Origin of the sequence: Pseudomonas sp. NFPP12 (assembly GCF_900103205.1) — a bacterium.
Lineage (GTDB): Bacteria > Pseudomonadota > Gammaproteobacteria > Pseudomonadales > Pseudomonadaceae > Aquipseudomonas > Aquipseudomonas protegens.
In genome coordinates, this window is the sequence record NZ_FMWW01000005.1 from 1 (window position 1) to 227374 (window position 227374).

Sequence of the window (227374 nt, forward strand, 5' to 3'; positions counted from 1 at the left end):
CAGCAGCCTCATTTGCTGTCAAGTGATTTTTTAAGAAGTTTTCAAAGTTTCCTTTTTAACTTCAACCACTTGCGCTTCCGATCTCTCGTTAGCGGGAGGCGAATTCTACAGCGTTACACGCTGCTGTCAACACCTCTTTTCAACCGCTTTCGACCGAGAGGATCGAATCGTTAATAAGGCGAAAACTGACTGCCTTACCAACTGCTTCTGGCTTCGATGAACTGAAGCGTAACCGCTATCGAAAACTGCGTAACTCGTTGAATCTCAAGGAGTTTTCCGTTTCGACTGCGCCGGAAGTGGGGCGAATTATAGAGAGATATAATTCGCCGTCAACACCTATTTTCAGTTTTATTCGGATTTAAGCGTAATACGTGCAAATGCCTTCTTGCCGGCTTGGCACACATGGGTGGAACCTACTGCATATATATAGGTGCGATCGACAACCTCACCATCCACCCGCACACCACCCGAACCCAGAAGATCCCGAGCCACTGCGGCGTTCTTCACCAGCCCTGCCTTATTAAGGACAGCCGCAATCGGCATATCCTCGGCAGCAACCAGCTCGATTTCCGGCAGATCATCAGGCAGCTCGCCATCTTTCATGCGGTTACCTGCGGCACGGTGAGCATTTGCAGCAGCCTCTTCACCATGGAAGCGCGCAACAATCTCTTCGGCCAGCTTGATCTTGATGTCACGCGGGTTAGCGCCAGCATCTACATCCGCCTTGAATGCATTGATCTCATCCATGGAGCGGAAGCTGAGCAACTCGAAGTAACGCCACATCAACGCATCAGGAATGGACACCAGCTTGCCGTACATCACGCCAGGCGCCTCCTGGATACCGACATAGTTACCCAGAGACTTGGACATCTTCTTGACGCCATCCAACCCTTCGAGCAATGGCATGGTCAGAATGCACTGAGCCTCCTGACCGTAACCGCGCTGCAGCTCACGCCCCATCAGCAGGTTGAACTTCTGGTCGGTACCGCCCAGTTCGACATCGGCGCGCAATGCCACCGAGTCATAGCCTTGCACCAACGGATACAGGAACTCATGAATGGCAATCGGCTGATTGGTCGAATAACGCTTGTCGAAGTCGTCACGCTCGAGCATCCGCGCAACGGTGTACTGGGAAGTTAGACGAATGAAGTCCGCCGGCCCCATCTTGTCCATCCAGGTGGAGTTGAAAGCCACCTCAGTCTTGGCAGGATCAAGAATCTTGAAGACCTGGCTTTTATAGGTCTCTGCGTTTTCCAGGACCTGCTCGCGAGTCAAGGGTGGGCGTGTGGCACTTTTGCCACTGGGATCACCGATCATGCCGGTGAAGTCGCCAATCAGGAAGATTACCTGGTGACCCAAGTCCTGGAACTGACGCAGCTTATTAATAAGTACGGTATGCCCGAGATGCAGATCCGGCGCCGTCGGATCGAAGCCAGCCTTAATGCGCAGCGGTTCGCCGCGCTTGAGCTTCTCGATCAACTCGGACTCGACCAACAACTCTTCCGCACCACGTTTGATCAGCGCTAGCTGCTCTTCAACCGACTTCATAACAGACCCGCAAGGCTCAGATTCAAAAGGGAACCAACCATACAAGATCATGGACTAATTACAAGTTTTGCCCGGCGTACGGGAGCATTCCGAAAGCAGAGTGCCCGCGCCCTTGCGTCACAGATGATTTGGTTATATTTTATACAGTTATTTCATCTTCATCATGTCATTCATCTTTTCCATTTCATCTTTTCAAAGTCAAATTACCTATGACCACCGAACCGTCTAAAGCGCCACCGCTTTATCCGAAGAGCCACCTGCTCGCTGCAAGTGGCATCGCAGCCCTTCTCAGCTTGGCTCTTCTGGTATTTCCATCCAGTGATGTAGAAGCAAAAAAAACGACATTGAGCCTTGATCTGGAAAGCCCGATCGAGCAACTGACACAAGATCAAGACGCCGCATCCACCGAACAAGCCACAAGCGAGGCCGTTGCCTCACCTTTCGCACAGATCGAAAACACCGCCGAAGACACCACGCAAACCGCAGAAACCGCACCTGTGCCTGCTGCCGTGGAGGAGCCAAAAGCCCCCGGCCACAGGGAAGTTCTGGTCACCAAGGGCGACACCCTCTCCACACTCTTTGAAAAGGTTGGCCTGCCAGCCACTTCTGTCCATGAAGTACTGGCCAGCGACAAGCAGGCCAAGCAGTTCTCCCAGCTCAAGCATGGCCAGAAGCTGGAGTTCGAGCTGACGCCTGATGGCCAACTGAACAACCTGCACAGCAAAGTCAGCGACCTGGAAACCATCACCCTGACCAAAGGCCCCAAGGGCTTTATGTTCAGCCGCGTGATCACCAAACCAGTGGTTCGTTCTGCCTATGTCCACGGCGTCATCAACAGCTCGCTTTCGCAGTCTGCCGCCCGCGCCGGGCTGTCCCACAGCCTGACCATGGATATGGCCAACGTTTTCGGCTACGACATCGACTTCGCCCAGGATATTCGCCAGGGTGACGAATTCGACGTGATCTATGAGCAAAAAGTCGCCAACGGCAAGATAGTCGGCACAGGCAATATCCTCTCCGCGCGCTTCACTAACCGCGGCAAGACCTACACCGCAGTGCGCTACACCAACAAACAGGGCTCCAGCAGCTACTACACCGCTGATGGCAACAGCATGCGCAAAGCCTTCATCCGTACACCGGTGGATTTCGCTCGCATCAGCTCGCGCTTTTCCATGGGCCGCAAGCACCCGATCCTGAACAAGATCCGTGCCCACAAGGGCGTGGACTATGCCGCGCCACGGGGCACGCCAATCAAGGCTGCCGGTGATGGCAAGGTGCTGCTAGCTGGCCGTCGTGGCGGTTATGGCAATACCGTGATCATCCAGCACGGTAACACCTACCGCACCCTGTACGGCCATATGCAGGGCTTTGCCAAGGGTGTGAAGACTGGCGGCTCGGTGAAACAGGGCCAGGTCATCGGCTATATCGGTACCACCGGACTGTCCACCGGACCGCACCTGCACTATGAGTTCCAGGTCAACGGTGTCCACGTGGATCCGCTGGGCCAGAAGCTGCCCATGGCCGACCCGATCGCCAAGGCCGAACGAGCACGCTTCCTGCAGCAGAGCCAGCCTCTGATGGCCCGGATGGATCAGGAAAAGGCCACGATGCTGGCCTCGAGCAAGCGCTAAGCCATGGGGCTCTATATAGGTGTGATGTCCGGTACCAGCCTTGATGGCCTGGACATCGCCCTGATCGAGCAAAGCCCGGCGCTCAGATTGGTCGCCACTCGCTACATCCCCATGCCCGATACCCTGCGCGCCGAACTCTTGGGTTTGTGCGCCAGTGGCCCCGACGAGATCGCCCGTTCCGCCATCGCCCAACAGCACTGGGTCGAGCTGGCCGCCCAGGGCATCAACCAGCTTCTGCAACAACAGCAACTGCACCCTCAAGACATTCGCGCCATCGGCAGCCACGGACAAACCGTGCGTCATGAGCCAAGCCGCGGGTTCACGGTGCAGATCGGCAACCCGGCCCTGCTCACTGAGCTGACCGGGATCACTGTCGTCAGCGACTTCCGCAGCCGCGACGTGGCGGCGGGCGGGCAAGGCGCGCCGCTGGTTCCGGCCTTTCACGAAGCCCTGTTCGACCAGCGCCCGGGAAACCGCGCCGTGCTGAACGTCGGCGGGTTCAGCAACCTGAGCCTGATCGAAACCGCCAAGCCGGTGGCCGGATTCGACTGTGGCCCGGGCAACGTCCTGCTCGATGCCTGGATCCAGGCCCAACGCGCAGAGAACTTCGACCGCAATGGCCAATGGGCTGCCAGCGGCCAGGTTGATCCGCCCCTACTGCAAGCCCTGCTCAGCGACCCGTTCTTCGCCACCCAAGGCCCGAAGAGCACCGGGCGCGAGGTATTCAATCTTGATTGGCTACAGCGGCATCTGAGGGCACGGGGCGCTATTGCCGCCGAAAACGTGCAGGCTACCCTTCTGGAGCTGACAGCTCTAACCATCGTCGAGTCGCTGCAGAGCGCTCAAAGTGACACCCAGGAGCTGCTGGTGTGCGGCGGCGGCGCGCATAACGCAGCGCTCATGGGCCGCCTGGCAGCCCTCCTCCCGCAAACCCGGGTCAGCAGCACTGCGGCGTATGGCGTAGATCCCGACTGGGTAGAGGCTATGGCGTTTGCCTGGCTGGCCCACTGCTGCCTGGAAGGCATCGCTGCCAACCGGCCCAGCGTCACCGGCGCCCGTGGCCTGCGTGTACTAGGCGCCATCTACCCGGCTTGAACAGCAGACAGCAAAACGCCGCAGGATCCCAGGCCCCTGCGGCGTTCGGCGAATAGCTGCTGCCGGCTGGTCAGATCGAGAACGACGACCCGCAACCACAGGTAGTGGTGGCATTGGGGTTCTTGATCACGAACCGCGAACCTTCCAGGCCTTCCTGGTAGTCCACTTCAGCACCGGCCAGGTACTGGAAGCTCATCGGATCGACCACCAGGCTCACGCCCTCGCGCTCGACGATGGTGTCATCCTCGGCCACTTCCTCATCGAAAGTGAAACCGTACTGAAACCCCGAACAACCGCCGCCCGTAACGAATACGCGCAGCTTCAAGCGATCATTACCCTCTTCATCGACCAGGGTCTTCACCTTGTGCGCTGCACCTTGAGTGAATTGCAAAGCCGTGGGGGTGAAGGATTCAACGCTCATGCTGACTATCTCCCGGCGTTAAGCCGCCATACTGCGTAATGACGCGCATTATCCGCTTCTCCCAGAAAAGCGGTCAACTATTGTTACGGTATATCAATAGTCGTACAGCCACCCGTATAAAGCAGAAAGGCCCGTCAGACGGGCCTTTTTGTTCACGCAAAAACGACGTTAAGGCAGCATGCCCGCGTGGGACAGCCCCAGACGCTCATCCAGGCCGAACAGGATATTGAGGTTCTGCACCGCCTGGCCCGAAGCGCCCTTGACCAGGTTGTCGATGACCGACAGTACCACTACCAGATCACCATCCTGCGGCCGGTGCACGGCAATCCGGCACACGTTGGCACCCCGCACACTGCGGGTCTCCGGATGGCTGCCGGCCGGCATTACATCGACAAACGGCTCATTGGCATAACGCTTCTCGAACAACGCCTGCAGATCCACCGACTTATCCACCACCGTGGAGTAGAGCGTGGAGTGGATACCGCGAATCATCGGCGTCAGGTGTGGTACGAACGTCAGGCCAACTTCCTTGCCTGCTGCCCGGCGCAGGCCCTGACGGATTTCCGGCAAATGACGGTGCCCCTTGACCGCATAGGCCTTCATGCTCTCGGAAGTTTCCGAGTACAGCGACCCGACGCTGGCGCCACGGCCAGCACCGCTGACACCGGATTTGCAGTCGGCGATCAGCCGGGAAGTGTCGGCAAGACCGGCTTCCAGCAGCGGCAGGAAACCGAGCTGGGTTGCGGTTGGATAGCAGCCAGGAACCGCAATCAAACGGGCTTTCTTGATCTGTTCGCGATTGACTTCCGGCAGGCCGTAGACCGCTTCCTCCAGCAATTGAGGGGCACCGTGAGGCTGACCGTACCACTTGGCCCACTCATCGGCATCCTGCAGGCGGAAGTCCGCCGATAGATCGATGACCTTGGTCCCCGCAGCCAGCAGTTCGCCAGCCAGTGCATGCGCCACGCCATGGGGGGTGGCAAAGAACACCACGTCACAGGCACCAAGGGTCTTAATATCCGGCACGCTGAACGCCAGGCCGTCGTAATGGCCACGCAGGTTCGGGTACATGTCGGCAACGGCCAGGCCAGCCTCGGATCGCGAAGTGATGACTTCCACTCGCGCTTGCGGATGCTGTGCCAACAGACGCAGTAGTTCGACACCGGTGTAACCCGTGCCGCCGACGATACCGACCTTGACCATAAACCTGCCCTCAACGAACCCACTGGAAAGCTGCCGATAATAGGGGCGGCGCGCCCCTGCGACAACCGTCAAGGTGACGTGCGGACGCTCTACCCTCTACTATCTTCGCCACCGTGAACCTGGGAATAACTAAAAATGCTCTATCTATGGCTCAAAGCCTTTCATATCGTCAGCGTGGTCTGCTGGTTTGCCGGCCTTTTCTACCTGCCACGCCTGTTCGTTTACCACGCCCAAAGCGAGGACAGCATCAGCCGCGAGCGCTTCTGCCTGATGGAACGCAAGCTGTACCGCTTCATCATGGGGCCTGCGATGATCGCGGCACTGATCTTTGGCATCTGGCTGATCAGCCTCAACCCCAGCGCGTATTTCGGCCAGGGCGGCTGGATGCACGCCAAACTGACCCTGGTGGTCATCCTCATCGGCTATCACCACATGTGCGGCGCGCAAGTGAAGCGCTTCGCCCGTGGCGAAAACACCCGCAGCCATGTCTTTTATCGCTGGTTCAATGAAGTACCGGTTCTGATATTGCTGGCTATTGTAATTTTGGTCGTTGTACGGCCGTTCTAACTCTAACTAGTCGCTTCCCTGGGGGTACTCCAATGTCACTGCCCGCTTTGCTTGAACAACGTCTGCGCCTGCCTCTAGTGGCCGCGCCGATGTTTCTGATCTCCAACCCGGAACTGGTCCTGGCCTGCTGTCGCAATGGTGTGGTGGGTAGCTTTCCCGCCCTCAATCAGCGCGAAAGCAGCGGTTTCAAGGCCTGGCTGGAGGAGATCGAAGCGGGCCTGGCCAAGCTGGAGAACCCTGCTCCCTACGCCGTGAACCTGATCGTGCACAACAGCAACCCACGGCTGCAGGCCGACTTGCAGATCTGCATCGAGCACAAGGTACCGATCGTCATCACCAGCCTCGGCGCGGTCAAGGAAGTAGTGGACGCCGTGCACAGCTACGGCGGCCTGGTATTTCATGACGTGACCACCCGCCGGCACGCAGAGAAAGCCGCCGAGGCGGGTGTCGATGGCCTGATCGCCGTCGCAGCCGGAGCGGGTGGCCATGCAGGCACCTGGAGCCCCTTCTCTCTGGTCGCCGAGATCCGCCAGTTCTTCGACAAGACCCTGCTACTGGCCGGCTGCCTGAACCGGGGCCACGAGATTCTTGCCGCACAGCTGCTTGGCGCCGACCTCGCCTACTTGGGCACCCGCTTTATCGGTACCACCGAAAGCCACGCACCGGATGCCTATAAAGAGATGCTACTCAGCTCTCGAGCCGCCGACATCGTGCATACCGCCGCGGTTTCCGGAGTACCTGCCAGCTTCATGCGCCAAAGCCTGGAGAACGCAGGTTTCGACCTGGCCGCCCTGCAAGGCAAAGGTGAGATCAACTTCGGCTCCAAGCTCAAACCCATCAGCGATGAGGCAAAAGCCTGGAAAACCGTCTGGTCCGCAGGCCAGGGGGTCTGTGAAATCGACGACCTGCCCAGCGTCGACCAATTGATCGCGCGCCTGGACAGCGAATATCAGGCGGCCCAGCAACGCGCCAGCCAACTGAGCAAACGCTGGCCACGTTAACCCGTTCTCATTAGTTTTTTGGCCAGCCGAGGGGCGCTGGCCTTAAACTGTCGGTCTTTTATGTAAACCTTCTTTTCAAGTGACAGGGATGCCCCCATGAGCGAAACCCGCTACAAGATCGTTTTCGACGGCACATTGCTGCCCGGCGTGGAAAAAGCCACTGCCCAACTGAACCTCGCCGAACTGTTCAAAAGCGATGCGGCCGCCGTAGAACGCCTGTTCAGCGGCCAGCAGGTGGAGCTCAAGCGCGACCTGACGCAGGCCGACGCCCAGCGCTATCTGGAAGCATTGAAGAACGCCGGGATCGATGCCCGCATCGAATCCGAGCAGGCCCTGAAGCTGGATCTAGACGCAGTAACCCCCACACCCAGGGCCAGCAGCCTCAGCGAGTCGCCCTATGCGCCCCCGCAAGCCGTAGTAGGCGATGCAATCCCACAATACGCCGCACTCAACGTATTCAGCTTCGAAGGCCGTATCGGTCGCCTGCGCTACCTGGCCTGGACTCTGGTCCTGACGGTGGCCATGCTGGCCGTGGTCGGGGTAGGCGCCTTCTTCGGTATCCTGTCCGCGGCGGTGTTCAATTCCACCCTGCTCACCGGCCTGGGGATTGTCGGCGGTATCGTGGTCTTCATCGGCTTCCTCGTGGTCAGCATTCAGATCAGCGTGCAGCGCCTGCACGATCTCGGCTGGTCGGGCTGGCTGTGGCTGCTGAACTTCGTGCCCATCGTCGGCAGCATCTTCCCTCTGGTGCTGATGGTCAGCCCGGGCAGCAACGTGGCCAACCGCTACGGCGCCCCACCACCGCCCAACACCACCGCCGTCAAGGTGCTGTCCTGGATGTGGGTCGTCCTGATCGTCGTGCTGATCGTGGGCATGGTGGCCGGCGGCCTGAGCTCCCTGGAAGATCGCTACAGCGAAACCAGCTACAGCGAAAGCATCGACTCCAGCAGCGCCGATGAAGATGCCGAACCCGCCGATATCGCCGCCCCTGTAGAATCCGAGTCCGAGCAAGAATAAACGCGCCCGGGCCTGCGACCCTCCCCCGTCGCAGGCCGCCGGCCGTTTCGATGGAGAAATGCATGACCCGTTACGCTCTGATCACTGGTGCTTCCAGCGGCATAGGCCTGGCCCTGGCCGAAGCACTGGCCCGGCGCGGCCGTAACTTGATTCTCGTGGCCCGTCAGCGTGATCAGCTGGAATGCATCGCCCTGGAATTGACCCAGCGCTTCGGCGTCGAAGTGCTGTTCCGCGCCTGCGACCTGGGCGAACCACTGCGCCTGTCCGGTTTCCTGCTGGAGCTGGAGGAGGGTGACCGGCAGATCGACCTGCTGGTCAATTGCGCCGGCATCGGCACCAGCGGCCCGTTCCTGGCCCAGGACTGGATGACCGAGCAGGACCTGATCGAGGTCAACATCCTCGCCCTCACCCGCCTGTGTCATGCCCTGGGCAACAGCATGGCGCTGCTGGGCGGCGGGCAGATCCTCAATGTCGCCTCGGTGGCAGCCTTCTATCCCGGCCCCTGGATGAGCAGCTACTACGCCAGCAAGGCCTATGTCCTGCATTTCTCCGAAGGGTTGCGCGAAGAATTGAAGAAGTGCGCGGTGAAGGTCTCGGTACTCTGCCCGGGGCCGACCCGCACCGCATTTTTCCGCACCGCACAAATGGACACCACCAAACTCAAGGACAGCAAGCTGCTCATGAGCCCCGAGGAGGTCGCGCTGTATGCGGTGCGTGCCCTGGAAAAGAACCGCGCCATCATCATTCCCGGACGCCTGAACCGCTGGATGGCCTTCAGCGCCCGCCTGAGTTCACGCTGGCTGACCCGCAAGATCGTCGGTTACGTCAATCGGGCCTACTGCCCACGTTAAGAGTCGGGGCTGGGCGCACCTTGTGCACCTGAGTACACTCGGCCCGGACCAACCCAATGGAGAAACAGCTGTGGATACTCTGTTCACCAAGATCATCAACAGAGAAATACCCGCGAAGATCATCTACGAGGACGACCAGGTTCTGGCCTTCCACGATATTGCCCCGCAGGCGCCGGTGCATTTCCTGGTGATCCCGAAGAAACCCATCCGCACCCTCAACGACCTCACCGAGGACGACAAGGCCCTGGCCGGACACATTCTGTTCACCGCCCAGCGCCTGGCCAAGGAGCAAGGCTGCGAAGACGGCTTCCGGGTGGTCATGAACTGCAACGAGCTGGGTGGGCAGACCGTGTATCACATTCACATGCACGTGCTGGGTCAGCGCCAGATGAACTGGCCGCCGGGCTGATTGCCCGCCCCACCCCTTGCGCAGCGCCCTCTCGGACCATCGAGGACGAGGGTGCGCTGATCCAGCGCAGTTTTCGCTCCTTTGATTGGAGTAAACTGGCCGCCGAGATTTCTCCCGGAGATAAGCATGACTACCCAACGTCACTACTCGCCGATCGACCGCCTGCTGTTGCAAGCCGATATGGCGATGCGCACGCTGCTGCCTTTCAGCGGCCAACCTTATCGCCCGTCGCCGGCCATCGTGCAGCCGGAAGCGCAGATGAGTGACGAGGACACCCGGCACGTGGCCGGCCTGATGCGCATCAACCACACCGGGGAAGTCTGCGCCCAGGCGCTGTACCAGGGCCAGGCCCTGACCGCCAAGCTGCCTCAGGTACGCCAGGCCATGGAACATGCCGCCGAAGAAGAAATCGACCACCTGGCCTGGTGCGAACAGCGCATCCGCCAGTTGGGTAGCCACCCGAGCGTGCTCAACCCGCTGTTCTACGGTTTGTCCTTCGGCATCGGCGCCGCGGCAGGCCTGATCAGCGACAAGGTCAGCCTGGGGTTCGTTGCCGCCACCGAAGACCAGGTGTGCAAGCACCTAAACGAGCATCTGGAGCAACTGCCGGCCGAAGACGAAAAGTCCCGAGCGATTCTCGAACAGATGCGCATCGACGAAGAACATCACGCTGAAACCGCGCTCGAAGCCGGCGGGTTCCGCTTCCCGGCGCCGGTGAAATTCGGCATGAGCCTGCTGGCCAAGGTCATGACCAAGAGCACCTACCGGATCTGATTCCAAACCACGGGCATCAAAAAGGGCGCTATCGAAGCGCCCTTTTCTTTTACCGCCAGAATCCGCGCGGGTTCAGCCCAGCTCGACGATTTCGTAATCGTGAGTGATGGCCACACCGGCCGCGCCGAGCATGATCGACGCCGAGCAGTATTTCTCGGCAGACAGCTCGATGGCCCGCTTGACCTGGGCTTCTTTGAGGCCTCGGCCCTTGACCACGAAATGCATGTGGATCTTGGTGAAGACCTTGGGGTCTTCGGTGGCACGCTCGGCATCCAGGAACGCCTCGCAGCTTTCAACCGCCTGGCGCGACTTCTTGAGAATGCTGACCACATCGAAGTTGCTGCAACCGCCCACGCCGAGCAGGAGCATTTCCATAGGGCGAACACCCAGGTTGCGGCCACCGGCTTCCGGCGGGCCATCCATCACCACTACGTGGCCACTGCCCGACTCGCCGAGGAACATGGCTTCGCCAGCCCATTGGATGCGTGCCTTCATCGCCAAGACTCCACTGTTAAAAAAGGGTCGCCAGCTTAGCACAGGGTTTTCCAGCCACAGCGCTTTGACCGTTTGTCCCTCATTACCGGTTTTCGATAAGAAAAATCTTAATTGAGCCAAGGACGTGTCTGTTAAGCTGACGCCAAATGACTGGCGCATCGCCAGCGTTCAACACCTTCGTTTTACGCCCCATAAAAAAAACACCTCATACCGTGCAGTCTTTTCGGGATACAACCATGGTTGCTATTGCCCCCACCCCCAAGATCAAAAATCTCGACAAGTTGCTCATGCACTGTCAACGCCGCCGGTATCAGGCCAAGAGCAACATCATCTGCGCCGGTGATGTGTCCGACAGCCTGTACTTCATCATCAAGGGTTCGGTGACCATCCTCATCGAAGACGATGACGGTCGGGAGATGATCATCGCCTACCTCAATGCCGGAGACTTCTTCGGCGAACTGGGGCTCTTCGAAGAGGCCGGCCATGAGCAGCAGCGCAGCGCCTGGGTGCGCGCCAAGGTAGAGTGCGAGGTTGCCGAGATCAGCTACGCCAAGTTCCGCGAACTGTCGCAGAACGACCCGGACATCCTCTATGTGCTCAGCGGGCAGATCGCCCAGCGCCTGCGCAACACCACGCGCAAGGTCGGCGACCTGGCGTTCTTCGACGTGACCGGGCGGGTGGCCCGCTGCCTGCTGGAGCTGTGCAAGCAACCGGACGCCATGACCCACCCGGATGGCATGCAGATCAAGATCACCCGCCAGGAAATCGGCCGGATCGTCGGTTGTTCCCGGGAAATGGTCGGTCGCGTGCTCAAGGATCTGGAAGAACGCAACCTGGTTCACGTCAAGGGCAAGACCATGGTGGTGTTCGGCACCCGCTAATCCGCCAGGAAGCCCTTGAGCATCTGCCGGTACAGGCTCTCCAACCGCACTAGCGCATCGGGCGCCGCAAAGGCCTCGTGCAGGGCGATATGACTTTCGGCCCGGCAGCGCTGTTCCAGGCCACAGGCCTGATTGAAAGTATTGACCGCGTTCACCATCGAATCGCGTTCGTTATCCAGCAGCAGGGCGCCATGCACCAGGCCCACTGGCCGCTGGCCACCCTTGCTCTGACGCCAGCGCTGGGCGGTGCCGACCATCTTGCGCCCGTCCAGGTTGACGTTGAAGCGACCATCGCAGAACGCCCCTTCCACTTCGCCCAATGACGGGTTGCCCCCCAGCTCGCTGAGCAGATCGCAGATCGGCTGACACAGGCGCCGGTACGCGGTTTCGATCCGGCCCTGATCCCCTTCGCTGCGCGGCGGGGCGTAGACCAGTGCGATGTTCACCGTGGCCGCCGACTGCGGCACCGGCTCGCCGCCGGTTTCGCGCAACAGCACCGGCCAGCCGTTGGCGGCCGACTCCTCGCAGGCCCGTTCAAATCCAGGCAGGCGGCTCAAGCGCCGAGGCATCACCAGCGCCCGGTCACTGGGCTGCCAGAACAGCAGGCCGAACTCTTGTTCACCGGTACACACCAGGGCCAGCAGATCTTGCTCGGCCTGCAGACCGGCTTCGACAGTCAAGGCAAGGGGTTGAGTCATGGCAGTAGAAATCCTTGGCGATAGGCATGAAAAAGCCGGCATCGCCGGCTTGTTCATTGTCACGGGTTCAGTCCAGGGTCGAGCCGCTGACCGGCACGCCGCGCTCAGGGAAGAACAGACGCTGCAATTCGCTGCCCGGGCTTTCGGCACGCATGAACGCCTCACCCACCAGGAACGAATAGACATCGCTGATTTCCATCAGCTCGACATCGGCACGGTTGAGGATGCCGCTCTCGGTAATCACCAGGCGCTCGCGGGGAATGCGTGGCAGCAGGTCGAGGGTGGTCTCCAGATTGACTTCGAAGGTGTGCAGGTTGCGGTTGTTGACCCCAACCAGCGGTGTGTCGAGGGTCTTCAGCGCCCGCTCCAGCTCATCACCATCATGCACTTCCACCAGCACATCCAGGCCAACGCCCTTGGCCACCGCCGCCAGCTCCGCCATCCGCGCGTCATCCAGCGCAGCGACAATCAGCAATACACAGTCGGCGCCCAGGGCACGGGCTTCGACGATCTGGTACGGGTCGATCATGAAATCCTTGCGGATCACCGGCAGCTTGCAGGCGGCGCGGGCCTGCTGCAGGTACGCATCGGCACCCTGGAAGTAATCGACATCGGTCAGCACCGACAGGCAAGTGGCACCGCCTTTCTCGTAGCTCTTGGCAATGTCCGCCGGAACGAAGTTCTCACGGATCACGCCTTTGCTCGGCGAAGCCTTCTTGATCTCGGCTATCACTGCCGGCTGCTTGAGCTTGACCTGGTCCTGCAAGGCCCGGGCGAAACCCCGTGGTGCATCGGCAGCACGCGCCAGGGTCTCCAGCTCGGCCAGGCTGACGCGGGCGCTGCGCTCGGCAACCTCCTCGGCTTTACGGGCGAGGATTTTTTCCAGAACTGTCGGCACACTCATCCTTCATTCTCCTGCTTGAACACCGCGGTAAAGGCACCCAGCTCTTCGAGCTTCTCCCGGGCCAGGCCGGTGTGCAAGGCGTCGTGAGCCAGGGCCACGCCCTCTTTCAGGCTACTGGCATGATCGGCGGCATACAGCGCCGCCCCCGCATTGAGCACAATCATTTCGGCGGCCTTCTGGCCATGCTCGGTCTTGCGGCGCCCCAGGGCATCGCGGATCAGCTCCAGGGAGGCCGCCGGGCTTTCCACCACCAGGCCGAACAGACTCTGGCTCTTCATGCCCAGATCCTCGGGCTGTACCCAGTACTCGGTGATCTGGTCATTCTTCAGCTCGGCCACATAGGTGGGCGCAGCCAGGCTGAACTCGTCCAGACCATCCTGGGAATGCACCACCAGAACGTGCTTGCTGCCCAGGCGTTGCAAGACTTCGGCCAGGGGCCGGCACAACGCCTGAGTGAACACGCCTACCACCTGATGCTTGACTCCGGCCGGATTCGTAAGCGGGCCGAGCATGTTGAACAGGGTGCGCAGGCCAAGGTCGCGACGCGGGCCGGCGGCATATTTCATCGCCCCGTGATGGGACTGGGCAAACATGAAGCCGATGCCGACGTTATCGATGCAGCGCGCCACCTGGACCGGGGTCAGGTTCAAATAGATCCCGGCCGCTTCCAGCAGGTCGGCGCTGCCGCTCTTGCCGGACACCGCGCGGTTGCCGTGCTTGGCCACAGTGCAACCGGCCGCGGCGACCACAAAGGAGGAAGCCGTGGACACGTTGAAGATGTTCGCCCCGTCGCCGCCGGTGCCCACTACATCCACCACGCCATCCAGGGTTTTCAGCTCGACCCGGTCCGCCAGCTCGCGCATTGCCGATACCGCACCGACGATCTCGTCGATGCTTTCGCTTTTCATGCGCATGGCCATCATGAAGGCGCCAATCTGCGCATCGGTGCATTGGCCGGTCATGATTTCACGCATTACCGAACGCATTTCTTCGGTGCTCAGGTCCAGGTGGCCGACGATACGGCTCAAGGCAGTCTTGATATCCATGAAAAGTCCTTAGCGCGTGCCGCCGCTCTGTTTGAGAAAGTTGGCGAACAGCTCGTGGCCCTGCTCGGTGAGAATAGACTCGGGATGAAATTGCACCCCCTCGATATTCAGCGTCTTGTGGCGCAACCCCATGATCTCGTCGACGGAGCCGTCCTCCAGCTGCGTCCAGGCCGTGACTTCGAGGCACTCGGGCAAGCTCTCGTGCTTGACCACCAGCGAGTGGTAACGGGTTACGGTCAGCGGCATGTTCAGGCCGTTGAACACCCCCAGGTCGCGGTGGAACACCGGGCTGGTCTTGCCGTGCATCACTTGCCGGGCACGCACCACCTGGCCGCCAAAGGCCTGGCCGATGGACTGATGCCCCAGGCATACGCCGAGAATCGGCAGCTTGCCGGCGAAATGCTTGATCGCCTCGATGGAAATACCGGCTTCGGTCGGCGTGCAAGGCCCGGGCGAGACCACGATGCGCTCGGGCTTGAGCGCCTCGATCTGAGCCACGGTCAGTTCGTCATTGCGCACTACTTTCACCTCAGCTCCCAACTCGCCCAGGTACTGGACGACGTTGTAGGTGAAGGAGTCGTAGTTATCAATCATCAGCAGCATACATGCTCCAACTTATTGATTTTAAAGTAGGTGTGCATGCAACTCAGGGTGTCGATATGCACATTGATATACACAAGCGCAGTGGAGCGTGCCGGGCGAGCTTGCGCACCCGAATGCTGCAAGCTGTCGGCAGGGCAGACAAGGTGATGGAATTGAACCGCCTTATCTATGCAATGTCGCTCAGCTCGCCACGCCATCGTCGGCCATCGCCAGCGCAAGCCGGCAGAACGTTGGGCATGACGATGCACCCGATGGCATTGCCGCCGGGCGAAGGTGTACTGCGTGGGGAGACTGATTGGCATGCAGCGTTCTCCTGGGGTTTGGAGCCGCCGTGCCGGAGAGCTATTAGATCCTTGATCCCTGCTTGCCGATTACGGCGGCAGGGTTCGGTTAAAAAACCGCAACGACGTGCCGCTTCCTATTGGAAGCGCCACCACTGACTAAAACGAATCGTTGCAATGCAAAGCATAGGACCTAACCGTAATTGAGCACTCGACGGCGTTCCGCAGCCGAGCTTCGAGGCGCGATTGTACCGTTCATCAAGGGGCTGCGTCGATTGCAATTTGCCGCTGGGTCTTGCGGCACTCACTCCGCTGGTTGATACCTGCCCCACTCCGTTGGAGCGCAATGCATGGCTGGCCCCGCGTATGCCGTGCGCTCCAGAGCGCCGGGCGGCACGACATGCAAACCGCTTTGCGCAGCCCGCCTCGGCAGATGGCTTGGAAGCCCTTTAAACGCCACAAGCCCATCACCGAAACGGCGCTCTTTAAGGTGTGGTGGCAGCCTGTTTGCGCCTTCTTAGCCGTGCGGCTCAAGGGGCGTTCCGCCTCTTCTGGCCCCAGCAGCACGGCCACTTGATCAAAGGGGCGCTTTTCTTGCCATGGCCAAGTCAGGAAACCAGCGCCCTTTTCTCCAGCAAATGGTCGAGCCAGTCCGGATCCATTTCTGGCTCACTGGAGAACAACAAGCCGGTGTAGTCGCGGTACGGCGGGGTAAAGATCTCCTCCCGGCAGCCGTGATCGACCACCTTCCCACGCTGCATCACCAGTACCTCGTCGGCAATGGCGCGCACGGTGGCGACGTCGTGGGTGATGAACAAGTAGGCCACGCCCAGTTGCTGCTGGATGCGGTTGAGCAGCTTCAGAACGCCTTCGGCCACCAGTTGGTCGAGGGCCGAGGTGACTTCGTCGCAGATGATCAGTTGCGGCTCGGCCGCCAGAGCCCGGGCGATACAGATCCGCTGCTTCTGCCCGCCAGACAGTTCGCGGGGCTGGCGATCCATGTACAACGCCGGGTCCAGCTCGATCATCTCCAATAGCTCGGCGACCCGCTGGCGCAGCGCCTGGCCCTTGAGGCCGAGATAGAAACTCAGCGGCCGGCCGATGATGTCGACGATGCGCTGGCGCGGGTTGAGCGCGGTGTCGGGGATCTGGTAAATCATCTGCAATCGGCGCAATTGCTCCTTGCTGCGCTGGCGATAATCAGCTGGCAGCGCTTTTCCGTCATACAACACCTGGCCGTTGGTCGGCGGCAACAACCCGGTGATCAAGCGTGCCGTAGAGCTCTTGCCGCTGCCCGACTCGCCGATCACCGCCAGGGTCTGACCACGATAGAGCTTGAGCGAGACATCATGCAGCACCGGCTGATGGCCGTAGCTGGCGCTGGCCCTGCGTACCTCCAGCAGCGGTGTTGCCTGCGGTGGGCACGGCTTGGGTTCGGTGCGCAAGCTACGTACTGCCCACAGCGATCGGGTGTAATCCTGCTGTGGGGCGTCGAGCATGGTCCGGGTGTCGGCCTCCTCCACCAGCTTGCCGTGACGCAGAACCATGATGCGATCGGCCATTTGCGCCACCACTGCCAGATCGTGGCTGATGTACAAGGCGGCGCTCCCGTAGGTTTTCACCGCATCGCGAATCGCCACCAGCACTTCGATCTGGGTGGTGACATCCAGCGCCGTGGTCGGTTCGTCGAAGATGATCAGGTCCGGGTGGCAGGCCATGGCCATGGCGGTCATCACCCGTTGCAACTGACCGCCGGAGACCTGGTGCGGGTAGCGCTGGCCGATCTGCTCGGGGTTGGGCAGACGCAGTATGCGGTAGAGCTCCACTGCTTCGGCTTGTGCCTTGGCACGCTCGATACCAGCATTCCTTACCGCGGTTTCGACATGCTGGTCGATCAGCCGGTGCGCGGGGTTGAACGAGGCCGCCGCGCTTTGCGCGACATAGGCGATACGCAGGCCGCGCAGCTTGCGCAGGGCTTCGGGCTTGGCGCCCACCAGTTCCTGGCCATCGAAGCGCACCGAGCCACCCGTGATACGGCAACCGTCGCGCACATAACCCATGGAGGCCAGGCCCAGAGTCGACTTGCCCGCGCCCGATTCACCAATCAGGCCCAGTACTTCGCCCCGCTGCAAGCTCAAGTCGATGCCTTTGATCAGCGGGTGCCAAGCGTCCTGATAATGGCCTTCAATACGCAGGTCGTGGATTTCCAGTAGCGGCTTGTCACTTGGATGAACGGTCATGCTCAGCACTCCTTCAGGCCGCTGGATAGATGCAGCACCCAGTCCACGACAAAGTTGACGCTGACGGTGATCAGCGCCACTGCCAGGGCCGGCAGCAGCGGGCTGATATCGCCGAAGGTGATCAGCACGGCATTGTCGCGGACCATGCTGCCCCAGTCGGCGGTCGGCGGCTGGATGCCCAGGCCCAGGAACGACAACGCACTGATGAACAGAAACACGAAGCAAAAACGCAGGCCGAACTCGGCAATCAGCGGCGCGGCGGCATTGGGCAGCACCTCGCGGCTGACCAGCCACCACAGCCCTTCCCCACGCAGCCGGGCGGCCTCGACGAAGTCCTGGACCACCACGGTCATCGCCACCGCCCGTGACAGGCGAAACACCCGGGTGGCATCCAGCAGCGCGATCACCAGCACCAGCGAGGTGGCGTTGGTGCCGACCACGCTGAGGATCAGCAAGGCAAAGATCAGCTGCGGGATGGCCATGAGGATATCCACCAGCCGCGACAGGCCCTGGTCGATCCAGCCGCCCCTGATCGCCGCTACCAGCCCGCAGAAACCGCCGACGGCAAAGGCCAGTAGCGTCGTCAGGAAGGCAACCCCCAGAGTGTTGCGCGCGCCATACACCAGGCGGCTGAACATGTCGCGGCCCAGGTTATCGGTACCCAGCAGGAACTGCCCGCCCCAGGGCGCAAAACCTTCGCCGACCACTTCAGTCTCGCCATACGGCGCCAGCACCGGCGCGAACAGCGCCACCAGGATGTAGGCAACAATCACCAGCAGGCCGAACTGGGCGCTCATGGGCGCCCGTAACAACGCTTTGATCAGGCTCATGGCTTACCCCTTCGGATGCATCAGGCGTGGGTTGCTGGCAATCGACAGCACGTCGGCCGTGGTATTGAGCAGGATGTAGGTGGCGGCGAAGATCAGGCTGCAGGCCTGCACCACCGGGATATCGCGCTTGGACACCGAGTCGACCAGTAACTGGCCGAGCCCCGGATAGACGAACACCACCTCGACCACCACCACGCCGACCACCAGGTAGGCCAGGTTCAGTGCCACCACGTTGATGATCGGTGCCAGGGCATTGGGCAAGGCGTGGTGGAAGATGATCCGCGCCTGGCTGACGCCCTTGAGCCGGGCCATCTCGATATAGGGGCTGGCCAGCACGTTGATCAAGGCCGCGCGGGTCATGCGCATCATTTGCGCGACCACCACCAGGCTCAGGGTCAGCACCGGCAGTAGCGAGCGCTCCAGCACCTCGGCGAACGATGCTCCCGGGGCCAGGTTGGAGATACTCGGCAACCAGTTGAGCTTGACCGCGAACACCAGGATCAGGATATAGGCGACGAAAAACTCCGGGAACGACACCGCGCTCAGGGCGCTGGTGTTGAGCAGGCGGTCGAACCAACTGTTGCGGTACAGCGCCGCGAGCATGCCCAGCAGCAAGGCTACCGGCACTGACACCAGCGCTGCCAGCAAGGCCAGGCTAAAGGTGTTGCCCAGGCGCGTGCCGATCAGCTCGGCAATCGGCCGCTGGTTGGCCAGCGACAGGCCCAGGTCACCGTGCAGCAGTTGCCAGGCCCAGTGGCCGAAGCGGGTCAGCGGCGGCAGGTCCAGGCCCAGTTGGGCACGGAAGGCAGCGACAGTCTCGGGAGTTGCCGCCTGGCCGAGCATGGCCTGGGCGACATCGCCCGGGAGCATGCCAACGGCCAGGAAGATGATCACCGACACCGCCAACAGCGACAACAGGCCCAGGGCCAGGCGCTGGAGCAACAGTTTGCAAAGGCTATTCACCGTACAGCTCCTCGAACAGGATCAACGAAGAAAGGTGCAAAAAGTGTCGGGCTTACGCCTGCCACCAGCGCTCGATCAAGCGCAGGCCATCGAGCTCGCCGTAGGGCGCGGTCAGCCCGCCGTGGGCCACGCGCTTGGAGCGTACGGCCACGGAGCTTGCGAACAGCGGCACGATCGCCCCGCCCTCGTCACGGCACAGGGCCTGCATTTCGTTGTACATCTCCTGGCGCAGCGGTGCGTTCATCTCGCCGCGAGCGGCGTTGAGCAGCTGGTTGAAACGGGCGTTGTCCCAGTGCGTCTCGTTCCAGGCCGCGCCCTTGGCGTAGCCGATGCTGAACATGCGGTCGGCGGTCAGGCTGCTGTACCAGAACGAGGTGGTGAAGGGCTGCTTCATCCACACATTGGAAAAAAAACCGTCGGCTGGTTCGCGCACCACGTCGATGTCGATACCGGCCTGGCGTGCCTGCTCTTTGAACAGTACCGAGGCATCCACCGCGCCGGTGTAAGCGGCATCGGAGGCCTGCAGGCGCACCTTGAGCGAATCGACCCCGGCCTGGCGCAGGTAGAAACGCGCCTTGTCCGGGTCATAGCCACGCTGTTCCAGGGCGCTGTTGATGAAGCGACTACCGGGCTGGATCGGGTGGTCGTTGCCAATCTGGCCATAGCCATAAAGCACCGAGGCCAGCAGGGTTTCGCGGTTGATCGCATGTTTGAGCGCCAGACGGATGTTGTTGTCCTGGAACTGCTGGCTGTCGGTCAGCATCGGGAAGGTGTAGTGCTGGGCACCCTTGGTCTCTTCGATGACCAGATTGGGGTTGCGCTTGAGCAAGGCGACAGTCTTGAGATCGACCTTGTTGATCACATCGACCTGGCCGGTGACCAGGGCGTTGACCCGCGCGGCGCCATCGGCGATGGCCAGCAACTCGGCGCTGGCGAAATGCGCGCGGCCGGCTTTCCAGTAATCCGGGCTGCGCTCAAGGTCCATGCGCACGCCGGGTTCGAAGCCCTTGAGGCGATAACCACCGGTGCCGATCCCGGCCTGCCAGTCGGCGGCGCCGTCCTTGGCGGGCATGATCACCAGGTGATAATCGGCCACCACGTAGGCGAAGTCGGCATTACCCGAATGCAGTTCGAACACCACGGTGTCATTGCCCTGGGCGCTGACCTTGGCAACATCGCCGAGCACAGTCTTGGCCGCCGAGGTGGACTTGTCGCCCAGGTGATGCCCGATTGAGGCGACCACATCGCCGGCATCCAGAGTCTTGCCGTTATGGAAGGTCACCCCCTGGCGCAAGGTGAAGGTCCAGATGCGTGCATCGGGGCTGGATTCCCAGCGTTCGGCAAGCTCGGGGATCGCCGTGCCATCGACGCCAATTTCGCTCAGGGTGTTGTACACCGCCGAGAAACCGACAAAGGTAAAGGTGTCGCTCCATGAACCTGGATCACGAGAATCGGTAGTACTGCCACCGGCCAGGCCCATGCGCAGCACGCCGCCCGCTTTCGGGGTGGCCTCCCCGGCCCAGCCGCGTTGCGGCAAGCCCATTGAAAACGCCCCGGCCACGGCAACCGCCGCTGCACTGTATTTGAGAAAATCCCGACGCGGCAGGCCGCTGTCGTGCATCGCTTGAGTTATTTTGTTGTTGTTATCGCTCATGGCATTGCCTCTGTTGAACCGCAGAGAAAAGGATTCAGCCGACCTCGCACGCACTGACGCAAAATATTTGTAATTGTCATCGTGACAAATACATTAAGCTCAAAAACAGGTCGCTGCCAATCCCCTTTTCTTTACGAGCGTGGCTCTTGCTAGGCGAGGTTTTGTCAGTACTATCGGTTCGAAGGGGCAGATCGGAATGTCGCTACTGCCCTACCACTGAAGAGAGAATTCAAACTAGATGAGTCAGTCGACCCGCCTGATCACCGCCTCATACATCCTCTCGTTCGTAGCGGCCAACGCGCCGCAGAGGTTGCGTACCGAGACCATTGCCAAGTGGGTCAAGACTCATCCCACCCGGGTACGCAGTCTCGTGTCGTTGATGGTCAAAGCCAATATTCTGAAGTCATGGCGCGGCGCCCACGGCGGCCTGACCCTCGCACGCCCAGCCAGCGATATCACCTTGCGTGAGGTCTATGACGCCGTACAGGAAAGCTCGCTGATCGCCGAGAAGATCGACAACCCGTTCTCAGGCATGGAAGAACACTGCAAGGTATTCGATGTATTCACCCGCCTGTTCGCCATGCTTGAAGCCAACATGCGCCTGGACCTTGGCACTATCACCGCAGACCAACTGTTCGTTGCCTTCGAAAAGCCGCAGGAAAATATCAGGCAGGCCTAGGACCTTAGGGCGCAATGCTCGGGGCCTTAATCAGTGCAGCAGCTGGGCGCTTATCGCTCCCGCGCTCGATTGATATACACAACAGCACTGGATTTGATGAGGACCTGATAGACATCAGGATCCTCACAAAACCAATCAACGACAGCAACTCCTCAAGCCTTGGATGCAGGGGTCTGTTCCGCCAGTGCCACGGCACGGAACATTGCGCGACGCTTGTTCAGCGTCTCTTCCCACTCCAGGGTCGGCACCGAGTCGGCGACAATCCCGCCGCCGGCCTGTACATGCAGCTCGCCGTTCTTGATCACCGCCGTGCGAATGGCAATGGCGGTGTCCATGTTGCCGTTCCAGGCGAAGTAACCCACGGCGCCGCCATAGATCCCACGCTTGACCGGTTCCAGCTCGTCGATGATTTCCATCGCACGGATTTTCGGTGCGCCGGACAGAGTGCCCGCCGGCAGGATCGCCCGCAGCGCATCCATGGCCGTCAGCCCGGCCTTGAGCTGGCCGGTGACGTTGGAAACGATGTGCATCACGTTGGAATAGCGCTCGATGACCATCTTTTCGGTGAGTTTCACCGAACCGATTTCCGAGACCCGACCGGTGTCGTTGCGTCCCAGGTCGATCAGCATCAGGTGCTCGGCGATCTCCTTGGCGTCCGACAGCAGGTCCTGCTCCAGGGCCAGGTCGGCCTCCTCGGAGGCGCCCCGCGGGCGGGTACCGGCGATCGGCCGCACAGTGATCAGGTTGTCTTCGACCCGCACCAGCACTTCCGGCGAGCTGCCCACTACGTGGAAATCACCGAAGTTGAAGAAGTACATGTAAGGGGTCGGGTTGAAGCAGCGCAGCGCCCGGTACAGGTCGATGGGCGCCGCCGAAAAATCGATGGACATGCGCTGGGACGGCACCACCTGCATGCAGTCACCGGCCAGGATGTATTCCTTGATGGTGTCCACGGCCCGTTCATAGTCAGCCTGGGTAAAGCTGGAGCGGAACAGCGGATCGGCGGCCAGCTGCTTGCTGAAATCCAGGCCCGGACGCGGAGTGATCGGCTGGCGCAGTTGCGCCAGCAATTCCTGTAAACGTGCCTGGCCGGCTTCGAAGGCGTTGTCCTGGCCAGGGTCGGCCAGCACGATGGCGTGCACCTTGCCCGCCAGGTTGTCGAACACCACTACCGCGTCGGAGACCATCAACAGGATATCCGGCACACCGATCGGATCCGGGTTCGGGCACGGGCCCAGGCGCGGCTCGACATAACGCACGCAGTCATAGCCGAAATAGCCCACCAGGCCACCGTTGAAACGCGGCAGGCCGGCGATGGTCGGGACGTTGTAGCGAGCTTTGAATTCCTCGACGAAGGCCAGCGGGTCGGCCACTTCGTGACTTTCGATCTCCACGCCATCATGGGTCACGCTGACCTGGAAGCCGTGCACCCGCAGCACAGTGCGGCACGGCAGGCCGATGATCGAGTAACGCCCCCACTTCTCACCGCCCTGCACCGACTCCAGCAGATAGGAGTTGGGCTGGTCGGCCAGTTTCAGGTAGATCGACAGCGGGGTGTCGAAGTCGGCAAGGGTTTCGCAGGCCAGCGGGATACGGTTGTAACCGGCTGCGGCCAAACGCAGGAATTCTTCGCGAATCATGGGGTGCCTCGTGGCTTGAGGGTCTAACAGTCAGGTATGCAAACGTGCCGGCGGGGCCGGCCAGACAAAAATCAGGCGCGCCAACGCCAGCGGGCCAGGGCCTTGATGACTTTCATCCAGAGTTTGCGAGTGACCACCACGATGGAGTTTCCAGAATGGGATGGAACAGCGTCGGGCAACGTTATCTCAGCGGCAGGTTCTAAGCAACCGGGGATCAGCGCCCGCAGGTTGTCGATCACCAGCGCCGGCGACTCCTCGGCAATCGGCCGGCCGTGGTTGTAGCCGTAGCTCAGGGCGACGCACTTGACCCCCGCCGCCTTGGCTGCCAGCACGTCACTGCGCGAATCGCCGACGAACAGTGATTGCGAGGCCGGCACGCTGGCCATCTTCATCACAAAGAACAGCGCCGCCGGGTCGGGTTTCTTCTGCGGCAGGGTATCGCCGCCGATGATCCAGCGGAAATACCGACCGATTTTCATCTGGTCCAGCAAGGGGGCCACGAAACGCTCGGGCTTGTTGGTAATCAGGGCCATTTCCACGCCCTGCTTGTGCAGCCACTTGAGAGTCTCGCGCGCACCGGGATAGACCACGGTCAACTCGTGGCTGTCCTCGTAGGCGGTATTGAACAGCTCCAGCGCATACTCGGCCTCGACATCGTCGACACCCTGGGCCTCCAGGCTGTTGGCCAGGGCCCGGCGCACCAGCATGGGCGCACCGTTGCCGACCCACTCACGCACCGCCTCGACACCGGCAGGCTTGCGCCCCAGCTTGAGCAGCATCTGATCCACGGCGGCCGCAAGGTCCGGTACCGAATCGACCAGGGTGCCATCCAGGTCGAACATCACCAGCCGTGGCAGGCGCCCCTGGAACAGCTGCTCAAAGGCGCTCATGGTCGCGCCAACGCCAGTTCGGCACGCATCTTCTCGATGACTTCCTGATAGTTCGGCGCATTGAAGATCGCCGAGCCTGCCACAAAGGTATCGGCGCCTGCGGCAGCGATTTCGCGGATGTTGCCCACGTTCACCCCACCGTCGATTTCCAGGCGGATATCCCGCCCGGAGGCATCGATCAAGGCACGAGCCTCACGCAGCTTGTCGAGGGTGCCCGGAATGAACTTCTGCCCGCCAAAGCCCGGGTTGACACTCATCAGCAGCACCATGTCGACCTTGTCCATCACGTACTTGAGCACGTCCAGCGGAGTTGCCGGGTTGAACACCAGGCCGGCCTTGCAACCGCCTTCGCGGATCATCTGCAGGGAACGGTCCACATGCAGCGTGGCTTCCGGGTGGAAGGTGATGTAGGTGGCGCCCGCTTCGATGAAGTCACCGATGATGCGGTCCACCGGAGTGACCATCAGGTGTGCATCGATCGGCGCGGTGATCCCGTACTTGCGCAGCGCAGCGCAGACCATCGGGCCGATGGTCAGGTTCGGCACATAGTGGTTGTCCATGACATCGAAATGCACGATGTCGGCGCCGGCGGCCAGGACATTGTCCACTTCCTCGCCCAGACGGGCGAAGTCGGCGGAGAGAATCGACGGAGCAATAGCGAAGGGCTGCATGACGCACCTTTTTTGAGCAGAATCACGATGGCGCGCATTGTATACCTCATGCTTTGGAGCGCACACCGTAACCGCGATGATCAGTAGGCCGCGCGATAGATCTTCTCGATATCGGCGGGGCTCAGCCGGCGCGGGTTGTTGCGCATCAAGCGCTCGATACCCGCGGCCTCGACGGCCATGGCCGGGATCGCATCCTCGGGCACGCCGAAGCTGCGCAAGCCGCTGGGAATTTCCACCGCCGCACACAACGCTGCCATGGCCTCCACTGCCCGGTCGGCCGCCTCGCTGGCACTCAGGTGCGCGGTCTGTACCCCCATGGCCTCGGCGATATCCTGCATACGCTCGACGCAGGCCATCTTGTTCCAGGTCATGACATAGGGCAGCAGCAAGGCATTGCTGACCCCGTGAGACATATGAAAGCGTCCGCCCAGGGGATAGGCCATCGCATGCACCGCACCGACCCCGGCATTGCCGAAGGCCATGCCGGCCATCAGGCTGGCAGTGGCCATGTCCTCCCGGGCCTGCAGGTGGGCCGGGTTGGCAAAGGCCTTGGGTAAAGCCTTGACGATCAGCTTGATGGCGCCGATGGCCAGGGAGTCGGTGATCGCGGAAGCATTGAGGGACAGGTAGGCCTCGATGGCATGCGCCAGGGCATCGACGCCGCTGGCCGCGGTGACACGCGGTGGACAGGTCAGGGTCATCTGCGGGCTGACCAGGGCCACGTCCGGCAGCAGGTAGTCGCTGATGATGCCTTTCTTCAATTGCGCGACCCGGTCCGAGAGGATCGCCACATTGGTCACTTCCGAACCAGTGCCTGCGGTGGTGGGAATGGCGATCAGCGGCGGCCCCTTGCGCGGCACCTGGTCGATGCCGAACAGGTCCTCCAGGGCGCCGTGATAGCCGGCATAGGCCCCGACACTCTTGGCAATATCGATGGCGCTGCCGCCGCCCAGGCCGATCAGCCCGTCATGCCCGCCCTCGCGGTACACCTGCATGCAGTCCTCGACGATGGCGATTTCCGGATCGGGCTGCACCCGGTCGAAGACTTCGTAACTGCGCTCCCCCAGGTGGGCCAGCGCCAGCTCCACCGTGCCGGACCTGAGCAGGGCAGTATCGGTGACGATCAGCGGGTTATCGACATCCAGGCGGGTCAGCTCGGCAGCCAGTTGCTCGATGGCGGTGCTGCCGGTCAGCAATTTATGGGCGATCTTGAAAGAGGAAATACTCATGTGCGCAGCCTCTTATATAAAGGTGGGAGCCGGCACAAGCGTAGCTGGGGATTGCGCAACCGGGCTGTCGCGATGCCCGATCGGCATCACGACAGTGCTCACGTTGCCCGCGAAGGCTCAAGCCACCTCGCTTTCCACCGCCCGGGCGGGCTTGGCCTGGGGCCCTGGCTGGGCACCCGGGACGGGAGTTGCGTCCGCGGCGCCCAGGTCCTTGCTGAAAGTCCGGTCGTTCTCGCCCTTGAAGAAGTTCTTGCCATAGATCAGCAGGCACAGCACCACGCCAATGGCAAAGCCCCAACTGGCGCCCTTGATCGCCAGCACTGCACCGATCACCCCTGCGATGCCCAGGTCACGCTGGCTACGGGCCTCGAGAATGCCCAGGCGCACGCTGACGTAGCCCTGGATCAGCAAGGTCAGCGCCAGCGCGACCCCGAGAATCGGCTGCACCAGGGTCACTACCGGCAACAGCAGCAAGCCGGTGTTGGTGCCCCAGCGGAACGAACCCATGCCGCCATAGATCGACTTCATGGCCTTGGGCCCGCCCTTGAAGCGCTCGATCACCACCACCAGCATCGCCGCCCATTTCGGCCCGCACATGGCAATGTCCGGACCGAAGATGCTCATGAATGCGTTGCGCCCGCCGAAGATCAGGTGCGAGCGGTCCGGGTCGTAGTCGACCTTTTCGTCGGTGCGGATCTGCTCGGCCTCGTCCAGCAGCACCTTGGCGCTGAGCACGTCGCCAAAGACGATGATGTACACCGCGAGCATGGTCGGCAGCGCGCTGATGAACATCGACAGCGGCGGCATGCCCAGGCCGAACACCGTGTAGTTGTTCCACAGGCCGATGAAGTCCGGCTTGCTCAGGCCCCACTGGATGGTCGGCCACGGCGCTTCACCGAACAGCGGCGCCAGTACTACCGCCAGCAGGATGATCGGCAGGATGCCCAGCTTGGCGAAGTTCCACCAGAAGCGGTTGCGCAGCTTGAGCTGGGCAAAGTGCTGGGAAAAGATCAGGTAGAAGGCAATGCCGATGGCGATGGAAATGGTCCAGGGAAAACTGTCGAACTTGCCGCCCACCTGGAACACCGCGGTCACCGCACTGAGCCCGGCGCCGACAATGATTCCCGACTTGATCGCCGAGGGCACGAAGCCCACCACCTTACGCGCCATGCCGGTGGCCCCCAGGGCGATGGAGAACACCCCGAGCATCAGCTGGAAGGCAATCAACGCGTGGACACGCTCCGGGCCCACGGGAAACTGCGCGCAATAGGCCATCAGCAGCGGCACCGCCGGGGTGATCCAGCCGGGCACCACGGGGTCGCCCAGCAGGTGGTGGGCCAGGTACAACAAGCCGTTGAGCATGACCACAGCCAAGGCCATCTCGAAGGGCATGCCGAGGAACTCGGTCATCAGTGGAATGGCCGCCAGGTCGACGGCGCACATCAGCAAGCCTTGCAGGTAGTCCGGCAGCTCGAATTTGTAGTGGATAAAGGGCAAACGCACCTTGAACGGGCCAAGGGCGATGTACGGCGTTTCGTGCCGAGTGTCGGAAGGCGTTGGCATCAACTGCACCTGTCTTATTGGTATTGGTGGCGGTGTAAAGCGGCCCGCGCCAGTTGGCACGGGCAAGGATCGATCAATAGGCAGCCCGGTAGATCTGCTCGATATCGCCGGGGCTCAGTTGGCGCGGGTTGTTGCGCATCAGCCGCTGGATACCCGCCGCTTCCACGGCCATGGCCGGGATCGCGTCCTCGGGCACACCGAAGCTGCGCATGCCCGTGGGGATGTCCACCGCAGCGCACAGCGCAGCCATGGCCTGGACCGCCTGCTCTGCGGCCTGGCCATCACTGAGCCCGGCGATCGGCAGGTCCATGGCCTGGGCGATATCGCGAAAGCGCTCGACACAGGCCATCTTGTTCCAGGCCATGACGTAGGGCAGTAGCAGCGCGTTGCTCACCCCGTGGGCGATATTGAAGCGCCCGCCCAGGGGATAGGCCAGGGCATGCACCGCACCGACTCCGGCATTGCCGAAGGCCATGCCGGCCATCAGGCTGGCGGTGGCCATGTCTTCCCGAGCCTGCAGGTTGGCCGGGTTGGCGTAGGCCTTGGGCAGCGCCCTGACGATCAGGCGGATCGCGCCCAGGGCCAGGGAGTCGGTGATCGGCGAACCGTTGAGCGACAGGTAGGACTCCACCGCATGCACCAGCGCGTCGACGCCACTGGCGGCGGTGACGCTGCGCGGGCAGGTCAGGGTCATCACCGGGCTCACCAGCGCTACGTCCGGCAGCAGGTAATCGCTGACGATGCCCTTTTTTAACTGGGCCACCTTGTCCGAGAGGATCGCCACGTTGGTCACCTCCGAACCGGTGCCCGCAGTAGTAGGAATGGCAATCAGCGGCGGCCCCTTGCGCTGCACCTGATCCACCCCGAACAGTTCTTCCAGCGCGCCTTCATGGCCGGCGAACGCCGCCACCGCCTTGGCGATATCAATGGCGCTGCCGCCGCCCAGGCCGATCAGGCCATCGTGGCCACCGGCCCGGTAAGCCTGGGTGCAGGCCTGGACTATGGCGATTTCCGGCTCCGGCTGGACCTCGTCGAAGATCCGGTAGGCGCGCCCGCCCAGGTGGGCCAGGGCCAGATCGACGGTGCCGGACTTGACCAGGATCGCATCGGTGACGATCAGCGGGTTGCTGATCTGCAGGCGCGCCAGTTCGGCGTCCAGCTGTTCGATGGCGCCCTGGCCGGTAATCAGTTTGTTGGCAATCTTGAACGCAGAAATACTCATCAGCTCGGCCTTGTTTAATTGTTGTGGCAAGAGCGCCGTCAGGCGGCCACTCTCGAATGGGCTCGCAGGCTGTAGAGCGAAAGCTGTGCCAAGATACGCAAAGCCTTGATCTACAAGGCTCTGGAAGGAAATCCAGGGGAATGACCGGGCCGTCGCGATTGAATTGCTGATCGCTGCAGGCAGCTCTGATCAGAATCCTAATCAGAGTGTTCCCAGCGCTTCATCTTCTGCACCACCGTGGCCTGGCTCACCCCCAGCGCCTTGGCGGCCAGGCGGGTGGTCTTGTGCAGTTGCAGGGCCGCGCGAATCGCCTGGCGCTCGGCGTTCTCCAGCACTTTGCGCAGCGGCAGGCGGCTGTCGTCGGTGTTGCGGGCCTGTTGCTCGATCAGGTCCTCCGGCAGGTCCAGGGCCTCTATCACCTGGCCGGAGCAGGTCACCACCAGGCGCTCCACCACGTTGATCAGCTCGCGGATGTTCCCCGGCCAGGCGTACTCGCCTAGCAGTTCCAGGGCTTCCAGGCTCCACTGCACCTGACGCTGATAGCGCTGGTTGAAGTGCTCCAGGTAGTACTCCAGCAAGGGGCCGATTTCCTCGCTGCGCTCGCGCAGGGCCGGGATCGCGATGGGCACCACATTCAGGCGGTAATACAGGTCGGCGCGGAACTTGCCCTCGGCCACCCGCTGCTTGAGGTCGTGATGGGTGGCACTGATGATGCGCACATCCACTTCCTTGAGCTCCAGGCCACCCACCGGAATGAAGCGGTTCTCTTCGATGACCTTGAGCAGCTTGACCTGCACCGCCAGGGGCAGATCGCCGATCTCGTCGAGAAACAGCGTACCGTTGTGGGCCAGCTCCAGCAGCCCGCGCTTGCCCTTGCTGCCGGCACCGGTGAAGGCACCCGGGGCATAGCCGAACAGCTCGGCCTCGATCAGGTTCTCCGGCAGCGCCCCGCAGTTGAGGGCCAGGAACGGTTCGCGGGCACGAGCACTGGCGTTGTGGATAAATTGCGCCACCAGGGTTTTACCCACACCCGTCTCCCCCTGCAGCAGCACCTTCACGTCGCAGTCGGCCACTTGCCGGGCCTGGGCAAAGACCCGCCCGGAAACCTCCTGGTCGGCCATCAGCGGTGATTGCAACAGGTCGTCACGTTGGCCCGCATGCAGCCGCGCAGTGCTGGTGCGCAGCTGCTTGAGCTGCTGCAACTCGTCGCGCTCGCGCTTGATGCGCAGCAGCTCGGTCATATCGCGCACGGTGCTGACCACATAGCGAATGCTCTGGTCGGCGGCGAGGATCGGCGTGGCACTGACCAGCAACTTCTTGCCGTGGCTGAGGCTCTGCATCACCGACACCGGCCGACCGTCCTGCAGTACCCGTAGTGAAGCGGACTGGGAAATCACCCCGCTCTTCACCAGTTCCTGCATCGGCCGCCCCAGCAGCTCGGCGCCGTTCAGGCCGGTGAGGCGCTCGTAGGCCTGGTTGACCTTGAGGGTCTGGCCCTGGCCATCGGTGATGTAGACGCCGTCATGCAGCGCATTGAGCAGCTCTTCGAAACTGGCATCGTTGAAGTTCACCCGCGACTCCACAGTAAGCATGGGAAGCGCGCAGTTTACGGGTGAACGACAAGCAGAGGGGACGGGGCGGCCCAGACCTTAGTACAAGGCCGCCCGAGGGGCTCAGGCCTGAGCCGTGCGCAGTTTCTCGCTGCGCCCACGCAGCCATTCCAGGGTCAGCAGCAGGATCACCGAGAAGGCGATCAGCAACGTGGCCGCAGCGGCGATGGTCGGGCTGAGGTTCTCGCGGATGCCGCTGAACATCTGCCGCGGCAGGGTGGCCTGCTCCGGGCCGGCGAGGAACAGGGTCACCACCACCTCATCGAACGAGGTGGCGAAGGCGAACAGCGCGCCACTGATGACCCCGGGGGCGATCAACGGCAAGGTCACCCGGCGGAACGTGGTCAGCGGCGAGGCGCCCAGGCTGGCCGCGGCCCGCACCAGGTTGTGGTTGAAGCCCTGCAGGGTTGCCGACACGGTGATGATCACGAAGGGCACCCCAAGCACCGCGTGCACGATGATCAGCGAGAAAAAACTGTTGCCCATGCCCAGCGGGGCGAAGAACAGGTAGCTGGCCACACCGATGATCACCACCGGTACCACCATCGGCGAAATCACCAGGGCCATCACCAGCGCCTTGCCGGGGAAATCGCCGCGGGTCAGGCCGATGGCCGCCAGGGTGCCGAAGACCATGGCCAGCAAGGTTGCGGCCGGCGCCACGATGACGCTGTTCTTCAGCGCGCGCATCCACTCGGCAGAGGCGAAGAAGTCCTGGTACCAGTGCAGCGAAAAGCCCTGCAGCGGGTACACCAGGAAACTGCCGGAGTTGAACGACAGCGGAATGATCACCAGCACCGGCAACACCAGGAACAACAGGATCAAGCCGCAGAGAATCCGCAAGCTGTAGAACCAGACCCGTTCGACGGGCGACATGTAGGGGCTCAGCATTTCGATTCTCTCCTTAGCTCAGGCGCAGGCGGCTTGCGCCCACCAGCCAGCTGTAAATCAGATAGAGCACGATGGTCGCCAGCAACAGCAGGCCGCCCAGGGCCGTGGCCATGCCCCAGTTGATGCTGGTGTTGGTATAGAAGGCGACGAAGTAGCTGACCATCTGGTCGTTCGGGCTGCCCAGCAATGCCGGGGTGATGTAGTAACCAATCGCCAGGATGAACACCAGCAGGCAACCAGCGCCGACCCCGGCGTAGGTCTGCGGGAAATACACCCGCCAGAAGCTGGCGAACGGATGGCAGCCCAGGGAGATCGCCGCACGCATGTAGGTGGGCGAGATGCCTTTCATCACGCTGTAGATCGGCAGGATCATGAACGGCAGCAGGATGTGCACCATGGAGATGTAGACCCCGGTGCGGTTGAACACCAGTTCCAGGGGCTTGTCGATCACCCCCATGGCCAGCAGCGCGCTGTTGATCAGGCCACCCGATTGCAGCAGCACGATCCAGGCCGCCACCCGCACCAGGATCGAAGTCCAGAACGGCAGCAGCACCAGGATCATCAGCAGATTGCTCTTGCGCGCCGGCAGATTGGCCAGCAGGTACGCCAGGGGATAGGCCAGGGCCAGGCAGATGGCGGTGATCACCAGGCCCATCCAGAAGGTGCGGGCGAAGATGTCCAGGTAGATGGACTGGTCCGGGGTGGCCGGCGCCAGTTCGCCCAGGTCGTCGATGCGATGGTCCACCGCCGCCAGCAGGTAGTACGGGGTCAGGCTGCTGGTGTTGCGGCGGATCGCCTGCCAGTAGGCCGGGTCGCCCCAGCGCTCATCCAGGCTTTCCATGGCATCTTTATAGGATTCGGGCTCGGCCTTGAACGGCAAGGCGCGGGCGGTTTTGGTCAGTAGGCTGCGGTAGCCGGCCAACTCCATGTTCAGGCGCTTGGACAGGTCGCCCAGGGTCTGATTCTTGCGGGCGTCCGCCAGGTCTTCGCTCAACGCCTTGTAGGCCCCTTCGGCAGGCAGGCCACGACCGTCCCAGGCACTCACGGCCGCCACAGTGCGCGGCATGCCACCGACCACTTCCGGGTTGCCGACGCTCTTGTACAGCAGCGCCACGATCGGTACCAGGAACACCAGCAGCAGAAACAGCACCAGGGGCGCGATCAGCGCCTGGGCCTTCCAGCGGTTGACCCGCTCGGCACGGGCCAGCCGCTGCTTGAGGGTCGGGCCGGTGACCGCGTTCAGGGGAACGGTGATGGTCATGACAAACTCCGCAAATCGATCTTTCGAATACAAACCACCCGGCGGCAGGAGCGGGCTTGGCCGCGCATCGAAGGCTGTGCTTCACCATCAAGGTTGATGCTGATGACGCCTTCGCGAGCAAGCTCGCTCCTACAACGGCAGGGGGTGGTTACTTGGCAGCCCAGGCGTTGAAGCGCTGTTCCAGTTGCTCACCGTTGTCAGCCCAGAAGCTGACGTCTATCTGCACCTGGTTGGCGATGTTTTCCGGAGTGGTCGGCATGTCCTTGAGGATGTCCTTGGCCAGCAGCGGCACGGCCTGGGTGTTGGCCGGGCCGTAGGCGATATTCTCCGAATAGGTCTTCTGCTGCTGCGGCTGCACCGAGTAGGCGATGAACTTCTTCGCCGCTTCGGCGCGAGCCTTGTCCAGGCCTTTTGGAATGGCCCAGGCGTCGAAGTCGTAGATGCCGCCGTTCCACACCACTTTCAGGTTGCTTTCCTTCTGCACCGCGGCGATCCGGCCGTTGTAGGCCGAGCTCATGACCACGTCGCCGGAAGCCAGGTACTGCGGCGGCTGGGCGCCGGCTTCCCACCACTGAATGTAGGGCTTGAGCTCATCGAGTTTCTTGAAGGCACGGTCCTGGCCATCCTTGCCGGCCAGGACCTTGTACACGTCCTTGGGCGCGACGCCGTCGGCCATCAGGGCGAACTCCAGGGTGTACTTGGCGCCCTTGCGCAGGCCGCGCTTGCCCGGGAACTGCTTGACGTCCCAGAAATCAGCCCAACTGCTCGGAGCGGTTTTCAGCTTGTCGGCGTTGTAGGCCAGTACCGTGGACCAGACGAAAAAGCCCACGCCGCACGGCTGGATCGCGCCCTTGACGTAGTCTTCGCTGTTACCGAACAGCGCCGGGTCCAGTTGCTCGAACATGTCCTCGTCGCAACCGCGGGACAGTTCCGGGGACTCCACTTCTACCAGGTCCCAGGACACGCTCTTGGTGTCGACCATGGCCTTGATCTTGGCCATCTCGCCGTTGTATTCGCCGGCGATGATCTTGCCCTTGCCCGCCGCTTCCCAAGGGGCATAGAAGGCCTTGACCTGGGCCGCCTTGTTCGCCCCGCCAAAGGACACCACGGTCAGGTCCGGGCCCGCCGCCATGGCGTGCGCCGCACCCATCATGCCCAGTGCCAGGGCGGTGAATTTCAGGGATCTCAACATTTATTGTGTTCTCCACGTGCAGGTTGGTGTTGCAGGGGGGCGATCAATTCGCCTCTAGAAGCGGGTCGAGCGCGCGAACGTGCTCGACTTGCCAGCCAAGCGGCACCACGTCACCTACTGCCAGCGCAGGATCGAGCTCGGCAATCGGCTGTTTCACGAAGAAGTCGCTCTTGCCGCAGACTTCCAGGCGCACCCGGACGTGGTCGCCCAGATAGATGAATTCCGCCACCCGGCCGGAGAAGCGGTTGACGCAGCTTTCGCTGGAACCGTTGAGGCTCACCCGCTCCGGGCGGATGGACAGGGTCACCGGGCCGCCGACCTGGCCGACATTCACCGCCAGCGCCTCGACCTTCTCGCCACGCCCCAGCTCCACCACGCAACGCTCGCCGTTGTGGCTGTGCAGGCGGCCGTTGAGGCGGTTGTTCTCGCCGATGAAGTTGGCGACGAAGGTGTTCTTCGGCTCTTCGTAGAGAGTGCGCGGCGGCGCGATCTGCTGGATCTCGCCCTGGTGGAACACCGCCACCCGGTCGGACATGGTCAGGGCTTCGCCCTGGTCGTGGGTCACATAAACCACGGTCACGCCCAGGCGCTGGTGCAGGTGCTTGATCTCCATCTGCATGTGTTCGCGCAGTTGCTTGTCGAGGGCCCCAAGGGGTTCGTCCATCAGCACCAGCTGTGGCTCGAACACCAGGGCCCGGGCCAGGGCCACCCGCTGCTGCTGGCCGCCGGACAGCTGGGCCGGGTAGCGCTGGGCGAAAGCATCGAGCTGGACCATGCTCAGCACCCGCTTGACCCGCTCGCTGATATCGGTCTTGCTCAAGCCGCGTACCGACAGCGGAAAGGCCAGGTTCTCGGCCACGGTCATGTGGGGGAACAGCGCGTAGTTCTGGAACACCATGCCGATGTCGCGCTTGTGCGGCGGCACATTGTTGATCGAGCGCCCGGCCAGCTGGATCTCGCCGGCGGTCGGGGTTTCGAAACCGGCCAGCATCATCAGGCTGGTGGTCTTGCCGGAACCGGACGGCCCCAGCAGGGTGAGGAACTCGCCTTTGCGAATTTCCAGGTTGAGGTCTTTGACGATCAGGTTCTCGCCGTCGTAGCTCTTCTGCACACCACGAAAGCTGACCAGAACATCGTTGGCCCCAGCACTTGAAACGACCTCGCTCATACCCGCACCTTTTGTTTTAGACGGCTGTGGAACAAGCCTAGAGGAGCCTGCAGAGCGCGCAAATCGGGGGCCAGGAGAGATTCGCCTCAGCCCTCTGGAAGGTTGCGTGTAGGGATTGCCCTACAAGAATGGCGCGATTGGATAAGGGCGGAGGCAAACGGCAGGCTGCAAGCGGCAAGCGGCAAGAAACGGCGAAAGCCTGAAAGCGCGGAATGTCGCAAATGGATAAGTGCCCTCCCCCAAGGGGAGGGAGAGCACCGCAGAGGGTGTCAGAGCAGCTTGTGTTCCATGGCGTATTTCACCAGTTCGGCCAGGGAGGTGATGTTGAGCTTCTGCATCAGCCGCGCCTTGTGGGTACTGATGGTCTTGCTGCTCAGGGCCAGTTGCTGGGCAATGTCGTTGACATTGGCGCCCTGGGCCAGGCGCTCGAAAACCGAGAATTCACGCTCGGAAAGCAGCGAATGCAAGGGTCGGGTATCGGTCAGGCCGACCTCGAAGACCATGCGGTCAGCCAGGTCCGGGTCGATATAACGGCCGCCGGATGCCACCTTGCGAATGGCCGTCAGCAGCAGCGACGGATCACTGTCCTTGGTGGCGTAGCCGGCAGCGCCGATCTTCAGCGCCCGGGCGGCCATCTGCGCCTCGTCGTGCATCGACAGCACCAGGATCGCCGGCGGATTGCTCAGGGCACGGATCCGCGGAATGGCCTCCAGGCCGTTCACCCCGGGCATGGAGATATCCAGCAGCACCACTTCGCAGGGCACCTGACGCAGGGTCTCCAGCAACTGCTCGCCGTTGCTCGCCTCGCCCACCACGACCAGGTCCTTGGCCAGGCCAATCAGTTGCTTGATGCCTTCGCGAACGATGGTGTGGTCTTCGGCTACCAGTACACGGATCACGCGCGTCTCCTCATTATTGTTCTTGGTCCAGGGGCACCCGGACACTCAGGGTGGTGCCTTCGCCCCGCTCACTGTGCAGCGACAGGCTCCCGCCCATGATCAGCACCCGCTCGCGCATGCCCACCAGGCCAAAGGACGTCGGACGTGCAGAAGCGGTGTCGAAGCCCAGGCCGTCATCGCTGATGCTCATGCACAACTCGTGTGCTTCCAGGGTCAGGGTGAGTTCCACAGTATGCGCCTGGGCATGGCGCATGACATTGGTCAGGGCCTCCTGGAGGATACGGAACAGGCCGACGGCCTTGGCGTCGCTCAAGCGTGGCAGGTTGTCCGGCACCTGGACCAGGCAAGGGATCTGGGTGCGGGCCTCGAACCGGCGGGCCTGCCATTCGATGGCCGAGGCGATGCCCGCATCGAGGATCGGCGGCCGCAAGGCGGTAGCCACATCCCGCACCAGCTGGAACAGCTGGGCGATCAGGCGCTTCATGCTGTTGAGGCGCTCATGCAGGCCCGGGTCGAGCTGGGCATAGGCCAGTTCACACATGGATGTTTCCAGCTTGAGCACAGTCAGCATCTGCCCCAGTTCGTCATGGACTTCCCGGGCAATGCGAGCCTTTTCCTCTTCGCGCACGCTTTCCAGGTGCGCCGACAGCTCCCGCAACTGTTCACGGGAGCTGGCCAGCTCCAGCTCGATGCGCTTGCTTTCGCTGATGTCCCAGACAATGCCGTCCCAGACGAACGCGCCGTCATCCAGGCGCCGGGTGATGGCCTTGATCTCGGCCCAGCGCTGCTGCCCCTGGCGAGTGAGGATGCGACCCTGCCAGGACCAGTCGCTGTCGGTGTCCAGGGCCTGGTCCTGGGTCTGGTGATAGCTGGCCTTGTCGTCCGGGTGCACCAGGCTGCGCAGGCCCTTGTCCCGGTGGGCCAGCACTGCTGGCGAGTAGCCCACCAGGGTCTCGCTGCCTTCGCTGATATAGGCGAAGTCGATCTGCCCGGTGACCGGCGCCCGCTCCAGGCGGAACACCAGGCCCGGCACGTTGGCTGCAATCCCCTGCAGACGCGCCTCGCTTTCGCGCAGGGCCGCCAGCGCGCGACGGCGCTCGGTCACGTCATTGAGATAGACCACCAGGTATTCGCTGTCGCGAAAGCGCAGGAAGCTCAGGGACACGTCCGCCGGCAGGATGCTGCCATCGGCGCGCACACACTGGGTCTCGAAACTTTGTACGCCCTCCTCGCTGGCCCGGGCCCGCTTCCACAGGTTGAGCCAGCGATCCATATGCAGGTTGGGCTCGAAATCGATCAGCGGCCGGTCGATCACTCCGCCCGCCGGGTAACCGAGCATCTCTTCGGCTGCCCGGTTGGCGTAGCGCACATGGCTGTCCCAATTGACCCAGAGAATGCCCACGGTGCTCTGATCGATGGAGAACTGGGTCAGGCGCAGGGCTTCCTCGCTGGCGGCACGCAAGGCGATGTCCTCCCGCGCCGCCAGCAGGCGGTGCTCCAGGCTGCGCTGCTGGCGGCGCTGCCAGAAGACGATCGCCAGACTCGCCAGCAGCAGGATCACCAACAGCAGGCTGAGGTTCTGCCAGACCCCGGGGGACTCGCCAAGCCGCGGGTACTTGGGCTGCAGCCAGCGGCCATGGAGCTGCTCCAGCTCCTTGGCCGGGATCGCATGCAAGGCCGCTTCGACAATGCTCGCCAGTTCCGGCCAATCGCGGCGGGTGGCTACCCGCAGCAATTGCGGCAGGCCGATATCCCCCACCACGGCCAGCCCGGCGAACTCCGCCTCCCCCGAAAGGCGACTGAGCTGAGCCTCGTCCACCACCGCGTAGCGGGCCTGCTGGCTCAGCAGCAACTGCAGGGCCTGGCGCTCCAGCGGCACCCCTTGCAGGTTGAGGTTGGGGTAAGTCAGGCGCAGGTAATCGGCCACCGCACTGGGCATGCGCACGGCGACCCGAGCCTGGCTGTCGAGTTTTTCCAGCTCCACCGCACCTGCGCCCTTGCGCTCCCCGACCACCAGCTGCGGCACGCGCATATAGGGGTCGCTGAACAGCCACAGGCGCAGGCCGGCCGGGGTCTGGGCCAGGCCCGGGGCCATGTCCACCTCGCCGTCGCGCAGGGCCCGCTCCAGCTGTGCCTGGTCAGGGAAGTTACGCCAGCTGAGCTCGATGTTCAGCGCCTTGGCCAGGGCTTGCATCAACTCGACATTGGCCCCGGACAGCCGTTGCAGGCGCCGGTCGTACTGGGCGAACGGCGCCTGCAGCACCAGCCCAACCCGCAACTCGGGGTGCTGCGCCAGCCACTGGCGCTGTTCCAGGCTCAAGGGCGCAGTCGGCACCTGGGGCGCCGGGGCCGCACGGCCTATCAAGGGAAGGCACAGACAGCCGATAAGCAGAAGGCAGCGAAAACGCATCATCTGAAGTCTCACACCCTGACAAATACTGACCAACCCATTAGGCTGCCGGAATTACTTCTGGCCTGGAATATCCGATGCCCCTTGTCCACCGCTCGGCACTGCCCGCATTGTGCCTGTCGCTGATCCTGCCCTGGACCTTTTCTGTGCAAGCTGCCGACCCGGCTCCAGAAACCAAGACTCCCGAGGAACAACCGGCGCAACGCCAACCCCTGCCTGAGCGTAGCCAGGAAGACGCCGCCGCCCTGGAGCGCCAGTTGCCCGCCCTGGAACAGCAGCAACTGCAAGCCGGCGGCGATACCTTCCTGGCCCTGTGGAAGCCGGCCAACACCAGCGACCCCAAGGGCGTGGTGATTATCCTCCCGGGAGCGGGTGAAACCGCTGACTGGCCGCAAGCCATTGCACCTTTGCGCAACAAATTGCCGGACACCGAGTGGGCCAGCCTGAGCCTGACCCTGCCCGACATGCTCAGCGAGGCCGCGCAACCACGGGTGGTCGAAGCCGCACCGGCCCCTACGGACAAGGCCAACACCGCCAAGGATGCCAGCACCGAGGCCAAGCCGATCGAGCAGGTCGCTGGCGGCGAAGCCGACGTGGCCGACCGGGTAGTAGCAGAAAGCACGGAAGAGCAGGTCAAGGCGGATGCCGAGCGCATCTTCACCCGCGTCGATGCTGCCCTGGCCTTTGCCGAACAGCAGAACGCCCGCAGTATCGTGCTCCTGGGTCATGGTACGGGTGCCTACTGGGCCGCACGCTACCTCAGCGAGAAACAGCCGGCCCAGGTACAGAAGCTGGTGATGGTAGCAGCCCAGTCCCCGGCCAATGGCAAACCGCAACTGGTGGAGATCACGCCTACGTTGAAGCTGGCCACTGCCGACTTCTTCTATGTCGACAAGCCTCTGGCGCAAAAAGCCGCCCTGGAGCGACTGCAAGCGAGCAAGCGCCTGAAGCACTCGAACTTCAGCCAGATTCCCCTCAAGGCCCTGCCCGGCAACAACACCGCCCAGCAAGAGCAGCTGTTCCGCCGGGTACGCGGTTGGTTGAACCCTCAGAACACCGATAGCTGAGCCCACAGGCCGCGACTGCCGCAGCGGCAATCGCGGCCTGCACCCTCAGCGGAATTCCCGGCGCTGGCGTATCAGGGCATAGGCGCTGTGCAGCTCCCGGGTCTTTTCCGTAGCCTCACGCACCTGTGCCTCGCTGGCGCCGTTGCCGGCGATCTTGTCCGGGTGATGGCGACTGAGCAGGCGCCGATAGGCCCGCTTGATCTGCGCCGGCTCGCTGGTAGCTGCAACCCCCAACAGGCGCAGCGCCTCTTGATAAGTCAGGGCGCCTTCGGCCAGTGACTTCCTCGCCGGACCGTAGTCCTGCGCCAGCGCCTGCACCTGCTCACGGGTCCAGCCCAGCCATTTGCCCCAGAGCTGGATCAGTTCGCGCTCCGCCGGCCCGACCCGGCCGTCGGCCCAGACCATGCGCCAACAGGCCCGCAGCACGCCTTCGGCGGCATGGGGCTGGGTCGCGAGGCGACGCAGATAGCCGCGCAGACGGTCATTGCCCGACTTGCCGCGATTGAACGCGGCAATCGCCCGCCGCTGGGCCGCATCGTTCATCTCCAGCGAGCGCATTTCCTGGCGCGCCTGCTGGATATGCCCGTCCATCACCCGGCCATCACTCTTGGCCAGCCGCCCCAGCAGCACGAACAGCAATTCATCATTGCGCAACGCCGGGCGACCGCCCAGACGTTCACGCACCTGCGCCCAGCTGTGCAGTTGCAGGCGCCGGTCCAGCGCCTGCCCCAGCAACGCACCGAGCATGGCCCCCGGAATACTGGCGATTGCAAATCCAGCTCCGGCTCCGATCAGAGTCCCTGGCCACCACATATCAGCGACTCGCTTGCAGCAAGTGTTCAACCTGGGCCAGACGTTCGACGGTGCCGACATCGATCCAGTGCCCCTGCATATGTTCGCCACTGACCTGGCCTTGGGCCATGGCTTCGCGCAATAGCGGCGCCAGCTTGAACGGACCGGCAACACAACCCTGGAATAACCGCGGATGCAGCACCGATATGCCGCTGAACGTGAGCGCCGCTGCGCCTGGCTGGCGGTCGTGCAACTGGCCGTTTACCAGGCAGAAGTCGCCACCACTGGGGTGGTGCGGCGGGTTGTCCACCATCACCAGATGAGCCATCCCGGCCAGGGGCCGGCGCAAGGCGGCAAAATCGTAGTCGGTCCAGATATCGCCATTGACCACCAGGAACGGCGCGTCCCCCAACAAGGGCAATGCCTGGAAAATCCCGCCGCCGGTTTCCAGCGGCTGGCCTTCGGCCGAATACTGAATGTTCAGGCCCCAGCGCTGACCATCGCCGAGGGCATCCTCGATATGCTGGCCGAGCCAGGCATGGTTGATGACGATGTCGCGAAAACCTGCCGCCGCCAGGGCCCGCAGGTGGTACTCGATCAGCGGCATGCCCGCTACAGGCAGCAAAGGTTTGGGAGTGGTCAGGGTCAGGGGGCGCATGCGCTCGCCCTTGCCGGCTGCCAGGATCATCGCCTTCATGCATGGGCTCCCGCCGGCTGGCGCAAGCTGAGCAGCAGTTGCGACAGCTCTGCAAGCTCGGGGCGTCGGGACGTCACCGCCTCTATGTAAGCAAAGAAGCGCGGCACGTCGGCCAGGTAGCGCGGCTTGCCATCGCGGTGGCAAATCCGCGAGAAGATACCGATCACCTTGAGGTGACGCTGCACGCCCATCAGGTCGCTGGCCCGCAGAAACTCGTCAAAGTCGTCCTGCACCGGGATTCCCCGCGCCCGCGCCTGGTGCCAGTACTGGCTCAGCCAGCCTTGTACCCGGGACTCCGGCCAACTGAGGAAGGCATCCTTGAACAGACAGGTCACGTCATAGGTCACCGGGCCGTAGACCGCATCCTGGAAGTCCAGCACGCCGGGGTTCGGTTCGCTGTGCATCAGGTTGCGTGGCATATAGTCGCGGTGCACCAGCACCTTGGGTTGCGCCAGGGCGCTGTCGATCAGCAGGTCGCTGGCACGCTGCCATTGCTCGCGCTGCTGCGGACTCAGGCTGATGCCCAGCTCACGGCCGATGTACCACTCGGGGAACAGCTCCAGCTCACGGCGCAGCAGGGCCACGTCGTAACTGGGCAGGGGCGCGTCCATCGGCAACTGCTGGAAGGCCAGCAAGGCCTGGAATGCGTCCTCGAACAGTGCGTCGGCATTATGTTCGTTGATCACTTCCAGGTAGGTCTGATTGCCCAGGTCATTGAGCAACAGGAAGCCGCGAGGCAAATCTTCTGCATAAATTTTCGGCACGTTGATGCCGCAAGTCGCCAGTAAACGGGCGATATCCACGAAGGGTTTGCAGTTTTCCTGGGGGGGCGGAGCGTCCATCACCACGAAGCTGCGACCCGCGCCCTGCCAACGGAAATAACGACGGAAACTCGCGTCGCTGCTGGCTGCGGTCAATGTTGCCGGGGGCACTTCACCCCAGCCCTGTGCTGCATAAACAATCGCCAACTGCTCATCGAGCCAAACTTTCAGGTGTTGCAAGCGTACATCTTGGTCAGGCATTACAAGGGTCTCCGACGGCGCTAGCCGTCAAGCGGGTCATGCTTTATTATCCAGCATCTTTTTCAGACCATCGAGAGGCGTGCGGCCCACACCGCGGGCAGATGGCACGCAGGAAGCCCGGACTAATAAGATGGCATTGAAATCCCCCGCGTTTCGTAAAAAATTTCCGTTGCTGGTTACCGGCAGTTTGCTGGCCCTGCAACCTCTAGCCACTTCCTTCGTGGTCGCCGCGGAACAGTATGACTGCTCAGTCTCTGCTTCGGGTGGCTGGGCCTGTGCGCCGAAAACCAGCGCCGCCCAACTGCCGCCGCGCCCGGTCCACGACGCCAACTCGGTCAGCTCCAGCGTCGCTACGGCAGCCGATGCTACGGGCGAAGAAGCCAGCGGCGACAAGTCGAAGCTGGTGACCGAGGCCAAGGGCCGTGGCCTGAAGTCCCGCAGTGCGGACTACAGCCACCTCGACTGGGTACCGCGCGAGAAGCTCACCGCAGCTCAATTGGCCGAGACCGGTCCTTACTGCTCTGGTTCCTATATCGAACCGATTCGTCCTGGCATGAATGACAAGACGAATAAAAGTGACGCTCCGACCTTTATCGGCGCCAAGGCTTCCCGCTATCAGCAGGAAGAACAGGTGGCGACCCTGGCCGGTGACGTGGTCATGCGCCAGGGCAGCATGCAGGTCGAGGCCGACGAGGCCAGCCTGTACCAGGCCGAGAACCGCGGCGAACTAAGCGGCAACGTACGCGTACGCGACAATGGCGCGCTGCTGGTAGGCGACCACGCCGACGTCCAGCTGGACACTGGTGAAGCCAAGGTCGACAACGCCGAGTACGTTCTGCACAAATCCCGCGTCCGCGGTAATGCGCTGTACGCCAAGCGTGCGGAAAACGCCATCATCCGCCTCAAGGATGGTACTTACACCACGTGCGAACCGAACAGCAACGCCTGGCAGCTCAAGGGCAACAACATCACCTTGAACCCGGCCACCGGCTTCGGTACCGCGACCAACGTGACCCTTCGGGTCAAAGATATTCCGGTGCTCTACACCCCGTATATCTACTTCCCGATCGACGATCGGCGCCAGTCCGGCTTCCTGCCACCGAGCATCGGCACCAGCAGCGACACCGGCTTCATGCTAGTTACCCCCTACTACTTCAACCTGGCGCCCAACTACGACGCCACGTTGTACCCACGCTACATGGCCAAGCGCGGCCTGTTGATGGAAGGCGAGTTCCGCTACCTGACCAAGAGCAGCGAGGGTCAGTTCGGCGCCGCGTACCTCAACGACGACGACACCGATCGCAAGAAGCAGACCGACTACGAAAAAACCCGCTACATGCTCAACTGGCAGCACAAGGGCGGGCTTGATCAGCGTCTGATGACCGAAGTCGACTACACCAAGATCAGTGATCCGTACTACTTCCAGGACCTGGAAACCGATCAGATCGGCGTGAAGTCTACCGATTACGTCAACCAGCAAGGCGCCGTGACCTACCGTGGCGACGACTACACCGCACGCCTGAACGTGCAGGCGTACGAACTGGCCAGCGTGTCCAACATCACTCCGTACAACAAGCTGCCGCAAATCACCTTCAACGGCGCGCTGCCGTACCATCCGCAAGGTCTGGATTTCACCTATGAGACCGAGCTGGTTCGGTTTGAGCGGGATCTGCTGAAAGGTAATTACACCGATAAGGATGGCGGGCCTATTGACCCGCTTACCGGCTTGGTAGGCAATCCGCGCCTGGATACTAACGTGGCTGGCCTGGCCCGTGCCAACGGCGACCGTCTGAATCTCAAGCCTGGTGTCAGCCTGCCGCTGAACTGGAGCTACGGTTACCTGACGCCGTCCTTGAAGTACATGTACACCCAGTACAATCTTGATCTGGATGCCCAAGGCAAAAACGACTTGGTCATCAACAGGAACAGAGCCGCTGCCTTGGGCGAGTCGTACAAGAGCTCGCAAAATCGTGGTGTGCCAATCGCCAGCGTCGATGGCGGTCTGTATTTCGACCGGGACACCCAATGGTTTGGCAAGAACTATCGTCAGACCCTGGAGCCGCGTGCTTTCTACCTCTACGTTCCTGAAGAAGATCAGAAGGACATCCCGGTATTCGATACTGGCGAACCCACCTTTAACTACGCGTCATTGTTTCGGGACAACCGTTTCTCGGGTTCTGACCGTGTCGGCGACGAAAACAAACTGTCCCTGGGTGTAACCAGTCGCTGGATCGAAGACAACGGCTTCCAGCGCCAGCGCGTAAGCGTAGGCCAGGCCATGTACTTCAAGGACCGCACCGTTCAGTTGCCCGGTATCGACTACCGTACCCGCGCCGACGCCACCTCCAACGTCTCGCCTTACGCCCTTGAGTACGAATACCGTTTCAACCGCGACTGGCGTGCCAACGCCGAGTACAACTGGGATCCGGATAGCCACAGCCCGCGTTCCGGCAGTGCGATGTTCCACTATCAGCCTGAAGACAACCCGAACAAGGTGGTCAACGCCGGCTATCGCTATCGCAACGACCAGATTCGCTACGACCAGAACAGCGGTACCTGGAAAATGGGTGGCGACTACGGCACTCCGGGCACTCCGGGCTACGTGAAGGACTACTACAAGATCCAGCAGCATGACTTCTCGGTGATCTGGCCGATCGTGCCGCAATGGAACGCCATCAGCCGTTGGCAGTACGACTACAACCGTAACCGCACGCTCGAGGCCTTCGGTGGTTTCGAATACGACAACTGCTGCTGGAAACTGCGCCTGATCAGCCGTTACTGGGTCAAGTATGACGAGTTCAGTCAGAACGCTCCTGAGAACGAGAAAGGCGACCGCGGCATCTTCCTCCAAATTGTTCTGAAGGGTCTCGGTGGCGTCATGGGCACCAAAGTAGAGAGCTTCCTCGACAAAGGCATCCAAGGTTATCGTGAACGTGAAGACCAAGCTTTCTGATTGTCTGCGCCCGCTGATGCTGGGCGCGCTGTTCCTGAGTACTGCGGCCAGCGCCGCAGTACAGTCCATCGACAAGGTCGTGGCCATCGTCGACAACGACGTGGTCATGCAGAGCCAGTTGGACCAGCGGGTTCACGAAGTCCAGCAAACCATCGCCAAGCGTGGCGGTGGCGTACCGCCTACCAGCGTCCTGGAGCAACAGGTTCTGGAACGCCTGATCGTTGAAAACCTGCAACTGCAGATTGGCGAACGCTCCGGCATCCGCATCACCGATGAAGAACTGAACCAGGCGATCGGCACCATTGCCCAGCGCAACAGCATGAGCATCGAGCAATTCCGTGCCGCCCTGGCCCACGATGGTCTCTCTTATGAGGACGCCCGTGACCAGGTTCGCCGCGAGATGATCATCAGCCGTGTGCGCCAGCGCCGTGTGGCCGAACGCATCCAGGTATCGGAACAGGAAGTGAAGAACTTCCTGGCCTCGGACCTGGGCAAGATGCAGCTCTCCGAAGAACTGCACCTGGCCAATATCCTGATCCCGACCCCGGAAAGCGCCAACTCCGAAGCCATTCAGAGTGCTGCCCGCCAGGCCATGGAGGTGTACCAGCAGCTCAAGCAGGGTGCGGACTTCGCCCAGCTGGCAATCGCCCGCTCCGGCAGCGACAACGCTCTGGAAGGCGGCGACATGGGCTGGCGCAAAGCGGCTCAACTGCCCCCTCCATTCGATCGCGAACTGAGCGCCATGGCCGTGGGTGACATTACCCAACCGGCCCGTACCCCTGGCGGCTTCATCATCCTCAAGCTGCTGGACAAACGGGGCGGCGGTAATCAGGTGCGTGACGAAGTGCACGTGCGTCATATCCTGATCAAGCCAAGCGAAATTCGCAGCGAAGAAGAGACCAAGCGCCTGGCGCAGAAACTCTACGATCGCATCGAGGCCGGCGAAGACTTCGCCGAACTGGCGAAAAGCTACTCGGAAGACCCTGGCTCCGCCCTCAACGGCGGCGACCTCAACTGGATCGACCCGAACGCCCTGGTGCCGGAATTCCGCGAAGTGATGGCCAAGACCCCACAAGGTCAACTGTCCAAGCCCTTCAAGAGCCCTTACGGCTGGCACGTACTGGAAGTCCTTGGCCGTCGCGCCACCGACAGCACCAGCCAGGCCCGCGAACAGCAAGCCATGACCGTCCTGCGTAACCGCAAGTACGACGAAGAACTGCAGACCTGGTTGCGGCAGATCCGTGACGAGGCCTACGTCGAAATCAAGCTGCCCGGCGCTGAACAGGCCGCACAGTGAAACCCAGACGTTTCGCTCTGACACCCGGCGAGCCGGCGGGTATAGGTCCTGACCTGTGCCTGCTGCTCGCTTCGCAACCCCAGCCTCATCCCCTGATTGCCATTACCAGCCGCGACCTGCTCCTCGAGCGGGCCGCGCAACTGGGCGTGGCCGTCGATCTGCTGCCGGTAACCCTGGAGCAACTGCCGACTGAACCCGCCCCGGCGAACAGCCTGTATGTCTGGGACACGCCCCTGGCCAAACCTGTGATCAGCGGCCAGCTGGACCAGGCCAATGCGGCTTTTGTCCTGCAAACCCTGACTCGCGCCGGCCAGGGCTGCCTGGACGGGCACTTTGCCGGCATGATCACCGCCCCCGTGCACAAAGGCGTGATCAACGATTCCGGAATCGCCTTTTCCGGCCATACCGAATTCCTCGCCGACCTGACCCACACCGAGCAAGTGGTGATGATGCTGGCCACCCACGGTCTGCGCGTGGCGCTGGTAACCACCCACCTGCCCTTGCGGGAAATCGCCGACGCCATCACTGTCGAGCGCCTGGAGCGGGTCACGCGGATCCTGCATGCCGACCTGCAGCACAAGTTCGGCATCGCCCGGCCACGCATCCTGGTCTGCGGGCTCAACCCCCACGCCGGTGAAGGCGGTCACCTGGGCCGCGAAGAAATCGACATCATCGAACCTACCCTAGAGCGCCTGCGCACCGAAGGCATGGACCTGCGCGGTCCGTTGCCTGCCGACACTCTGTTTACCCCCAAATATCTGGAGCACTGCGACGCAGTGCTGGCGATGTACCACGACCAAGGCTTGCCTGTGCTGAAATACAAAGGCTTCGGCGCAGCCGTCAACGTGACGCTCGGCTTGCCGATCATCCGCACCTCCGTCGACCACGGCACCGCCCTGGACCTGGCCGGCAGCGGCAAGATCGACACCGGCAGCCTGCAGGTCGCCCTGGAAACCGCCTACCAGATGGCCGAGAACCGTATATGACCGAGCAATACCAACACCGGGCGCGCAAGCGCTTCGGCCAGAACTTCCTGCATGACGCTGGCGTCATCGACCGCATCCTGCGGTCCATCCACGCCAAGCCCGAGGACCGCATGCTGGAAATCGGCCCGGGCCAGGGCGCCCTGACCGAGGGCCTGCTGGGCAGCGGCGCCCAGCTGGACGTGGTGGAACTGGACAAGGACCTGATCCCGATCCTCAACCAGCAGTTCGCCGGCAAGAGCAACTTCAACCTGCACCAGGGCGACGCCCTGAAGTTCGACTTCAACACCCTGGGCGCAGCGCCAGGCAGCCTGCGGGTGGTCGGCAACCTGCCCTACAACATCTCTACTCCGCTGATCTTCCACCTGCTGCAGAACGCCGGACTGATCCGCGACATGCACTTCATGCTGCAAAAGGAAGTGGTCGAACGCCTGGCTGCCGGCCCTGGCGGTGGTGATTGGGGCCGCCTGTCGATCATGGTCCAGTATCACTGCCGTGTGGAGCACCTGTTCAATGTCGGCCCGGGCGCCTTCAATCCGCCGCCAAAAGTCGACTCGGCGATCGTGCGCCTGGTGCCCCACGCGGTACTGCCACACCCGGCCAAGGATCATCGCCTGCTGGAGCGCATCGTGCGCGAAGCCTTCAACCAGCGCCGCAAGACCCTGCGCAACACCCTCAAGGCACTGCTCAGCAGCGCCGAGATCGAGGCCGCCGGCGTCGACGGCAGCCTGCGTCCCGAGCAACTGGACCTGGCCGCCTTCGTGCGCCTGGCCGATCAGCTGGCAGGCCAGCCCAAGCCCGCCACCGACTGAAACGCCCTCGGTTGATATCGGGTAGGACGCCAGACAGGATGTCTGGTCTACTACCCGATACTTGACCTAGACTGACCTCCATCAGTCCTGTCCCGCGTCCCGCTTTGCTTTAAAGGCCTCTTGCATGTCCGATCCTCGTTACCAGGTCGACGTCAGCGTCGTCACTCGCTTTCTGGCAGACCAATCGCAACCCGAGCAGAACCGCTTCGCTTTCGCCTACACCATCACCGTGCAGAACAATGGCTCCCTTCCAGCCAAGCTGCTGTCCCGGCACTGGGTGATCACCGATGGCGACGGGCATGTCGAAGAGGTCCGTGGTGCCGGCGTGGTGGGCCAGCAACCGCTGATCGCCGCAGGCAAAAGCCACACCTACAGCAGCGGCACGGTAATGACCACCCGGGTTGGCAACATGCAGGGCAGCTATCAGATGCTCGCCGAGGATGGCAAACAGTTCGACGCCGTCATTGCGCCCTTCCGCCTGGCCGTGCCCGGAGCCTTGCACTGATGGCGACCTACGCCGTCGGCGACCTGCAAGGCTGCCTGGAACCTCTGCAATGCCTGCTTGAACAAGTAGCCTTCGATCCCGCACGGGATCGCCTGTGGCTGGTGGGCGACCTGGTCAACCGTGGCCCGCAGTCGCTGGAAACCCTGCGCTACCTGTATTCGATCCGCGACTCGCTGGTCTGCGTGCTGGGCAATCACGACCTGCACCTGCTGGCCGTCTGGCGCAACGTCGAGCGCCTGAAGAAATCCGACACTCTGCGCGAGATCCTGGAGGCTCCCGATTGCGAGGAGCTCTTGCAGTGGCTGCGCCAGCAGAAGCTGATGCATTACGACGAAGCCCGCAACATCGCCATGGTCCACGCCGGCATAGCCCCCCAGTGGTCGCTGAAGAAAGCCCAGAAATGTGCCGCCGAAGTCGAAGAAGCGTTGCGCGACGACAACCTCTTCGACCCCTTCCTGGACGGCATGTATGGCAATGATCCAGCGAAATGGGACAGTGATCTCAAAGGCGTGACCCGCCTGCGGGTCATCACCAACTACTTCACCCGCATGCGCTTCTGTACCAGCGACGGCAAGCTGGACCTCAAGAGCAAGGAGGGCCTGGACACCGCACCACCGGGCTACGCCCCCTGGTTCAGCCACAAGGAGCGCAAGACCCGGGACCTGAAGATCATCTTCGGCCACTGGGCAGCCCTGGAAGGCCATTGCAACGAGCCCGGCATCTTCGCCCTGGACAGCGGCTGCGTCTGGGGCGGGGCCATGACCCTGCTGAATGTCGATAGCGGCGTACGCCTGACCTGCGAATGCGATGCCCAGGGCCGCACCGCCGCTCTTTCCCCCGACCCCCTGCCGGCACCGGCAAAGCGCTAGCCGGCGCTGATTATCAAGCTCCAGGAGCCCGCCATGAGCGAATTCAAACGCATCCCCCCAGAACAGGCCCAGGCACTGCGCGAGCAAGGTGCCGTGGTGGTGGACATCCGCGATCCGCAAACCTACGCACTAAACCACATCAGTGGCTCGCAACACCTGGACAATCACTCCATTTCCGACTTCATCCGCGCTGCTGACCTCGACGCTCCGCTGGTAGTGGTTTGCTATCACGGAAACTCGAGCCAGAGCGCGGCGGCCTACCTGGTCAGCCAGGGCTTTTCCGACGTCTACAGCCTGGATGGCGGCTTCGAACTGTGGCGCAGCACTTATCCGGCGGAAACCGCTCAGGGCAACCCTGAATAATTTTTTTCCGACGCTCTAGCCCGCGTACGACGCGGGCTGACGCAGTACCAGACGAACGGTAGCGGGCAACTAATTCCCCATCTCGCCTTGACCTCCCGGATTCCGAACTATCCTTAGCCTCAGGCCATCCAAATCAGGGGAGAGCCGGTACACCGGCGAGCGGGTCATCGGTACTAGCTTTCAAGGTCGATAGCTTTGAAAGTGTTCTGGGGGGTAAACAGCAGCTGGAAACTCAGCTGCATGCCAGCACTTGACTGACTGATCCGACGCCGGCTCCACGTATCGAGCGAGGTGACGTCATGAGTATTTTTAGCCACTTCCAACAACGCTTCGAATCCACACGCCAGGAAGAGTTTTCGCTGCAGGAATACCTGGAGCTGTGCAAGAAGGATCGAAGCGCCTACGCCTCGGCCGCCGAGCGCCTGCTGCTGGCCATCGGCGAGCCCGAATTGCTGGATACCTCGACCAATTCGAGGCTGTCGCGAATCTTCTCCAACAAAGTGATTCGCCGCTATCCGGCGTTCGAAGACTTCCATGGCATGGAAGAATGCATCGATCAGATCGTCTCCTACTTCCGTCATGCCGCTCAGGGCCTGGAAGAAAAGAAACAGATCCTCTATCTGCTGGGGCCGGTGGGCGGTGGTAAATCCTCCCTCGCCGAGAAACTCAAGCAACTGATCGAGAAAGTGCCCTTCTACGCCATCAAGGGCTCTCCGGTCTTCGAATCACCGCTGGGCTTGTTCAACGCCACGGAAGATGGCGCGATTCTCGAAGAAGACTTCGGCATTCCCCGGCGTTACCTCAACACCATCATGTCGCCCTGGGCCACCAAGCGCCTGTCGGAGTTCGGCGGCGACATCAGCCAGTTCCGGGTGGTGAAACTCTATCCGTCGATCCTCAACCAGATTGCCGTGGCCAAGACCGAGCCTGGGGATGAGAACAACCAGGACATCTCGGCCCTCGTGGGCAAGGTGGATATCCGCAAGCTGGAAGAATTCCCCCAGAACGACGCCGACGCCTACAGCTACTCCGGGGCACTGTGCCGGGCCAACCAGGGCCTGATGGAATTCGTCGAAATGTTCAAGGCACCGATCAAGGTGCTGCACCCACTGCTGACCGCGACGCAGGAAGGCAACTACAACAGCACCGAGGGCCTGGGGGCGATTCCGTTTACCGGCATTCTGCTGGCCCACTCCAACGAGTCGGAATGGCACACCTTCCGCAACAACAAGAACAACGAAGCCTTCATCGACCGGATCTATATCGTCAAGGTGCCGTACTGCCTGCGGGTCACCGATGAGGTGAAGATCTACGACAAGCTGCTGTTCAACAGCTCCCTGGCCAAGGCCCACTGCGCCCCCGACACCCTGAAGATGCTGGCGCAGTTCACCGTGCTTTCGCGCCTCAAGGAGCCGGAGAACTCCAACATCTACTCGAAGATGCGGGTGTATGACGGCGAAAACCTCAAGGACACCGATCCCAAGGCCAAGTCGATCCAGGAATACCGTGACAGCGCCGGCGTCGATGAGGGGATGAACGGGCTGTCGACTCGCTTTGCCTTCAAGATCCTGTCGAAGGTCTTCAACTTCGACCCTCACGAAGTGGCGGCGAACCCGGTGCACCTGCTGTACGTGCTGGAACAGCAGATCGAGCAAGAGCAGTTCCAGGCAGAAACCCGCGAGCGCTACCTGCGCTTCCTCAAGGAATACCTGGCACCGCGCTACATCGAATTCATCGGCAAGGAGATCCAGACCGCCTACCTCGAGTCCTACAGCGAGTACGGCCAGAACATCTTCGACCGCTACGTGCTCTATGCGGACTTCTGGATCCAGGATCAGGAATACCGCGATCCGGAGACCGGCGAAATCCTCAATCGCGTGGCCCTCAACGAGGAACTGGAAAAGATCGAAAAACCGGCCGGGATCAGCAACCCGAAAGATTTCCGCAACGAAATCGTCAATTTCGTCCTGCGCGCCCGGGCCAACAACAACGGCAAGAACCCCACCTGGCTCAGCTACGAGAAGCTGCGGGTGGTCATCGAGAAGAAAATGTTCTCCAACACCGAGGACCTGTTGCCGGTCATCAGCTTCAACGCCAAGGCGAGCAAGGAGGATCAGCAGAAGCACAACGACTTCGTCACACGAATGGTCGAGCGCGGCTACACCGACAAACAGGTACGGCTGCTATCCGAATGGTATCTGCGGGTCAGAAAGTCGCAGTAAAGCAGCTGCAAGCTTCTAGCCCCAAGCTGCGGGCACCTTGCCGTAGAGCCCTTGCGGGCTCTGCTGCAACGCTGCCTACCGCTTGAAGCTTATGTCTTGAAGCTCCCCGGAGGGGCCCATGAGCTATGTGATCGACCGACGTCTCAATGGCAAGAACAAGAGCACGGTAAACCGCCAGCGGTTTCTGCGGCGCTACCGTGACCACATTAAAAAGGCCGTCGAAGAGGCGGTTAGCCGGCGCTCCATCACCGACATGGAGCATGGCGAGCAAATCAGCATTCCCGGGCGGGATATCGACGAGCCGGTGCTGCACCACGGCCGTGGCGGCAAGCAGACCGTGGTTCACCCAGGCAACAAGGAATTCACTGCCGGCGAGCACATTGCCAGGCCTCAAGGCGGCGGTGGGGGCGGTGGCGGCCGGGGCAAGGCCGGCAATTCCGGCGAAGGCATGGACGAGTTCGTGTTCCAGATCACCCAGGAGGAATTCCTCGAATTCATGTTCGAGGACCTGGAACTGCCCAACCTGGTGAAACGCAACCTGACCGGCACCGACACCTTCAAGACCGTACGAGCCGGGATCAGCAACGAAGGCAACCCGGCTCGGATCAATATCATCCGTACCTTGCGTTCGGCCCACGCTCGGCGCATTGCCTTGTCCGGCAGCAGCCGGGCCAAGCTGCGCGAAGCCAAGGAAGAACTGGCGCGCCTGAAGCGGGAAGAACCGGACAATTTCGGTGATATCCAGGAGCTTGAGGCGGAAATCGAGCGCCTGAGTGCCCGGATTCACCGCGTGCCCTTCCTCGACACCTTCGACCTCAAGTACAACCTGCTGGTGAAACAGCCCAACCCCAGCTCCAAGGCGGTGATGTTCTGCCTGATGGACGTTTCCGGCTCCATGACCCAGGCCACCAAGGACATCGCCAAGCGTTTCTTCATCCTTCTGTACCTGTTCCTCAAGCGCAACTACGACAAGATCGACGTCGTGTTCATCCGCCACCACACCAGTGCCCGGGAAGTGGACGAAGAGGAATTCTTCTATTCCCGGGAAACCGGCGGCACCATCGTCTCCAGCGCCCTGAAGCTGATGCAGGAGATCATGGCCGAACGCTACCCGAGCAACGAGTGGAACATCTACGCCGCCCAGGCCTCCGATGGCGACAACTGGAACGACGACTCGCCGATCTGCCGCGACATCCTGATCAACCAGATCATGCCGTTCGTGCAGTACTACACCTACGTGGAAATCACTCCGCGGGAGCACCAGGCCCTGTGGTTCGAGTACGAACGCATCGCCGAGGCCTTTTCCGATACATTCGCCCAGCAGCAACTGGTTTCGGCCGGAGACATCTATCCGGTCTTCCGTGAACTCTTCCAGCGCAGGTTAGTGACATGACCGCCAGAGAGCAGAAGCGCCAACCCATCTCCACCGGCTCGGAATGGACCTTCGAGCTGATCCAGGCCTACGACCGTGAAATCAGCCGTATCGCGGCCCGCTATGCCCTGGACACCTACCCCAACCAGATCGAAGTGATCACCGCCGAGCAGATGATGGACGCCTATGCCTCGGTGGGCATGCCCCTGGGCTATCACCACTGGTCCTACGGCAAGCACTTCCTCAGCACCGAAAAATCCTACAGCCGGGGCCAGATGGGCCTGGCCTACGAAATCGTCATCAACTCCGACCCTTGCATTGCCTATCTGATGGAAGAGAACACCATCTGCATGCAGGCGCTGGTGGTGGCTCACGCCTGCTATGGCCACAACAGCTTCTTCAAGGGCAACTACCTGTTCCGCACCTGGACCGATGCCAGCTCGATCATCGACTACCTGGTGTTCGCCAAGCAGTACATCATGCAATGCGAGGAGCGCCATGGCATCGATGCCGTGGAAGATCTGCTGGACTCCTGCCATGCCTTGATGAACTACGGTGTCGACCGCTACAAGCGGCCCTACCCGATTTCCGCCGAGGAAGAACGGCGCCGGCAGAAAGACCGGGAGGAACACCTGCAGAAACAGATCAACGACCTGTGGCGCACCATTCCCAAGGGCGCGGACAAGTACAGCGACAAGGACAATGCGCGCTTCCCCGCCGAACCTCAGGAAAACATCCTCTATTTCATCGAAAAACACGCGCCACTGCTGGAGCCCTGGCAGCGCGAGATCGTGCGCATCGTGCGCAAGATCGCCCAGTACTTCTACCCGCAACGCCAGACCCAGGTGATGAACGAAGGCTGGGCTACCTTCTGGCACTACACCTTGATGAACGATCTGTACGACGAGGGCCTGGTCACCGATGGCTTCATGATGGAATTCCTCACCTCCCATACCAGCGTGGTATTCCAGCCAGGCTTCGACAGCCCCTACTACAACGGCATCAACCCCTATGCCCTGGGCTTTGCCATGTACCGCGACATCCGACGCATCTGCGAGGAGCCCACGGAAGAGGACCGGCGCTGGTTCCCGGAACTGGCCGGCACCGACTGGCTGTCGAGCATCAAGTTCGCCATGAGCAGCTTCAAGGACGAGAGCTTCATCCTGCAGTACCTGTCGCCCAAGGTCATCCGCGATCTCAAGCTGTTCAGCATCATGGACGACGACCAGAAGGACGACCTGCTGGTACCGGCAATCCATGATGAAAGCGGCTACCGGATCATCCGTGAAACCCTGGCCGCGCAATACAACCTGGGCAACCGCGAACCCAACGTGCAGATCTGGAGCATCGACCGCCGGGGCGACCGCTCCTTGACCCTGCGTCATCAGCAACACGACCGTAAACCCCTGGGGGATTCCACCGACGAAGTGCTCAAGCACCTGCACCGCCTCTGGGGCTTCGACATTCACCTGGAAACCCTGCAGGGCGATCAGGTGATGAAAACCCACCACGTACCGCCAAAGAGCGATCACAACGAAAACGACTACGGTCGCCTGGACCTGGCGGTTATCCACCTTTAAGCCCGATAACAAGCCTCCGGATGCGCGATACAAGGGTTATCCTGTCGCGCTAACGGAGGTTTTTTTATGCGGATTTACAAAGTCGGCGGCGCCGTGCGTGATCGCCTGCTGGGCAGGCCGGTTACCGATATCGACTGGGTGGTAGTGGGTGCCAGCGCAGAGGAGATGCTCGCCAAGGGCTTTCGCCCCGTGGGCGCAGACTTCCCGGTGTTCCTGCACCCCAAGAGCGGCGAGGAATATGCCCTGGCCCGCACCGAGCGCAAGAGTGGGCGGGGTTATGGCGGTTTCACCTTCCATGCCAGCCCGGAAGTCACCTTGGAAGAGGACCTGATCCGTCGCGACCTGACCATCAACGCCATGGCCGAAGATGAACAGGGCCGCCTCACCGATCCCTACAACGGCCAGAAGGACCTTGAAGAGCGGCTATTGCGCCACGTTTCCCCGGCATTCGCCGAAGATCCCCTGCGAGTACTGCGGGTCGCCCGCTTCGCCGCCCGCTACGCCGGGCTGGGTTTTCGCGTGGCGCCAGAGACACTCGAGCTGATGCGCGAACTCAGTGAATCCGGTGAGCTTCAGGCCCTGACGGCCGAACGCAGCTGGAAAGAGATATCTCGCGCCCTGATGGAGGATCAGCCCCAGGTCTTTATCCAGGTATTGCGCGACTGCGGCGCGCTGGCGGTGCTGATGCCCGAAATCGACGCACTGTTCGGCGTACCTCAGCCCCCGGTCCACCACCCGGAGATAGACACCGGCGCGCACACCCTCAGCGTTCTGCTGCAAGCCGCGTTGCATCAGCAACCCCTCAGCGTGCGCTGGGCCTGCCTGCTCCACGACCTTGGCAAGGGGCTGACACCCGAGGAGGAGTGGCCACGGCACATTGGCCATGAGCGCACAGGCCTGGAACTGATCAAGGCGGTCAATGAACGCTTCAAGGCGCCCCGGGAATGCCAGGAGCTGGCACTGCTGGTGGGCCAGTACCATACCCACGGCCACAAGGCGCTGGAACTCAAGGCCTCGACACTCCTGGAACTATTGCAAAGTTTCGACGTGTTCCGACGCCCACAGCGTTTCGAAGAGTTCATAGCGGCATGCGAAATGGATGCTCGCGGCCGTCTTGGGCTGGAGTCGCGGCCTTATCCACAGGCCGATTATCTGCGAGGAGCCGCCGAGGCGGCGCGCAAGGTTGCGGTTCAACCCTTGCTGGAACAGGGGTTCAAGGGGCCGCAACTGGGCGAGGCACTAAGGCTGGAGCGACTGAAGGCCATCAAGGCCTACAAGGAACAACACGCGCCTTGAGTGAGTCGCGGACCGCCCCGCCTGGTCCGCGATTAGCCGAGGGTAGCTACAGGTCTGGAGGGGTCAATTGCATACCCCGCCATTCGAAGGCGACCGGGGCCAGCACCTGATCGATCTGCGCCTCAGCCCAGAGCGCCCCGAGGCTCTTGCCCGCCAGCGGATGCACCCGCTCGGGCGCCATCAGCGACAGCGGCCAAAGCACGAAGGCGTTCTTCAGAATCTCTGCCCGGGGCAAGATCAGGCCATCGAAATTGCCGGTCAGTTCACCGTAGAGCAATACATCGATATCCAGCGGCAGGCCCCTCCGATCAGGGGCATAACGGCCGTTATCGGCCTCGATGAACTTCAGGCGCCGGTCCAGCTCGGTCAGAGGCAAGTCGGTAAAAGCCGTCACCACCAAGTTGAAAAACGGGCCGCTCTTGATCCCCACCGGCTGGCTTTCGAACACCGGCGAGCAACGCATATCCACCAGAAAACCGGCCAGGGCATCGAGCCCGGCCCGCAGATGAACTTCACGCTCGATATTGCTACCGAGCCCCAGATACACCTGAGTCAGCGACATCCGCGCTCGATCTCCACACCCACACCCGAGGCAGCCGGAACGGCGCCAGGCTTGGTCAGTTTCAAGCGCAACCAAGGGATGTGAAATTCATTCATCAGAACCTCGGCAAGGCGCTCGGCAAAGGTTTCCACCAACTGGTACTGGGCATGCTCGGCAAACGCCTGGATCCGGGTGGAGACACTGGCATAGTCCAATGCCAGCGTCAGATCATCTCCAGCAGCTGCCGGGCGATTGTCCCAGGCAAAGCTCAGATCAAGACGCAGGCACTGTCGGATGCCGCGCTCCCAGTCGTAGGCACCAATCACGGTGTCCACTTCCAGCCCTTCGATAAACACTCTGTCCAAGCACTCTTCTCCGCAGCACGACAAGGGCGCAATGCGCCGTTAGAATCAGGGCTTCCTCGCCCGGAATAGTTAGCATGTTTTGGTTACTGGCGATTTTCGCCTACCTGCTCGGCTCTCTGTCCTTCGCCATTTTGCTCAGCCGCCTTACGGGTAATCCCGACCCGCGAATGAGTGGTTCGGGTAATGCCGGCGCCACCAACATGCTGCGCCTGGCCGGCAAGAAACTCGCAGTCCTGACCCTGCTGGGAGACCTGTGCAAAGGCCTGGCACCTGTGCTGATCGCCCACCTCGCGGGCTTGTCCCTGCAACAACAGGCCTGGGTGGGGCTCTATGCCGTCCTCGGCCATCTGTTTCCACTGTACTTCCGCTTCCGCGGCGGCAAGGGTGTCGCCACCGCCGCCGGCATGCTGCTGGGGCTCTACCCCCCGGCCGCGCTGCTGGCCATCGCCGCCTGGGCGCTAACCTTCTATCTCACTCGTACCAGTTCACTGGCCGCGCTGATCGCCACCCCCCTGACCTTGCCACTGCTGGCCTGGCAGGAACCGGAGGCGCTATTGCCGATGAGCGTGCTGACACTGCTGATCGTCTGGCGCCACCGCGGCAATTTACGCGACCTGTTTGCCGGGCGCGAACGGCATTTTTGAATCCCTCAGATGTAAAGGCCTCAGCCCGAGCCTCCCCGCATGAAATCAGAGAGCTGACAACTGCTCCATCGGCCAACGCGCCTGTACGCTGATCGCCAGGCTTTCCTGCTGCCCGGCCTGCAAGCGCTGGCAACCGGCAAAGGCGATCATCGCTCCGTTGTCGGTGCAGAACTCGGGACGGGCGTAGAACACATTGCCCTTCATTTCAGCCAGCATCTTTTCCAGCGAAGCGCGCAATGCCTTGTTGGCACTTACACCTCCCGCAATAACCAGACGTTTGAGACCGGTCTGCTTCAAGGCACGCTTGCATTTGATGGTCAGAGTCTCCACCACCGCCTGCTGGAACGCGAGGGAGATGTCGCAACGGGTTTGCTCGCCGTCGTCTCCAGCGCTGACGCACTGCTGCCAGGTGTTCAAGGCGAAGGTTTTCAAGCCGCTGAAGCTGAAATCCAGCCCCGGGCGATCGGTCATCGGCCGCGGAAAGACAAAGCGCCCCGCTACGCCCTGAGTCGCCAGGCGCGCAATCTCGGGGCCGCCCGGATAATTCAGGCCGATCATCTTCGCCGTCTTGTCGAATGCCTCGCCTGCGGCGTCATCCAGGGTCTCGCCCAACAACTCGTATTGGCCGATACCATCGACCCGAACCAACTGGGTATGACCACCGGACACCAACAAAGCGACGAACGGGAATTGCGGAGGTTGCTCCTCCAGCATCGGCGCCAGCAGGTGGCCCTCCATATGGTGCACGCCCAGGGCTGGAATGCCCCAGGCAAAGGCCAGCGCCTGGGCGCAGGAAGCCCCCACCAGCAAGGCACCGACAAGGCCGGGGCCAGCGGTGTAGGCAATCGCGTCGATCTCGGTAGGCACGCAGTCGGCCTCGGCCAGCACCTGGCGGATCAAGGGCAGCATGCGCTTGACGTGATCCCGGGAGGCCAGCTCCGGCACCACGCCACCGTAGGCGCGATGCAGGTCGATCTGGCTGAACAGCGCATCGGCCAGCAGGCCCCGCTCACTGTCGTATAACGCGACGCCGGTTTCGTCGCAGGACGTTTCTAATCCCAGTACTAGCATGGGTTTGCGCCTTGTAGAGGCTGAATTCGAAGGCGCGCATAATAGTCGCCACTCCCGCGCCCGACCAGCGGTTTTCGATCAGAGGCTTTGCATTCCGAGCGTTGAGGGGTTAACATCCGCAACCCTTAAAAACCGACGACCTCAGCCGCGATTTTTGCGACGAGAACGTTGACCCCGGTAATGAATGAAGGTAGCTCTGGATGCCAGCCGTCAAAGTTAAAGAGAACGAACCCTTCGACGTAGCTCTGCGTCGTTTCAAGCGCTCCTGCGAAAAAGCCGGTGTTCTGGCTGAAGTTCGTAGCCGCGAATTTTACGAGAAGCCGACTTCTGAGCGTAAGCGCAAAGCAGCTGCTGCTGTTAAGCGTCACGCCAAGAAAGTTCAGCGCGAACAGCGCCGCGCCGTACGTCTGTACTAATACACAGACGTTCGTTGCAAGCTTCTGCCAAGCCCGGCCCTCAGCCGGGCTAATGGCATTTGCGGAATACGCTTGATGCTTCACCGTCGAAGCCGCCCATGCGACCCAGACGATTCTGCTTCACCACGTCAGACCTGGCTTCTTGCCAGCGGTGCACGTCTTTTCTGACGAGCCTTCCAAGGCTACTGACGAGCACACCCTTTTCTGATTCCTACAGACGATCAGCCCAAGGCGCCCTTCTCCAGCGCCCGCTTAATGAGCTATCCGAGGCCCGCCCAAAGCCACTGTCGGACTCAGCGCGACATCTTCAAATAGTCGAATACTGATTGAAACTAACGTCAGTGGACGTTCGGCAGATACACTTCCCGACTGCGATCACGCCGAAAACCAGGGTCGAGCCGCGTAACCTCACGCTTGGCCGCCACCTGAGCTTTCGACAGTGTCGCCAGGGCTATCTTTGCGCGCAGTGATGACGAGAACGCCATGGCCGGGCTTATTCCCCAGAGCTTTATTGACGACCTTCTGAACCGCACCGACATCGTCGATGTCGTCAGTTCACGCCTGCAAATCAAGAAAGCCGGCAAGAACTACACCGCCTGCTGCCCCTTCCACAAGGAAAAGACCCCCTCCTTCAGCGTCAGCCCCGACAAGCAGTTCTACTACTGCTTCGGCTGCGGCGCAGGCGGGAACGCCCTCGGCTTCATCATGGACCACGACAACCTGGACTTTCCCCAGGCCGTCGAGGAACTGGCGAAGGCGGCTGGCATGGAAATCCCCCGCGAAGAGAGCAGCCGCGGCCAGCGCAAGCCTCGGCAACCCACCGACTCACCGCTGTATCCGCTGCTCACCGCCGCCGCCGACTACTACCGCCAGGCCCTGAAAAGCCATCCAGCGCGCAAGGCTGCGGTCGACTACCTGAAGGGGCGCGGCCTTACCGGCGAGATCGCCCGGGACTTCGGCCTGGGCTTCGCTCCGCCTGGCTGGGACAACCTGTTCAAACACCTGAGCAGCGACACCCTGCAGCAGAAAGCCATGATCGATGCCGGCCTGCTGATCGAGAACGCCGAGACCGGCAAGCGCTATGACCGCTTTCGCGACCGGGTGATGTTCCCGATCCGCGACACTCGCGGTCGAATCATCGCCTTCGGTGGCCGGGTTCTGGGGGACGATAAGCCCAAATACCTGAACTCTCCGGAGACCCCGGTCTTTCACAAGGGCCAGGAACTCTACGGCCTGTTTGAAGCCCGCAAGAACAACCGCAACCTCGACGAAATCATCGTTGTCGAGGGCTACATGGACGTCATCGCCCTGGCCCAGCAAGGCCTGCGCAATGCCGTGGCCACCCTGGGTACCGCCACCAGCGAAGAACACCTCAAGCGCCTGTTCCGCATCGTACCCAACGTACTGTTCTGCTTCGACGGTGACCAGGCTGGGCGCAAGGCCGCCTGGCGCGCCCTGGAGGCGACCCTGACCTGCTTGCAGGACGGGCGCCGCGCGCGCTTTCTGTTCCTTCCCGAAGGCGAAGATCCGGATACCCTGGTCCGCTCCGAAGGCACCGATGCCTTCCGCGCTCGAATCAACCAGCACGCACAGCCGCTGGCCGATTACTTTTTCCAGCAACTGATCGATGAAGCCGATCCGCGCTCACTGGAAGGCAAGGCCCATCTGGCGACCCTGGCCGCGCCCCTGATCGAGAAGATCCCCGGGGCCAACCTGCGCACCCTGATGCGCCAGCGCCTGAGCGAAATCACCGGCCTGACCAACGAAACGGTCAACCAACTGGCCCACAGCGCACCGCCCGAAGCGCCACCCGCCTACGACGCAGGCATCGATTACGACGCGATGCCGGATTACGCCGACTACCATGAGCCGCATCAGGAGGCGTACGCCCCACAACAAGAGTGGACGCCAAAGAAAAATGCCGGCGGCAAGAAGTGGGAAAACAAACCCTGGGACAAGAACGGCAAGGGCAAGCGCCAGGGCGACCGCGACCAACCACGCGGCCCGCGCATTCCCGCTGCAGTGGAACCGCCGACCCTTTCAGCCTTGCGCACTTTGCTGCATCACCCTCAACTGGCAGAAAAAGTTGAAGATGCCGGGCATTTTGCCGATGACGACAACACCAATACCCAGTTGCTGGTGGCTCTGATCGAAGCCGTGCAGAAAAATCCTAAGCTACGCTCTATTCATCAATTGATGGCGCGCTGGCACGGCACCCAGCAAGGGCATCTGCTCACCGCATTGGCGGAAAAAGAATGGCTGATCGACGGAGATAACCTTGAACAACAGTTTTTCGACACCATTAATAGTTTGTCAGCTCGCCAACGCGAGCGTGTTTTAGAGCAACTTCTCAGGAAATCGCGTCAAAGCGAGCTCAGCAGCGAAGAGAAAAAACAGCTGGTTGAGCTTCTAAAACGCAATGTTCCCGCATCAAACCCGACCTCAACTGGCGCGTGAGGTCATAGCTCGGGTATAATCCTCGGCTTGTTTTTTGCCCGCCAAGACCTTCAGTGGATAGGGTGTTATGTCCGGAAAAGCGCAACAGCAGTCTCGCCTCAAAGAGTTGATCAGCCGTGGACGTGAGCAGGGTTACCTGACTTACGCGGAGGTCAACGACCACCTGCCGGAGGATATTTCAGATCCGGAACAGGTGGAAGACATCATCCGCATGATCAACGACATGGGGATCAACGTATTCGAGAGTGCTCCGGATGCGGATGCCCTTTTGTTGGCCGAAGCCGATACCGACGAAGCAGCAGCTGAAGAAGCCGCCGCAGCGTTGGCGGCTGTGGAAACCGACATTGGTCGCACTACCGACCCAGTGCGCATGTACATGCGCGAAATGGGCACGGTAGAGCTGCTCACACGTGAAGGCGAAATCGAAATCGCCAAGCGTATCGAAGAGGGTATCCGTGAAGTGATGGGCGCAATCGCGCACTTCCCTGGCACGGTTGATCACATCCTCTCCGAGTACACTCGCGTCACCACCGAAGGTGGACGCCTGTCCGACGTTCTCAGCGGGTACATCGACCCGGATGACGGCATTACGCCGCCTGCCGCCGAAGTGCCACCGCCTGTCGACACCAAGACCGCGAAAGCGGATGACGACAGCGAAGACGAAGAAGCGGAAGCGACCGAAGACGAAGAAGAAGCCGAAAGCGGTCCGGATCCGGTCATCGCCGCACAGCGCTTTGGCGCCGTCGCCGACCAGATGGAAGTCACCCGCAAGGCGCTGAAGAAACACGGCCGCGAGAACAAGCAAGCCATCGCCGAAATGCTGGCCCTGGCTGAACTGTTCATGCCGATCAAACTGGTTCCGAAGCAATTCGAAGGCCTGGTTGAACGTGTACGCAGTGCCCTGGATCGCCTGCGCCAGCAGGAACGCGCCATCATGCAGCTCTGCGTGCGTGATGCCCGCATGCCACGTGCCGACTTCCTGCGCCAGTTCCCGGGCAACGAAGTGGATGAAAGCTGGACCGACGCCCTGGCCAAAGGCAAGAGCAAGTACGCCGAAGCCATCGCCCGCCTGCAGCCGGACATCATCCGTTGCCAGCAGAAGCTGACCGCTCTTGAAGTCGAAACCGGCTTGAAGATCGCCGAGATCAAGGACATCAACCGTCGCATGTCGATCGGTGAGGCCAAGGCCCGCCGCGCGAAGAAAGAGATGGTTGAAGCCAACCTGCGTCTGGTGATCTCCATCGCCAAGAAGTACACCAACCGTGGCCTGCAGTTCCTCGACCTGATCCAGGAAGGCAACATCGGCTTGATGAAAGCGGTGGACAAGTTCGAATACCGTCGCGGCTACAAGTTCTCGACTTATGCCACCTGGTGGATCCGTCAGGCGATCACTCGCTCGATCGCCGACCAGGCCCGCACCATCCGTATTCCGGTGCACATGATCGAGACGATCAACAAGCTCAACCGTATTTCCCGGCAGATGCTGCAGGAAATGGGTCGCGAACCGACTCCGGAAGAGCTGGGCGAACGCATGGAAATGCCTGAGGACAAGATCCGCAAGGTATTGAAGATCGCCAAAGAGCCGATCTCCATGGAAACCCCGATCGGTGATGACGAAGACTCCCATCTGGGCGACTTCATCGAAGACTCGACCATGCAGTCGCCAATCGATGTCGCCACGGTTGAGAGCCTGAAGGAAGCAACTCGCGAAGTACTCTCCGGCCTCACTGCCCGTGAAGCCAAGGTACTGCGCATGCGCTTCGGCATCGACATGAATACCGACCATACCCTCGAGGAAGTCGGTAAGCAGTTCGATGTGACCCGTGAGCGGATCCGCCAGATCGAAGCCAAGGCGCTGCGCAAGCTGCGCCACCCGACGCGAAGCGAGCATCTGCGCTCCTTCCTCGACGAGTAAGCCCAAGACCCCCAGCCCAGCTGGGGGTTTTGCTTTTTGCAGCCCGTCCTTCTTTCCCCACCCCATAGCCCGTCTACACTCGAAACATTCCCCGTGCCATAACGAGACGGTTATGCCCAGACTGTCGGCCATGCTCCTGCTGGCGCTGCTCACCTGGACCGCAACGGCTGGCGCGCTGACTCTCACCGACGAAGAACGTAGCTGGCTCAAGACTCACCCGGAACTGCGCCTGGGTGTGGACGCTTCATGGCCGCCTTTCGAGTATCGGGATGAAGAAGGCCGTTATCAGGGCCTGGCCGCGGACTACATCCATCTGATCCAGGAGCGCCTGTCCGTAAACCTCAAGCCCGTCGAGCCCGCCAGCTGGACCGCGGTGCTAGAGGACGCCAAGCAGGGCAAGCTGGACCTGCTGCCCGGGATCATGTCGACCCCCGAACGCCAGAGCTACATGGCCTTCACCCGGCCTTACCTGGACTTCCCCATCGTCATCCTCGCCCATGAAGGCGGCGCGCAACCCCACAACCTCAAGGAACTGTACGGCCTCAAGATAGCGGTGGTGGAAAACTACGCCCCTCACGAACTGTTGCGCACCCACCACCCGGACCTGAACCTGGTGGCCATGCCCAATGTCAGCTCGGCGTTGCAGGCCCTGGCCACCGACGAAGTGGACGCCGTGGTCGGCGACCTTGCCTCCAGTGTCTGGAGCCTGCGTCAGCTCAAGCTCGACGGTCTCTACGTCAGCGGCGAAACCCCCTATCGCTATCAGCTGGCGATGGGCGTCCCGCAGGAAAACAAGGTCCTGGTAAGCATTCTCGACAAGGTGCTCGCCGACCTCAGCCCCGAGGAAATCAGCACCATCCAGCAACACTGGGTGGGCAGCGTGCTCGACCACAGGACCTTCTGGTCGGATGTCCTGATGTATGGCCTGCCCGGTCTTCTGTTGCTGGTCACCGTGCTGGCGGTGGTGATCCGCATCAACCGCCGCTTGAGCTCGGAAATTTCCCGGCGGGTCGCCCTGGAACAGGAACTGCGCAGCAGCGAATACCACTACCGCAGCCTGGTGGAAAGCCTGTCCGCGATTGCCTGGGAAGCGCGCATCAGCGACTTTACCTACAGCTATGTCTCGCCCCATGCCGAAGCCCTGCTGGGCTATCCCCTGGCCCATTGGCTGATTCCCGGCTTCTGGCGCAACATCATCCACCCCGCGGACCTGACCCGGGCCCAGGCCTTCTGCGATCACGAAGTGCAGGCCGGGCGAGATCACAGCCTCGATTACCGGGTGATCGCCGCCGACGGCCGCTGCCTCTGGGTGCGCGACATCGTCAGCCTGATCGAGCATGGCCACGAACCGGTGATGCGCGGGCTGATGATCGACATCAGCGAGACCAAGCACACCGAAGAGGCCCTGCGCCTGTCCGAACAGAAGTTCGCCTCGGTGTTCCAGCAATGTCCGGACATCCTGGTGATTGCCCGGCTGTCCGACGGCTGCCTGCTGGAAGTCAACAAGGCCTTCGAGGAGCAGATCGGCCTGAGCGCGCAAAGCGTGGTTGGCCAGACCGCCACCGAGCTCAATATCTGGGGCATCCCCGGGGTCGGGCCGGGGCTGCTGCAACGCTTGCAGGCCGGCAGCATCCGTAATCTGGAAATGCCTTTTCGCCGGCATAACGGCCAGTTGTTCACCGGCCTGATCTCCGCTGAGCCCTTCGACCTCGACACCACGCCGGCGCTGGTGGTGGTGGTGCGCGACATCACCCAGCTCAAGGAGACCCAGCAACAACTGCAGACCTCCGAGGAGAAGTTCGCCAAGGCCTTCCATGCCTCCCCCGATGGCCTGCTGCTGACCCGTCAGCGCGACGGGCTACTGATCGAGGTCAACGAAGGCTTCAGTCGCATCACCGGCTTCAACAGCGCCATGTCGCTGGACCGCTCGACCCTGGACCTGGGCATCTGGGTCAATCTCAATGAGCGCAAGCAGATGCTCGACCTGCTGCAGCGCGATGGTTTTGTCCGCGACTTCAACTGCCATATCCGGCGCAACGATGGCCAGATCCGCCTCTGCGAGCTGTCTAGCCGGCCACTGCCCATCGGCGGTGACGACTGCATGCTGACCATCGCCCGGGACATCACAGACCGACGCCTGATGCAGGAGAAGCTGCAACAGGCGGCGACCGTATTCGAAAGCACGGCCGAAGGCGTGATGATCACCGATACCCAGCAGCGCATCAGCGCAGTCAATCGCGCCTTCAGCGAAATCACCGGCTACAGCGAACGTGAAGCCCTGGGCCACACTCCGCGCCTGCTTGCCTCGGGCCTGCATGACAGCGCCTTCTACGCCGCGATGTGGCATCAGTTGACCCTGGAGGGCCACTGGCAGGGTGAGATCTCCAACAAGCGCAAGAACGGTGAGCTTTATCCCAACTGGCTGACCATCAACGCGGTGCGCAACCGGGAAAACCAGATCACCCATTTCGTCGCGGTGTTCGCCGATATTTCCAGCCTCAAGCACGCCCAGGCGAGGCTCGACTACCAGGCTCACCACGACCCCCTGACCGGCCTGCCGAATCGCACCCTGTTCGAAAGCCGGCTGCTCAGTGCCCTCAATAACCAACAGGACAACGGCAGCCAGGGCGCGGTGCTGTTCCTCGACCTGGACCGGTTCAAGCACATCAACGACAGCCTCGGCCACCCGGTGGGCGACCTGCTGCTCAAGGGCATCGCCGTGCGTCTGAAGGAACAGCTGAGGGATATCGACACCGTGGCCCGCCTGGGTGGCGACGAATTCATCATCCTGCTGCCGGGCCTGCACCAGGCCAGCGATGCCGATCACATCGCCACCAAGCTGCTGAACTGCTTTACCGCCCCCTTCCAGGCCGGCGAACACGAGTTCTTCATCAGTGCCAGCATCGGCACCAGCCTGTACCCCAAGGACGGCTGCGATGTCGCCACCCTGATCAAGAACGCCGACGCCGCCATGTATCGCTCCAAGGCCAAGGGCCGCAACCGCGTGGAGCGCTACACCCGAGACCTGACCGCCCAGGCCAGCGAACGGGTAGCCCTGGAGCACGAGCTGCGGCGAGCCATAGAGCGCAACGAGCTGTCACTGTATTTCCAACCCAAGATCAGCCTCAGCAACCACGAGCTGGTGGGCGCCGAAGCCCTGATCCGCTGGCATCACCCCACTTTCGGTGATGTGCCCCCCGAGCACTTCATTCCCCTGGCCGAAGAAAACGGCATGATCCTGCTGATCGGCGACTGGGTACTGGAACAGGCCTGCCTGCAACTCAACAACTGGAACCGGCGCTTTGAGGATTTCGGCCCGCTGTCGGTGAACCTCGCCGGCGCCCAGTTGCGCCAGCCCAACCTGCTGGGGCGCATCGAGCAACTGCTGCGCGACTATGACCTGCAGCCCGGAATGCTACAGCTGGAGATCACCGAGAATTTCATCATGAGCCAGGCCGAAGAAGCCCTGGAAGTGCTGCATCAGCTCAAGCGCCTGGGCGTGCAATTGGCCATCGACGACTTCGGCACCGGCTACTCGTCCCTCAGCTACCTCAAGCGCCTGCCCCTGGACTTTCTCAAGATCGACCAGTCCTTTGTCCGCGGGCTGCCGGACGACCCCCACGACGTGGCGATTGTCCGCGCCATCATCGCCCTGGGGCGCAGCATGCAGTTCACGGTGATTGCCGAAGGCGTGGAAAACCAGGAGCAGCAGACCTTCCTAACCCTGGAAGGCTGCGAACAGATCCAGGGTTATATCGTCAGCCTGCCCCTTGAAGCCGAGGAGTTCTGTACGACCTTCCTGCGGATCCGAGTTTCCGATTTTTCGGATAGCACAGCCGAGAAACCATCGCTATAATCCGGCGCCTACTGAGGGCCTATAGCTCAGTTGGTTAGAGCAGAGGACTCATAATCCTTTGGTCCACGGTTCAAGTCCGTGTGGGCCCACCAAACAAGAAAGCCGCGCAATGCGCGGCTTTTATGTGTCTGTTGCTTGAAAAGCAAACTTCATCAAGTCTTGGTCCGATAGCGCTCTTTCAACATGGGGCGAATCTTCAGGCGATCTTCCGGCGCCCACTCCCACACGGTTTCCAGTTCTTCGGTGACGGTTTGCACACTGATTCCCGGAAGCAGGACGACGAAGGTATTCCTTTGCAGGCAGTGCAATTCTGCACGGCCTGCGCCAGGTGCATCCCCCCTCCCTCTCCTGAAGGCTTTCATAGAAGGCCAGGGCCTCGACCACCGTGTGGAAATGCTCGACCGCATCCTGAAAGCCTGAAAGAGACAGCCTGTACGTCATGCCGACATCCTTATTCATTCCCACTATTTCGGGATCTGGAAAAGGCGGCTTTTTAGCAAAATACCCACAAACAGTATCTAAGACAGTTCTTATTTACACTCCCCTGCAGTCAACCACCAACGCCCTCCCGGAACATGCCCCGCCTTCCCCAAATCGCAAGGGGGCTGAAGCCCGTTGCCTGCGGCCATGAAAAAGCCGCGCATTGCGCGGCTTTTTCATGCTGCTGCCAGGCTGCGCTTATTTCTTGGGCAACGCGTAAGCAATCACGTAGTCGCCACGATCCGTCGACTGCCGCGCACCGCCAGCGGTGAGCAGGATGTACTGGCGACCGGTCTTGGGCGACACGTAGGTCATGGGGCCCGACTGGCTGCCTACGGGCAGGCGCGCCTTCCAGATCTCATTGCCATTGCCGGTATCGAAGGCCCGCAGGTAGAAATCCTGGGTACCGGCGAAGAACAGCAGACCGGATTGGGTAGCCAGGGACGCGCCCAGGGTCGGCATGCCAATCGGGATCGGCAGGTGCATGCGGATCCCCAGCGGGCCGGTGTCCTGCACGGTACCCACCGGCACTTGCCACACCAGCTTGCGGGTCTTCAGGTCGATGGCCGACATGGTGCCGAACGGCGGCTTCTGGCAGGGAATGCCCGCCGCCGAGAGGAAGCGCTGGCGCATGGCGCCGAACGGCGTGCCTTCCTGGGGCACCACGCCCATCTCGATGCCACTGGCACCGGCGGCGATCTGGTCCCGGGGAATCATGTAGTTGGCCAGGCCCAGGCGCATGTCGTTGACGAACATGTAGTTGCTGGTGGGGTCCACCGACACGCTGCCCCAGTTCATGCCGCCCAGGGAGCCCGGAAACTGCAACGCATGATCCAGGCCCGGCGGGGTGTACACACCCTCATGGCGCATGCCCTTGAACTGGATACGGCACATCAGCTGGTCGAAGGGAGTCGCGCCCCACATGTCGGACTCGGTCAGGGTCTGGTTGCCGATCGACGGCATTTCCACCGAGAACGGCTGGGTCGGCGAATACCGCTCGCCCGGCACATTGCCCTGGGGCACGGGGCGCTCTTCCACCCGGGCAATCGGCTTGCCGGTCTCACGGTTGAGCAGGAATATCTCGCCCTGCTTGGTGACCTGGGCCAGCGCCGGTTGCACACCGCCCTTGTCGTCCGGAATGTCGTACAGCAGCGGCTGTGCCGGCAGGTCGAAGTCCCAGAGGTCGTGATGGGTGGTCTGGAAGTGCCAGCGAACCTGGCCGGTCTTCACGTCGATGGCGACGATGGAGGAGTTCCACTTGTCGTCGAACTCGGTGCGCTGGCCGCCGAAGAAATCCGGGGTGGCGTTGCCAGTGGGCAGATACACCAGGCCCAGCTTGGCGTCATAGGACATTGCCGACCAGACGTTGGGCGTGCCACGGGTGTAGGTTTCACCCGCCGGCGGGCGCTTGGTGGTGGCCGGGTTGCCCGGGTCCCAGGCCCACATCAGCTCGCCGCTGCGCACATCGAAAGCCCGAACCACGCCCGGCGGTTCGCCGGTGGAGAAGTTGTCCGCCACCCGGCCGCCGACGATCACCACGGTACCCGCCACCAACGGTGTCGAAGTCTGCTGGTAGTAGCCCGGCTTGATCTCGCCCATGTCGGTTTTCAGATCGACCGTGCCCTGGTTGCCAAAGTCTTCACAGGGCTTGCCGGTTTCAGCGTTGATCGCGATCAGGCGCGCATCACCGGTCGGCAGGAACAGGCGCTTGGTGCAGGCCACCGGAGCAGCAGGCACCGAAGCATCGGCTACCGGGGTGGCAGAGGCGTCGAAATAACCCAGGCCGCGGCAGCGCTGCCAGTTTGGCGCGTAGCCCTGAGGGTCGAACTTCCAGCGCTCGGCGCCGGTGTCGGCGTCCAGGGCGAACACCTTGCCGTAGGCGGTGCAGGTGTAGACGGTATCGCCGATCTGCAGGGGTGTGTTCTGGTCTTCGGCACCAGCGCCGTTGCTTTCGGGCAGGTCACCGGTGCGGAAGGTCCAGGCCACCTGCAACTGGTCGATGTTGCCCTTGTTGATCTGGTCCAGTGCGGCGAAGCGGTTGCCCGCAGTGGTATTGCCCCAGTGGGCCCAGTCTTTCTGTTCCGCCCCGGGAGCCACCGGCTGGACCGCTGGCACCTTGTCTGCCTTGACCACATGGGTCGGCACGAACATGTAGGCCAGGGTCGCGACCACACCGATCCCCAACAGCCCAGCCAGGCCATAGGCACCGCGCCCGGCATGGGCTCCGGAGGCACGCACCAGGGTCGGGTAGATCAGCGCCACCACGAGGCCGATCACGGCGAAGGTCAGTACCCGCGAGACCAGCGGCCAGTATTCCAGGCCCGCATCCCAGACCGCCCAGATCGCCGTCAGCACCAGGGCCACCCCATACAGCCAGGCACCACGCGGGTTGCGCCGCGCGATCAGCAGCCCGGACACCAGCATCGCCAGGCCCATCAACAGGAAATAGGCACTGCCGCCCAGGCTCAGGAGGTAACCCCCGCCTGCGGCCAGGCCCAGCCCGATCAGGGCAATCAGGATACCCAGCCCCCCGAGCAACCATTTGCTGCCGGCGGCAGCCCCCGTGTTTTTCATCTTAAAAACTCTCCCATCTTCAAAACCTGACGGCGAGAATGTACTAACCAGTTACTTATGACAATCTGTCGCAGGTCATTTGTTTCAAAAAAATTCCCGACTTGCAGAGCGTAGCTGTCGCTTGCGCCATGTTCTCCGGGAGCTGCGGCGGGTGTTCACGGGAGCCTGTAACATGTGCGCTCCCCCGATAGCCGTGCTGGAGCCCACCTTGTCCGATAGCCGCCCTCCCGTTCTTGACGAAGTCGACCGTCAATTGATCGCAGCCTTGCAGATCAACGCCCGCGAAAGCGTGGCGATGCTGGCCCGGCAGTTGGGTATCGCCCGCACCACCGTGACCTCGCGCCTGGCCCGCCTGGAAAAGACCCGGGTCATTACCGGATATGGCGTGCGCCTGGGGCAGCGGGTAGTCGATGGCGGCTTGCAGGCGTATGTCGGCATCAAGGTCCAGCCGCGCTCTGGCAAGGAAGTGCTGCGGCGCCTGAGCGGCATGGCGCAGGTCCAGCAACTGTGTGCGGTCAGCGGCGAATTCGACTATGTGGCCTGGCTGCGCACCGACTCACCGGAACAGCTGGACCAGTTGCTGGACCAGATCGGCAGCGTTGACGGCGTGGAGAAAACCACCACCTCGATCATTCTCAGCAGCAAGATCGATCGCGGGCACGCGCTGTAAGGCGCGCCCTGCCAGCCAGTCAATCTGACTCACAAATTCGTCATATCGATAAATAACCGAGCATAACGACGACAGTTTGCGTCTTATTTACGTGTTTCACCCTCTCTAGAATGGCTGCCATCTTTTCCTATACTCAGCACTCTGCTGAGCCGCCCGCCAAGGTCAGCCATGAACAAGAACAATCGCCATCCTGCAGACGGTAAGAAGCCGATCACCATTTTCGGCCCGGACTTCCCTTTCGCCTTCGACGACTGGATCGAGCATCCTGCCGGCCTGGGCAGCATTCCCCAGGCACGGCACGGCACTGAAGTGGCGATTGTCGGCGCCGGTATCGCCGGGCTGGTGGCGGCCTACGAGCTGATGAAGCTGGGCCTCAAGCCAGTGGTCTATGAAGCCTCGAAAATGGGCGGCCGCCTGCGCTCCCAGGCCTTTGAGGGAGCCGAGGGGATCATCGCCGAGCTGGGTGGCATGCGCTTTCCGGTGTCGTCCACCGCCTTCTACCATTACGTCGACAAGCTCGGCCTTGAAACCAAGCCCTTTCCCAACCCGCTGACCCCGGCCTCGGGCAGCACCGTCATCGACCTCGAAGGCCAGACCCACTACGCCCAGAAACTCGCCGACCTGCCGGCGCTGTTCCAGGAAGTCGCCGATGCCTGGGCCGATGCCCTGGAGGACGGTTCGCGCTTCAGCGAAATCCAGCAGGCAATCCGTGACCGCGACGTGCCGCGCCTCAAGGAACTGTGGAACACCCTGGTGCCGCTGTGGGACGACCGCACCTTCTACGACTTCGTCGCCACCTCCAAGGCCTTCGCCAAGCTGTCTTTCCATCACCGTGAGGTGTTCGGCCAGGTGGGCTTCGGCACCGGCGGCTGGGATTCGGACTTCCCCAACTCGATGCTGGAAATCTTCCGCGTGGTCATGACCAACTGCGACGACCACCAACACCTGGTGGTGGGCGGCGTCGAGCAGGTGCCCCTGGGCATCTGGCGCCACGTGCCGGAGCGTTGTGCCCACTGGCCGGCCGGTACCAGCCTCAGCTCGCTGCACCACGGCGCGCCGCGTACCGGGGTCAAGCGCATTGCCCGGGCCGCCGATGGCCGTTTCAGCGTCACCGACAACTGGGGCGACACCCGGGAATACGCCGCGGTGCTGACCACCTGCCAGAGCTGGCTGCTGACCACCCAGATCGAATGCGAGGAATCGCTGTTCTCGCAAAAGATGTGGATGGCCCTGGACCGCACCCGCTACATGCAGTCGTCGAAGACCTTCGTCATGGTCGACCGGCCGTTCTGGAAGGACAAGGATCCGGAAACCGGTCGCGACCTGATGAGCATGACCCTCACCGACCGCCTGACCCGCGGCACCTACCTGTTCGACAACGGCGACGACAAGCCGGGGGTGATCTGCCTGTCCTACTCGTGGATGAGCGATGCCCTGAAGATGCTGCCGCAGCCGGTGGAAAAGCGCGTGAAGCTGGCCCTGGATGCGCTGAAGAAGATCTACCCCAAGGTGGATATCGCCAGCCGTATCATCGGCGACCCGATCACCGTCTCCTGGGAGGCCGATCCGCATTTCCTCGGCGCCTTCAAGGGCGCGCTGCCGGGCCACTACCGCTACAACCAGCGGATGTACGCGCACTTCATGCAGGACGACATGCCCGCCGAGCAGCGCGGTATCTTCATCGCTGGTGACGATGTCTCCTGGACTCCGGCCTGGGTCGAGGGTGCGGTGCAGACCTCGCTGAACGCGGTGTGGGGGATCATGAAGCACTTCGGTGGCGCTACCCACGCCGAGAATCCGGGCCCGGGGGATGTGTTCCACGAGATCGGGCCGATTGCCCTGGCCGACTGAAACCGGCGGCCGGGCAGGCGCTCGTTCCCGCAGGCTTGCCCTGCGGGGATGTCGTACGAACCTGCGACAGCGGCTACAGTGGCCGGTCTGTCAGTGAGTGGAGTGAAGACCATGCGCGTCGCCCTGTATCAGTGCCCGCCGAGGCCGCTGGATGTGGCCGGCAACCTGCAACGCCTGCATCAGGTGGCCATGGAGGCCACCGATGCCGATCTGCTGGTGCTGCCGGAGATGTTTCTCAGCGGCTACAACATCGGCCTGGAAGCGGTGGGCGCTCTGGCCGAGGCCCAGGACGGCCCTTCGGCCCAGCGCATCGCCGCCATCGCCCAGGCCTCCGGCACGGCGATCCTCTATGGCTACCCGGAGCGCAGCGCCGACGGCCAGATCTACAACGCCGTGCAGTTGATCGACGCCCAGGGGCAGCGCCTGTGCAACTACCGCAAGACCCACCTGTTCGGTGACCTCGACCATTCGATGTTCAGCGCCGGCGAAGATGACTTTCCGCTGGTGGAACTGGACGGCTGGAAACTCGGCTTTCTGATCTGCTACGACATCGAGTTCCCGGAGAATGCACGACGCCTGGCCCTGGCAGGCGCGGAGCTGATTCTGGTGCCGACCGCCAACATGATCCCTTACGACTTCGTCGCCGACGTGACGATCCGTGCCCGGGCCTTCGAGAACCAGTGCTACGTGGCCTATGCCAACTACTGTGGCCATGAAGAACAGATCCGCTATTGCGGCCAGAGCAGCATCGCCGCCCCCGACGGCAGCCGGATTGCCCTGGCCGGTCTCGACGAGGCCCTGATCATCGGCACCCTGGACCGCCAACTGATGGGCGAATCCCGGGCGCTCAACCGCTACCTGTCCGATCGCCGCCCCGAGCTTTACGACGACCTGAGCAAGCGCTGATCCGGGGATATCCGCTAGCATGAGCGCTTCTCTGTTCTGGAAGTGCTCATGCCCGCGCCGAATCACCCTCTGCCCCCACTGGAAACCCTGGCCAACGGCCTGCGGGTTTCCCTACGTCATGCTCCCCATTTGAAACGCTGCGCCGCGACATTGCGGGTCGCCGCCGGCAGCCACGATGTGCCGCTGGCCTGGCCGGGCCTGGCGCACTTTCTGGAACACCTGCTGTTTCTCGGGACCGAGCGCTTTCCTGTCGAACAGGGGCTGATGGCCTATGTACGGGCCCAGGGCGGGCAACTGAACGCGCGAACCTGCGAAAGTGCCACCGAGTTCTTTTTCGAGCTGCCGGCCAGCGCCTTCGCCGGTGGCCTGGAACGTCTGTGCGAGATGCTCGCTCAACCGCGCATGAGCCTGGAGGACCAACACCGTGAGCGGGAAGTCCTGCACGCGGAGTTCATCGCCTGGTCCCGGGATGCGACAGCGCAGCGTCAGTTCGCACTGTTTGACGGTCTTCATGCCGCGCACCCGCTAAGGGCCTTCCACGCTGGCAACCGCTACAGCCTGAACCTGCCCAATAACGCCTTCCAGCAGGCCTTGCAGCAGTTCCATCGCGAGTATTACCAGGCCGGGCAAATGGTCTTGAGCCTCGCCGGCCCGCAGCCACTGGAGGAGCTCCGAGCCCTGGCGGAACGCTACGGCAGTTGCCTGCCGAGCGGTCAACACCTTGAGCAGACAGCGCCTCCCGCCCTAATGGCCACAGGCAAACAGACTTACCAACAACTCAGCGGCCAGCGGCTGGACCTGCTGTTTGCTCTAGAGCGGCTGCCCGCGGGCGCGACTGCCGCTGTGGATTTTCTCTGCACCTGGCTGCAATCGGCCAAGCCCGGCGGGTTGCTGGCGGAACTCCAGCAGCGCCAACTGGCTCACAGCCTCAAGGCCACGCTCCTGTATGAGTTCGCCGGCCAGGCCCTGCTGCACCTGGAGTTCGATCTGACCAGCGTGGCGGCATCAGCCCCGGCTCAGGTACGCGAGCTGCTGACAGAGTGGCTGGGGTTCTTCAGTGCCCAGGCCGACTGGGCACCGTTGCGCGAAGAATATGCCTTGCTGCAACAGCGCCAGATCGAAGTTGCCAGCGCCCTGGAACTGTCCCGACGCGACAGCCGCCAAGCTGCCGATGGGCTGGATGAGTCGGGGCTGGCCGCCCTCAAGCAGGTGCTCAAGCAGTTGCAACCCCAGGCTGTGGAGCACTTCAGCCACGACTGGCGCCTGCCTCCTGCCAACCCCTTTCTGCGCAGCACGATCGAGGCACCACGGGCCGGGTTGATTCGTGGGCAGACCAGCGCTCATCGCGGGCTGCGCACCTTTGCCCAGGATCGCTCCCGGGGCCGCAAGGAAAGCTCGGCCCTGAGCTTCAGCCAGGCGCTGCCAGCAGATCCTTCTGGTAGCGCCCTGACTCTGCGCTGGCAACTGGCCTCGCCTGCCCCGATGGGCTTGCATGCCCGGTTGCTGCGCAGCCTGGCGACATTGCGCGACGATGCCCGCCAGGCCGGCGTAGAGCTGATTTTCACCTCTTGTGGCAAAGACTGGCTGCTGAAACTGCACGGTTTGCCGTCCCCCATGCCCGCAGTGCTACTGCAAGCATTGAAAGCCCTGGGGCGACCTGCCGAGTCGTTCTGGCATGAGCAGGCAAGCGTCAATGCTGAAGCGCCCCTGCTGCCGATCCGCCAATTGCTCAAGGCATTCAGCGAACAGCCACAGCCCGACAGCCCGGCCCAGCCCGACCCAGAGGCCTTGCAAGCACTCTGGGCCAGCGCTCGCTGGGACGGACTGGGCCTGGCGCTGCCAGCCGCCATCCAGGAAGCCTTGAGCCGAACCCTGCAACAGATGCCCGGCACAGCGGACGCCACCCTCTGCCGGCCGGTGCCAGCAGGCACCGGCCAGCAGTGGCAGAACCTGCCCGGGAGTGCCGGTGAGCATGCCCTGCTGCTGTTCTATCCCGTGCCCAGCGCCAGCCTTGCCGATGAAGCCGCATGGCGCCTGCTCGGCCAGCTCTGCCAGACCCCGTTCTATCAGCGCCTGCGGGTGGAGCTGCAACTGGGTTATGGCGTCTTCAGTGCCGTTCGCCAGCGCAACGGCCGGACGGGTCTGTTGTTCGGCGTGCAATCCCCCGGCGCGACAGTCACCGAGATACTTCAGCACATCGCACAATTCCTTGAGCACCTGCCCGAACAACTCCAGGCACTCGACGAGCCCAGCTGGAATGATCAGCGACAGGCCCTGGCTCAACAGTTGCAGCCCGCGACCCTGCCTCAGGAACAGGCCATGGAGCTGTTGTTGCAGGCAAAACTGGCCGGCCATTCGTCGGATTACCTGCCGCAGTTGCAAGGCTGCATAGAGGCCCTGACACCCGCCATCGTGATCCAGGCCGCCCGACAACTCAGAGAGGCTGCCGGCGGCTGCAGCGCGCTGGCCAACAGGCCGTGCCCGGGTGCCCCCTGGCAAGTGGCAGAATGATCATTACCAGCGCTGCAATGAGCTTTCTTCAGAATTGCGGGCAACCTTCAGCGGGAATTTAGTAAGATAGCCTCCTAAGCATCTGAACATCTCCCGCCGGAGGTGGACTATATGTATAGGCAACACCCGTCCCACCCACCTCAAAGGAGCAATTTTATGACCTGGTCCAAACCTGCTTACACCGACCTGCGTATCGGCTTTGAAGTCACCATGTACTTCGCCAGCCGCTAATTTCTGCCTCTGGCCAGAAACGCAGCGCAACGCCTCGGCCCGTCCGGGGCGTTTTTATTTTCAGTTCTCCGTCCTTTTTTCAGTCTTGAGCCCAGGGAGCGTCCATGTTTGTCCAGATTCTAGGTTCCGCCGCCGGCGGTGGTTTTCCGCAGTGGAACTGCAACTGCGTGAACTGCGCCGGATTTCGCGACGGTAGCCTGCGGGCCCAGGCGCGCACTCAATCGTCCATCGCGATTTCCGATGACGGGGTGAACTGGGTGCTGTGCAACGCCTCTCCGGATATCCGCGCGCAGTTGCAAAGCTTCGCCCCCATGCAACCGGGCCGCGCCCTGCGGGACACCGGCATCGGCGCCATCATCCTCATGGACAGCCAGATCGACCACACCACCGGCCTGCTCAGCCTGCGTGAAGGCTGCCCGCACCAGGTCTGGTGCACCGACATGGTCCATGAAGACCTGAGCACCGGTTTCCCGCTGTTCAAGATGCTCAGCCACTGGAACGGCGGCCTGAGCTGGAACCGCATCGAGCTGGACCAGAGCTTCAGCATCCCCGCCTGCCCCAACCTGCGCTTCACGCCGCTGCCCCTGCGCAGCGCGGCGCCGCCCTATTCGCCACACCGTTTCGACCCGCACCCGGGGGACAACATCGGCCTGATCGTCGAAGACCTGCGCAGCGGTGGCAAACTCTTCTATGCGCCGGGCCTGGGCAAGGTCGACGCGCCACTCCTGGAGATCATGGCCGCCAGCGATGTGCTGCTAGTGGACGGCACCCTGTGGGAAGACGATGAAATGCAGCGTCGTGGCGTGGGCACCCGTACCGGCCGGGAAATGGGCCACCTGGCGCAGAACGGCCCCGGCGGCATGCTCGAAGTGCTGGAACAGTTGCCGCGCCAGCGCAAGGTGCTGATACATATCAACAACACCAACCCGATCCTCGATGAAGACTCCGCCGAACGTGCCGAACTGGTACGCCGAAAGGTGGAAGTGGCTTACGACAGAATGAGTATTGAGCTGTAGGGCGAATCGCCCACAAGCTCGCCCCACGAGCCTTGGTCCCTTTGCGTAGGAGCTGGCTTGCCCGCGAAAGGGCTGCCCCCCGGAGAACACACATGACCGACACCCCGCTGTCCGCCGCCGAATTCGAGCAGGCACTGCGCGCCAAAGGCGCCTACTACCACATCCATCACCCTTATCACGTGGCGATGTATGAAGGCCGGGCGACCCGCGAGCAGATCCAGGGCTGGGTCGCCAACCGCTTCTATTACCAGGTGAACATCCCCATGAAGGACGCGGCGATCCTCGCCAACTGTCCGGACCGGGAGATTCGCCGCGAATGGATCCAGCGCCTGCTGGACCATGACGGCGCCCCGGGCGAGGACGGCGGCATCGAGGCCTGGCTGCGCCTGGGCCAGGCCGTGGGCCTGGATCCGGACCAGTTGCGCTCCCAGGAACTGGTGCTGCCCGGTGTGCGCTTTGCCGTGGACGCCTATGTCAATTTTGCTCGCCGGGCCAGTTGGCAGGAGGCGGCCAGCAGCTCGCTGACCGAACTGTTCGCGCCGCAAATCCACCAGTCGCGCCTGGACAGCTGGCCCCAGCATTACCCATGGATCGACCCCACTGGCTACGAGTACTTCCGCACCCGCCTGGGCCAGGCCCGCCGCGATGTCGAGCACGGCCTGGCGATCACCCTGCAGCACTACACCACCCGTGCCGGCCAGGAACGCATGCTGGAAATTCTCCAGTTCAAACTGGACATCCTTTGGAGCATGCTCGACGCCATGAGCATGGCCTATGAACTGAACCGCCCGCCCTATCACAGCGTCACCGATCAGCGGGTCTGGCATAAGGGGATCACCCTATGAGTTTCGACCGCAGTAAAACCCCACGCTGGCGCCCCGGCTACCGCTTCCAGTATGAACCGGCGCAAAAGGGCCACGTCCTGCTGTACCCCGAGGGCATGATCAAGCTCAACGACAGTGCTGCCCTGATTGGCGGCCTGATCGATGGCGAACGTGACGTGGCGGCGATCATCAGCGAGCTGGAAATCCAGTTCCCGGGGGTGGCCGAGCTCGGTGAAGATATCGAGCAGTTCATGGAGGTCGCCCGTGCTCAGCACTGGATCGAACTCGCCTGAACCGGCGGTTCTGCCCGGCAAACCGGAAGTTGGCCTGCCGCTGTGGCTGCTGGCCGAGCTGACCTACCGCTGCCCGCTGCAGTGCCCCTACTGCTCCAACCCCCTGGACTTCGCCGAGCAGGGCAAGGAGCTGAGCACCGAGCAGTGGATCAAGGTATTTCGCGAAGCGCGGGAAATGGGTGCAGCGCAGCTGGGTTTCTCCGGCGGCGAGCCGCTGGTGCGCCAGGACCTGGCCGAACTGATCGGCGAGGCGCGCAAGCTGGGCTTCTATACCAACCTGATCACCTCCGGCATCGGCCTCACCGAGCAGAAGATCAGCGACTTCAAGAAAGCCGGCCTGGACCATATCCAGATCAGCTTCCAGGCCAGCGACGAACAGGTGAACAACCTGCTGGCCGGTTCGAAAAAGGCCTTCGCGCAGAAGCTGGAGATGGCCCGTGCGGTCAAGGCCCACGGCTATCCGATGGTGCTGAACTTCGTCACCCACCGGCACAACATCGACAAGATCGACCGCATCATCGAGCTGTGCATCGCCCTGGAAGCCGATTTCGTCGAGCTCGCCACCTGCCAGTTCTACGGCTGGGCCCAGCTCAACCGCGTGGGCCTGCTGCCGACCAAGGAACAACTGGTGCGCGCCGAGCGCATCACCAACGAATACCGCGCCAGGCTGGAAGCCCAAGGGCATCCCTGCAAGCTGATCTTCGTCACTCCGGACTACTACGAGGAGCGCCCCAAGGCCTGCATGAACGGCTGGGGCAGCATCTTCCTCACCGTGACTCCGGACGGCACCGCACTGCCTTGCCACGGCGCACGGCAGATGCCGGTGCAGTTCCCCAATGTGCGCGACCACAGCATGCAGCACATCTGGTACGACTCATTCGGTTTCAACCGCTTTCGCGGGTACGACTGGATGCCCGAACCCTGCCGCTCCTGCGACGAGAAGGAAAAGGACTTCGGCGGCTGCCGCTGCCAGGCCTTCATGCTGACCGGAGATGCCAGCAATGCCGATCCGGTGTGCAGCAAATCGCCACACCATGGGATGATCCTCCAGGCCCGTGAAGAGTCTGAAACGGCCACCCACACCATCGAGCAACTGGCTTTTCGCAATGAACGAAACTCCCGCCTCATCGCCAAGGGTTGAGCCCTTCAGCGCCAGCCAGGCCACTACGGCCGGGGTCGATTTTGCCGAACTGCAACTGACGACCCACGGCCTGTTCTGGAATGAATATCGTCCCGAGGACGGCCGCTGCCGGATCTGGCAGTGGCATCAGGGCCAGGCCCAGTGCCTGACGCCGGCCGGCTTCAGCGTGCGCAGCCGGGTCTATGAATACGGTGGTGGCGCCTTCTGCCTCAGCGATGATGCCCTGCTGTTCGTCAACGAGGCGGACCAGCAGCTGTATCGCCAGCCCCTGGCCGGTGGAGCGCCCAGCGCCTTGACTCAAGGCACGTGCCGCTACGGTGACCTGCGATGCCACGCTGGCCAGGTGCTGGCCGTCGAGGAGTGCGCCGAACAACACCAACTGGTGAGCATTGACAGCATCACCGGTCAACGCCGGCTACTGGCTGCCGGGGCCGACTTCTATGCCGCTCCTACCCTCAGCCCCAATGGTCTGCGCCTGGCCTGGATCGAGTGGGACCGGCCCCATCAACCTTGGACCAGCACCCGCCTGATGCTTGCTGAGCGCCTGGGCAACGGGACCTGGGGGGATCCCCGCTGCGTGGCGGGCGATGGCGAGCCAGAGTCACTGCAACAGCCGCGCTTCGACCAGCACGATCATCTGTATTGTCTCAGCGATCGCGGCGGTTTCTGGCAACCCTGGGCCGAATCGAGCGATGGTTTGCGGCCGTTGCCCAGCACCGCCGCGGACCATGCCCCGGCGCCTTGGCAACTGGGAAGTTGCACTTGGCTGCCCCTGGGCGGCGATGCCTGGTTTGGCAGCTGGACCGAGCAGGGTTTTGGCCGCCTCGGGCTGCGTCAGGACGACGGTTTCCAGCAGGACTTTGGCAGCGACTACAGCCGCTTCCGCAGCCTGGCGCTAGACCAGCACTACCTGTACTGCATCGCGGCCTCGCCTGTCAGCCCCTCGGCCGTTATCGCCATAGACCGCAAGACCCGGCAGGTCCAAGTCCTGGCGGGAGGGATTGCCCCTCTGCCGGCGGAACGCATCAGCCGCCCGCAGACCCTGTGCTACCCCAGCGGCGACGGCCAGGCCCACGGCTTCTTCTACCCGGCCATGAACGGTGTCAACCGGCCGCCCTTGGTGGTGTTCATCCACGGCGGCCCGACTTCGGCCTGTTACCCGATACTCGACCCGCGTATCCAGTTCTGGACCCAGCGCGGCTTTGCCGTGGCCGACCTGAACTACCGCGGCAGCACCGGATATGGCCGGGTCTATCGCCAGGCCCTGCACCTGCGCTGGGGCGAGGTGGATGTGCAAGACGCCTGCGCCGTGGTGGCCCACCTGGATGAGCAGGGGCTGATCGATCCGCAACAGGCATTCATACGCGGCGGCAGCTCGGGGGGCTACACCACCCTCTGCGCCCTGGCCTTCGCCAAGGTCTTCTGCGCCGGAGCCAGCCTCTACGGAGTCAGTGATCCGATCAGCCTGGCCCGCGCCACCCACAAGTTCGAAGGCGACTACCTGGACTGGCTGATCGGCGATCCTGAACGCGACAGCGAACGTTATCTGGCCCGTACTCCCCTGGCCCACGCCAGCAGCATCGGCGTGCCGGTGGTGTTTTTCCAGGGGGAGCAGGATGCGGTGGTGGTGCCCAAGCAGACCCGCGACATGCTCAAGGCACTACAGGACCAGGGCATCGCCGCCGAGGCCCACTACTATCCCGATGAGCGCCACGGCTTTCGCAAGGCCAGCAACCAGGCCCACGCCCTGGAGCAGGAGTGGCGGTTTTACCGCCGTGTGCTGCAGGCACAGCACTGATCAGCTACTGCCCGTTCCCCTGGAACGGGCAGACCATCAGCGTTTGGCGATGATGTACACCGCATGCACGATCCCCGGAATGTAGCCGCACAGGGTCAGCAGGATGTTCAGCCAGAAAGCGCCGCCAAACCCCACTTGCAGGAAGACCCCCAGGGGCGGCAAGAGAATGGCGAAGATGATGCGGATCAAGTCCATGGGCAGCTCCTGATAACAATCGGCTCGAATGAGCCTTACCTGCAATCGACCTTGGCCATACGCCAGGGTTCAGAGCGATTCGAGGCCGCGCTGCCACTCGGGCGAGGATCTGGAGGCCATGTTCCTGCACCACGCTCAACAGCTTGATGGCCATGGCGCCCGTACAACGAGCCGGTACTTGAAGGAGGTTGCAAGAACAAAGAGGGGGTTTGAAAAAGCTGGAGATAAAAAAACGCCCCGTGCGAAAAATCGGACACGGGGCGATGCGTTATACCGCGAGACGGTTCAGGAAGTCAGTCAACGTAAGGTCGCATGTGGCCCGGAAAGGTAATCCAGCACCCGGAACAGAGTGGGTGCCAGGCCACTGCAATGCGGGATTCCGGCGAGAATCGCCTGTTGATCCTCGACGCTATCGGGCTCGGCGCTGTGTTCAGCGCTCAGCCAACCGTTGGGGCGCGCCTGCAAAAGTGCCTCGATGCTGTGCAAGTCGCTCTGCAACAGGCATTGCAAGCCGATGGCCCGCTCCTGCCAGATAAAGCCCTGGTGATCGCAGGCCGCCGAGCGATAGAGCGGCAACGCGCCCTTGGGCAGATCGAAGCTTTCGCCGTGCCAATGAAAGGCCATCAGACGTTCCGGCAAGGCCAGCCCCAAAGGCGAGTCCTGGGCATTGGGGTACTTTTCCACAGGCCACCAGCCAATCTCCCGCGCTGCACTGGGGCGAACCTGCGCCCCCAGCGCCTGCGCCAGGAGCTGGCCACCCAGGCCGATGCCCAGCACGCGCTTGCCGGCAGACAGGGCCTTGCGCAACAGGCGTTTTTCCGCGGCCAGCCAAGGAGTCTGGGCCTCGTCGTGCACACTCATGGGCCCACCCAGAGCGATCAGCAGGTCGAAACTATCGAGCCGCGGCAAACGTGCCTGGGCGTACAGATGGCAGATGTGCACGGCGCTCGCCCGCTCCAGTAGCCACTGGTTGATCCGCCCCGGCCCGGAGGCAGGCGAATGTTGCAGGATCAGTACACGCATCAGACGGCCACTCCCTTGCGACAGTGCAATTGCGCCGTGCGCACCCGGGAAAAAGCCCGAGCCAGGCGCAGGAGCATCTCGTCGATATTGCCTTTGCTGACACTCAATGCCGGGGTAAAACGCAGGCAGTCCGGTTGCGGCGCGCTGAGCAGCAAGCCTTCATGCAGGGCAGCCTTGACCACCGCGTCGGCGGACTCATCCGCCAGGGTCATGCCCCAGAACAAACCCTGCCCCCGCACTTGGCCCTGTGCATACCGGCTCGCCAGGCGGGTCAGTTCCTGCCCCAGGTACTGGCCGTTATGGCGCGCCTGCTGGAGAAAGCCATGCTCCTGCAGGCTGTCCAGGACAGCCAGGCCGGCCGAGGTCATCAGCGCATTGCCATGGTGAGTGCCATCCAGCTCGCCCGCCTCGAAACAGCAGGCCTTGCCCCGTGCCAGCAACGCCGCCAGTGGCACGCCACCGCCGAGCCCCTTGCCCAGAGCGATGATGTCGGCACGCACGCCATACAGCTGTTCGGCCAGCAGGGTGCCGCAGCGGCCGATGCCGGTCTGGACCTCATCGAGAATCAGCAGGATGCCCAGTTCACGGCACAGGCGCTCGACACCCTTGAGGTAATGCTCGGTCGCCGGAATGACACCAGCCTCACTCTGGATCGGCTCCAGCATGATCGCCACGGTTTGCGCATCCACCGCCGCGTGCAAAGCCGGCAGATCGTTGAACGGCACCTGGCTGAAACCCGGCAGCCCGGGGCCGAAACGATTGCCCGGAGCGCCGCTGCCAGCCGCCGACAACGCAGCAAAGCCACGACCATGGCAGCTCTGGCTGGCAGTGATGATGCCAGCCGCGCCGCCACGATGCAGTTGCCCCCATTTACGCGCCAGCTTGATTGCGGCCTCGCAAGCTTCAGTGCCGCTGCTCAGCAGGTAGGCCTGGTCGCTGTCGGTGCTGCGGCACAGGCGATCGGCCAGCTTGAGCATCCCACGGTTGTAGAACCCGGAACCCGGGTTGATCAGCGACTGCGCCTGCTCGGCAAGCGCGGCGACCAGGACCGACGGGCTGTGGCCAAGACTGTTGGCGGCCCCGGCCTGGGTGAAGTCCAGGTAAGTACGGTCTTCACTGTCCCATAGCCAAGAGCCCTGGCCGCGCACGAAGACCGGTTGGGGACGCTGCACACTGGGCATCAGGCACTCGTTGGAAAAGGCCGGGGCCGAAGCGTTTGCATAGGGCTCGACGGCCAGATCTTCCAGGCTCGGCACAGTGCGGCGCAGGTTGAACAGATTCATGCCCGCAGGCCCTCCAGCGGCAGCCCCAGCAGGCGCGCGGACCAGTCTTCAACCCGGCCAGTACGCATGCGCTTGATAGCGATATCACGCCAGCGCGAGGAAAGCGCCGGGCAATCAATGAGGGTTTTCAAGCCAGCATGCTCCAGAGGTTCCTGGAAAAAACAGTGCAGGGCCCAGGCCACGGTGAGGCCGGGGTAACTGCGCTGAATCAGTTCAAAAGGTTCATCCGCTTGTACGAAGCCTGGCTTGAGGACCCGGTAAAACCAGCCGCAACGACCATTGTCCTGGGCCTGTTGCGGCAGATTGGCCAGGCCCCAGCGATGGCTCAGGCGATAGCAGGGCGAACGCGGTTGGCTGACCTGCAATAGCGCACCGCCCCAGCGAAACAGATCGCCCAGGCACACCTGTTCTTCGGTGAGGCCATGGGTGGACAGGTTTTCACCGAAGGCCGGCGCGCACCAGGCGAACTGTGGGTAACGTTTGCGCCAGTGGTCATAGTGTTCAGCGGGGTAATGATGCAAGGCGCGCTCGGGACCGGTGTGAAAGCGCGGATCGCCGTGCTCATCGCTGCCCAGGCCTTGTGGCCACAACCAGAGTCGGTTGGCAACCGGGTACTTGTCGGTGTCGCAGACCAGACCCTGGCCGAGATTTTTTGCCTTGCCTATGTAAACACCATCGACGCAAACGGTATTCATCGCCCTTCGTGGCCCTGTAAGCCTTGTGAATAGGCGCTAGACTAGGCCCCTCAGGGGCTTCGGGCCATTTCGTTTTTTAAGCTTTTTCGATAAGAAATACTTATGGATTTTAAGCAGCTGCGTTATTTCGTCGCGGTGTATGAAGAAGGTCATGTGGGACGTGCCGCCGAACGGCTGTCGATCTCGCAACCGGCGCTTTCCCAGCAGATCCGCCAGCTGGAACAGAACCTCGACGTCAGCCTGTTCGAGCGCAGCAGTAAACGCCTGTTGCCGACACTGGCGGCGCATACGCTGTACAACCACGCCCTGCCCCTGCTCGACGGCTTGCAACAGGCCCGCGAAGCCTTGCGCAACTTCAAGGGCCAGGCGCTGCGCACCTTGGCGATCGGCGTACTGCAAACCGTGCATACCAGCCTGGTACCGCAGATGCTTGAGCGTGTACGCAAGGCCCAGCCCCATCTTGTGGTGCAGATCTATGAATTGACCGGCCTGGAGATCGAAAGGCGCCTGCTCAATGGCTCGCTGGATATCGGCATCAGCTACTTGCCGCCACGCCAGCCAGGTCTGCATGGGGTACCGCTGTACGAAGATGAACTGACTCTGGTCATCCCGGAGCAGCATCCGCTGCGCGAATTCAAGAAGGTCTCCATGAGCCAGGCAGCAGAGTTGCCGATGCTGTTGTTGGGAGAGGAGTTCCAGATCCGCCAGATCTGGCAGGCTCAACTGGCCAATCTGGGGCGGCGCCCGCAGGTGCAGGCGGAGCTGAACAACATGGCCGGGATTCTCGACAGCCTGCCCCATACACGGCTGGCCACCGTGCTTCCCGGACGCTCCCAACAGCAGCACGGCAACAAGGAACTGTTGTGGAAGCCGCTGAGCGAGCCCAGGGTGCCGCTAAAGGTGGGGTTGGTCTGCCGGGATCTGCAGCGTCAGCAGGGGACGCTGGAGCTGCTGCGCAGCTTGTTGGAAGACTCGATGAATGCGCAGGAATCGCGCCTGGGGGGAACTTCCGCCGTGGAGGTGCCGGGATAAGCCTGCCAAAATATAAAACCCGGACAAAAGAAAACCCCGCCGAAGCGGGGCTTTGCAGACTGTTTCCCTGACATCCTTTTCACTCCACCATCCTGGCGGAATCCTACGTGTCCGTGTTGTTGCTTTGCGCTTCCTGCGCGACGTCCATGTGAAGTAGATTAGCTTCAGCCGTCATCTACCGATATGGACGATCAGCAGCACGTTATGTAAGAGATGACTTACAAACACCCTTGCTGGTTAAAACTGCTCAGCCTGCAACAGGAACAGCGATTCGCTACCGGCCTTGACCGAGGCGCTAAGCGAGTGGATACGCGGCAGCAGGCGGGCGAAGTAGAACCGCGCCGTCCCCAGTTTGCTGGCATAGAAGTCGTCTTCCTGCTCCTTGCCCAACGCAGCCTTGGCCATCAGTGCCCACATGTAGGCGTAGGCGGTGTAGCCAAATACCTGCAGGTATTCCACCGACGCTGCCCCGATTTCGTTGGGGTTGCTGGCGGACCGGTCCAATACCCAGGCGGTCAGCTCATCCAGATTGTCCAGCGCCGCGTTCAGCGGGCGGGTGAACTCCCCCCATTGCTCATCCGCCGTAGCGGTGAAATGGCGGATCTCGTCGGCGAACAGCTTATAGAACGCACCGCCGCTCCCGACGATCTTGCGTCCCACCAGATCCAGAGCCTGGATACCGTTGGTGCCCTCGTAGATCTGGGTAATCCGCACATCGCGCACCAGTTGTTCCTGGCCCCACTCACGGATATAGCCGTGGCCGCCGAAGATCTGCTGGCCATGAACCGTGGTTTCCAGACCCAGGTCGGTCAGGAAAGCCTTGGCCACCGGGGTCAGCAGTGCCACCAGGCTTTCCGCGCGCTTGCGGGTATCCGGATCTTCGCTGAACTTGGCGGTATCCAACTGCATCGCCACGTAGGTGGAAAACGCCCGGCCGCCTTCGTTTGCAGCCTTCATGGTCAGCAGCATGCGCCGCACATCCGGGTGCACAATGATCGGGTCGGCTACCTTGTCCTTGGCTTGCGGGCCGGTAGGCGAGCGGCTCTGCAGGCGATCACGGGCATATTCAATAGCGTTCTGGTAGGAACGCTCGCCAGTGGCCAGCCCCTGGATACCTACCCCCAAACGCTCGTAGTTCATCATGGTGAACATGGCCGCCAGGCCCTTGTTCGGTTCACCCACCAGGTAACCGATGGCCTGATCGAAGTTCATCACGCACGTGGCCGAAGCCTGGATGCCCATCTTGTGCTCGATCGAACCACAGGTCACCGGGTTGCGCTCGCCCAGGCTGCCATCGGCATTGACCATGAACTTGGGCACCAGGAACAGGGAAATACCCTTGGGGCCAGCCGGCGCATCCGGCAGCTTGGCCAGCACCAGGTGAATGATGTTTTCCGTCAGGTCGTGCTCACCACCGGTAATGAAGATCTTGGTTCCGCTGATGGCATAGGAACCGTCGGCCCGAGGCTCGGCCTTGGTGCGGATAATCCCCAGATCGGTACCGGCATGGGGCTCGGTCAGGCACATGGAGCCTGCCCAGACACCGGCATACATGTTCGGCAGGTAGGTGGCTTTCAGCTCTTCGCTGGCATGGGCGTTGATCGACAGGCAGGCCCCGGCAGTCAGCATCGGGTACAGGCCAAAGGCCAGGCTCGCGGAGTTGACCATTTCCTCGACCTGGGCCGATACCGCCTTGGGCATGCCCATGCCGCCGAACTCGGGATCGCCACCCACGCCGACCCAGCCACCTTCGGCGTAGGTCTGATAGGCCTGTGGGAAACCTTCAGGGGTGGTCACCACGGTGTTGTCCCAGTGGCAACCTTCCTCGTCGGCACCGCGACTCAGCGGAGCAATGCTTCTGGCGGTGACTTTGCCCGCTTCCTCCAGAATCGCCTCGACCGTCTCGACATCCACAGTCTCAGCCAGAGCCGGCAACTGGGCCCAGAGTTTGGCGACCTCGAAAACTTCATTGAGGACGAAGCGCATATCGCGCAAGGGCGCTTTGTAGTCAGCCATGGCAAACCTCGCAAGAACTAAAAAAGCGGGCCGAAACGGACCCATTTAGAAAACCAGAGTGTACCCGAACAACTTTTGCGACACATAGGGTCAACTAGTGACCTTTATGTAATTTTTAGTCACAGATATTCCCAAGCACGAAAAAACCCGCAGCAGCGGGCTTTGTTCGTGCCGCCCTAGCAGTTACAAGGCGAACAACTGCGCGGGAAGCTTCATCAGGCAATCACTGCCGGCCTCGATAGCCGCCCGATGAGCCCCCGTACGGGGCAGCAGGCGCTTGAAATAGAACTCGCAGGTGATCAGCTTGGCGGTGGCGAAGTCCTGGTCGCCCTGCCCGGCGTCCAGTTGCTGCTGTGCGACCAGAGCCATGCGCAACCAGAAATAGGCCAGGACGATGTAGCCGCTGTACATCAGGTAATCCAAGGCCGCAGCCCCCACTTCGTCGGGGTTGTTCATGGCTGCCATGCCGACCTTGGTGGTCAACTCGCCCCACTGACGGTTCAAGGCATCGAGTTGCGCGACATAAGCCTGGAGCTGCGGATGCTCGGCATGCGCGCTGCAGAACTTGTGCACAATCCGGGTAAAGCCCAGCAGCAGCTTGCCCTGGCTACCCAGCACCTTGCGGCCCAGCAGGTCCAGAGCCTGGATGCCATTGGTACCTTCATAGATCGGAGCAATGCGGCAATCACGTACCAACTGCTCCATGCCCCATTCGCGAATAAACCCATGACCGCCGAACACCTGCATGCCGTGGTTGGTCACTTCCAGCCCGGTCTCGGTCATGAAGGCCTTGCAGATCGGGGTGAGGAACGCCAGGAGGTTCTCGGCGTCCTGGCGCTGGGCTTCATCGCGGCTCAGATGCGCCACATCCAGCAACTGGGCCGTGAAGTAGGCCAGGGCCCGGTTGCCTTCGTTGAACGCCTTCATGGTCAGCAGCATGCGCCGCACATCAGGGTGGACAATGATCGGGTCCGCCGCCTTGTCCGGAGACTTGGGGCCGGTCAGCGACCGCATCTGCAAACGATCGTTGGCGTATCTGATCGCCCCCTGGAAGCTGGTTTCACCCAGACACAGGCCCTGCATTCCGGTCCCCAGGCGGGCGTGGTTCATCATGGTGAACATGCAGTTCAGGCCTTTGTTGGCCTGACCAATCAGAAAGCCCCTGGCACCGTCGAAGTTCAGTACACAGGTCGCGGACGCCTTGATCCCCATCTTGTGCTCGATGGAGCCGCAGCTCACGCCATTGCGCTCGCCGGCCTCACCTGCCGCATCCGGCAGGAACTTGGGCACGATGAACAGCGAAATACCCTTGGTTCCGGCCGGCGCGTCCGGCAGCTTGGCCAACACCAGGTGAACGATGTTCTCGCTCATGTCGTGCTCGCCGGCGGAGATGAAGATCTTGCTCCCCGTCACCGCATAGCTGCCGTCTGCCTGGGGCACCGCGCGAGTCTTGATGATGCCAAGATCAGTGCCGCAATGGGCTTCGGTCAGGCACATGGTGCCGGTCCATTGCCCGGCGGTGAGCTTGCCCAGGTACAACTGCTTCTGTTCCGCGCTGCCGTGGGCATGAATAGCCGACATGGCACCGTGGGTCAGGCCCGGGTACATGCCCCAGGAGGTGTTGCTGGAGCCCACCATCTCGCTGATCACCAGCCCCAGCGAGTGGGGCAGTCCCTGGCCGCCATAGGCCGGATCGGCGGCCAACCCGTGCCAGCCGCCTTCAACGTACTGGGCGAAGGCCTGCTTGAAGCCCTTGGGCGTGGTGACCACGCCGTTATCAAAGTGGCAACCTTCCTCGTCACCGGAACGGTTCAATGGGGCCAAGACGTTTTCGCAGAATTTCGCGCCTTCCTCGAGGATGGCACTGACCATGTCCGGGCTGGCGTCAGTGGCCCCCAACGCCGCGTAACTGGCATGAAAGTCGAAGACGTGATCGATCAGAAAGCGCATGTCGCGCAAGGGGGCTTGATACTCGGGCATGGTGGTTTCTCCGGCAGCAGATCAGACCAACCTACTGCCGCCGCCCTCAGCCTGCCAATGACTGTGCAGGCGCTGAATGCGCCATCATCACTCAACCCGCAGCTGTATCCATGCGCACCGCACCGCGGCGGTTCTGCCCGAATGCAATGACACAGTTACGCCCCGCCCCCTTGGCGCTGTAGAGCGCCTGGTCTGCAGCCTTGAGCACTTCCTCCGGAGTCCGGTGCTCTGCCAGCCGCTCGGCGACGCCGATACTGATGGTCACCGAGACACTGGACGCGGCAGCGACACCGCGCCGCTGGCGCCCCTGCTGGTCGTCCTGAGGGCGGTTGTCCTGATTACGCAATTGAATGTTGTAGGTGGCGATGATCTCGCGAATCATCTCCAGATGCGGCATGCATTCGTCCATGGTCTTGCCGGCGAACACCACGGCAAACTCCTCGCCTCCGTAACGGTAGGCCCGGCCGCCCCCGGTGACTTTCGAGAGCTTGCTGGCCACCAGGCGCAACACCTGGTCGCCCACATCGTGTCCGTGGGTGTCATTGAATTTCTTGAAGTGATCGACGTCGGTCATCGCCAGCACATAGTTGCGCCCCAGGCGCTGCATGCGCTCGTTAAGCGCGCGGCGTCCCGGCAGGCCGGTCAGCTCGTCGCGGAACGCCATCTGGTAGGCCTCGTGGGCGACAGCAGCAGCGATCATCAGCATCACCTGGCTGCACATGATGTTCAGGGTGAACGGCAGGATGAAGGTCTTGGGCAGCATCCAGAACAGCCCCAGGAGCCCCACCAGTTGCGCCGCATGCAGCGGACGCGGACTGCGCCAGTACTGGATCGCCAGCAGCAGGAAGGCCGCGAAGAACACTGGATACGACAACTGGATCAAACTCATCCAACTGCCATGCAGGGCCGGCCAGCGGATCTCCGCCAACCAGTTCAGCAGAGCCTGCGGGTAACTCTGCTCGAGCCCCAGAGCCACACTGCCGAAGGCCAGCAGCACGGCAAAACGCGCCACCATGTCCTGGAACAGGTGCGTGCGCTCCTGCCAGGCAGCGAACAGGCCAAACAACAGGGGCAGCAACAGGCAGCAGAGATGGAACACCACCGCCGCGTCTTCCCGGACCCTGCCGTTGTCCCGGTAGTAGTCGGTCTGGGTGTCCAGCAGGAAATAGGCGATGTACACGGTGACCATCAAGAACAGCTCGCGCTGGCGCCGATACACCGCGCAATACGCCCCGCCCAGCAACAGCACCAAGGTTGGCAGCACGTTGAACAGCGAGGTGAAGAAGACGTTGAGGTCCTTGACGTAGGCGGCCGCCAGCCCCGCAAGCAGAAGCAGTAAAGACGGTACAAAGTGACTGAAACGTACAGCGAAAGAACGCGGCAAGGGTAAAACTCCGACCCGGCTGATCAATGAATGGCATTGTGCCTTCATTTGTTGAAGTTAAGCACACGCGGTGTGATGGACATCACATTGCCATCTCTTTAACGGCAGGAAATCGCTTCTGCTTAGCGATTTAGTCGGGAATTTTCATGAAGATTCTGCGGGCATAAAAAAACCGCTCGCCCCAAGGGGCGAACGGCTTTTCGAATCACTGCGGTCGGGCTTAGTAAGCCAGGCCGAAGTCTTCTTCCTTCATGTCCATCAGGTTGTTGGCACCCGAAAGCATGGTTGCAACGTGAGTTCGGGTACGCGGCAGGATGCGCTGGAAGTAGAAACGCGCGGTCTGCAGCTTGGCGGTGTAGAACGCCTCTTCGGTGGTGCCGGCTGCCAGCTTTTCAGCCGCCAGGCGTGCCATGTCGGCCCAGAAGTAGGCCAGGCAGGCATAACCGGAGTACATCAGGTAGTCCACGGAGGCCGCGCCGACTTCTTCGCGATCTTTCATGGCAGCCATACCGACCTTCATGGTCAGCTCGCCCCATTCTTTGTTCAGTGCAGCCAGAGGTGCGACGAATTCCTTGACGGCTTCGTTGCCTTCGTTGTTCTGGCAGAACTTGTGGACGATCTTGGTAAAGCCTTTCAGAGCCTCGCCCTGAGTCATCAGCACTTTACGGCCCAGCAGGTCGAGCGCCTGGATACCGGTGGTGCCTTCGTACAGCATCGAGATACGGCTGTCGCGAACGTTCTGCTCCATGCCCCACTCGGCGATGAAGCCGTGGCCGCCATAGATCTGCACACCGTGGTTGGCGGATTCAAAACCAACTTCAGTCATGAACGCCTTGGCGATCGGAGTCATGAACGCCAGCAGTGCGTCGGCTTTCTTCTTCTCTTCTTCATCCACACCGTACTTGACGATATCGACCTGCTTGGCAGTGAAGTAGACCATTGCCCGGTTGCCTTCGGCGAAGGCCTTCATGGTCAGCAGCATGCGGCGCACGTCAGGGTGCACGATGATCGGGTCGGCAGCCTTGTCCGGCGCTTTCGGGCCAGTCAGGGAGCGCATTTGCAGGCGATCGCGAGCGTACTTCAGGCCGCCCTGGAAGCCGATTTCGGCATGGGCCAGGCCTTGCAGAGCGGTACCCAGGCGCGCGGTGTTCATGAAGGTGAACATGCAGTTCAGGCCTTTGTTCGCCGGGCCGATGAGGAAACCGGTGGCCGCGTCGAAGTTCATCACGCAGGTGGCGTTACCGTGGATCCCCATCTTGTGCTCCAGGGAACCACAGCTCACGGCGTTGCGCTGACCTACGCTGCCATCAGCGTTAGGCAGGAACTTGGGCACGATGAACAGCGAAATACCCTTGGTACCGGCCGGTGCGTCCGGCAGGCGGGCCAGAACGATGTGGACGATGTTGTCGGCCATATCGTGTTCACCGGCAGAGATGAAGATCTTGGTGCCAGTGACTTTGTAGGAACCATCGGCCTGAGGTTCGGCCTTGGTGCGCAGCATGCCCAGGTCGGTGCCACAGTGCGGCTCGGTCAGGCACATGGTGCCGGTCCATTCGCCGGACACCAGCTTGGTCAGGTAGGCCTCTTGCTGCTCGGCAGTACCATGCTCGGAAATGGTGTTCATCGCGCCATGGGACAGGCCAGGGTACATGCCCCACGACCAGTTGGCTTCGCCAACCATTTCGCTGACCGCCAGGCCCAGGGATTCAGGCAGGCCCTGACCACCGTGCTCAACGTCGTGAGCCAGGCTTGGCCAGCCGCCTTCGACGAATTGCTTGTAGGCTTCCTTGAAGCCGGTGGGGGTCTTAACGCCGGATTCACTCCAGGTGCAACCTTCCAGGTCGCCCACACGGTTCAGCGGAGCCAGCACCTGCTCACAAAACTTGGCACCTTCCTCGAGAATGGCGTCAACCATGTCCGGAGTGGCGTCCTGGCAAGCCGGGAGGCTCTGATAATGCGCCTCATAGCCGAGCAGCTCGTCACGAACGAAGCGAATATCACGCAAGGGGGCCTTGTAGTCAGGCATAGCGATAAACCTCTGCTGATGTAACCGGGAATGAACAACCGCGTTGAGTTTTTATAGCGGTCAAACAGTTGTTTGAAACATACGTTTACGCCCAAATCTTGTCAAGCGTCGCGCCAATGCCTTTCGTCATCGAAACAAAATGCATACGCAGGCGAACACCCACGGCACTGCCATGAAGTGTAGGAGCCGACGCACCGGCAATCAGTCAGGGAAAGGAATCAGCGAGAGCCGCTATCAACAGAAAAGGCATGAAAAAGCCCGGTCTCTCTGGGAGGCCGGGCTTTTGCAGAGGGTAATCAGGCGTAGGTATCGATCAGGGTGCCGAGGACTTCATCCGAGGCCTTGGCGACATTGACGCCCAGTTCTGCCTGGATCTTGCCCATGGACATCTCCACCATGCTGCTGGCCAGATCCGATTCCTGGCTGCGATCCACAGCGCGCAGGCGGTCAACCTGAACATCCGACGACTGGCTGCCGGCAGAGCGTTCAACTGCAGTGCTGGCAATCTGGCCGGCGGCTTGATCGACGCGATTCTGCCCGGTCTGGATAGCGTTCAGCCCGGCGTAGAAAGCGGTGTTCCCGGAGATTTGCATGGGAGAACTCGACCTTGAGAATGAGTGACAGGTGTCATTGAAGCAGACCCGTCAAGAAAACACCCGTCAAAAACACTAATGGCAATATGCCTTGCAATAGGCAAAATCTAGTCCAGCAGATCCAGTTGCAAATGCTCGGCCACCGCCTCGGCGCTGGCCGGCTTGAGTTTCGGCACCCTGCCCAGGCACGGGGCCGGCAAGCGCTCGGCCAGGGTTGCGAGGTTTTCCTCCAGACGAGAGGTCTTTGGATCGATGATATTGGCCACCCACCCCGCCAGTTGCAGGCCGTCCTGAGCGATGGCTTCGGCCGTCAGCAACGCATGATTGATGCAACCCAGACGCACGCCCACCACCAGGATCACCGGCAGCCCCAGCGCCATGGCCAGATCCGACAAATTGTCCTGGTCTGCCAGGGGTACCCGCCAACCACCCGCGCCTTCGATCAGCGTGAAGTCCGCGCCCTTGGCCAGCAGATGGCGCATGGGCGTCAACAGCGACTGCACGGTCAGCGCCACCCCGGCCTCTCGCGCTGCCAGATGAGGGGCGATGGCCGGTTCGAAGGCAACCGGATTCACTTCTGCATAGGCCAACGGCAACGAAGACTGCGCCTGCAATGCCAGGGCATCGGCGTTGCGCAGGCCCTTGGCCGTCAGCTCGCAACCCGAAGCCACCGGCTTGCCCGCAGCAGTACTCAGGCCGGCCAGACGCGCCGCATGCAGCAAGCCGGCCGCAATGGTGGTTTTCCCCACATCGGTATCGGTACCCGTAATGAAGTAGGCAGGGCTCATAGCGGTTTCTCCAGCACGGCATAGACCACTTGATAAGTCGCCGGCAGGCCCTTGGCCTGTCGGAAACCCTCGTAGGCATCGATCAACCCGGCGATCCGCGCCCGTCCGGTCAAGCCGCCCGGGCGTCCGGGGTTGAGGTTGTGCGCGCCCAGGGCTTTCAACTCATGGGTCAGGCTGCGCACATCCGGGTAATACAGGACATGGGGCGCCTTTTCCAGACTGCGCACTTGCAAGCCACTGGCTTCACACAGCTGTCGATAACGTTCGAACTCACGGAAGCGATTGACGTGAACCTGGCCATCGACCTGTGCCCAACTATCGCGCAGTTCCTGCAAAGTACCCACGCACAGGCTGGCAAAAGCCAGCACGCCGCCCGGCTTGAGCACCCGCATCGCTTCACTGAGCACGGCAGAGAAATCGTCGCACCACTGCACCGCCAGGCTGGAGAAGATCAATTGGCAACTGTCGCCTTGCAACGGCAGGCGTTCAGCGTCCCCGGCGATGAAATGGTCCGCGCCACCCAAAGGCCGGGCGTGATTGAGCATGCCCTCGGCAATATCCAGGGCCAGTCCCTGGGCAGCACTGAAACGCTGCCCCAGCACCCGGCTGAAATGCCCGGTGCCGCAGCCCAGGTCCAGCCAGCACCGTGGCTCAAGGCCCGGGGGCAGACGGCTGAGCAATTGTTGCCCGACCGCACGCTGCAGCTCCGCGACACTGTCGTAGCTGGCCGCCGCGCGGGAGAACGAAGCCGCGACCTGGCGCTTGTCAGGCAGGCGACCGGGAAAGGCAGTCAGAGAAAGGTCAGTCATCACCGGACTCATGCAAGAAAGCCTGGATCGCTCCCGCCACTCCATGGGGGTCCTCCAGGAGAAATCCGTGGCTGGCGTGTTCAATCAGGCCAACTTCAATATCCGGCAGCAAGGCCAGTAATTCACCGCCCGCCTCGGCAGGCACCAGAGCATCGAGCCCGGCAAACAAGTGCAACTGCGGCCCGCGAAAGCCTTGCAAGGCTTCGCGGGTATCCAACTGCGCCAGCAACTCCAGCCCGGCCATCAGCACCGCCGGCGCCGTGGTCGGCGCGCCGCTCAGGAGCAACCGCGACAGGCCTCGCGTGTCCGCGGCGCCCTGGGCGCAGAGCAAGGCAAAACGCTTGAGGGTGGTTCGCGGATCGGCCGCGCAGCCGGCCAGGAAGCCGTCGAAGGTTTCCCCGGCCATGGCACTGGCCCATTGTTCATGGGCGACAAAACTGGGATTGCTGGCCAGGGTCAGCAGGCCGCAGCAGCGCTCACCACGGCGCGCCGCCAGTTCCGAAGCCAGCATGCCGCCGAGGGACCAGCCACCCAGCCAGGCATTGTCCGGCACGGCGTCATCGAGTTCGTCCAGCCAGTCCTGCGGGTCGCTGGAGGTCAACTCCGGCAAGGGCTCGATCTCCACCCGCAAGTGTTCATCCAGCCCCTGCAAGGCCGCCGCCAGAGGTTCCAGCGGCGACACGCCCAAGCCCCAGCCCGGCAACAGAATCAGTCGATCACGCATGGCTCGGCTCCGCTTGCAGTTCTCTGAAACAGTCTGCCAACGCGCTTAACAATAGCTGCACCTGGGCCTCGCTGTGGGCCGCGGACAAGGTCACCCGCAGCCGCGCGCTGCCGGCCGGCACGGTAGGCGGGCGAATGGCGCTGACCATGACTCCCCGTTCACGCAGCATCTGCGACAGGCGCACGGCCCGAGCACTGTCGCCCACCAGGATCGGCTGGATCGGGGTGAAACTGTCCATCAGCTGCAGGCCGATCTGCTCGGCGCCTTGGCGGAATTGACGGATCAAGGCCGCCAGGTGCTCGCGCCGCCAATGCTCGCTGCGCAGCAGCTCCAGGCTTTTCAAGGTGGCGCAGGCCAGGGCTGGCGGCTGGCTGGTGGTGTAGATATAAGGCCGGGCAAACTGGATCAGGCTTTCGATCAGATCCTCGCTGCCGGCGACAAAGGCCCCGGCGGTGCCGAAAGCCTTGCCCAGGGTGCCCACCAGTACCGGCACCTCATCCAGCCCCAGGCCGAAATGCTCCACCAGCCCGCCGCCATTGGCCCCCAGCGGCCCGAAACCATGGGCATCGTCCACCATCAGCCAGGCGCCACGGGCCTTGGTTGCCCGAGCCAGGGCCGGCAGGTCGGCGACATCGCCGTCCATGCTGAACACCCCATCGGTGACCACCAGGGTATTGCCGGTGGCCTTTTCCAGACGCTTGGCCAGGCTGTGCGCATCGTTGTGCAGATAGCGGTTGAAGCGCGCGCCGGAAAGCAGCCCCGCATCAAGCAGCGACGCGTGGTTGAGACGATCCTCCAGCACCGTATCGCCCTGCCCCACCAGCGCCGTCACCGCCCCCAGGTTGGCCATGTAGCCGGTGGTAAACAACAGCGCCCGAGGGCGGCCAGTGAGTTCGGCCAGCGCCTCTTCCAGGGCGTGATGGGGCGTGCTGTGGCCGATCACCAGATGGGAAGCACCACCGCCCACGCCCCAGCGGCTGGCACCGGAACGCCAGGCTTCGATCACTTGCGGATGGTTGGCCAGGCCCAGGTAGTCGTTGTTACAAAAGGCCAGCAATGGCTGACCGTCGACCACCACTTGCGGCCCCTGGGGGCTCTGCAGCAGCGGGCGCTGGCGATAGAGGTGTTCGGCACGGCGGGCAGCAAGGCGCGCGGCGAGATCAAAAGACATGCAGGCCTCGATGTTGGCTTACGGGCAGTTCATCGCCAGGAGCTGGCTTGCCGGCGAAGCAGGCGACGCGAAATCCATGAGGCTCGCGAGATTCGCCGGCAAACCGGCTCCTACGGCAGAAGGTCAGACGGCGGCGTTGTAAAACTGCTCGCTGCTTTTCTGCTCCACCAGGGCCTGTTCGATGGCGGCCTGGTGCACCTCGTCGGCGTGTTCTTCGCGGGCTTCGGGCTGGATGCCCAGGCGCGCGAACAACTGCATGTCCTTGTCGGCCTGCGGGTTGGCGGTGGTCAGCAACTTGTCGCCATAGAAAATCGAGTTGGCGCCGGCGAAGAACGCCAGGGCCTGCATCTGCTCGTTCATCGCCTCACGGCCGGCCGATAGCCGCACATGGGATTGCGGCATGAGAATCCGCGCCACCGCGAGCATGCGGATAAAGTCGAAGGGGTCTACCTCTTCGGCATTTTCCAGCGGCGTACCCGCCACCTTCACCAGCATGTTGATCGGCACCGACTCCGGATGCTCCGGCAGATTGGCCAGCTGGATCAGCAGGCCGGCGCGGTCATCCAAGGATTCGCCCATGCCGAGAATGCCGCCGGAACAGATCTTCATGCCCGCGTCACGCACATAGGCCAGGGTCTGCAGGCGCTCGCTGTAGGTGCGGGTGGTGATGATGTTGCCGTAAAACTCCGGCGAGGTATCGAGGTTGTGGTTGTAGTAGTCCAGGCCGGCCTTGGCCAGCGCCTCGGTCTGGTCCTGATCGAGACGGCCCAGGGTCATGCAGGTTTCCAGGCCCATGGCCTTCACGCCTTTGACCATCTCCAGCACATAGGGCATGTCCTTGGCCGAAGGGTGCTTCCAGGCCGCGCCCATGCAGAAACGGGTAGAACCGATGGCCTTGGCCCGGGCGGCCTCTTCCAGGACCTTCTGCACCTCAAGGAGCTTTTCCTTTTCCAGGCCGGTGTTGTAGTGACCGGACTGCGGACAATATTTGCAATCTTCCGGGCAAGCGCCGGTCTTGATCGACAGCAGCGTGGAAACCTGGACCCGATTGGCGTCGAAATGCGCGCGGTGCACCGTCTGCGCCTGGAACAGCAAGTCATTGAAGGGCTGGACGAACAGGGCTTTGACTTCAGCCAAAGTCCAGTCATGACGCAGGGTGGCGGTGGTGCTGGCGCTCATGGGCGATTCCTTGATTATGCTTGGCAAGCGGCGCAGGACAGGAAAGCCCACAGCCGCGACACGGATGTTCGGCATATTTAAGGAAGAGCCATGCACTGTCAACCCAGATACAAAGGACCGGTTTACATCTGGTTAAAAAACAATCAGGCATGTTTATTGTGTGACGAACCCAGCGATTCGGCCCTGGCCCTGTGTGCTCCCTGCCTGGACGAGCTGCCCTGGCTCGGCGCCCAGTGTTCAGTCTGCGCCCTGCCCCTGCCTGGGCCCGGCCTCACCTGTGGCCAGTGCCTGCAAGAGCCGCCGGCGTTTCAGCGGGTGATCGCACCCTGGCGCTACGATTTCCCGGTGGACAGCCTGATCAGCCGTTTCAAGCACCATGAAAAATGGCCTTTTGGCCGGCTGATGGCCGAACTTCTCGGCCAGTTCCTCCACTATCGCTTCGATGAAAGCCTGCCACGGCCTGATTGCCTGCTGCCGGTGCCACTGTCCCGCAGGCGGCTGCGCCAGCGCGGCTTCAATCAGGCAGGCATGCTGGCCCAGTGGCTGGGCGCTTCGTTGCAATTGGTGGTGCAACCCGAGCTCCTCCTGCGCACCCAAGACACCCCCGCCCAGCAGGGCCTGGATGCCCGGGCTCGCCAGCGCAACCTGCGCCAGGCCTTCGCCCTTGCAGATCAGGCCCAGGTTGCAGGACGACACCTGGCCCTGGTGGACGATGTCCTGACCACCGGAGCCACCGCCCAGGCCCTGGCCCGTTTGCTGATCGACGCCGGTGCCCGTCGGGTGGATATCTACTGCCTGGCCAGGACCCCAAGCCCCGGCACCGGCGACTGACTTGACTCTCGTCGCCCAAGCCGCAAACTCCCAGTCCCACCCCAGTGTTCAAAGCGCCCCCGCCATGTCCTTGCCCACTCTGTTGACCCAGCACATCGTCCGCCGCCCGCAACGCATTGCCTTGCTGCAACACATCGCCGAACAAGGCTCCATCACCCGCGCGGCAAAAAGCGCCGGCCTGAGCTACAAGGCAGCCTGGGATGCCATCGACGAACTGAACAACCTGGCCCAGAGCCCGCTGGTGGAGCGCAGCGTCGGCGGCAAGGGCGGCGGCGGCGCCAAGCTGTCCGCCGAGGGCGAGCGAGTGCTGCGTCTTTACCAGCGCCTGCAAGCTCTGCAGGCCCAGGTACTGGAAGCGGCGGAAGACACCAGCGACCTCGACTTGCTCAGCCGCCTGATGCTGCGCACCAGCGCGCGCAATCAGTTGCATGGCAAGGTCCGGGCTGTCGAAAGCCAGGGCTGCAACGACCTGATCGTCCTGGAACTGCCCGAGGGCCTGCAACTCCAGGCGCAGATCACCCACGACAGCACCCTGCGCCTGGAGCTGCTGCCGGGGACCGAAGTGGTGGCACTGATCAAGGCTGGCTGGCTGGACGTACAAGCCGCGGGCGCCCAAGTAACAACTGGACACAATTGCCTGAGGGGCACGATCGAGCAGATTCTCGACGCCGAGGACGGCCCCTGCGAGGTGCGAATTGCCCTGCCCAATGGTCAGACGTTGTGCGCCCTGGCCGAGCCGTTGCTGCTCAAGACCCTGGAGTTGAAGGAATCCTCGACCGTCCAGGTGCAGTTCTCACCGTCCCACGTGCTGATCGGAACCCCGCTCTGACCAAGGCTCCACCGCCATTTCACTGCAACATATTCGTCATGGGGGCTCATTAAGGTGGCTGCAAAAACCTGCAGGGAGCCTGATATGAGCCTGTTACTAGAAGAAGACCAACCCACCGACCTGGAACAGATGGTCGGCCTCAGCCGCCGCGGTTTCATCGGTGCCGGCGCCCTGTGCGGTGCAGCGCTGTTCCTGGGCGGCAACCTGTTGAGCCGCAGCGCCCTGGCCGCCAGCGTCAGCGCCGGCACCAGCCAGTTGCTGGGCTTTGCCGGCATCCCTGCCGCTACCAGCGACAGCATCACCTTGCCACCTGGCTACAAGTCCTCGGTACTGATCAGTTGGGGCCAGCCCCTGGCCAAGAACGGCCCGGCCTTCGACCCCAGCGGCAATGGCACCGCCCGGGCCCAGGAAGTGCAGTTTGGCGACAACAACGACGGCATGAGCCTGTTCGCCTTCCCGGACGACCGCCACCGCGCGCTGATGGCCATCAATAACGAATACACCAACTACCGCTACCTTTATCCCCATGGCGGCTTGCCGCAATCCGCCGAAGACGTGCGCAAGGCCCAGGCCAGCGAAGGCGTGTCGGTGATTGAAGTGCAGCGCAAGAATGGCCAGTGGCAGTTCGTCCAGGGCTCACGCTACAACCGACGGATCCACGGCAACACGCCGATCCGCCTGAGTGGCCCCGCCGCCGGTCACGATCTGCTCAAGACCAGCGCCGACCCCAAGGGCAAGAAAGTCCTCGGCACCTTCCAGAACTGCGCCAACGGCAAGACCCCATGGGGCACTTACCTGACCTGCGAAGAGAACTTCACCGACTGCTTCGGCAGCAGCAACGCCGAGCAGAAATTCGACGCCGCGCAGAAGCGCTACGGCGCCGTGGTGGCCAGCAAGGAGATCAACTGGCACCTGCACGATCCGCGGTTCGACCTGGCGAAGAACCCCAACGAACTCAACCGTCACGGCTGGGTGGTGGAGATCGATCCGTTCGACCCGCAATCGACCCCGGTCAAGCGCACCGCCCTGGGTCGCTTCAAGCACGAGAACGCCGCCCTGGCCGAAACCCGCGACGGCCGCGCCGTGGTCTACATGGGCGACGACGAGCGTGGCGAATTCATCTACAAGTTCATCAGCCGCGACAAGATCAACCACCGCAACCCCAAGGCCAACCGCGACCTGCTGGACCACGGCACCCTGTACGTGGCCCGCTTCGATGCCGGCGACGGCAACCCGGACCACCCCAAGGGCCAGGGCCAGTGGATCGAGCTGACCCACGGCAAGAACGGCATCGACGCCAGCAGCGGCTTCGCCGACCAGGCCCAGGTGCTGATCCAGGCTCGCCTGGCCGCCAGCGTGGTCCAGGCCACGCGCATGGACCGCCCGGAATGGATAGTGGTCAGCCCCAAGGACGGCCAGGTCTATTGCACCCTGACCAACAACTCCAAGCGTGGCGAGGACGGCCAGCCGGTAGGCGGCCCCAACCCGCGGGAGAAGAACGTCTACGGGCAGATCCTGCGCTGGCGCACCGGCGGCGACGACCATGGTGCCATGAGTTTTTCCTGGGACCTGTTCGTAGTGGCCGGCAACCCGGGGGTGCACGCCGGCCAACCCAAAGGTGGGTCGTCCAACATCACCCCGCAGAACATGTTCAACAGCCCCGACGGGCTGGGCTTCGACAAGGCCGGGCGCCTGTGGATCCTCACCGACGGCGACTACAGCAACAGCGGCGACTTCGCCGGCATGGGCAACAACCAGATGCTCTGCGCCGATCCGGACAGCGGTGAGATCCGCCGTTTCATGGTCGGGCCGGTGGGTTGCGAAGTCACCGGCATCGCCTTCGCCCCGGACCAGAAGACCCTGTTCGTGGGTATCCAGCACCCTGGGGAAAACGGCGGTTCGACATTCCCCGAACACCTGCTCAACGGCAAGCCACGCTCCTCGGTCATGGCTATCACCCGGGAAGACGGCGGCGTCATCGGCGCCTGACCCCGCCTCGCGCCCGGCCGGCTTCTGCACCCGTAGGAACCGGCTGGGCGGCGACCCCGACGCACGGCCGAACCACCGGCAAACCCTCCCCCGCTGGCTCCCCGTCTGCGTTACCATGCTTGGCCGGACGCGGCAGCCTGCTGCGCGCAGGAGTAAGCATGTCGCACCCGTTTGAAACACTGACCCCCGATCTGGTCCTGGACGCCGTTGAAAGCATCGGCTTTCTCAGCGACGCCCGCGTGCTGGCGCTCAACAGCTACGAAAATCGCGTCTATCAAGTCGGCATCGACGAAAGCGAGCCACTGATCGCCAAGTTCTACCGGCCCCAGCGCTGGACCAACGAAGCGATCCTGGAAGAACACCGCTTCACCTTCGAACTCGCCGAATGCGACGTGCCGGTGGTGGCGCCGATCATTCACGACGGCGCCAGCCTGTTCGAACACGCGGGCTTTCGTTTCGCCCTGTTTCCCCGCCGCGGCGGCCGCGCACCGGAGCCAGGCAACCTGGACCAGCTCTACCGACTCGGCCAGTTGCTGGGCCGCCTGCACGCGGTGGGTGCCACCCGCCCGTTCGAACACCGCGAAGCCCTGGGGGTGAAGAACTTCGGTCACGATTCCCTGGCAACCCTGCTGCAGGGCAACTTCATCCCCAAGAGCCTGCTGCCAGCCTACGAGTCGGTGGCCCGGGACCTGCTCAAGCGGGTGGAAGAGGTCTACCAGGCCACGCCACACCAGAACATCCGGATGCACGGCGACTGCCACCCCGGCAACATGATGTGCCGCGACGAGATGTTCCATATTGTCGACCTGGATGACTGCCGCATGGGCCCGGCGGTGCAGGACCTGTGGATGATGCTCGCCGGCGACCGCCAGGAATGCCTGGGCCAGTTGTCCGAGTTGATGGATGGCTACAGCGAGTTCCATGATTTCGACCCGCGGGAGCTGGCCCTGATCGAACCACTGCGAGCCTTGCGCCTGATGCACTACAGCGCCTGGCTGGCACGACGCTGGGACGACCCGGCGTTCCCCCACAGTTTCCCCTGGTTCGGCAGCGAGCGTTATTGGGGCGATCAGGTGCTGGCCTTGCGCGAACAGCTGGCGGCCCTCAACGAAGAACCCCTCAAGCTGTTCTGACCCGGCCTGCAGTAGCCGGCTTGCCAGCGAAAGGGGCCCGAGAAACCGCCTTCGCCGACAAGCCGGCGTCCACACCAGGGCGCCAGCCGTAGGAGCTGGCTTGCCAGCGAAAGGGCCCGAGAGATTGCCCTCGTCGGCAAGCCGGCGTCCACAGTGGGCGGCGGGGTAAAAGTCAGGACAGGTCTAGACAATTGTCCTTACAATTGCGGCTTTGTTAGCTGCCTAAGCAAGGATTCTGCATGCAAGCCGCCAACCCGCGCCGCGGGTACATCCTGGGTCTGACCGCCTACATCATCTGGGGTCTGTTCCCGCTCTATTTCAAAGCTATCGCCAGCGTTCCCGCGGTCGAGATCATCATCCACCGGGTGCTCTGGTCGGCGCTGTTCGGCGCCCTGCTGCTGATGGTGTGGAAGCACCCCGGCTGGTGGCGCGAACTGCGAGACAACCCCAGGCGCCTGGCGATCCTGGCCCTGAGCGGCACCCTGATCGCCGCCAACTGGCTGACCTACGTCTGGTCGGTAAACAACGGGCGCATGCTCGAAGCCAGCCTGGGCTACTACATCAACCCACTGGTCAACGTGCTGCTGGGCATGCTGATTCTTGGCGAACGCCTGCGGCGCATGCAGTGGCTGGCGGTGATCCTGGCGGCGGTGGGCGTGGCCCAGCAAGTGTGGCAGGTAGGCAGCCTGCCCTGGGTCTCGCTGATGCTGGCGCTGAGCTTCGGCTTCTACGGGCTGATCCGCAAGCAGGCGCCGGTCAAGGCCCTGCCCGGCCTGGTGGTGGAAACCTGGATGCTGGTGCCCATCGCTCTGGGTTGGCTGCTGCTGCACCCCGATGCCAGCAGTGCCCATGCCGAGTTCTGGAGCAGTTCCCAGGCCTGGTGGCTGGTGGCTGCCGGCCCGGTGACCCTGGTACCTCTGGTGTGCTTCAACGCTGCCGCGCGGGACCTGCCCTACACCACCCTGGGTTTCCTCCAGTACCTGGCTCCCACCCTGGTGCTGCTGCAGGCCGTGCTGCTGTTCGACGAGCACCTGTCCTCCAGCACCCTGCTGGCCTTCATGTTTATCTGGGCCGGCCTGGCAGTATATAGCGTGGATGCCTGGCTCAGCCTGCGCGGGCGTCGCTGATCAATAAACGTACAAAGCCCTGCAGGCCACGTTCTTCGTGGCTTGCAGCAGTTCTTCCCAAGGTTATCCACAGCCTGGTCCCCGCCCTTTGTGCACAAGCCCTTGAAACTGCTGGTTTTTTGATCAACTGGCGCAACGCCGCGCTGGCTCTGGGCCAGGGCCTGGTCTCTACAGGTTATCCACAGGCACATGCACGGTTTACTGGGATAACCCTCACAAGGCTCAGGGCTCGCTGCGCAGGACCAATTCCACCATCAAGTCGTCCGCCAGGGTTTCCAGGCGCGCCTGCAGCACTTCCAGGGACAGGGTCAGGGGCACCGCAAGGATCGCCTCGGCGTGGAACAGCGGCTCGCTGCTCATGGGCGCTGGGCGCACCTCGGTCACCAAGCGCTCCAGGTTCACCCCCTGCTCGGCCAGCAGCCGGGTGATGTCGCGCACGATTCCCGGGCGGTCGTTGCCCACCAGTTCCATGGCGATGGGTTTCCAGGTGCAGGACTGCTCCACGCCGCTTTCGGCGATCAGCACGCGAATGCCCTGGGCCGACAAGCCTTGCAGGGCATCCACCAGTTCATCGTAGGCTTCGGCCGGCACTGCCACCCGCAGGATCCCGGCGAACTGCCCGGCCATGCGTGACAGGCGGCTTTCCAGCCAGTTGCCGCCATGCTCGGCGATGCACTGGGCAATGCGCTCGACCTGGCCGGCCTTGTCCGGGGCGAATACCGTGAGAACGAGATGGTCCATGGCGCAGCCCTCTTTGAGCAATGAAAGATCCAGTATAGGCAGCCTCATTCCCCGCGCCTTCCAGCCCATATGGCAGCAGCTTGTGCAGGACAGCGAATGCGCCCGCAAGGCCGACGCCAACCCCGAAGGCCCATTCGCCGGCAAGCCGGCTCCTACGAGGGGGCGCAAGGCAAAACACAAATCGTGTACAACTTTTTGTATTTATATGGAACAATCCACCGGCTTTTTGAGAACATCGCATTCCCCTGCGTGACCGCACTGCACTTTAAAGTCGCGGAACGACGCTTTTAGTCTAATTTTCACAACCGCAGTTCATCATGTAGTATGCCGCAGCGCGCACTACATAACGTTGGAACGATGTCCGCCAAGGCCTGATCGCAACCCCCGCAACAGCCCGTCAGCAAGGCTCCGCCGTTGATTGGAAGGACCCAGCCGCCAGCGATGGCATGTACTGGAGAACAGGGTTGTGCTTTAAATGGCCGCCGGCTTCATTGTTAATTTGAAGAGCTGAAAAGCGAAATAGCTGAGCAGAGTGAGGCAAGCAATGACTGAGCACGTTCAAGTCGGTGGCCTGCAGGTCGCCAGAGTCCTGTTCGACTTCGTGAACAACGAAGCCATTCCCGGTACCGGCCTCACCGCCGACTCGTTCTGGGCCGGTGCAGACAAGGTCATTCACGACCTGGCGCCGAAGAACAAAGCCCTACTCGCCAAACGCGATGATTTCCAGGCACGTATCGATGCCTGGCACCAGTCCCGTGCCGGCCAGGCGCATGACGCTGTGGCTTATAAAGCCTTCTTGCAAGACATCGGTTACCTGCTGCCAGAAGCGGCGGATTTCCAGGCCACGACGCAAAACGTCGATGAGGAGATCGCCCACATGGCCGGCCCGCAGCTGGTGGTGCCGGTGATGAATGCGCGCTTCGCCCTCAACGCTTCCAACGCTCGCTGGGGCTCGCTGTACGACGCCCTGTACGGCACCGATGCCATCAGCGAAGCCGATGGTGCGGAAAAAGGCAAAGGCTACAACAAGGTCCGCGGCGACAAGGTCATCGCCTTCGCCCGCGCCTTCCTCGATGAATCCGCGCCGCTGACTGCCGGCTCCCACGTGGACTCGGTGAGCTACAAGATCGTCGGCGGCAAGCTGGTGGTCGGCCTCAAGGGCGGCAGCAACAGCGGCCTGCGCAACGACGCGCAACTGATCGGCTACCAGGGCGACGCTGCGGCCCCTACCGCGATCCTGCTCAAGCACAACGGCCTGCACTTCGAGATCCAGATCGACGCCACAAGCCCGGTCGGCCAGACCGACGCCGCCGGGGTCAAGGACCTGCTGATGGAAGCGGCCCTGACCACCATCATGGACTGCGAAGACTCGGTCGCCGCAGTGGATGCCGACGACAAGGTGGTGATCTACCGCAACTGGCTCGGCCTGATGAAAGGTGACCTGGCGGAAGAAGTTTCCAAGGGTGGCAAGTCCTTCACCCGCACCATGAACGCCGACCGCGAATACACCGGGGTCAATGGCGAGCCAGTGAAACTGCACGGTCGCTCGCTGCTGTTCGTGCGCAACGTAGGCCACCTGATGACCATCGATGCGATCCTCGACAAGGATGGCAACGAAGTGCCGGAAGGCATCCTCGACGGCCTGGTCACCAGCCTGGCGTCGATCCACAACCTCAACGGCAACACGTCGCGCAAGAACAGCCGCACCGGCTCGATGTACATCGTCAAGCCGAAGATGCACGGCCCTGAAGAAGCGGCGTTCACCAACGAGCTGTTCGGCCGCATCGAAGAGGTGCTGAACCTGCCGCGCAACACCCTGAAAGTCGGGATCATGGACGAGGAGCGCCGCACCACGGTCAACCTCAAGGCCTGCATCAAGGCGGCCAGCGAGCGCGTGGTGTTCATCAACACCGGCTTCCTCGACCGCACCGGCGACGAAATCCACACCTCCATGGAGGCCGGCGCCATGGTGCGCAAGGCCGACATGAAGGCCGAAAAATGGATCGGCGCCTACGAGAACTGGAACGTCGATATCGGCCTGAGCACCGGCCTGCAAGGTCGCGCGCAAATCGGCAAGGGCATGTGGGCGATGCCGGACCTGATGGCAGCGATGCTCGAACAGAAAATCGCTCACCCACTGGCCGGCGCCAACACTGCCTGGGTTCCATCCCCGACCGCCGCTGCGCTGCACGCGCTGCACTATCACAAGGTCGACGTATTCGCCCGCCAGGCCGAACTGGCCAAGCGTGCCCGCGCCTCGGTGGACGACATCCTGACCATCCCGCTGGCGGTCAACCCGAGCTGGACGCCGGAGCAGATCAAGAACGAACTGGACAACAACGCCCAGGGCATTCTCGGTTACGTGGTGCGCTGGATCGACCAGGGCGTGGGCTGTTCGAAAGTGCCGGACATCAATGACGTCGGCCTGATGGAAGACCGCGCCACCCTGCGTATCTCCAGCCAGCACATCGCCAACTGGCTGCGCCACGGCGTGGTCACCCAGGAGCAAGTGCTGGAAAGCCTCAAGCGCATGGCTCCGGTGGTTGACCGGCAGAACGCCAGCGACCCGCTGTACCGTCCTCTGGCACCAGACTTCGACAGCAACATCGCCTTCCAGGCCGCCCTGGAACTGGTGATCGAAGGCACCAAGCAGCCAAACGGCTACACCGAGCCGGTCCTGCACCGCCGGCGTCGCGAGTTCAAGGCCAAGAACGGTCTGTAAGCCCGCGTAACCAGCAGTAATTAAAAAAGCCCCGGTCGCAAGGCCGGGGCTTTTTTTCGCCTGTGTGGCAAGGGATCGGCTAGAGCACCACGCCCAGCTCGTGCTTGACCAGGGCCAGCAGCTTGGTGGTGTCGATCGGCTTGAGCAGGAAGTCCACCACGCTCAGGTGCATGGCGGCGATGGCATCGCGGACATCGGCGTCGCCGGAAATGATGATGATCGGCAGCGCCGCCCGCTCCGATTCACGCACCTGGCGGATCAGGTCCAGGCCATTGCAGGGCGCCATGCGCAGATCGGTGATCAACAGGCCGATGGATTTATTCGATTCAAGCAACTCAAGTGCGGCCTTGCCACTGGCCGCCGTGATGCAACGGATGCCATCCAGGCCAAGAATCTCCGCAAGCAGCTCCCGTGCATCCTTGTCGTCATCGGCGATCAGCACCCGCTGGGGCGGCAGATCCGGTTCCAGCATGACCGCACTCAGGGCCTCGCGCTCGGCGTCACTCAAAATATCGTGGTCGGGCATACATTTCTCTACATGAACAGATCAATCCCCTAGCACAGTGGTCAGACATCGCTAAGCAGGCCTCCAATGTGCACTTCGTCGGAAAAATTGCCAAGAGTCTTGATCAGAGCTTTTTCGCATTGATTGCCGACGCTTCAAAGCCAAATGTCCGGCCCCTAGGGCGCTACCTAGACTTACGTCCAATGGGCACCCCAGACGTTGCAGCCGACCATGCCGTGATCCGACCACAACAAATCCAAAAAGACTGCGGTAATCGTTATGAGTAAAGCGGACGCCTTCACCCAGGCCGGGAAGACCGCGGTGTTGCAGAACATCCAGGGGACCGTGCAGTTCCTGCAACGGTTCCCGCCGTTCAACCAGATGGAGCAGCTGCATCTGGCCTACCTGGTAGAACAATGCCAACTGCGCTTCTACGGCCCCGGCGACAGCATCATCAAGCCGGCCGACGGCCCGGTTGAGCACTTCTATATCGTCAAGCAGGGCCGCGTGGTGGGCGAACGCACACACGCCGCCAAGGGCAGCACCGAGACCACCTTCGAAATCACTTCCGGCGAGTGTTTCCCCCTGGCCGCGCTGCTGGGCGAGCGCGCGACCCGCACCGAGCATCGCGCCGCCGAAGATACGTTCTGCCTGCAACTGAACAAGGGCGCTTTCATCAAGCTGTTCGCCCTGTCCGCGGAGTTTCGCGACTTCGCCCTGCGTGGAGTCAGCAGCCTGCTGGACCAGGTCAACCAGCAAGTCAAACAGAAAGCCGTGGAAACCCTCGGCACCCAGTATTCCCTGAACACCCGCCTGGGCGAGCTGGCCATGCGTCATCCGGTGGCCTGTTCACCGCAGACGCCGCTGCGCGAAGCCGTGGCGCTGATGCATGAGCAGCAGGTCGGCAGCATCGTCGTGGTGGACGAACGCAAGGCCCCGCTGGGGATCTTCACCCTGCGCGACCTGCGCCAGGTGGTGGCCGACGGCACCCAGGACCTCAACCAGCCCATCGAACAGCACATGACCCAGGCGCCGTTCTTCCTCAGCCCGGACCACAGCGCCTTCGACGCCGCCATCGCCATGACCGAGCGGCATATCGCCCACGTCTGCCTGGTGAAAGAACAGCGCCTGTGCGGGGTGGTTTCCGAGCGCGATCTGTTTTCCCTGCAGCGGGTCGACCTGGTGCACCTGGCGCGGACCATCCGCAACGCGCCCCGGGTCGAACACCTGGTGGCGCTGCGGGGCGAGATCGGCCAGTTGGTGGAGCGCATGCTGGCCCACGGCGCCTCCTCGACCCAGATCACCCATATCATCACCCTGCTCAACGATCACACCGTGTGCCGGGTCATCGAACTGACCCTGGCCGACAAGGGCGACCCCGGCGTGCCTTTCAGCTGGCTGTGCTTTGGCAGTGAAGGCCGACGCGAACAGACCCTGCACACCGACCAGGACAACGGCATCCTGTTCGAGGCCCGGGACGCGGCCCACGCGGCAGAAATCCGCGGCAAGCTGCTACCCATCGCCCAGCAGATCAACCAGAGCCTGGCCATGTGCGGTTTCACCCTGTGCAAGGGCAACATCATGGCCGGCAACCCCGAGCTGTGCCTGTCCCGTGCTGAATGGGCCCGGCGCTTCGCGGCCTTCATCCGCGAGGCCACCCCGGAAAACCTGCTGGGTTCGAGCATCTATTTCGACCTGCGGGTGGTCTGGGGCGATGAACAGAGCGCCGAACAACTGCGTCGGGGCATCCTCGACCAGGTGGCGGACAACCGTCTGTTCCAACGCATGATGGCGGAAAACGCCCTGCGCCAGCGCCCGCCCGTGGGGCGTTTTCGCGAGTTCGTGCTGGCCAGGAAAAATGGCGAAAAGGCCACCCTGGACCTCAAGGTCCAGGGCCTCACCCCCTTCGTCGACGGTGCCCGGCTGCTGGCCCTGGCCAACGGCATCGGCGCGATCAATACCCTGGAGCGCCTGCGCCAGCTGGTGTCCAAACAAGTGATCGAGCCCCTGGACGGCGCCGCCTATGAAGAGGCCTATCACTTCATCCAGCAGACCCGCATGCAGCAGCACCAGCGCCAGACCCGGGAGAACCAGCCCTATTCCAACCGGGTCGACCCGGACAGCCTGAACCACCTGGACCGGCGCATCCTGCGTGAATCCCTGCGCCAGGCCCAGCGCCTGCAAAGCAGCCTGGCCTTGCGGTACCAGCTATGAGCCTGTTTGCCTGGTTCCGCCCCGCAGTCAGCCTGCTGAGTGCCGAGCAGCAACAACGGCGCGACCGCCTGCCCGCCTTTACCGAACTGGGTGACGGCAGCCTGCGCGAACAGCGCTGGGTAGTGGTGGACGTGGAAACCACCGGCCTCAACCTCAACCGCGACCAGGTGCTGTCCATTGGCGCGGTGGTGATCGAAGACGGTGCCATCGACTTCAGCCAGCAGTTCGAGCGCACCCTGCAACGCGAGGGCCACAAGCTCAGCCCCAGCGTACTGATCCACGGCCTGGGGCCCAGCGCCATCGCCGCCGGCTGTGATCCGGTGGAGGCCCTGCTGGATTTCATGGAGTTCGTCGGCGACAGCCCGCTGCTGGCCTTTCATGCCCCGTTCGACCAGCACATGCTCGGCCGGGCGCTGAAGGACAGCCTGGGCTACCGCCTGCAACACAGCTTCCTCGATGTAGCGGACATGGCGCCGTTGCTGTGCCCCCAGGCCCAGATCCGCGAAGCCGGGCTGGACGACTGGGTGCGCTGGTTCAACCTGCAAGTGGTGGAGCGGCATAACGCGGCGGCCGATGCCCTGGCCACCGCGGAGCTGGCGCTGATCCTGTTCAACCGCGCCCGCCAGCAGCAGATCCACAGCCCGCTGAACCTGCAACAGCGCCTGGGCCAGTGGAAACGCCGGCAGCAGGCACCTTCGTTCTGAGCCAACGCACTGTGGCGAGGGAGCTTGCTCCCGCTCGGCCGCGCCGCGGCCGTAGAACCTGATGGATCTAACAGATACAACGCCTTGGGCGCGCTGCGCACGCCAACGGGAGCCAGTTTCCTCGACACAACTGGTTCCTTGTCTTGGGCACCCGCCCTCTTTCAGCCACAAGGCAGCCGACCAGCGTGAATTGCGCCACTGTTTCGCCTCTGCCACAATCGCGAATAATTCTCGTTAGTTTAAACTTCTCGATTGGTGAGTTCCGTTGTCGTCAGTCCAAAGCCCTCACAATGAGCTGGTTGGTGCGTTGTATCGCGACCATCGTGGTTGGCTGTTGGCCTGGCTACGGCGCAACGTTGCCTGCAGCCAGCGGGCCGAGGACCTGAGCCAGGACACCTTCGTGCGCCTGCTGGGCCGCGACGAACTCAAGGCGCCCCGGGAGCCGCGGGCGTTTCTGGTGGCCATCGCCAAGGGCCTGCTGTTCGACTATTTCCGGCGCGCCGCGCTGGAACAGGCTTACCTCAGCGAACTGATGCTGATCCCCGAAGGCGAACAACCGTCGCCCGAAGAACAGCAGATGATCCTCGAAGACCTCAAGGCCATCGACCGCCTGCTGGGCAAGCTCTCCAGCAAGGCGCGCATGGCCTTCCTCTATAACCGCCTCGACGGCCTGAGCCACGCCGAGATCGCCGAACGCCTGGGGGTCTCGGTGCCAAGGGTGCGCCAATACCTGGCCCAGGGCATCCGCCAGTGCTACATCGCCCTGTACGGGGAGCCGCTATGACCCCCATGAGTTCCAAGCCGGTGTCGGCCCAGGTGCTGGATGCCGCCATCGCCTGGCAGCTGTCGCTGGATGGCGGCGCCAGTGCCGTGGAGCGCGAAGAGTTTGCCAAGTGGCACGCTGCCCATGAAGAACACGCCCGCGCCTGGCGCCAGCTGGGCATGCTCGACCAGCGCTTTGGCGTGGCCACCGGCCCGGCCCGCAACGCCTTGCTGCAATCGCGCGAAGGCTTGCGCCGGCGGGTACGCAAGCTGGGTCGCGGGGTCGCCAGCGTCGTGCTGTTCGGCGCCCTGGCGCTGTTTGCCGGGGAACGCTACCTGCCGATGGACTACTGGCTGGCAGACCAGCGCACCGCCACCGGCGAGCAGCGCACCCTGCGCCTGGCCGACGGCACGGTGATCAACCTCAATACCCACAGTGCGCTGGATGTGCGCTTCGACGAGAAGCAGCGGCGGATCGTGCTTCAGGAAGGCGAGATCCTGATCGAGACCGGGCACAACGACAGCCGGCCGTTCATCGTCGAAACCCGCGACGGCCGCATGCGCGCCCTGGGCACGCGGTTCCTGGTCAAGCGCGAGGACCAGGGCACCCGCCTCGGGGTGCTGCAATCGGCGGTGGCGGCGCGGCCGCAAGCCGGTCAGGACGAGCACGTGTTCAAGGAAGGCCAGCAAGTGCTGATGCGCCGCGATGGCCTCGGCCCGCTGCAGGCCCTGAACCTGGGGGCCGACGCCTGGACCCGGGGCATGCTGGTGGTGGACAACGCCCGGCTCGGTGACCTGATCGATGAGCTGGGCCGTTACCGCCGTGGTCACCTGGGCGTCGCACCGGAACTGGCCGACCTGCGGATCACCGGCAGTTTCCCATTGCAGGACACGGACCTCGCGCTCAATGCCCTGCTGCCGACCCTGCCGGTGAAGATCGAACGGCACACTCCCTGGTGGGTGACGGTGGTGGCCAAGGCCGACGCCAAGCACTGAGGTCGGTGTCGCAGCCTTCGCCGGCAAGCTGGCTCCTGCACCGATCCCGTAGGAGCTGGCTTGCCGGCGAATTAGCCTCAATCAGTCTAAATCTAAATTATTTTCAATCCGCCCCTATCACTTTTCCAATCTCGTCCGGCACCTAGGCAATTGCGAAACATTTCCATTCAGGAGCCGCCGTATGTCCCGCCCGCTAGACACCCTGTTGCGCCCCAGTCTCTTGGCCGTTGCCATCGCCCTCTGCGCCCCCCTGGCCAGCCCGGCGCTGATGGCTGCCGAACAGTCCACCAGCGTGCGCGCCTACAACCTGCCGGCCGCACCGCTGGCCAGCACCCTGAACCAGATCGCCAGCCAGGCCGGCCTGGCCCTGAGCCTGAATCCGTCCCTGGCGGCGGGCAAGACTTCGGCCCCGGTCATGGGCCAGTTCGATGCACCGGGCGCCCTGCGTGAGGCCCTGCGTGGCACCGGCCTGCAACTGGAGCACAGCAGCGCCGGCACCTACAGCCTGGTGGCCACACCGGAAGGTGTAGTGGCCTTGCCGCAAACCAGTATCAGCGGCCAGAGCAGCTATGAAACGGCATGGGGACCAGTCGAGGGCTACATGGCCAAGCGCACTGCCGTCGGCACCAAGACCGATACCGAACTGCGTGAAGTGCCTCGCTCCATCTCCGTCGCTACCCGTGAACAGATGAGCGACCGTGCGGTACAGAACCTCGACGATGCCGTGCGCTACATGCCCGGCGTCACCGCCAGCAGCTACGGCAGCGACAGCCGCGCCGAGTGGCTGAAGGTGCGGGGCTTCGAACCCACCCAGTTCCTCGATGGCCTGCCCCTGCCAAAGGGCACCTACACCATGCCCAAGCTGGAAACCTGGGACCTGGAGCGTGTAGCCCTGCTCCGCGGCCCGGCGTCTTCGGTCTACGGCCAGACACCACCCGGGGGCTTGCTGGACATGGTCAGCCGCCGCCCGGAAGACAGCAGCAGCCACGAAGTGCAACTGCAGATCGGCAGTTACCAGCGCAAGCAGATCAGCTTCGACAGCACCGGCCCCATCGATGACGAAGGGCGATTCCTGTATCGCGTCAGCGGCGTGGTCCGCGACAGCAACACCGCCATCGAGCACAACCAGGACAAGCGTTACAACCTGGCCCCCAGCCTGACCTGGAACATTGACGAAGACACCAAGCTGACCTTCCTCAGCCAGTTCAATCGTGACGATACCGGCATCACCAGCCAGTTCCTGCCGTTGCAGGGCACCAAACTGGCGAGCCCGGCAGGCGAGATCAAGTACCACAAGAACCTTGGCGATCCGAGCTGGGAATACTACGACAAGACCTACTACGCACTGGGTTACGCCTTCGAGCACCGCCTGGATGACGTCTGGCAGTTCCGCCAGAACCTGCGCTACACCAAGAGCGATCTGTCGTTCCAGGGCATTACCGCCGGTGGCAGCTATTGGCCCAATAAGCCCGACCAGGCGGTGAGTGCCGACGGCACCGTGCGCCGTGGCGCCAACATCGTCAACGAGGACATCAGCCAGTTCGCCGTGGACAACAACTTCCAGGCCGACTTCGACACCGGCGAGCTCAAGCACACCCTGTTGCTGGGCCTGGACTACCAGCGCGTCAACACCAACTACAAGTGGCTGTACGGTGAAGCGCCCACCAGCAACATCATCAACCCGGTCTACGGTCAGGATTTCAGCAAAGTCGCCTACTTTGCCTACAACGACTACAACCAGAAGCGCCAGGGCACCGGCCTCTACGTCCAGGACCAGATGGCCCTGGACAACTGGCGCCTGACCCTGGGCGGGCGCCAGGACTGGCTGCACACCGAATCCCGGTTCTACAACATCGCCAACAAGCCCCACGATGAGCGCAACGACCAGGCCTTCACCGGCAACGCGGCCCTCAGCTACGTCTTCGATTCCGGCTTCACCCCTTACATCTCCTACGCCGAATCCTTCCAGGCCGAAGCCGGCGGCAACGCCAAGGGCCAGGCCTTCGAGCCCAGCACCGGCAAGCAATACGAACTGGGCCTCAAGTACCAGCCTCCTGGCAGCGACATGCTGTTCACTGCCGCGGTGTACGACCTGACCCGGCAGAACATCGTCCTTACCGACAGCCTGGGTGTCAGCCGGCCCCTGGGGGAAGCCAAGGTCCGTGGTTTCGAGCTGGAAGCGGTGGGCAACGTCAATGAGAACCTCAAGCTGACGGCGGCCTATACCTATGCCAACAGCAAGATGACCAAGGTCGGCGACCCTCAGGACAAGAACCGCCCACTGCCATTGACCCCGGAAAACCAGGCCTCGATCTGGGCCGACTACACCTGGCACAACGGCTTGCTGGACGGCTTCGGCGCAGGCTTCGGCGCCCGCTATATCGGCGAGACCAACAACGTGCCGGCAGGCAACCTGGCCTATGTCGCGCGCAAATCCGACGGCGATACCGCGTCCTACACCGTGTATGACGCCGCGGTGCACTACGATCTCGGCCGCCTGGACAGCTCGCTCAAGGGCGCCAGCGTGGCCCTCAACGCCAACAACGTGTTCGACAAGGAATACATGTCGACCTGCGACGGCACCTACTGCTACTACGGCGACCGCCGCAACGTCATGGCCAGCGTGAATTACAAATTCTAAGAAGGGAAAACCCTCGCCGAAGGGCCGCCTGAACCGCGGCCCTTTTGCCATTGGAGCCTCGATGAAAAGCAAGACAATCCGCCGCTGGTCCTTTATCCACACCTGGACCAGCCTGATCTGCACGGTGTTCCTGCTGATGCTGGCGCTCACCGGCCTGCCGCTGATCTTCCACCACGAGATCGACCACCTGCTGGGGGATTCCCCCGAACTGCGGGAGATGCCTGCCGACACCCCGCACCTGGACCTGCAACAACTGGTCAAGGCCGCCGAGGCTCATCGCCCGGGTGAGGTCATGCAGTACTTCGGCTGGGACGAGGACGAACCCAATGGCGTGATGACCATCATGGCCAGGACCGCCGGCACCGAGCCCAACTCCTCCCACACCTTCATGCTCGACGCCCGCACCGGCGAGGCCGTGGCCATGCCCTCGGCCAATGGCGGGTTGATGATGGTCATGCTGCGCCTGCATGTGGACATGTTCGCCGGGCTGCCGGGCAAGCTGCTGCTGGCCTTCATGGGCATCCTCTTCGTGCTGGCGATCATCTCCGGCACGGTGCTCTACCTGCCGTTCATGCGCCGCCTGAAGTTCGCCACGGTGCGCCAGGACAAGTCCAGCCGCCTGCGCTGGCTCGACCTGCACAACCTGATCGGCGTGGTAACCCTGACCTGGGCCCTGGTGGTGGGCGTTACCGGCGTGATCAGCGCTTGTGCCGACCTGATCATCGCCGCCTGGCGCAACGACAGCCTCAGCGCCATGGTCGCGCCCTACCGCGACGCGCCGCCACTGACCTCACTGGCGCCGGCCAGCCGCCTGCTGGATATCGCCAGGGAAGCCGCCCCGGGCATGCAGCCGGACTTCATCGCCTTCCCCGGCACACGCTTTTCCAGCGAGCATCACTACGCGGTGTTTCTCAAGGGCAGCAGCCACCTGACTTCACACCTGCTGACCCCGGTGCTGATCGACGCCAGTAGCCTGCAGGTCACCGCCGTGGCCGGGCGGCCCTGGTACATGGACGCCATGGGCATGTCCCAGCCGCTGCATTTCGGCGACTACGGCGGCATGCCGATGAAGGTGCTGTGGGCGGCGATGGACGTGCTGACCATCATTGTCCTGGGCAGCGGCCTGTACCTGTGGCTAGTCCGCCGGCGAGCCGGCAAGTCGATGCCGCAGGTGCGCCCATGAAACCCCGGCAATCGAACTTCTGGAAGGTCTTCGCCGCGCCCCTGGGCATTGGCCTGCTCTGCGCCGCCGGGTTGTTCGCGGCGCTACTGGGAGACGGGGCCTGGGACAGCCTGAGCTGGCTGGGCCTGGGCCTACCGACGCTGATCGCCCTACGCGGCCTGTTGCGGCGCAAGCCGGCGGCCTGAACCTGGCGCCGGGAAACCACGCCACAGGTACATCGAGAGCCCGAGGCCGATCAGCATCACCGGGATGAACAGGCGATTTTCCAGCAGCGCCTCGATGGCCACCAGCACGCTGAACAACGCCAGCCCCAGCAGCGGCACATAGCTGGCCGCCAGGCTCCAGCGCCAGGGCTGGATCACCGGGTCGGGCCCGCGCCAGGCCAGCAGTGCGCAGCCCAGGCCCGGCAGGGCCAGTGCCGGCAGGGCCCAGTACCAGGCCATGTAGGCGAACGCCATGACCAGCTCCGGCTCCCCTTCACCCTTGCGGCGGAACTCGTATTGCAAGGCCAGATACACCGCCAGCGCGCCCAACAGGGTCAGGGCCAGGCTGTACAACCCGTGTAGAAGATAGGACCTGCGCACACATCACTCCTCGTCTGTATCGCCAATCGCCCCTGTGGCCAATGCCACAGGCTGCGCTAAGATCCCCGGGCTGCGAGACTTCCACCCGCGAGGAATATTCATGTCCACCCCAAGCATGACGCTGTTCCACAACCCAGCATCACCTTACGTACGCAAAGTCATGGTGCTGCTGCATGAAACCGGGCAGTTGAACCGGGTCGCCCTGCAAGCCAGCCAGTTGAGCCCGGTAGCTCCGGACGCCGCGCTGAACCAGGACAACCCCCTGGGCAAGATCCCCGCCCTGCGCCTGGACAACGGCCAGGTGCTATACGACAGCCGGGTAATCCTCGACTACCTGGACCAGCAGCACGTCGGCAACCCGCTGATCCCCCGGGACGGCTCGGCCCGCTGGCGGCGCCTGACGCTCGCGGCCCTGGCCGACGGGATCATGGACGCCTCGGTACTGGTGCGCTACGAGCTGGCCCTGCGTGCCCCGGAAAAACACTGGGAACAGTGGCTCGACGGCCAGCGCGACAAGATCCGCCGAGCCCTGGCGGTGCTGGAAGCCGAAGCGATTGCCGAACTGGCCAGCCACTTCGATATTGCCGCCATCAGCGTTGCCTGCGCCCTGGGCTACCTGGATTTCCGCCACCCCGACCTGGAATGGCGCCAGGACCATCCCCAACTGGCCGCCTGGTACTTCGAGATCAGCCAGCGCCCGTCGATGCTGGCGACCCGGCCGCCGGTCTAATCGGTCAGGCGATCGGGCCTCTTCGTCGGCAAGCCGGCTCCTGCAGCACGGGGCATGGCTTGCTGGCGTACCAGCCACCAGGCATCGAGCGGAAACAACTGGCCGATGCGCTGCGCCAGATGCTCCCGCTGGCGCTGATCCTCACGCAAACCCAATGACCTACTCATGGACGGCCTCCAGATCGAACTGCAAAGGCTGCGCTGCCTTGCGCTGGCCAATGCCATACCAGTCCAGCTTGCGGGTCAGCACCATGAACACGCCCAACAGCCCGAACAGCAGCAGCGAGCCCATCAGCAGCGCGTAATCCTCGGCGCTGAGCAGGCCATAGAGCAGGCCGTACAAGGCCGCCAGCGCGATCGCGAACAGCACGCCGTTACGCCAGCTGTGCAGCACATGGCTGACATAGAAGCCGATCAGCCCCACACAGGCTGCCGCCGACACGCCATAAGCCAGCGCAAAGCCCAGGTGCTCCGATAGCGACAGCAGCAACAGGTAGAAGAACGCCAGGGCCACGCCCACCAACCCGTACTGGATCGGGTGCACCGACAGACTCTTGAGTACCTCGAAGAGAAAGAAGCCGGCGAAGGTCAGGCCGATGAACAGCAAGGCGTACTTGATGGCCCGGTCGCTCTTCAGGTACTGGTCCACCGGGTCGATGAAACTCACGCCGAAGCTGCGGCCGTTGAAGTCCTGGCATTGCGTGCCGAATGCGCAACGCTCCATGGCCTGTTCCAGGTTGGTGGAGAAGAACGAGGTCTGCCAGATGGCTGAAAAGCCCTGCTCGGTCACTTCACGCTGCACCGGCAGGTAGTTGCCGATAAAGCTCGGGTGCGGCCAGTTGGCCGTCAGCAGGACCTTGCTGGTCTTGCCCACCGGCAGCACCTGCAACTGGCCGGTACCCTGCAGGCGCAGGTCGAAGGCGAAATCCAGGCGGGTGTTCTTTTTCAGGTCCAGGGGCGGCAGCAGCACATGCACGCCTTCATCCAGCCAGCTGACGAAGGTGCCCGGGGCGAAGTCCAGGGTCTGGCCGTTGAGTTGCAGTTGCAGGGCGTTCTCGATGCCGCGGATATCGCTGATGCCCACCGCCAGGAAGGGCTGGTCGAACTGGTAGTCGGCAAAATCTTCCTTGATCCCGTATTGCTCGGGCACGGCGAAATGGCCGCTGATGTGGTTGTCGGCGTGGAACAGCCGAGCCTCGTAGATGCCCCGGGCACGCAGCTCGGTCTGGGCCTTGCCGTCCAGCTCGAAGTGTTCCGGCAGGAAGAACATGCGCCCTTGCTCCTCGCCGATTTCCTGATAGCGCTTCTTGGTCTTTTCGTCGGTCTTCCAGGTGCGCACGGTCTTGCGGTAATCCACCACCATCACCGGGCCGCGGATCTGCTGCTGGGTGCTGGAACTGCGGGCAATATCGTCGAGCACGCCGTCGCGCAGGCTCTGGCGCTCGCTGATCAGGCCGCTGATCATCAGCAGCGGTATCAGCAACAGCAGGATCAACAGGCCAATGGCCCCGAGTTTGAAGGTCAGGTTGCGGTTCATGAGGCTCTCCCGGTTCGAATGGGAGAGAGTCTGGAACGCGGCTATGGGGGTTTTATGGAAGCAATGTGGAGAGTCTGTGGAGAATCCCCGCTCAGGGCAGGCGCAAGGTCACCTGCACCCCGCCCGGAACGTTGTCGATACGCATCTGGCCGCCATGCAACTGCACCACTTCCTCGACGAAGTTCAGCCCCAGGCCGGTGCTCTTGCGTCCGCTGTCCGGGCGCGGCAGGGAATAGAACCGCTCGCACAGGCGTGGCAGGGCATAGTCCGGAATCGGCTCGCCCTGGTTGAACAGCACCAGCTCCACGCCCTCCTCCACAGGTTGCGCGCTGCAACGCAACAGGCCGCCCACGGGGCTGAAGTCCAGGGCATTGGTCAGCAGGTTGCCCAGGGCCTGGCGCAGCAGGAACGGCTCGCCGGACCAGGCCAGGTCCGCCGACACCCGAAGTTCCACCTGCAGTTGCTTGCCTTCGATACGCCCGTGCTGGCTGTTCAGCAGCTCCTTGCACAACGGCGCCAGGGGCACATTCACCCGCTCTTCCAGGCCCTGGCGCTGCTCCACCTGCGCCAGGTTCAACAGGCGCTCGATCAACTGCTGCATGCGCGCGCTTTCGCTGTCGATATTGCCGACGAAACGCTGGCGCTGTTCCAGGGGCATTTCGCCCTGCAGCAGCTCCGCCGCCCCGCGAATCGCCGCCAGGGGGCTTTTCAGTTCGTGGGTCAGGGTATGCACGTAGCGCTCGACGTAGGCCTTGCCTTCGAGCTGGGTGCGCATGTGTTCCACCGCCGTGGCCAACTGTTCCATTTCACCGCCGCGATAGTGCGGCAACTCGGCCCGGCGCCCTTCGCTGACCGCCAGGGCATAGGCGGTCATGCGCCGCAGCGCGGCGCTCAGCCACCAGGACAGCAAGGCACCGAACAGCAGGCCCATGGCGATCAGCCCGGCGCCGTACCACAGCAGGCGCCGCTCGGTGCGGTCGACATAGGGCTGCAGGGAACTGTTGGGCTTGGCCACGGTGACCACGCCGATGATCTGGCCGTTGTCGCGGATCGGCGCACCCACGTGCATCACCGAGGAATTGGGATCGTCGGCCAGCGAGCGCGACGAGCGCGCGCCGTACTGGCCGCGCAGGGTCAGGTACACGTCGTTCCACCGCGAATAGTCCTGGCCCACCGCCAGGCCGCTGGAATCCAGGACCACGATGCCCTTGGCGTCGGTCACGTAGATGCGGTGGTTGACCTGATTCTTCGGCAGGCCCCAGATGGTCGCCGCCGGTTGCCGCTCGCCATAGGCACGCAACAGCTGCGGCCAGCGGTTCTCGCTGAGGGTGCCGGCCTTGAAGTCATCCCGCAGGATCTCCGCCAGCAGATTGGCGGTGTCCACCAGGGTTTCCTCGGTGGACTGGCGGACCCCGGGACGAATCTCCTTCATCACCGTGCTCAGCACGAAATAGCCGGTCAGGCTGATGAACAGCAAATAGACCAGGAAGATCCGCAGCCCCAAGGTCATCAGGCGTGGCTCGGGCTGTAGCTGTAGCCCAGGCCGCGATGGGTCTGGATCGGTTCGGCCTGGGCCGCCACCAGGCGCAGCTTGGCCCGCAGGCTCTTGATATGGCTGTCGATGTTGCGCTCATAGCCCACATCCGCCATTACCCCCAGGGCGTCCAGCAACTGCTCGCGGCTGAACACCCGCTCGGGCTGTTCCAGCAGGCATTGCAGCAGGCGGAACTCATGCCGGGTCAGGCTCAGGGGCTGACCACGGTAACTGATCTGCACCCGCTCAGGGTCAATCACGAACAACGCCGCGACCGCCTCGGGAGCCACCCGCGGGACCATGCGCTTGAGGATCGCCTTGACCCGCGCCGCCACTTCCCGCGGGCTGAAGGGCTTGACCACATAATCGTCGGCACCGATTTCCAGGCCCACCACCCGGTCGATCTCGCCGTCCCGGGCACTGAGGAACATCACCGGCACCTCGCTGAAGCGCCGCAGTTGCTTGCAGGTTTCGAAGCCGCTGATATCCGGCAGGCCGATGTCGAGGATTATCAGGTCCGCCGGGCTCGCCTGTTGATGCTCCAGGGCCGCACGGCCCAGGCTCAGCCAGGTGGTAGTGAAGCCTTCGCCTTGCAGGGCAAAGATCAGGGTGTCGGCAATCGCCGCTTCGTCTTCGACAATCAGGATATGGGGCATGGCATCCAAGCACGCAAATTCAGTGGGCGAACGGTGCCGGATGCCTGGTAAGTCGTCAATCAGCAGTCGGGTTTATCGGCGGTATAACGCCGCGCCGGGTTCACCGCCGCACCGAATTCGCGCAGGGCCTTGGCGCCAATCAGCAGCGGGTAGTTGAAGCTGCTGCGGTCGGTGAGGTTGACCTCCACCGTGCGCTTGACGTTGCCCAGGCACATTTCCAGTTCCACCACCGGGCGCTTGGCCGCCTGCGGCTCTTCCCGGTCATCGTCCTCGTCGGAACGGCTCTTGATCTTGCTGATGCGCGCCACCTTGTGTTCGTAGACCTTGCTGCCAGCGTCCTTGGTGGCCAGGCGGAAGCGCACCCAGTCCTCGCCATCGCGGGTGAAGGTCTGGATATCCTTGGCCGACAGCGAAGCGGTCAGGGCCCCGGTGTCCATCTTGGCTTGCAGGGTTTCGCCGATTTCCGGCAGGCGGATGTATTCGTAACGGCCATACAGGGTCGGCTCGGCAGCCATCACCGGCAGCGCCAACAGAGACACAAGAGCAAGGACAGATTTCACGACGGTGGATTCCTTGAAGAAAGGGGGCAGCGGGATTTTAGACCGCAGCCAACGAATTGGTTCTACCCGAGCCCCGTAGGAGTCGGCTTGCCGGCGAAAGGGCCCCGATAGACACTCCAGCCAATTGCCACCCACCCTACCCGCCCCCAGGTGAAACATTCGTCAGCACACTAGAATTTGGCCTGCCCGCCGAAGCTGCTTATCATGGCGCGCCCAAAAGATTGCAAAGAGTGCCTTATGCGCCGCCTGCTCACCGGCTGTTTCGTCACCCTGCTCCTGCTGCTCAACACCCTGGTGCTGTTCGGCCCGTTGATGGTGTTCGCCCTGCTCAAGCTGGTCCTGCCCGGGCGCCTGCGTGACTACGCCTCGGCCGCGGTGATGTGGATCGCCGAGACCTGGGCCGAGATCGACAAGCTGATCTTCGCCCTGTGCATCCCCACCCGCTGGGACATACGCGGCGGCGAGGGCCTGCGGGTCGACACCTCCTACCTGGTGGTGAGCAACCACCAATCCTGGGTCGACATCCCGGCCCTGATCCAGACCCTCAACCGGCGCACGCCGTTCTTCAAGTTCTTCCTCAAGAAGGAACTGATCTGGGTGCCGTTCCTGGGGCTGGCCTGGTGGGCCCTGGACTACCCCTTCATGAAGCGCTACAGCAAGGCCTTCCTGGCCAAGCACCCGGAACTGCAAGGCAAGGACCTGGAAATCACCAAGGCTGCCTGCGAGCTGTTCAAGCGCCAGCCGGTGACCGTGGTCAACTACCTGGAGGGCACCCGCTTCACCCCGGCCAAGCGCCAGCAGCAGGGCTCGCCCTTCCAGCACCTGCTCAAGCCCAAGGCTGGCGGCGTAGCCTTTGTCCTCGCGGCCATGGGCGAACAGCTGGACGCCATGCTGGATGTCACCGTGGTCTATCCCCAGGAGCGCATTCCCGGTTTCTGGGACCTGATCTGCGGCAGCGTGCCCAAGGTGATCATCGACATCCGCACCCGCGAACTGGACCCCGCGCTGTGGCAGGGCGATTACGAAAACGACCCGGCGTTCCGCCAGCAGGTGCAGGACTGGGTCAACCGGCTGTGGACCGACAAGGACCAGCGCATCAGCGAGTTGCTGGGCGAAAGCCGCTGATCAATCGCTGATCACGTGGGGCAGGAAGCGGCTGCTGTCCTTGGTGATCGGCGAGTTGTCCTCACGAATGCCGATACCCGCCGGCTGATCCCCGATCACCCAACTGCCGATCACCGTGTGGTTGCCGGCAAACACCGGCAAGGGGTGGAACTGCTGGCGGATGCAGGGCCCGCCGCCGTAGGGCCCGGCCTCGATCAAATGCTCGCCGCCTTCGGTGCAGATTTCCACATTGGCGCCCTCTCGGGAAAAGAACGGCTTGCGCACCCACCCCGGGCCCAGGCTGGCGGCGGGGTCGTCGTCGATAAACGCCGGCAGCAGGTTCGGGTGCCCCGCATGCCGTTCCCAGAGCAGAGCCAGCGCGCCCTTGTTGGAGAGAATGGCTTTCCACGGCGGCTCGACAAACTGCGTGCGGCTGCCGGCAATGGCCGGGCCAAAGGCTTCGTTGAACAGGTGCTCCCAGGGGTAGAGCTTGAACAGGCTGTCGATGGGGGTGCCCAGCAGGTCGACGAAACGCCCGCCGGCATTCAGACCGATGTCCTCGATGTCGAGCAACCGCGTCCCCAGACCGGCCTGACGGGCAATGTCGCGCAGGTATTCGACCGTGCCGCGGTCTTCGAGCGAATCTCTGACCGAGGCAAAGTGCATCGGCGACTTGAAGCCGCCCTGGACGAAGGCCTGGAGCAGCTTGTCCTCGATGCTGTTGAACTGGTCGCAGCCGGCCGGCAATTGCCCGCGCTGCATCTGCTGTTCGAGCCAGACGTACTGGAAGAAGCTCGCCTCGTACAGCGAGGTCGGCGTGTCGTAGTTGGTTTCCAGGAGCTTGGCCGGGCCGGTGCCGTCGTAGCACAGGTCCATGCGCCCATAGAGGTGGGGGTCGCCCTGCTTCCATGACTGGCGGATCATCTCATGAAAGGCCGCAGGGATAGCCAGGCGCTCCAGCAGTTCCTCGCTGTCCACCACCTCGGCCACCAGGGCCATGCACAGCTCGTGCAGTTCCTGGGTCGGGTCTTCCAGGTCGTCCTCGATCTGCCGCAGGCTGAAGCGGTAGTAGGCCGACTCGTCCCAGTAAGGCTCACCGTCGAAGGTGTGGAAGGCAAAGCCCAGTTGCTCCGCCGTGGCTTGCCAGTCCGCACGCGGGGTGCTGGGGATGCGCTTCAAGAACCGAAGCTCCAACTGCTGCGGCTGGAGGAGCCGAAGCCGCTGCGGCTGACCACTTCATGGGCGCCGGCCAGCGGGTTGCCGGCGCTGGTGAAGTGTTCCGGGCTGGATATCCCGAAGCGCCCGCCACTGGCGCCGGAGAAGGTCTTGCCGGCCTCCACCTGCTGGCTGAGGGTGCTCAGTTGGGTACCGCCACGACCATCGCGCTGCTTGTACAGAGCCTCGCTGAAATAGCGCGGTTCAGGGGTCGAATCCAGGCCGATCCAGCGCCAGAAGCGCGAGCCCGAGCTGGAGCCACCACCACCACCACCACCACCACTGGAGCTGGTCTGTTGTTCTTCTTCGGGCTTGTCCGGCACCGTGCGCTGGGAGGTCAGGGCAAAACCGCTGGAAATCGGTACATAGGCTCGGTTATCGCGCGAGACCATGCAGTTGGCGGTGACGAAATCCTCCTCGCAACGTTGCAGGTCCAGGTAACGCGGGGCCACACGCTCCCCACGCTCGCGGGCGTCATCGCGGGCGGCCTGGCAAATGGCGGACGGAATCTGTGCCCGTTCGCATTCGCTGACGCTGCTGAAATTCTGGGTCTGGCGAACTTCCCGGGTCGCCTGGGGCTGGCCGTCACAGGCGGCCAGGGCAAACGGCACGCTGCCCAGCAACACCAGGCGCACGCTCTTGCTGCGTTTCATGGCCGCGCCCTCAGACCGAAGGAGTCATGCAGGCCGCGTTCAGCAGGCCGACACCGACAGAAACCGATGCCACCAGGATCGCCGCCGCGTACTCCTGGCTGGCAATGCGCTGGGACAGGCCCTTGAGGATCAGGCTGACCACAAAGAACGCCAGCAGCTGCACCACCGCGGCGATGCCGGCCCAGAGCAGGAAGTCGATGATCGAGATTGAATGGGAAATAGCGCTGGCCACCGGAATGGCAAAACCCAGCAAAGCACCGGACAGGGCGATGGAAGCCGCGCTGTTGCCCTCGCGGATCAGGGCGAATTCGTTATAGGGGGTCAGGCGCGTATAGATGAACGCATAGAGGGCAAAGACCAGGGCCGCGCCCAGCATGTAGAGCATGAAACCGAGCACCGCATCGGCGGGCAGAGACATCTTCAGTGCATCCATGAACATCGCGTTCAAGCTTCCTTGGAAAACGGGGCGCGAGATATAGCACAGGCCCGATTCGGCGAAAACTCCGGGAAAGGTAAAGACCAGGATTGCAGGAAACTGGGAGGGCCCCGGCGCGCCAGGCGCCGGGGCCGGAGCGCGCTACTTGGCCACGCCCCAGATGCCGCTCAGGCTTTGCAGCAGGGAGCCGCCAACGCCCTGCTGGCCCAGGTACTGCAGGATCACCGGCGCAAACTGGCCGATCATGCCGCTGTCCATGCCCAGGGCGCCGAAGGCGTTGTTCAGGTCATTGGTGTCCTTGACGTCGCCCAGGGCGCTGTCCAGGCCCTTGGTCTGCCCGGACGACTGGCCCAGCAGGCCGCTCAGGGCACCCAGGCTGCCCAGGGCGTTGCTGCCCGAGAGCTTGTCCAGGCCCGGGACACTTTTGCTCAACTGGGAATAGTCGGTGCTGCTCAACTGGTTCTTCGCCAGGCCAAGCATGGCGCCCGTACCGCCGATGGCTTGCTGGGGAGTGACATTCAGTTGCGAACCCAGGGCTCCGAGCAGGCCGGCGGTCTGGGAAGTGGGGGCCGCGGCGGCAGCCTTGTCGCCGCCCTGCATGCCGGAAATGGCATTGGCCGCGTCGTTCAGGCTGAAACCGCCGGCCAGGGCCGAACCGGCTGCCAGGGTCATCAGGGTAGCCAAGGCGAAACCGCGTGGAATATTCATCGAAACAACCTCATGGGGCAGGAAACCACCCGTGTTCGGATGGCTGGAAAACAGCCTTTTGACTGAAGCATCGGGCGAATGTTCCGAAAGTGGCGCAGCGGCGCCCGCACCCTGTGGATTTTAGTCGAGAATCACGCATCCACGGCTCGCCGCTCTGCGTATATGCAGCAACGACGACCGGCGCAGGAACATCGGCACCGGCCGTAGCAGGAGGTCGCAACCCGTGAATGGAACAACCGCCCACCCTGGACTACCCTCTGGCTGGATCGACCGTTGCCAGCCGTGGTCCATTCATTTGCCACCTGCCTGGAGAACCGCCATTTCCGCTCTCGACCCCGATCAACTGCGGCACTTGCTGGCCCAGTGCTCACTGGGCGATCGCCGCGCCTTCGAAACCCTGTACCGCAGCGTTGCCCCGTGCCTGAATGGGGTGGCCCTGCGCTTCATGGGCCGCCGCGACCTGGCCGAGGAGGTGCTGCAGGAAAGCTTCGTGCGCATCTGGAACAACGCCGTGCGCTACCAGCCGCACCTGTCCGCCCCCCTGACCTGGATGATCAACATCACCCGCAACCAGGCCATCGACCAACTGCGCAAGCACCGCGAGCGGCCCCTGGGCGAGGGGGAGCAACAGCAATTGATGGACGACGCCCCCTCGGCCCACGAACAACTGGACAGCGCCCGCCAGGCCCGGGCCCTGAACCGCTGCCTGGAAAGCCTGGAGGGCATGCAACGCCAATCCATCACCGTGGCCTACTTCCAGGGCCTGTCCTGCTCGGAACTGGCCGAGCAACTGGCCGCGCCCCTGGGCTCGGTCAAGTCCTGGATCCGCCGCGGCATGGAACGCCTGCGCAGGTGCCTTGAATCATGAATTATCGAACCCCCGAACGGCGCCGCGCCCTCGCCGCCGACTACGCCATCGGCCTGATGCAGGGCGCCGCGCGCCGGCGCTTCGACATGCTCCTGCTGGACGACCCGGCCCTGCGCGAGGAACTGGCGCAGTGGCAGGAGAGCCTCGCCAGCCTGACCGTAGGCCTGCCCGAGCAGGAAGTGCCGGAGCATGTGTGGCAAGGCATCCAGGCGCGTATCCAGCCCCAGGTCCTGCACATGCCGCAGAAAAACCCGCTGTGGATGCGCCTGCGCCTGGCGATCGCCGCCTGCGCCGTGCTGGCCACCCTGTACATCGGCTTTATCCGGCAGGACGACCAGGTACGCTACAGCGCCACCCTGCTCAGCGCCGACCAGCAACCGGCCTTGCAGATCAAGGCCCACGCCCAGTACCTGCAAGTGGAACCCCTGGCCCTGGCTGCCATAGGCCTGGACCGCAGCCTGGAACTCTGGGCGATTCCTGCCGATGGCAAGCCTATTTCCCTGGGCGTGGTACCAGTGGGCGGCAAGGGCCGGATCAACCTGACCCAGGCCCAGCGCGACCTGCTGGGTACCCCGATCGCCCTGGCGGTGAGCCTGGAACCCCACGGCGGCTCGCCTACCGGGCAACCCACCGGGCCGGTGCTGTACCAGGGGCAATTGGCGGCGCTCTGACGGCAATCTTCGCCGGCAAGCCGGCTCCTGCAAGGCTTGTGTAGGAGCTGGCTTGCCAGCGAAGCCGCCAACGCTAAACTGCCCTGCCCACTCACCAACAGGGTCTGCGCCAGCCCCGGGTTGCCGCGCAAGCCCCCCGCACCTTTCGGCACTTGCAGTGAAACGATCTCCAATCAGAACGGCCCTCTACAGCTGCATCGCCCTGGCCCTGGCCATCCCCCTCGTCATCTGGATCATCGGCCGCCCCATCGACGGCAACCGTTGCTCGGACGCAGCCCATGCCACCGGCCCCCTGACCGAGGTCATCAGCCAGTACTTCCAGGAGACCCACGGCGCCGACTGGCAAGAGGAGATCCACTCACTGATCATTCTCGAAGTCCCGGCGGCCCAGACCCTGGCTCGCCAGCCCCAGGCCCATTACTGCGAAGCCCTGGGCCTGCTGGAAAACCCGCAACGAGCGCCCACGGAAAAATTCCATACCGCCGTGCTGATGCTCTCGCTGCCCATCGGCTACTACCTGGATTTCATGGACCGCATTCACCAGTTGTATCAGCGCGGGCTCATCGACCAATCCGTCCTGAGCATGGTGCTTTTCCCAAGAGGCACGGCGCTCAACTACTGGTGGCTGCCTCAGTGGCGATCGCGTTTCCAGCGGGATGCGCCCGGTGTGTTTAGCGAGGCCGCCGCGCAGTACATCCTCAGTGGAGAACACTGGGTCGACTACCCGGGCAAGGGTTTCTGACTCGGTATCGGCAGTGCCCGACGCAGGATCGCCAAGCAAGGTCCTGCGGACCTTTGCGCAGCCTCGCAAGCTCGACAGCGGCTACTGGGGGGTGTTTTTAGCCACGGGGTACGAAGTGCTCGCGGCGGTCTCGGGCTTACGCCACAACGCAAAAGGGCGACCCGTGGGTCGCCCTTTTTCTTCTATCGCCTCAAGTCTCAGGCAGCACTGAACAGCTTGTGCGGGTCGATGACGAATTTCTTCGGCACGCCGGCATCGAACTCGCCATAGCCGCGGGGGGCGTCGTCGAGGCTGATGACTTCAACCCCTACCACGTCGGCAATGTTGATGCGGTCCCACATGATGGCCTGCATCAGTTGGCGGTTGTACTTCATCACCGGGGTCTGGCCGGTGTGGAAGCTATGGGACTTGGCCCAGCCCAGGCCGAAGCGGATGCTCAGGCTGCCCATCTTCGCCGCGGCGTCCACGGCGCCCGGGTCTTCGGTGACGTACAGGCCAGGGATACCGATCTTGCCCGCCACCCGCACCACGCCCATCAGGGAGTTGAGCACGGTGGCCGGTGCTTCGTGCTGGGCACCGGCATGGCCGTGGCCACGGGCTTCGAAGCCCACGGCGTCCACCGCGCAGTCCACTTCCGGCTCGCCGAGCAAATCGGCGATCTGCTCGTGCAACGGGGTGTCCTTGGACAGGTCGGCAATTTCAAAACCCTGGGCCTTGGCGTGGGCCAGGCGTACCGGGTTGACGTCACCGACGATCACCACCGCGGCCCCCAGCAAGCGCGCCGAAGCAGCGGCCGCCAGGCCCACCGGACCGGCACCGGCCACGTAGACGGTGCTACCAGGGCCGACACCGGCGGTGACGGCGCCGTGATAACCGGTGGGCAGGATGTCGGAAAGGCAGGTCAGGTCGCGGATCTTCTCCATGGCCTTGTCGCGGTTCGGCAGTTTCAGCAGGTTGAAGTCGGCGTAAGGCACCAGCACGTATTCGGCCTGGCCGCCGGTCCAGTCGCCCATGTCGACGTAGCCATAGGCACCGCCGGCGCGAGCCGGGTTGACGGTCAGGCAGACTCCGGTGTGCTGTTCCTTGCAGGAGCGACAGCGCCCGCACGCCACGTTGAAGGGCACCGAGACCAGGTCGCCGATCTTCAGGTTCTCGACGTCGCTGCCCTTCTCGATCACCTCGCCGGTGATTTCATGGCCCAGCACCAGGCCGACCTGGGCGGTGGTACGACCACGGACCATGTGCTGGTCCGAACCGCAGATGTTGGTGGAGACCACGCGCAGGATGACGCCATGCTCAATCTTCCTGCCGCGCGGGTCCTGCATTTTTGGATAGTCGATTTTCTGTACCTCGACCTTGCCGCTGCCCAGATACACGACACCACGATTACCAGACATGCTTTCACCTCGCTGTTGTTGTTATGGAACCGCGTAACCCAAAGGGGAAACACGTGGATTGCTCGGGTACAGATGCTGTTTCGTTTTCAAAATCGCTTTCGCGCGAACAGGCGCAACGCCTGTAGGAGCGAGCTTGCTCGCGAAGGGCTGCGCAGCAGCCCTGGGAATCATCAGAGCACCACCGTCCGGTTGCCGTTCAGGAACACCCGCCGCTCGATGTGATAACCCACCGCCCGGGCCAGGGTCAGGCCCTCGATATCCCGGCCCTTGGCGATCAGGTCCTCGGGGTAATAGCTGTGGTCCACCACTTCCACGCCCTGGGCGATGATCGGGCCTTCGTCCAGGTCGTTGTTGATGTAGTGCGCAGTGGCTCCCACCAGTTTCACCCCCTTGTTGTAGGCCTGATGATAAGGCTTGGCGCCCTTGAAGCCCGGCAGCAGCGAGTGGTGGATGTTGATGGCCTTGCCATCGAGCTTGCGGCACAGCTCCGGCGACAGCACCTGCATGTAGCGGGCAAGGATCACCAGTTCGGCGCCGGAGTCCTCGATCACCTGCCACACCTGGCGCTCCTGGGACGGCTTGTCGTTGGGGTCGAGGGGGAAGTGGTGGTAGGGAATCTGGTGCCAGTCGGCCAGGGGCTTGAGGTCCGGGTGGTTGGACACCACCGCCACCACGTCCATGGGCAACTGGCCGATGCGCTGGCGGTAGAGCAGGTCGTTGAGGCAGTGGTCGGCCTTGGAGACCATGATCACCACCTTCGGCCGGTAGTGCGGCGCGGTCAGTTCGAAGTTCATCTCGAAGGCCTTGGCCCGCTGTGCCAGGCCCTCGCGAAAACCCTGCTCGTTCAGGCCATCGGGCTGGCGGAACTCCACGCGAATGAAGAAACGGCCCGAGAGCCGGTCATCGAAGGAATGGTGCTCGGTGACGTAGCAGCCCTGCTCGAACAGAAAGCGGGTCACCGCGTCCACCGTGCCGAGCACGCTGGGGCAGTCGGCGGTGAGGATCCATGTGTCGGGGGCGCGGCTCATGCGGGATAACTCCTGTTCGTTAGGGCAACCGCAGCGCGGTCGGTTCTCTGTAGGAGCGAGCTTGCTCGCGAAAAATCCAAGGGCGCTGTGGTCTTCCGGAAAATCCATCCTTCGCGAGTTCGCGAGCCAGCTCGCTCCTACCAGGCCAAGCTGGGCTCAGGCCTGGACGCTCAGGCCATATTCGGCCGCGGCATCCTGCAGCCACATCCACCAGTAATCGGAAAAGCTGCGGCGCACCAGCAGCTCCCAGGTGTCTTCGCCGGTACGGCGGATCACCAGTTGCGACTTGGCGAACACCGTGCCCACGGCCTTGCCCACCGGGAAGTTGTTGGGGTGCACGTCGTAGCTGGTGGACTTCATCAGCACCTGGCGCACGTTGGGCCCGGACAATTCGAGAATCTGCTGGCCGCCGCTGACGTTGACGATCTGGATATGCAGGTCGCCCAGGGCGGCCCGCAGGTTCTGCTCGGCGGCGAACTCTTCGCCGCTGGGCACGATCAGCAGCCACTCATCCGGGCCCAGCCATTGCAGGCTGGTCTCGCCCTTGACCACTACGCTCAGGGCGCCCGGCAGTTCGATGCCCAGGGCCTTGTGCACGCCGGCGGCGAAGGCCGGATCGTGGCCGTCGCCACGGATCGTCAGGTGGCCGAGGAGTTTTTTCTCGCGCAGGGTCACCCCGGCGTTCTTGCGGCCCTTGCCCACCAGGCTCGGCAGGTCGGCGTGGTGCAACGACGACTCGGCCTTGGCCCCGGTGGTGGGGCGCTGTTGGTAAACGTTGACTGCGGTCATAGAGCACCTGTCCTGAATTCTGTTGATAACGCCAGCCCTGTGGGGAGGCGGCTGTCGGCGAAGAGGCGCTTGGGCCTTGTGCCGGCCCTAAGGCCGCCTTCGCCGGCAAGCCGGCTCCTACGTGAGCCGTGTTGTGCCTTAGATGTTCTGGCGGTCGCCTTTGGGGTCGAAGAACACCGAGGAAACGATTTCCGCCTCGATCACCCGGCCATCGGCCAGCGGTGCGAAGACCCGCTCGCCCAGGCGCTTGAGCCCCCCCTTGACCACGCCCAGGGCAAAGGAATAACCCAGGGAGTTGTGGGCATAGCTGGAGGTCACGTGGCCCACCATGCTCATCGGGATTGCCTGCTTGGGGTTGAACACCAGTTGCGCACCTTCCGGCAGCCACTGGGTCGGGTCGATCGGCTTGAGGCCCACCAGTTGCTTGCGCTGCTCGCGCACGCAGTCTTCACGGTTCATGCCGCGCCAGCCGATCCACGAGAACGGCTTGGTCCGGCCCACGCACCAGCCCATGTTCAGGTCGTCCGGGGTCATGGAACCGTCGGTGTCCTGGCCGACGATGATGAAGCCCTTCTCGGCCCGCAGCACGTGCATGGTCTCGGTGCCATAGGGGGTCAGGTTGTACTTCTTGCCGGCCTCGACGATCTGCTCCAGCACGCCCATGGCGTAGTCGGCCTGGACGTTGACCTCGTAGGACAGCTCGCCGGTGAACGAGATACGGAACACCCGCGCCGGTACGCCACCCACCAGGCCTTCCTTCCAGGTCATGAACGGGAAGCCGTCCTTGTCCAGGTCGATGTCGGTGACTTCGCTCAGCAGCTTGCGGCTGTTGGGCCCGGACAGGGTCATGGTGGCCCAGTGGTCGGTGACCGAGGTGAAGTACACCTTGAGGTCCGGCCATTCGGTCTGCTGGTAGATCTCCAGCCACTGCAGCACGCGGGCCGCGCCGCCGGTGGTGGTGGTCATCAGGAAGTGGTTGTCGGCCAGACAGGCAGTGACGCCGTCGTCGAAGACCATGCCGTCTTCCTTGCACATCAGGCCGTAGCGGGCCTTGCCCACGTCGAGCTTGGTCCAGGCATTGGTGTAGATGCGGTTGAGGAACTCCCGGGCATCGGGGCCCTGGATGTCGATCTTGCCCAGGGTCGAGGCGTCCAGCAGGCCGACACTGTCGCGCACGGCCTGGCATTCACGCTTGACCGCGGCATGCAGGTCTTCGCCGTTTTTCGGGAAATACCAGGGGCGTTTCCACTGGCCGACGTCTTCGAACTCGGCGCCATTCTTCACATGCCAGGCATGCAGCGCGGTGAAGCGCACCGGCTCGAAGATGTGTCCGCAGTGCCGGCCGGCCACGGCGCCGAAGGTGATCGGCGTGTAGTTCGGACGGAACATGGTGGTGCCCATCTGCGGGATGCTGACGTTCAGCGAACGGGCGGCGATGGCCAGGCCGTTGACGTTGCCCAGCTTGCCCTGGTCGGTGCCGAAGCCCAGGGCGGTGTAGCGCTTGACGTGTTCCACCGACTCGAAGCCCTCGCGGGTCGCCAGTTCGATGGCGGCCGCAGTGACGTCGTTCTGCAGGTCGACGAATTGCTTCGGCGCACGCGCCGTGCCTTTTTCGTGGGGCACCTGGAACAGCGCCAGGGTCGGTTCTTCAAGACGGGCCAGGGCCTTGGGCAGAACGCCCTCAACGGCCTGGAAACCGGCTTCGCTGGCGGCGCGCACACCGCCTTCGAAACCGTCGGCCAGGGTATCGCCGAGGCTGTAGACGCCGTTGATGCCACCGACGCACACACGTTTCTGCGGCGCTTCACCGGGCACGAAACCGAGGATGTCTTCGCGCCACACCGGCTTGCCGCCCAAGTGCGAGGCCAGGTGCACCACCGGGCTGTAGCCGCCGGAGCTGGCGATCAGGTCGCAGTCGAGCCATTCGCCGGGGCTGGTGACCTTGTGTGCCTTGACGTCGATGGCCGCTACACGCGCGCCGGTCACGTGCTTGCTGCCACGGGCCTCGATCACCGCGCTGGAGGTGAGGATGCGAATACCCTTGGCCCGGGCTTCTTCCACCAGGGCGCCGCGCGGGTTGTGCCGCGCATCGGCGATGGCCACCACTTGCAGGCTGGCGTCGAGCCAGTCCAGGGCCACACGGTAGGCGTGGTCGTTATTGGTGGACAGCACCAGTTTCTTGCCCGGGGCCACGCCGTAGCGCCGCACATAGGTGGAGACCGCGCCAGCCAGCATGTTGCCCGGCACGTCGTTGTTGCCGTAGACCAGCGGCCGCTCGTGGGCGCCGGTGGCCAGCACCACGCGCTTGGCGCGTACCCGGTGGATGCGCTGGCGTACCTGGCCGATGGGCGCGCGGTCGCCGAGGTGATCGGTGAGACGCTCGTGAATGGTCAGGAAGTTGTGGTCGTGGTAGCCGTTGACCGTGGCCCGCGGCAGCAGCAACACATCCGGCAGCGACTGGAGTTCGGCAACCACACTGGCCACCCACTCCGCCGCCGGCTTGCCGTCCAGGCTCTCGCGGCTGTCCAGCAGGGTACCGCCGAACTCTTCCTGCTCGTCGGCCAGGATCACCCGGGCGCCACTGCGGGCCGCTGCCAGGGCGGCGGCAAGGCCCGCGGGGCCGGCGCCGACGATCAGCACGTCGCAGTGCTGGTTCATGTTGTCGTAGGTGTCCGGATCGTTCTCGGTGGGCGAGCGACCGAGGCCCGCCGCCTTGCGGATGTACTTCTCGTAGGTCATCCAGAACGATTGCGGGTACATGAAGGTCTTGTAGTAGAAGCCCGGCGGCATCAGCTTGCCGCCGACCTTGCCGAGAATCCCCATCATGTCGTTGTTGACGCTGGGCCAGCCGTTGGTGCTGGTGGCGACCAGGCCCTGGTACAGCGCCTGCTGGGTGGCGCGCACGTTGGGGATCTGGGTGGCTTCGGTGGCACCGATCTGCAGCACCGCGTTGGGCTCCTCGCAGCCTGCGGCGAAGATGCCCCGGGGCCGGGAGTACTTGAAGCTGCGGCCGATGATGTCCACGCCGTTGGCCAGCAGCGCCGAGGCCAGGGTGTCGCCCTCAAAACCCTTGTAGCTCTGGCCGTTGAAGGTGAAGGTCAGGACCTTGTTGCGGTCGATGCGTCCGCCGTTGGACAGGCGATTGGTCTGGCTCATACCTTCTCTCCAGCAGCCTTGGCGGTGAATTGCGGCTTGGTGCCGATCTTGTAGGTCTCAAGAATTTCGTAGGTGACGGTGTCGCGGGTAGCGTTGAAGTACTGGCGGCAACCGGCGGCGTGGATCCACAACTCGTGGTGCAGGCCGCGAGGGTTGTCGCGGAAGAACATGTAGTCGCCCCACTCCTCGTCGGTGCAGGCGTTGGGGTCCAGGGGCCGTGGAATATGCGCCTGGCCGGACGAATGGAATTCCTCTTCGGAGCGCAGCTCGCCGCAGTGAGGACAGAAGATATGCAACATAGGTAGTTGTCCTTTTAGTGGGCGACCGCAGCAGCGCCGTGTTCGTCGATCAGCGCGCCGTTGTGGAAACGGTCGATGGAGAAAGGGGCGGCCAATGGATGCATCTCGCCCTTGGCGAGGCTCGCGGCAAACACGTTGCCCGAGCCTGGGGTGGCCTTGAAGCCGCCGGTGCCCCACCCGCAGTTGAAGAACATGTTCGGCACCGGAGTCTTGGAAATGATCGGGCAGGCGTCCGGGCTGGTGTCGACGATGCCGCCCCACTGGCGATTCATGCGCACACGGGAGAGGACCGGGAACATCTCGACGATGGCCTGGATGGTGTGCTCGATCACCGGGTAGGAACCGCGCTGGCCGTAGCCGACCCAGCCGTCGATACCGGCGCCGATCACCAGGTCGCCCTTGTCCGACTGGCTGATGTAGCCGTGCACCGCGTTGGACATGATCACGCTGTCGATGATCGGTTTGATCGGCTCCGACACCAGCGCCTGCAGCGGGTGGGATTCGATCGGCAGGCGAAAACCCGCGAGCTTGGCCATGTGCCCGGAGTTGCCGGCGGTGACCACCCCGACGCGCTTGGCGCCGATAAAGCCCTTGTTGGTCTCGACGCCGATGCACACGCCGTTTTCCTTGCGAAAACCGATGACTTCGGTCTGCTGGATCAGGTCCACGCCCAGGGCGTCGGCGGCGCGGGCAAAGCCCCAGGCCACGGCGTCGTGACGGGCCACGCCGCCGCGGCGCTGGACCGTGGCGCCGAGCACCGGGTAGCGAGTGTTCTTCGAGCAGTCCAGGTAGGGGATCTCGTCCGCCACCTGCTGGGTGTTGAGCAGTTCGCCGTCGATGCCGTTGAGCCGGTTGGCGCTGACCCGGCGCTCGGAATCACGGATGTCCTGCAGGGTATGGCACAGGTTGTAGACCCCGCGCTGGGAGAACATCACGTTGTAGTTGAGGTCCTGGGACAGGCCTTCCCACAACTTCATCGCATGCTCGTAGAGCTGCGCCGACTCGTCCCACAGGTAGTTGGAACGCACGATGGTGGTGTTGCGCGCGGTGTTGCCGCCGCCCAGCCAGCCCTTCTCCACCACCGCGACATTGGTGATGCCGTGTTCCTTGGCCAGGTAGTAGGCAGTGGCCAGGCCATGCCCGCCACCGCCGACTATGACCACGTCATAGACTTTCTTCGGGGTCGGGGTGCGCCACATGCGCTGCCAGTTTTCATGGTGGCTGAGAGAGTGCTTGAAGAGGCCGAAGCCCGAATAGCGTTGCATAGTCATTGCTCCAGTTGCGGCTCTCAGCGGTAAACCGGGAAATCAGCACACAGGGCCGCCACCTGACGGGCGACATTGGCCTCGACGTCGGCATCGCCGAGGTGGTCGAGAATGTCGCAGATCCAGCCCGCCAGTTCGGTGCACTGGGTGACCTTGAAACCGCGGGTGGTGACCGCCGGGGTGCCGATGCGCAGGCCGGACGTGACAAACGGCGACTGCGGGTCGTTGGGCACGGCGTTCTTGTTCACGGTGATGTGGGCGCGGCCCAGGGCGGCATCGGCATCCTTGCCGGTCAGGCCCTGGCGAATCAGGCTGACCAGGAACAGGTGGTTGTCGGTGCCGCCGGACACTACATCGTAGCCGCGTTTGATAAACACGCCGGCCATGGCCTGGGCGTTGTCGATCACTTGCTGCTGATAAGCCTTGAAGCCAGGTTCCAGCGCTTCCTTGAAGCACACCGCCTTGGCCGCGATCACATGCATCAGCGGACCGCCCTGGGCACCCGGGAACACGGCAGCGTTGAGTTTCTTCTCGATCTCTTCGTTGGCCTTGGCCAGGATCAGCCCGCCACGGGGACCGCGCAGGGTCTTGTGGGTGGTGGTGGTGACCACGTCGGCATAGGGCAGCGGGTTGGGATACAGACCGGCGGCCACCAGCCCGGCGACGTGGGCCATGTCGACGAACAGCAGCGCCCCGACCTTGTCGGCGATCTGCCGGAAGCGCGGGAAGTCCAGGGTCTTGGAGTAGGCCGAGAAGCCGGCGACGATCATCTTCGGCTTGTGTTCCACGGCCAGGCGCTCGACTTCGTCGTAGTCGATCAACCCGGTGCGGGTGTCGATGCCGTACTGCACCGCGTTGTACAGCTTGCCCGAGGACGACACCTTGGCCCCGTGGGTCAGGTGGCCGCCATGGGCCAGGCTCATGCCGAGGATGGTATCGCCGGCCTGCAGCAGGGCCAGGTACACCTCGCTGTTGGCCGAAGAACCGGAGTGCGGCTGGACGTTGGCGTAGTCGGCACCGAACAGTTGCTTGGCGCGCTCGATGGCCAGGGCCTCGACCTTGTCCACGTGCTCGCAGCCACCGTAGTAGCGCTTGCCCGGATAGCCTTCGGCGTACTTGTTGGTCAGCCCGCTGCCTTGCGCCTGCATCACCCGCTTGCTGGTGTAGTTTTCCGACGCGATCAGCTCGATGTGATCTTCCTGGCGTTGTTCCTCGGCATTGATGGCCGCCAGCAGTGCATCGTCGTAACCCTGGATCTGGTCTTGCTTGCTGAACATCACGTCTCTCCCAGCGGCGGCGGTGCGCCTTTCGTCTCGGTGAGGCGAGCCTTACAGCTACGCCCTTTGGATGCGATGGTATGACCGGGAAGGGGAACTCAAATGCCTATGGACGCCACGCAAAGGTGCGTTTACGACATGCCCTGGCGTGCGGAGATAAATGCCTGCCCGCACCACCCGCCAACGGCTCTGGATCGGGCCTGTCCCTCCACCGCAGCGCAACGCCCTCTGCCGTAGGAGCTGGCTTGCCAGCGAAGAGGCCCGCAAGCAGGGCGCAAATCCTCACGGGCGCATTCGCCGGCAAGCCGGCTCCTACAGGGCTGCGCGCAGGGCCAGCAGCAGGAGAAAGTGCGCCGGGTACAGCAGGTAGGCCCAGCGGCGCATGGCCGGCACCGACCTGCCACGCAGCCCCCGCAGCAGCATCAGCCCCAGCCACGGCGCCAGCAGACAAGCGGCAATACCGCAGGTCGCCACCTGATTGCCCAGGCGCGCCGCCGGGAACAAGGTTTCCCATTGATTGGCCGCCAGGCACAGCGCCCCAGGCAGCAGGCTGAAATACCAGGGCCGGCGCAACACCAGTACCAGGGCCAGCGGCAGCAACACCCCGAAGGCGCCGAACATCAGCCGCTCGCTGAAAACCACCGCCAGCAGCAAGGCCAGCAGGCCAAGCCCCAGGTCCAGGCCTCTGCGCCGCTGCCAGCCGCGAGCCACCAGCAGGCCCAGGGCCAGGGTGGGCAACACATTCAAGGTATCGGGGTCGGGAATGAACAGGCGATAGGGAATCTCACTCAGCAGGCTGAACAGCAGCAACCAGCCCAGGTAGCGCCATGGGCCGGGCCGGCGGTCGATTTCATCCCTGGCCCGGGTCAGGTTCACCGCCATGGCCAGGCAGAACCAGGGAAACGCCAGGCGCCCGGGTACGTAAAGCCAGTCCAGGCTCAGGCCCACATAACGCAGGTGATCGAGGACCATGCTCAGCAGCGCCAGCCATTTCAGCGCATCCAGCGCCCCGTCGCGCCGGGCAGTGTCGGGTTTCAGCATCGCGTCACGCATAAATCCTTATGGGCCATGCATTATTCCGGCATAAACAGAGCGTGTGCTGGGCCATTATTCTTGGTTAAAGTGCGCACCATCATCGACCACGGAGCCGGCCATGACCGACAAGAGCCAACAATTCGCCAGCGACAACTACTCCGGCATCTGCCCCGAAGCCTGGGCCGCCATGGAGCAGGCCAACCACGGCCACGAGCGCGCTTACGGCGACGACCAGTGGACCGCTCGCGCCTCGGATCATTTCCGCAAACTGTTCGAAACCGACTGCGAAGTGTTCTTCGCCTTCAACGGCACCGCCGCCAACTCCCTGGCCCTGTCGTCGCTGTGCCAGAGTTACCACAGCGTGATCTGCTCGGAAACCGCCCACGTCGAAACCGACGAGTGCGGCGCCCCGGAGTTCTTCTCCAACGGCTCCAAGCTGCTGATCGCCGGCACCCAGAACGGCAAGCTGACCCCGGAATCGATCCGCGAGATCGCCCTCAAGCGCCAGGACATCCACTATCCCAAGCCGCGGGTGGTAACCCTGACCCAGGCCACCGAGGTGGGCAGTGTCTACACCCCGGAAGAAGTTCGCGCCATCAGTGCCACCTGCAAGGAACTGGGGCTGAACCTGCACATGGACGGCGCGCGCTTCTCCAACGCCTGCGCCTTCCTCGGCTGCACCCCGGCGGAGCTGACCTGGAAGGCCGGCGTGGACGTGCTGTGCTTTGGCGGCACGAAAAACGGCATGGCGGTGGGTGAAGCGATCCTGTTCTTCAACCACAAGCTGGCGGAAGACTTCGACTACCGCTGCAAGCAGGCTGGCCAGCTGGCCTCGAAAATGCGCTTTCTCTCCGCGCCCTGGGTCGGCCTCCTGGAAAACGACGCCTGGCTCAAGCACGCCCGCCACGCCAACCACTGCGCGCAGCTGCTGGCCCAACTGGTGGCCGACATCCCTGGCGTGGAACTGATGTTCCCGGTGCAGGCCAACGGCGTGTTCCTGCAACTCTCGGAACCGGCCATTGCCGCACTGACGGCCAAGGGCTGGCGCTTCTACACCTTCATCGGCAAGGGCGGCGCGCGCTTCATGTGCTCCTGGGACACCGAGGAAGACCGCGTGCGCGAACTGGCAGCCGACATCCGCACCGTCATGAGCGCCTGACCCACCCCCCCGCCTGTAGGAGCTGGCTTGCCAGCGAAGAGGCCCGCAACCCGGGCGCCGCGCTCACCGACGCCTTCGCCGGCAAGCCGGCTCCTACAATGGCCAGCGCACCTCCCACCCCGTAGGAGCTGGCTTGCCAGCGAAGAGGCCCGTCAAGCACGCCCCCTTCATCAGTTCACAAATTCCTGAACTGATTATTTGCCCCCACTGATTCAACAACCGCAGCGTTTGTCCGAGACTCCGGGGTCGACCTATAAAAATAAGGCTGTACCCCATGACGACTTCTTCTTGCGTCACCGAGAAAGCCCAGCCTCCCGGCCTGAAGATCGAAACCCGCTCCATCGACTACGTGCCCCGCGATGAACGCCACGGCAAGGTCTGGCACCAGGGCCCCTTCTGGTTCACCGGCAACTTCGTGCTCACCACCATGGTCACCGGTTTCACCGGCGCAGCCCTGGGCCTCGCCCTGCAATACGCCATCCTGGCGATCGTCATCGGCGTCTGCCTGGGCACCTTCTGCATGGCCTTCCACGCCAACCAGGGCCCGCGCATGGGGCTGCCGCAGATGATCCAGTCCCGCGCCCAGTTCGGCCTGCGCGGCGCCATCGTGCCGTTCACCGCCGTGGTGTTCGTCTACATCGGCTTCAACGTGTTCAACGTGATTCTCGCCACCGATGCCATCAACACCGTGATTCCCGGCGCCCGGGCGCCCTGGTACACCCTGATGATCGCCGTGGCGGTGCTGATCGCTGTGATCGGCCATGACCTGCTGCACACCGTGCAGCGCTGGCTGACCTACGTGATGATCAGCGTGTTCGCGGTGCTCACCGTCAGTGCCCTGCTGACCCTGCAGGCCGACTCGGCCCTGGCCGACCCGCAGTTCTCCTGGTCGGCGTTCCTGATCCAGCTGTCGGCCGCCGCCGGCTACCAGATCAGCTATTCGGTGTACGTCTCCGACTACTCACGCTACCTGCCGCACCAGACGCCGTCGCGCCAGGTGATCTTCTGGACCTACCTGGGCGCCGCCGGTTCGGCCCTGTGGCTGATGTCCCTGGGGGCGTTCCTGGCTTCGGCCCTGCCCTCCCCCGATGCCATCGCCAGCGTGCGCGAAGTGGGCAACCGGGTGATCCCCGGCTTCGGCACCTTCACCGTGCTGATCGCAGTGCCGGCGCTGGTGGGCATCATGGCGGTCAACTGCTACGGCGCCATGCTCACCGGCATCAGCGCCATCGACGGCTTCAAGTCGATCAAGCCCAACCTCAAGAGCCGGGTCTGCGGAATCGTGCTGGTGGCGGTGGTGATCTTTCTCATCGCCATGAACATTCCCGAGAGCTACCTGGGCAGCTTCAACACTTTCGTGCTGCTGATGCTGTATTTCCTGGTGCCCTGGACCGCAGTCAACCTGGCGGACTTCTACCTGGTGCGCAAAGGTCGCTATGCCATCAGCGACATCTTCAATCACGCCGGGATCTATGGCCGCTGGTCCAGCGCCGGGCTGCTGGCGTATTTCCTCGGCCTGCTGGCGATGGTGCCGTTCATGTCCCTGAGCTTCTTCCAGGGCCCGCTGTCCCAGGCCCTGGGCGGCGCCGACATTGCCTTCGTGGTTGGCCTTGCCGTGGCCGCGCTGGTCTACTGGGCGCTGACCCGCAACCTGGACCTGGACGCGGAGCGCCTGGCCATCCAGGCCAGCGAGCAGCAACTGGAAGGAGGCGCGCAATGATTCCTCAGGCATCCCTCAAGGTGGCCTGCCAGCAAGTGGCCCCGCGCATCGGCGACCTTAAGTACAACCGCGCCCTGGGCGCCGAGGCGATACGCCAGGCCGCCGCCCGCGGCGCCCAGGTGGTGGTGCTGCCGGAACTGGTGCAGAGCGGCTATGTGTTCAGCGACCGCAATGAAGCCCTGGCACTCTCGGAAAGCCTCGACGGGCCGACCCTGAGCCTGTGGAAAACCCTGGCCGAAGAGCTGCAGGTGGTGATCGTCGGCGGCTTCTGCGAGCGCCTGGACCAGGAGCGCGTGGCCAACAGCGCGGCGCTGGTCGAACCCGAAGGCAGGCTGACGCTGTACCGCAAGGCCCACCTGTGGGATCGGGAAAACCTGATCTTCACCCCAGGCGACGAACCGCCGCCGGTGGTGGCGACCCGCTTCGGGCCGATCGCCATGATGATCTGCTACGACCTGGAGTTTCCCGAGTGGGTGCGCCTGCCAGCCCTGGCCGGTGCGGCCCTGCTGTGCGCCCCGGTGAACTGGCCGGATGGCCTGCGCCCGCTCGGCGAGCGGCCGGCGGAGATGGTCCGGGTGCAGGCCAATGCGGCGGTCAACCGGATGTTCATCGCCGCCTGCGACCGCTGCGGCGAGGAACGTGAAGTGAACTGGGTGGGCGGCTCGACCATTGTCGATGCCGACGGTTATCCACTGGCGGGCAGGGATAGGGAAAGCGCCGAGCAGTTGCTGCTGGCGGAGCTGGACCTGAGCCAGGCCTGGCACAAGTCCATCAGTGAACATAACCATGTGCACCTGGATCGGCGCCCGGCGTTGTATCAGTAACCGAAGGATCAGGTTGCACCTGTTCGCTGGCAAGCCGGCTCCTACAGCAAACGGATGCAGGGGCCGGTTTGCCGGCGATCAGAACTCCACGCGCACGTCGCCCTTGGGCACGCTGCAGCAGGACAGGATGTAGCCTTCGGCTTCGTCTTCCTCGGTGATCCCACCGTTGTGCTCCATCTCCACCTCGCCCCCCAGCTTGAGCACCTTGCAAGTGCCGCAGATGCCCATGCCGCAGGCCTTGGGAATCATCAGGCCAAGCTTGGCCGCCGCCGCGTGCACGGTTTCCCCGGGGGCCACGCGGATGCTCTTGCCCGAAGCGGTGAACTCCACCTGATGCAGATCCGCCAGGTCCGGCTCCGGCGCCTCGGCCGCCTGTTCGGCGTGTTCCACCGCATCGGCCCGGGCTTCGGCCGGGGTCGCGCCGAAAGATTCCTCGTGGTAGCGAGCCATGTCGAAACCGGCGGCTTCCAGCAGCCGCTTGACCGCGCTCATATAGGGCGTGGGGCCGCAGCAGAACACTTCCCGCTCCAGGAAATCCGGGGCCATCAACTCCAGCATCTTGTGGTTCAGGTAACCGCGATAACCGGCCCAGGGCTCGCCCAGGCCGTGCTTTTCGCAGATCAGGTGCAGGCTGAAGTTGTCGATCCGCGAGGCCATGTGCTCCAGCTCGCGGTGGTAAATGATGTCCTTGGGGGAACGGGCGCTGTGGATGAACACCATGTCGACGTTGGCGTTGGTGTCGTAGAACCAGCGCGCCATGGACATCACCGGGGTAATGCCGACGCCACCGCTGAGGTAGAGGATCTTCGGCGCCGGAAAGTCGATGGCGTTGAACAGCCCCACCGGCCCGTGCACCGCCAGTTCCTGGCCTTCGTGCAGGGTGTCGTGCAGCCAGTTGGAGACCTTGCCGCCGGGCACGCGCTTGATGGTCACCGAGAAGCTGTAGGGCACCGAGGGCGAGCTGGAGATGGTGTAGGAACGCATCACCGGCTGGCCCTCGATCTCCAGCTCCAGGGTGACGAACTGCCCAGGCTTGAAGAAGAACATGATCGGCTGGTCGGCCATGAAGCAGAAGGTCCGCACGTCCCAGGTTTCCTGGATGACTTTGACGCAACGGACGATGTGACGGCCATTGGCCCAGGTCTGGGTGGTTACCGGGTTGAGGAAGGTGTTGGACATGCTGTTCTCCACGGCCGACGGTCGGCGTCTTGTCAGCGATTCTGCGTAAGGCTTCTCGCGCCCATTTACCTATCTGCGACATTCACATGCTTATCGCGACCAGCCCCCAGCTGCCGGGGCTGGCGCGTCGGGAACAGATTGGGCCATGTCGCCCATGGATAAGGTTCTTGGCGCCTGCGGACCCACACTCGCCTCAACGACAACAGCCGTTTTTTTCGTGACTTGCGTAGCACCCACCGTAGCCACTAATTAATTCGCCGGCCGCACTGAACGGCCATGAGGACTTGAACGATGGACGTCACCGCAACCCTGAGCTTGGGCGATCCGCTGGAACCTGCACGCAAGGCCACTGCACAGATGCTGCAGGAACGTGAGCGGACCTTTTCCCTGCCGCAGCCGTTCTACTGCGATGAAAGGCTGTTCGATATCGACATGCAGGAGATCTTCCAGAAGGAATGGCTGATCGCCGGCATGACCTGCGAGATCCCCACCAAGGGCAACTACATCACCCTGCAGATCGGCAAGAACCCGATCATCGTCATCCGCGGCGCCGACGGCGTGGTCCACGCCTTCCACAACGTCTGCCGCCACCGCGGCTCACGGCTGTGCACCAGCGACAAGGGCAAGGTCGCCAAGCTGGTCTGCCACTACCACCAGTGGACCTACGAACTGGACGGCCGCCTGCTGTTCGCCGGCACCGAGATGGGCGCCGACTTCGACATGAAGCAATACGGCCTGAAACCGGTGAACGTGAAGACCGCCGGCGGCTACATCTTCATCTCCCTGGCCGAGAACCCGCCGGCCATCGACGACTTCCTGGCGACCCTGGCCCATTACATGGAGCCCTACGACATGGAGAACACCAAGGTGGCGGTGCAGACCACCTTGCATGAAAAGGCCAACTGGAAGCTGGTGCTGGAGAACAACCGCGAGTGCTACCACTGCGGCGGCTCGCACCCCGAATTGCTGAAAACCCTGCTGGAATGGGACGACGTCACCGACCCGCGGGCCGACCAGGCGTTCAAGGACCACGTGGCCGCCTCCGCTGCCGCCTGGGAAGCCGAGAAGATCCCTTACGCCCACGCCAGCTTCGGCCTGCGCAACCGCATCGTGCGCATGCCGCTGCTCAAGGGCACCGTGTCCATGACCCTGGACGGCAAGCAGGGCTGCGCCAAACTCATGGGCCGGATCAAGAACCCGGACCTGGGCTCGATGCGCATCCTGCACCTGCCCCACTCGTGGAACCACTGCATGGGCGACCACATCATCGTGTTCACCGTGTGGCCCATCAGCGCCCAGGAAACCATCGTCACCACCAAGTGGATCGTGCACAAGGACGCCGTGGAAGGCGTGGACTACGACGTCGAGCGCATGCGCCAGGTGTGGGACGCCACCAACGCCCAGGACCGGCGCCTGGCGGAAGAGAACCAGCGCGGCATCAACTCCACCGCCTACCAGCCCGGCCCGTACTCCAAGACCTACGAGTTCGGCGTGGTCAACTTCGTCGACTGGTACAGCGAGCGCATGCTGAGCAACCTGGGGGCGGAACCGGCGCCTTACCTCAAGGGCGTGCCGGTCACTGGATAAAGCACATCCGGCGGGAGACCGCCCGGCACGGTCCTGCGCACCTTTACACAGCCTCGCAGGCTCACCAGCGGCTACAGATGCAGTTTCTGTAGCCGCTGGCGCAGGCGGGGCGCGCTGGTTGGTGGCGCGCCCGCAGGTGCATCGACGGAGGCGCCGATCGCACAAGCCTGTGATAAACGCCAGTCCATTGCCTGCCCCCTCCCCCGAAAACCGGATGTGGATAACTAACCGCCAAGTCCGTGTGGCAACGGCGAAGACAGGCCACTTGCCAGTGTCAAGGCAGCCATTAGAACTGTATGAAATTTGATCTATTGCCGCACAAGCTATGGATTACAAGGGGTGCAGCCTTCGACGAACACCTTATCCACACCTTGGCCCACAGCAACTGTGGGCAAGTTCCTCTGGCTTGGGGATATTTCGCCGGGCAATGGCAATAAAATCCGTGACTTATGTAGAAAGTGCTGTTTCACAAGGTATTGATCATTTTTTGAACACAGCCATCAAAGCCACGTATTCAGAGGGCTACAGAGGAAGGCGAACACCTTATCCACAGAACGGCCAACAGACTTTGGGGGCAACTCGGGTGCACTAGTCGGGCACTGTGGAAAACCGCCAAAAGCCGTGCATTATCAGGGCCACGCCAGGATATTCTGCGGAAAAACCAGCATTTGGTCGTTTTTTGAACAAAGTCTTGAAAGCCCCGTTCTGCAAGGGATACAGCGCTAAGCGAACATCTTATCCACAGAAGCGCCAACAGACTTTGGGGGCAACTGCTGTGCAAAAGTCTGCCCGAGGGTTTTCCCATCATGGAAAAAACGCCATAAAAAACGCCGACTTAGCCTGATCAAAAATCGTACAGGCGGCGCAAGGGCCTGCTACACAAGGGCTGGAGCGAGGCGCGAACACCTTATCCACAGGTCCGCACACAGGGATTGTGAGTAACCCTACCCCCCTGTCGCGAAAGACGGCCGGGAATTGTGCAAAACCGCGCCGGCCTCTTCGCCGGCAAGCCGGCTCCTACAAGGCATCGGTGCATTTCCCCTTGTGGGAACTGGCTTGCCAGCGCACGGCTGCGCCCGGGAATTGTGCAAAACCGCGCTGGCCTCTTCGCCGGCAAGCCGGCTCCTACAGGGCATGGGTACATTTCCCTCCGTAGGAGCTGGCTTGCCAGCGAACAGCGGTGCAAGGGGTTGTGCATAACCCTGGGGTCAGCGCACTACGCCTTCTTCGATGAGCAATTTGAGAATGGCTTCGGCACCCGCCTCAGGGCTGGCGCCCTTGAGTACCTGGCCGGTGCCGCCGCTGGCCTTGGCGGTAGCGGCTTTCATGCGGTCGGCGCCGCTCTTGGCCTTGATCACTTTCAGGCGCTTGGGGCGCGGCTTGGCCGGTTGCAGGCTGGAGCCTGTGAACAACTCGTCCTCCACCACCAGCACCTGGTCGGTTTCGAGCACGCCCCGCCGCGCCGGGCCGTAGGCGCTCTGGCGCGGCTTGGGGGCGGCGTTATCCACAGTGGCGAGGAATGGCAGGCGCACCTTGAGCCGGCGTCGCTGGCCGCGAGGCAAGGCTTGCAGGACATGGGCCACGCCATCCCCCAGGGACTCGACCTGGGCCAGCCCCACCACCAGCGGCCAGCCGAGGTTTTCCGCCAGCAGGAATGGCAGCATCCCCGAGCCCTCGCCGGTTTCCGCCTGGCTGCCGGTGAGCACCACCTGGGCGCCGGCATGACGCAGGTACTGGGCCAGTGCCGGCAGGGCATCGGCGCCCGCCGGCTGCTCCAGCACATGCAGCTGTTCCAGGCCCATGCCCAGGTAGGCACGCAGGGCCGGCTCGGCTACATCGCCGGCATGCAGCACCTGCAACTGCGCACCGGCCAGTTGCAGGCCCAGTTCCACTGCCCGGGCATCCTGTTCGGCACGCCGCGGGCGGCCGGAGGTGGGGTGGGCGCCAATCGAAATCAGGCTGATTACATTGCTGTGCATAACATCCCCTTAAGCCGCATCGCGCTTGGCGTCGTTGCGGTAGGCCGCTACCGCCGCGATCAAGGCCTTGAGAATCTCCGCGCTGTCGCCAATCACCGACAGGTCGGCACGCTTGATCATGTCGCAACCCGGGTCGAGGTTGATCGCCACCACCTTGTCGCAGGCACCAATGCCTTGCAGGTGCTGGATCGCTCCGGAAATCCCCACCGCCACATAGACCCGCGCGGTGACCCAGATACCACTGGCCCCCACTTGCCGGTCGCGGGCCATGAAGCCGTCGTCCACCGCCACCCGCGAAGCGCCTTCGGTGGCCCCCAGGGCGGCGGCGGCCTGGTGAAACAGCGGCCAGTCCTTGACCCCGTTGCCCCCGGAAAAGATGAATTCGGCCTCGGCCATGGGAATCGCCGCCGGGTCCACCGCCACCGCGCCCAGGTCTTCGATCCGCGCCAGGCTGCGGGCCACGCTTGTGGATAACTCCACCGCCAAGGCTTCGTGGCGGGTTTCGCTGACCGGCTCCGCGCATTCGGCGGCGGCCAGGATCAAGCGCGCCACCGGCCGCGCCAGGTCCTGCAGGCCGGCGCCGGCACGGCCGATGCACTGCCCGTCCTTGACCTGCCAGACCCGGGTCGCCGGGCGTTCGCCCAGGGCCGCGGCAAAGCGCCGGCCCAGTTCGCCGCCGCCGGTGCGGCTGTCGGGCAGCAGCCAGTGACGCGGGCTGAACTGGTTATCCACAGCCCGCAGGCCCTGCACCCGTTGCTCCGGTGCATAACCTTCGAACTCGCTGCCTTGCAGCACCAGCAGGCGGTCGACACCCGCGGTGGCGAAGGCCGATTCCTTGTGTTCGCCGAACACCACCGCCAGCACCGCGCCGTCCTGGCCCGCCAACTGATGGGCCAAGCCCAGCAGGTCGCGGTCGTGGCTGCTCAGGCGGCCACCGACCATGTCCGGCACCACGCTGATGTAGAACGCCGGCTGCGCCACTTGATGCAGCGGCAACTGCACCTCGGCCGCTGCCGTGCGCTTGGCGCTGCCGCCCTGCTGGGCGCCACTGCGGTCGATGCGCTTGAGGCCGTTGGGGCCGATGAAACCGATGCCGTGGGGGTTCTTGCGGATCAGGCCATTGGGCCCCATCCAGCTGTGTTGCGCCGGCTGCATGGCCGCGTGCAGCGGGTGCAGGCGGTTGCGGGCGATCCACTCGGCCCGGGGATCGCGGCGGATAATGTCGCTCATCAGTGCACCTCCGCAGGTTCAGGTTTCACCGACGCCGGCGCTTTGCTCGGGGCGGCGTCTTCGAGCAAGGCGTCGGCTACCAGTTCGGCGATGTCCTTGATCATCGGCCGCGGCTCCACCACCCCTTCGAGCATCGCCGTGCACTGTGGACAACCCACGGCCACCAGCTCGGCGCCGGTTTCGCGGATGTCCTGCATGCGCATGTCGGGAATCCGTTGCTTGCCCGGAATGTCGGTGATCGGCGCGCCGCCGCCACCGCCGCAGCAACGGGAACGGAAGCCCGAGCGCTGCATTTCCTTGATCTCGATGCCCAAGGCCCGCAGTACCTCGCGCGGCGCTTCGTACTCACCGTTGTAACGACCCAGGTAGCAAGGATCGTGATAGGTCACGCTGCTGCCCTTGTGCTGGCCCAGGTTCAGCGCACCGGCGCCGATCAGCTCGGCCAGGTAGGTGCTGTGGTGCTGCACCAGGTAGTTGCCATCGAAGGCGCCGTACTCGTTCTTCAGCACATGGAAACTGTGGGGATCGCAGGTGACGATGCGCTTGAAGCGGTACTTGGCCAGGGTCTGGATGTTGCGCTTGGCCAGCAGCTGGAAAGTCGCTTCGTCGCCCAGGCGCCGGGCCACGTCACCGCTGTCGCGCTCTTCCAGGCCGAGCACGGCGAAGTCCACCTTGGCCGCCTTGAGCACTTTGACGAAGGCCCGCAGGGTGCGCTGGTTGCGCATGTCGAAGGCGCCGTCGCCGACCCAGAACAGCACGTCGGTGCTTTGTTTGTCGCTGAGCAGGGACAGGTTCAGGTCCGCCGCCCAGTTCATCCGCCCGCCGGGGTTGAAGCCGCCGGGGTTGTCGGTGGCAATGAGGTTTTCCAGGACCTCGGCGCCCTTGTTCGGCGTGGCGCCCTTCTCCAGGGTCAGGTGGCGACGCATGTCGACGATGGCATCGACGTGTTCGATCATCATCGGGCATTCCTCGACACAGGCCCGGCAGGTGGTGCAGGACCACAGGGTCTCGGCGTCCACCAGGCCGTTGACGATGGGCTGGTGCGGGTTGCCGCCGTGTTCGCCGATGGCCTTGCCAGGGTACGGGCTGCCAGCGAACTGCGCGTCGGTACCGCCGGCCAGGCCGACCACCATGTCCTGGATCAGTTTCTTCGGGTTCAGCGGCTGGCCGGCGGCGAAGGCCGGGCATGCCGCCTCGCACTTGCCGCACTGCACGCAGGCGTCGAAGCCCAGCAACTGGTTCCAGGTGAAGTCCTTGGGCTTTTCCACCCCCAAAGGCGCGTTCGGGTCTTCCAGGTCCAACGGTTTGAGGCCGGTGGAGCGTCCGCCACCAAAGCGCTCGGCGCGCCGGTGCCAGGCCAGGTGCAGGGCACCAGCGAAGGCGTGCTTCATCGGCCCGCCCCAGGTCATGCCGAAGAACAGCTCGGACACGCCCCAGAGCACACCCAGCGCAAGCAGCGCCGCCAGCAGCCAGCCACCGAAGTTTTCCGGAAGGATCCCGGCCACCGGCAGGGTCGCCACGAAGAAGCTCACGGAGAATGCCAGCAGGCTTTTGGGCAGGCGCATCCACGGCCCTTTGGACAGCCGCGCCGGCGGGTTGCGCCGGCGCTTGGCGACGAACAGCGCGCCGACGAACATCAGCGTGGTGGCCAGCAGCAAGGCATAACCCAGGATGCGGTTGTGCAGGCCGAAACCGTGCACCAGGATCGCCAGCACGGCGGCCAGGACAAAGCCCCCCGCCGTGGCCACGTGGGTGTTGGCCATGTATTTGTCCCGGGCCACCACGTGGTGCAGATCAACCATGTAGCGCTTGGGCATGGCCAGCAGGCCGCCAATCAGATCGACCTTGGAGGCTCGCCCCCGGCGCCACATGGCCACGCGTCGCAGCGCGCCAAGGACCGCAAGGCCGATGGCGGCGAACAACAGAATGGGAAGAAGGGTGTTCAACATGGTGGAGCTCCCAAAGACCTGGGGCCTTGTAGGAGCTGGCTTCCCAGCGATCAGGCGGCACGCGGTATCTCGCCAGTGCCGATCGCCGGCAAGCCGGCTCCTACAGGAAGTGGCTTAGAAATCCTTGCACAGGCGCAGTGCGTCGTAGATCGCGGCATGGGTGTTGCGCTGGGACACGCAGTCGCCGATGCGGAACAACAGGTAGCCCTCCCCCGTCTCGCTCAGGCACGGCTGCGGCTTGATCGCGAACAGCGCCTCGACGTCCATCTGGCCCTTGTTGCGCGAACCTTCCTTGAGCCCGTAGTAGAGCTCCTCGTCGGGACGCACGCCGTTTTCCACCACCACCTGATCCACCACCCGTTCCTCCCGGGCGCCGGTGTATTCGTTCTCCAGCACCGCCACCAGCTTGTCGCCCTCGCGGTAGACCTTCTCCAGGGTCAGGTCCCCGGTCATGATCACTTCCTTGGGGTACAGGCTGCGGTAGTAGGTAGGGAACGAGGTGCCGCCCACGGCGATGCCCGGCTTGATGTCGTCGGTGACAATCTCCACTTGCGAACCCTTGTCGGCAATGAAGTCGGTGACCGACATGCCGGTGAACTCGCAGATGGTGTCGTACACCAGCACGTTCTTGCCCGGTGCCACCTTGCCGTCGAGGATGTCCCAGCTGCTGACCACCAACCCTTCGTCGGCGCCCCAGTGCTCGTTCTGCTCGATGAACGGATGGCCGCCCACGGCCAGCACCACCACGTCGGGGCGCAGGTCGAGGATGGTCGCGCTGTCCGCCGCGGTGCCCAGGCGCAGGTCGACTTTCAAGCGCGCCAGCTCCAGCTGATACCAGCGGGTGATACCGGCGATCTGATCCCGTTGCGGGGCCTTGGAGGCGGTGGTGATCTGCCCGCCAATGGCTTCCTTCTTCTCGAACAGGGTCACGTCGTGGCCGCGTTCGGCGGCGACGCGAGCGGCTTCCATACCGGCAGGACCGGCACCGACCACCACCACCTTGCGCTTGATGCCGGTGGTTTTCTCGATGATGTGCGGCACGCCCATGTACTCACGGGACGTGGCGGCGTTCTGGATGCACAGCACGTCCAGGCCCTGATACTGGCGGTCGATGCAGTAGTTGGCGCCGACGCACTGCTTGATCTGGTCGATCTGGCCCATCTTGATCTTGGCGATCAGGTGCGGGTCGGCCATGTGCGCGCGGGTCATGCCCACCATGTCGACGTAACCGCCTTCGAGAATCCGCGTGGCCTGGTTCGGGTCCTTGATGTTCTGCGCGTGCAGCACCGGGACCTTGACCACTTCCTTGATGCCCGCCGCCAGGTGCAGGAACGGCTCCGGCGGGAAGCTCATGTTGGGGATCACGTTGGCCAGGGTGTTGTGGGTGTCGCAGCCCGAACCCACCACGCCGATGAAGTCCAGCATGCCGGTGTCGTCGTAATACTTGGCGATCTGCTTCATGTCCTCATGGGACAGGCCGTCCGGGTGGAATTCGTCGCCGCACAGGCGCATGCCCACGCAGAAATCATCGCCCACTTCAGCGCGTACCGCCTTGAGCACTTCCAGGCCGAAACGCATGCGTTTCTCGAAGGTGCCGCCCCATTCGTCGGTGCGCTTGTTGACCCGCGGGCTCCAGAACTGGTCGATCATGTGCTGGTGCACCGCCGACAGCTCGACACCGTCCAGGCCACCGGCCTTGGCCCGGCGCGCGGCCTGGGCGTAGTTGCCGATCACCCGCCAGATCTCCTCCGGCTCGATGGTCTTGCAGGTGGCGCGGTGCACTGGCTCGCGCACCCCGGACGGCGACATCAGGGTCGGCCAGTTGAAACCGTCCCAGCGCGAGCGCCGGCCCATGTGGGTAATCTGGATCATGATCTTGGCGCCATGCTTGTGCATGGCGTCGGCCAGGTTCTGGAAATGCGGGATGATCCGGTCGGTGGACAGGTTCACCGAGCTCCACCACTCCTGGGGGCTGTCGATGGCCACCACCGAGGAACCGCCACAGATCGCCAGGCCGATGCCGCCCTTGGCCTTTTCCTCGTAGTACTTCACATACCGTTCAGTCGTCATGCCGCCGTCGGTGGCGTAGACCTCGGCGTGCGCGGTGCTCAGCACACGGTTGCGGATGGTCAGTTTGCCGATCTGGATCGGCTGGAACATCGCTTCGAAAGCCATTTTTCTTAACTCCGCTTACAACGGTTTGACGACGAACAGGCCATCGTCGTGGCCTTCTTCGGAACCACCGTAAACCTGCTCTGCCACGGTGCGGATCTTGCTGCCACGGGCGGCCAGGATCTGGTCCATGGCGCCGGCGAACCAGCCGGTGAACATGTAGTCGACCTTGCGCCCGACCTTGCCGTACACGTAGACGAAGGCCGAGTGTTCGAGCTTGACGCTGGCGGTGCCTTTATCCAGGTCGATGTCCTGGATCTTGAACAGGCCCCAGCCGCGCTGGGACAGGCGCTTCATGTAGTGCTCGAACACCGCGACGCCTTCCAGGCCGTGGCATTCGGCTTCTTTTTCGCACCAGTGCCAGGCGGACTTGTAGCCGGCCTTGTAAAGGATCTCGGCATAGGCCTCGGCGCCCAGTACTTCCTCGATGCCCATGTGGTTGTTGACGAAGAAATGCCGTGGCACGTAGAGCATCGGCAGGGCGTCGGAGGTCCAGACACCGGTTTCGCTGTCGACTTCGATAGGCAATTGCGGGGCGATCTTGGCCATGTTTCAAAACTCCGGAATTCTGTGGATAAGTACGTCTGTAGCCGCTGCCGCAGGCTGCGAAAAGGCTCGAAGAGCCTTCCGAGGGCCGCAAGAGCGCGTCTCCTTCGGAGCCGATCGCAGCCTGCGGCAGCGGCTACAGGAATGTGCTGTGGGGGGTGGCGTTATTCGCCCCAGACGTCCTTCAGGACATTGACCCAGTTCTCGCCCATGATCTTGCGCACCACGCGCTCGCTGTGGCCGCGCTTGAGCAGGGTCTCGGTGAGGTTGGGGAACTCGCCCACGGTGCGGATGCCCAGGGGGTTGATGATCTTGCCGAAGTTGGTCAGGCGCCGGGCGTAGCCCTTGTCGTGGGTCAGGTACTCGAAGAAGTCCTGGCCATGGCCCTGGGTGAAGTCGGTGCCGATGCCAATCGAATCTTCACCGACGATGTTCATGGTGTATTCGATGGCTTCGGCGTAGTCGTCGATGGTGGAGTCGATGCCCTTGGCCAGGAACGGCGCGAACATGGTCACGCCGACGAAACCGCCGTGGTCGGCGATGAATTTCAGTTCGGCATCGGACTTGTTGCGCGGGTGCTCCTTGAGCCCCGACGGCAGGCAGTGGGAGTAGCAGACCGGCTTCTTGGATTCGAGGATCACTTCCTCGCTGGTCTTGGAACCAACGTGGGACAGGTCGCACATGACCCCGACGCGGTTCATCTCGGCGACGATCTCGCGGCCGAACCCGGAGAGCCCGCCATCACGCTCGTAGCAGCCGGTGCCCACCAGGTTCTGGGTGTTGTAGCACATCTGCACGATGCCCACGCCCAGCTGTTTGAACACCTCGACGTAGCCGATCTGGTCTTCGAAGGCATGGGCATTCTGGAAGCCGAAGAGGATGCCGGTCTTGCCCAGCTCCTTGGCCTTGCGAATGTCCGCGGTGGTGCGCACGGGCATCACCAGGTCGCTGTTTTCGCGTATCAGCTTCTGGCTGGAGGCAATGTTGTTGACCGTGGCCTGGAAACCTTCCCAAACCGACACGGTGCAGTTGGCTGCGGTCAGGCCGCCCTTGCGCATGTCCTCGAACAGCTCGCGGTTCCACTTGGCAATGATCAGCCCGTCGATAACGATGCTGTCGGCGTGTAGTTCGGCTGGGCTCATCAGGCTGTCCCCTTATTGGCGATTCATGCGCCGAATCGTCTGCCGGCGCTTTGGGGTCAGCATATGCTTGAGGGCCGGGGCGCCTGGGTGCAAAAACGACAGGGGAATTGCCGAAAGCGTCAAGCGCCGACAAAGGGCCGGACGGAGGGCATGGGTGGCCTCTGTTCTTTGCCCGGGGCTTGCGCCAGAATTCGCCGCTTCAACGAAAGCGTCACTGGATGAGGGCAGCGCTGCAATGAAACCGATCTTCCTGGCCTTGTTACTGATAACGACAGGCGTACAGGCGGCCGAAGAGGCCGACAACACGCCCTGCGACGGCGTGGAAAACGACGTGCAGACCCTGGAATGCGCGACCTACAACAGGACCACCGCCGAACAGTTGCTGGGCGACAACGTGCAGAGCCTGCTGGAACGCCTGGGCACCCTCTATGGCAGCGACAAAGGGCAACTGGCCGACATCAGCGCCAAGGTCAAAAATGCCCAGCAACTGTGGCAGAAGCAGCGCGACGCCGACTGCGCGATGGAGTCCTTTCCGGCCAAGCCCGGCACCAAGGCCTACACCATCGCCACCAATGACTGCCTGGCGCGCATGAGCGACGAACGCTCGGAGTTCATCGAATCCATCGCCCAGGAATGACCCGCCACCGCTAGGAGCGGGCCGGCCCGCGAAAAGCGCTCTGGCAAACCGGTTGTGGTGGCTGCGAGCGTTTCGCGAGCAAGCTCGCTCCTACAGGTCAGCGCCGGGTCAGGCGCCACCGCGAAAGCACGAGACGCCCCAGGCGGTGAGCTTGAACGGCAGGTGGTAGTGCTGGCCCGGATCATCCAGGCCGAAGCGGTACACCAGCACCTCGAGGAAGGGCACCGGCGGCAGCGCCTGGCCTTGCTCGCGATAGAACGCCGCCACGTCCAGCTCCACTTCGTAGACGCCCTGGCCGAAGCTCGCCGAGCGCTCGGCAAGCTCGCTCAGCAAGCCGTTGCCGGCAATTCGCCCTGCGCAGAGCAGCTCGCCGCCCAGGCGGCGCACCCGCACCGCCATGCCTTCGGCCACCTTGCCGCTGGCGACGTCCACCACATGGATGGATAGGCCGCCGTTCATTTCCAGAAGCCCTTGTGCGCCAGCGCGGCCTCGCTCTCAAGCATCGGCCCGAACACCGGGATCTGCCGCTGCCCACGGGCGAACACTTCGCGGCACGGCAGGGAAAAGGTCGGGTTTTCCGGGTGGTCGCCGGTCAACTCCAGCAGCTCATGTTCAGACAAGGCGTAGACCACCCGACCAATGCCGGTCCAGTAGATGGCCCCGGCGCACATGCAGCAGGGCTCGGCGCTGGTGTACAGGGTGCACTCGGCCAGGGCCTGGGGGCTGAGGCGCTTGGCCGCCAGCGCCGCTGCCGCCAGTTCGGCGTGCTGGGTCGGGTCGCCTTCGGGGGGCATCGAGTTGTTGCCGGCGCTGGCGATGACCTTGCCGTCGCGATCGGCCACCAGGGCCGCGAACGGATGACGGCCGCGGGCCTTGGCCTCTTCGGCGAGCTGGATGCTCTGGCGCAGCAAGTGCAGGTCCAATTCGGTGACGCCGGCAGGGATGGAAGAAAGAATCTGGGTCATCTTGACCTCCTTTTCATGGGCAGGAGCCGCCACAGCAATGGCGGCGAGAAAAACGTCAGTCATTGAGCTCGACATGGGCTGCCAGCACCTGGGTGGCGGCCTCACGGGGGTTGAGCAGCAGGTTGAGAACGATCGCGGTGATGGCGCCAAGGAAGATGCCGCTTTCCAGCACCAGCCTGAGGGGACCGTGCAGATGGGCGAACAGCGCCGGGAAGGACATCGGCAGCACCCCGACGCTGACCGACACCGCCACCACGATGGCGTTGCGCGTACCTTCGAACGGCACCCGCGACAGTTCCTGGATGCCGGCCACTGTAGTCATGCCGAACATCACGATGGCGCAACCGCCAAGCACCGGGGTCGGCACCGCGGCCACCAGGGCACCCAGCTTGGGAAACAGCCCCATGAGCACCATGATTGCCCCGGCCGCAGCCACCACGAAGCGGCTCTTGACCCTGGACAGCGCGATCAGCCCGGTGTTCTGGGTAAAGGCGTTGTAGGGAAAGCTATTGAACAGGCCGCCGAGCAGGGTCGACAGGCCATCGGCGCGGAACGCATCGCCCAGGGTGCGCTGGGTGGTCGGCTTGCCGGTGAGCTTGCCGATGGCCAGGCAGTTGCCGGTGGTCTCGGCCATGATCACCAGCATCGCCAGGGTCATGATCAGGATCGGCACCAGGGAAAACTGTGGAGCCCCAAACGCCATGGGCCGGCTCAGTTCGAACCAGGCCGCCTGGCTCACCTGGGCAAAGTCGGTCATGCCGAACGCCGCGGCGATCAGGCTGCCCACCAGCAAGCCGATGAGCACGCTGAGGTTGCCGATAAAGCCCGAGAACTTGCCGTAAATCACCAGCGTCACCGCTACCGTGGCCAGCCCCAGCAGCAGGTTGGCCGGCGCGCCGAAATCGTCCGCCGCGGGGTTGCCGCCGCCGAGCCAGATCGCCGCTGCCGGCATCAGGGAAATGCCGATGATGGTGATCAGGCTGCCGATCACTACGGGCGGGAAAAACCGCAGCAAACGGCTGAACAGCGGCGCCAGGGCAATGGTGATGACGCCTGCGGCGATCACCGCGCCGAACACCTCGGTCAGGCCGAACTGCTTGCCGATCATGATCATCGGTGCCAGGGCGATGAACGAACAGCCCTGGATCAACGGCAGCCGCGCGCCAAAACGCCAGAACCCCAGGGTCTGGACCAGGGTGGCGATGCCCGAGGTCAGCAGGTTGGCGTTGATCAACAGCACCACCTGCGCCGGGGTCAGGCCCAGGGCATTGCCTAGAATCAACGGCACCGCCACCGCACCGGCATACATCACCAGCACATGCTGCAGGCCGAAGGTGAACAGCTGGCGGACGGGCAGGACCTCGTCCACGGGATGCACGCGGGAAATTGTCATGTCGCAGGTCTCCTGAAGGTGCAGCTTTTGCTTTTGTTTTGGCAGGCATCCGGGGCAAGCGCCGCCGGCAGGAAGTACGGACGTCGGGGCCATGATCTGTGCTTGAATACGATGAAACAAATGAGCAGCCATCGTTTTTAACGATGGATCAGACAGCCCTCTTCCAGGGCCGGGAGCCGCGATGCGCTTTTCGCTGGATCAACTGCAGATGTTCGTACAGGCCGCGCAAAGCGGCTCGTTCTCGGCCGCCGCACGCAAGCTGGGCAAGACCCAGTCCACGGTCAGCGTGGCCATCGGCAACCTGGAGGCGGACCTGGGGGTCGAGCTGTTCGACCGCAGCGCTCGCAGCCCGGTGCTGACGGCCACCGGGCAGAAGATGCTGCTGCAGGCCGAGGCGGTGCTGGAGCGCTGCCTGACCCTGCAGGCCAACGCCGACTGCCTGTCGCAGGTGGTGGAGCCACACCTGTCGATCGTCATCGAAACCCCCTATGGCCCGCTGATGCCGGCCCTGCGGGAGTTCGAACAGGCCTTTCCCTATGTCGACCTGCTGATCCGCCACCCGCTGTCCGGGGACGCCAGCGAGCTGGTGGCCCGGGGTGAGGCGGTGCTGGGCATCGCCTTCTCGCAACCGGGCTACCCCCAGGAGCTGGAGTTCCAGCAATTGGGCAAGCTGATCATGTTGCACGTCTGCCACCCGGACCACCCGCTGGCGCAGCTCGACAGCGTGACCTTCGACGACCTGCACGTGCACCGGCGCCTGGCCTTCAGCGCCCACGCCAACAAGCTGCCCAGCAGCGAATACCTGCGCTCCACCCAGCTGTGGCAGGCGGAAAACTACCTGGCGCTGCTGGAAATGGTCCGCGCCGGCCTGGGCTGGGCCACCCTGCCGCGGCAACTGATCCAGCGTGAACTGGCCAAGGGCGAGCTGGTGGAACTGCAACTGGGGGCCTACCCCCATACCGACTGGCTGATCGGCGTCGACCTGCTCTGGGCCCGACAACGGGTGATGGGCAAGGCCGAGCGCTGGCTCAAGGAGCGGTTGCTGCGCCAGAAGGTGTACGAGGTGGACCGGCGCGGACAGTCCACGACCTGGTAATGCTGGCGCGGGCAACAAAGGGACAAGGTTCTGCACTTGGCCGGGCAGGAAATATAAGCAAGGATTCGCATTACTTATAAAAGACTTATATAGTCCGCCATGAACGAGATCCTCTGGAGTAGAAAAGCGGTCAAGCAGTTGATGCGACTGCACCACGAGCATCAGGTCCAGGTTCGCGATGCGATTGCCCTGCTGGCCGACATGCCCGCCAGTGGCAACGTCAAAGCCCTGTCCGGCCACACTTATGCCTATCGTCTTCGGGTCGGGCAGTACCGGGTCCTGTTCGACTGGGACGGAGCCATACACATCGTCAGTGTTCAAGAGGTCAAGAAACGTGATGAACGTACCTACTGACATCCAGATCATCCACGGCCCGGACGGCAGCCCGGCATTCGTGGTGATTCCCTACGCGCAGTACATGGCGCAGTACAAGGAAGCCGATCTGATACCCCATGACGTGGTCAGCCGCATGGTCGACGGCGCCACGCCGATCCGCGCCTGGCGCGAGCACCTGCACCTCACCCAGGACGAAGTCGCCAGGCGCCTGGGGATCTCCCAGCCGGCCTTTGCCCAGCAGGAAAGCGTCGCCCGGCCGCGCCGGGCCACCCGGGAAAAGATCGCCGCCGCCTTCGGCATACGCGCCGACCAGCTGGAGCTGTAAGCTGCGCCTCACTCACTGATTGAAAGGGTTCCCCATGAGCATCTGCGGTATCGAGATCAAAGGCAGCGAAGCCATCTTCGCCCTCGCCACCCTGCAAGACGGCGCGGTGCAACACCAGCCGCTGGCCACCAAGAAAATCGCCCTGGAAGACGATGACGAGGCCGCCAACGTCAAGGCCTTCGCCAGCCAGGTCGGGGCCTTCGTGCGCGAACACGGGATCACCCGCATCGCCATCAAGAAGCGCAGCAAGAAAGGCGAGTTCGCCGGCGGCCCCACCACCTTCAAGATCGAAGGCGTGTTTCAGTTGCTGGAGAATTGCGAGGTGACCCTGCTGTCGCCCCAGACCATCAACGCCCAGTACAAGAAGCACGGCTTCGCTCTGGCCGCGAGCCTCAACAAATACCAGCACGAAGCCTACAAAGCCGCCTGCGCCGCCCTGCTGAAAAAGTAACCCTAGGAGCCGGCTGGCCGGCGCTACCAAGCCCGAGTCAAGCCAGCTCGCGGCCGCCGCCCGACGGGCGCCGGTCTTCCCGCGGGCACCGCACGAAACGCGCGCGGTAACTGCGGGTGAAGTAGGACGGCGATTCAAACCCGCAGGCAATGCTCACCTCCAGCACGCTCATGTCGGTCTGGCGCAGCAGTTTGCGGGCTTTCTCCAGGCGCAGGCCCAGGTAGAAATTGCTCGGGGTGTCGTTGAGGTGCAGGCGGAACAGGCGCTCCAGCTGGCGCCGGGTGACCTTGATCGACTCGGCCAGGGCCAGGGTACTCAGGGGCGGTTCGCTGTGCTGTTCCATTTCGCCGATCACCTGCACCAGCTTCTTGTTGCTGATGCCGTAGCGGCTGGCGACTTCCATGCGCTGGTGATCCTTGCGCGGGCGGATGCGCCCCAGCACGAACTGCTCGCTGACCTGGACCGCCAGTTGCGGGCCGTGGGCCTGGGCGATCAGGTCGAGCATCATGTCGATGGACGCCGTGCCGCCGGCACAGGTGATGCGCCGTCGATCGATCTCGAACAGCTCCTGGGTCACGCTCAGTTGCGGGTAGGACTCCTTGAAGGCCTCGATGGCCTCCCAGTGCAAGGTCACCCGGTGCCCCTCCAGCAAACCGCTCTCGGCGAGGATCACGCTACCGGTGTCGATCCCGCCCAGGGTCACGCCCTCCACCTCCAGCCGCCGCAACCAGTGCTCCAGGGCCGGGGTGAGAAACTTCAACGGCTCGAAACCGGCCACCACCCACAAGGTTGCGCCTTTCTTCAGCGGCTCCAGGGCCGCATCGACATTCACCGACATGCCATTGCTGGCCAGCACCGCGCCGCCGTCGGCGCTCAGCACATGCCAGCGGTACAGCTCGCCACGAAAGCGGTTGGCCACCCGTAGCGGCTCGATGGCCGAGATGAAACCGATGGCGGAAAACCCCGGCATCAGCAGGAAATAGAAGTCCTGGGACATGCAACGCACTCCGGTGACGGCCAGCGTGGGCCTTGTGATACGCCAAATGCCCCCATGCCACAAGGGGGCAGGTCGCTGCAGTGCAAGAGTCGGTCGCCGCTGTGCGCTTGCCACCGGCGGCGCCTGCGTACCTTGGCAACACCTGCGCACAAAGACGCCGGGACCGACAATAACGACCTGCCGAGGAAAGCATCATGAAACGACTGATCAGCAGCTGTGTGCTTGCGCTTAGTGGTAGCGTTTTTCTGAGCAGCGGGGCCCTGGCCGCCGATGCCGCCAGTTGCCAGAACGTGCGCCTGGGCGTGGTCAACTGGACCGACGTGATCGCCACCAGCGCCCTGACCCAGGTCCTGCTCGACGGCCTCGGATACAAGACCAAGCAGACCAGTGCCTCCCAGCAGATCATCTTCGCCGGCATCCGTGACCAGCGCCTGGACCTGTTCCTGGGCTACTGGAACCCGCTGATGACCCAGACCATCACCCCCTTCGTCGACGCCAACCAGGTCAAGGTCCTGGCCGAACCGAGCCTCAAGGACGCCCGCGCCACCCTGGCCGTGCCGGCCTACCTGGCGGACAAGGGTCTGAAGACCTTTGCCGACATCGCCAGGTTCCAGAAGGAACTGGGTGGCAAGATCTACGGCATCGAACCGGGTTCGGGAGCCAATACCCAGATCAAGGAAATGATCGCCAAGAACCAGTTCGGCCTGGGCAAGTTCCAGTTGGTGGAGTCCAGTGAGGCGGGCATGTTGTCGGCGGTGGCCCGGGCGGTGAAACGCAACGAAGCCATCGTGTTCTTCGGCTGGGCGCCGCACCCGATGAACGTCAACTTCAAGATGACCTACCTCAGCGGCAGCGAAAACGCACTGGGGCCCAACGAAGGCCAGGCCACGGTGTGGACCGTCACCGCGCCTGACTACGCCGAGCAGTGCCCGAACGTGCACCGGCTGTTGACCAACCTGACCTTCAGCGCCGAAGACGAGAGCCGCATGATGCAGCCGCTGCTGGATCACAAGGATGCCCTGGAATCCGCGCGGCAATGGCTCAAGGACCACCCGCAGGACCAGCAGCGCTGGCTGGAAGGGGTCACCACCTTCGATGGCAAGCCGGCCGCCGAGCACCTGCAACTGACCAGCAAATAAGCCACCGCCACTGCCGCCCCGCAGCCCGCCCTGGGCTGCGCACGGCCACCTCACGCCCTCAGCAAACACGCCTGTAAGGAACCGCACCATGAACCACGACGTCATCATCACCTGCGCACTCACCGGTGCTGGCGACACGACCGCCAAGAGCCCGCACGTGCCGGTCACCCCGAAACAGATCGCCGCGGCCGCCGTAGAAGCCGCCAAGGCCGGCGCCACCGTGGTGCACTGCCATGTGCGCGACCCCGCCACCGGCAAGTTCAGCCGCGATGTGGCGCTGTACCGCGAAGTGATGGAGCGGATCCGCGAGGCCGACATCGACATCATCGTCAACCTCACCGCCGGCATGGGCGGCGACCTGGAGATCGGCGGCGGCGAGAACCCCATGGAGTTCGGCCCCAACACCGACCTGGTCGGCCCCTTGACCCGCCTGGCCCACGTAGAGGAACTGCTGCCGGAGATCTGCACCCTGGACTGCGGCACCCTGAACTTCGGCGACGGCGACACCATCTACGTCTCCACCCCGGCCCAACTGCGGGCCGGCGCCAAGCGTATCCAGGAGCTGGGAGTGAAGGCCGAGCTGGAAATCTTCGACACCGGGCACCTGTGGTTCGCCAAGCAGATGATCAAGGAAGGCCTGCTGGACAACCCGCTGTTCCAGCTGTGCCTGGGCATTCCCTGGGGCGCCCCGGCGGACACTACCACCATGAAGGCCATGGTCGACAACCTGCCGGCGGACGCGGTCTGGGCCGGCTTCGGGATTGGCCGCATGCAGATGCCCATGGCTGCGCAAGCGGTGCTGCTGGGGGGCAACGTGCGGGTCGGCCTGGAAGACAACCTGTGGCTGGATCGCGGCGTGCTCGCCACCAACGGCCAACTGGTGGAACGGGCCACGGAAATCCTCAGCCGCCTCGGCGCCCGGGTCCTGACCCCGGCCGAAGGCCGGCAGAAAATGGGCCTGAAGCAACGCGGCTGACCCCAATCCACCTCTCCCCCCGTAGGAGCGAGCTTGCTCGCGAAGAGGCCGTCACATCCGAGCTCGTAGCAGCCGGCGTGCCGGCGAAGGGGCCCGCAAGGCCGCCAATAGCTTCGCTGGCAAGCCAGCTCCTACGAACTCTTTATCCAGGAAGACGCGATGACTTTTATTACCGACATCAAAACTTTCGCCGCCCTGGGCAGCGGCGTGATCGGCAGCGGCTGGGTGGCCCGAGCCCTGGCCCACGGCCTCGACGTAGTGGCCTGGGACCCGGCGCCCGGCGCCGAAGCGGCCCTGCGCAAGCGCGTCGCCAATGCCTGGGGCGCGCTGGAAAAACAAGGGCTGGCCCCCGGAGCATCACAACAGCGCCTGCGCTTCGTCGACACCATCGAGGAATGCGTGAAGGATGCCGACTTCATCCAGGAAAGCGCTCCCGAACGCCTGGAGCTCAAGCTGGAACTGCACAGCAGAATCAGCGCCGCGGCCAAGCCTGAGGCGCTGATCGGCTCCAGCACCTCGGGCCTTTTGCCCAGCGAATTCTACGAGGGCTCGACCCACCCGGAACGCTGCGTGGTGGGCCACCCGTTCAACCCGGTGTACCTGCTGCCACTGGTGGAGGTGGTGGGCGGCAAGCGCACCGCGCCCGAAGCGGTCCAGGTCGCGATCAAGGTCTATGAATCCCTGGGGATGCGCGCCCTTCACGTGCGCAAGGAAGTCCCGGGGTTCATCGCCGACCGTCTTCTCGAAGCGCTGTGGCGCGAGGCCCTGCACCTGGTCAACGACGGCGTGGCGACCACCGGGGAAATCGACGATGCGATCCGCTTTGGCGCCGGCCTGCGCTGGTCGTTCATGGGCACCTTCCTCACCTACACCCTGGCGGGCGGCGACGCCGGCATGCGCCACTTCATGGCCCAGTTCGGCCCGGCGCTGCAACTGCCCTGGACCTACCTGCCGGCCCCGGAGCTGACCGACAAGCTGATCGACGACGTGGTCGAAGGCACCGCCGAGCAACTGGGCACCCACAGCATTGCGGCCCTGGAGCGCTATCGTGATGACTGCCTGCTGGCGGTGCTGGAGGCAGTGAAAACCACCAAGGCCAAGCACGGCATGCACTTTCACGACTAACCCAACCCCGTAGGAACTGGCTTGCCGGCGAACGGGCCGCCAAGCCAGGCGCAAACCCAACGGACGCCTTCGCCGGCAAGCCGGCTCCTACCGTTATCCGGTGACCTTATGCCTGCCCTGACCACCTACAGCACCCGCATCATCAGCGACTGGGTCGATTACAACGGCCATCTGCGCGATGCCTTCTACCTGCTGATCTTCAGCTATGCCACTGACGCCCTGATGGATCGCCTGGGGCTCGACAGCGACAACCGCGAAGCCAGCGGCCACTCGCTGTTCACCCTGGAACTGCACCTGAACTACCTGCATGAGGTGAAGCTCGACACCGAGGTCGAAGTGCGCACCCAGATCATCGGCCACGATCGCAAGCGCCTGCACCTCTACCACAGCCTGCACAGACTCGATGATCCCCGGGAGCTGGCAGGCAACGAGCAAATGCTGCTCCACGTCGACTTGGCCGGGCCGCGTTCGGCGCCGTTCAGCGAGCCGGTGCTGCAACGCCTGCAAACCCTGGCCGCCGAGCAGGCGGACCTGCCGCGCCCGGCCGGCCTCGGCCGGGTGATCGCCCTGCCCGCGGCAAAATAGCCCTCAGAAGAAAAGGAGATCGCCGTGAACACCGCCGCCCTTGCCGACTACCGCAGTTACCCGTTGATCAGCGCACTGGCCACTGTCCAGGTCCTGCCGGACCGGCTCCAGGTGCACTGGGCCGACGGCCGTCTCAGCCCTTTTCACCATCAATGGCTGCGGGACAACTGCCCTTGCCCGCAATGCGTCTACAGCGTGACCCGCGAACAGGTGCTGGAAATCGTCGATGTTGCCGAAGACCTCGAGTGCAACGCCGCACGCATTGATGCCGACGGCTGCCTGAACCTCGACTGGGCGGACGGCCACCGCAGCCGCTTCGACCCCGGCTGGCTGCGGGCCCATGCCTATGATCGACAGTCGCGAGAAGAACGGCAGGCCGCCAAGGTCCGGCACTCGCTGTGGGACGCCAGCCTGCAACTGCCCGTGTTCCAGTACCAGGCGCTGATGGAGGACCCCCAGGTGCTCCTGCAATGGTTGCTGGCCCTGCGCGATACCGGCCTGACCCAGATCCGTGGCGCGCCCACCGAACCCGGCTCGCTGGCCCTGATTGCGCGGCGTATTTCGTTTATCCGCGAAAGCAATTTCGGCGTGCTGTTCAACGTGCAGTCCAAGGCCGATGCCGACAGCAACGCCTACACCGCCTTCAACCTGCCGCTGCACAGCGATCTGCCGACCCGCGAGCTGCAACCGGGGCTGCAATTCCTGCATTGCCTGGTGAATGACGCGGTAGGCGGCGAAAGCATTTTCGTCGACGGCTTTGCCATAGCCGATGCCTTGCGCCGCGAAGACCCCGACGCCTTCCGCGCGCTGTGTGAAATACCCGTCGAGTTTCGTAACAAGGACCGCCACAGCGACTACCGCTGCCTGGCGCCGATCATCGCCCTGGATGCCTTGGGCGAAGTGGCGGAAATTCGCATGGCCAATTTCCTGCGCGGTCCTTTCGACACCACCGAACAACAGATGCCCCGGCTGTACCGCGCCTACCGGCGCTTTATCGCCCTGACCCGCGAAGCAAGGTTCCGGGTGATCCGCCGCCTTGATCCGGGCCAGCTCTGGTGCTTCGACAACCGCCGCACCCTGCACGCGCGCAACGCCTTCGACCCGGCCAGCGGCGCCCGACACTTCCAGGGCTGCTACATCGACCGCGACGAACTGCTCTCCAGGATCCTGGTGCTGCAGCGCTGATCCTCACCCCTCCCGCCCCGGCTCCCCTGTAGGAGCCGGCTTGCCGGCGAAACTTGCCGGAGAGCTTTCCACAGGCAAAAAAAAGCCCCGATCAAGCCGTGACAGGATCGAGGCAGGGACTACTTCTGAGGAGCTGCGGTGAGAAGGTGACCAAACCGACACGACGCGAGCTGGTTTCAGTCTGCCCACTCTGCCTGCCCGCGAGTTAGCCGAGAGCGACCTGCTCATAGGTAATAGGGCCACTGCCACGCCTTCAGATGTCCTCGGTATACAGCACCACCGTCACATAGAAATAGCCGATCTTGTGCCAATCCTGGCGCTGGTTGTAGGGCGTCTCTTCAGAGCCCATGCCAACCTGGTAATTACGCCCGGTCTTTTTATCCCTATAGGAAATGAAACCCTTCGTTTCCCAGCCGCAGCAGATAAACCTGAGCCCCTCCTGACCCCCCAACTCCCGCTGCAGATAGCGCTCTACCTCATGGGCGTCCTTACCTTTGACCCGGTAACTGGCAGTCAGCGGTGCGCCCTGATCCTGGGGCGTCGACTCACAACGGAAAAACTCCAGGGACTTCGGTGGATCGGTCATGGCCTTCAGAAAATCGCCGCACTCGGGAGCTGCCAGAGCGGCGCCGGAAACCATCAACAACAAACAGGCGAACCCCATTCTGAACAGCACTTTCATCCACTCCAGCTCCATGGCTTGCCACTCGGCGGCCATCCTACCGAATACCCAGCGCTTGCACAGAGTGTCTTTGCGCGGCGGGAGCGCTCATTACCCCACCCTTCAGGCAAGCCCGAGGCCTCACAAGCAAGCGCCGCAAGACTTGATTGCGCCGCCTTTTCCCAACGCTGTGGCAACCGGCCATGGCCATCGACTTAGCCGAAAACGACCTGTTCATAGGTAAACGGGCCATCGCGACAATCTGCCCTTGCCGCCACCCGGGCGCCCTACCAGAATCGGCTCACGACCACGCTCCCTGAACAAGGATAAGAGTCATGATGCACGCGGATCTGATTGACCAGGACGACCTGCTGGGACAACTCCGGGCCCTGGGTTTCGAAATGCCCGCAGGCGCCAGCGCCGAGCAGGCCTGCGAATGTGCGGTAAGGGGCTTGAGCGATGCACGGGCCAAGGCGCTCAAGGGCATGGTCGAGCAGATGCTCACCGGCAATGCGACCATCCTGCCTGCCGTACGTCAGGCCATCGACCGCCAACTACTGCCGGCCCTGGCCGAGTACCAGCAGCAAAAACGCGCGTGAACGCCCCCGGGGCCCGGGCGGGTTGCTAAAGTGGGTTTCCTCCACAAACCACAGGCCCGCTCATGACCCCCATTGAACCTGGTTCATCCGCCAACGCTGGCGGGTGGCTGCAATTGCGCCAGGGCCTGTGGCCCGATTGCCCGCAGGATGAACACCAGGCCGAAATCCAGCAGATTCTGGCCGAGCCCCAGCGCTACGGCTGCTGGCTGGCCTGCACCGAGAACGGTGAGGCCGTGGGCCTGGCCGAGGCTGCATTGCGCCACGACTACGTCAACGGCACCGACAGCTCCCCCGTGGTCTTTCTTGAAGGCATCTATGTGGCCCCCGGGCATCGTCGCCAGGGCATTGCCCAGCACCTGATCGAGCAGGTCGCCTATTGGGGGCAACAACAGGGATGCGTGGAAATGGCCTCGGACACCAGCCTCGACAACCTGGCCAGCCAGGATCTGCACCACGCGCTGGGTTTCGAGGAAACCGAGCGCGTGGTGTATTTCAAGAAACGCCTGTGACTACAGGCGCACGCTGGCGAAGGTCGATTCGTTGCGTGCCTGGCTCAGGGCCGACAATGGCCCGGACAGCGGCGCCAAAACCATGGCTTGCGGCAGCGGCATCATCGCCACCTGCTGGGTGGTGTTGGAGCCGATGCGCTCGTCACGCGGTGGAATACCGAAGTACTCGCGGTAGCACTTGGAGAAGTGCGGCGTGGAGACAAAACCACAGACCGACGCCACTTCGATGATCGACATGGGAGTCTGCTTGAGCAGTTGCCGGGCGCGGATCAGCCGCAGCTTGAGGTAGTAGCGCGACGGCGAGCAATGCAGGTACTTCTGGAACAGCCGCTCCAGCTGTCGCCGGGACACGGCGACGTACACCGCCAGTTCGTCGAGGTCGATCGGCTCTTCGAGGTTGGCTTCCATCAGGGCGACGATTTCCTGCAGCTTGGGCTGGTTGGTGCCCAGCATGTGCTTGAGGGGTACGCGCTGGTGATCCTGCTCGTTGCGGATGCGCTCGTAGACGAACATTTCCGAGATCGCCGCCGACAGCTCGCGGCCATGATCGCGGCTGATCAGGTGCAGCATCATGTCCAGCGGCGCGGTGCCGCCGGAGCTGGTGAAGCGGTTGCGGTCGAGGGTGAACAGGCGGGTGCTCATGGCCACCCGGGGAAAGGCTTCCTGCATCGACGCCAGGCATTCCCAGTGCACGCTGCAATCGAAGCCGTCCAGCAGGCCGGCGCAGGCCAGGGCCCAGCTTCCGGTACACACCGCACCCAGACGGCGCGACTGGCGGGCCTGGCTCTGCAGCCAGGACACATGTTCGCGGGTGACGGTGCGCTGGATGCCGATACCGCCGCAGACAATCACGGTATCGAGGCTGGGGGCTTTGTGCATCGCGGCATCGGGGGTGATCTGCAGACCGTCACTGGCCCAGACCTGGCCACCATCGACGCTGAGGGTGGTCCAGCGATACAGCTCGCGACCGGACAGTTGGTTGGCCATGCGCAGGGGTTCGACTGCGGAGGCCAGGGAAATCAGCGTGAAATTGTCCAGCAGCAGAAAGCCGATGGATTGAGGCGCACGGTTCTGGGGTTGGGCCCCGGAGTTGAACGACGTCATCGCGATATCTCCTCACACAAAGCGGGTGATGGCCTCAGGCGGAGGCTCTTTTTATGTGCCCTGTTCCTCAAGGGAGACGGGCTTGATATTCACAGAGCAATTGCCATGCCTAAAGTTGAATGGGCATTCAATAACTCCTGAAAACGACGTCGCGACGTGTCTACATAGCCCTTGTCAATGTGCGGATAAGAAGCGCCGCCGTCGGCGTGCGGTGGCCAGGCCCAGAGAGCTGTGAGCAGTTAGGTAGCACTTGCGCGGCAGGCACTTCGCACAGGGGCGGGCGAGTGTCACTCAAAGCACAACCGGGCCACGGGCACGGGGGCTGCCCGGCCCGGTTGGCGACTTGTCTATTCACGACGCGCTAAAAGGTGGCGCACCCCTGGGCATGTGAGCGATTTGTGCGCGCCGGCAATCAGCACTCCACGGCGCTGACCGCCAGGCCGCCACGGGAGGTTTCCTTGTATTTGTCGTGCATGTCGGCGCCGGTATCACGCATGGTGCGAATCACCCGGTCCAGGGAAATGAAATGCTGGCCATCGCCGCGCAAGGCCATTTGCGCGGCATTGATCGCCTTCACCGCGGCAATCGCGTTGCGCTCGATGCACGGCACCTGCACCAGCCCGCCCACCGGATCACAGGTCAGGCCGAGGTTGTGCTCCAGGCCGATCTCCGCAGCGTTGCACAACTGCTCCGGGGTCGCCCCGAGAATTTCCGCCAGCCCGGCCGCCGCCATGGCGCAGGCCGAACCCACTTCCCCCTGGCAGCCGACTTCGGCACCGGAGATGGAGGCGTTCTTCTTGCACAGGATGCCGATGGCCGCCGCGCCGAGAAAGAAATCCACCACGTTGGCGTCGGTGACGTCTTCGCTGAACTTCATGAAGTAATGCAGCACCGCCGGAATGATCCCCGCCGCGCCGTTGGTGGGGGCGGTGACCATGCGTCCGCCGGCGGCGTTCTCTTCGTTCACCGCCAGGGCAAACAGGTTGACCCACTCCATGGCGCTGAGGGTGGAGCCGATCACATTGGGCTTGTTCAGTTCCTGCAGGCTACGGTGCAACTTGGCCGCGCGGCGACGCACATTGAGCCCGCCAGGCAGGATGCCCTCGTGCTTGAGCCCCTGCTCCACGCAGTCCTGCATGGCACGCCAGAGCGCCATCAGGCCGCTGCGGATTTCCTCTTCCGAACGCCAGACCTTCTCGTTGGCCAGCATCAGTTCGGCGACCCGCAGGTTGTGCTTCTGGCACAGGCCCAGCAATTCCACCGCACTGGAAAAATCGTAAGGCAGCTCGCTGCGGTCCAGGTCCGCCACACCGCTGTCGGCCTGGGCCTGGTCGACGACAAAACCGCCGCCCACCGAATAGTAGGTATCGCGGTGCAGCTCACCCTCTTCGCCCGCGGCCACCAGGGTCATGGCGTTGGGGTGGAACGGCAGGTTGCGGTCCACCAGCTGCATGTCCCGGGCCCAGATGAAAGGCACTGGCAGCCGCCCGTCCAGCAACAGGGTGTCGGTTTCCCGCAGCAGCTCGATGCGCGTGCCGATCAGCGACGGGTCGATCGCGTCCGGCCACTCCCCCATCAGGCCCATGATCACCGCGTTGTCGCTGCCATGGCCGATGCCGGTGGCGGACAGCGAACCGAAGAGCTGCACCTCGACCCGGCGTACCTGCTCCAGCAGTTGCCTTTCCTTTAATACCTGGACGAACAAAGCCGCTGCGCGCATGGGCCCGACCGTGTGGGAACTGGAGGGGCCGATGCCGATCTTGAACAGGTCGAAAACACTGATAGCCATTGCTGCGTAACTCCTGGTTGAGCACTGTCCGGGCGCCGGAAACGCCCTCTGACGGAGCTGCTACGCTCAAGCTGCAATCCGCCGAGAAGGGCGCATCATCAGGCTTTTGCCAAGGCCCGCGACGTCTGACACCGACTCACTCATGCCCACTAACGCCGCCAGGCGCAACGCAGGGGTTTTGGGCGTTTTTTGCGGCTCAGTTGTAGGAAAAATCGCCCGAAAACACTGTAAGCGACCTCACCGACACTGGATGCGACCCTCCCTGTACTGGATACGACGCACCCTGTAGGCGACAGATTTTCACTGGTACATGATCAGTCTCGACTCGATTGCAAGGCACGGTGGTAGAGCTGTTCCCGACACACCAACCGCCACACTTATAAGCGCGGTACAAACGCCGCCAAAAAAACATCCAGGAGTCCCCCCTATGAAAGGTTCCCCGTCGTTGTTGTTGGCCGCCATGCTGAGTCTGCCGCTTCTGGCACAAGCCGCAGAACCGGCACAATGCAGCACCGTAAACTTCTCCGATGTCGGCTGGACCGATATCACCGTGACCACCGCCACCACCAGCGTCGTGCTCAACGCCCTGGGCTACAAGACCAAGACCACCATGATTTCCGTGCCCGTGACCTACAAGTCCCTGGCCGACGGCAAGAACATGGACGTGTTCCTCGGCAACTGGATGCCGACCATGGAAAACGACATCAAGCCCTACCGCGACGCCGGGACCGTGGCCACCCTGCGGGCCAACCTGGAAAACGCCAAGTACACCCTGGCGGTGCCCGAGTCGCTGTACGACAAGGGCCTGAAGGACTTCGCCGACATCGTCAAGTTCAAGAAGGAACTGGACGGCAAGATCTACGGCATCGAGCCGGGCAACGACGGCAACCGCACCATCCAGACCATGATCGACAAGAATGCCTTCGGCCTGAAGGACGCCGGCTTCAAGGTGGTGGAATCCAGCGAGGCAGGCATGCTGTCCCAGGTCGAGCGCGCACAGCGCCGTGACACCGCGGTGGTGTTCCTGGGCTGGGAACCGCACCCGATGAACACCCGTTTCAAGATGAAGTACCTGACCGGCGGCGACGAGTTCTTCGGCCCCAACTTCGGCCAGGCCACCATCTACACCAACACCCGCAAGGGCTATGCCGAAGAGTGCAGCAACGTCGGCCAGTTGCTGAAGAACCTGTCGTTCACCCTGAACATGGAAAGCACCCTGATGGGCAACGTGCTGGACGACAAGATGAAGCCTGAGGCGGCCGCCAAGGCCTGGCTGAAGCAGAACCCTCAGGTGCTCGATACCTGGCTCGCCGGCGTGACCACCATTGACGGTAAACCTGGCCTGGAGGCCGTGAAAGCCAAGCTTGCACAAGCTTCAAATTAAGTAGTGCGCTTACGCCGGGCGGGCTCGCCCGCCCGGGCTGTTTTTCCCTTGCATGCGGACGTTCAATACCATGCTCACTGATCAGAAAATCCCCCTGGGCCAGTACATCGCAGCTTTCGTCGAGTGGTTGACGAAGCACGGCGCCAGCACCTTCGACGCGATCGCTACCACCCTGGAAACCATGATCCACGGCGTGACGTTCGCGCTGACCTGGTTCAACCCCCTGGCCCTGATCGGCCTGATTGCCCTGCTGGCGCACCTGATCCAGCGCAAATGGGGCCTGACCGCCTTTGTCGTGCTGTCCTTCCTGCTGATCCTCAACCTGGGGTACTGGCAGGAAACCATGGAAACCCTGGCCCAGGTGCTGTTCGCCACCCTGGTCTGCGTGCTCATCGGCGTACCGCTGGGCATAGTCGCGGCGCACAAGCCGCTGTTCTACACCATGATGCGGCCGGTGCTGGACCTGATGCAGACCGTGCCCACCTTCGTCTACCTGATCCCGACCCTGACCCTGTTCGGCCTGGGGGTGGTACCCGGCTTGATTTCCACGGTGGTGTTCGCCATCGCCGCGCCGATCCGCCTGACCTACCTGGGCATTCGCGATGTTCCACAAGAGTTGATGGACGCCGGCAAGGCCTTTGGCTGCTCGCGCCGTCAGTTGTTGTCGCGCATTGAACTGCCCCACGCCATGCCGAGCATCGCCGCCGGCATTACCCAGTGCATCATGCTGTCGCTGTCGATGGTGGTGATCGCCGCCTTGGTGGGCGCCGATGGCCTGGGCAAGCCGGTGGTCAACGCCCTCAATACCGCGGATATCGCCCTGGGCTTCGAAGCCGGCCTGGCCATTGTGCTGCTGGCGATCATGCTCGACCGCATCTGCAAGCAACCTGAAGCCAAAGTAGGAGGTGACGCATGAGCATTATCCGCTTCGACAAGGTCGACGTGATTTTCTCCAAGGACCCGCGCGAGCCCCTCAAGCTGCTGGACCAGGGCATGACCCGCAACGAGATCCTGAAGAAGACCGGGCAGATCGTCGGCGTCGAGAATGCCAGCCTGGACATCGAGAAAGGCGAGATCTGCGTGCTGATGGGCCTCTCCGGTTCCGGCAAGTCGAGCCTGCTGCGCTGCATCAACGGCCTGAACACCGTGAGCCGCGGCAAGCTGTTCGTCGAGCATGAAGGCAAGCAGATCGACATCGCCTCCTGCAGCCCCGCCGAGCTGAAGATGATGCGCACCAAGCGCATCGCCATGGTGTTCCAGAAGTTCGCCCTGATGCCCTGGCTGACCGTGCGCGAAAACATCAGCTTCGGCCTGGAGATGCAGGGCCGCCCGGAAAAGGAACGGCGCAAGCTGGTGGACGAGAAGCTTGAGCTGGTGGGCCTGACCCAGTGGCGCAACAAGAAGCCCGACGAACTCTCCGGCGGCATGCAGCAGCGCGTGGGCCTGGCCCGTGCCCTGGCCATGGACGCCGATATCCTGCTGATGGACGAACCCTTCTCGGCCCTCGACCCGCTGATTCGCCAGGGCCTGCAGGACGAACTGCTGGAGCTGCAACGCAAGCTGAGCAAGACCATCGTCTTCGTCAGCCACGACCTGGATGAGGCCCTGAAGCTGGGCAGCCGCATCGCCATCATGAAAGACGGACGGATCATCCAGTACAGCAACCCGGAAGAAATCGTGCTCAACCCGGCGGACGACTATGTACGGACTTTCGTTGCCCACACCAACCCACTGAACGTGCTGTGCGGGCGTAGCCTGATGCGCAGCCTGGACAACTGCAAGCGGGTCAACGGCTCGGTATGCCTGGACCCGGGCGGCGATTCCTGGCTCGACCTGGCCGAAGGCAACACCATCAAGGGCGCACGCCGCAACGGCTCGCAGCTGGACCTGCAGAACTGGGTTCCGGGGCAAGCCGTGGAAGAACTGGGCCGACGCCCGACCCTGGTGGACTCCAGCATCGGCATGCGCGATGCCCTGCAGATCCGCTACCAGACCGGCAACAAACTGGTGCTCCACGACAACCAGAAAGTGGTGGGCATCCTTGGCGACAGCGAGCTCTACCACGCGCTGCTCGGCAAGAACCTGGGTTAAGCAGCAGACACAAAAACGCCGCGAGCAATCGCGGCGTTTTGCTTTAACCACCCACCCCCTTCTGTAGGAGCTGGCTTGCCAGCGAACAGGCCCTGAAGCCTTGCAGCGCCCTTGAGGACGCCTTCGCCGGCAAGCCGGCTCCTACAAGGATGGGGCGGTTTTCACTCAGCTATAGACACGGCCAAGGAGCTGCCGATGGCTTTCGAACTGATCGAGCACATCCCGGGTGATCTGCTCCTGGGTGAAGCCCATCAAGTCGTATTCCTGGCTGCCGTTGTGCAGATACACCTCGGCGCGGTAGAAACGGCTGCGCACTTCGCTGTCGGCCCCTTCCGGCTGGGTCGATTCGCTAGGCGTCGCCAGGTAGCCGTCCAGGCTCACTTCATAGACGAAGGGATTGCCTTCATCCATTTCCACGCGCAGGCCCAACAGGTTCTTCGACTTGCCCAGGTTGGTCTGCACTTCCAGGCTCAGGTTGCGCAGTTGCGCAGCCGCTTCCTGCAGGGCCGGGCTGACGTGCTTGTCCATGTAGCGCTGCACCACCGACTGGGTCGGTTGCAGGTCCAGCTGGCTCAGGCGCTCGCTGAAACCGCGGCGGCCACGCTCGGCCAGTTGCGCCTGCTCCTGCTCGATCTGCACGTCCTGGCGCATGGCCTTGTGCAAGCCGAACATGAAGCAGATCAGCACCACCGAGAACGGCAGGCCGGCCAGTACCACCATGGTCTGCATGGCTTCGAAGTTGCCGGCGAACAGCAGGCCGATGGTCACCAGGGTGATCACCACCGACCAGAAGATCCGCAGCCAGTGCGGGGCGTCTTCGTCGACGTTGCCGCCCTTGCACGAAAGGTTGGCCATCATCACCGCCCCGGAGTCGGCGGGGGTCAGGAACAGCACGAATCCTACGAAGATCGACACACCGATGACAATCTTCGAGGCCGGGTAGTGCTCGAGCAGTTGGTAGATCGCCATGGACGGCTGTTCCAACGCCGTCTTGCCCAACTCCACGGCTCCCTGATTGACCACCAGATCCAGGGCCGAGTTACCGAAGATCGACAGCCAGGCCAGGGTGAAGCCCAGGGGAATCAGCAGTACGCCGGCCACCAGTTCACGCACGGTGCGACCACGGGAAATACGCGCGATGAACATGCCTACAAATGGCGCCCAGGAAATCCACCAGGCCCAGTAGAACAGGGTCCACAGGCCCAGCCAGCGATCGGACTTGGCGCTGTCGCCCTCATACACATAGAGGTCGAAGGTCTTGAGCACTACACCGTTCAGGTAGTCGCCGATGTTCTGCACGAAGCCGTTGAGCAGGTGCAGGGTCGGGCCAAACAGCAGGACGAAGATCAGCAGGCCGCTGAACAGCACGATGTTCAGGTTGGACAGGCGGCGGATGCCGTTTTCCACGCCGGACACCGCGGCGATGGTGGCCACCGTGCTCATGACGATGATCACGATCAGCAGGTTGGTGTTGCTGTGCTCCATGCCGAACAGGTTTTCCAGGCCGGAAGACACCTGCATCGAACCAATCCCGAGGTTGGTCACCAGGCCCAGCAGGGTCACGAACATGCCGAAACCGTCCACCGCGTGGCCGGCCGCGCCCTTGACCCAGCGCTCGCCCACCAGCGGGTACAACGCCGAACGCAGTGCCAGTGGCTGGTTATGCCGATAGGCGAAGTACGCCACCGCCAGGCCCACCAGGGCATAGATGGCCCAACCGTGCAGGCCCCAGTGCAGGAACGTCAGCTGCAGCGCCTGGCGTGCGGCCAGGTTGCTGCCCGGTACGCCTTCCGGCGGGTTGAAGTAGTGGTCCAGGGGCTCGGAAGCACCGAAGTACAGCAGCGAGATGCCGATGCCGGAGGAAAACAGCATCCCCGCCCAGGCGCCGTAGCTGAAGTCCGGGGTGTCCTGCTTGGTCCCCAGCTTGAGCTTGCCGTAGGAGGAGAACGCCAGGCCCACCACGAACACCAGGTAGGCGGCGATCACCACCATGTAGTACCAGCCGAAGCTGCGGGACAACCAGGCCTGGGCAATGCCCAGCAGTCGGCCGGCCTCTTGCGGGGCGATGATCAGAATGGCGGTCAACAACAGGATCAGCGCGGTGGAGGTGTAGAACACCCAACCGTTGACCCGCACCTTCTCCGGTGGGGTCTTTATAAGAGAGGCAGAACTCATTGCGCAGATGCTCCGGGCAGTGCGAGAGAAGGACACAAGGCAACACGGCACCCGACCAATCGGTTAGTTGGCAGCCGATCATCGGGTGTTATAAAGACACCCCGAAAACACCCGAAACCGCAAAAGCCGCGTTGCGCAACCGCATCCGGGGCCGATGACGAACCTGCAGTTCGTCGCCTGGAACCCGGAGCGTCCTGCCCCTTCAACACGTGTGCTCTCTTGCCGGTCCACGCTATGCCGCGTGTAAGTTTCGGGCATTTTCGGAGGTCGTTTTTCCGCCATCTGCGAGCAGGAGAAACTCCCCAGGCAGCGACGATTTGTCGCAGATCTTATTCTTTGTTGATTGAACGTTCAATCAAAACAAAATAGACTGGCCCACAAGTCGACGGGCGTCATACGCCAATCGACAGGCCTAAGGAGAGGTATCAGATGCCCAAGGTCGGTATGCAACCCATACGCCGCCAGCAATTGATCGAAGCCACGCTGCAAGCGGTCGATCAGGTCGGAATGGGGGACGCCAGCATTGCGCTGATCGCCCGTTTGGCCGGTGTCTCGAACGGCATCATCAGTCACTACTTTCGGGACAAGAACGGCCTGATCGCAGCGACGATGGGTTACATCATGAGCATGCTCAACGAAGGCGTCAGAGCACGCCGCCAGGCCCTGACGGACGACAGCCCGCGCGCTCATCTGAAAGTGATCATCGAGGGCAACTTCGATGCCAGCCAGGTGAACGGCCCGGCAATGAAAACCTGGTTGGCCTTCTGGGCTTCCAGCATGCACCAGCCCGATTTGCACAGGTTGCAGCGGATCAACGACCACCGCTTGTATTCCAACCTGTGTTGCCAGTTCCGCCGTGCCCTGCCGCTCTACCATGCGCGCAAGGCAGCCCGCGGCCTGGCGGCCTTGATCGACGGTTTGTGGCTGCGTGGTGCCTTGTCGGGTGATGCATTCGACACCGACCAGGCGATACGGATCGCTTACGAATACATGGATCTACAACTGGCTAAGCAGGAGCGCTAGAGCACAAAAGAGACGCTCGGCCCCTGAACCGCCACTGATCAGCGCGCCCCGAACTTAGGGGCATGCCCGGTGGTCAAGCCCACTACTTAATGCACTTGCGAGGACACTATGGCCCGTTTCGAACTGCAAAAACTCTACATCGACGGCGGCTACACCGATGCCGGCAGCGACGCCACTTTCGATGCCATCAACCCGGCCAACGGTGAAGTTCTCGCACAAGTGCAGCGTGCGACCAAGGAAGACGTTGAACGCGCCGTGGTCAGCGCCGAGAAAGGCCAGAAGATCTGGGCCGCCATGACCGCCATGGAGCGTTCGCGCATCCTGCGTCGCGCCGTGGAAATCCTCCGCGAGCGCAACGACGAACTGGCCGCCCTGGAAACCCTGGACACCGGCAAGGCGTTCTCCGAAACCAAGTACGTGGACATCGTCACCGGCGCCGACGTGCTGGAATACTACGCAGGCCTGGTACCGGCCATCGAAGGCGAGCAGATCCCGCTGCGCACCACTTCCTTCGTCTACACCCGTCGCGAGCCCCTGGGCGTAGTGGCCGGTATCGGCGCCTGGAACTACCCGATCCAGATCGCCCTGTGGAAATCCGCTCCAGCCCTGGCGGCCGGTAACGCGATGATCTTCAAGCCGAGCGAAGTGACCTCGCTGACCACCCTGAAACTGGCCGAGATCTACACCGAAGCCGGCCTGCCGGATGGCGTGTTCAACGTCCTGACCGGCAGCGGCCGCGAAGTCGGCACCTGGCTGACCGAGCACCCGCGCATCGAGAAGGTCTCCTTCACCGGCGGCACCGACACTGGCAAGAAAGTCATGGCCAGCGCTTCCAGCTCCTCGCTGAAAGACGTAACCATGGAACTGGGCGGCAAGTCGCCACTGATCATCTTCGACGACGCCGATCTGGATCGCGCCGCCGACACCGCCATGATGGCCAACTTCTACAGCTCCGGTCAGGTCTGCACCAACGGCACTCGCGTGTTCGTGCCGAGCCACCTGAAAGCCGCTTTCGAAGCCAAGATCGCCGAGCGCGTTGCACGCATCCGCATCGGCAACCCGGAAGACGAAAACACCAACTTCGGCCCGCTGGTCAGCTTCCCGCACATGGAAAGCGTGCTGGGCTACATCGCCAAGGGTAAAGAAGAAGGTGCCCGTGTACTGTGCGGCGGCGAGCGCCTGACCGACGGCGAATTCGCCAAGGGCGCCTTCGTTGCACCGACCGTGTTCACCGACTGCACCGACGACATGACCATCGTCCGTGAAGAAATCTTCGGCCCGGTCATGGCGATCCTGACCTACGAAACCGAAGAAGAAGTGATCCGCCGCGCCAACGACACCGACTTCGGCCTGGCTGCCGGCCTGGTCACCAAGGATCTGAACCGCGCTCACCGCGTGATTCATCAGCTCGAAGCCGGTATCTGCTGGATCAACGCCTGGGGCGAGTCCGACGCCAAAATGCCGGTTGGCGGCTACAAGCAGTCGGGCGTGGGCCGTGAGAACGGCATCAGCTCGCTGAACAACTTCACCCGCATCAAGTCGGTGCAGGTCGAGCTGGGCGACTACGCCTCGGTGTTCTAAGCAGCCGCTAGCAGCCAGCTACAAGCGGCAAGCCAGGGCAACAGCCTGGCTTGCCGCCTGCTCCTCATTCAACGCCAAGCCCGCTTCGCTGCCTTTTCTCGCAGCTTGAAGCTTGAGGCTTGCAGCTCTCCACGGAGGCTCCAATGGCCCAAGAATTCGATTACATCATCATCGGTGCCGGCTCTGCCGGTAACACCCTGGCGACCCGTCTGACTGAAGACGAAGGCGTCACCGTCCTGCTGCTGGAAGCCGGCGGCCCGGACTACCGTTTCGACTTCCGCACCCAGATGCCGGCGGCACTGGCCTTCCCACTGCAAGGCCGTCGCTACAACTGGGCCTACGAGACCGATCCAGAGCCACACATGGACGGTCGTCGCATGGAATGCGGTCGCGGCAAGGGCCTGGGCGGCTCGTCGCTGATCAACGGCATGTGCTACATCCGCGGTAACGCCATGGACTACGACGGCTGGGCCAAGCTGCCAGGCCTGGAAGACTGGACCTACCTGGATTGCCTGCCGTATTTCCGCAAGGCGGAAACCCGTGACATCGGCCCCAACGACTACCACGGCGGCGAAGGCCCGGTCAGCGTGACCACGCCCAAGGCCGGCAACAACCCGCTGTTCCACGCCATGGTCGAAGCCGGCGTGCAGGCCGGTTACCCGCGTACCGAAGACCTGAACGGCTACCAGCAGGAAGGCTTCGGCCCGATGGACCGCACCGTGACCCCCAAAGGTCGTCGCGCCAGCACCGCCCGCGGTTACCTGGACACCGCGAAAAAGCGTTCGACCCTGACCATCGTCACCCACGCCCTGACCGACAAGATCCTCTTCGAAGGCAAGCGCGCCGTGGGCGTGAGCTACCTGCAAGGCAGCACTGAAGAGCGCGTGGAGGCCCGTGCGCGCAAGGAAGTCATCGTCAGCTCCGGCGCCATCGCCTCGCCGCAACTGCTGCAACGTTCCGGCGTAGGCCCCCGCGCCCTCCTGGAAAGCCTGGACATCCCGGTGGTTCACGACCTGCCGGGCGTGGGCGAGAACCTTCAGGACCACCTGGAACTGTACCTGCAGTACGCCTGCACCCAGCCGGTGTCGCTGTATCCATCGCTGCTGTGGTGGAACCAGCCGGCCATCGGTGCCGAGTGGCTGTTCAACGGCACCGGCATCGGCGCCAGCAACCAGTTCGAAGCCGGCGGTTTCATCCGTACCCGCGAAGAGTTCGAATGGCCGAACATCCAGTACCACTTCCTGCCGGTGGCGATTAACTACAACGGCAGCAATGGCGTGAAAGAGCACGGCTTCCAGGCGCACATGGGCTCCATGCGCTCGCCGAGCCGTGGCCGCGTGCAGCTCAAGTCCAAGGACCCGCGCCAGCACCCGAGCATCCTCTTCAACTACATGGCCACCGAGCAGGACTGGCAGGAATTCCGCGACGGCATCCGCCTGACCCGTGAAATCATGCAGCAGCCGGCCCTGGACCCTTTCCGCGGCCGCGAGATCAGCCCGGGCATCGAGGTGCAGACCGACGAGCAACTGGACAAGTTCGTCCGCGAGCACGCCGAGACCGCCTTCCACCCATCCTGCTCGTGCAAGATGGGCACCGACGACATGGCTGTAGTGGATGGCCAGGGTCGCGTGCATGGCATGCAAGGCCTGCGCGTGGTGGATGCCTCGATCATGCCGATCATCACCACCGGCAACCTCAACGCGCCGACGATCATGATGGCCGAGAAAATCGCCGACAAGATCCGTGGCCGCCAGCCACTGCCACGCAGCACCGCGGCCTACTACGTAGCCGGTGAAGCCCCGGTACGTGGCAAGCCGATGCGCGATGTGACTCCCGCCGCGCAGTAAGCCTGACGGGCGCCGACCGCAAGGGTCGGCGCCCTTTTTCTCTTCCCTTCATTCCCTCAGAACTACTTCCTTGATCGCAGCCTTCGGCAGCGGCTACAGTTCTGCAACTTGCACATCCCCTTTCGCCCCCGCGCTCATCAGCACCTATACCTGTAGGAACCGCCGGGCGGTGTTCCGTTTGCTGGCGAAACGCGTCGACCCGCTATCGCGCCTCACAAGGAGGTCCTCCATGTTCGACTTTCACCCCCAGCTCAAGCAGCGCTTCGCTGCCTTGCGCACGGGCGCCGAATTCTTTTCCCTGCGTTATGTCCGCGAGTCGGACCAGTACCTGTCGGTGCGCAAGAATGTCGCCGAGCCGCCGAGCCTGGGCCGAGACGAAGGGGCGATGCTGACCGTGCGGGTGCGCGGCGTGGAAGCCTACGCCGCCACCAACGACCTGTCGCAAAGCGGCCTGCAGGCCGCCCTTGACCGCGCCGAGCAGCAGGCCCGGGTCATCGCCGCCCATGCCCTGCTGGACCTGCGTGAGCAACCGGTCTCCAGCCACCGCGCGGACTATTTCTCGCCCAACCTGGAGCAGCCCTTCCCCTCCCTCAGCGACTGCTATCAGCTGCTGGGCGATGAGTCGGCCTCGGTGCCCAAGGATGAACGCCTGGTGAACTGGCAGGTGGGCATCGGCGTGACCCAGGTCGAACAGATCTACCTCAACAGCGCCGGCGCCGAGCTGCGCCAGGCCCAGCGTTTCGTCTACCCGGGCCTGGACGTGACCGCCTACGACGGCAGCGACAGCCAGACCCGCAGCCTCGGCCGGGAGAACTTCGGCCAGCAGGGCGCCGGCGATGTGATCAGCCGCTGCGGCCTGCTGGGGGCCGCACCGCGGGTCGCCGACCAGGCCCTGCAACTGCTGCTGGCGCCCAATACCCCCCAGGGCCCGCGGGACCTGCTGCTGATGCCGGACCAGATGATGCTGCAGATCCACGAATCCATCGGCCATCCCCTGGAGCTGGACCGCATTCTCGGCGACGAGCGCAATTACGCCGGCACCAGCTTCGTCAAACAGCAGGATTTCGGCCACCTGCAATACGGCTCCTCGCTGCTCAACGTGACTTTCGACCCGCAGATCCCCGAGGAACTGGCCAGCTACAGTCACGACGACGACGGCACCGCGGCCAGCAAGCAGTTCCTGATTCGCGAGGGCCTGCTGGTACGCCCCCTGGGCAGCGCCCTGTCGCAATACCGCAGCGGCCTCGACGGCGTCGCCAACAGCCGCGCCAGCAGTTGGAACCGTGCACCGATCGACCGCATGGCCAACCTCAACATCGAGCCCGGCGACCAGCCCCTGGAGCAAATGATCGGGCACATCGAGCACGGCATCCTGATGTCCACCAACCGTTCCTGGTCCATCGACGATGCGCGCAACAAGTTCCAGTTCGGCTGCGAATGGGGCCAGTTGATCGAGAACGGCGAACTCCGGGGCGTGGTCAAGAACCCCAACTACCGGGGGATTTCCGCGCAGTTCTGGCGCAACCTCAGCGCGGTCGGCGACCGCAGCACCTTCCAGGTGCTGGGCACGCCCAACTGCGGCAAGGGCGAGCCCAACCAGGTGATTCGCGTCGGCCATGCTTCGCCGGCCTGCGTATTCAGCAAGATTGATGTATTTGGAGGAGACGCCTGATGACCAGGACAGCCGATCAGGCCCAGCCATTCAAGGCCTTGGTGCAGTGGCTCAAAGACGCGCTGCGCGAGACCGAGCAGTTCACCCTGAGCTACGCCGCCGAAGCCTCGGAGTTCATTCGCTTCAACCACGCCAAGGTGCGCCAGGCCGGGCAGGTGCAACAGGCCAGCGTGCATTTCAAGCTGATCGACAATGGCCGCCACGCCGACCTCAGCATCACCCTGAGCAATGACCCCGAGGTGGATCGCCAGCGCCTGGCCGATGGCCTGCAACAACTGCGCGAGACCCTGCCGCTGCTGCCGGCCGACCCGTACCTGATGCTCAACCACACCCATTGGCAAAGCCATCACGTGCAGGACCAGCCGCTGCCCGGCAGTGAGCAGGTGGTGGAAGAAATCGGTCGCGCCGGCGCCGGCCTGGACCTGGTGGGCATCTACGCTGCCGGCCCCATCAGCCGTGGCTTCGCCAGTTCCGGCGGGGCCTTCGGCTGGCACCAGGCCAACAGCTTCAACTTCGATTTCAGCCTGTTCCACGAAAACGGCGAGGCGGTGAAGGCCAGCTACGCCGGGCACGCCTGGGACAGCCAGGCCTTCGCCCTGCGCTTCCAGCAGGCCCGGGAACAACTGGAATTCCTTGGCCGGCCACTGCGCACCCTGGCGCCCGGGCAGTACCGGGCCTACCTGGCGCCGGCAGCCCTGGAGGAGATCATGGGCATGCTGGCCTGGGGCGGCTTCTCGGCCCAGTCGATCGCCAGCAAGCACAGCCCGCTGCAGAAGCTCTATGCCGGTGATGCCGCGCTGAACCCGCTGGTGTCGCTCGACGAACAGGTCAGCGGTTCCCTGAGCCCGGCGTTTTCCGACGAAGGCTACCCGCGCAGCGACCTGTCACTGATCGCCGCGGGCAGCGCCAATGCCCAACTGATCAACTCCCGCAGCGCCGCCGAGTACGGCCTGACCACCAATGGTGCCGGCAGCGGCGAGTACCCCAGTGCACTGAACATGGCCGCTGGGCGGTTGTCCCAGCAGGAGATCCTCAAGCAGCTGGGCACCGGGCTGTACATCAGCAACCTGTGGTACCTGAACTACTCGGACCTGCCGGCGGCGCGCCTCACCGGCATGACCCGCTTCGCCACCTTCTGGGTGGAGAACGGCGAGATCCAGGCGCCGGTGAGCACCATGCGCTTCGATGACAGTGTCTACAGCCTGCTGGGCTCGCAGCTGGAGGCCCTGACCGAGCAACGCGAGCTGCTGCTGTCGGCCAGTACCTACGGCCAGCGCCAGACCGCTTCGATGCACTTGCCCGGAGCGCTGGTCAGCCGCCTGACCCTGACCCTGTAGAAACCGCCCTCAAACCTGAACTCACCCAGAGGTCCCATGCCCGAACGCGCGCCACTCGATGCCACCACCGCCCGCTGGCTGCCCTGGGTGGTGGCCATCGCCTTCTTCATGCAGTCCCTGGACGGCACCATCCTCAATACCGCCCTGCCGGCCATGGCCCAGGACCTGGCGGAAAACCCCCTGCGCATGCAGGGGGTGATCATCGCCTACATGCTCACTGTGGCCCTCTTGATCCCGGCCTCGGGCTGGATCGCCGACCGCTTCGGCACCAAGCGGATCTTCTTCGGCGCCATCTTGCTGTTCAGCATCGGTTCCCTGCTCTGCGCCCTGTCCAACACCCTGACCCAGCTGATTGGCGCCCGGGTGATCCAGGGCCTGGGCGGTGCGCTGATGCTGCCGGTGGGACGGCTGGTGGTGCTGCGTGCCTACCCGCGTTCGGAACTGGTGCGGATCATGGGCTTCATCACCATTCCCGGGCTTCTGGGGCCGCTGATCGGCCCGACCATGGGCGGCTGGATGGTGCAGTACCTGACCTGGCACTGGATCTTCCTGATCAACCTGCCGGTAGGCGCCGTTGGTTGCTATGCGGTGTGGCGTTTCATTCCCGACCTGCGCGGCAGCGAGCGCACACGCTTCGACAGCCTGGGCTTTGTGCTGTTCGGCGCGGCGATGGTGCTGATCACCATCGCCATGGAAGGCCTGGGGGAACTGCACCTGCCGCACTTGCGGGTGATGTTGCTGCTGTTCGGCGGGCTGGCCTGCCTGGCGGCCTACTGGCTGCGGGCCGTGCACACCGACAACCCGCTGTTCGCCCCGTCACTGTTCAAGGTGCGGACCTTTGCCGTGGGCATTCTGGGCAACCTGTTCGCCCGCCTGGGCAGCGGCGCCCTGCCGTTCCTGGTGCCCCTGCTGCTGCAAGTGGCCCTGGGCTATTCACCGTCCCAGGCGGGGATGAGCATGCTGCCCCTGGCGGCCGCGGCAATGCTGGCCAAATCCATCGCCCGGCCACTGATCGAGCGCCTGGGCTACCGCATCGTGCTCACCGGCAACACCCTGGCCCTGGGCATCATGCTGGCCAGCATGGGGCTGGTCAGCGAACAGACGCCCTACCCGCTGCTGCTGGGCATGCTGGCGGTGCTGGGGGCGATCAACTCGCTGCAGTTCACGGCGATGAACACCGTGACCCTGATCGACCTCGACGATGCCGCCGCCAGCAGCGGCAACAGCCTGCTGTCGGTGGTGGCGCAACTGTCCCTGAGCCTTGGGGTGGCCTGTGCCGGCGCGCTGCTGGGCGGCTTTACCGCTGAGTTGGGCAACGATGGCGTGGACACCGTGCTCGGCGCCTTCCAACTGACCTTCCTCACGGTAGGCATCATGGCGATGCTGGCGGCGGCGATCTTCCTCCAGCTGTCGCCCACCGATGGCCGGCGCGCGCGCAAGCTCGAGGAGCAGCACATCGAACACTGAACCCACGCACCTCCCCCCGTAGGAGCCGGCTTGCCGGCGAAGAGCCCCCCCGGGCCCTGCGCCAACCTCGCGGCCGCTTTCGCTGGCAAGCCAGCGCCTACACAAAACCGCCCCTGCAAGGCTGCTCGTCCAGAATTTGCAGGTTGTGGGAGCGGGACTGATACACTGCGCGACATTTTGTTTTGCAGGCCAGTCCCGTGACCACCATTGCCACCGCTTTTAATACTTTGCCCCTGTCTCCCGCCATGCTGGCTAACCTCGACTCCCTCGGTTATGCCCAGATGACGCCGATCCAGGCGCAGAGCTTGCCGGTGATCCTCAAGGGCATGGACCTGATCGCCCAGGCCAAGACCGGCAGCGGCAAGACCGCGGCCTTTGGCATCGGCCTGCTGAACCCGATCAACCCGCGCTACTTCGGCTGCCAGGCCCTGGTGATCTGCCCGACTCGCGAGCTGGCCGACCAGGTGGCCAAGGAAGTGCGCCGGCTGGCTCGCGCCGAAGACAACATCAAGGTCCTGACCCTGTGCGGCGGCGTGTCGTTCGGGCCACAGATCGCCTCCCTGGAGCACGGTGCGCATATCATCGTCGGCACCCCAGGGCGTATCCAGCAGCATCTACGCAAGGGTTCGCTGGTGCTCGACGGCCTGAACACGCTGGTGCTCGACGAAGCCGACCGCATGCTCGATATGGGCTTCTACGACGCCATCGAAGACATCATCGAAAAGACCCCGTCGCGCCGCCAGACCCTGCTGTTCTCCGCCACGTATCCGGTGGGCATCAAGCAACTGGCGTCGAAATTCATGCGCGATCCGCAAACGGTGAAAGCCGAAGCGTTCCACGACGACACGCAGATCGAACAGCGTTTCTACGAGATTTCCCCGGAAGAACGCATGAGCGCAGTGACCAAAGTCCTGCACCACTTCCGCCCGGCCTCCTGTGTGGCGTTCTGCTTCACCAAGCAGCAAGTGCAGGAAACCGTCGATCACCTGACCGCCAAAGGCATCTCCGCTGTCGGCCTGCACGGCGACCTGGAGCAGCGTGACCGCGATCAGGTGCTGGCGATGTTCGCCAACCGCAGTACTTCGGTACTGGTCGCCACCGACGTGGCCGCCCGTGGCCTGGACATCGATGCGCTGGACATGGTGATCAACGTCGAGCTGGCCCGCGATTCGGAAATCCACATTCACCGCGTTGGCCGTACCGGTCGCGCTGGCGAGAAAGGCATCGCGGTCAGCCTCGTCGCACCGTCCGAAGCCCATCGTGCGCAAGCCATCGAACAACTGCAGAAAGCCCCGTTGAACTGGGATCAGGTCGATAACCTCAAGTCCCAGGGCGGCGCCCCGCTGCAGCCACCGATGAGCACGTTGTGCATCGCCGGCGGGCGCAAGGACAAGGTACGTCCGGGGGATATTCTCGGCGCACTGACCGGCGACGCCGGCATCCCGGGCGCCCAGGTCGGCAAGATCGCGATCTTCGACTTCCAGTCGTATGTGGCGGTTGAACGCACTGTGGTCATGCAGGCGCTGCAGCGCCTGAACAACGGCAAGATCAAGGGCCGCTCGCTGCGCGTGCGCGTCCTCTAACCCCACCGTCCCTGTAGGAGCGAGCAAGCTCGCTCCTACAGAATTTTGTGCGAGGACACCGTTTTGCGTTCTACCGAAGTCGTGATCATTGGCGCCGGCGCCGCCGGCCTGATGTGCGCCCTGACCGCGGCCGGCCGGGGCCGCCAGGTGTTGCTGCTGGATCACGCCAACAAGGCCGGCAAGAAAATCCTGATGTCCGGCGGTGGCCGCTGTAATTTCACCAATATGTACACCGAACCGGCCAACTTCCTGTCGCAGAACCCGCATTTCTGCAAATCGGCCCTGGCGCGCTACACCCAGTGGGATTTCATCGGCCTGGTGGCCAAGCACGGCGTGCCCTACCACGAGAAGAAACTCGGCCAGCTGTTCTGCGATAACAAGTCCAGCGACATCCTCGGCATGCTGCTCGACGAGTGCGATCAGGTCGGCGTGGAGCTGCGCCTGGACACCTCGATCCAGACCATCGAAAAGGTCGAAAGCGGCTACCTGCTCGACACCACCCTCGGCCAGGTTCAGTGCCAATCGCTGGTGATCGCCACCGGCGGGCTGTCGATCCCGACGCTGGGCGCCACCGGCTTCGGTTATCAGGTGGCCAAACAGTTCGGCCACGAACTGCTGCCGACCCGTGCCGGCCTGGTGCCGTTCACCATCACCGACCAGCTCAAGGAACTGTGCAGCGAGCTGTCGGGGACCTCGGTGGATTGCCTGGTGAGCTGCAACGACCAGAGCTTTCGCGAGAACATCCTGTTCACCCACCGCGGCCTCAGCGGCCCGGCGATCCTGCAGATTTCCTCCTACTGGCAGCCCGGCGACAGCGTCGAGATCAACCTGCTGCCGGACCACGACGCCCTGGGCTGGCTGCAACAGCAGCAGGCCGAGCGCCCCAACAGCGAGCTCAAGACCCTCCTGGGGGAGATCTTCACCAAGAAGATGGCCGGCCTGCTGGCCGACCACTGGTTCGTCTCCAAGCCGATGAAGCAGTACACCCCGGCGGAGCTGGCGGACGTGGCGCAGAAACTCGGCAGCTGGCAACTGGTACCGGCGGGCACCGAGGGCTACCGCACCGCCGAAGTGACCCTGGGCGGCGTCGACACCCGGGAAGTTTCGTCCAAGACCATGGAATCGCTGAAGAGCCCGGGGCTGTATTTCATCGGTGAAGTGCTGGACGTCACCGGCCACCTGGGCGGCTTCAACTTCCAGTGGGCCTGGGCCTCGGGCTACGCGGCGGCCCAATACGTCTGAGCCGCTGCGTCTCCCTGTAGCCGCTGCCGCAGGCTGCGAACGACCCGAAGGGGCGCGGCGATCCGATGTCCGCTGAGGTCCTGCGGACCTGTCGCAGCCTGCGGCAGCGGCTACAGGTGTCCGACCGGCAACGGCAACAGAATTTGCCGGCCGATGTGACGACGGCATTGCGCCGTCGTCAATACTGGCTCAATTTAGCTGCATCGCCCCGGAAGGCCCGCCCTACTCCATGTCCTCGACCTCTTTTCGCCAATCCCTGCGCCGCCTCTGGGCGCTGGATAAATTCAGCTACAGCGTGCGGGTGTTCATCGCCCTGACCGGCAGCATGGCGCTGTGCTGGTATCAGGATGAAATGGCCCTGCTGATCCCGCTGTTCCTCGGCATCATCGCCAGCGCCCTGGCGGAAACCGACGACAGCTGGCAAGGCCGGCTCAATTCCCTGGCCGTGACCCTGGTGTGCTTCAGCATTGCCGCGCTGTCGGTGGAACTGCTGTTCCCCTACCCCTGGATCTTCGCCATCGCCCTGGCCCTGGCCAGCTTCGGCCTGACCATGCTGGGGGCGCTGGGCGAACGCTATGGCGCCATCGCCTCGGCGACCCTGATCCTCTCGGTCTACACCATGATCGGCGTCGACCAGCGCGGCGGCGCGGTGATCGATTTCTGGCACGAGCCGCTGCTGCTGGTGGCCGGCGCCGCCTGGTACGGCCTGCTGTCGGTGCTGTGGCAGGCGCTGTTTTCCAACCAGCCGGTGCAGCAGAGCCTGGCCCGGCTGTTTCGCGAACTGGGTTACTACCTCAAGCTCAAGTCCTCGCTGTTCGAGCCCATCCGCCAGCTGGACGTGGAGGCCCGGCGCCTGGAACTGGCCAAGCAGAACGGCAAGGTGGTGGCGGCCCTCAACGTCGCCAAGGAAATCATCCTGCACCGGGTGGGCAACGGCCGGCCGGGGTCGAAGGTCAGCCGCTACCTGAAGCTGTACTTCCTGGCCCAGGACATTCACGAGCGTGCCAGCTCTTCCCACTACCCGTACAACGCCCTGACCGAGGCGTTTTTCCACAGCGACGTGCTGTTCCGCTGCCAGCGCCTGCTGCGCCAGCAGGGCAAGGCCTGCCGTGCCCTGGCCGAATCCATCCAGTTGCGCCAGCCGTTCGTCTATGACGCCACCTTCGCCGAGGCCCTGGGCGACCTGCACGCTTCCCTGGAACACCTGCGGATCCAGAGCAACCCGGCCTGGCGCGGGCTGTTGCGCTCATTGCGAGCCCTGGCGGCCAACCTCGGCACCCTCGACCGCCTGCTCAGCGACGCCAGCAACCCCGACGCCCTGGCGGACGCCACCGACAGCAGCCTGCTGGACCGTTCGCCACGCAATTTCAAGGATGTCTGGACCCGCCTGCGCACCCAGCTGACGCCAACCTCGCTGCTGTTCCGCCATGCCCTGCGCCTGCCCCTGGCGCTGAGCATCGGCTACGGCATGGTGCATTTGATCCACCCTTCCCAGGGTTACTGGATCATCCTCACCACCCTGTTCGTCTGCCAGCCCAACTACGGCGCCACCCGGCGCAAGCTGGGCCAGCGGATCATCGGCACCGCCATCGGCCTGACCATCGCCTGGGCGCTGTTCGACCTGTTCCCCAGCCCCTTGGTGCAGTCGCTGTTCGCCATTGCCGCCGGGGTGGTGTTCTTCACCAACCGCACCACCCGCTACACCCTGGCCACGGCGGCCATCACCCTGATGGTGCTGTTCTGCTTCAACCAGGTGGGCGACGGTTATGGGCTGTTCCTGCCGCGGCTGTTCGATACCCTGCTGGGCAGCCTGATCGCCGGGCTGGCGGTGTTCCTGTTCCTGCCGGACTGGCAGGGCCGGCGCCTGAACAAGGTGCTGGCCAATACCCTGACCTGCAACAGCATCTACCTGCGCCAGATCATGCAGCAGTACGCCGCCGGCAAGAGCGACGACCTGGCCTACCGCCTGGCCCGGCGCAACGCCCACAACGCCGACGCCGCGCTGTCCACCACCCTGGCCAACATGCTCATGGAACCCGGGCATTTCCGTAAGGAAGCGGACGTGGGCTTTCGCTTCCTGGTGCTGTCCCACACCTTGCTCAGCTACCTCTCGGGCCTGGGCGCACACCGCGAAACCCGGCTGCCGGACGAGGTTCGCGAGCACTTGATCGAAGGCGCCGGGGTCAGCCTGGCGGCCAGCATCGACGAGATTGCCCAGGGTCTGGCCAACAAGACCCCGATCGATATCCAGAGCGATGCCGAAGAAGCCCTGGCCAATGAGCTGGAGCAAATGCCCGACGAGGTCGACGAAGGCCAGCGCCTGGTGCAGACCCAACTGGCGCTGATCTGCCGTCAGCTGGGCCCGTTGCGGACCCTGGCGGCGCATCTGATCAAGGACACCAGCGACAACGCAAAACCGTAGGAGCCGGCTTGCCGGCGAAAGGGGCCGCAAGACTCATGCACGGTCCGGAGTCGCTTTCGCTGGCAAGCCAGCTCCTGCATCTTCGGTTACATGCCGTGCTGGCGCAGCAGGCGGTCGTAGCTACCGTCAGCTTTCATGGCAGCGATTTCCTTGTCGAACCTGGCCACGATCTGCGCATGCTCGGGGTTCTTCAGGCTGACCAGGATATGCAGGCTGTTCTCGCTCAGGGGCTTGGGCAGGAACTCCACGGCATTGCGTACCCGCGGTGACTCCCGGGCCAAGTAGTAGCGGGCCACGTATTCGTCTTCCAGGGTCAGCTTGACCCGATCCGCCGCCAGCATGCGCACCGCCATGGCGAAGTTGTGCACCGGCACCTTCTGCAGGTCGGGGTCATTGTCGAATTCGGGGGAATAGGCGTAGCCACGCACCACTGCCACCGGGTACTCATGCAGCTGCTTGAGGTTGCTGTATTCCAGCGGCGCGTCCTTGCGCTTGATGAAGCGCACGCGGTTGACCATGTATTCCGCGGAGAACTGCCCCAACTGGGTGCGCTCTTCGTTGTACCAGGCATTCACCAGCACGTCGTAGCGCCCCTCGCCGATGCCCAGCAGGGCCCGGGCCCAGGGCACCTGCTCGAATTCGCTGGAATAGCCGGCGCGGGACAGGGCGGTGCTGACAATGTCGGTGGCCACGCCGCCATTGACCAGGGTCGCGTCGGTAAAGGGTGGCCAGGCATCGGCGACCAGCCGCAGCCTTTCGGCAAAAGCGCTCTGGCCCAGCAACAGCAATCCGATCAAAGCCAAAGCTCGATGCAGTCGCAGCATGCTAATAGATCCTTAGCGGGCCCTGGGCCCAGCGCGTTCCAGCCCATACTCCAGGGTCGCGGCCTGTGCGGCACAGGTCGGCCCAGCTCCTAACATTAGCTCATCAGAACCCATGCACAGGTCTTGAAAACAGATTACACAAAGAAGACAAATACCAGTGATCTCAGTAGTGGCATTTTGACCCATCTCACAGAAACATTCTCTGCGTGACAACCGGCAAGACATCCCGTGGCGATGTGCTTACTATTTCGCGCAGCACTCAATACAGGATATGAAGATGACCATCGAATGGGTCTGCAAACATCACACCGACCTGGGCAAGGAACAGTTGTACGCGATTCTGCAATTGCGCACCGAAGTCTTCGTGGTGGAACAGAAATGCCCTTATCAGGAAGTCGACGGCCGCGACCTTGAAGGCGATACCTGCCACCTGATGGCCTGGGACGGCGACCGGTTGCTGGCCTACCTGCGCCTGCTGGACCCGACTTCCCAGGGCGGCGACGTGGTCATCGGCCGCGTGGTCATCGCTGAACAGGCCCGTGGCCAGGGCCTGGGCCACACCCTGATGGAGCAGGCGCTGAAGCAGGCCGAGCGGCACTGGCCGCAAACGCCGATCTACCTCTCGGCCCAGGCTCATCTGCAGGCCTATTACGGCCGCTACGGTTTCGAGGTGGCGGGCGAAGCATACCTGGAGGACGGTATTCCTCACATCGGCATGCGTCGCTCCTGAGCCTCAGGGATAGCCCAGCACGGCCTTGATCTGCCGCAGGTTGGGCTCGATCCAGCCCTTGTCGATGGCGCCCCAGTTGTGGATCCGGTAACGCCCGGCATGGTTGCGCGCGCCGTCCTGCTGCTCGAACTCGCAGAGGATGTCCAGGTCCGCCAGGGCCGCGATGGTGTCCTGGGCGGTGCGCCGCGGCATGCCGGTGACTTCGGTCAGCGCCGGCACGCTGCTGGCCAGGCCGCTGTCGATCAGGTACGCCACATACAGGCGGCGGTAGAAACTGCTCTTGGTCTTGCTCACATCCATCGCCCACTCCTTGCCTTCAGGGGTTAATCCGGCGCTCCCGCCTTGCCTTGCAGGTCGCGCCAGGTCAGGTAGACCCGCAGGTCGAACTCCAGCTGGTGATAGCCCGGCAGCATATGCTCGCAGAGCTTGTAGAACGCCTTGTTGTGATCCGATTCCTTGAAGTGGGCCAGCTCGTGCACCACGATCATCCGCAGGAATTCCGGCGCCGCCTCCTTGAACAGCGAAGCGATGCGGATCTCTTTCTTGGCCTTGAGCTTGCCGCCCTGCACCCGGGAAACCGTGGTATGCAGGCCCAGGGCACGGTGGGTCAGGTCCAGACGGTTGTCGAACAGCACCTTGTCGATGGCCGGCGCATTGCGCAGGTATTCCTGCTTGAGCTCCAGAGCGTAGCTGTACAGCGCCTTGTCGCTCTGTACGGCGTGCCGGCCCGGGTAACGCTGGCTCAGGTAGTCGCCCAGGCGCTGTTCATCGATCAACTGGCGCACTTGCTGCTGCAAGGCGACGGGATAGGCCTGGAGGTATTTGAGTGCGGTCATGAAGGGGCAACGCAGGGCATAAAAGGCGCCAGTGTAGCGAATTCAGGCCTGTAGCGCGCTCCAGTCAAAGGGCTGGGCAAACTGGCTGGCGGTACTGGCGGTCAGCGGCCGAGCCACCAGGAAACCTTGCACATACTCGCAGCCATTGGCCTTGAGCCACTGGTATTGCTCGAGGGTTTCCACGCCCTCGGCGATCACCAGCAGGTCGAACTGCTTGCACAGGTCGATCACGCAGCGGGCAATGGCGGCATCCCTTGGCGAGGTCAGCAGGCGGGCAATCAGGTGGCGATCGAGCTTGAGGGTGTCCAGTTGCAGGTCACGCAGGTAGGCCAGGCAACAACTGCCCGAGCCGAAGTCATCCAGGGCCACCCGCACCCCCAGCTGACGCAGGAGCTGCAACTGTTTGCGGGTGTCATCCAGGTTCTGGGTCAAGGCGGCCTCGGTAACCTCCACCTCCAGTTGGCGCGGTTGCAGGCCATGGCGCGACAGCACCTGGCGCAGCTCGGCCACCAGGTTGGGCATGTTGAACTGGGTGGCACTGAGGCTGACGCCCAGCACCAGGTCGGGGCTGAACACCTGCTCCCAGTCCTTGCGCTGGGCCGCGCCCTGTTGATAGATCCAACTGCCCAGGCGGCTGATCAGCCGTGCCTCCTCAAGCAGGGGCAGGAACAGCCCCGGAGGCACGTCGCCCACACTCGGATGACGCCAGCGCAGCAAGGCTTCGAAACCGCGCAGGCGCCCGTCGGCAATGGCCACCTGGGGCTGGTACACCAGGGTGAATTCCTTGCGCTCCACGGCGCTGCGCACGCTTTCCTCGAGCATCAGCCGCGAACGGGCGCGGCCATTCATTTCGTGATCGTAGTAGCGGTACTGCTGGCGGCCGGCGCGCTTGGCTTCGTACATGGCGATGTCCGCCGCCCGCAACAGGCCGTCCAGGTTGGAGCCGCAGTCGGGGTAGATGGCGATGCCGATACTCGCCCCCAGCACCACCTCCAGGCCATCGATCTGCTGGTTGATGGACAGGCGTTCGATCAGCTTCTCGGCGATCTTCGCCGCCTGCTCGGGGAAGCTCAGCTCCAGCAGCGCGGTGAATTCGTCGCCGCCCATGCGCCCGAGAATGTCGAAGGAGTGCAGGCAGTCCTTCAGTTGCTCGGAAACCCAGCGCAGCACCCGGTCGCCGGCGTCGTGCCCCAGGGAGTCGTTGACCCGCTTGAAGCCGTCGAGGTCCAGATAGAGCAGGACCAGGGACTTTCCCGAGCGGTCGCTGCGCAGCAGGATGTTTTCCACCGTCTGATAGAAGCCGCGGCGGTTGAGCAGGCCGGTCAGCGGGTCGGTCACGGCCTGGTATTCCAGTTGCTGGTGCAGGTGACGCACTTCGGACATGTCCAGCAGGGTGACCACCATTGCCTTCTGGTCACTGGGCAAGGGCGCACAGGACAAGGCCACGCTGATCAACTGGCCGGGCACGGTGCGCATCTGAGCGTCGTGCAGGCGATAGGTTTCGCCCCGGCGATAACAGGCGTAGAGCTCGGAGCCGCTCCAGTCGGGAACGTGGGGCTTTTGCAGGTAGTCGAGAAAGGGCGAGCCTTCCAGCTCCTTGACCTGGGCATTGAGCAGGCGCGAGACCGCCGGATTGGCGAAACGCACGCACCCGCCCTCGTCCACCACCAGGATGCCCTCGGCAGCGTTGTCCAGCACCGAGGCATTGAAGGCCCGCGCCACCTCCAGGTCGTGACTGAGGTGCTGCAGGGCCCGGCGGTTGCGCTGATGCTCCAGCAGGGCCTGGACCTTGGGCTTGAGAATCTGTGGGTCGAACGGTTTGAACAGGTAGTCCACGGCGCCACTGGCATAGCCCTTGATCACGGCGTCCTGAGACTGTTCGTTGGCGGTGAGAAAGATGATCGGGGTCAGCCGGGTACGTTGGCTGCCACGCATCAGGCGGGCGACTTCGAAGCCATCCATGCCGGGCATCTGTACATCCAGCAACACCAGGTCCACTTCATGTTCGAGCAGCAGGCCCAGGGCCTCGACCCCCGAGGCGGCGGTCATCACCTGCCAGTCCTGGCGCTGCAACAGAGCACGCATGCTGAGGAGGTTTTCAGGATAGTCATCGACGATCAGAAGAGTGGAGTGGCCTTCGGCTGCCTCTGGTTGCACGCATTCCATGCTGCTTCTCTTGTCTGTAATAAGACTGAACGGATTTAAAAACCCGGTAAAACCTGAGGTTTCACTCTAGACCCGGATCCTCAAAAGCAGAAGCTGTCAGCACGCCATCACTTCGCCAATGGCCGCAGCTCCCGACTAACGGTCACAGAGTTGCCGCATAAAAACCGGGATAGATGGCATTTCGACATTTTGCTGACGCCATATATCCGCCATACGGGCCTCGCCAAGCGCCGCTTCTGCGCTATAAAGACCCCCTAAGAAGCGCAGGCTAAAGCCTTCGGCCACCTGCATCAGCCATGCCTTGCGGAAAACCACCATGATCGACCTGGCAACCTGGAACCTCAGCGTTCCCGTCGGCAGCCCGCCGGCGACCATCGACACCCCGACACTGGTCAAGGGGTTCAAGGACCAGTATTTCCACTCCGATACCGGCACCCTGTTCTTCTGGTCGCCGGTGACCGGCTCGAAAACCGAGAACGCCATCTACCCGCGCACCGAGCTGCGCGAGACCTACTCCAATGGCACCTTGCGCAACTGGACCTACCCCGAAGCGGACAACCTGCTGTACGCGACCCTGGCGGTGAACCAGGTGCCCTCATCGGGCAAGATCGTCATCGGCCAGATCCACGCCTACAACAGCACCAAGCCGCTGGTGAAGGTCGAGTACCAGTACAAGATCAGCAAGGGCAGCGGCAACATCGTGGCCAAGGTGCGCCTGCACCCGGACGACGAGGAAGGCCGTGTCATCACCATTGCCGAGAACGTGCCCATGGATCGGGAGTTTTCCTACCTGATCCACCTGAGCCCGGGCGGCGCCCTGGGCGTCAGCGCTGCCGGCTATCAGTGGGACAGCCAGCTGAGCGCGACCTGGCGCGACAAGCCGCTGTACTTCAAGGCCGGGGTTTATGTGCAGGACAACACCGGCTATACCAGCGAAGGCGGCAAGGTGACCTTTTCCAAGCTGGACATCGACCACAACAAGACCTGACACCCCTTCCTGCGCGGGAGCCGGCTTGCCGGCGAAGGCGCCGTTGAGCCCGGCATCCGCCCAAAGGCGCTCTTCGCTGGCAAGCCAGCGCCTACGAAGGCAAGAATTCCGGATACAAAAAAGCCCGCATCGCTGCGGGCTTCTTCGTTCGACGCTTAGGCTCAGTTGACCTTGGCGTTCAGCTCACCCTTGAGGTAACGCTGGAACATGGCTTCCAGGGAGATCGGCTTGATCTTCGAGGCGTTGCCGGCGGTGCCGAAGGCTTCGTAACGGGCGATGCAGACATCGCGCATGGCGGTCACGGTGGCGCCGAAGAACTTGCGCGGGTCGAACTCGCTGGGGTTGGTGGCCATCAGGCGGCGCATGGCACCGGTGGACGCCAGGCGCAGGTCGGTGTCGATGTTGACCTTGCGCACGCCGTACTTGATGCCTTCGACGATTTCTTCAACCGGCACGCCGTAGGTTTCCTTGATGTCGCCACCGTACTGGTTGATGATCGCCAGCCACTCTTGCGGCACCGAAGAGGAACCGTGCATCACCAGGTGAGTGTTGGGGATGCGCTTGTGGATTTCCTTGATACGGTCGATGGCCAGTACGTCGCCGGTAGGCGGCTTGGTGAACTTGTAGGCGCCGTGGCTGGTACCGATGGCGATGGCCAGGGCATCCACCTGGGTCTTCTTGACGAAGTCCGCGGCTTCTTCCGGGTCGGTCAGCATCTGGCTGTGGTCCAGCACGCCTTCGGCGCCGATGCCGTCTTCTTCACCGGCCATGCCGGTTTCCAGGGAACCCAGGCAGCCCAGCTCGCCCTCTACCGAGACGCCGCAGGCGTGGGCCATGGCTACGGTTTGCTGGGTGACACGGACGTTGTATTCGTAGTCGGTCGGAGTCTTGCCGTCTTCACCGAGGGAGCCGTCCATCATCACCGAGGAAAAACCCAGCTGGATCGAGCGCTGGCAGACGTCAGGGCTGGTGCCGTGGTCCTGGTGCATGCACACCGGGATATGCGGAAACTCTTCGATGGCAGCCAGAATCAGGTGACGCAGGAAAGGCGCGCCGGCGTATTTGCGGGCGCCGGCCGAAGCCTGGACGATCACCGGGGAGTCAGTCTTGTCAGCGGCTTCCATGATGGCGCGCATCTGCTCAAGGTTGTTGACGTTGAAGGCTGGAACGCCGTAGCCGAACTCGGCTGCGTGGTCCAGCATCTGGCGCATGCTGATGAGTGCCATTGTGTGTGTCTCTCCCGGTCGAGGGTCGTTAATCGTGCAAGCCTGCCGTAGCGGCGACTGCTATTCAAGTGATTGCAGATCGGGGGTCAACCCGCTCTGTTCCATTCGTTAAAACCAAATCTCTACAGCCACGCAGGAGCCGGCTCGCCGGTGAAAGGGGCCTTGAACCTTGTACAGGTCTGGAGGCCGCCTCCGCTGGCAAGCCAGCCCCTACATGGCCTTGCAGCCGCGGCCGATCAGGTCATTGGTGGCGACCCAGTAGACCAGGCCTTCCTCCCCCTTGACGTGAAACGCCAGCATGTCGTCGCTGTACAGCGAGCCCGAACCGCTGGGCTCAAGCTTCAGGCGGCGTACCTGGTCGTCGCCCCCCAGGCGCACGTCGACGGCCTTGCGGCTGTCGTCGGTGTAGCGCCAGAGCACCTGGGCCTGGCTGTCGCAGGTCCAGGTGGTCCAGTTGTCAGTGGTCGGCGACTTGAGCAGGTTCAGGTTGGCACAACCTGCCAACAAGCCCAGCATCGCCACGGCGATCAAACCTTTCATCAATGTTCCTCGGCGGGCGGCCAACAGGCCCCGGCGCGTTGCGTTAACCCATCTGACCCGTCAAGGGCAACCCTGTTCCCTGGCCTTTGACGGCGTCTCGTACTTCTCCAGGCCCTCAGGGCCCAGGCGCTTGTTAATCACCGGAGCCGTCTCGGCCTGCCAGTCAGCCTGGTAGCAGCCTTTCTGCACCTCGCCGGCATCCTCCGCAGGCGTTGCCTTGGGGGCACTGGAACAGCCCGCCAGCAACGCCACGGCGATCAACAGTGGCAACGTTTTGACCATCAGAACACTCCTTTGCCCGGCCAATCGAGGCCTCAGGCCTTGGCCCGGGCTTCCAGGACTTCAACCGCCGGCAGCACCTTGCCCTCGACGAACTCGAGGAAGGCGCCGCCACCGGTAGAAATGTAGGAGATCTGCTGGGCTACGCCATATTTGTCGATGGCTGCCAGGGTGTCGCCGCCGCCGGCGATGGAGAACGCAGCGCTGTCAGCGATGGCCTGGGCCAGGACCTTGGTGCCATTGCCGAACTGGTCGAATTCGAACACGCCCACCGGGCCGTTCCAGAGGATGGTCCTGGAGGATTTCAGCAGTTCGGCGAACTGCGCGGCAGTCTGCGGGCCGATGTCGAGAATCATGTCGTCATCGGCCACATCGGCGATCAGCTTGACGGTGGCCGCAGCGCTCTCGGCGAATTCCTTGGCCACCACCACGTCCACCGGCAGCGGTACGCTGACCTTGGCGGCGATGGCGCGAGCGGTGTCCAGCAGGTCCGGCTCGTACAGCGACTTGCCCACCGGATGCCCGGCAGCGGCGAGGAAGGTATTGGCGATGCCGCCACCGACGATCAACTGGTCGCAGATCTGGCTCAGGCTGTTGAGCACGTCCAGCTTGGTCGACACCTTGGAGCCGGCAACGATGGCCGCCATCGGCTTGGCCGGGTTGCCCAGGGCCTTGCCCAGCGCGTCCAGCTCAGCGGCCAGCAAAGGACCAGCAGCAGCCACTTTGGCGAACTTGGCCACGCCATGGGTCGAACCCTCGGCGCGGTGCGCGGTGCCGAAGGCGTCCATCACGAACACGTCGCACAGGGCAGCGTATTGCTGGGCCAGCTCGTCGGCGTTCTTTTTCTCGCCCTTGTTGAAGCGCACGTTCTCGAACAGCACGATGTCGCCGGCCTTGACCTCGACACCACCCAGGTAATCGGCCACCAGCGGTACTTCGCGACCCAGGGCGCGGCTCAGGTAGTCGGCCACCGGCTTGAGGCTGTTCTCGGCGGAAAACTCGCCTTCGGTCGGGCGGCCCAGGTGCGAGCAGACCATCACTGCCGCGCCTTTTTCCAGGGCCAGCTTGATGGTCGGCAGCGAAGCCAGGATTCGCGCATCGCTGGTGACAACACCGTCCTTGACTGGGACGTTGAGGTCTTCACGGATCAGCACGCGCTTACCTTGCAGATCGAGGTCGGTCATCTTCAACACGGTCATGGGTCGCAATTCCTGGGTTACTGTTCTTCAGAAACAGAGAGTTGAGTGTCAGTGCGTGGAGCGGCTGTGTGCAGGTAGTGCCCAGCTACGTCCAGCATTCGGTTGGCAAAGCCCCATTCGTTGTCGAACCAGGCCAGGATGTTCACCAGCCGGGGGCCGGAAACACGGGTCTGACTGGCATCGACGATCGCCGAATGGGGATCATGATTGAAATCACAGCTGGCATGCGGCAGCTCGGTGTAGGCCAGCAGGCCCTTGAGCGGACCGCTGGTGGCGGCCTCGCGCAGGATCCGGTTGACCTCGGTGGCGTCGGTATCGCTCACGGTCTGCATGGTGATGTCCAGGCAGGACACGTTCACCGTCGGCACCCGCACTGCTTTGGCCTGAATTCGCCCGGCAAGTTCCGGCAACAGGCGCTCGATACCCCGCGCCAGACCGGTGGACACCGGGATCACCGACTGGAAGGCCGAACGGGTACGCCGCAGGTCTTCATGGTGATAGGCGTCGATCACCGGCTGGTCGTTCATCGCCGAGTGAATGGTGGTGATCGATACGTACTCCAGGCCAATGGCCTGATCCAGCAGGCGCAACAGCGGCACGCCGCAGTTGGTGGTGCAGGAGGCGTTGGACACCAGCCGTTCGTCGCCGCTCAGGCAGTCCTGGTTCACCCCATAGACGATGGTGGCGTCGACATCCGCCTCGCTGGCCATCGGCTGGGAGAACAGCACCCGCGGCGCGCCGGCGTCGAGAAAACGCTGGCCGTCTTCGCGGGTGTGGTAGGCACCGGAGCATTCCAGCACCAGATCGACGCCCAGGGACGCCCAATCGATGCCTTCGGGGGTGGCACTGCGCAACACTTTCACGCAGTTGCCATTGATATGCAGACAATCGCCATCGACCTTCACCTCACCGGGAAAACGCCCGTGGGTGGAATCGAAGCGTGTCAGGTATTCAACGCTGGCCATGTCGGCCAGATCGTTGATGGCAACGATCTCGAACCCGGCCGCAGCCCCTCGCTCGAACAGAGCACGCAAGACGCAACGACCAATCCGGCCGTAGCCGTTGAGTGCAACTTTGTAGGGACGCGGTTGAGGCATGGGGTTCTCAATGACCGGTGGTGAAACCATCAGCTTCGTGCTGCCTGCGCCATCGTCATCGCGAGCAAGCTCGCCCCCACAAGGACGGTATACATCCCTGCAGGAGCGAGCTTGCTCGCGATTGCGTCAGTACAGACAACCCGGCTTCCGGGTTTAGTCTTCCAGCAACTCTTCGGCCTGGCCCAGGATGTTGTCCAGGGTGAAGCCGAACTCTTCGAACAGTGCCGAAGCCGGAGCCGATTCGCCGTAGGTGGTCATGCCGATCACCCGACCTTCCAGACCCACGTACTTGAACCAGAAGTCGGCATGAGCCGCTTCGATCGCGATACGTGCGCTGACCTGCAGCGGCAGAACCGATTGCTTGTAGCCAGCGTCCTGAGCATCGAACACGCTGGTGCAAGGCATGGAAACCACGCGCACCTTGCGGCCTTGCTCGGTCAGTTTGTCGTAGGCCTGAACGGCCAGGCCGACTTCCGAACCGGTGGAGATCAGGATCAGTTCAGGCTCGCCTGCGCAGTCCTTCAACACATAGCCACCGCGGCTGATGTCGGCGATCTGGCCGGCATCGCGGGTTTGGTGCTGCAGGTTCTGGCGCGAGAAGATCAGCGCCGAAGGGCCGTCTTTACGCTCCAGCGCGTTTTTCCAGGCCACCGCCGATTCAACGGCATCGGCCGGGCGCCAGGTGTCCAGGTTCGGCGTGGTACGCAGGCTGGTCAGTTGCTCGATCGGCTGGTGCGTCGGGCCGTCTTCGCCCAGGCCGATGGAGTCGTGGGTGTAGACATGGATCACACGCTTCTTCATCAGCGCCGACATGCGCACTGCGTTGCGGGCGTATTCCATGAACATCAGGAAGGTCGCGCCGTAAGGCACCAGGCCGCCGTGCAGGGCAACGCCGTTCATGATGGCGGTCATGCCGAACTCGCGCACGCCGTAGTACATGTAGTTGCCGCTGGCATCTTCAGCGCTGACACCCTTGCAACCTTTCCACAGGGTCAGGTTGGAACCGGCCAGGTCGGCCGACCCACCGAGCACTTCCGGCAGCAGGGGGCCGAAGGCATTCAGGGTGTTCTGGCTGGCCTTGCGGCTGGCGATGGTTTCGCCCTTGGCGGCCACTTCGGCGATGTAGGCGTCGGCCTTCTCGGCGAAGTCGGCAGGCAGGTCACCGCTCAGGCGACGTACCAGTTCGTTGGCTTCGGTTGGGAAGGCAGCGGAATAGGCCGCGAAACGCTGGTCCCACTCGGCTTCGGCAGCGCGACCTTTTTCCTTGGCATCCCACTCGGCATAAATGTCGGCCGGGATTTCGAACGGGCCGTAGTTCCAGTTCAGCGCCTGGCGGGTCAGGGCGATTTCCGCGTCGCCCAGTGGCGCGCCGTGGCAATCTTCCTTGCCCTGCTTGTTCGGCGAACCGAAACCGATGGTGGTCTTGCAGCAGATCAGGGTCGGCAGCGGGCTCTTGCGCGCGGTGTCGATGGCGGTCTTGATCTCTTCCGGATCGTGGCCGTCGACGTTGCGGATCACTTGCCAGTTATAGGCTTCGAAACGCTTGGGCGTGTCGTCGGTGAACCAGCCTTCGACTTCGCCGTCGATGGAGATGCCGTTGTCATCGTAGAAGGCGATCAGCTTGCCCAGGCCCAGGGTGCCTGCCAGGGAAGCGACTTCGTGGGAAATGCCTTCCATCATGCAGCCATCACCCAGGAACACGTAGGTGTGATGGTCGACGATGTTGTGGCCTGGACGGTTGAACTGCGCCGCCAGGACTTTCTCCGCCAGGGCAAAGCCCACAGCGTTGGCCAGGCCCTGGCCCAGCGGGCCGGTGGTGGTTTCCACGCCTGGGGTGTAACCGAACTCCGGGTGGCCCGGGGTGCGGCTGTGCAGTTGGCGGAAGTTCTTCAGGTCATCGATCGACAGGTCGTAGCCGGTCAGGTGCAGCAGCGAGTAGATCAACATCGAGCCGTGGCCATTGGACAGCACGAAGCGGTCGCGGTCGGCGAAGGATGGGTTGCTCGGGTTGTGCTTCAGGTAGTCACGCCAAAGTACTTCGGCGATATCCGCCATACCCATAGGGGCACCTGGATGGCCGCTGTTGGCTTTTTGCACGGCATCCATGCTGAGGGCACGAATGGCGTTGGCACGCTCACGACGGCTTGGCATCGCTGATCTCCTGGGGATTGAATAAAACGAAACGGAAAAAAGGCCTGCATTTTCCCTCAGGCGTCAGGCGGGGGCAATGACAGATAGTCACTCAGGCATGTTTTTCCCCTGTTGAAGACACAATCCATTGATGAAACCCCTTCGCCGCTCGTTGACTGTAGAAGCAGAGGCTCTGGAAAAGCCCCTGTAGACTCCAATATCAAAACTTTTTGATATTGGCCTTGCGAGCATTTGCGGGCATCTCTAGACTGCTGCCCCATGAACCTGCCCGCGCCTGCCATCAGCCATGACGATTGCGACGAACTGGCGGCCCTGTGCAAGGCCGGCGGCGACCCCCTGCGGCTGAATGTATTGCGCGCGCTGAGCAACGATTCGTTTGGTGTGCTGGAGCTGGCGCAGATCTTCGCCATCGGCCAGTCGGGCATGAGCCACCACCTGAAGGTCCTGGCCCAGGCCAGCCTGGTGGCAACCCGCCGTGAAGGCAATGCGATTTTCTATCGCCGCGCCCTGCCCCATACCGGGCTCCTGGGCGGCAAACTGCACGCAGCCTTGCTGGAAGAGGTCGACCAGCTGAACCTGCCGGGCGAGGTACAGGCCCGGATCAGCCTGGTGCACCGGCAGCGGGCTGCAGCCAGCCAGGACTTCTTTTCCCGGGTGGCGGAAAAATTCCGCGCCCAGCAGGACCTGATCGCAGGACTGCCCCAGTATCGCGACAGTGTGCTGGCGCTGCTGGACAAACTGAGTTTCGACCCAGTGGCCACGGCCATTGAAGTCGGCCCCGGCGACGGTGGATTTCTCCCCGAGCTGGCCCGACGCTTTGCCCGGGTTACCGCGCTGGACAACAGCCCGGCGATGCTGGAGCTGGCACGCCAGCTGTGCGAACGCGAAACATTGGCTAACGTCAGCCTGCAATTGGCCGATGCATTGAACGGTGTACAGCTGCAGGCCGATTGCGTGGTGCTGAACATGGTCCTGCACCATTTCGCCGCGCCGGCCGAGGCCCTCAAGCAGATGGCCCAATTGCTGCAACCAGGCGGCAGCCTGTTAGTGACAGACTTGTGCAGCCACAACCAGAGTTGGGCCAAAGAGGCTTGCGGCGATCTCTGGCTAGGGTTCGAACAAGATGATTTGGCCCGTTGGGCCACCGCTGCGGGACTGACTCCCGGGGAAAGCCTGTATGTAGGCTTACGTAATGGTTTCCAGATCCAGGTCCGCCATTTTCAGCGACCGGCTGGCGACACTCACCATCGGTAAATTTTAGGAAACCGTCGAGATGAGCGAATACTCCCTTTTCACCTCCGAGTCCGTGTCTGAAGGGCATCCGGATAAAATCGCTGACCAGATTTCCGATGCGGTGCTGGACGCCATCATTACCCAGGACAAGCACGCCCGCGTAGCGGTCGAGACCCTGGTCAAGACTGGCGTGGCCATTGTTGCCGGCGAAGTCACCACCAGTGCCTGGGTCGACCTGGAACAGATCGTTCGCGATGTGATCTGCGATATCGGCTACACCAGCTCCGACGTCGGCTTCGACGGCGCTACCTGCGGCGTGATGAACATCATTGGCAAGCAGTCCCCCGACATCAACCAGGGCGTCGACCGCGCCAAGCCGGAAGATCAGGGCGCTGGCGACCAGGGCCTGATGTTCGGCTACGCCAGCAACGAAACCGAGGTGCTGATGCCAGCGCCGATCACCTTCTCGCACCAACTGGTCCAGCGCCAGGCCGAAGCCCGCAAATCGGGCCTGCTGCCTTGGCTGCGCCCGGACGCCAAATCCCAGGTCACCTGCCGCTACGAAGGCGGCAAGGTGGTCGGTATCGATGCCGTGGTGCTGTCGACCCAGCACAACCCCGAGGTGTCCTACAACGACCTGCGCGAAGGCGTGATGGAGCTGATCGTCAAGCACGTGCTGCCTGCCGAGTTGCTGAGCAAGGACACCCAGTTCCACATCAACCCGACCGGCCAGTTCATCATCGGTGGCCCGGTGGGTGACTGCGGCCTGACCGGCCGCAAGATCATCGTCGACAGCTACGGCGGCATGGCCCGCCACGGCGGTGGCGCGTTCTCCGGCAAGGATCCATCCAAGGTCGACCGTTCCGCCGCTTACGCCGGTCGCTACGTGGCCAAGAACATCGTTGCCGCCGGCCTGGCCGAGCGCTGCGAGATCCAGGTGTCCTACGCCATCGGCGTGGCCCAACCGACCTCGATCTCGCTGAACACCTTCGGCACCGGCAAGATCAGCGACGACAAGATCATCAAGCTGGTACGCGAAGTGTTCGACCTGCGCCCCTACGCAATCACCACCATGCTCGACCTGCTGCACCCGATGTACCAGGAAACCGCCGCCTACGGTCACTTCGGCCGGGCTCCGCAAACCAAGACCGTGGGTGACGACACCTTCACCACCTTCACTTGGGAAAAGACCGACCGCGCCGACACCCTGCGCGCCGCTGCCGGCCTGTAAGCTTCACCTGGCAACATCCAAAGCCCCGCCCGGCTCGCCCGGCGGGGCTTTTTTGTCGCCTGAGGTTTCTAGCTCATCCCGCAAACCGCTGCAGGTACGGGGGCGAGCGAGCAAGGGCACAGGTGTTCCCTGACGGGGAAACACCTCGCAACCACCTTCGCCCCGGCCTTAAGCCAATCCCCTCTAGCCTTTAGCGCATGACCCACAGAGCAAGGATGCTCCCCATGCTGCCAAGAGCCGTTGTGCTGCTGAGCCTCACTCCATTCTTCGCCCAGGCCGCCTGCCCCGACTGGCCGGCTCCCCGTGCCACCGATGAAATCACCGCCCTGCAGCAGCAACTGCAGCGCTGGGATAGCAGCTACTACCGTGACGGCCGATCACTGGTGGCGGATGAGCTCTACGATCAGGCCCGCCAGCGCCTGCTCACCTGGCGCCAGTGCTTCCCCCAGGCTCCCCGGGCAATGGACCAGCCCCTGCTCGGCGCCGGGGGCAGCATCCGCCACCCCATCCCCCACACAGGAGTGGAAAAACTCGCCGATGCCAATGCCGTGACGGGGTGGCTCAAGGGCCGCGACGACATCTGGGCGCAACCCAAGGTCGACGGCGTAGCGGTGACCCTGATCTACCACCGGGGGCAGTTCCAGCAAGCACTCAGCCGTGGCGACGGCGTGCATGGCCATGACTGGACCCCTGCAGCCCGGCAAATCGAGGCCATACCCAAACGACTGCCACGGCCCGTCGACCTGTTGCTGCAAGGAGAGCTCTATCTGCGCCTGGAGCAGCATGTCCAGGCTCGCTCCGGCAGCCTCAAGGCGCGCAACCGGGTGGCAGGCTGGATGGCGCGCAAACAGCTGACGGCGGCGGAGGCGGCGCAGATCGGGCTGTTTGTCTGGGACTGGCCCCAGGGCCCGGCTACGTTGAGCGAACGCCTGGAACAACTGGCAGACCTTGGCTTTGCCGAACCCCGCGAGTACAGCCGGCCCGTAGGCGGCTTCGCCGAGGCACAACAGTGGCGGGCCCGCTGGTATCGCTCGCCACTGCCCTTTGCCAGTGACGGCATCATCCTGCGGCAAAGCCGGCGTCCCGCCGCCGAACGCTGGCAGGCCAGGGCCCCATACTGGATTGCCGCCTGGAAGTACCCCTACGCCCAGGTGCTGGCCAGCGTTCGTCAAGTCGATTTTCGTATCGGCCGCACGGGGCGCATCACGCCCCTGCTGGAGATCGAGCCGGTGACCCTGGACGATCGGCAGATCCGCCGTGTCAGTCTCGGCTCACTGCAACGCTGGCGATCCCTGGATATCGTTCCCGGCGATCAGGTAGCCATCAGTCTCGCCGGGTTGAGCATCCCGCGCCTGGATGAAGTGGTACTCAAAAGCACCCTGCGCCAGAGCATCCAGCCCCCGCGAGAAGCCGACTTTCACTTCCTGAGTTGCTGGCAGCCATCACCCGGCTGCGAGGAACAATTCCTGGCCCGACTGACCTGGCTCAGCAGCAAACAAGGCCTGAACCTGCAGAATATCGGCAGCCGGACCTGGGCCCGGCTGGTTGAAACAGGCCGTATCAAAGGCCTGCTGGATTGGCTGACCCTGGATCAGGCAGAGCTTGCTAACATTGCCGGCTTTGGTGATCGCAGCAGCAAGCGTTTGCTCGAGAGCCTGCACAGCGCCAGGCAACAGCCCTTCCCTCGCTGGCTCAAAGCCCTCGGCATCCCGCCCAGTGGCTCGGCCGACCTGAGCGGGCCATGGCAGGCCCTGGCCATGAAAAGCAGCCTGGACTGGCAGAATGAAGCCGGTATCGGAGCGGAGCGGGCCGCACAACTGGTGGCGTTTTTTCGCGCTCCAGAGGTCCTGGCCTTGCAAGGCGTCCTGAACAGCGCCGGTATCGAAGGTTTTTAGCCCGATGGCACGTGGAACCACCCAAGCCGGAATACGCTCCAACAGCCCATTCCCGGTACAACAGTCAGTATTTTTATTGGTTATTTCTTGATCTTTTTCACCTGGAGCCTTCAATGAAACTTTTTCCATCGCTCGCCACCCTGACCCTCTGCAGCCTGATGAGCGCGCCACTGCTGGCCGCCGAGCAGGCCCCCGAGTTGACCGGCTGCGCCGCCAAGCGCCAGGCCATCATGAACCAGATCGAACAGGCCAAGGCCCACGGCAACAGCAATCAGCAGGCCGGCCTGGAGCGCGCCCTGAGCGAAGTGACCGCCCACTGCACCGACGCCTCGCTGAAGAAAGAGCGGGAAAACAAAGTGCTTGAGGCCAAGCATGAGGTCAGCCGTCGCCAGGCCGACCTGGAAAAAGCCATGAAGAAAGGTGACTCGGAGAAGATCAACAAGCGCAAGGACAAGCTTGCCGAGTCCCGCAAGGAACTGCAGCAAGCCCTGGACGAACTGGACAAGTAAGCAACCTGATGCCGCAGCCCTGCTCAGCAGAGCCGCCAATCAGTGATTGCGGAACTCTTTGTGGCAGGCGCTGCAAGCATCCTCGACCTTCTGCACCGCCGGCCCCAGATTGCTGGCCTTGTAGGGCTGGACCTGGCTGATCGTCACCAGCTCACCGGTGGCGGCTTCCAGGGTGCGGGCCAACTCCTGGAAACGCGCCTGCTTGCGCCAGACGTCATCGGTGGCGCTGCTGTGATCCTCCTCCTTGACCTCGGGGAAGTGCTTCCACGGCTCATGGGACAGGCTGTCGAGTTTCACCGCGCCTTCGGCAAAGCGCGCGCCGTCGAAAGGAATCCGCCCACGCAGCATGCCCCCCAGGTCCTCGCCGGTCTTGAGCATCTGCTTGAAGATCGCCTTGCGCTGGCCCAGGGGAGAATTGGGATCGACACCGCCACAGGCGGAAAGCGTCAGGCAGGCCAGCAATACAACAGAAAGTCTTTTTAGCGTCATGGTGGCTTCAGGTCTGGTCACGGAAACGGCGGCCAGTATCCTCGCCTCCCCGGCAAAGACCAATAGCCCTATTAATAATATGGGTTGTCCCCCATCACCAATGCGGCGGGCAGCCTCTCAAGGAAATACAGCATGAACCCGAGCCCGCTCCGCTGGCCTCGCCATCTGCTCTGGGCCCTGCCGGCCCTGGCGCTGCTCGCTGGCTGCAACGGCGGCGACAATACCAAGCCAGCCCCCACCCACGCCCTGGCCACCTACAACAGCGCCACCTGGGACGCCCTGCCCAGCGTCGCCGACAACGACCTGCTGGCCGGTTTCGGCTCCTGGCGCAGCGCCTGCACCCGCCTCAAGGCCGACCCGGTGTGGGGCGCCACCTGCGCCGCAGCCGCGACGGTGCCACAAACCCCCGAGGCCATCCGCGGCTTTCTCAAGGAGCACCTGCAGGTCTACGGCCTGCGCTCGGGCAACGGCAGCAGTACCGGCCTGATCACCGGCTACTACGAGCCGGTCTATCCCGGCAGCCTGACCCAGACCCAGGTGGCCAATGTGCCGGTATACGGCGTGCCGGAGGACATGATCATCGTCGCCCTGGACAGCCTCTACCCGGAGCTCAAGGGCAAGCGCCTGCGTGGCCGGCTCGAAGGCCGGGTACTCAAGCCCTATGACGATGCGGCGACCATCGAAAGCAAGGGAACCAAGGCCCCGGTGATTGCCTGGCTGACCGACCCCATGGACCTGCAATTCCTGCAGATCCAGGGTTCCGGGCGAATCCAGCTGGATGACGGACGCCAATTGCGGATCGGCTATGCCGACCAGAACGGCCACCCCTACCGTCCCATCGGCCGCTGGCTAGTGGATCAGGGCGAGCTGAAGAAAGAGGACGTGACCATGGGCACCATTGCCGCCTGGGCCAAGGCCCACCCGGCACGGATTCCCGAGCTGCTGGGCAGCAACCCCAGCTACGTGTTCTTCAACCGCAACCCGGATAGCAATGAAGGCCCGCGGGGCTCGTTGAACGTACCGCTGACGTCAGGCTATAGCGTGGCCGTGGACCGCAAGGTGATCCCGCTGGGCAGCCTGCTGTGGTTGTCCACCACCCGCCCGGATGGCAGCAGCCTGGTACGGCCGGTAGCCGCCCAGGACACGGGCGGCGCAATCACCGGTGAGGTGCGCGCCGATCTGTTCTGGGGCACGGGAGATGCCGCGGGGCAGCTGGCCGGAGACATGAAGCAGCAGGGCCAGATCTGGATGCTCTGGCCCAAGGGCGTAGCGCTGCCCAAGGTGCCGGAAGTGCCCGATGCCCCTTGAGCCCCTGCGGGAGCCGGCTTGCCGGCTCCCGCAAAAGAGTGTCTCAGACTGAAACGAAGAAGAAACTGGCGATCAGGCCCATGCCCACGAACCACACCAGGGACCGCAGGATCGCCCAGTCCGCCAGGTAGCAGATCATGTACAGCAGGCGGCTGGTGATAAACAGCACCGCCAGCACGTTGATCGTCACCAACTCGGCGTTACCTGCTACATGGGCGATGATCACCGCCGCAGCGAATGCCGGGGTCACCTCGAAACCGTTGAGCTGCGCGTTGTGGGCACGCTTGGGCAAACCCTCCAGAGTACTCAGGAACGCCCGTGGGTCATGGTTGTAGCGAAGCCCGTATTTGCCGGCGCCCTTGGCGATGGCAGTACAGAGATAGGGCAGGATGATTGCAATCAACACACACCAGAAAGCGACAGTCATGGAGCAAATCCTTTTTTAGAGTTTTTAGGGAGCCTTCAGTACTTCATCACCAACATGCCAATCAGCACCAGTCCACAGGCTAAGAGCCGTGGCCGGCCGAAAGGTTCTTTCAGGTAGCGCATGCCGAACAGCACCACCAGGATCACACTGATTTCACGCAACGCAGCCGCTTCGGCGATCGATCCCAGTTGCATGGCCCAAAGCACCAGAGCGTAGCTGAACAACACGCAAAACCCGACGCTCAGCCCCAGGCGCCACTGCTCGCGCCAGAACAGGGCAAAGGCCGGGCGCTTCCAGAGCACCGCCACCAGCGGAAAGGGCCAGGCGCTGAGCAGCGTGACCCAGGTCAGATAATCCAGCGGGTGCGACCAGCGGCGCAGCGCCTGGCCGTCAATATAGGTGTAGCAACCGATGCACAGGCCGATCAGCGCCACCACCGGCAGCATCGACCAGGGCAACCGCGCCCCACCGCCGCCCTGCCAGAGCAGGCAGAGCATGCCGAAGGGAATCAGCAGAATGCCTAGGACCTGCTGAGTGCTCAGCGCCTCGCCGGCGAAGACCAGGGTCAACGCCAGCACCACCAATGGCGAAAGCCCGCGCATCAACGGGTACACCAGCCCGAGATCCCCCACGCGATAGGCCTGGATCAGCAGATAGCGATACAAGAGCTCGAAGGCCGCCGAGGCGATGATCCAGGGCCAGATCTCCAGTGGTGGGGATTCGAGAAAAAACAGCATGATGGCCACGAACAGCAGGGCCACGGTGTCCATGCAGGCCACCACCAGCAAGCGCTCGCCACTGAACTTGATCAGGGTGTTCCAGGCTGCGTGCAACAACGCTGCCACCAGAACCAGACTTGTCGCCAGCACCTTGCACTCCCTGGTTGCCTGAAAAAGCCGGATACCGCACATCCGGGCAGAAGCCGGGAATCCTCGCATGCCTGCGGCCTTGCTTGCACGGGCTACCGGCGCATTTGGCAGTGCCAGCAGCCAATTCGGCAACATGGGCATGTTCGAGGTACTTTTCCCCAAGTGCCTGCAACGTCGGGTCGAGGCTGTGGTCAATGGCTGCGGTCAGGCGACGATGGCGAAAACTGTGTCCCTCGCCGACGCCGGTACATCAAACCCTTAGCCTGAAAGCATTCAGGTCGCTTTTTCTGTAATCATCCAAAGGAGTCCGGATGCTTGAACTTGTCGCTGCCTTTATCTGCCTGACGACGCTGCTCACCTACGTCAACTTCCGCTTTATCGGCTTGCCACCGACCATCGGCGTGATGGTCACCGCCCTGCTGTTCTCGCTGCTGCTGCAAGGCCTGAGCTACCTGGGCTACCCCGGCCTGGAAGAACATGTGGAAGAATTGATTGGCAAGATCGACTTCGGCGATCTGCTGATGAACTGGATGCTGTCGTTCCTGCTGTTCGCCGGCGCCCTGCACGTCAACCTCAACGACCTGCGCAGCTACCGCTGGCCCATCGGCCTGCTGGCCACGGTCGGCGTGCTGATCGCCACCTTCGTCATCGGCAGCCTGGCCTACTGGATCTTCGGCCTGTTCGGCTGGCACGTGAGCTTTCTCTACTGCCTGCTGTTCGGCGCGCTGATTTCCCCCACCGACCCGATTGCCGTGCTGGGCGTGCTGCGTACCGCCAACGCTTCCAAGCCGCTGAAGACCACCATCGTCGGCGAATCGCTGTTCAACGACGGCACCGCGGTAGTGGTGTTCACCGTACTGCTGGGCATCGCTCAACTGGGGGAAACCCCGACCGTGGCTGCCACGGCCTGGCTGTTCGTGCATGAGGCCATTGGCGGCGTGCTGTTCGGCGGGCTGATCGGCTACCTGGTGTATCTGATGATCAAGAGCATCGAGCAGCACCAGATCGAAGTGATGCTGACCCTGGCCCTGGTCATCGGCGGTTCGGCGATGGCCAGCGAGCTGCACGTCTCGGCGCCGATTGCCATGGTGGTGGCCGGCCTGATCATCGGCAACCTGGGACGCAACCTGGCGATGAACGACATGACCCGACGCTACCTGGACGGTTTCTGGGAGTTGCTCGACGACATGCTCAATGCCCTGCTGTTCGCCCTGATCGGCCTGGAGCTGTTGCTGCTGCCATTCAACTGGCTGCACCTGGCGGCCGCCAGCCTGCTGGCCGTGGCCATCGTGCTCTCTCGCGTGCTCACCGTGGCCCCGGCAATCCTCCTGTTGCGGCGCTGGCGCAGCGTGCCCCGGGGCACTATCCGCGTGCTGACCTGGGGCGGCTTGCGCGGTGGCGTCTCGGTGGCGCTGGCGCTGGCCCTGCCCCTGGGGCCGGAGCGTGACCTGGTGCTGAGCATCACCTACATCGTGGTGCTGTCGTCGATCCTGCTGCAGGGTCTGACCATCGGCAAACTGGTGCGCCATGTCACCCAGGATGCCCCGGCGGCCAAGGCCGAGGCCCACTGATCATTTTTTGATCTGCCGCGGATCGGGCGCCGCTGCCCGGTCCGCGTTCCTGTTCGGCTTGCCACTTTCACTGCGCACCTGGGCATGGCTGATCAGGGCGAAGATGAAACTGCCTCCAATGATGTTCCCGGCCAGGGTCGGCCCGGCGAACACCATCCAGAAATCCCGCCACGGCAACTCGCCGGCAAATACCAGGTAGGACACTTCCGCCGAGCCCACCACGATGTGAGTGAAATCCCCCAGCGCCATCAGATAGGTGATCAGGATGATGATCCACAGCTTGGCGCTCTCCATGGACGGGATCATCCAGACCATGGTGGCGATCATCCAGCCGGAGATGATGCCCTTGGCGAACATCTGTGCACTGTCGTTCTCCATGACCTTGCGGCCGATTTCCAGAAAGGCCTGATCGGTCTTGCCGTCGAAAATCGGCAAGTGCAGCATCACATAGGCCACCAGCAGGGTGCCGCACAGGTTGCCCACCAGCACCACGCCCCACAAGCGCAGCAAGCGCCCGAAGTTGTTCAGGCTCGGCTTGCTCATCACCGGCAGCACGGCAGTCAGGGTGTTTTCCGTAAACAGTTGCTGGCGCGCCAGAATCACCGCCAGAAAACCCGCGCAATAGCCAAAGCTGGCAATGACCTTGAAGGCCTCGCCGTCGGGCAGGCGGGAGTTGAGCAGGCCCATGCCCATCAGCGACAGGCCCATGGTCAGGCCGGCAGCCAGGGCCGACCACCAGAGGGCTGCGACACTGCGCTCCAGTTCCTGGTCGCCCTGGGTGCGGATGATTTCATGCAGGACCGCCGCGCGGGGCGGCTGGTTATGGTCGACCTCATGCTGCTCTTGAGCAGAGAGACCGGGGGTCTTGCCATCTTTTTGCGCGTCCATAAGGCTCCTGAACCAGGCGGGTCATTTAGCTACGACACGCTGGGCTCAGGGCTGTTCCTTTCTGCGCAAGGCATCAGGCGTCGGAAGCGTTATCCTTGAACTGGTCTTTGACGTATTTGATTTCGGTGCGGCCGTGAGGCGCCGGCAGGCCGTCTTCCCCCAGGTTGACGAAGACCATCTTCTCCACCGTGAGAATGGATTTGCGGGTGATCTTGTTGCGCACTTCGCACGTCAGGGTGATCGAGGTGCGACCGAATTCGGTGGCGGTGATACCCAGCTCGATGATGTCGCCCTGGCGCGAAGCACTGACGAAGTTGATTTCCGAAATGTACTTGGTCACGACTCGCTGGTTGCCCAGCTGGACAATGGCGTAGATCGCCGCTTCTTCGTCGATCCAGCGCAACAGGCTGCCGCCGAACAGCGTGCCGTTGGGGTTGAGGTCTTCGGGTTTTACCCACTTGCGGGTGTGGAAATTCATATGCACTCCTGACCGTCCTGCCAATTGATGCCCGGCATAATGGCAGACCGGGCAGTCATGCTCTATGCAACATCGACTATGGTCGCGATTAACGATCTTCATCCAGGTGACATAAACACTTTTGGAAGTCTGGCTCAGGCGGCTATAATCGCCACCGTTTCAAAACGGTCATCTGCACTTGGTACCGTTTTCCCGCCACCTGTCCGAGGGGCGCTGCAGCAGGCATGACCTGTCAGGCTCGGATGGGGCGTTGTTGGTACAGGGCTCCCTGTATGGACACTAAACGCACAACGGCGCCCATTCGCACACTACGAATGGAGGCTCTTGATGAGCGCTGTAAACACGCCTGCAGGTTTTACCGACTACAAAGTCGCCGACATCTCCCTGGCTGCCTGGGGTCGTCGCGAAACCATCATCGCCGAATCGGAAATGCCGGCCCTGATGGGTCTGCGCCGCAAGTACCTGGCTGAACAGCCACTCAAGGGCGCCAAGATCCTCGGCTGCATCCACATGACCATCCAGACCGCCGTGCTGATCGAAACCCTGGTTGCCCTGGGTGCCGAAGTACGCTGGTCGTCCTGCAACATTTTCTCGACTCAAGACCAGGCCGCAGCCTCCATCGCCGCTGCCGGCATTCCTGTGTTCGCCTGGAAAGGCGAGACCGAAGAAGAGTACGAGTGGTGCCTGGAGCAGACCATCCTCAAGGATGGCAAGCCTTGGGACGCCAACATGATCCTCGACGACGGCGGCGACCTGACCCAACTGCTGCACGACAAGTACCCACAGGTACTGGACCGCGTTCACGGCGTGACCGAAGAAACCACCACCGGCGTGCACCGCCTGCTGGACATGCTGGCCAAGGGCGAGCTGAAGGTTCCTGCGATCAACGTCAACGACTCGGTGACCAAGAGCAAGAACGACAACAAGTACGGCTGCCGTCACAGCCTGAACGACGCCATCAAGCGCGGCACCGATCACCTGCTGTCCGGCAAGCAAGCGCTGGTCATCGGCTACGGTGACGTGGGCAAGGGCTCGGCCCAGTCCCTGCGTCAGGAAGGCATGATCGTCAAGGTTTCGGAAGTGGACCCGATCTGCGCCATGCAAGCCTGCATGGACGGTTTCGAGCTGGTTTCGCCGTTCATCGACGGTATCAACCACGGCACCGAAGCCAGCATCGACAAAGCCCTGCTGGGCAAGATCGACCTGATCGTGACCACCACCGGTAACGTCAATGTTTGCGACGCAAACATGCTCAAGGCCCTGAAAAAGCGTGCCGTGGTCTGCAACATCGGCCACTTCGACAACGAAATCGACACCGCTTTCATGCGCAAGAACTGGGCATGGGAAGAAGTGAAGCCACAGGTGCACAAGATCCACCGCACCGGCCCTGGCGATTTCGATGCACAGAACGACGACTACCTGATCCTGCTGGCCGAAGGCCGCCTGGTGAACCTGGGCAACGCCACCGGTCACCCAAGCCGCATCATGGACGGTTCGTTCGCCAACCAGGTCCTGGCACAGATCTTCCTGTTCGGCCAGAAGTACGCCGACCTGTCGCCGGCCCAGAAAGCCGAGCGCCTGACTGTTGAAGTACTGCCGAAGAAACTCGACGAAGAAGTGGCCCTGGAAATGGTTCGCGGCTTCGGCGGCGTGGTCACTCAACTGACCAAGCAACAGGCTGAATACATCGGCGTAACCGTCGAAGGCCCGTTCAAGCCAGACGCCTACCGCTACTAAGAGCAGCTGCAGGCGGCAAGTCATCAGCGGCAAGCAAAGAGCCAAAAGCTCTGCTTGCTGCAACTGACCTGGTGCTTGCCCTAATCGCTATAGCAGTTTCAAGCAGCAGGCTGCAGGCACGAGAAACCAGCGCACCTCCGCTTTTTCTTGGCGCTTGCCGCCTGTTACTTGCAACTGGAGGTCCCCTCCATGTCCAAAGATCGTCGCTACAGCTTCGAGTTCTTCCCCACCAAGACCGATGCTGGGCATGAAAAACTGCTCGCCACTGCCCGTCAGCTGGCCGGCTACAACCCCGATTTCTTTTCCTGCACCTACGGTGCCGGCGGCTCGACCCGTGATCGCACGGTCAACACCGTGCTGCAACTGGAGAGCGAAGTTAAAGTCCCTGCGGCGCCGCACCTGTCCTGCGTCGGCGACAGCAAGGACGACCTGCGCGGCCTGCTGCAGCAGTACCAGGCAGCCGGCATCAAGCGCATCGTCGCCCTGCGTGGCGACCTGCCTTCGGGCATGGGCATGGCCAGCGGTGAACTGCGCTACGCCAATGACCTGGTGAGCTTCATCCGCGAGGAAACCGGCAGCCACTTCCATATCGAAGTCGCCGCCTACCCGGAAATGCACCCGCAAGCGCGCAACTTCGAGGAAGACCTGGTCAACTTCGTGCGCAAGGCCAATGCCGGTGCCGACAGTGCGATCACCCAGTACTTCTTCAACGCCGACAGCTACTTCTACTTCGTCGAGCGCGTTCGCAAGATGGGCGTGAACATCCCGATCGTGCCGGGCATCATGCCCATCACCAACTACAGCAAGCTGGCGCGCTTCTCCGACGCCTGTGGCGCAGAGATTCCGCGCTGGATCCGCAAGCAGCTGGAAGCCTATGGCGATGACAGCGCCAGCATCCAGGCCTTCGGTGAACAGGTAATCAGTGACATGTGCGAACGCCTGCTTCAGGGCGGCGCACCCGGACTGCACTTCTATACCTTGAACCAGGCCGACCCGAGCCTGGCGATCTGGAACAACCTCCAGCTGCCACGCTGACAGGCTGCAACCCAAGCTCCGGGCCCTGGTGAAAACCGGGGCCTTTTTGTTTGCAGCAGCCTTGAGCTAGAGCGTCCGGAACTGCCTCTAGCAATTGCATGATCTCTCGTCGTAATCTCCAGCAATGTCCGTCATAGCCCGGTTGCTGACCACCTTTCTCTGCACTTGCCTGAGCCTTGCCGCCCATGGCGAGAAGTTGCGCATTGTCACCGAACCCTGGGCGCCCTATGTCTATGAGGAAAATGGCACGGCCAAGGGCCTGGACTACGAAACCACGGCCATTGTCTTCCAGCGCCTGGGCATAGAGGTGCAGTGGCAGTTCCTGCCCTGGAAACGCTGCCTGGCGATGCTGGAAACCGGCCAGGCCGATGGCGCCCTGGACATCTTCCACAGCGACCAGCGCGACGGCACCCTGCTCTACCCCAACGAGCCGCTCTCGGACGTGGAGTTCGTGATGTTCTATGCCAACCAGCGCCCACACCCGTTCAAGCGCCTGAACGAACTCAAGGGCCTGACCATCGGCACTTCCCCCGGCTATCTGTACAGCGACGATTTCAGCAACTCGACCCTGTTCAACCGCGAGCCGGCCCCCACCCACGAAGCCAATTTCGGCAAGCTGCTGCTGGGGCGGATCGACCTGCTGATTACCGACAAACGGGTCGGCCAGCACCTGCTGGACAGCCTGGGGCTGCGTGACCAGGTCAGCCAGAACCCCACTGTCATCAGCCGCCAGAGCCAATACCTGGCCGTGCGCCGCAATGCCGGCATGGACCTGCTGGTACAGCGCTTCGGCGCCGAACTGAAGCGCTTCAAGCGCGAACCGGCCTATGCCCAACTGAGCGCCAAGTACGGTGCTGAACCTGCTCTGCCGCCGGTCAGGTCTTCATCAACCCGCGAGTCAGAAAAAACCGTTGAGCAGCAGGAAAGCAGCGCACACTGATTGCTCTGTTATACTCCGGCCTCCCGCCAGGCTCACGCCCGGACGCTGGACCCTGTTCAAGGCCTCTCCACCCCGCTACGGCGCAGCCAACCGGCCCGCGCGAGCCGCCGGTGAATGACCCTTCAGGCCAGCAGGACCGGACGGGATTGCGTCCTCTTAAACGCCATTCACGCCCGGCAAGATTATCCCTTTGGGCCAAGCCCTCACTAAAACAGGATTACTCATGTCCTTTGCTTCCCTCGGTCTCTCCGAGGCTTTAGTCGGCGCCATCGAAGCCGCCGGCTACACCCAGCCTACTCCGGTGCAACAGCGGGCCATTCCCGCCGTGTTGCAAGGTCGCGATCTGATGGTCGCGGCACAGACAGGTACTGGTAAAACCGGCGGTTTCGCCCTTCCGATCCTGGAACGGTTGTTTCCCAACGGTCATCCGGACAAATCCCAGCGTCATGGCCCGCGCCAACCCCGCGTACTGGTCCTGACCCCCACTCGCGAGCTGGCCGCGCAAGTGCATGACAGCTTCAAGCTGTACGCCCGCGACCTGAAGTTCGTCAGCGCCTGCATCTTCGGCGGCGTCGGCATGAACCCGCAGGTTCAGGCCATGGCCCGTGGCGTCGATGTGCTGGTGGCGTGCCCCGGCCGTCTGCTGGACCTGGCTGGCCAGGGCAGCGTCGACCTGTCCCACGTGGAAATCTTGGTTCTCGACGAAGCCGACCGCATGCTCGACATGGGCTTCGTCCATGACGTCAAGAAAGTCCTCGCCCGCCTGCCGGCCAAGCGCCAGAACCTGCTGTTCTCCGCGACCTTCTCCAAGGACATCACGGACCTGGCCGGCAAGCTGCTGCACAACCCCGAGCGCATCGAAGTGACCCCGCCGAACACCACGGTGGAGCGTATCGAGCAGCGGGTCTTCCGCCTGCCGGCCAGCCACAAGCGTGCCCTGCTGGCGCACCTGATCACCGCCGGCGCCTGGGAACAGGTCCTGGTGTTCACCCGGACCAAGCACGGCGCCAACCGCCTGGCCGAGTACCTGGACAAGCACGGCCTGAGCGCTGTGGCGATCCACGGCAACAAGAGCCAGAACGCCCGTACCAAAGCGCTGGCCGACTTCAAGGCCGGCGAAGTGCGGATCCTGGTCGCCACCGATATCGCCGCCCGCGGCCTGGACATCGACCAACTGCCTCACGTGGTCAACTTCGAACTGCCTAACGTCGACGAAGACTACGTGCACCGTATCGGCCGTACCGGCCGTGCCGGTCGCTCCGGCGAAGCCATCTCCCTGGTGGCTCCGGACGAAGAGAAACTGCTGAAAAGCATCGAGCGCATGACCAAGCAGAAGATCGCCGACGGTGACCTGATGGGCTTCGATGCCAGCGCAGTGGAAGCCGAGAAGCCGGAAGTGCGCGAGCGTCCGGACGTGCGCAACCCGCGCAATCCCCGTGGCCCACGCGGCGATGGCCCGAACGGCGGTGGCGGTGGTGGCGGTCGCAAGGACAAGGGCAAGGACAAGGGCGGCAAGGAAAAACCCGCCCGTGGCGAACGCCCGGCCCGCGAGCAGAAGCCTCGTGAAGGCACCCCGGCCCGCGAACAGCGTCAACCGACGCCCCGTGCCGATCGCGCACCGGACGAGTTCCTCGACGACGACGTGGACAACTTCGGTAACCGCGCTGACTACGTCAGCCCGTACCAGAACAAGAACAACCAGGGCCGCGGCCGCCGCCCAGGGGCTCCGGCCCAGGGTGCAGGCGCTGGCAATCCGCCACGCGGCGGTGCCGGTGGTGGCCAGGGTCGCTCCGGCAACCCGCGCAACAGCAACGGCAGCACCACCGGCACCGCGCCGGCCAAGCGCAGTGGCGGCCCGCGCAACGGCGCCCCTCGTGACAGCCAGGGCCGTCGCGACGAGCCGCGCAATCGCCGCCCGAACCGTGACGATCAGCCACGCCAGGAACCGGCCGTGCAGAATCCTCGGGGCAACCAACCGAAGATCATGCACAAGGAATCCAAGGCCGATCGTTTCCCGACGCCTGAGCAGCTGGATCAGTTGCCAAGCCGTCCACGGGGCGAAAAGCCGGCGCTGCTGACCCGCAACCGCTGAGCCTCGCGCTGAAATGAAAAACGCCCCTGGCCGCAAGGCCCGGGGCGTTTTTCATGGTGGCTGGTCGAGGGCGTTTCTGTAGCCGCTGCCGAAGGCTGCGAACGACGGGGAACCCGGCGCCAGACCTGACCGGTTTACCGCATTTCATGACGGGCATAAAAAAACGCCCCCGGTTTGTGGCCGAGAACGCTCTCTGTAGCCGCTGCCGAAGGCTGCGAACGACGGGGAACCCGGCGCCAGGATCTGACCGGTTTACCGCATTTCATGACGGGCAATAAAAAACGCCCCCGGTTTGTGGTCGGGGGCGTTTTTTTGCTTTCGCAGGTTGCGATCAGTCCTATAAGGGCTGTGCGGGGGAGATCGCGAAGGCCCTGCGGGCCTTGTCGCAGCCTGCGGCAGCGGCTACAGACGAAGCATTACTTCGCTTTCACGCCTTCGAAGCTGATGTACAGGTCAACATTGTTGGAGGCCGGGCCCAGGTCCATCATCTTGCCGAAATCCTGGCGATTGATGCTGGTGGTACCTTCGAAGCCGGCACGGTAGCCGCCCCATGGGTCCTTGCCTTCACCCAGGAAGGTGGCCTTGACCACGACCGGCTTGGTCACGCCGTGCAGGGTCAGGTCGCCGGCCACGTCAGCGGTCAGCTTGCCGTCGGCGTTCTTGCCGGTGGGCTTGACGCTGGTGGAGACGAACTTGGCGTCGGCAAACTTGCCAGCGTCCAGGAAGTCCTTGCTGGTGATGTGCTTGTCACGTTCGGCGTGGTTGGTGAACACGCTGGCGGTGCGCACGTTGACTTCGATCTTGGCGTCTTCCGGCTTGGCCGCGTCAAAGCTGAACTTGCCGTCCAGGTCCTTGAAGGTACCGGTGATGAAGCTGTAGCCCAGGTGGCTGATCTTGAAGTCGACGAAGGCGTGCTGGCCTTCCTTGTCGATCACGTAGTCCGCTGCCATCACTTGACCGGCCGCCAATACAGCAGATCCGATTGCCAGAGCGGCGAGAGTCTTTTTCAACATGCTTTCTATTCCTTTTGAGTCAAGGTTGAACATCAGGCTTTGCGACCCAGCATACGGGTAAGGGTCGCATCACGATCGATAAAGTGGTGCTTCAGCGCAGCCAGGCCATGGATACCGGCAAAGATCACCAGTGCCCAGGCCAGGTACAGATGCACCACACCTGCTACATCTGCCTGGTCCGGTAGTCCGGAGATCAGGGCAGGAACTTCAAACAAGCCAAACACCGGGATACCCACGCCGTCGGCGGTGGAGATCAGGTAACCGGCAATCATGACCGCGAACAGGCCGAGGTAGAGGAACGCGTGCCCCAGCTTGGCCCCCAGGCGGGTCAGCGGCCCATGGTTGGCCGGGGCCGGCGGCGGTGGGCTGACCCACCGCCACAACACCCGCAGCAGCATGATTGCAAACAGTGTCAGGCCGATACTCTTGTGCAGGTCCGGCGCGTCTTTGCGCCAGGTGCTGTAGTAGTCGAGGCCGACCATCCACAGGCCCAGGGCGAACAGACCAAACACCGCCAGGGCCACGCCCCAGTGCAGAACAATGCTGACCCAACCATAGCGAGAAGAAGAATTACGTAACTGCATCAGTTGCATCCTGTAAGAAACGCAGATCAAGACTAGCGATTTACCTATCGAATTAAAGCGGAATTTTTTGCTTTGAAATATCGAGAAATACGATCAGTAGTCTGGACCGAGCGCGTTAAGAAAAGATTAAGCCTCACGCCAAGCCAGCCTTCTTGCTCCCTCGTGCCGTGCCCTGGGTCTTGCAGGCGGCGTCTTTGCACCTGACGCATCACGCCGTGGCGCGTCTTGCACAATAGGTTGTCCCGCGGCCATGCATTGCATAGGCTTGCCCGATTGTTCGCCCGCGCCGTTGGCGGGCCGCTTCCAGGAGACTGTACATGGGCCTGAATAACCAGTGGATGCAACGCGATCTTGCGGTGCTGTGGCATCCCTGCACCCAGATGAAAGACCACGAACAGCTGCCGTTGATCCCCATCAAGCGAGGCGAAGGCGTCTGGCTGGAAGACTTCGAAGGCAAACGCTACCTGGATGCGGTCAGCTCCTGGTGGGTCAATGTGTTCGGCCACGCCAACCCGCGCATCAACCAGCGCATCAAGGACCAGGTGGACCAGCTGGAACACGTGATCCTCGCCGGCTTCAGCCACCAGCCGGTGATCGAGTTGTCCGAGCGCCTGGTCAAGATCACCCCCGAAGGCCTGACCCGCTGCTTCTACGCCGACAACGGTTCGTCATGCATCGAAGTGGCGATGAAGATGAGCTTTCACTACTGGATCAACCGCGGCCAACCGAACAAGAAGCGCTTCGTCACCCTGAGCAACGGCTACCACGGCGAAACCATCGCCGCCATGTCAGTGGGCGATGTGCCGCTGTTCACCGAGACTTACAAGGCCCTGCTGCTGGACACCCTCAAGGTGCCGAGCCCGGACTGCTACCTGCGGCCCGAAGGCATGAGCTGGGAAGAACACTCGCGGAACATGTTCGCCGCCATGGAGCAGACCCTGGCCGAGCACCACGAAACAGTGGCCGCGGTCATAGTCGAGCCGCTGATCCAGGGCGCCGGCGGCATGCGCATGTATCACCCGGTGTACCTCAAGCTGCTGCGCGAAGCCTGCGACCGCTATGGCGTGCACCTGATCCATGACGAGATCGCCGTGGGTTTCGGCCGCACCGGCACGATGTTCGCCTGCGAGCAGGCCGGCATCCGCCCGGATTTCCTGTGCCTGTCCAAGGCCCTGACCGGCGGCTACCTGCCCCTGGCCGCGTGCATGACCACCGACGATGTCTACAGCGCCTTCTACGACGACTACCCGACCCTGCGCGCCTTCCTCCACTCCCACAGCTACACCGGTAACCCGCTGGCCTGTGCCGCGGCCCTGGCGACCCTGGATATCTTCGAGCAGGACAATGTGGTGGAGAACAACCACGCGCTTGCCCGGCGCATGGCCAGCGCCACCGCGCACCTGGTGGACCACCCCCACGTTGCCGAAGTACGCCAGACCGGCATGGTCCTGGCCATCGAGATGGTCCAGGACAAGGCCAGCAAGACCGCCTACCCCTGGCAGGAACGCCGCGGCCTGAAAGTCTTCCAGCACGCGCTGGAACGCGGCGCCCTGTTGCGTCCCCTGGGCAGCGTGGTGTATTTCCTGCCACCGTACGTGATCACCCCGGAACAGATCGACTTCCTCGCCGAAGTCGCCAGTGAAGGCATCGATATCGCCACCCGCGACCAGGTCAGCGTGGCGGTGCCCAAGGACTTCCACCCCGGCTTTCGCGATCCGGGCTAGAGCAGGTCGTTAGTTGTGGCGAGGGAGCTTGCTCCCTCGCCACAGAACGCTTTCCACCGATTCACATTCAACAGAGAACCCAGATGAGATTGTCCCGCTTCTTTATCGACGCCCCCCTGAGCCTAGGCGAACACGAGTTGCCGGAAGCCCAGGCACACTACATCGGGCGCGTACTGCGCATGGCCGAAGGTGCTGCCCTGCAGGTGTTCGATGGCTCGGGTACCGAGTTTCGCGGGGCTCTGGTGGAAGTGGGCAAGAAGCGGGTTCGGGTCCAGCTGAATGAAAGCTTCGCCGGCCAGCAAGAATCACCGCTGCGGATTCACCTGGGCCAGGGCCTGTCCCGGGGCGAGCGCATGGACTGGGCGATCCAGAAGGCCACGGAGCTTGGGGTCAGCGAAATCACCCCGATCTTCAGCGAGCGCTGCGAAGTGCGGCTCAAGGACGAACGCGCCGACAAGCGCCTGCTGCACTGGCGCCAGGTGGCCATCAGCGCCTGCGAACAGTGCGGCCGCTCACAGGTCCCGGTGATCCACCCACCCGTGCTGCTGGCGGACTGGATCAAGCAGGCCCGGGCCGACCTGAAGCTAGTGCTGCACCCCGTGGCCCAGCCCCTGGAAAGCCACGCCAAGCCTGCCAGCCTGGCGTTCCTCATTGGCCCTGAAGGCGGCCTGACAGACGCCGAAGTGGAACTGTCCCACAGCGCCGGTTTCCTCCCCGCACGCCTGGGGCCGCGGGTGCTGCGTACCGAAACCGCCCCGGTGGTGGCCCTGGCCGTGGCCCAGCAACTGTGGGGCGACTTCTAACCCCTCCTGGTGGTGGCTATTGCACCGGATCGCTGGTGGGTTGGGCGATGATCGCTTTGAGTTCACTGGTCATGGGGAATTCCAGGTTCAGGCCCTTGGGCGGAATCGGCTGCTGGAACCAGCGCTGGTAAATGCCGTTGATCTCCCCGGAGCGGTACAGGTCCGCCAGGGCGCCATTGACCAGGGCCAGGAACTGCGGGTCATCCTTGCGCACCATGCAGCTGTAGATCTCCCGCGACTGTTCTTCCCCCACCACCACCCAGTTGTGCGGATCCCGGGCCTTGGCCCGCTCGCCGTACAGCAACGCATCGTCCATGTAGAACGCCGCCGCACGCCCCGACTGGAGCATCTGGAACGCCTCGCCGTGGTCCTTGGCGCTGATCACGAACATGTCGATCTTGTGCTCGACGTTGTAGCTCTTGAGAAAGCGCTCGTTGGTGGTCCCCGCCGTGGTCACCACGTTCTTGCCCCGCAGGTCGGCGAAGCTCTTGATCCCGCTGTCCTTGGCGGTCAGCAACTGGCCTTTGACGTAGATGAAACCGTAGGAAAACGCCACCTGCTTCTGCCGCTCGGCCGTCACCCCGGTGGAACCGCACTCCAGGTCCACGGTGCCGTTCTGCACCAGGGGAATGCGGGTCTGCGAGGTCACCAGGTTGTATTTCACCTTCAGGTTGGGCAGGTGCAACTGCTGCTGGATGCGCTCCACCACCTTGCTCGCCAGCTCCACGGAATAACCCATGGGCTTGCCGCTGTTATCCCCCACGTAGGAAAAGGGCACCGAGGCATCGCGATAACCCAAGGTAATACTGGCGCTGTTGGCGATCTTCGCCAGGGTGCCCTGCAGAGGCGCTTCATTGGCCTGGGACATGGCGCTGAACAGCAGCCCCAAGGTGCAGCCGAGCAACGTGATCTTATGCATTGTTATTCTCCGTTGTGGGTAAGGGCAGTTAGCGGCGGGCCGCGATGATGCTGATTTCGACAAGGATCTGCGGGCGCGCCAGGGCCGCCTGCAAGGTGGTGCGCGCCGGCGCCTGGCCGGGGGACAGCCAGGCCGACCAGACTTCGTTCATCACCGCAAAATCGGCCTGGATGTCCTTGAGGTAGATCGTCGCGCTGAGCAGGTGCTCCTTGTCGCTGCCGGCCTCGGCCAGCAAGGCGTCGATCTTCTCCAGCACCTCGCGGGTCTGGCCGCCGATATCGCTGCTGGCCCCCGGCACCTGCCCGGAAAGAAACACCAGTCCGGCAAAGCTCACCGCGCCACTCAGGCGCTCGTTGCTGTGGATACGCTGGATACTCATCTGAAGACTCCTTTTAACGTTCAGGCAACGCGGGGCGTCAGGCCCTGCATGTCGATACTGGTGCAACGCTGGCCGATCAGTTCGCCCAGCAACTGGCCGCTGCCACAGGCCAGGGTGAACCCCAGCGCGCCGTGGCCAAGGTTGAGCCACAGGTTGCGGTAGGCGGTGGCCCCGATCAGCGGCACGCCGCTGGGGGTAGCCGGACGCATGCCGGCCCATTCCACGGCTGCCTGATAGTCACCGGCCTCGGCGAAGGTCTGGGCCGCCTGACGGCGCATCAGGGCCAGGCGGCCGGGGTCTGGCGCCGGGTCGAAACCGACGATGTCGACCATGGCCGCCACCCGCAGTTGCTGGCCGATACGCGCATAGACGATCTTGCGGTTGTAGTCGGTGATGCTGATGTCCGGCGCCCGGTGCTGCGGGCCGATGGGCACGCTGAGGCTGTAGCCCTTGAGCGGATACAGCGGCAGCTGGAGCCCAGGCAGACGCAGTTCGGCGCTGCGGTGCCCGGCCGCCAGCACCAGTTGGTCCACCGGCAACACGCGCTCCCCCAGGTCGATGGCCTGGACCTTATCCCCCCCATGGTGAATGCCCCGCACCCGCTGGCCCAGTAGGATTTCGCAGCGCCCGGAAGCGCGCAGCCGCGTGGCCAGTTGCTGGCAGAAGGCGTGGCAGTCGGCCACTTCTTCATCCGGGGTATAGATACCGCCGACGAAGGGCGTATCCCCCAGGGCCGGTTCCAGGGCCGTGCATTCGGCGGCGCAAAGCACCTGTTGCTGGCCGCTGTCCGCCAGGTTGTGCCGGGCGTGCTCGAAGCTTTTTTGCTCGCGGAAAGTCACCAGCTTGCCGTTGCGCCGCCAGTCGAAGCCTTGTAGGCCATCCTCTTCGCGCCAGCTTTGCAGGGTGCTCTGGCTGAGCAGCGCCAGGCGCAGCAGGTGCGCGCCATTGCGCCGGTTCACCGAGTGCCGGCAAGCACCGAGGAACCCCGCCAGCCAGCGCCACTGCGCCGGGTCCAGGCGTGGCCGCAGCTTGAGCGGAGAGTCGCCCTTGAGCATCCAGCCCAGGGCCTGCCAGGGCACCCCGGCATCGGCCAGAGGCGCCACATAGCGATAGGACAACTGCCCGCCGTTGGCGAAACTGGTCTGGCTGCCCAGGGACTCCTGAGCCTCCACCAGGGTCACCTCAAAGCCCTGGCGGACCAGGGCGTAGGCACTGGCCAAGCCGATGACGCCCCCTCCAATGATGCAAACCCGCTGACTCATGACTGCCCCTGGCCTGTTGGTCGATGGCCCAAGGTTAGGGGCAGGTGACAGGCGCCGGACAATGAATAAAGATGGACCTCCCATAAACAAAGGTTATGGACTGCCCCATGCGCCTTCGTCATATCGAGATTTTCCAGGCCATCCGCCAGACCGGCTCCATCAGCGGCGCGGCGCAGTTGCTGCATGTCTCCCAGCCGGCGGTGACCAAGGTTTTGCAGCACGCCGAACTGCAGTTGGGTTTCCCGTTGTTCCTGCGGGTGCGTGGCAAGTTGCAGCCAACGCCGGAAGCCCTGGAGCTGGAGCGCGAAGTGGACAAGGTCAGCGAGAGCCTGCAAGGGGTACGGCGCCTGGCCCAGAACCTGCGCCGGGCGCCGGGCCACAGCCTGCGCATCGGCGCCACACCAGCCCTGGCCCTGGCCTTGCTGCCGCCCGCCATTAGTGAATGGACCCGCCTTTACCCGGACAGCCTGTGCGAACTGTCCAGCGCCCATAGCCGCGAGCTGGTACAGAACCTGCTGATGCGCGAAATCGACCTGGCGCTGACCCTGCAACCCCCGGATCACCCGGGCCTGAGCGCCCAACCCCTGGCTCAGGGCGTGCTGGTGGCCCTGGCGCCGCTGGGCTTCTGGCCCGAACACAGCCGCAGCCAGCCCCTGGCGCTGCAGGAGCTGGCGGACGCGCCACTGATTGGCCTGAGCAGCGCCGACCCGTTGTCGGCCCGGCTCGACAGCTACCTCAAGTCGGTGGAGCCGCCGCCGCGGGTTAGCATTGCCGTGCAGACCTATTCCCTGGCCCGGGCCATGGTCGAGTCCGGCGCCGGGCTGGCCCTGATCGACCCCTTCACCGCCCTGGGCGCCTCAACGGCCAACACCGCCATCCGCCCCTTGAGCCCGCCGCTGCCGATCACCCTGTACGCCGTGACCCGCGCCGCAGAACCGCCGCCCCACACCCTGGCCAGCCTGCTGGAAATCTTCGCCCGCCAGGCCCAGGCCCAGCTCGACCGCCCCTTGTAGGAGCTGGCTTGCCAGCGAAAGCGTCCGCCAGCCCGGTGCTAATCCAGAGGGCCTCTTCGCCGGCAAGCCGGCTCCTGCACCAATCCACAACACCCCGCCCCGCAGGAGCTGGCTTGCCAGCGAAAGCGTCCGCCAGCCCGGTGCTAATCCAGAGGGCCTCTTCGCCGGCAAGCCGGCTCCTACACCAATCCACAACACCCCGCCCCGTAGGAGCTGGCTTGCCAGCGAAGGCGTCCGCCAGCCCGGCGCAAATCCAGAGGACCCGCTGCGCCGGCCAGCCGGCCGCTACAGGACGTAGAACAGGATCGCGACGAAATGCAGCAGGCTGCCGGCGATCACGAACAGGTGCCAGATGCCGTGGGCATGACGCAGGCGGCTGTCGAGGGCAAAGAAGATGATGCCCACGGTGTACAG

General features: G+C 63.2%; 201 protein-coding genes, 1 tRNA gene and 1 riboswitch (1 of these 203 cut by a window edge). Of the genes, 100 read left to right on the forward strand and 102 right to left on the reverse strand.

Features of this window, described 5'->3' with window-relative positions; translation table 11 throughout:
- Nucleotides 1-348: 348 nt before the first annotated feature.
- Entirely contained in the window at nt 349-1548 is a 1200-nt protein-coding gene (tyrS, locus tag BLS75_RS21135; RefSeq protein WP_053154182.1) for a tyrosine--tRNA ligase, read from the reverse strand.
- Between the two features lie 209 nt (nt 1549-1757).
- On the opposite strand from tyrS, the gene BLS75_RS21140 reads away from it, so the two are divergent.
- Nucleotides 1758-3179, forward strand: coding sequence for a peptidoglycan DD-metalloendopeptidase family protein (locus BLS75_RS21140; RefSeq protein WP_072451733.1), 1422 nt, complete (start codon nt 1758-1760; stop codon nt 3177-3179).
- 3 nt (nt 3180-3182) lie between these two features.
- Nucleotides 3183-4274, forward strand: coding sequence for an anhydro-N-acetylmuramic acid kinase (locus BLS75_RS21145; RefSeq protein ID WP_072451734.1), 1092 nt, complete (start codon nt 3183-3185; stop codon nt 4272-4274).
- Between the two features lie 70 nt (nt 4275-4344).
- Here the strand turns inward: BLS75_RS21145 and erpA are convergent, their stop codons facing one another.
- Both erpA and argC read right to left on the reverse strand, forming a co-directional pair.
- A complete protein-coding gene (gene erpA / locus BLS75_RS21150; protein ID WP_011063789.1) occupies nt 4345-4695 on the reverse strand; it encodes an iron-sulfur cluster insertion protein ErpA in 351 nt (116 codons plus the stop codon).
- A 168-nt stretch (nt 4696-4863) separates the two neighbouring features.
- A complete protein-coding gene (argC, locus tag BLS75_RS21155; RefSeq protein WP_072443688.1) occupies nt 4864-5898 on the reverse strand; it encodes an N-acetyl-gamma-glutamyl-phosphate reductase in 1035 nt (344 codons plus the stop codon).
- Nucleotides 5899-6033: 135 nt separating this feature from the next.
- Between argC and hemJ the strand changes: the two genes are divergently transcribed.
- The 6 genes from hemJ to coq7 all read left to right on the forward strand — a co-directional run bounded on the left by hemJ (nt 6034) and on the right by coq7 (nt 10517).
- Nucleotides 6034-6465 carry a protoporphyrinogen oxidase HemJ gene (gene hemJ, locus BLS75_RS21160; protein ID WP_011063791.1) on the forward strand — a complete coding sequence of 144 codons (432 nt, stop codon included), beginning with the start codon at nt 6034-6036 and terminating at the stop codon, nt 6463-6465.
- Between the two features lie 32 nt (nt 6466-6497).
- Nucleotides 6498-7466 carry an NAD(P)H-dependent flavin oxidoreductase gene (locus BLS75_RS21165; RefSeq protein ID WP_019092762.1) on the forward strand — a complete coding sequence of 323 codons (969 nt, stop codon included), beginning with the start codon at nt 6498-6500 and terminating at the stop codon, nt 7464-7466.
- A gap of 96 nt (nt 7467-7562) precedes the next feature.
- A complete protein-coding gene (locus BLS75_RS21170; RefSeq protein ID WP_065365147.1) occupies nt 7563-8483 on the forward strand; it encodes a DUF805 domain-containing protein in 921 nt (306 codons plus the stop codon).
- A 62-nt stretch (nt 8484-8545) separates the two neighbouring features.
- On the forward strand, nt 8546-9334 hold the full coding sequence (locus BLS75_RS21175) for an SDR family NAD(P)-dependent oxidoreductase (RefSeq protein ID WP_019092760.1): 789 nt from the start codon (nt 8546-8548) through the stop codon (nt 9332-9334).
- Nucleotides 9335-9404: 70 nt separating this feature from the next.
- The gene (locus BLS75_RS21180) at nt 9405-9743 is read left to right on the forward strand and encodes a histidine triad nucleotide-binding protein (RefSeq protein ID WP_016963742.1); all 339 of its coding nucleotides are present in this window, start codon (nt 9405-9407) and stop codon (nt 9741-9743) included.
- Nucleotides 9744-9869: 126 nt separating this feature from the next.
- Nucleotides 9870-10517 (forward strand): 2-polyprenyl-3-methyl-6-methoxy-1,4-benzoquinone monooxygenase, encoded by a 648-nt coding sequence (gene coq7, locus BLS75_RS21185; protein WP_011063796.1) that lies wholly within the window; start codon nt 9870-9872, stop codon nt 10515-10517.
- 72 nt (nt 10518-10589) lie between these two features.
- Here coq7 and BLS75_RS21190 read toward each other — a convergent pair whose 3' ends face one another.
- On the reverse strand, nt 10590-11012 hold the full coding sequence (locus tag BLS75_RS21190; RefSeq protein ID WP_009045862.1) for an OsmC family protein: 423 nt from the start codon (nt 11010-11012) through the stop codon (nt 10590-10592).
- 236 nt (nt 11013-11248) lie between these two features.
- On the opposite strand from BLS75_RS21190, the gene crp reads away from it, so the two are divergent.
- Nucleotides 11249-11893, forward strand: a complete 645-nt coding sequence (crp, locus tag BLS75_RS21195; protein WP_011063797.1) for a cAMP-activated global transcriptional regulator CRP — start codon at nt 11249-11251, stop codon at nt 11891-11893.
- Here the strand turns inward: crp and BLS75_RS21200 are convergent.
- The 8 genes from BLS75_RS21200 to BLS75_RS21235 all read right to left on the reverse strand — a co-directional run bounded on the left by BLS75_RS21200 (nt 11890) and on the right by BLS75_RS21235 (nt 21112).
- Nucleotides 11890-12591, reverse strand: coding sequence for a lipoate--protein ligase family protein (locus BLS75_RS21200; protein WP_072451735.1), 702 nt, complete (start codon nt 12589-12591; stop codon nt 11890-11892). The genes crp and BLS75_RS21200 overlap by 4 nt on opposite strands.
- Before the next feature lie 67 nt (nt 12592-12658).
- Nucleotides 12659-13495 (reverse strand): indole-3-glycerol phosphate synthase TrpC, encoded by an 837-nt coding sequence (gene trpC, locus BLS75_RS21205; protein WP_011063799.1) that lies wholly within the window; start codon nt 13493-13495, stop codon nt 12659-12661.
- A complete protein-coding gene (gene trpD, locus BLS75_RS21210; RefSeq protein WP_011063800.1) occupies nt 13492-14541 on the reverse strand; it encodes an anthranilate phosphoribosyltransferase in 1050 nt (349 codons plus the stop codon). The genes trpC and trpD overlap by 4 nt, the downstream gene beginning before the upstream one ends.
- Before the next feature lie 9 nt (nt 14542-14550).
- Entirely contained in the window at nt 14551-15144 is a 594-nt protein-coding gene (locus BLS75_RS21215) for an aminodeoxychorismate/anthranilate synthase component II (RefSeq protein WP_011063801.1), read from the reverse strand.
- Nucleotides 15145-16033: 889 nt separating this feature from the next.
- Nucleotides 16034-17665, reverse strand: coding sequence for an ABC transporter ATP-binding protein (locus tag BLS75_RS21220; RefSeq protein ID WP_072451736.1), 1632 nt, complete (start codon nt 17663-17665; stop codon nt 16034-16036).
- A gap of 2 nt (nt 17666-17667) precedes the next feature.
- Complete coding sequence (locus tag BLS75_RS21225) at nt 17668-18495, reverse strand: ABC transporter permease (RefSeq protein WP_072451737.1); 828 nt, start codon at nt 18493-18495, stop codon at nt 17668-17670.
- 3 nt (nt 18496-18498) lie between these two features.
- Nucleotides 18499-19458, reverse strand: a complete 960-nt coding sequence (locus BLS75_RS21230; protein ID WP_072451738.1) for an ABC transporter permease — start codon at nt 19456-19458, stop codon at nt 18499-18501.
- Between the two features lie 52 nt (nt 19459-19510).
- Nucleotides 19511-21112, reverse strand: a complete 1602-nt coding sequence (locus tag BLS75_RS21235) for an ABC transporter substrate-binding protein (protein ID WP_072451739.1) — start codon at nt 21110-21112, stop codon at nt 19511-19513.
- 238 nt (nt 21113-21350) lie between these two features.
- Here BLS75_RS21235 and BLS75_RS21240 point away from each other — a divergent pair, with 238 nt between their 5' ends.
- Nucleotides 21351-21791 (forward strand): Rrf2 family transcriptional regulator, encoded by a 441-nt coding sequence (locus tag BLS75_RS21240; RefSeq protein WP_015637243.1) that lies wholly within the window; start codon nt 21351-21353, stop codon nt 21789-21791.
- A 152-nt stretch (nt 21792-21943) separates the two neighbouring features.
- Here BLS75_RS21240 and trpE read toward each other — a convergent pair whose 3' ends face one another.
- From trpE to BLS75_RS21305, 13 genes are all read right to left on the reverse strand, one after another.
- On the reverse strand, nt 21944-23431 hold the full coding sequence (trpE, locus tag BLS75_RS21245) for an anthranilate synthase component I (protein WP_011063807.1): 1488 nt from the start codon (nt 23429-23431) through the stop codon (nt 21944-21946).
- A gap of 71 nt (nt 23432-23502) precedes the next feature.
- Nucleotides 23503-24321: a phosphoglycolate phosphatase gene (locus BLS75_RS21250; protein WP_011063808.1), complete on the reverse strand. Its 819-nt coding sequence runs from the start codon at nt 24319-24321 to the stop codon at nt 23503-23505.
- On the reverse strand, nt 24318-24992 hold the full coding sequence (rpe, locus tag BLS75_RS21255; RefSeq protein ID WP_011063809.1) for a ribulose-phosphate 3-epimerase: 675 nt from the start codon (nt 24990-24992) through the stop codon (nt 24318-24320). Before rpe ends, BLS75_RS21250 begins: the two co-directional genes overlap by 4 nt.
- 80 nt (nt 24993-25072) lie before the next feature.
- The gene (locus BLS75_RS21260) at nt 25073-26221 is read right to left on the reverse strand and encodes an iron-containing alcohol dehydrogenase (protein WP_011063810.1); all 1149 of its coding nucleotides are present in this window, start codon (nt 26219-26221) and stop codon (nt 25073-25075) included.
- Nucleotides 26222-26338: 117 nt separating this feature from the next.
- Nucleotides 26339-27784 (reverse strand): membrane protein, encoded by a 1446-nt coding sequence (locus BLS75_RS21265; protein WP_011063811.1) that lies wholly within the window; start codon nt 27782-27784, stop codon nt 26339-26341.
- Between the two features lie 73 nt (nt 27785-27857).
- A complete protein-coding gene (locus BLS75_RS21270) occupies nt 27858-29006 on the reverse strand; it encodes an iron-containing alcohol dehydrogenase (protein WP_011063812.1) in 1149 nt (382 codons plus the stop codon).
- A gap of 197 nt (nt 29007-29203) precedes the next feature.
- Nucleotides 29204-30577: a sigma-54 interaction domain-containing protein gene (locus tag BLS75_RS21275; RefSeq protein ID WP_011063813.1), complete on the reverse strand. Its 1374-nt coding sequence runs from the start codon at nt 30575-30577 to the stop codon at nt 29204-29206.
- 102 nt (nt 30578-30679) lie between these two features.
- The gene (locus BLS75_RS21280) at nt 30680-31504 is read right to left on the reverse strand and encodes an ABC transporter permease (RefSeq protein ID WP_011063814.1); all 825 of its coding nucleotides are present in this window, start codon (nt 31502-31504) and stop codon (nt 30680-30682) included.
- 13 nt (nt 31505-31517) lie between these two features.
- The gene (locus BLS75_RS21285) at nt 31518-32765 is read right to left on the reverse strand and encodes an ABC transporter permease (protein WP_072451740.1); all 1248 of its coding nucleotides are present in this window, start codon (nt 32763-32765) and stop codon (nt 31518-31520) included.
- A gap of 148 nt (nt 32766-32913) precedes the next feature.
- Entirely contained in the window at nt 32914-33957 is a 1044-nt protein-coding gene (locus BLS75_RS21290) for an ABC transporter substrate-binding protein (protein ID WP_011063816.1), read from the reverse strand.
- 43 nt (nt 33958-34000) lie between these two features.
- The gene (locus BLS75_RS21295; RefSeq protein WP_015637246.1) at nt 34001-35125 is read right to left on the reverse strand and encodes an ABC transporter ATP-binding protein; all 1125 of its coding nucleotides are present in this window, start codon (nt 35123-35125) and stop codon (nt 34001-34003) included.
- 269 nt (nt 35126-35394) lie between these two features.
- Nucleotides 35395-36024, reverse strand: a complete 630-nt coding sequence (locus BLS75_RS21300) for a response regulator (RefSeq protein ID WP_011063818.1) — start codon at nt 36022-36024, stop codon at nt 35395-35397.
- A 13-nt stretch (nt 36025-36037) separates the two neighbouring features.
- A complete protein-coding gene (locus tag BLS75_RS21305; RefSeq protein ID WP_072451741.1) occupies nt 36038-38437 on the reverse strand; it encodes a PAS domain-containing sensor histidine kinase in 2400 nt (799 codons plus the stop codon).
- A 74-nt stretch (nt 38438-38511) separates the two neighbouring features.
- Between BLS75_RS21305 and BLS75_RS21310 the strand changes: the two genes are divergently transcribed.
- Nucleotides 38512-39501, forward strand: a complete 990-nt coding sequence (locus tag BLS75_RS21310) for an alpha/beta hydrolase family protein (RefSeq protein WP_065365139.1) — start codon at nt 38512-38514, stop codon at nt 39499-39501.
- Between the two features lie 45 nt (nt 39502-39546).
- Here BLS75_RS21310 and BLS75_RS21315 read toward each other — a convergent pair whose 3' ends face one another.
- Genes BLS75_RS21315 through BLS75_RS21325 form a run of 3 tightly spaced genes read right to left on the reverse strand, consistent with a single transcriptional unit; the run spans nt 39547 to nt 42012 of the window.
- Entirely contained in the window at nt 39547-40314 is a 768-nt protein-coding gene (locus tag BLS75_RS21315; protein ID WP_072451742.1) for a TerB family tellurite resistance protein, read from the reverse strand.
- Between the two features lies 1 nt (nt 40315).
- Nucleotides 40316-40990, reverse strand: coding sequence for an N-acetylmuramate alpha-1-phosphate uridylyltransferase MurU (murU, locus tag BLS75_RS21320; protein WP_072451743.1), 675 nt, complete (start codon nt 40988-40990; stop codon nt 40316-40318).
- Nucleotides 40987-42012 carry an aminoglycoside phosphotransferase family protein gene (locus tag BLS75_RS21325; RefSeq protein WP_072451744.1) on the reverse strand — a complete coding sequence of 342 codons (1026 nt, stop codon included), beginning with the start codon at nt 42010-42012 and terminating at the stop codon, nt 40987-40989. Before BLS75_RS21325 ends, murU begins: the two co-directional genes overlap by 4 nt.
- 130 nt (nt 42013-42142) lie before the next feature.
- Here BLS75_RS21325 and BLS75_RS21330 point away from each other — a divergent pair, with 130 nt between their 5' ends.
- From BLS75_RS21330 to BLS75_RS21380, 11 genes are all read left to right on the forward strand, one after another.
- Nucleotides 42143-44965: an LPS-assembly protein LptD gene (locus BLS75_RS21330; protein WP_072451745.1), complete on the forward strand. Its 2823-nt coding sequence runs from the start codon at nt 42143-42145 to the stop codon at nt 44963-44965.
- Nucleotides 44946-46262 (forward strand): peptidylprolyl isomerase SurA, encoded by a 1317-nt coding sequence (gene surA / locus BLS75_RS21335; protein ID WP_036997049.1) that lies wholly within the window; start codon nt 44946-44948, stop codon nt 46260-46262. Before BLS75_RS21330 ends, surA begins: the two co-directional genes overlap by 20 nt.
- Entirely contained in the window at nt 46259-47248 is a 990-nt protein-coding gene (pdxA, locus tag BLS75_RS21340) for a 4-hydroxythreonine-4-phosphate dehydrogenase PdxA (RefSeq protein ID WP_015637252.1), read from the forward strand. Before surA ends, pdxA begins: the two co-directional genes overlap by 4 nt.
- Nucleotides 47245-48057, forward strand: a complete 813-nt coding sequence (gene rsmA, locus BLS75_RS21345; RefSeq protein ID WP_019094977.1) for a 16S rRNA (adenine(1518)-N(6)/adenine(1519)-N(6))-dimethyltransferase RsmA — start codon at nt 47245-47247, stop codon at nt 48055-48057. The genes pdxA and rsmA overlap by 4 nt, the downstream gene beginning before the upstream one ends.
- Before the next feature lie 124 nt (nt 48058-48181).
- Nucleotides 48182-48562 (forward strand): Co2+/Mg2+ efflux protein ApaG, encoded by a 381-nt coding sequence (gene apaG, locus BLS75_RS21350; protein WP_011063828.1) that lies wholly within the window; start codon nt 48182-48184, stop codon nt 48560-48562.
- On the forward strand, nt 48562-49431 hold the full coding sequence (locus BLS75_RS21355; RefSeq protein WP_072451746.1) for a symmetrical bis(5'-nucleosyl)-tetraphosphatase: 870 nt from the start codon (nt 48562-48564) through the stop codon (nt 49429-49431). Before apaG ends, BLS75_RS21355 begins: the two co-directional genes overlap by 1 nt.
- Nucleotides 49432-49464: 33 nt before the next feature.
- The gene (gene glpE / locus BLS75_RS21360; RefSeq protein ID WP_011063830.1) at nt 49465-49794 is read left to right on the forward strand and encodes a thiosulfate sulfurtransferase GlpE; all 330 of its coding nucleotides are present in this window, start codon (nt 49465-49467) and stop codon (nt 49792-49794) included.
- Between the two features lie 299 nt (nt 49795-50093).
- The gene (locus BLS75_RS21365) at nt 50094-52016 is read left to right on the forward strand and encodes a PrkA family serine protein kinase (protein WP_011063831.1); all 1923 of its coding nucleotides are present in this window, start codon (nt 50094-50096) and stop codon (nt 52014-52016) included.
- 118 nt (nt 52017-52134) lie between these two features.
- Entirely contained in the window at nt 52135-53409 is a 1275-nt protein-coding gene (locus BLS75_RS21370; protein ID WP_011063832.1) for a YeaH/YhbH family protein, read from the forward strand.
- Nucleotides 53406-54968 carry a SpoVR family protein gene (locus BLS75_RS21375; RefSeq protein ID WP_011063833.1) on the forward strand — a complete coding sequence of 521 codons (1563 nt, stop codon included), beginning with the start codon at nt 53406-53408 and terminating at the stop codon, nt 54966-54968. The genes BLS75_RS21370 and BLS75_RS21375 overlap by 4 nt, the downstream gene beginning before the upstream one ends.
- Before the next feature lie 66 nt (nt 54969-55034).
- Nucleotides 55035-56264 carry a multifunctional CCA addition/repair protein gene (locus BLS75_RS21380; protein ID WP_065365134.1) on the forward strand — a complete coding sequence of 410 codons (1230 nt, stop codon included), beginning with the start codon at nt 55035-55037 and terminating at the stop codon, nt 56262-56264.
- Between the two features lie 46 nt (nt 56265-56310).
- Here BLS75_RS21380 and folK read toward each other — a convergent pair whose 3' ends face one another.
- Nucleotides 56311-56826 (reverse strand): 2-amino-4-hydroxy-6-hydroxymethyldihydropteridine diphosphokinase, encoded by a 516-nt coding sequence (gene folK / locus BLS75_RS21385; RefSeq protein ID WP_072451747.1) that lies wholly within the window; start codon nt 56824-56826, stop codon nt 56311-56313.
- Nucleotides 56817-57170, reverse strand: coding sequence for a dihydroneopterin aldolase (folB, locus tag BLS75_RS21390; protein WP_011063836.1), 354 nt, complete (start codon nt 57168-57170; stop codon nt 56817-56819). The genes folK and folB overlap by 10 nt, the downstream gene beginning before the upstream one ends.
- Nucleotides 57171-57244: 74 nt before the next feature.
- Between folB and plsY the strand changes: the two genes are divergently transcribed.
- Entirely contained in the window at nt 57245-57814 is a 570-nt protein-coding gene (plsY, locus tag BLS75_RS21395) for a glycerol-3-phosphate 1-O-acyltransferase PlsY (protein ID WP_011063837.1), read from the forward strand.
- Nucleotides 57815-57859: 45 nt separating this feature from the next.
- Here plsY and tsaD read toward each other — a convergent pair whose 3' ends face one another.
- Entirely contained in the window at nt 57860-58885 is a 1026-nt protein-coding gene (gene tsaD / locus BLS75_RS21400; RefSeq protein ID WP_011063838.1) for a tRNA (adenosine(37)-N6)-threonylcarbamoyltransferase complex transferase subunit TsaD, read from the reverse strand.
- Nucleotides 58886-59085: 200 nt separating this feature from the next.
- On the opposite strand from tsaD, the gene rpsU reads away from it, so the two are divergent.
- From rpsU to BLS75_RS21425, 5 genes are all read left to right on the forward strand, one after another.
- Nucleotides 59086-59301, forward strand: coding sequence for a 30S ribosomal protein S21 (gene rpsU / locus BLS75_RS21405; RefSeq protein ID WP_002551877.1), 216 nt, complete (start codon nt 59086-59088; stop codon nt 59299-59301).
- Between the two features lie 483 nt (nt 59302-59784).
- Nucleotides 59785-61758: a DNA primase gene (gene dnaG / locus BLS75_RS21410; RefSeq protein ID WP_019094980.1), complete on the forward strand. Its 1974-nt coding sequence runs from the start codon at nt 59785-59787 to the stop codon at nt 61756-61758.
- Nucleotides 61759-61825: 67 nt separating this feature from the next.
- Nucleotides 61826-63673: an RNA polymerase sigma factor RpoD gene (gene rpoD, locus BLS75_RS21415; RefSeq protein WP_011063840.1), complete on the forward strand. Its 1848-nt coding sequence runs from the start codon at nt 61826-61828 to the stop codon at nt 63671-63673.
- Nucleotides 63674-63785: 112 nt separating this feature from the next.
- Nucleotides 63786-67529: a bifunctional diguanylate cyclase/phosphodiesterase gene (locus BLS75_RS21420; protein WP_072451748.1), complete on the forward strand. Its 3744-nt coding sequence runs from the start codon at nt 63786-63788 to the stop codon at nt 67527-67529.
- A 15-nt stretch (nt 67530-67544) separates the two neighbouring features.
- Nucleotides 67545-67621, forward strand: a tRNA-Ile gene (locus BLS75_RS21425).
- A gap of 586 nt (nt 67622-68207) precedes the next feature.
- On the opposite strand, the gene BLS75_RS21435 is transcribed toward BLS75_RS21425, so the two are convergent.
- On the reverse strand, nt 68208-70583 hold the full coding sequence (locus BLS75_RS21435; RefSeq protein WP_072451749.1) for a glucose/quinate/shikimate family membrane-bound PQQ-dependent dehydrogenase: 2376 nt from the start codon (nt 70581-70583) through the stop codon (nt 68208-68210).
- A gap of 208 nt (nt 70584-70791) precedes the next feature.
- Here BLS75_RS21435 and BLS75_RS21440 point away from each other — a divergent pair, with 208 nt between their 5' ends.
- From BLS75_RS21440 to BLS75_RS21485, 10 genes are all read left to right on the forward strand, one after another.
- Entirely contained in the window at nt 70792-71253 is a 462-nt protein-coding gene (locus tag BLS75_RS21440; protein WP_011063845.1) for an Lrp/AsnC family transcriptional regulator, read from the forward strand.
- Between the two features lie 168 nt (nt 71254-71421).
- Nucleotides 71422-73104 (forward strand): flavin monoamine oxidase family protein, encoded by a 1683-nt coding sequence (locus tag BLS75_RS21445; RefSeq protein ID WP_011063846.1) that lies wholly within the window; start codon nt 71422-71424, stop codon nt 73102-73104.
- Nucleotides 73105-73215: 111 nt separating this feature from the next.
- Nucleotides 73216-74010 carry a carbon-nitrogen hydrolase family protein gene (locus tag BLS75_RS21450; RefSeq protein WP_072451750.1) on the forward strand — a complete coding sequence of 265 codons (795 nt, stop codon included), beginning with the start codon at nt 73216-73218 and terminating at the stop codon, nt 74008-74010.
- A 48-nt stretch (nt 74011-74058) separates the two neighbouring features.
- Nucleotides 74059-76521, forward strand: a complete 2463-nt coding sequence (gene pqqF, locus BLS75_RS21455) for a pyrroloquinoline quinone biosynthesis protein PqqF (RefSeq protein WP_072451751.1) — start codon at nt 74059-74061, stop codon at nt 76519-76521.
- Between the two features lie 156 nt (nt 76522-76677).
- Nucleotides 76678-76752: a pyrroloquinoline quinone precursor peptide PqqA gene (gene pqqA / locus BLS75_RS21460; protein WP_003194766.1), complete on the forward strand. Its 75-nt coding sequence runs from the start codon at nt 76678-76680 to the stop codon at nt 76750-76752.
- Between the two features lie 104 nt (nt 76753-76856).
- On the forward strand, nt 76857-77768 hold the full coding sequence (gene pqqB, locus BLS75_RS21465) for a pyrroloquinoline quinone biosynthesis protein PqqB (RefSeq protein ID WP_072451752.1): 912 nt from the start codon (nt 76857-76859) through the stop codon (nt 77766-77768).
- 92 nt (nt 77769-77860) lie between these two features.
- Nucleotides 77861-78613 carry a pyrroloquinoline-quinone synthase PqqC gene (pqqC, locus tag BLS75_RS21470; RefSeq protein ID WP_011063850.1) on the forward strand — a complete coding sequence of 251 codons (753 nt, stop codon included), beginning with the start codon at nt 77861-77863 and terminating at the stop codon, nt 78611-78613.
- A complete protein-coding gene (pqqD, locus tag BLS75_RS21475; RefSeq protein ID WP_011063851.1) occupies nt 78610-78885 on the forward strand; it encodes a pyrroloquinoline quinone biosynthesis peptide chaperone PqqD in 276 nt (91 codons plus the stop codon). The genes pqqC and pqqD overlap by 4 nt, the downstream gene beginning before the upstream one ends.
- Nucleotides 78857-80026: a pyrroloquinoline quinone biosynthesis protein PqqE gene (pqqE, locus tag BLS75_RS21480; RefSeq protein ID WP_019094523.1), complete on the forward strand. Its 1170-nt coding sequence runs from the start codon at nt 78857-78859 to the stop codon at nt 80024-80026. Before pqqD ends, pqqE begins: the two co-directional genes overlap by 29 nt.
- Nucleotides 79992-81824 (forward strand): S9 family peptidase, encoded by a 1833-nt coding sequence (locus tag BLS75_RS21485; protein ID WP_072451753.1) that lies wholly within the window; start codon nt 79992-79994, stop codon nt 81822-81824. Before pqqE ends, BLS75_RS21485 begins: the two co-directional genes overlap by 35 nt.
- A gap of 36 nt (nt 81825-81860) precedes the next feature.
- Here the strand turns inward: BLS75_RS21485 and BLS75_RS21490 are convergent, their stop codons facing one another.
- The 4 genes from BLS75_RS21490 to BLS75_RS21505 form a co-directional block, all read right to left on the reverse strand.
- Nucleotides 81861-82019, reverse strand: coding sequence for a YqaE/Pmp3 family membrane protein (locus tag BLS75_RS21490; protein ID WP_011063854.1), 159 nt, complete (start codon nt 82017-82019; stop codon nt 81861-81863).
- Nucleotides 82020-82316: 297 nt separating this feature from the next.
- Nucleotides 82317-83042 (reverse strand): type 1 glutamine amidotransferase, encoded by a 726-nt coding sequence (locus tag BLS75_RS21495; RefSeq protein WP_011063855.1) that lies wholly within the window; start codon nt 83040-83042, stop codon nt 82317-82319.
- Entirely contained in the window at nt 83042-84325 is a 1284-nt protein-coding gene (locus tag BLS75_RS21500) for an aspartate aminotransferase family protein (RefSeq protein WP_072451754.1), read from the reverse strand. Before BLS75_RS21500 ends, BLS75_RS21495 begins: the two co-directional genes overlap by 1 nt.
- Complete coding sequence (locus BLS75_RS21505; RefSeq protein WP_011063857.1) at nt 84322-85020, reverse strand: MOSC domain-containing protein; 699 nt, start codon at nt 85018-85020, stop codon at nt 84322-84324. The genes BLS75_RS21500 and BLS75_RS21505 overlap by 4 nt, the downstream gene beginning before the upstream one ends.
- 102 nt (nt 85021-85122) lie before the next feature.
- On the opposite strand from BLS75_RS21505, the gene BLS75_RS21510 reads away from it, so the two are divergent.
- The gene (locus BLS75_RS21510) at nt 85123-86052 is read left to right on the forward strand and encodes a LysR family transcriptional regulator (RefSeq protein WP_072451755.1); all 930 of its coding nucleotides are present in this window, start codon (nt 85123-85125) and stop codon (nt 86050-86052) included.
- Between the two features lie 237 nt (nt 86053-86289).
- Here BLS75_RS21510 and BLS75_RS21515 read toward each other — a convergent pair whose 3' ends face one another.
- The 10 genes from BLS75_RS21515 to bioB all read right to left on the reverse strand — a co-directional run bounded on the left by BLS75_RS21515 (nt 86290) and on the right by bioB (nt 98722).
- On the reverse strand, nt 86290-88068 hold the full coding sequence (locus BLS75_RS21515) for an acyl-CoA dehydrogenase C-terminal domain-containing protein (RefSeq protein ID WP_019094528.1): 1779 nt from the start codon (nt 88066-88068) through the stop codon (nt 86290-86292).
- 183 nt (nt 88069-88251) lie between these two features.
- Nucleotides 88252-90048 carry an acyl-CoA dehydrogenase C-terminal domain-containing protein gene (locus tag BLS75_RS21520; RefSeq protein ID WP_011063860.1) on the reverse strand — a complete coding sequence of 599 codons (1797 nt, stop codon included), beginning with the start codon at nt 90046-90048 and terminating at the stop codon, nt 88252-88254.
- A gap of 91 nt (nt 90049-90139) precedes the next feature.
- The gene (locus BLS75_RS21525; protein WP_011063861.1) at nt 90140-91432 is read right to left on the reverse strand and encodes a GGDEF domain-containing protein; all 1293 of its coding nucleotides are present in this window, start codon (nt 91430-91432) and stop codon (nt 90140-90142) included.
- A gap of 220 nt (nt 91433-91652) precedes the next feature.
- Nucleotides 91653-93458, reverse strand: a complete 1806-nt coding sequence (locus BLS75_RS21530) for a phenylacyl-CoA dehydrogenase (RefSeq protein WP_015637270.1) — start codon at nt 93456-93458, stop codon at nt 91653-91655.
- Nucleotides 93459-93754: 296 nt separating this feature from the next.
- Nucleotides 93755-94051, reverse strand: a complete 297-nt coding sequence (locus BLS75_RS21535) for a hypothetical protein (protein WP_011063863.1) — start codon at nt 94049-94051, stop codon at nt 93755-93757.
- Between the two features lie 107 nt (nt 94052-94158).
- Nucleotides 94159-94839: a dethiobiotin synthase gene (bioD, locus tag BLS75_RS21540; protein WP_011063864.1), complete on the reverse strand. Its 681-nt coding sequence runs from the start codon at nt 94837-94839 to the stop codon at nt 94159-94161.
- Nucleotides 94836-95648 (reverse strand): malonyl-ACP O-methyltransferase BioC, encoded by an 813-nt coding sequence (gene bioC / locus BLS75_RS21545; RefSeq protein WP_053154238.1) that lies wholly within the window; start codon nt 95646-95648, stop codon nt 94836-94838. Before bioC ends, bioD begins: the two co-directional genes overlap by 4 nt.
- Nucleotides 95641-96372: an alpha/beta fold hydrolase gene (locus BLS75_RS21550; RefSeq protein ID WP_072451756.1), complete on the reverse strand. Its 732-nt coding sequence runs from the start codon at nt 96370-96372 to the stop codon at nt 95641-95643. The genes bioC and BLS75_RS21550 overlap by 8 nt, the downstream gene beginning before the upstream one ends.
- A complete protein-coding gene (gene bioF / locus BLS75_RS21555) occupies nt 96365-97543 on the reverse strand; it encodes an 8-amino-7-oxononanoate synthase (protein WP_072443649.1) in 1179 nt (392 codons plus the stop codon). Before bioF ends, BLS75_RS21550 begins: the two co-directional genes overlap by 8 nt.
- A gap of 123 nt (nt 97544-97666) precedes the next feature.
- The gene (bioB, locus tag BLS75_RS21560; protein WP_011063868.1) at nt 97667-98722 is read right to left on the reverse strand and encodes a biotin synthase BioB; all 1056 of its coding nucleotides are present in this window, start codon (nt 98720-98722) and stop codon (nt 97667-97669) included.
- 90 nt (nt 98723-98812) lie between these two features.
- On the opposite strand from bioB, the gene BLS75_RS21565 reads away from it, so the two are divergent.
- The 5 genes from BLS75_RS21565 to rarD all read left to right on the forward strand — a co-directional run bounded on the left by BLS75_RS21565 (nt 98813) and on the right by rarD (nt 104631).
- Complete coding sequence (locus BLS75_RS21565; protein WP_072451757.1) at nt 98813-99553, forward strand: ComF family protein; 741 nt, start codon at nt 98813-98815, stop codon at nt 99551-99553.
- A 64-nt stretch (nt 99554-99617) separates the two neighbouring features.
- A complete protein-coding gene (locus tag BLS75_RS21570; protein ID WP_011063870.1) occupies nt 99618-100382 on the forward strand; it encodes a TOBE domain-containing protein in 765 nt (254 codons plus the stop codon).
- Nucleotides 100383-100466: 84 nt separating this feature from the next.
- Nucleotides 100467-102371 carry a PhoX family protein gene (locus tag BLS75_RS21575; RefSeq protein ID WP_072451758.1) on the forward strand — a complete coding sequence of 635 codons (1905 nt, stop codon included), beginning with the start codon at nt 100467-100469 and terminating at the stop codon, nt 102369-102371.
- 158 nt (nt 102372-102529) lie between these two features.
- Nucleotides 102530-103504, forward strand: coding sequence for a serine/threonine protein kinase (locus tag BLS75_RS21580; protein ID WP_011063872.1), 975 nt, complete (start codon nt 102530-102532; stop codon nt 103502-103504).
- 239 nt (nt 103505-103743) lie between these two features.
- Entirely contained in the window at nt 103744-104631 is an 888-nt protein-coding gene (gene rarD, locus BLS75_RS21585) for an EamA family transporter RarD (RefSeq protein ID WP_011063873.1), read from the forward strand.
- 222 nt (nt 104632-104853) lie between these two features.
- Here rarD and BLS75_RS21590 read toward each other — a convergent pair whose 3' ends face one another.
- Entirely contained in the window at nt 104854-105372 is a 519-nt protein-coding gene (locus tag BLS75_RS21590; protein ID WP_011063874.1) for a glycine cleavage system transcriptional repressor, read from the reverse strand.
- Between the two features lie 544 nt (nt 105373-105916).
- On the opposite strand from BLS75_RS21590, the gene BLS75_RS21595 reads away from it, so the two are divergent.
- Nucleotides 105917-108094, forward strand: a complete 2178-nt coding sequence (locus BLS75_RS21595; protein ID WP_011063875.1) for a malate synthase G — start codon at nt 105917-105919, stop codon at nt 108092-108094.
- 79 nt (nt 108095-108173) lie between these two features.
- Here the strand turns inward: BLS75_RS21595 and BLS75_RS21600 are convergent, their stop codons facing one another.
- Nucleotides 108174-108620, reverse strand: a complete 447-nt coding sequence (locus BLS75_RS21600; RefSeq protein ID WP_015637278.1) for a response regulator — start codon at nt 108618-108620, stop codon at nt 108174-108176.
- Between the two features lie 258 nt (nt 108621-108878).
- On the opposite strand from BLS75_RS21600, the gene BLS75_RS21605 reads away from it, so the two are divergent.
- The 7 genes from BLS75_RS21605 (at nt 108879) to BLS75_RS21635 (ending at nt 117284) form a co-directional block, all read left to right on the forward strand.
- Nucleotides 108879-110813, forward strand: coding sequence for a putative nucleotidyltransferase substrate binding domain-containing protein (locus BLS75_RS21605; protein WP_015637279.1), 1935 nt, complete (start codon nt 108879-108881; stop codon nt 110811-110813).
- Nucleotides 110810-111517: a 3'-5' exonuclease gene (locus BLS75_RS21610; protein ID WP_072451759.1), complete on the forward strand. Its 708-nt coding sequence runs from the start codon at nt 110810-110812 to the stop codon at nt 111515-111517. Before BLS75_RS21605 ends, BLS75_RS21610 begins: the two co-directional genes overlap by 4 nt.
- A gap of 265 nt (nt 111518-111782) precedes the next feature.
- The gene (locus tag BLS75_RS21615; protein WP_011063879.1) at nt 111783-112301 is read left to right on the forward strand and encodes an RNA polymerase sigma factor; all 519 of its coding nucleotides are present in this window, start codon (nt 111783-111785) and stop codon (nt 112299-112301) included.
- On the forward strand, nt 112298-113275 hold the full coding sequence (locus tag BLS75_RS21620) for a FecR domain-containing protein (RefSeq protein ID WP_053154256.1): 978 nt from the start codon (nt 112298-112300) through the stop codon (nt 113273-113275). The genes BLS75_RS21615 and BLS75_RS21620 overlap by 4 nt, the downstream gene beginning before the upstream one ends.
- Before the next feature lie 181 nt (nt 113276-113456).
- Complete coding sequence (locus tag BLS75_RS21625; RefSeq protein ID WP_072451760.1) at nt 113457-115916, forward strand: TonB-dependent siderophore receptor; 2460 nt, start codon at nt 113457-113459, stop codon at nt 115914-115916.
- A 61-nt stretch (nt 115917-115977) separates the two neighbouring features.
- Complete coding sequence (locus BLS75_RS21630; RefSeq protein WP_072451761.1) at nt 115978-117099, forward strand: PepSY-associated TM helix domain-containing protein; 1122 nt, start codon at nt 115978-115980, stop codon at nt 117097-117099.
- Nucleotides 117096-117284: a hypothetical protein gene (locus tag BLS75_RS21635; protein WP_011063883.1), complete on the forward strand. Its 189-nt coding sequence runs from the start codon at nt 117096-117098 to the stop codon at nt 117282-117284. Before BLS75_RS21630 ends, BLS75_RS21635 begins: the two co-directional genes overlap by 4 nt.
- Here BLS75_RS21635 and BLS75_RS21640 read toward each other — a convergent pair.
- The gene (locus tag BLS75_RS21640; protein ID WP_072451762.1) at nt 117249-117683 is read right to left on the reverse strand and encodes a hypothetical protein; all 435 of its coding nucleotides are present in this window, start codon (nt 117681-117683) and stop codon (nt 117249-117251) included. The genes BLS75_RS21635 and BLS75_RS21640 overlap by 36 nt on opposite strands.
- A 100-nt stretch (nt 117684-117783) precedes the next feature.
- On the opposite strand from BLS75_RS21640, the gene BLS75_RS21645 reads away from it, so the two are divergent.
- Nucleotides 117784-118413 (forward strand): glutathione S-transferase, encoded by a 630-nt coding sequence (locus tag BLS75_RS21645; RefSeq protein ID WP_011063885.1) that lies wholly within the window; start codon nt 117784-117786, stop codon nt 118411-118413.
- Here the strand turns inward: BLS75_RS21645 and BLS75_RS32425 are convergent.
- The 5 genes from BLS75_RS32425 to BLS75_RS21665 all read right to left on the reverse strand — a co-directional run bounded on the left by BLS75_RS32425 (nt 118410) and on the right by BLS75_RS21665 (nt 122699).
- On the reverse strand, nt 118410-118580 hold the full coding sequence (locus tag BLS75_RS32425; protein ID WP_155246651.1) for a hypothetical protein: 171 nt from the start codon (nt 118578-118580) through the stop codon (nt 118410-118412). The two genes, BLS75_RS21645 and BLS75_RS32425, sit on opposite strands and share 4 nt — an antisense overlap.
- Nucleotides 118573-119949, reverse strand: coding sequence for a cell envelope integrity protein CreD (gene creD, locus BLS75_RS21650; protein ID WP_072451763.1), 1377 nt, complete (start codon nt 119947-119949; stop codon nt 118573-118575). The genes BLS75_RS32425 and creD overlap by 8 nt, the downstream gene beginning before the upstream one ends.
- A gap of 91 nt (nt 119950-120040) precedes the next feature.
- Nucleotides 120041-121459, reverse strand: coding sequence for a two-component system sensor histidine kinase CreC (gene creC / locus BLS75_RS21655; protein ID WP_072451764.1), 1419 nt, complete (start codon nt 121457-121459; stop codon nt 120041-120043).
- Nucleotides 121459-122139, reverse strand: a complete 681-nt coding sequence (gene creB, locus BLS75_RS21660; protein WP_011063888.1) for a two-component system response regulator CreB — start codon at nt 122137-122139, stop codon at nt 121459-121461. Before creB ends, creC begins: the two co-directional genes overlap by 1 nt.
- 59 nt (nt 122140-122198) lie before the next feature.
- Nucleotides 122199-122699, reverse strand: a complete 501-nt coding sequence (locus BLS75_RS21665; protein WP_011063889.1) for a retropepsin-like aspartic peptidase RloA2 — start codon at nt 122697-122699, stop codon at nt 122199-122201.
- A gap of 237 nt (nt 122700-122936) precedes the next feature.
- Here BLS75_RS21665 and BLS75_RS21670 point away from each other — a divergent pair, with 237 nt between their 5' ends.
- Nucleotides 122937-123824: an acyltransferase gene (locus BLS75_RS21670; RefSeq protein ID WP_011063890.1), complete on the forward strand. Its 888-nt coding sequence runs from the start codon at nt 122937-122939 to the stop codon at nt 123822-123824.
- On the opposite strand, the gene BLS75_RS21675 is transcribed toward BLS75_RS21670, so the two are convergent.
- The 4 genes from BLS75_RS21675 to BLS75_RS21690 form a co-directional block, all read right to left on the reverse strand.
- On the reverse strand, nt 123825-124982 hold the full coding sequence (locus tag BLS75_RS21675; RefSeq protein ID WP_072451765.1) for a glutathionylspermidine synthase family protein: 1158 nt from the start codon (nt 124980-124982) through the stop codon (nt 123825-123827). It lies immediately after the preceding gene.
- Nucleotides 124979-125671 (reverse strand): DUF1190 domain-containing protein, encoded by a 693-nt coding sequence (locus BLS75_RS21680; RefSeq protein WP_072451766.1) that lies wholly within the window; start codon nt 125669-125671, stop codon nt 124979-124981. The genes BLS75_RS21675 and BLS75_RS21680 overlap by 4 nt, the downstream gene beginning before the upstream one ends.
- Before the next feature lie 10 nt (nt 125672-125681).
- Complete coding sequence (locus tag BLS75_RS21685) at nt 125682-126110, reverse strand: DUF350 domain-containing protein (protein ID WP_011063893.1); 429 nt, start codon at nt 126108-126110, stop codon at nt 125682-125684.
- Between the two features lie 138 nt (nt 126111-126248).
- Nucleotides 126249-126815, reverse strand: a complete 567-nt coding sequence (locus BLS75_RS21690; protein ID WP_011063894.1) for a DUF2780 domain-containing protein — start codon at nt 126813-126815, stop codon at nt 126249-126251.
- A 265-nt stretch (nt 126816-127080) separates the two neighbouring features.
- Between BLS75_RS21690 and BLS75_RS21695 the strand changes: the two genes are divergently transcribed.
- The 3 genes from BLS75_RS21695 to BLS75_RS21705 all read left to right on the forward strand — a co-directional run bounded on the left by BLS75_RS21695 (nt 127081) and on the right by BLS75_RS21705 (nt 129096).
- Complete coding sequence (locus BLS75_RS21695) at nt 127081-127683, forward strand: sigma-70 family RNA polymerase sigma factor (protein ID WP_230493611.1); 603 nt, start codon at nt 127081-127083, stop codon at nt 127681-127683.
- A complete protein-coding gene (locus BLS75_RS21700) occupies nt 127680-128354 on the forward strand; it encodes an anti-sigma factor (protein ID WP_072451767.1) in 675 nt (224 codons plus the stop codon). The genes BLS75_RS21695 and BLS75_RS21700 overlap by 4 nt, the downstream gene beginning before the upstream one ends.
- 157 nt (nt 128355-128511) lie before the next feature.
- Complete coding sequence (locus BLS75_RS21705; protein ID WP_019094048.1) at nt 128512-129096, forward strand: hypothetical protein; 585 nt, start codon at nt 128512-128514, stop codon at nt 129094-129096.
- A gap of 197 nt (nt 129097-129293) precedes the next feature.
- Here BLS75_RS21705 and fdhA read toward each other — a convergent pair whose 3' ends face one another.
- The 8 genes from fdhA to BLS75_RS21745 form a co-directional block, all read right to left on the reverse strand.
- Nucleotides 129294-130493, reverse strand: a complete 1200-nt coding sequence (fdhA, locus tag BLS75_RS21710) for a formaldehyde dehydrogenase, glutathione-independent (RefSeq protein ID WP_011063898.1) — start codon at nt 130491-130493, stop codon at nt 129294-129296.
- A gap of 170 nt (nt 130494-130663) precedes the next feature.
- Nucleotides 130664-131521 (reverse strand): formyltetrahydrofolate deformylase, encoded by an 858-nt coding sequence (gene purU / locus BLS75_RS21715; protein ID WP_011063899.1) that lies wholly within the window; start codon nt 131519-131521, stop codon nt 130664-130666.
- Nucleotides 131522-131677: 156 nt separating this feature from the next.
- Nucleotides 131678-132310, reverse strand: coding sequence for a sarcosine oxidase subunit gamma (soxG, locus tag BLS75_RS21720; RefSeq protein WP_011063900.1), 633 nt, complete (start codon nt 132308-132310; stop codon nt 131678-131680).
- Nucleotides 132311-132448: 138 nt separating this feature from the next.
- Nucleotides 132449-135466 carry a sarcosine oxidase subunit alpha gene (locus BLS75_RS21725; protein WP_015637299.1) on the reverse strand — a complete coding sequence of 1006 codons (3018 nt, stop codon included), beginning with the start codon at nt 135464-135466 and terminating at the stop codon, nt 132449-132451.
- Nucleotides 135463-135765 (reverse strand): sarcosine oxidase subunit delta, encoded by a 303-nt coding sequence (locus tag BLS75_RS21730; RefSeq protein ID WP_011063902.1) that lies wholly within the window; start codon nt 135763-135765, stop codon nt 135463-135465. Before BLS75_RS21730 ends, BLS75_RS21725 begins: the two co-directional genes overlap by 4 nt.
- A 14-nt stretch (nt 135766-135779) precedes the next feature.
- Complete coding sequence (locus tag BLS75_RS21735; RefSeq protein WP_011063903.1) at nt 135780-137030, reverse strand: sarcosine oxidase subunit beta family protein; 1251 nt, start codon at nt 137028-137030, stop codon at nt 135780-135782.
- A 23-nt stretch (nt 137031-137053) separates the two neighbouring features.
- The gene (locus BLS75_RS21740) at nt 137054-138307 is read right to left on the reverse strand and encodes a serine hydroxymethyltransferase (RefSeq protein WP_011063904.1); all 1254 of its coding nucleotides are present in this window, start codon (nt 138305-138307) and stop codon (nt 137054-137056) included.
- Between the two features lie 312 nt (nt 138308-138619).
- Nucleotides 138620-139360, reverse strand: coding sequence for a TraX family protein (locus BLS75_RS21745; RefSeq protein WP_053160268.1), 741 nt, complete (start codon nt 139358-139360; stop codon nt 138620-138622).
- A 100-nt stretch (nt 139361-139460) separates the two neighbouring features.
- Between BLS75_RS21745 and BLS75_RS21750 the strand changes: the two genes are divergently transcribed.
- The 3 genes from BLS75_RS21750 to BLS75_RS21760 all read left to right on the forward strand — a co-directional run bounded on the left by BLS75_RS21750 (nt 139461) and on the right by BLS75_RS21760 (nt 143045).
- Nucleotides 139461-140501 carry a threonine aldolase family protein gene (locus BLS75_RS21750; RefSeq protein ID WP_011063906.1) on the forward strand — a complete coding sequence of 347 codons (1041 nt, stop codon included), beginning with the start codon at nt 139461-139463 and terminating at the stop codon, nt 140499-140501.
- 274 nt (nt 140502-140775) lie between these two features.
- On the forward strand, nt 140776-142221 hold the full coding sequence (locus BLS75_RS21755) for a purine-cytosine permease family protein (protein ID WP_072451768.1): 1446 nt from the start codon (nt 140776-140778) through the stop codon (nt 142219-142221).
- Nucleotides 142218-143045: a nitrilase-related carbon-nitrogen hydrolase gene (locus BLS75_RS21760; RefSeq protein WP_072451769.1), complete on the forward strand. Its 828-nt coding sequence runs from the start codon at nt 142218-142220 to the stop codon at nt 143043-143045. The genes BLS75_RS21755 and BLS75_RS21760 overlap by 4 nt, the downstream gene beginning before the upstream one ends.
- Before the next feature lie 78 nt (nt 143046-143123).
- On the opposite strand, the gene gbcB is transcribed toward BLS75_RS21760, so the two are convergent.
- Complete coding sequence (gene gbcB / locus BLS75_RS21765; RefSeq protein ID WP_011063909.1) at nt 143124-144224, reverse strand: glycine-betaine demethylase subunit GbcB; 1101 nt, start codon at nt 144222-144224, stop codon at nt 143124-143126.
- 291 nt (nt 144225-144515) lie between these two features.
- Here gbcB and gbcA point away from each other — a divergent pair, with 291 nt between their 5' ends.
- Entirely contained in the window at nt 144516-145811 is a 1296-nt protein-coding gene (gene gbcA / locus BLS75_RS21770; protein WP_011063910.1) for a glycine-betaine demethylase subunit GbcA, read from the forward strand.
- A 1208-nt stretch (nt 145812-147019) separates the two neighbouring features.
- Here the strand turns inward: gbcA and BLS75_RS21775 are convergent.
- The 6 genes from BLS75_RS21775 to BLS75_RS21800 form a co-directional block, all read right to left on the reverse strand.
- Nucleotides 147020-147790, reverse strand: coding sequence for an electron transfer flavoprotein subunit beta (locus tag BLS75_RS21775; RefSeq protein ID WP_072451770.1), 771 nt, complete (start codon nt 147788-147790; stop codon nt 147020-147022).
- A 9-nt stretch (nt 147791-147799) separates the two neighbouring features.
- Nucleotides 147800-149020 carry an electron transfer flavoprotein subunit alpha gene (locus BLS75_RS21780; RefSeq protein WP_072451771.1) on the reverse strand — a complete coding sequence of 407 codons (1221 nt, stop codon included), beginning with the start codon at nt 149018-149020 and terminating at the stop codon, nt 147800-147802.
- The gene (gene dgcB, locus BLS75_RS21785; RefSeq protein WP_072451772.1) at nt 149020-150969 is read right to left on the reverse strand and encodes a dimethylglycine demethylation protein DgcB; all 1950 of its coding nucleotides are present in this window, start codon (nt 150967-150969) and stop codon (nt 149020-149022) included. Before dgcB ends, BLS75_RS21780 begins: the two co-directional genes overlap by 1 nt.
- 114 nt (nt 150970-151083) lie before the next feature.
- Nucleotides 151084-153144, reverse strand: coding sequence for a dimethylglycine demethylation protein DgcA (dgcA, locus tag BLS75_RS21790; RefSeq protein WP_072451773.1), 2061 nt, complete (start codon nt 153142-153144; stop codon nt 151084-151086).
- A gap of 15 nt (nt 153145-153159) precedes the next feature.
- Nucleotides 153160-153690 (reverse strand): 4-vinyl reductase, encoded by a 531-nt coding sequence (locus BLS75_RS21795; protein WP_016962810.1) that lies wholly within the window; start codon nt 153688-153690, stop codon nt 153160-153162.
- Nucleotides 153691-153851: 161 nt separating this feature from the next.
- On the reverse strand, nt 153852-154829 hold the full coding sequence (locus BLS75_RS21800; protein WP_053154285.1) for a dipeptidase: 978 nt from the start codon (nt 154827-154829) through the stop codon (nt 153852-153854).
- Between the two features lie 235 nt (nt 154830-155064).
- Here BLS75_RS21800 and BLS75_RS21805 point away from each other — a divergent pair, with 235 nt between their 5' ends.
- On the forward strand, nt 155065-155466 hold the full coding sequence (locus BLS75_RS21805; protein ID WP_019095253.1) for a lysozyme inhibitor LprI family protein: 402 nt from the start codon (nt 155065-155067) through the stop codon (nt 155464-155466).
- Between the two features lie 108 nt (nt 155467-155574).
- On the opposite strand, the gene BLS75_RS21810 is transcribed toward BLS75_RS21805, so the two are convergent.
- Genes BLS75_RS21810 through BLS75_RS21820 form a run of 3 tightly spaced genes read right to left on the reverse strand, consistent with a single transcriptional unit; the run spans nt 155575 to nt 157824 of the window.
- Entirely contained in the window at nt 155575-155925 is a 351-nt protein-coding gene (locus tag BLS75_RS21810) for a hydroxyisourate hydrolase (RefSeq protein WP_072451774.1), read from the reverse strand.
- Nucleotides 155922-156431, reverse strand: a complete 510-nt coding sequence (locus BLS75_RS21815) for a nucleoside deaminase (RefSeq protein ID WP_041120175.1) — start codon at nt 156429-156431, stop codon at nt 155922-155924. Before BLS75_RS21815 ends, BLS75_RS21810 begins: the two co-directional genes overlap by 4 nt.
- Before the next feature lie 55 nt (nt 156432-156486).
- Nucleotides 156487-157824, reverse strand: coding sequence for a nucleobase:cation symporter-2 family protein (locus BLS75_RS21820; RefSeq protein WP_072451775.1), 1338 nt, complete (start codon nt 157822-157824; stop codon nt 156487-156489).
- A gap of 181 nt (nt 157825-158005) precedes the next feature.
- On the opposite strand from BLS75_RS21820, the gene BLS75_RS21825 reads away from it, so the two are divergent.
- From BLS75_RS21825 to BLS75_RS21840, 4 genes are all read left to right on the forward strand, one after another.
- Nucleotides 158006-158920, forward strand: a complete 915-nt coding sequence (locus BLS75_RS21825; RefSeq protein ID WP_011063922.1) for a LysR family transcriptional regulator — start codon at nt 158006-158008, stop codon at nt 158918-158920.
- A gap of 99 nt (nt 158921-159019) precedes the next feature.
- Nucleotides 159020-159274 (forward strand): type II toxin-antitoxin system RelE family toxin, encoded by a 255-nt coding sequence (locus tag BLS75_RS21830; RefSeq protein ID WP_011063923.1) that lies wholly within the window; start codon nt 159020-159022, stop codon nt 159272-159274.
- A complete protein-coding gene (locus BLS75_RS21835; RefSeq protein WP_015637312.1) occupies nt 159258-159581 on the forward strand; it encodes a helix-turn-helix domain-containing protein in 324 nt (107 codons plus the stop codon). The genes BLS75_RS21830 and BLS75_RS21835 overlap by 17 nt, the downstream gene beginning before the upstream one ends.
- A gap of 34 nt (nt 159582-159615) precedes the next feature.
- The gene (locus BLS75_RS21840; protein WP_011063925.1) at nt 159616-160032 is read left to right on the forward strand and encodes a DUF3010 family protein; all 417 of its coding nucleotides are present in this window, start codon (nt 159616-159618) and stop codon (nt 160030-160032) included.
- A 37-nt stretch (nt 160033-160069) separates the two neighbouring features.
- On the opposite strand, the gene BLS75_RS21845 is transcribed toward BLS75_RS21840, so the two are convergent.
- Nucleotides 160070-161029, reverse strand: coding sequence for a GlxA family transcriptional regulator (locus BLS75_RS21845; protein WP_015637314.1), 960 nt, complete (start codon nt 161027-161029; stop codon nt 160070-160072).
- 194 nt (nt 161030-161223) lie between these two features.
- Between BLS75_RS21845 and BLS75_RS21850 the strand changes: the two genes are divergently transcribed.
- From BLS75_RS21850 to BLS75_RS21870, 5 genes are all read left to right on the forward strand, one after another.
- The gene (locus BLS75_RS21850) at nt 161224-162168 is read left to right on the forward strand and encodes a choline ABC transporter substrate-binding protein (protein ID WP_041120180.1); all 945 of its coding nucleotides are present in this window, start codon (nt 161224-161226) and stop codon (nt 162166-162168) included.
- A gap of 88 nt (nt 162169-162256) precedes the next feature.
- On the forward strand, nt 162257-163144 hold the full coding sequence (locus BLS75_RS21855) for a 3-dehydrocarnitine:acetyl-CoA trimethylamine transferase CdhC (RefSeq protein ID WP_019095257.1): 888 nt from the start codon (nt 162257-162259) through the stop codon (nt 163142-163144).
- A 159-nt stretch (nt 163145-163303) separates the two neighbouring features.
- Entirely contained in the window at nt 163304-164269 is a 966-nt protein-coding gene (locus BLS75_RS21860; RefSeq protein ID WP_072451776.1) for an L-carnitine dehydrogenase, read from the forward strand.
- Nucleotides 164270-164377: 108 nt separating this feature from the next.
- Nucleotides 164378-164854, forward strand: coding sequence for a thioesterase family protein (locus tag BLS75_RS21865; protein ID WP_072451777.1), 477 nt, complete (start codon nt 164378-164380; stop codon nt 164852-164854).
- Nucleotides 164855-164878: 24 nt separating this feature from the next.
- Nucleotides 164879-166039, forward strand: coding sequence for a gamma-butyrobetaine dioxygenase (locus tag BLS75_RS21870; protein WP_072451778.1), 1161 nt, complete (start codon nt 164879-164881; stop codon nt 166037-166039).
- A gap of 253 nt (nt 166040-166292) precedes the next feature.
- On the opposite strand, the gene BLS75_RS21875 is transcribed toward BLS75_RS21870, so the two are convergent.
- The gene (locus tag BLS75_RS21875) at nt 166293-166721 is read right to left on the reverse strand and encodes a DUF4952 domain-containing protein (RefSeq protein ID WP_072451965.1); all 429 of its coding nucleotides are present in this window, start codon (nt 166719-166721) and stop codon (nt 166293-166295) included.
- 314 nt (nt 166722-167035) lie between these two features.
- Between BLS75_RS21875 and BLS75_RS21880 the strand changes: the two genes are divergently transcribed.
- Both BLS75_RS21880 and aac(6') read left to right on the forward strand, forming a co-directional pair.
- On the forward strand, nt 167036-167299 hold the full coding sequence (locus BLS75_RS21880; protein WP_015637320.1) for a hypothetical protein: 264 nt from the start codon (nt 167036-167038) through the stop codon (nt 167297-167299).
- Between the two features lie 62 nt (nt 167300-167361).
- Nucleotides 167362-167808, forward strand: a complete 447-nt coding sequence (gene aac(6') / locus BLS75_RS21885) for an aminoglycoside 6'-N-acetyltransferase (protein ID WP_072451779.1) — start codon at nt 167362-167364, stop codon at nt 167806-167808.
- Here aac(6') and BLS75_RS21890 read toward each other — a convergent pair whose 3' ends face one another.
- Nucleotides 167809-168912, reverse strand: coding sequence for a choline metabolism transcriptional regulator GbdR (locus tag BLS75_RS21890; RefSeq protein WP_011063935.1), 1104 nt, complete (start codon nt 168910-168912; stop codon nt 167809-167811). It abuts the gene before it with no gap.
- 412 nt (nt 168913-169324) lie between these two features.
- Complete coding sequence (locus BLS75_RS21895; protein WP_011063936.1) at nt 169325-170701, reverse strand: L-serine ammonia-lyase; 1377 nt, start codon at nt 170699-170701, stop codon at nt 169325-169327.
- A gap of 427 nt (nt 170702-171128) precedes the next feature.
- Between BLS75_RS21895 and BLS75_RS21900 the strand changes: the two genes are divergently transcribed.
- From BLS75_RS21900 to choV, 3 genes are all read left to right on the forward strand, one after another.
- Nucleotides 171129-172085, forward strand: a complete 957-nt coding sequence (locus BLS75_RS21900; RefSeq protein WP_011063937.1) for a choline ABC transporter substrate-binding protein — start codon at nt 171129-171131, stop codon at nt 172083-172085.
- A 70-nt stretch (nt 172086-172155) separates the two neighbouring features.
- Nucleotides 172156-173001 carry a choline ABC transporter permease subunit gene (gene choW, locus BLS75_RS21905; protein WP_019095263.1) on the forward strand — a complete coding sequence of 282 codons (846 nt, stop codon included), beginning with the start codon at nt 172156-172158 and terminating at the stop codon, nt 172999-173001.
- Entirely contained in the window at nt 172998-174176 is a 1179-nt protein-coding gene (gene choV / locus BLS75_RS21910) for a choline ABC transporter ATP-binding protein (RefSeq protein ID WP_011063939.1), read from the forward strand. The genes choW and choV overlap by 4 nt, the downstream gene beginning before the upstream one ends.
- Nucleotides 174177-174341: 165 nt before the next feature.
- Here choV and BLS75_RS21915 read toward each other — a convergent pair whose 3' ends face one another.
- Nucleotides 174342-176294 carry a BCCT family transporter gene (locus BLS75_RS21915; protein WP_225368821.1) on the reverse strand — a complete coding sequence of 651 codons (1953 nt, stop codon included), beginning with the start codon at nt 176292-176294 and terminating at the stop codon, nt 174342-174344.
- 486 nt (nt 176295-176780) lie between these two features.
- On the opposite strand from BLS75_RS21915, the gene betI reads away from it, so the two are divergent.
- From betI to yccS, 9 genes are all read left to right on the forward strand, one after another.
- Entirely contained in the window at nt 176781-177374 is a 594-nt protein-coding gene (gene betI / locus BLS75_RS21920) for a transcriptional regulator BetI (protein WP_011063941.1), read from the forward strand.
- Between the two features lie 108 nt (nt 177375-177482).
- Entirely contained in the window at nt 177483-178955 is a 1473-nt protein-coding gene (gene betB, locus BLS75_RS21925) for a betaine-aldehyde dehydrogenase (protein ID WP_011063942.1), read from the forward strand.
- Between the two features lie 143 nt (nt 178956-179098).
- Nucleotides 179099-180802 carry a choline dehydrogenase gene (betA, locus tag BLS75_RS21930; RefSeq protein WP_015637324.1) on the forward strand — a complete coding sequence of 568 codons (1704 nt, stop codon included), beginning with the start codon at nt 179099-179101 and terminating at the stop codon, nt 180800-180802.
- A gap of 229 nt (nt 180803-181031) precedes the next feature.
- Complete coding sequence (locus BLS75_RS21935; protein ID WP_072451780.1) at nt 181032-182474, forward strand: TldD/PmbA family protein; 1443 nt, start codon at nt 181032-181034, stop codon at nt 182472-182474.
- Nucleotides 182474-183811 carry a TldD/PmbA family protein gene (locus tag BLS75_RS21940; protein WP_072451781.1) on the forward strand — a complete coding sequence of 446 codons (1338 nt, stop codon included), beginning with the start codon at nt 182474-182476 and terminating at the stop codon, nt 183809-183811. The genes BLS75_RS21935 and BLS75_RS21940 overlap by 1 nt, the downstream gene beginning before the upstream one ends.
- A 36-nt stretch (nt 183812-183847) precedes the next feature.
- Complete coding sequence (mdtD, locus tag BLS75_RS21945) at nt 183848-185278, forward strand: multidrug transporter subunit MdtD (protein WP_015637327.1); 1431 nt, start codon at nt 183848-183850, stop codon at nt 185276-185278.
- A 245-nt stretch (nt 185279-185523) separates the two neighbouring features.
- The gene (dbpA, locus tag BLS75_RS21950; protein ID WP_230493580.1) at nt 185524-186861 is read left to right on the forward strand and encodes an ATP-dependent RNA helicase DbpA; all 1338 of its coding nucleotides are present in this window, start codon (nt 185524-185526) and stop codon (nt 186859-186861) included.
- A gap of 63 nt (nt 186862-186924) precedes the next feature.
- The gene (locus BLS75_RS21955) at nt 186925-188103 is read left to right on the forward strand and encodes a BaiN/RdsA family NAD(P)/FAD-dependent oxidoreductase (RefSeq protein WP_011063948.1); all 1179 of its coding nucleotides are present in this window, start codon (nt 186925-186927) and stop codon (nt 188101-188103) included.
- A gap of 229 nt (nt 188104-188332) precedes the next feature.
- Nucleotides 188333-190525 (forward strand): YccS family putative transporter, encoded by a 2193-nt coding sequence (yccS, locus tag BLS75_RS21960; protein ID WP_019095267.1) that lies wholly within the window; start codon nt 188333-188335, stop codon nt 190523-190525.
- An 86-nt stretch (nt 190526-190611) separates the two neighbouring features.
- On the opposite strand, the gene BLS75_RS21965 is transcribed toward yccS, so the two are convergent.
- Entirely contained in the window at nt 190612-191349 is a 738-nt protein-coding gene (locus BLS75_RS21965; RefSeq protein ID WP_011063950.1) for a substrate-binding periplasmic protein, read from the reverse strand.
- 277 nt (nt 191350-191626) lie between these two features.
- On the opposite strand from BLS75_RS21965, the gene BLS75_RS21970 reads away from it, so the two are divergent.
- Nucleotides 191627-192079 carry a GNAT family N-acetyltransferase gene (locus tag BLS75_RS21970; protein WP_072451782.1) on the forward strand — a complete coding sequence of 151 codons (453 nt, stop codon included), beginning with the start codon at nt 191627-191629 and terminating at the stop codon, nt 192077-192079.
- 3 nt (nt 192080-192082) lie between these two features.
- Here BLS75_RS21970 and BLS75_RS21975 read toward each other — a convergent pair whose 3' ends face one another.
- From BLS75_RS21975 to BLS75_RS21985, 3 genes are read right to left on the reverse strand one after another with little or no spacing between them, the layout of a single operon-like run.
- The gene (locus BLS75_RS21975) at nt 192083-192379 is read right to left on the reverse strand and encodes a winged helix-turn-helix domain-containing protein (RefSeq protein ID WP_011063952.1); all 297 of its coding nucleotides are present in this window, start codon (nt 192377-192379) and stop codon (nt 192083-192085) included.
- Nucleotides 192380-192402: 23 nt separating this feature from the next.
- A complete protein-coding gene (locus BLS75_RS21980; RefSeq protein WP_011063953.1) occupies nt 192403-192915 on the reverse strand; it encodes a M48 metallopeptidase family protein in 513 nt (170 codons plus the stop codon).
- Nucleotides 192916-192957: 42 nt separating this feature from the next.
- The gene (locus BLS75_RS21985) at nt 192958-195081 is read right to left on the reverse strand and encodes a putative bifunctional diguanylate cyclase/phosphodiesterase (RefSeq protein WP_072451783.1); all 2124 of its coding nucleotides are present in this window, start codon (nt 195079-195081) and stop codon (nt 192958-192960) included.
- 316 nt (nt 195082-195397) lie between these two features.
- On the opposite strand from BLS75_RS21985, the gene BLS75_RS21995 reads away from it, so the two are divergent.
- Nucleotides 195398-196069: a polysaccharide lyase family 7 protein gene (locus BLS75_RS21995; protein ID WP_072451784.1), complete on the forward strand. Its 672-nt coding sequence runs from the start codon at nt 195398-195400 to the stop codon at nt 196067-196069.
- A 161-nt stretch (nt 196070-196230) separates the two neighbouring features.
- On the opposite strand, the gene fba is transcribed toward BLS75_RS21995, so the two are convergent.
- From fba to tkt, 6 genes are all read right to left on the reverse strand, one after another.
- Nucleotides 196231-197295 carry a class II fructose-bisphosphate aldolase gene (fba, locus tag BLS75_RS22000; protein ID WP_003229012.1) on the reverse strand — a complete coding sequence of 355 codons (1065 nt, stop codon included), beginning with the start codon at nt 197293-197295 and terminating at the stop codon, nt 196231-196233.
- A gap of 210 nt (nt 197296-197505) precedes the next feature.
- Nucleotides 197506-197835 (reverse strand): MliC family protein, encoded by a 330-nt coding sequence (locus BLS75_RS22005; RefSeq protein ID WP_011063956.1) that lies wholly within the window; start codon nt 197833-197835, stop codon nt 197506-197508.
- Nucleotides 197836-197895: 60 nt separating this feature from the next.
- Nucleotides 197896-198117: a hypothetical protein gene (locus BLS75_RS22010; RefSeq protein WP_011063957.1), complete on the reverse strand. Its 222-nt coding sequence runs from the start codon at nt 198115-198117 to the stop codon at nt 197896-197898.
- Nucleotides 198118-198149: 32 nt separating this feature from the next.
- Complete coding sequence (locus BLS75_RS22015; RefSeq protein WP_011063958.1) at nt 198150-199313, reverse strand: phosphoglycerate kinase; 1164 nt, start codon at nt 199311-199313, stop codon at nt 198150-198152.
- A gap of 17 nt (nt 199314-199330) precedes the next feature.
- Nucleotides 199331-200410: an erythrose-4-phosphate dehydrogenase gene (gene epd / locus BLS75_RS22020; RefSeq protein WP_011063959.1), complete on the reverse strand. Its 1080-nt coding sequence runs from the start codon at nt 200408-200410 to the stop codon at nt 199331-199333.
- Nucleotides 200411-200563: 153 nt separating this feature from the next.
- Nucleotides 200564-202561 (reverse strand): transketolase, encoded by a 1998-nt coding sequence (tkt, locus tag BLS75_RS22025; protein WP_011063960.1) that lies wholly within the window; start codon nt 202559-202561, stop codon nt 200564-200566.
- Between the two features lie 258 nt (nt 202562-202819).
- Here tkt and BLS75_RS22030 point away from each other — a divergent pair, with 258 nt between their 5' ends.
- The 4 genes from BLS75_RS22030 (at nt 202820) to BLS75_RS22045 (ending at nt 207429) form a co-directional block, all read left to right on the forward strand.
- The gene (locus BLS75_RS22030; RefSeq protein ID WP_011063961.1) at nt 202820-203815 is read left to right on the forward strand and encodes an ArsR/SmtB family transcription factor; all 996 of its coding nucleotides are present in this window, start codon (nt 202820-202822) and stop codon (nt 203813-203815) included.
- Nucleotides 203816-203834: 19 nt separating this feature from the next.
- Entirely contained in the window at nt 203835-205025 is a 1191-nt protein-coding gene (gene metK / locus BLS75_RS22035) for a methionine adenosyltransferase (protein WP_047289677.1), read from the forward strand.
- Nucleotides 205026-205249: 224 nt separating this feature from the next.
- Nucleotides 205250-206920, forward strand: coding sequence for an NAD-dependent DNA ligase LigB (gene ligB / locus BLS75_RS22040; protein ID WP_072451785.1), 1671 nt, complete (start codon nt 205250-205252; stop codon nt 206918-206920).
- Between the two features lie 113 nt (nt 206921-207033).
- Entirely contained in the window at nt 207034-207429 is a 396-nt protein-coding gene (locus tag BLS75_RS22045) for a DUF1090 domain-containing protein (protein ID WP_011063964.1), read from the forward strand.
- Between the two features lie 39 nt (nt 207430-207468).
- Here the strand turns inward: BLS75_RS22045 and BLS75_RS22050 are convergent, their stop codons facing one another.
- Nucleotides 207469-207918: a c-type cytochrome gene (locus BLS75_RS22050; protein ID WP_011063965.1), complete on the reverse strand. Its 450-nt coding sequence runs from the start codon at nt 207916-207918 to the stop codon at nt 207469-207471.
- A 132-nt stretch (nt 207919-208050) separates the two neighbouring features.
- On the opposite strand from BLS75_RS22050, the gene BLS75_RS22055 reads away from it, so the two are divergent.
- Nucleotides 208051-209226 (forward strand): murein transglycosylase A, encoded by a 1176-nt coding sequence (locus BLS75_RS22055; protein WP_072451786.1) that lies wholly within the window; start codon nt 208051-208053, stop codon nt 209224-209226.
- Between the two features lie 43 nt (nt 209227-209269).
- Here the strand turns inward: BLS75_RS22055 and BLS75_RS22060 are convergent, their stop codons facing one another.
- Together BLS75_RS22060 and BLS75_RS22065 are read right to left on the reverse strand one after the other, a co-directional pair.
- Nucleotides 209270-209653 (reverse strand): MAPEG family protein, encoded by a 384-nt coding sequence (locus tag BLS75_RS22060; RefSeq protein ID WP_011063967.1) that lies wholly within the window; start codon nt 209651-209653, stop codon nt 209270-209272.
- Between the two features lie 35 nt (nt 209654-209688).
- Nucleotides 209689-210522 (reverse strand): EamA family transporter, encoded by an 834-nt coding sequence (locus BLS75_RS22065; RefSeq protein ID WP_072451787.1) that lies wholly within the window; start codon nt 210520-210522, stop codon nt 209689-209691.
- Between the two features lie 311 nt (nt 210523-210833).
- On the opposite strand from BLS75_RS22065, the gene BLS75_RS22075 reads away from it, so the two are divergent.
- Complete coding sequence (locus tag BLS75_RS22075; RefSeq protein WP_011063969.1) at nt 210834-212093, forward strand: cation:proton antiporter; 1260 nt, start codon at nt 210834-210836, stop codon at nt 212091-212093.
- Here the strand turns inward: BLS75_RS22075 and BLS75_RS22080 are convergent, their stop codons facing one another.
- The gene (locus tag BLS75_RS22080) at nt 212094-212981 is read right to left on the reverse strand and encodes a formate/nitrite transporter family protein (protein ID WP_072451788.1); all 888 of its coding nucleotides are present in this window, start codon (nt 212979-212981) and stop codon (nt 212094-212096) included. It abuts the gene before it with no gap.
- Between the two features lie 73 nt (nt 212982-213054).
- The gene (locus tag BLS75_RS22085) at nt 213055-213459 is read right to left on the reverse strand and encodes an acyl-CoA thioesterase (RefSeq protein ID WP_072451789.1); all 405 of its coding nucleotides are present in this window, start codon (nt 213457-213459) and stop codon (nt 213055-213057) included.
- A gap of 199 nt (nt 213460-213658) precedes the next feature.
- Nucleotides 213659-213765, forward strand: a riboswitch (S-adenosyl-L-homocysteine riboswitch).
- Nucleotides 213766-213786: 21 nt separating this feature from the next.
- On the opposite strand from BLS75_RS22085, the gene ahcY reads away from it, so the two are divergent.
- The 4 genes from ahcY (at nt 213787) to BLS75_RS22105 (ending at nt 219263) form a co-directional block, all read left to right on the forward strand.
- Complete coding sequence (ahcY, locus tag BLS75_RS22090) at nt 213787-215196, forward strand: adenosylhomocysteinase (protein ID WP_011063972.1); 1410 nt, start codon at nt 213787-213789, stop codon at nt 215194-215196.
- Nucleotides 215197-215385: 189 nt separating this feature from the next.
- A complete protein-coding gene (gene metF, locus BLS75_RS22095) occupies nt 215386-216231 on the forward strand; it encodes a methylenetetrahydrofolate reductase [NAD(P)H] (RefSeq protein ID WP_053160300.1) in 846 nt (281 codons plus the stop codon).
- A gap of 124 nt (nt 216232-216355) precedes the next feature.
- Nucleotides 216356-217171 carry a substrate-binding periplasmic protein gene (locus tag BLS75_RS22100; RefSeq protein ID WP_011063974.1) on the forward strand — a complete coding sequence of 272 codons (816 nt, stop codon included), beginning with the start codon at nt 216356-216358 and terminating at the stop codon, nt 217169-217171.
- 223 nt (nt 217172-217394) lie between these two features.
- Nucleotides 217395-219263: an RNA helicase RhlE2 gene (locus tag BLS75_RS22105; RefSeq protein ID WP_011063975.1), complete on the forward strand. Its 1869-nt coding sequence runs from the start codon at nt 217395-217397 to the stop codon at nt 219261-219263.
- A 416-nt stretch (nt 219264-219679) separates the two neighbouring features.
- On the opposite strand, the gene BLS75_RS22110 is transcribed toward BLS75_RS22105, so the two are convergent.
- On the reverse strand, nt 219680-220276 hold the full coding sequence (locus BLS75_RS22110) for a YceI family protein (protein ID WP_011063976.1): 597 nt from the start codon (nt 220274-220276) through the stop codon (nt 219680-219682).
- A 32-nt stretch (nt 220277-220308) separates the two neighbouring features.
- Complete coding sequence (locus BLS75_RS22115) at nt 220309-220860, reverse strand: cytochrome b (RefSeq protein ID WP_011063977.1); 552 nt, start codon at nt 220858-220860, stop codon at nt 220309-220311.
- A 317-nt stretch (nt 220861-221177) separates the two neighbouring features.
- Here BLS75_RS22115 and BLS75_RS22120 point away from each other — a divergent pair, with 317 nt between their 5' ends.
- Together BLS75_RS22120 and BLS75_RS22125 are read left to right on the forward strand one after the other, a co-directional pair.
- Nucleotides 221178-222584: an adenosylmethionine--8-amino-7-oxononanoate transaminase gene (locus BLS75_RS22120; protein ID WP_011063978.1), complete on the forward strand. Its 1407-nt coding sequence runs from the start codon at nt 221178-221180 to the stop codon at nt 222582-222584.
- A gap of 83 nt (nt 222585-222667) precedes the next feature.
- A complete protein-coding gene (locus tag BLS75_RS22125) occupies nt 222668-223387 on the forward strand; it encodes a 16S rRNA (uracil(1498)-N(3))-methyltransferase (RefSeq protein WP_011063979.1) in 720 nt (239 codons plus the stop codon).
- A gap of 16 nt (nt 223388-223403) precedes the next feature.
- Here BLS75_RS22125 and BLS75_RS22130 read toward each other — a convergent pair whose 3' ends face one another.
- From BLS75_RS22130 to BLS75_RS22140, 3 genes are all read right to left on the reverse strand, one after another.
- Nucleotides 223404-224255, reverse strand: coding sequence for a transporter substrate-binding domain-containing protein (locus BLS75_RS22130; protein ID WP_225368822.1), 852 nt, complete (start codon nt 224253-224255; stop codon nt 223404-223406).
- 79 nt (nt 224256-224334) lie between these two features.
- The gene (locus BLS75_RS22135; RefSeq protein ID WP_011063981.1) at nt 224335-224685 is read right to left on the reverse strand and encodes a RidA family protein; all 351 of its coding nucleotides are present in this window, start codon (nt 224683-224685) and stop codon (nt 224335-224337) included.
- A gap of 20 nt (nt 224686-224705) precedes the next feature.
- Nucleotides 224706-225947, reverse strand: a complete 1242-nt coding sequence (locus BLS75_RS22140) for a D-amino acid dehydrogenase (protein ID WP_072451790.1) — start codon at nt 225945-225947, stop codon at nt 224706-224708.
- Between the two features lie 107 nt (nt 225948-226054).
- On the opposite strand from BLS75_RS22140, the gene BLS75_RS22145 reads away from it, so the two are divergent.
- On the forward strand, nt 226055-226960 hold the full coding sequence (locus BLS75_RS22145; protein WP_072451966.1) for a LysR family transcriptional regulator: 906 nt from the start codon (nt 226055-226057) through the stop codon (nt 226958-226960).
- A gap of 285 nt (nt 226961-227245) precedes the next feature.
- On the opposite strand, the gene BLS75_RS22150 is transcribed toward BLS75_RS22145, so the two are convergent.
- On the reverse strand, nt 227246-227374 hold the 3' end of the coding sequence (locus BLS75_RS22150) for a PAQR family membrane homeostasis protein TrhA (protein WP_011063984.1). Its footprint extends 489 nt past the window's final position; 129 of the gene's 618 nt are visible here — the last part of the coding sequence; its start codon lies off the right edge, out of view — the gene reads right to left on this strand; its stop codon occupies nt 227246-227248.

What these genes read in the sequence shown, in the direction of transcription:
- BLS75_RS21510 (WP_072451755.1), top strand. Translation starts at nt 85,123, where the DNA reads ATGGATTTTAAGCAGCTGCGTTATTTCGTCGCGGTGTATGAAGAAGGT.
- BLS75_RS21365 (WP_011063831.1), top strand. Translation starts at nt 50,094, where the DNA reads ATGAGTATTTTTAGCCACTTCCAACAACGCTTCGAATCCACACGCCAG.
- BLS75_RS21670 (WP_011063890.1), top strand. Translation starts at nt 122,937, where the DNA reads ATGCGCCGCCTGCTCACCGGCTGTTTCGTCACCCTGCTCCTGCTGCTC.
- BLS75_RS21605 (WP_015637279.1), top strand. Translation starts at nt 108,879, where the DNA reads ATGAGTAAAGCGGACGCCTTCACCCAGGCCGGGAAGACCGCGGTGTTG.
- BLS75_RS21445 (WP_011063846.1), top strand. Translation starts at nt 71,422, where the DNA reads ATGAACAAGAACAATCGCCATCCTGCAGACGGTAAGAAGCCGATCACC.
- BLS75_RS21840 (WP_011063925.1), top strand. Translation starts at nt 159,616, where the DNA reads ATGAGCATCTGCGGTATCGAGATCAAAGGCAGCGAAGCCATCTTCGCC.
- BLS75_RS21680 (WP_072451766.1), bottom strand. Translation starts at nt 125,671, where the DNA reads ATGAAACGCAGCAAGAGCGTGCGCCTGGTGTTGCTGGGCAGCGTGCCG.
- BLS75_RS21850 (WP_041120180.1), top strand. Translation starts at nt 161,224, where the DNA reads ATGAAACGACTGATCAGCAGCTGTGTGCTTGCGCTTAGTGGTAGCGTT.
- BLS75_RS21890 (WP_011063935.1), bottom strand. Translation starts at nt 168,912, where the DNA reads ATGACGTCGTTCAACTCCGGGGCCCAACCCCAGAACCGTGCGCCTCAA.
- BLS75_RS21530 (WP_015637270.1), bottom strand. Translation starts at nt 93,458, where the DNA reads ATGCCTGACTACAAGGCCCCCTTGCGTGATATTCGCTTCGTTCGTGAC.
- BLS75_RS21685 (WP_011063893.1), bottom strand. Translation starts at nt 126,110, where the DNA reads ATGTTCATGGATGCACTGAAGATGTCTCTGCCCGCCGATGCGGTGCTC.
- crp (WP_011063797.1), top strand. Translation starts at nt 11,249, where the DNA reads ATGGTTGCTATTGCCCCCACCCCCAAGATCAAAAATCTCGACAAGTTG.
- dnaG (WP_019094980.1), top strand. Translation starts at nt 59,785, where the DNA reads ATGGCCGGGCTTATTCCCCAGAGCTTTATTGACGACCTTCTGAACCGC.
- BLS75_RS21310 (WP_065365139.1), top strand. Translation starts at nt 38,512, where the DNA reads ATGCCCCTTGTCCACCGCTCGGCACTGCCCGCATTGTGCCTGTCGCTG.
- BLS75_RS21565 (WP_072451757.1), top strand. Translation starts at nt 98,813, where the DNA reads ATGCACTGTCAACCCAGATACAAAGGACCGGTTTACATCTGGTTAAAA.
- gbcB (WP_011063909.1), bottom strand. Translation starts at nt 144,224, where the DNA reads ATGTCCAACACCTTCCTCAACCCGGTAACCACCCAGACCTGGGCCAAT.
- BLS75_RS21590 (WP_011063874.1), bottom strand. Translation starts at nt 105,372, where the DNA reads ATGGACCATCTCGTTCTCACGGTATTCGCCCCGGACAAGGCCGGCCAG.
- BLS75_RS21895 (WP_011063936.1), bottom strand. Translation starts at nt 170,701, where the DNA reads ATGGCTATCAGTGTTTTCGACCTGTTCAAGATCGGCATCGGCCCCTCC.
- BLS75_RS22130 (WP_225368822.1), bottom strand. Translation starts at nt 224,255, where the DNA reads ATGTCCCAGGCCAATGAAGCGCCTCTGCAGGGCACCCTGGCGAAGATC.
- BLS75_RS21805 (WP_019095253.1), top strand. Translation starts at nt 155,065, where the DNA reads ATGAAACCGATCTTCCTGGCCTTGTTACTGATAACGACAGGCGTACAG.
- BLS75_RS22030 (WP_011063961.1), top strand. Translation starts at nt 202,820, where the DNA reads ATGAACCTGCCCGCGCCTGCCATCAGCCATGACGATTGCGACGAACTG.
- BLS75_RS22115 (WP_011063977.1), bottom strand. Translation starts at nt 220,860, where the DNA reads ATGCAGTTACGTAATTCTTCTTCTCGCTATGGTTGGGTCAGCATTGTT.
- betA (WP_015637324.1), top strand. Translation starts at nt 179,099, where the DNA reads ATGGCCCAAGAATTCGATTACATCATCATCGGTGCCGGCTCTGCCGGT.
- BLS75_RS21295 (WP_015637246.1), bottom strand. Translation starts at nt 35,125, where the DNA reads ATGAGCGAGGTCGTTTCAAGTGCTGGGGCCAACGATGTTCTGGTCAGC.
- BLS75_RS21875 (WP_072451965.1), bottom strand. Translation starts at nt 166,721, where the DNA reads ATGAAAGTGCTGTTCAGAATGGGGTTCGCCTGTTTGTTGTTGATGGTT.
- BLS75_RS21755 (WP_072451768.1), top strand. Translation starts at nt 140,776, where the DNA reads ATGACGACTTCTTCTTGCGTCACCGAGAAAGCCCAGCCTCCCGGCCTG.
- BLS75_RS21420 (WP_072451748.1), top strand. Translation starts at nt 63,786, where the DNA reads ATGCCCAGACTGTCGGCCATGCTCCTGCTGGCGCTGCTCACCTGGACC.
- BLS75_RS22120 (WP_011063978.1), top strand. Translation starts at nt 221,178, where the DNA reads ATGGGCCTGAATAACCAGTGGATGCAACGCGATCTTGCGGTGCTGTGG.
- trpD (WP_011063800.1), bottom strand. Translation starts at nt 14,541, where the DNA reads ATGGATATCAAGACTGCCTTGAGCCGTATCGTCGGCCACCTGGACCTG.
- erpA (WP_011063789.1), bottom strand. Translation starts at nt 4,695, where the DNA reads ATGAGCGTTGAATCCTTCACCCCCACGGCTTTGCAATTCACTCAAGGT.
- BLS75_RS22105 (WP_011063975.1), top strand. Translation starts at nt 217,395, where the DNA reads ATGTCCTTTGCTTCCCTCGGTCTCTCCGAGGCTTTAGTCGGCGCCATC.
- rpsU (WP_002551877.1), top strand. Translation starts at nt 59,086, where the DNA reads ATGCCAGCCGTCAAAGTTAAAGAGAACGAACCCTTCGACGTAGCTCTG.
- choW (WP_019095263.1), top strand. Translation starts at nt 172,156, where the DNA reads ATGCTCACTGATCAGAAAATCCCCCTGGGCCAGTACATCGCAGCTTTC.
- BLS75_RS21200 (WP_072451735.1), bottom strand. Translation starts at nt 12,591, where the DNA reads ATGACTCAACCCCTTGCCTTGACTGTCGAAGCCGGTCTGCAGGCCGAG.
- BLS75_RS21190 (WP_009045862.1), bottom strand. Translation starts at nt 11,012, where the DNA reads ATGAAGGCACGCATCCAATGGGCTGGCGAAGCCATGTTCCTCGGCGAG.
- apaG (WP_011063828.1), top strand. Translation starts at nt 48,182, where the DNA reads ATGTCCGATCCTCGTTACCAGGTCGACGTCAGCGTCGTCACTCGCTTT.
- BLS75_RS21860 (WP_072451776.1), top strand. Translation starts at nt 163,304, where the DNA reads ATGACTTTTATTACCGACATCAAAACTTTCGCCGCCCTGGGCAGCGGC.
- rpe (WP_011063809.1), bottom strand. Translation starts at nt 24,992, where the DNA reads ATGCAGCCCTTCGCTATTGCTCCGTCGATTCTCTCCGCCGACTTCGCC.
- BLS75_RS21700 (WP_072451767.1), top strand. Translation starts at nt 127,680, where the DNA reads ATGAATTATCGAACCCCCGAACGGCGCCGCGCCCTCGCCGCCGACTAC.
- pqqC (WP_011063850.1), top strand. Translation starts at nt 77,861, where the DNA reads ATGACCGACACCCCGCTGTCCGCCGCCGAATTCGAGCAGGCACTGCGC.
- BLS75_RS21980 (WP_011063953.1), bottom strand. Translation starts at nt 192,915, where the DNA reads ATGACCGCACTCAAATACCTCCAGGCCTATCCCGTCGCCTTGCAGCAG.
- creB (WP_011063888.1), bottom strand. Translation starts at nt 122,139, where the DNA reads ATGCCCCATATCCTGATTGTCGAAGACGAAGCGGCGATTGCCGACACC.
- BLS75_RS21975 (WP_011063952.1), bottom strand. Translation starts at nt 192,379, where the DNA reads ATGGATGTGAGCAAGACCAAGAGCAGTTTCTACCGCCGCCTGTATGTG.
- BLS75_RS21250 (WP_011063808.1), bottom strand. Translation starts at nt 24,321, where the DNA reads ATGAGCGCCTTTGAGCAGCTGTTCCAGGGGCGCCTGCCACGGCTGGTG.
- BLS75_RS21370 (WP_011063832.1), top strand. Translation starts at nt 52,135, where the DNA reads ATGAGCTATGTGATCGACCGACGTCTCAATGGCAAGAACAAGAGCACG.
- argC (WP_072443688.1), bottom strand. Translation starts at nt 5,898, where the DNA reads ATGGTCAAGGTCGGTATCGTCGGCGGCACGGGTTACACCGGTGTCGAA.
- BLS75_RS21865 (WP_072451777.1), top strand. Translation starts at nt 164,378, where the DNA reads ATGCCTGCCCTGACCACCTACAGCACCCGCATCATCAGCGACTGGGTC.
- BLS75_RS21625 (WP_072451760.1), top strand. Translation starts at nt 113,457, where the DNA reads ATGTCCCGCCCGCTAGACACCCTGTTGCGCCCCAGTCTCTTGGCCGTT.
- BLS75_RS21175 (WP_019092760.1), top strand. Translation starts at nt 8,546, where the DNA reads ATGACCCGTTACGCTCTGATCACTGGTGCTTCCAGCGGCATAGGCCTG.
- dgcB (WP_072451772.1), bottom strand. Translation starts at nt 150,969, where the DNA reads ATGTTGAACACCCTTCTTCCCATTCTGTTGTTCGCCGCCATCGGCCTT.
- BLS75_RS21260 (WP_011063810.1), bottom strand. Translation starts at nt 26,221, where the DNA reads ATGAGTATTTCCTCTTTCAAGATCGCCCATAAATTGCTGACCGGCAGC.
- BLS75_RS22135 (WP_011063981.1), bottom strand. Translation starts at nt 224,685, where the DNA reads ATGAGTATCCAGCGTATCCACAGCAACGAGCGCCTGAGTGGCGCGGTG.
- BLS75_RS21830 (WP_011063923.1), top strand. Translation starts at nt 159,020, where the DNA reads ATGAACGAGATCCTCTGGAGTAGAAAAGCGGTCAAGCAGTTGATGCGA.
- BLS75_RS21490 (WP_011063854.1), bottom strand. Translation starts at nt 82,019, where the DNA reads ATGGACTTGATCCGCATCATCTTCGCCATTCTCTTGCCGCCCCTGGGG.
- BLS75_RS22060 (WP_011063967.1), bottom strand. Translation starts at nt 209,653, where the DNA reads ATGACTGTCGCTTTCTGGTGTGTGTTGATTGCAATCATCCTGCCCTAT.
- BLS75_RS21380 (WP_065365134.1), top strand. Translation starts at nt 55,035, where the DNA reads ATGCGGATTTACAAAGTCGGCGGCGCCGTGCGTGATCGCCTGCTGGGC.
- rarD (WP_011063873.1), top strand. Translation starts at nt 103,744, where the DNA reads ATGCAAGCCGCCAACCCGCGCCGCGGGTACATCCTGGGTCTGACCGCC.
- pqqF (WP_072451751.1), top strand. Translation starts at nt 74,059, where the DNA reads ATGCCCGCGCCGAATCACCCTCTGCCCCCACTGGAAACCCTGGCCAAC.
- tyrS (WP_053154182.1), bottom strand. Translation starts at nt 1,548, where the DNA reads ATGAAGTCGGTTGAAGAGCAGCTAGCGCTGATCAAACGTGGTGCGGAA.
- betB (WP_011063942.1), top strand. Translation starts at nt 177,483, where the DNA reads ATGGCCCGTTTCGAACTGCAAAAACTCTACATCGACGGCGGCTACACC.
- BLS75_RS22055 (WP_072451786.1), top strand. Translation starts at nt 208,051, where the DNA reads ATGAACCCGAGCCCGCTCCGCTGGCCTCGCCATCTGCTCTGGGCCCTG.
- BLS75_RS21290 (WP_011063816.1), bottom strand. Translation starts at nt 33,957, where the DNA reads ATGTTGAGATCCCTGAAATTCACCGCCCTGGCACTGGGCATGATGGGT.
- BLS75_RS21145 (WP_072451734.1), top strand. Translation starts at nt 3,183, where the DNA reads ATGGGGCTCTATATAGGTGTGATGTCCGGTACCAGCCTTGATGGCCTG.
- BLS75_RS21725 (WP_015637299.1), bottom strand. Translation starts at nt 135,466, where the DNA reads ATGAGCCAGACCAATCGCCTGTCCAACGGCGGACGCATCGACCGCAAC.
- metF (WP_053160300.1), top strand. Translation starts at nt 215,386, where the DNA reads ATGTCCAAAGATCGTCGCTACAGCTTCGAGTTCTTCCCCACCAAGACC.
- fba (WP_003229012.1), bottom strand. Translation starts at nt 197,295, where the DNA reads ATGGCACTCATCAGCATGCGCCAGATGCTGGACCACGCAGCCGAGTTC.
- BLS75_RS22145 (WP_072451966.1), top strand. Translation starts at nt 226,055, where the DNA reads ATGCGCCTTCGTCATATCGAGATTTTCCAGGCCATCCGCCAGACCGGC.
- rpoD (WP_011063840.1), top strand. Translation starts at nt 61,826, where the DNA reads ATGTCCGGAAAAGCGCAACAGCAGTCTCGCCTCAAAGAGTTGATCAGC.
- BLS75_RS21270 (WP_011063812.1), bottom strand. Translation starts at nt 29,006, where the DNA reads ATGAGTATTTCTGCGTTCAAGATTGCCAACAAACTGATTACCGGCCAG.
- BLS75_RS21985 (WP_072451783.1), bottom strand. Translation starts at nt 195,081, where the DNA reads ATGGAATGCGTGCAACCAGAGGCAGCCGAAGGCCACTCCACTCTTCTG.
- BLS75_RS22010 (WP_011063957.1), bottom strand. Translation starts at nt 198,117, where the DNA reads ATGGTCAAAACGTTGCCACTGTTGATCGCCGTGGCGTTGCTGGCGGGC.
- BLS75_RS21730 (WP_011063902.1), bottom strand. Translation starts at nt 135,765, where the DNA reads ATGTTGCATATCTTCTGTCCTCACTGCGGCGAGCTGCGCTCCGAAGAG.
- trpE (WP_011063807.1), bottom strand. Translation starts at nt 23,431, where the DNA reads ATGATTCGCGAAGAATTCCTGCGTTTGGCCGCAGCCGGTTACAACCGT.
- gbcA (WP_011063910.1), top strand. Translation starts at nt 144,516, where the DNA reads ATGGACGTCACCGCAACCCTGAGCTTGGGCGATCCGCTGGAACCTGCA.
- trpC (WP_011063799.1), bottom strand. Translation starts at nt 13,495, where the DNA reads ATGAGTGTGCCGACAGTTCTGGAAAAAATCCTCGCCCGTAAAGCCGAG.
- BLS75_RS21505 (WP_011063857.1), bottom strand. Translation starts at nt 85,020, where the DNA reads ATGAATACCGTTTGCGTCGATGGTGTTTACATAGGCAAGGCAAAAAAT.
- tkt (WP_011063960.1), bottom strand. Translation starts at nt 202,561, where the DNA reads ATGCCAAGCCGTCGTGAGCGTGCCAACGCCATTCGTGCCCTCAGCATG.
- BLS75_RS22050 (WP_011063965.1), bottom strand. Translation starts at nt 207,918, where the DNA reads ATGACGCTAAAAAGACTTTCTGTTGTATTGCTGGCCTGCCTGACGCTT.
- BLS75_RS21760 (WP_072451769.1), top strand. Translation starts at nt 142,218, where the DNA reads ATGATTCCTCAGGCATCCCTCAAGGTGGCCTGCCAGCAAGTGGCCCCG.
- BLS75_RS21450 (WP_072451750.1), top strand. Translation starts at nt 73,216, where the DNA reads ATGCGCGTCGCCCTGTATCAGTGCCCGCCGAGGCCGCTGGATGTGGCC.
- BLS75_RS21495 (WP_011063855.1), bottom strand. Translation starts at nt 83,042, where the DNA reads ATGCGTGTACTGATCCTGCAACATTCGCCTGCCTCCGGGCCGGGGCGG.
- BLS75_RS21435 (WP_072451749.1), bottom strand. Translation starts at nt 70,583, where the DNA reads ATGAAAAACACGGGGGCTGCCGCCGGCAGCAAATGGTTGCTCGGGGGG.
- folK (WP_072451747.1), bottom strand. Translation starts at nt 56,826, where the DNA reads ATGTCGCTGACTCAGGTGTATCTGGGGCTCGGTAGCAATATCGAGCGT.
- BLS75_RS21330 (WP_072451745.1), top strand. Translation starts at nt 42,143, where the DNA reads ATGGCATTGAAATCCCCCGCGTTTCGTAAAAAATTTCCGTTGCTGGTT.
- BLS75_RS22140 (WP_072451790.1), bottom strand. Translation starts at nt 225,947, where the DNA reads ATGAGTCAGCGGGTTTGCATCATTGGAGGGGGCGTCATCGGCTTGGCC.
- BLS75_RS21520 (WP_011063860.1), bottom strand. Translation starts at nt 90,048, where the DNA reads ATGCCCGAGTATCAAGCCCCCTTGCGCGACATGCGCTTTCTGATCGAT.
- rsmA (WP_019094977.1), top strand. Translation starts at nt 47,245, where the DNA reads ATGACCGAGCAATACCAACACCGGGCGCGCAAGCGCTTCGGCCAGAAC.
- BLS75_RS22110 (WP_011063976.1), bottom strand. Translation starts at nt 220,276, where the DNA reads ATGTTGAAAAAGACTCTCGCCGCTCTGGCAATCGGATCTGCTGTATTG.
- BLS75_RS21775 (WP_072451770.1), bottom strand. Translation starts at nt 147,790, where the DNA reads ATGCACAGCAATGTAATCAGCCTGATTTCGATTGGCGCCCACCCCACC.
- purU (WP_011063899.1), bottom strand. Translation starts at nt 131,521, where the DNA reads ATGAGCCGCGCCCCCGACACATGGATCCTCACCGCCGACTGCCCCAGC.
- BLS75_RS22005 (WP_011063956.1), bottom strand. Translation starts at nt 197,835, where the DNA reads ATGAAAGGTTTGATCGCCGTGGCGATGCTGGGCTTGTTGGCAGGTTGT.
- BLS75_RS21630 (WP_072451761.1), top strand. Translation starts at nt 115,978, where the DNA reads ATGAAAAGCAAGACAATCCGCCGCTGGTCCTTTATCCACACCTGGACC.
- BLS75_RS21780 (WP_072451771.1), bottom strand. Translation starts at nt 149,020, where the DNA reads ATGAGCGACATTATCCGCCGCGATCCCCGGGCCGAGTGGATCGCCCGC.
- BLS75_RS21610 (WP_072451759.1), top strand. Translation starts at nt 110,810, where the DNA reads ATGAGCCTGTTTGCCTGGTTCCGCCCCGCAGTCAGCCTGCTGAGTGCC.
- BLS75_RS22045 (WP_011063964.1), top strand. Translation starts at nt 207,034, where the DNA reads ATGAAACTTTTTCCATCGCTCGCCACCCTGACCCTCTGCAGCCTGATG.
- creC (WP_072451764.1), bottom strand. Translation starts at nt 121,459, where the DNA reads ATGACCTTGGGGCTGCGGATCTTCCTGGTCTATTTGCTGTTCATCAGC.
- choV (WP_011063939.1), top strand. Translation starts at nt 172,998, where the DNA reads ATGAGCATTATCCGCTTCGACAAGGTCGACGTGATTTTCTCCAAGGAC.
- betI (WP_011063941.1), top strand. Translation starts at nt 176,781, where the DNA reads ATGCCCAAGGTCGGTATGCAACCCATACGCCGCCAGCAATTGATCGAA.
- BLS75_RS32425 (WP_155246651.1), bottom strand. Translation starts at nt 118,580, where the DNA reads ATGAGTAGGTCATTGGGTTTGCGTGAGGATCAGCGCCAGCGGGAGCAT.
- BLS75_RS21620 (WP_053154256.1), top strand. Translation starts at nt 112,298, where the DNA reads ATGACCCCCATGAGTTCCAAGCCGGTGTCGGCCCAGGTGCTGGATGCC.
- BLS75_RS21500 (WP_072451754.1), bottom strand. Translation starts at nt 84,325, where the DNA reads ATGAATCTGTTCAACCTGCGCCGCACTGTGCCGAGCCTGGAAGATCTG.
- BLS75_RS21550 (WP_072451756.1), bottom strand. Translation starts at nt 96,372, where the DNA reads ATGCGTGATCGACTGATTCTGTTGCCGGGCTGGGGCTTGGGCGTGTCG.
- BLS75_RS21810 (WP_072451774.1), bottom strand. Translation starts at nt 155,925, where the DNA reads ATGAACGGCGGCCTATCCATCCATGTGGTGGACGTCGCCAGCGGCAAG.
- BLS75_RS21645 (WP_011063885.1), top strand. Translation starts at nt 117,784, where the DNA reads ATGTCCACCCCAAGCATGACGCTGTTCCACAACCCAGCATCACCTTAC.
- dgcA (WP_072451773.1), bottom strand. Translation starts at nt 153,144, where the DNA reads ATGGCTTTCGAAGCGATGTTCCAGCCGATCCAGATCGGCAAACTGACC.
- BLS75_RS21635 (WP_011063883.1), top strand. Translation starts at nt 117,096, where the DNA reads ATGAAACCCCGGCAATCGAACTTCTGGAAGGTCTTCGCCGCGCCCCTG.
- fdhA (WP_011063898.1), bottom strand. Translation starts at nt 130,493, where the DNA reads ATGTCTGGTAATCGTGGTGTCGTGTATCTGGGCAGCGGCAAGGTCGAG.
- pqqD (WP_011063851.1), top strand. Translation starts at nt 78,610, where the DNA reads ATGAGTTTCGACCGCAGTAAAACCCCACGCTGGCGCCCCGGCTACCGC.
- BLS75_RS22125 (WP_011063979.1), top strand. Translation starts at nt 222,668, where the DNA reads ATGAGATTGTCCCGCTTCTTTATCGACGCCCCCCTGAGCCTAGGCGAA.
- BLS75_RS21995 (WP_072451784.1), top strand. Translation starts at nt 195,398, where the DNA reads ATGATCGACCTGGCAACCTGGAACCTCAGCGTTCCCGTCGGCAGCCCG.
- BLS75_RS21835 (WP_015637312.1), top strand. Translation starts at nt 159,258, where the DNA reads ATGAACGTACCTACTGACATCCAGATCATCCACGGCCCGGACGGCAGC.
- hemJ (WP_011063791.1), top strand. Translation starts at nt 6,034, where the DNA reads ATGCTCTATCTATGGCTCAAAGCCTTTCATATCGTCAGCGTGGTCTGC.
- plsY (WP_011063837.1), top strand. Translation starts at nt 57,245, where the DNA reads ATGTTTTGGTTACTGGCGATTTTCGCCTACCTGCTCGGCTCTCTGTCC.
- BLS75_RS21690 (WP_011063894.1), bottom strand. Translation starts at nt 126,815, where the DNA reads ATGAATATTCCACGCGGTTTCGCCTTGGCTACCCTGATGACCCTGGCA.
- BLS75_RS21570 (WP_011063870.1), top strand. Translation starts at nt 99,618, where the DNA reads ATGTCCTTGCCCACTCTGTTGACCCAGCACATCGTCCGCCGCCCGCAA.
- creD (WP_072451763.1), bottom strand. Translation starts at nt 119,949, where the DNA reads ATGAACCGCAACCTGACCTTCAAACTCGGGGCCATTGGCCTGTTGATC.
- BLS75_RS21880 (WP_015637320.1), top strand. Translation starts at nt 167,036, where the DNA reads ATGATGCACGCGGATCTGATTGACCAGGACGACCTGCTGGGACAACTC.
- bioC (WP_053154238.1), bottom strand. Translation starts at nt 95,648, where the DNA reads ATGACTGACCTTTCTCTGACTGCCTTTCCCGGTCGCCTGCCTGACAAG.
- BLS75_RS21535 (WP_011063863.1), bottom strand. Translation starts at nt 94,051, where the DNA reads ATGCAAATCTCCGGGAACACCGCTTTCTACGCCGGGCTGAACGCTATC.
- BLS75_RS21855 (WP_019095257.1), top strand. Translation starts at nt 162,257, where the DNA reads ATGAACCACGACGTCATCATCACCTGCGCACTCACCGGTGCTGGCGAC.
- BLS75_RS21965 (WP_011063950.1), bottom strand. Translation starts at nt 191,349, where the DNA reads ATGCTGCGACTGCATCGAGCTTTGGCTTTGATCGGATTGCTGTTGCTG.
- BLS75_RS21265 (WP_011063811.1), bottom strand. Translation starts at nt 27,784, where the DNA reads ATGCCAACGCCTTCCGACACTCGGCACGAAACGCCGTACATCGCCCTT.
- BLS75_RS21600 (WP_015637278.1), bottom strand. Translation starts at nt 108,620, where the DNA reads ATGCCCGACCACGATATTTTGAGTGACGCCGAGCGCGAGGCCCTGAGT.
- glpE (WP_011063830.1), top strand. Translation starts at nt 49,465, where the DNA reads ATGAGCGAATTCAAACGCATCCCCCCAGAACAGGCCCAGGCACTGCGC.
- coq7 (WP_011063796.1), top strand. Translation starts at nt 9,870, where the DNA reads ATGACTACCCAACGTCACTACTCGCCGATCGACCGCCTGCTGTTGCAA.
- bioB (WP_011063868.1), bottom strand. Translation starts at nt 98,722, where the DNA reads ATGAGCGCCAGCACCACCGCCACCCTGCGTCATGACTGGACTTTGGCT.
- pqqB (WP_072451752.1), top strand. Translation starts at nt 76,857, where the DNA reads ATGTTTGTCCAGATTCTAGGTTCCGCCGCCGGCGGTGGTTTTCCGCAG.
- BLS75_RS21285 (WP_072451740.1), bottom strand. Translation starts at nt 32,765, where the DNA reads ATGACCATCACCGTTCCCCTGAACGCGGTCACCGGCCCGACCCTCAAG.
- soxG (WP_011063900.1), bottom strand. Translation starts at nt 132,310, where the DNA reads ATGACCGCAGTCAACGTTTACCAACAGCGCCCCACCACCGGGGCCAAG.
- BLS75_RS21750 (WP_011063906.1), top strand. Translation starts at nt 139,461, where the DNA reads ATGACCGACAAGAGCCAACAATTCGCCAGCGACAACTACTCCGGCATC.
- BLS75_RS21845 (WP_015637314.1), bottom strand. Translation starts at nt 161,029, where the DNA reads ATGTCCCAGGACTTCTATTTCCTGCTGATGCCGGGGTTTTCCGCCATC.
- BLS75_RS21280 (WP_011063814.1), bottom strand. Translation starts at nt 31,504, where the DNA reads ATGCTGAGCCCCTACATGTCGCCCGTCGAACGGGTCTGGTTCTACAGC.
- BLS75_RS21305 (WP_072451741.1), bottom strand. Translation starts at nt 38,437, where the DNA reads ATGATGCGTTTTCGCTGCCTTCTGCTTATCGGCTGTCTGTGCCTTCCC.
- dbpA (WP_230493580.1), top strand. Translation starts at nt 185,524, where the DNA reads ATGCTGGCTAACCTCGACTCCCTCGGTTATGCCCAGATGACGCCGATC.
- BLS75_RS21815 (WP_041120175.1), bottom strand. Translation starts at nt 156,431, where the DNA reads ATGACCCAGATTCTTTCTTCCATCCCTGCCGGCGTCACCGAATTGGAC.
- BLS75_RS21355 (WP_072451746.1), top strand. Translation starts at nt 48,562, where the DNA reads ATGGCGACCTACGCCGTCGGCGACCTGCAAGGCTGCCTGGAACCTCTG.
- BLS75_RS21825 (WP_011063922.1), top strand. Translation starts at nt 158,006, where the DNA reads ATGCGCTTTTCGCTGGATCAACTGCAGATGTTCGTACAGGCCGCGCAA.
- BLS75_RS21740 (WP_011063904.1), bottom strand. Translation starts at nt 138,307, where the DNA reads ATGTTCAGCAAGCAAGACCAGATCCAGGGTTACGACGATGCACTGCTG.
- BLS75_RS21240 (WP_015637243.1), top strand. Translation starts at nt 21,351, where the DNA reads ATGAGTCAGTCGACCCGCCTGATCACCGCCTCATACATCCTCTCGTTC.
- BLS75_RS22015 (WP_011063958.1), bottom strand. Translation starts at nt 199,313, where the DNA reads ATGACCGTGTTGAAGATGACCGACCTCGATCTGCAAGGTAAGCGCGTG.
- BLS75_RS21735 (WP_011063903.1), bottom strand. Translation starts at nt 137,030, where the DNA reads ATGCAACGCTATTCGGGCTTCGGCCTCTTCAAGCACTCTCTCAGCCAC.
- metK (WP_047289677.1), top strand. Translation starts at nt 203,835, where the DNA reads ATGAGCGAATACTCCCTTTTCACCTCCGAGTCCGTGTCTGAAGGGCAT.
- BLS75_RS21745 (WP_053160268.1), bottom strand. Translation starts at nt 139,360, where the DNA reads ATGCGTGACGCGATGCTGAAACCCGACACTGCCCGGCGCGACGGGGCG.
- murU (WP_072451743.1), bottom strand. Translation starts at nt 40,990, where the DNA reads ATGAAGGCGATGATCCTGGCAGCCGGCAAGGGCGAGCGCATGCGCCCC.
- ligB (WP_072451785.1), top strand. Translation starts at nt 205,250, where the DNA reads ATGCTGCCAAGAGCCGTTGTGCTGCTGAGCCTCACTCCATTCTTCGCC.
- BLS75_RS21515 (WP_019094528.1), bottom strand. Translation starts at nt 88,068, where the DNA reads ATGGCTGACTACAAAGCGCCCTTGCGCGATATGCGCTTCGTCCTCAAT.
- bioF (WP_072443649.1), bottom strand. Translation starts at nt 97,543, where the DNA reads ATGTCTTTTGATCTCGCCGCGCGCCTTGCTGCCCGCCGTGCCGAACAC.
- BLS75_RS21375 (WP_011063833.1), top strand. Translation starts at nt 53,406, where the DNA reads ATGACCGCCAGAGAGCAGAAGCGCCAACCCATCTCCACCGGCTCGGAA.
- BLS75_RS21170 (WP_065365147.1), top strand. Translation starts at nt 7,563, where the DNA reads ATGAGCGAAACCCGCTACAAGATCGTTTTCGACGGCACATTGCTGCCC.
- mdtD (WP_015637327.1), top strand. Translation starts at nt 183,848, where the DNA reads ATGCCCGAACGCGCGCCACTCGATGCCACCACCGCCCGCTGGCTGCCC.
- yccS (WP_019095267.1), top strand. Translation starts at nt 188,333, where the DNA reads ATGTCCTCGACCTCTTTTCGCCAATCCCTGCGCCGCCTCTGGGCGCTG.
- BLS75_RS21595 (WP_011063875.1), top strand. Translation starts at nt 105,917, where the DNA reads ATGACTGAGCACGTTCAAGTCGGTGGCCTGCAGGTCGCCAGAGTCCTG.
- BLS75_RS21900 (WP_011063937.1), top strand. Translation starts at nt 171,129, where the DNA reads ATGAAAGGTTCCCCGTCGTTGTTGTTGGCCGCCATGCTGAGTCTGCCG.
- BLS75_RS22080 (WP_072451788.1), bottom strand. Translation starts at nt 212,981, where the DNA reads ATGGACGCGCAAAAAGATGGCAAGACCCCCGGTCTCTCTGCTCAAGAG.
- BLS75_RS21235 (WP_072451739.1), bottom strand. Translation starts at nt 21,112, where the DNA reads ATGAGCGATAACAACAACAAAATAACTCAAGCGATGCACGACAGCGGC.
- bioD (WP_011063864.1), bottom strand. Translation starts at nt 94,839, where the DNA reads ATGAGCCCTGCCTACTTCATTACGGGTACCGATACCGATGTGGGGAAA.
- BLS75_RS22085 (WP_072451789.1), bottom strand. Translation starts at nt 213,459, where the DNA reads ATGAATTTCCACACCCGCAAGTGGGTAAAACCCGAAGACCTCAACCCC.
- BLS75_RS21575 (WP_072451758.1), top strand. Translation starts at nt 100,467, where the DNA reads ATGAGCCTGTTACTAGAAGAAGACCAACCCACCGACCTGGAACAGATG.
- BLS75_RS21580 (WP_011063872.1), top strand. Translation starts at nt 102,530, where the DNA reads ATGTCGCACCCGTTTGAAACACTGACCCCCGATCTGGTCCTGGACGCC.
- BLS75_RS21215 (WP_011063801.1), bottom strand. Translation starts at nt 15,144, where the DNA reads ATGCTGCTGATGATTGATAACTACGACTCCTTCACCTACAACGTCGTC.
- ahcY (WP_011063972.1), top strand. Translation starts at nt 213,787, where the DNA reads ATGAGCGCTGTAAACACGCCTGCAGGTTTTACCGACTACAAAGTCGCC.
- BLS75_RS21795 (WP_016962810.1), bottom strand. Translation starts at nt 153,690, where the DNA reads ATGGCCAAGATCGCCCCGCAATTGCCTATCGAAGTCGACAGCGAAACC.
- BLS75_RS22075 (WP_011063969.1), top strand. Translation starts at nt 210,834, where the DNA reads ATGCTTGAACTTGTCGCTGCCTTTATCTGCCTGACGACGCTGCTCACC.
- BLS75_RS21485 (WP_072451753.1), top strand. Translation starts at nt 79,992, where the DNA reads ATGAACGAAACTCCCGCCTCATCGCCAAGGGTTGAGCCCTTCAGCGCC.
- BLS75_RS21165 (WP_019092762.1), top strand. Translation starts at nt 6,498, where the DNA reads ATGTCACTGCCCGCTTTGCTTGAACAACGTCTGCGCCTGCCTCTAGTG.
- BLS75_RS21225 (WP_072451737.1), bottom strand. Translation starts at nt 18,495, where the DNA reads ATGAGCCTGATCAAAGCGTTGTTACGGGCGCCCATGAGCGCCCAGTTC.
- BLS75_RS21800 (WP_053154285.1), bottom strand. Translation starts at nt 154,829, where the DNA reads ATGAGCCCAGCCGAACTACACGCCGACAGCATCGTTATCGACGGGCTG.
- BLS75_RS21970 (WP_072451782.1), top strand. Translation starts at nt 191,627, where the DNA reads ATGACCATCGAATGGGTCTGCAAACATCACACCGACCTGGGCAAGGAA.
- BLS75_RS21820 (WP_072451775.1), bottom strand. Translation starts at nt 157,824, where the DNA reads ATGACAATTTCCCGCGTGCATCCCGTGGACGAGGTCCTGCCCGTCCGC.
- BLS75_RS21140 (WP_072451733.1), top strand. Translation starts at nt 1,758, where the DNA reads ATGACCACCGAACCGTCTAAAGCGCCACCGCTTTATCCGAAGAGCCAC.
- BLS75_RS21935 (WP_072451780.1), top strand. Translation starts at nt 181,032, where the DNA reads ATGTTCGACTTTCACCCCCAGCTCAAGCAGCGCTTCGCTGCCTTGCGC.
- epd (WP_011063959.1), bottom strand. Translation starts at nt 200,410, where the DNA reads ATGCCTCAACCGCGTCCCTACAAAGTTGCACTCAACGGCTACGGCCGG.
- BLS75_RS21220 (WP_072451736.1), bottom strand. Translation starts at nt 17,665, where the DNA reads ATGACCGTTCATCCAAGTGACAAGCCGCTACTGGAAATCCACGACCTG.
- BLS75_RS21325 (WP_072451744.1), bottom strand. Translation starts at nt 42,012, where the DNA reads ATGCCTGACCAAGATGTACGCTTGCAACACCTGAAAGTTTGGCTCGAT.
- BLS75_RS22100 (WP_011063974.1), top strand. Translation starts at nt 216,356, where the DNA reads ATGTCCGTCATAGCCCGGTTGCTGACCACCTTTCTCTGCACTTGCCTG.
- BLS75_RS21940 (WP_072451781.1), top strand. Translation starts at nt 182,474, where the DNA reads ATGACCAGGACAGCCGATCAGGCCCAGCCATTCAAGGCCTTGGTGCAG.
- BLS75_RS21315 (WP_072451742.1), bottom strand. Translation starts at nt 40,314, where the DNA reads ATGTGGTGGCCAGGGACTCTGATCGGAGCCGGAGCTGGATTTGCAATC.
- tsaD (WP_011063838.1), bottom strand. Translation starts at nt 58,885, where the DNA reads ATGCTAGTACTGGGATTAGAAACGTCCTGCGACGAAACCGGCGTCGCG.